Origin of the sequence: Micromonospora musae, from assembly GCF_003626545.1 — a bacterium.
Classification (GTDB): Bacteria; Actinomycetota; Actinomycetes; order Mycobacteriales; family Micromonosporaceae; genus Micromonospora; species Micromonospora musae.
In genome coordinates, this window is the sequence record NZ_RAZS01000012.1 from 1 (window position 1) to 217,646 (window position 217,646).

Sequence of the window (217,646 nt, forward strand, 5' to 3'; positions counted from 1 at the left end):
AGCCGCCCGACGAGCGGCCTTGCCCGCCTGGCTCCATGCCTACAACAATCACCGCCACCACACCGCCCTCGGCGGCCCACCCGCCAGCCGCGTCCCCAACCTCTCCGGGCAGAACACCTAGGGCCTGCTCCACACCCGCCAGCTCACCTCGATCGCCTTCGGCCACGCCCGCCGCATTCCTGCCCACGCCCTCACCGACTTCATCCGCATTGGCCTCGAACAGAACGCCGCCTGATGACTCCCCCACGGGACAACCTTTGCTTCCGCGCAGCCGCGCCAACGGTGCCGTCTACCAGCGCAAGGACAGCCGCTGGGAAGCTACCGGATACGTCCTCGCCCTAGTGACACCCGCAAGCACGTCCGCGTCTACGGCACAACCAGCAAGGAAGTCCTGGCCAAGCTCACCGAGAAGATCGCCGCCAGCAACCGCGGCCTTCCCCATCGCTGCGGCAGACAGCAGCGTCGGCAACTACCTTACGTATTGACTCAACAACTCGCCGTCCATCGGCTCTGCGGGAACACCCAGGCCGCTACGCGGCCTGCGTCCGCCTCCGCCTCCGCCTCGGCAAGAAGAAGCTAGCGCGGCTCACCGCACGCGGCGTACGCGCCTTCCTTGACAGGCTCCACACCACCTGTCGATGCTGCACCTACGAGCGGGACGCCGCCCGACGGCGCTGCTGCCCCATCGGCCAGTGCTGCGGCCAGATGCTGTCGTCGCTGACCGTAACCAACTCCACTCGGTCCTCAAATCGGCCTTGGAGCGCGCCGTCCGCGAGGACGAGCTACCGCGCAACCTAGCCCGGAACGTGAAGAGCCCCACGCCCCGCCCGAGGCGCTCTCAGCCCCTTACGGCGGCCGCGCGCTGTACGAACTCGCCCTGCGCACCAGTCTCCGCGAGGGCGAACTCCTCAGCCTGCGCCGGGAAGACCTCGGCCTCGGCTTCGGCACGGCCAGCATCCACCGCCCCTCGAGCGCACCCGCGCCAGCTGCCTGACCACTCTGCACACCAAGACTCGCGCTTCCGAACCCCGCCCCTCCCCACCGAGTGCATCCGCTCACTCAAGAGCCATCGGGAACAGCAGCAGAAAAACGTCAGGCGCTGCAGCCGTCGTTCGCTGACACTGCCGTCAGCATGGGCTCGGGTGTCACAGAAATTTCTGTGACACCCGAGCCCACTCTCGTTCACCTTTCAGCGAACCAGAACTTCCACATCATGCAGACGACTCACACCCGATAGGGGTTCGCTTGCATCAGCTATCGAATTTCTCGCCCATCGCGACGAGAGCCCGACGGGAGGCGTCAACGACATCACCCCACGCTCGCGTTTGGATGATTTCCGCATCAGAAGATGACGGTACCGAAATTGCGTGGTCCAGTGCCGAATTCATCGCCTGCATAGCTTCAACTTCCTCTTCATCGACGAGGACGAAACCCAGCCTCCCGTGTGGTTCCGCCAGAACCCCAGAATCATCGAAGAAATCTAGCGCCTCATCGAGGCCGGGGCTGCCTGGATCCTTCGACATCCAGTTCTCCTCCTGCCAACCCCTGTCACTCAGCCTGATCAGCCATTCGATCAACTGAGCACGGATCCAAGGAGTCTGCAGTTCAGCGGCTTTAGGGGGCATTCCAGGTCCTCCACGTCTGCCACTCATTCAGGGGAACATGGGCTTCCACTGGGTAATCCTGAATTCTTGCTCCAGCTGGAAGCAATTGTCCCCCTCTACCGACGATCCGGCCACCCGAGTTGATTATGACGTGATCAACTTGCTGACTTCCCCACTGCGAATTGGGGTCCCCCCTATCGATACGAACGCTGTCCTGGCCCTTCGGAGACCGCCACACAAAACCTTGCTTACTCTCGTTCTTCTTGAACTTCTTGGTCATGTTGGGGCCCGACCAGCCGCTGGGGATCTTCCCGCTCCCATACGGGAACCATCCCGGCCCGATCTCCGGGCAACCGCCAGAATTATGGACGAGCACTGACGTCTCGCCCGCCAGCACATAGTACGTGTGGATGCCGTCGACGGTCAGGTTGTACGCCTTACCGCGGTAGGCGGTGGCCCAGTCGATGCCACCGACAGCCGGAGACCGTCCGGCCCGTGCACGAAGGCGGTCACCGACGTTCAGCTCCTGGGATTCCTGCCACTGCTGGTCGGTCTCGTTCCAGAACGGGTGATCCTCAGTGGTGGCAAGGGCGCTGCCGTCCACGAGCTTGAGGTCGACCAGCTGATCGTCGTGTACCCACAATTGGGTTACGACTCGCGCCCCTTCTTCGCCTGTCTCGGGGTCGGTTGCGAAGACCTCGTCCCCAATCTCGACGTCCTTGATCGGTTTGGCTGTCCCATCGGCCATGAGAACCTGAGTGTCACCACTGAAGCTCATGAGCCCACAGCCGGACGATCCTGTGCGGGAAGAGCCGAGCTTGCCGGTGGCCTTGGCCCAGGCTGCTGCGGCACCCAGCCCCTCGGCATCAATGCCGCAATAATCTTCACAGTACGACTTCGCGTACTCGTCGAACAGTTGGTTGAACCAGCCGCCGCATACCTCGCGGCCGATCTCGTCACAGACCTGCATAGCGAGGGCCAGTTCGGCTTGAGCCATCCACCGAGGATTGGTCAACGACCAGGTGGAGTTTTGGTACGCAAAGTAGTCTGCTCGCTGGTCGTTCCACACCCGGGTGAACTTGTCGAGGTCCACGTCATCGGGGACTCGCACGGTCGTTCCCAGGACGCGCTCGTCCTGGCTCGGCGCCGAGGAACTGCCGGAACACCGTGGCCAGCAGCCGGGGTTCTTCTCCTTGTTCTCGCGGTTACCGTTTTCATCGCCGGGCCGATAGTCGGGACAGCTGAATTGGAGGCAGTCCGTATCGATCAAACCACTGGGATCGGCAAAGGTTGCCGGACTGTTGTGCGAATAGGCGTAGCCGTTCCACTGCTGTGGATCGCCCGTGTCGAGAATCGGGTCGACAGAGACGAATCGACCGATGGTGGGGTCATAGGCCCGAGCGCCGACGACGGTCAGCCCAGTGGGGCTCATCGGCTTGTTGAGGAAGCCTCGATTGTCGGGCGCGTTCGCCGCCGCACCGCGGGGTCCGCCGTACGGGGTGTACTGCCGCCAGGTGGGGTTCTGGGCGGTGTTGTCGAGGTAGAGCGACGGCGTGCCCTGGTGGTCGGTGACCACGAAGGTGTAGGCCGTACCACTACCGGAGCGGACGCAGGTGCCTCCGCCGGGCAGCTCGTAGTAGCGGCCACCGTCGATAACACTGGTGGCGGTGTTGAGGGTGAGCTGCTGCCCCGGCAGGTAGAGCGTGTTCTTCCCGGGCTCCTTCTGGAGCATCAGGTTGCCGTCGGCGTCGTAGATGAAGGTGTTGTCGCCGCTGGTGCCGCCGGTGACCTTGGTGAGCTTGCCGGTGTCGTCCCAGGTGAGGGTCTGGTTGCCCTGGGCGGCGTTGCGACCGGTGGTGTTGCCGGCGGCGTCATAGGTGTAGCTGCCGGTGCCGGTGGCCGCACCGGTGGTCGTGGTGGAGGTCAGGGTGTGCGGCTTGTTCTGGCCGTTTCCGTCATAGGTGTAGGTGGTGGTGGTGTCACCGGCGGTGCCGAGGCCGTGGTCGACCTGCTTGGTGCGGTTGCCGATGACGTCGATGCTCCAGCTCGTCCAGTAGGCACTGCCACCACCGATGCTGTTGCCGACCATGCTCTTGTTGCTGTCAGTAGGCGTGGCAGCGCAGCTGTCGGTGCCGGTCCAGGCTTCGCTGAGGCGGGCGAGACCGTCATAGCCGTAACACTGGGTTTCGGCGAGGGTGCTGGCGCCGTATCGCTTGCTGATCTTCCGGGTGACGTTGCCGGCCAGGTCGTACCGGTACTCCTGCTCATCCACTGTCGCGGGGATGATCTTTGATCGGGTCACGAGCTGGTTGGTGAGCCGGCCGGTGTGCGGGTCGTAGGTGTTGGTGACGTAGGCGGCGCTCGTGGTGCTACCCAGAGATTGCTGGTCGACCCGGCCCCACGCGTCGTAGCTGACATCGGTGGTGTAGCTGTTGAGCCCAACTAGGGATTGCGGCATGTCGAACTCGTTGTAGCCGTGGACCACCGTCTCCGACGGGAGACTGCCCTTGGCCGGGTACGTGTCGGTCAACGGCAGGCCCAGGACCGAGGTGTACGTGCGGCCGAAGGTGTAGGAGCCGGCCAGCGCACCTTCGGAGTCAGGGACGGTCACCGTCACCCCGAGGCTGTTGCCGAAGACGTCGAACGCCTTCTGCTGGCTGGTGTACGCCTGCCCACCCCGGTAGGCGATGGTGGTGGTCAGCTTGCCGATCGCCCGGGTGACCCCCGCGACGGCGTTGCTGTTGTCGTACACCCACGCCGCGCGTTGGTTCGCTGCGGCCTGGTTCGCCAGCGTCGCGGCGAACTCGCCGGTCGTTCGGTCCAAATTGTCGTACGTGAAGGACACGGCCTTGCCCCGGCCATCGGTCGTTTCGACGAGGTTGCCGTTGGCGTCGTAGCGCATCGAGCTGTTGCCGGCCTCCGCGTCGGACTTCGCCACCACCTGGCCGAGCAGGTTGTAGGTCGAGGTCCAGATGTTGTTCTTGGCGTCGGTCAGCGTCGACTGGTTGCCGTGACTGTCGTAGCCGTACTTGCTCACGGTCGCCGTGCCGCCGGTGGCGGTGAAGGTGCCGGTGAAGGTGTCGGTCGGAGTGTTCACCGTGGGGCGAGCGGTGTATTCGTGCAGCTCGGTCTGCCGGCCGAGCGGATCGGTGAGGATGGCCTTGACGACGCCGCCCTCCGGCGGCACGACGGTGGTTCGGTCACCGGCGTGGACGGTCGTGGTCGTGGAGACCGTGACGCCGTTCTTCGCCGCCTGGACGATCACCGGTCGTCCGAGGCCGTCGTAGGTCGTGAACGTCTGGTTGGGTACCTGCTTCTTCAGATCCGCCGCCGAGACCGGGGCGGTGACCGTCGGGTCGGCGGCGTCGTCCCACCAGCCGTTGTACGACGCCCGCACCCAACCTCGGCTGTCGTAGAACGCGTCAGTGATCATCCGGCCGCCGTTCGGCGCCTTCGTCTGCGTCTGCCGCGTCCGTAGCAGCGCGTCGTACAACGCCACCGACGTGATGTAGGCGTTCGAGTTGTTCAGTTTCTGACTGGTGACCGCGGTGACCCCGGTCTTCGACACGGTGTAGGTGAACTTCTGGTTCGCGAGGCTGCTCGTCGCCCGGTTGTTCAGCCACACCGCCGTGTTGCGGCCGAGCGCGTCGTACTGCTGGCGCGCCACGACGGAGTTCGGGTCCGTGGCGGTCAGCGTGCTGCCGCGCCTCGGGTTGACCGTGCTGGACGCGGTCTGGCTCAACGCGTTCGTCGTCGATGTGCCGGTGACCAGTCCGACACTGTTCATGGTGTAGGCGGTCGAGGTCTTGTTGCCCTTGGCGTCGTACGCCTCGGTGACCCGGCCGTACGAGTCGTAGGCGGCCCGCCCGGCGGTCTGCCAGGCGTAGGCGTTCGAGGTCCAGTCCTTCGCGACCTGGGTCAGGGTGACGTCGCCCTTGGTCGGCGCCTTCGGCTGGGGGAAGGTGGTGGCGAAGCTGGTGTCGTCGTAGAAGGCGCGCTCCGCCGTCACCACCTGAGCGGGCCGGTCGACAGTCGCCGGCGCGGTCAGCGTGTTGACGCCGCCCGGCTCCGACGCTGGGCTGCCCTGGGTGAAGCCGCCGCAGGCGACGGAGACCGTCTCGGTCTGGCTGACCAGGCCGGCCAGGTTCTTGCCGGCGTTGACCGGAGCGTAGGTGTAGCTGGTGCACTGGTCGTAGGCGACGTTGGTCGGGACCGTGTAGGCGTAGGTGTGCTTCAGCTCGCCGAAGGTGGGGCTGGCGGTGTCGGCGTCGTAGCTGCTGTCACTGCCCGTGTACCGCCAGGTGGTCGAGCCGCCGCTGGTGACGGCCTGCCGGCTGTACGTCTTGATCGGCGCGACCCACTGCGCGGTCAGCGCCGGCAGGCCGGTGCGTGCCCGCGTCGCGGTGGCGCCGGAGACCCAGTAGGAGTTGATGGTGGAGGAGTCGACCCGGCCGCCCTCACCGAGATACTGGGTGCTCTCCAGCTCCTTGCCGGCGAGCTCGTTGACGTCCTCATGGGTGCCACCGGCGGAGTCGGTCACTGTGGCCATGGTGGTGCTGTTGTTCTTGCTCATGCCGCGGTAGTAGGTGGCCTCGGACTGCGTGCGCCGATCGTTGACGCCGTCGCCGTTGAAGGTCTGCACCTTGGCGTAGCCGCGGAACTGGCCGTAGGTGCGGTACTTGGCCTTGACTACCTCGTTGTCGTCGAAGTGCCAGGCGGCACCGTCGAGATACTTGTAGCTGGTCTTCACCGCGGGCGCCCCACCGGTCGGGTCGGTGGAGACGACCTGGGTGACGGCGTACTTGTTGAACCAGTCACGGGTCTGCTCGGTGAAGCCGTCCGGCGTCCAGTACACCGGGTAGCAGGACTTGGTGTTCGAAGCTGGGGAGATGGTCACCGGCGCGGTGCACGGGTTGGGCAGCTCGTAGCTGGGAGAGATCACCGAGCCGCTCTCGGTGGTGATCGCCGAGATGCGCTGCCGGTAGAAGTTCGGCAGACCACCAGTCACGTCCACCCGGTTGGCCAGCTTCACGCCGTCGAAGGAGACCGAGGGCAGCGAGATCGCGCTGGTGGAGCCGCCCGCGCTGAGGTCGTGCCCGGTGCGCGTGATCGAGCTCAGCCACAGGGTCGGAGAGGTGCCGTCCCCGGTGGCGGGCATCGTGTGGGTGAAGGCGTACGAGTCGACCTTCTCGTGCTGCGAGGTGGCAGTGTTGTACTGCTGCGCCTCGATCGACGTCAGCCGGACCGTCGAGAAGAACGACGGGCCCCAGCTGTCGCAGTCGGTGCCCTCGTTGCAGACCAGGTCGAAGGGCACGTCCGGCCAGTTCGCCTTCGTCGACGAGTTCAGCGGCTGGCAGGTGCCGGAGAGGCAGCGGTCGCCGGTCTTGAACACGACCCGGTTCGGGACGGTGCCGTAGGCGTTGCCGTCGGTGAACCCGTAGTCGATCCGGGCCAGGTGGCTGTCGCGGATGTAGGAGACGTCGGTGGCGCCCTTGTTCCGCCCGTAGTAGTTCTTGTCCTGCTCGTAGTAGTAGGCCATCGCGTTGCCGTGCGTGTCGGTGACGTAGTCCAGGTTCCACCGGTACGCCATCGTGCAGACCGACGAGGAGAAGCCGGCCGAGTCGTAGCAGGGGTCACCGGAGTGCGGCGAGTAGACCGGCGTGTGGTCGACCGACTTCGTCTCGGCCTTGGTCGACGCCCAGCCCGGCAGCCGGTTGCGGCCGAACTCGTAGGTGGTGCCGTCGCGCAGCGTCACCCGCCAGTAGTCCGTGTTGTAGGTACCGGAGCCGTTGCCCGAGTTCTCGACGTGGGTGATCACCTCGCCGTTGTCCGACTCCGGCTTCCACACCTTCTTCGTCGCGTCCCAGACGAGCGCGGTCGAGGAGCCGTTCAGCGACAGAGTGAGGATCGGCCCGTCGTAGCACCGGTCGTAGGTCTTCACCGGTGACGGCTCGCCACCCGGGTCGTCCTGGCAGGACGCGAAGGTCTGCTCGACGTACGACCGCGGGGTCGACCAGCCGTCACCCAACCAGGACGCCTGCGCGTTGGTGGAGACGGTCTGCCCGTCCACGCTGCCCGAGTCGTAGGAGAGCGCCACCGTCGGCACCAGGCCGGACGCCGCGGGCGGCACGGTGATCGGGTACGAGTAGGTGAAGGAGCCGGTGCTCCCGCCACCGGTCCAGGATCCGGACGGCTTCAGGTCGGTGGCGGCGTAGGTGCCCCCCTTGCCACCCTCCTCCCCCGCCGAGGCGACCGCCGCGAGCACGGTCGCTGCGCCGGCCACGCGGGACCCAGCGTCGGTGGCGAGCGGCACCTCGGCGGAGACCGTCTGCGCCGCGAGGTCGTTCGACGACGTCAACGGCGTCGCCGTCCGGCAGCTGTCGAGCGTCGGGGTGGTCAGCGCACACGCCGGCAACGTCACGAGCCGCAGCCGGGAGCCGTAGTTGCCGCCGAACGCCTCCGCGAACTGGGCGTAGTCCACACCAACGCGCACGGCGCCCGACGCCACGTCCGGGGTGACCGAGAGCAGCACGCCGTCCACCCCGGCCGCCTCGGCCGCGGTCCGGTCGGCGACCCGGACGTCGACCCGCTGCGGGCCCGCGTACCGGCCGTCCTTGACCACCGGCTGGGCCCAGACCGGAGTGCCCGCCGCCCGGACCTTCGCCGGCGCCGCCGACCGCCCGGCCGACGATACGGCCGGGGAGGTCAGTTCGAGCTGGGCGGACGCGGCCTTCGGCCACGCCGTACGGGTCGGCTTGTACGTCGTCGCCGCGTCGTCCTTCGGCGTCACGAACTTCGTCGGGAGGGGCTTCACGCCCTTCACCGAGGGCCCGGGCGAGACCGCCGGCGGCTTCGCCAACCCGTCGTCCTTGGGCTTCGCCGACGCCGGCGTACCCGACAGCAAACCCGCCACCAGCGACGCCGCCGCCACCACCGCGACCATCCGCGTGGGACGGCCCCACAGGCGCAAGCCCCCGTGTTGCCCGACCATCCGAACCTCACCTCTGCGAGATACCAGGAGAACCACGCAGGGTGACAGGACGCGCACCCCCGTGGCGCGAAACAATCTTTCACGTTGATCGCGCCAGAAGATCACGAGAAGTTAACGATCGGTTGGGCCGCTCTGGACCAAATGGGGGCCAGGCTGCGCGAAAGGGATGGCGTGATGTGACACACGTCGTGCCGGTCCGCCGAATCGGCTGCTTCACTGTGGCCGCTCAGCGCACTGGAACAACCGTCCAGCGCGGACCGACACGGGAGATGCCACCCCATGCACGAAGACAGCCCACCGCTGCACACCAGACGGAGGAGGGCCACCGCGACCGGCGTCGCGGCGGCCCTCCTCCTGGCCGCGGCGGCCGCCGCACTGCCCAGCACCCCAGCGGCCGCCGCACCCGAGAAGCCCACGACCACAGACGCGCCGCTCACCGCGGATCAGGCCATGGCCGAGGCCCGACGGACGGGCAAGCCGGTGGAGGCGACGGCAGCGGGCACGTCGACGTCGGTGGTCACCGCCCGGCCGGACGGCACGATGGAGTTGACCCAGTCGGCCGTACCGACGCGTACCCGCGTCGACGGCCAGTGGAAGGACCTGGACCCGACCCTCGTCCGCAACCCTGACGGCGGCATCAGCGCGAAGGTGACCACCAACCAGGTCCACCTGTCGCCCGGCGGCAGCGGGCCGCTGGCGAAGCTGGTCAGCGGCGACCGGACGCTCTCCATCTCCGCGCCGCTGACGCTGCCCGCTCCGACGCTCTCGGGCCCGACGGCGACGTACGCCGAGGTGCTCCCGGGCGTCGACCTCACCGTCCGGGTCACGAGCGAGGGCACCTTCTCGCACGTCTTCGTCGTCAAGAACCGCGCCGCCGCCGCCAACCCGAAGCTCGCCACCCTCGACCTGAGCACGACCAGCGAGGGCGTCACGCTCGCGGCCGACCCGGCCGGGAACATCGTCGGCCGGGACCGTCGGAACCAGACGGTGCTGACCGCCCCCGCCCCGACCATGTGGGACTCCAGCGCGGCACCCTCACCGGCCGCGCGGGGTGCCTCGTCCACCGCGGTGGCCCCGGGCCGGGCGGCCCGGACCGCACCCATCGCCGTCAAGCTCAGCCCCGGAAAGCTGCGCCTGACCCCGGACCGCGACCTGCTCACCGACCCGAATACCGCGTTTCCGGTCTTCATCGATCCGACGTTCAGCTGGACGCCGGTCGGGCAGAAGATGTCCGGCTGGGCGAGCATCTCCTACCAGCACCAGTCGACGAACTACTGGAAGAACACCCCGGACCCGCAGGGCCGGATGCAGGTCGGCAACTCGGGCGAGCAGCGCTCCAACACGCTGATCAACTTCCCGGTGCCCTACGGCACCCTCGCCGGCGCCGAGATCTACGACGCCATCTTCAAAATCACCAACACGTGGTCGTGGAGCTGCGACGAGAAGACCGTCTACATCTACGGCCCCAGCACCACCCTGTCCGCGTCGAACGCCACCTGGAACTACTGGGAAGGCGTCAGCAAGGGCAGCGCGATCGCCTCGGCGAGCTTCGCGTACGGCTACAGCGGCTGCGCAGCTAACGCCGCCTCCTTCGACATCACCGACCAGATCAAAGCGGACGTCACCGCGCAGCACGGGACGCGCACGCTCTGGATGGTGGCGGCCAACGAGGCCAGCGACACCCAGAGCTGGAAAAAGTTCCTCGAGACCAGCCCCACGCTGACCATCCGTTACAACCACAAGCCGAACACGCCGACCGGCATGACGACCTCGCCGAGGACCGCGTGCGCGGGCGGCACCACGGTCGGCGACGGCCCGGTCTCGCTCTACGCGCCCGTCTCCGACCGAAACGGTGGCACCCTCGGCGTCACCTTCAAGCTCTGGAAGACCAGCGATGCCAGCAAGACGGCCATCGCCTCCTCCAACCCGAACCTGCTCACCTACCCGTCGGGCAGCACGGCGGTCCTCGTCGTCGACGTCGGCAAGCTCAGGACTGCGGCGGGCGGAGCCGTCACCAGTTTTTCGTGGACAGTCCAGGCAACCGACTTCCGCACGCCCAGCAGCTCGTCGGCAACCTGCACCTTCGAATTCGATCCGACCCGGCCAGGAGCGCCCTCGGTGCCCGAGGTGCCCGATCTCACGACCACCGTCGGCGAGCCCTTCACCATCGACGTCACCCCCGCCGTGAACCCCGGCAATGACACCAAACCCGACGGCTACACCTACCAGCTCAACGCCGGCCCGCCGGTCGAGGTGACCGCCACCGACGGCGTGGCCACCATCACCGTCGTACCCACCCGGTTCACCAACACGCTCACCGTCACCAGCATCTCCAGCGGCGGGAACATCGGTGACAGCGCACGCCTCGTCTTCAACTCCCAGCCCGCAGCGATGGCGGCCGACGGCGACCTCAACGGCGACGACGCCCCGGACCTGCTGACCGTCGGTGGCAGCTACGGACTTCCTCCGGGGCTGTGGCTCCTCCCGGGCGGCAACGAGCACGCCGCCGCGGCCGGGACGAACATCGGCGCGCAGGGCACCGGAGCCCTCAGCAACTCCCCCACCGCCTTCGACGGCGCGCAGGTCCTCAGCGGCCACTTCACCTGCACCGGCCTGCAGGACGTGCTCGCCTACTACCCCACCGGGAACAACGCCGGCGGCGGCGCCGTACTCCGTGCCAACGGCGACGGCAGCGTCCTCCAGTCCAGGATCGACGGTAACCAGTCCCCCCTGATGGCGGACCTGCTCAAGGACACGGACGGCAACGCTCCGCTCCAGTTGGCGAATGCCGGGGACACCCGACGCGCAGGGCTGCCCTGCCCCGACCTCATCGGCACCAGCGGCGACCCCACCACCGGCTATCACCTGACGTACTACGAGGCCCTCGGAGCGCCCGGCCTCTACTTCAACCCCACACACGTCCCCGTGCCGACCCCGACCGGGGACGACGCGTGGAACGAGTGGACCCTCGCCACCGCCCAGATGTCCACCGGCACCGCCATGTTCCTCTGGAACCGCACGACCGGCGCCCTGCACCTCTGGACCGACCTCGGCTACAACAAGGACAACGACCAGTTCACCTACACCCCCTACCAGCTCTCGACCAGCTGGAACCCGGGTGCGGACCTCAAGCTCCAGGCCGCCGACATCAACAGTGACGGCACGGCCGACCTCTGGACCGTCGGCGCCGGCGGCGTGACGCGCGCCTGGCACGTCGCGGACCTGGCGGCCGGCACCGGAACGATCACCGCCCAGCAGCCCCAGACGCTGGTCACCTCCGACCACAACTGGCTGCTCGACGACGGCACGACGGGCCCGGCGACCAACGCGTCGGACGTGGCGGGCACTTTGCACGCGACCGGCACGGGTGGTGTGCAGTGGAGCACCGGTGGGACGTTCGACCCGGACGTGCTCTTCGACGGCACCAACGGCGCGCTGACCACCGGCTCCGCCGCGGTGAACACCACCGCCGACTTCACCGTCGCCGCCTGGGTCAGGCCGACGGCTCTCGGTGGCACCGCGCTCTCCCAGAGCGGCACCAACACCGCCGGCTTCCGGCTCTGGACCAACGCCGCCGACAGGTCCTGGCGGTTCACCATGGCCCGTACCGATGTGGCGAGCCCCGTCCTCGACACCGCGGCGAGCGCTCCCGGCACCGCGCAGGTCGGCGTCTGGACGCACGTGATGGTCAGCTTCACCAAGGCGACCGGAACGATGACGCTCTACGTCAGCGGCGTCAACGCCGGAAGGGTGAGCCATCCCGCCACGTTCAACGCCGCGGGCGGCTTCCGGATGGGCGGTCACAAGACCGGCGCGAGTACCTGGGGCGGCTGGTTCGCGGGCGAGCTCTCGAACGTCCAGACCTGGAACCGGGTCTGGACGATCGACGCGGACACCGCGGCCAGCGGCGACGTCGCCGGCGTCACGGGGTCCAACGGCACCGTGCTGGCCTACCGGCGCGGCGGTGACGGCTGGATCTGGGGCAGCGGCCAGGTCACCGTCGGCGGCAGCTTCGGCGTCTGGAAGCGCATCGGTAACCGCGGCGGCTTCATCGGCAGCCCCACGGCGTTGAAGGGGGCCAACGGCACGATCGTCGTCTACGCCCGAGGCATCGACAACCAGATGTACGGGGTCGGGCAACCGTCGGTGGGCGCGGCCTTCACGAACTGGGGTGCGGTGGGAACCGGGCAGCCGGCTGCGGGCTTCGCCAGCGACCCCAGGGCCGTGCTGACCACCAACAACACGATCGCGATCTACGCCCGTGGCGCGGACGGCTGGGTCTGGGGCACCAACCAGGCCACCGTGGGTGGCGTGTTCGGCACCTGGCGGCGCATCGGCGTGGGTGGGGCCGGCGTTGCCGGACTGCCGTTCGTCACGAAGGCCGCCAACGGCGCGCTCGTCATCTACGCGCGCGGCACCGACAAGAAGATGCATGGAGTCGGACAGCCTACGCCGGGCGCCGCGTTCGGCACTTGGCAGAAGGTCGGTCTGGCTGGCCCGACCGACGGGTTCGTCGGCGACCCGGCCGCGTTGCTCGGCGCCAACGGCACGCTCGTGGTCTACGGCACGGGTGCGGACGGCAAGCTCTACGGGGCGGGCCAGCCGTCGGCCGGCGCGGCCTTCGGTAACTGGTCCGTCGCGGGCGCGGGGCAGCCGTCCTTCAGCGGTCGTCCGGCGGCGCTGCTCAGCACCACCGACCGGATCGTCCTCTACGGACGCGGCACCGACGGGAAGATCTGGGGCACCGGGCAGTCCGCCGTCGGCGGCGGCTTCGGCACCTGGGGCGTCATGGGGGCCGGCCAGCCGTCGAGCGGGTTCGCCAGTGACCCGAGCGCGGTGCTCGGTGGAAACGGCGCCATCACCCTGCTGGCCCGTACCACCGACAACCGGGTCTACACGGTCGGCCAGCCCTCGGCCGGGGCGGCGTTCGGGAGTTGGACGGAGATCTCCTGACGCGCTGATGGTGCCGCGCCACGGTCTTCCGTGATGCGGCACCGAAGCAACCGGGCCCTGTCCTGCGGCGCGATCGCACCGCAGGACAGGGCCTGTTCATCGCAGCGGCTGGACGTCTCGATTCAGCGGCAGCGCGATCGGCCCGCGGCCAGGCGAGCGGCAGGACGCAGGCCACCTCGCGTTGCGCGTCACCGAAGTCGGCGATGAGCACCGAGTTGCCGCCGGCGGCCTCGTTGTAGCGGGCGAGCACGTCCTGGGGACCGCGCCGCGAATAGAACGGCACCGAAAGGATCTTGCCGGCACCCTTTCCCGCCGCTAGCGTGCTGACCGCACGGGGGAAGGAAGATCAATTGAAGACGTCACTGCGGGCAGCACTGTCCATCGTTCTACTCATCGGCTTCTACGTGCTGGGACTCGGTCTGGTCGTGGCGCTCGGCCGGCTCGGGCTCAGCGACGCCACGGACTTCGACGGCGGAGTCGTCGTACGAGTCTTCCTGCTCGGCGCCGCCTTCACGCTGTTCCTCACGCTCGTGTTCGCCCTCGGCTCGGTGCTCCTGGCACGACCGTCCACACCGGTCGGGGTACGGCTCACTCCGGAACTGGCACCCGAGCTGTGGCGGATCGTGCGCGACCTGGCCGCGCGGGTCGCTGCCCGCGAGCCGGACGAAATCCGGTTGGTCGTCGGGGCGAACATCAGCGTGACCGACGATGCCCGGCTCCTCGGCCTGCTTCCCGGTCAACGCCGAGTCATCCTCGGGTTGCCGCTGCTGCAGGCGTACACCGTGGACCAGCTCCGGGCGGTCCTCGCCCACGAGTTGGGGCACTACTCCCGCTGGCACACCACCACCGTGCTGCTGGCCCACCGCGGCCGGAAACTGGTGGTGGCTACCGCCCGCTCCACCACCGTCCCGGTTCTGCGCGCAGTCCTCACGGGTTACGCCCGGCTCCACGTCGCCGCCGAGCAGGCCATCAGCCAGCAGATCGAGTACAAGGCCGACCAGTACGCCGTGGGCGCCGCCGGCCGGGACGCGATGGTCGGCGCGCTGCGCGAGATCCGGGTCGTCGCCGCAGCCTGGGACGAGTACCTCGAGCGCCACGTCACTCCGGCACAGGAGGCCGGTTACCTGCCCGCTGACCTGTTCGACGGGTTCGCGGCGTACCTGGCCGCCCACCGTGAGGAGGTCCGGAGCAGCACCGGTGAGGTCGCCTCGATCGGCCGGGCCTGGTGGGACACTCATCCACCGATCGGCGAGCGGATCGCCGCCCTGCGGTTCGTGCCGGACGTCACGGTGGCCGTTGACGGCCGTCCCGCCACCGATCTGCTCGTCGACCTCGACGAGTCGAGCCGGCAACTCCAGACGTCCTTCCTCGACCACGCCGGCGAGCTGCTGCCCTGGGCGCAGATCGTCCCGATCCTCGCGTACCGGTCCGCCCGTGACCTGGCGCATCCGCTGTACCAGGCGGCCACCAAGCTGACCGGACGCGACGCCGGCCTTGACCTGGTGCTCGACCTCTTCGCCGCCGACCGGTACGCCGACCTCGCCCGGGAACTCACCCCTGGGGCAAACGACGAGGACGGCCTGCACGCGCTGGTCGCGGCCTTCGAGGGCGCGGTGGAGACCGCCGCCGTCGACTCCGCCGCCGCCACCGAATGGCGCCACTCCTGGTCCGGACCACCGGAGCTGCTCACCACCAGCGGCACTCCCCTGCCGCTGGGCGAGTTGGTCGAGCTCGCCGGGGATCCGGACACCGTGCCAACCGCGCGGGAGCGCCTCTCCGCGCTCGGTATAAGGGTGGCTTCGACCACGCGCGGCGCCCCGGCTCCTGCCTAGCCTGGTGGCCCAATCTCGGGCCGTTGATCGACTCGACTTCCTGCATCTCGGGGTGTCAGGAGCGTGGGATGCCCCGACTTCAAGGATGCCGAGTCGATCAACACCGGCCGTCAGACCAGCTCCGCCTCGCAGAGCAGCTTCCAGAGCCCGGCGCCGTCCGGGGCGGAGAACCACCGCTGCCCCACCGGCCCCTCCGCGTGCGGGCGCTCCGCGGGGGCGGGCAGGCCACCGGCGAGCACCGCCTGGGTGGGTGAGAGGCGGCGGATCGCCACCCCGGCCACGTTCTCCGGGTGGGCCGCCGCGAACTCGCGGTAGATCTCCTGGTCGTGCTGGCCGTCGTCGCCCACGAGCAGCCAGCGCACGTCGGGGAACTCGCGGGCCAGCCGGGCCAGGGTCTTGCGCTTGTGCTCCATGCCGCTGCGGAACCACCGGTCGGCCGTCGGCCCCCAGTCGGTGAGCAGCAGCGGGCCGGCCGGGTAGAGGTGCCGGGAGAGGAACCGGGTGAGCGTCGGCGCGACGTTCCACGCGCCGGTGGAGAGGTAGAAGACGGGCGCGCCCGGGTGCGCGGTGACGAGCCGTTCGTAGAGCACCGCCATGCCGGGCACGGCGGCCCGGGCGTGCTCGTCGAGCACGAACGTGTTCCACGCGGCGAGCAGCGGCCGCGGCAGGGTGGTCACCATGACCGTGTCGTCGATATCGGAGAGAATGCCGAAGCGCACGGCCGGGTCGAGGATGCGCACGGGTGCCTCGACCGCCTCGGCGTCGGGCATGCTCAGCCGTACGCTGCCCCAGCCCGGCGGCAGCTCCGCCTCGACCACCGTGTCGATGAACCCGCTGCGGTCGGTCTGCGTCTCGTGCCGCACGCCGCCCGCCTCGATGGTGACCGTCACGTGCTTCGCGGGGAGGGTGGTGAAGCTGCGCCAGCCACGGACCTTCTCCAGCCGGGACCGCTGCCGGGTGTCCGGGCGGCCGATCAGCACCCGGCACATCACCCGCACCCAGCCGGGGGCGCCGTAACAGGTGTACGCGACGATGTTGATCCGCCAGCCCGTGCGCCGCAGGCGACGCTCGAAGAACTGGTGGACGGCGTCCTCCATCCGCGCCGCCCGGTGCAGACGCGGAACGGCCAACTGGCCGGCGGGAGTCGGTGGCACGCTGACACCCTGCCACACGCGCGCGGCGGCGGCCACGCGGGCGATCTCCCTTCGACGGCCCGCCCGGCAGGGTCCGAGGTCGCGGAGCCGACCCGGTCTGCCCGATCGCCCTCGCCCGGCTCGGTGAACGTGAAACACTCCGGTCGGACGACGACGGGGGCGTGGTCGTGGCGCAACCTGTGCAGCAGCACCGCCGGCGGCGGCGTCGGCGGCTCGACCGCCCGGCGCTGGTCGCGCTGCTGCTCGGGCTCGCCGGGTTCGGCTACCGGCTGGTCCTGACGCTGTTCACGGTGCCGGTGTCGAACAGCGACGAGGCCACCTTCGGCCTGGCCGCCCTGCACATCGCGCAGGGGCGGGAACATCCGGTCTTCCTCTACGGCCAGCGCTACATGGGGATGCTGGAGTCGTACCTGGCCGCGCCGCTGATCGCGCTCTCCGGACCGAACTGGCCGGTGCTGCGGGTGCCGATGCTCGTCCTCTACGCGGTCTTCCTCTACCTGATCCACCGCCTGATGCGCCGGATCTGCTCGCCCTGGTTCGCCACGTTCGTGATCGGCCTGCTCGCGCTCGGCCCGGAGCGGGTCGTCCGGGACCAGTTGACGGTGGTGGGCGGCCGGCCCGAGGCGAAGGCGGCGGTGCTGCTGATGCTGCTGATCGCGGTGGGGTTGGCCGGCGGCACGATCCGGCGGCGCCGGCCTTCCGTCGGGCTCTTCGGGCTCCTCGCCGGCCTGGCCCTCTGGTCCGACTGGCTGATCGTTCCGTACCTGGCGGTGGTCGGGCTGCTGCTGGTCTACGCGGTACGCCGGGACCTTCTCGGTTGGGCCGGGGCGCTGCTGGTGGTCGGTTTCGTGGTCGGCGTCGCCCCGATGATCTGGGACAACCTCGTCGCGCCACCCGGCCAGGACTCGCTGTCGGTGTTCCGGGAGATCAGCACCAAGGAGGGTCCGTCGCCGCCGTGGTCGCAGCGCCTGGAGGGCGGTCTGCTGGAGGGGGTGCCGCTGGCCAGCGGGCTCTGCCCGATCGGCGGCTGCGCCCCGTCGCAGCAGTGGTTCGGCGCGATCTACCCGCTGCTGCTGGTCGGCTCGGCGGCGTTCGCGTTGATCGCGTACCGACGCACCGCCGGCGCGCCCCTCGCGGCTCGGATCCGGTGGGTCACGCACCTCGCGCTGGTCGCGGGCGCGGTGCTCACCCTGCTGGCGTACGTGCGCAGCCCGCTCTCCGCCACCGACCCGCTGGGCTACGCCCGGTATCTGTCGGTGCTCCAGCTCTCCCTGCCGGCGGTGCTCTGGCCGCTCTGGCTGGCGGCGGAGGCCTGCTGGCGAGGCACGGTGGGCGCGCTCGGCCGGTTGACCGGGGCGGTGGCGACCGGGGTGCTGGCCGGGCTGGCGGCGGCCGGCCTGGTGGTCACCGTGCTCTTCGCCGCGACCGGGCTGGCGGCGTCCCGCGACGAGGAGCGGCAGGCCCGCGAGCTCGCCGCCACCCTGCGCGCCGACGGTCCCCGCGAGGTGTACGCCGGCTACTGGATCTGCAACCGGCTGGTCTTCAACACCGACGAAGAGGTGATCTGCGGGGTGCTCGACGACAACCTGATGCCCGGGCAGAACCGGTACCTGCCGTACTGGCGGCAGCTGGGTCGGGCCGAGCGGCCGGGCTACGTGGTGGAGGCCGGTTCGGCGGCGGACCGGCACCTGCGGGGGCTGCTCGGCGACCGGGTCGAGACGACCCCGGTACGCGACGTCGGCCGCTACCGCGTCTACCACCCGGAGACCCCGCTGCGGCCCTGGCGGTAGATTCCACCGGGTGCTCATCCTGCTGCCGCCCTCCGAGGGGAAGGCCGACACCGGCACCGGCCGGCCGCTCGACCTGGCCAAACTTTCCCTGCCGGAGCTGAACCCGGCCCGCGAGGAGGTGCTCGCCGCGCTGGGCGCGCTCTGCGCCGGGCCGGACGAGGCCACGGCCCGCGCGGCGCTCGGGCTCAGCGAGGGTCAGCAGCACGAACTGCGGCGCAACGCTCGGCTGCCGCGGGTCGCCGCCGCGCCGGCCGCCCGGATCTACACCGGGGTGCTCTACGAGGCGCTGGACCTCCCGTCGCTCCCCCCGGAGGCCACCCGGGCCGCGCGCCGCTCGGTGCTGATCAGCTCCGGGCTCTGGGGCGCCGTACGCCTCACCGACCGGATCCCGCCCTACCGCTGCCCGGTCGGGGCGAAGCTGCCCGGCCCGGGCGCGTTGGGGGCGTACTGGCGGCGGGTGCTGGGGCCGGTGCTGACCGCGGCGGCCGGCAATCGCCCCGTGCTCGACCTGCGCTCCGGCGCGTACGCCGCGATGTGGGCCCCGCGCGGCGAGGTCGCGGAGCGGACGGTGACCGTCCGGGTGCTGCACGAACGCGAGGTGGACGGAGTTCCGGTCCGCTCCGTGGTGAGCCACTTCAACAAGGCCACCAAGGGACGGCTGGTCCGCGACCTGCTGCTCGCCGGCGCCCGGCCACGGACCGCCGACGACCTGATCGGCGCGCTGCGGGACCTGAAGCACACGGTGCTGGAGCAGCCGGCGGCGGCGGGCCGACCACGGCAGGTCGATCTGGTGGTCACGCAGCTGTAAGGGCGTGCGCAAGATTTCCTCAAGGCTGGGCCGGATCGGTTCCGTGCCCGGCCCGTACCGGTCACGGTAGGAATACCCCGACTCCGACAAAGGAGTACCTCCGTTGGCCCCCGACCCCGCCCTGCTAGACCGGCCGCGTCGCCCGTCGACGCCGCCCCCGCTGGACTGGCTGACCCTGGCCGACGCCTTCGAGGCCGCCTGCCTGCTGCGCTGCACGCCACCGCCGGCCGGGCCGCGCCCCCATCGCGCGGTGGGCCGGCACTCGGCCGCGGTGGTGGAGTTCAACCGGGAGGACGCCGCGCAGCGGATGCGGCAGCTGCTGGATCGGCTGGACATCCCCGTCGAGCACGAGATGGCCTTCGGTGGCCTGCGCCGCCGCTACGAGCTGCACCGCCTGCGGGTGCCGGCGGCGCACCGGGCGCGCTACGCCCGGCTGATGGAGGCCGGCTGGTGGCAGGGGCGGCGCGAGCTGCTCGCCGCCCCGGTGCCCGGCGCGTCGACGCCGCGCCGGGTCTGGGTGCCGCGGTTGGCCGCTGCGGCCTGGCGCTCCGCGCTGCTGGCCGGGGGGCGGCACGTCCGCCGGCACATCCTGGGGGTACGCCTCACCGACCGGGAGCTGGCGGCCGTGCTGATCCGCAGCGCCGCCCTGCTCCGGGTGCCGGCCGAGCTGCGCCCGGGCACCGGCTGTTTCCTGGTCAGCGTGGCCGACGGCCCGGACCGGCGAAGGATCCTGCAACACACCGCGCTGGCGCCCGCCCCGGCCGCCGAACCGGCCTGACCACAGGCCGGGGCGACGGCGACCTGATCAGGCGCGCCCGGCCGGGGCGAGCGTCGACGACGCCGGCCCCGGCGGGAACCGGGTCGCCCGTCAGCGGGAGGTCAGGGCCTGCTCGGCGTACGCCCAGAGACGCTCGGCCGTGGCCGGGTCCGTCGCGTGCACGGCCACCCCGCCGTTCGCCTCCGGCCCGCCGATCACCACCTCGACCTCCTGGTTGTCGCTGAAGTAGCGGCCGGTGACCCCGCCGACCAGCGGCGAGGCCGCCAGCAGCACGGTGGTCGCCGCGCCCTGGGCGGGTGTCTTGTAGTACTCCAGGTCGATCCGGTTGCCGGCCTCGTCCAGCACCCCGAACGACCGCAGGGTCTCCTCGTCCATGTGACGTTGCAACTGGGTGTTGATGTAGCCGGGGTTGAGCGCGTTGGCGACGATGCCGTCGGCGGCCCACCGCCGGGCGATGCCCACGGCGAGCAGCACGTCGGCCGTCTTGGACCGCCCGTACGCCGCCCACTGGTCGTACGGCTGGCGCGCGAACTGCGGATCGTCGAAGTCGAACGCCTCCCGCAGGTGCGCGCCGGAGCTGACCACCACGACCCGGGCCGAGCCGGCGGCACGCAGGCTGTCGTGCAGGCCGCGGGCGAGCGCGAAGTGGCCGAGGTAGTTGGTGCCGAGCTGCAGCTCCCAGCCCTGCGGGGTGAGCTGCCGGGTGGGGATCGCCATGATCCCGGCGTTGGCGACGAGCGCGTGCAGCGGCCCCTCCCAGGCCGCGACGAACGCGTCGACCGAGGCCAGGTCGGCCAGGTCGAGGGCGGCCGCCCGCACGACGCCGGGGCCCGGTCCGGCGAACTCCGCCACCAGCTCGTCGGCGCCGGCCGGGTTCCGGGTGGCGACGGTGACCTCCGCCCCGGCCCCGGCGAGGGCGCGGACGGCCGCGGCGCCGATGCCGGAGGCGCCGCCGGTGACGATCATCCGGCGACCGGTGAGGTCGACGCCGTCGAGGATCTCTGCGGCGGTGGTACGGGCCGTGAAGGGCGTACGGGTTCGGGTCTCGGCGCTCATGGGATCCACGCTACGAACGCCCCCTCGGACTGTCTGTAGTTTAGAGTCCGTCACTCTTTAGTGAGCGTCCATTGGAGCGGTCGTGGATCCGTTGGAAGAGGTGCTCGCGCTGGTCGGCGTGACCAGTCAGCTCTCCGCCGCGCTGGCGGCGGGCGGCCGCTGGGCGCTCCGCTTCGACCCGCCGGCCGGCGTCAAGTTCAACGCCGTGCGGAGGGGCAGCTGCCTGCTTCGGGTCGACGGCGTACCCGAGCCGGTGGCCCTCGCCGCGGGCGACTGCTTCCTGCTGACCCGGCCCCGGGCGTTCACCCTGGCCGGCGACCCGGACACCCCGCCCGAACCGGCCGGCCCGATCTTCCAGACGGCCGCCGACGGCGTGGCCCGGGCCGGCACCGGCGACGACGTCCTCCTCATCGGCGGCGCGTTCTCCTTCACCGAGCGCGCCCGCACCCTGCTCCTGGAGGCCCTGCCGCCGGTCATCCACGTTCCGGCCACGAGGCCCGAGGCCGCGACCGTGCGCTGGGCCGTCGGGGAGATCGGCAACGAGCTGCGGACGACAGCGCTGGGCGGCACCCTGGTCGCCGAGCATCTCGCCCTGGTCATGCTGATCCGCATCCTGCGGCTGCACCTCGCCCGCGCCGGCGGCTCCGGCTGGCTGGCCGGCCTCACCGACCCGGTGCTCGCACCCGCGCTGCGGGCGATGCACGCCCACCCCGCCCAGCCCTGGACCGTGGGCGAGCTGGCCCGGGTCGCGGCGGTCTCCCGGTCCACGCTCGCCGCCCGGTTCAAGGAGGTCGTCGGCCGGAGCCCCGTCGAGTACCTCACCGGCTGGCGGATCGAGCTCGCCGCCGACCGGATCCGCCGCGGCGACGACACGCTGGCCGGCGTCGCCCGGGCGGTCGGGTACGGCTCGGAGAGCGCGCTCAGCGTCGCGTTCAAACGCACCACCGGCCTCACCCCGCGCGCCTACCGCAGCCGATTCGCCCCGACGGGCTGAGATCCACACCGGCGCATTGCCGCGGGCCACACGAGCCGGACGGCCAGCCACGCCCGACGGCGCGGGGGTTGCGCGGGTGGGACGCCGGGCGCAGAGTGCAGCCCGTGAGTCGTACCCGGCCCGGACGCGCCGCCCCACCCGCCACGCTGCTGGCCGTGCTGCTCGCCGTGAGCCTCACTGTCGCCGGCTGCCGGGACGCGCCGGGCGAGCCGGTGACGATCCGGATCGCGACGGGCTCCCCGACCGCCGTCTACCACGCGTTCGGGGAGTCGCTGGCCGCCATCCTCAACCGGGAGCTGCCCGGGGTGCGGGCCAGCGTCGTGGTGACCGCCGCGTCGGCGGAGAACGTCCGCCTGGTCGGCGGCGGCCAGGCCGAACTCGGCTTCACCCAGGCGGACGTGCTGCCCGCCGCCCCCGGCGCGGACCCGCGGGTGGCCGCGATCGCCCGGGTCTACGACGACCAACTGCACCTCGTCACGTCCGGCGGCGGCCCGGTGCGCACGGTCGCCGACCTGCGTGGCCGGCGGGTCTCCCTCGGCCCCGCCGGCTCCGGCACCGAGATCACCGCGACCCGGCTGCTGGACGTCGCCGGGCTGGGCGGTGACCGGGTCCGCCGGACCCGGCTCAACCTGGACGACTCGGTGGCCGCGCTGCGGTCCGGCCGGATCGACGCGTTCTTCTTCTCCGGCGGCCTGCCGGTGGGGGCGATCGCCGACCTGGCCGGCGGCAGCCCCACCCGGATCATCGACCTCGGCGCGTGGACGCAGCCGCTGCGGGAGCGCTACGGCGAGTTCTACGTCTCCCGGGACATCCCGCGCTCGGTGTACGGGTTGGATCCGGTCACCACGGTCGCCAACCCGAACTTCCTGATCGTCCGCGCCGACCTGCCCGAGCCGCTGGTCCGGAACGTGACCCGGCTGCTCATGGAGCGCCGTTCGGAGCTGGCCGCCGCGCATCCCGCGGCCCGACGGATGAGCCCTCGCTCGGCGATCGCCACCTCGCCGCTGCCGCTGCACTCCGGCGCCGCCGCCTGGTACCGAGCGGCGAAGCCCTGACCCGGTTCGAAACCGACCTTAGTGCGGTGTCCAGAAACGTTCACCGGGCCGCGCCGGGCCCAGACGACGACCGGCCGCGTTGGAGTCGGGCCTGGATACAACACCGGTATCCAGGCCCGACTCCGCCTTGCCGGACCGCCGCCTGGACCTCGCCGCGACACCGCCAACGTTCCTGGACACCGCACTAGCCGGCGGCGGCGGGCAACCGCTGCGGCACCGGGTCGGCCTCGGACGCGGCGGGCGGCGGCCCGTCGTCGGGCCCGGGGAACCAGAGCCCGGCGACCAGGCCGCGCGGCTCGCCCGCCCACATGGTGAGCCGTCCGCCCGAGGCGTCGACCAGCACCGCCGCGATGGCCAGGCCGAGGCCCGCGCCGTCCAGGTTCTGCACGTCCGGCGCCCGCCAGAACCGCTCGGTCGCCTGGCCGAGCTGGCTGGCGGTCATTCCCGGCCCGTTGTCGCGCACCTCGAGCGCCACTCCACCCTCGTGGGCCGCCACCGTCACGCTGACCTCTCCGCCGGTGCCGCTGAACTTGACGGCGTTGTCGATGAGCGCGTCGAGGGCCTGGTCGACGGCGGTCGGGACGGTCCGGGCGTACACCGGCGCGTCGCACGTGACGAGGTTGAGCGCTACCGATCGGTGCCGGGCCAGTGGTCGCCAGGCAGCGACCCGGGAGGCCGCCACCTCGGCCGCGTCGACGGTGACCCGCTCGTTCTCCTGACGCTCGGCGCGGGCGAGGGTGAGCAGCCCGTCCAGCACCAGCGCCAGCCGGTCGGTCTCCTCCAGGGCGAGCCGGTGCTCTGCCCGGCCCTGCGGATCGGTCAGGCTCGGGCCCAGCTCCTCCACCCGCAGCCGCAGCGCGGTCAGCGGGTTGCGGAGTTGATGGCTCGCGTGGGCGACGAAGGCCCGTTGCCGGTCCATCACGTCCGAGACCGCGTCCGCCATCGTGTTGAAGCTGGCCACCAGCCGGCGCAGCTCCGGCGGGCCGAGGTGGTGCTGCACCCGGGCGCTGCGGTCACCCTTCGTGATCTCGTGGGTGACCGCGTCCAGTTCGGTGACCGGTCGCAGCACCCAGCCGGCCAGCCCGAAGGCCGTCAGCACACACGCCAGCACGGCGAGCAGGCCGATCCCGGCGAGCAGCAGCCACCAGGTGGTGACCGTACGGCGGAGCGCGGCGGAGGGGCTGGCGGTGACGACCGCCCCGAGCACCTCGCCGCCGTCGTTGATGGGCACCGCGACGATCACCGGCCCGCTCTGCCACGGCCACACCGACTCCGGGCCGCTGACCTGCTGCCCGGCGAGGGCAGCGTCCAGCGCCAGCGTGGTGCCCGGGGCGCCGTGCCAGCTGATCGAGTCGACGACGGTGTCGCGGTCCCGGTCGACCACCACCGCGCCGATGCCGTAGAGCGCGTCGTAGCTGCGCAGCTCGCTCTGCAACGGGCCGGTGCTGCCGCCGCGCAGCGCGGGCCCGGCGAGCGAGGCGAACCGGGTGGCGTCGGCGAGCCGGTCGGCGCGTACCCGGTCGGTCTCCCGGGTGGCGAGGATCAACGCGAGCGGGGTCTCCAGCGCGATGAGGACCAGCACCATCAGCAGCAGGTAGCTGATCACCAGCCGACGACGCACCGGATCACCTCACTCGCTCCGCAGCCGATAGCCGATGCCGCGTACGGTCTCCACCAGCCGGGGATCGCCGAGCTTGCCGCGCAGCGAGCCGACGTGCACCTCGACGGTGTGCCGGTCGGTCCACGTGGTGCCCCAGGCGTCCAGGAGGATCCGGTCGCGGGGCACCGCCACGCCGGGCTGCCGGGCGAGGGAGAGCAGGACGTCGAACTCCTTGCGGGTGAGCGTGACGTCCCGGCCGTCGACGGTCACCGTACGCGCCGACACGTCGATGCGGACCGCACCGGCCTCGATCAGGTTCCGCTCCGGCGCGGCCTGCGCCGTACGACGCAGCACCGCCTCGATCCGGGCCTGCAGCTCCACCATCGAGAAGGGCTTCACCACGTAGTCGTCGGCGCCGAGCCGCAGGCCGAGCACCCGGTCGCGCTCCTCACCGCGGGCGGTCACCGCGATGATGCCGAGTTGGCTGCTGCGCCGGCGCAGCTCCCGGCACAGGTCCGTGCCGTCCCCGTCGGGCAGGGTCAGGTCGAGCAGCACCAGGTCGCACGGCGCCGCGGAGAGCGCCGCGGCGACCGTCGCCGCGTGCTCGACCTGGTAGCCGCGGCGGCTCAGCGCGGACGACAGGGCGGCGGCCACCCGGCGATCGTCCTCGACCAGCAGGATGCGCACCGTGCCCCCCATCCGTCGAACCCTCGTCCTGCGAAATGGTGGCAGAAGCTGGGTGCGGGCGGGAGGGCCGCCCCGGTGGCAGGCCCCGCCGGACGGCCGAGGCCGCGGCTGCCGGCCCGCCCGACCACGCCGGGCGGCGCGTCGGCGGGCCCGGCGCGGGCGCGGGTCGGGCCGGCGGTCAGAGACCGAAGGTGTCGTCCGCGATGCCGTCGCGTACGCCGTCGACGAAGCCACGGAAGGCCGGGTCGTCGTGGCTCGCGGGCACGCTCGTGATGTTCTCCCCGGTGGCCTCGGTGACCGCGTCGACCAGGGGTGGGTAGTCGAGCTCCGAGTCGCCGAGGGAGTCGTCGTCCCCCTCGGCCAGGTTGATCACGTACTGCACGTCGTCGGAGGGGGTCTCCGGATCCTGGGCCCAGTCGCTGCCGGCCTGGTAGCACTCGTCGTACAGCGCACGCTGGCTGTCGGTCCAGTCGTCGTCGTAGTTCCGCATCGCCCATCCCTCCGCGATCCGCTCCACCTTCGAGCATGCCGGGCCGGACCCGGGCCTCGGGCCGGTACCGGGGAAACGGCGCGCGCCGGTCGTACCCACAGCCGCCCGCGTACGCTGCTGAAATGATCTACAAGCTGCTGCCGACGATCGAGTGGGACGACGCCCGCGCCGCCGGCCACCTCTCCGGCACGGCGGTGGACCACCAGGACGGCTTCATCCACCTCTCCGGCCACGACCAGCTGGTGGGTACGGCTCAGCGGCACTTCGCCGGGGCCACCGGGCTGACCCTGCTCACCGTGGACCCGGCCCGGCTCGGCGAGCGCCTGCGCTGGGAGCCGTCGCGCGGCGGGGAACTCTTTCCGCACCTCTACGGCCCGCTGCCGGTGGCGGCGGTGGTCGAGGCACGGGCGTTGCCGGCGGACGTGCCGGCCGCCGACGCGGTGGCCGCGTTGATCGGTTGAGGGCTCGCTATGCTACGCCGGGTCCCGCGCCCGGCCCGCACACTCCGTCCCGTCGCCGGCGCGGCAGCCCGATCCGCGCGGCCGCCGGCCGGTCTCCCGGCGTACGGCGGCGCGGCTCACCGACGGCGCCCCGGCGCACCCTGCGACCCGATGCGAGTTGAACGATGACTGACAACACTTCCCCGGCACCCTCCGTCTTCGTGCACCCCACCGCCGAGGTGGAGGAGGGCGCCCAGGTGGGCGACGGCACGAAGGTCTGGCACCTGGCCCACGTCCGGTCGTCGGCGACGGTGGGGGCCGGCTGCGTCATCGGCCGCAACGTGTACGTCGACGCGAACGTCACCGTCGGTGACCGGGTCAAGATCCAGAACAACGTCTCGGTCTACCAGGGCGTGACCCTGGAGGACGAGGTCTTCGTCGGGCCGAGCGCCGTCTTCACCAACGACTTCCGGCCCCGGGCGCAGAACCCGGACTGGACGATCACGCCGACCGTGGTGCGTCGGGGCGCCTCGATCGGCGCGAACGCGACCCTCGTCTGCGGGGTCGAGATCGGCGAGTACGCGATGATCGCGGCCGGCTCGGTGGTGACCCGGGACGTGGCGCCGTACCAGCTCGTCGTCGGCAACCCCGCCCGGCCGCGGGGCTGGGTCGACGAGAAGGGCGAGGTCATCTCCCGCGACGTGGCGAACCCGCCCCAGCGGTAGGGCCCACGAACGACGCGACGGCGGTGGACGGAGCACTCCGTCCACCGCCGTCGCGGATAAGCCGGGTCAGCCGCAGAGGCGGGCGACCTCCTCCCGGAACCGGTCCATCGGGTTCGCGTCGGCCGGGCCGAGCAGGTAGGTCTTCAGCTCCCGCCGGGCCTCGGTCATCGGGTCGTCGCCGGCGCGGGTCACCGCGACGATCTTCTCCAGCTCGCCGCAGTCGCGGGCCAGCAGGTACGCCGCCCGTGAGGTCGGGTACTGCCGGCGGAACTCGTCCTCCGGCAGCCCACCCGGATTCGCCACCACGTACGGCCGCTCGCTCTGCACGAAGTCCGAGACCACACTGGACACGTCGCTGATCAGCAGATCCGTCTGGTTGAAGCAGTCGAAGAGGCCCGGCGTGCGGCCGGTGACCACGAGGTGCCGGGTGCCGTCGAGGGAGGTCGCGTCGACGTCACCGCCGGCGGCCCGGATCAGCTCCACCACCCGCTCGTGCACCGCCCTGGCCTCCTTGGCCCGGGAGCCGGTCAACGGGTGCGGCTTGTAGATCAGCCGCAGTCCGGGCGTGGCCTTCAGCAGTCCCCGGACGATCCGCTCCCCCATCAGCACGAGCGAGGTGTGGTACGGATCGTCGTCCAGCCACCCCTCCCAGGTGGGGGCGTAGAGGACGGTGAACGGCCGGTCGACCGACTCCGCGCCGAAGGTGGTCACCCCGGCGAGCTGCGGGCGTCCGATCTCGACGATGTCGGCGTCGAGCACGCCGACCCCGGCGCGGGCGTACCGCTCCCGGCCGGCGAGACCGGCGACCCACACCTCGTCGTACACCTTGCTGTACGGGTTGACGCTCGCGGCCTTGTCGCTGTCGCCGTGCCCGACGAAGACGTGCTTCATGCCCGGCTCCCGGAGCATGTGGATGTTCGCTCCGACGTTCGCCGCGTAGAGCGCGGCGCGGATGCTGCCGAACTCCAGGTTCATGAAGTCCACACCGGCCGGTACGCAGATCACCGGCAGCCGGGTGTCGGCGAGTTCGGAGAACGCCTCCCGGCTGCGCATCAGCACCACCGCCCGCCGGTCGAGCGCCTCGGTCGGCGCGAGCCACATGTTCGCCTGGTAGACGTCCTTGGCCGGGCCGGCGAAGTAGAGCGCCGCCTCCGGCCGGTACGAGTCGAGCCAGCGCTGCACGGCGGGCATCAGCGGGCCGGGCCCGCTGCCACGGCCGCACAGCCAGGTGACGGCGACGATCGCGCCGACCACCGCCGCGGCGGCCAGCGCCGCCACGCCCACGGCGACGACCGGGGTGGCGGTGTCCCGCACCGCCCCGACGACCGCGGCGGGCGCGATCGCGATGTTGACCAGGGCCAGCCGGTCACCCGCGAGCCGGGACGTCCAGGCCGGCGGCCGGGGCGCGAAGTTGATCGGCCCCAGGTCGATGTTGCGGACCAGCGCGGAGACGGGGTTACGCCGGTCGATCATGGTGTTGAGCGCTCCGGCGAAGATCGCGATGAGCCAGACCGCGCCCGGCAGCAGCAGGATCAGGCTCAGCTCGCCCATGCTCGGGCCGACCGCGGCCACCACCAGCAGGACGGTGGCGAGGTCCCGGGCGAGCTGCCGGTAGTCACCACGCAGACCGACCTTCTCCAGGAGGGTGTGCGTGGCGGGCGACCAGCGGGCGAGCGCGTACTCACCGGCGAGCGCGACCAGTCCGGCCACGGCGAAGACGACGGCCCAGCCGAGCGCCCCGGAGGCGAGCATCACGAAGTAGGCCACCAGCAGCAGCGCGCCACGGGCGGCGACTCCCGCCGGTCCCATCAACTTGCCGAACAACGAGGACGCTCCCATCGGGTGGGGCCCGGGCTCAGCCCAGGGCATTCTGGGGTCGATCGCACGAGCCGTCCGGTTTCGGTAACAACGGCCGGCGTCAGGGACCTTAACTCCATTCGATACATGGGTGACGGCCGGGTGCCACGCAACGGTCAGGCGGTGCGGCGGTAACAGGTGACCGCGCCCGGCGCCTTGCGCGAGGCGAACTTCACCAGGCCCAGCTCAGGGGCGAGATCACGAGCCTTCCGGTTGCCGTTGTAGACGCAGACCGTGCCGACGTCCAGTCGGTCCATCGCCGCGGCCAGCTCGGAGACCGGCGCGATCTGGTCCACGCCGTCCGCGAACGCCGCGAGTTTGAGCCGGTCCTGGGAGAACTGGGAGTTCATGTCGTAGTCGACCAGGTAGCCGTTACGGGCCATGACGACCCGCACCTCGCTGGTGACGATCGGCATGGTGCGCATCAGCGTCGACGGCGCGAGCAGTAGGCCCGGCGGGCGGTCGTCGAGGTTCCAGATCCAGAAGTCGATCTTCTGCCGCTGCTGGGGCAACTTCCAGGTCGGGCGCTCGTGGACCTCGACGAAGCTACGCACGGACCACATCGGCGTACCCGCCACCGCGAAGGCGCCGACCAGCACCGCGGCGAGCGCGGCACCCACCACCGCGCGCAGGGCGGCCACCCGGGCCAGCGGTGCGAAGTCGATCGTGCAGAGCAACCCGATCAGTGCGGGCAGGGGCACGAACCAGGGCACCCGCCAGAGCACCGCCGCCAGCCCGGACCCGGCACTGAGTGCCTCGAGCACCCCCGGGACGAGCAGCACGCTCATGGCCGCGGTCGCGCCCGCGGCGAAGAGCGCCGGAGTGCCGCGACGGACCAGGAACGGGCCGCACCACAGCCCGAGCCCGCAGATCACCCCGAGCACACCGATCAGCAGGGTCCGCCGGTAGGTGCCCTCCGCGTCGAAGAACTGGGCGCTGGCGATCACCGATGTCATCGGGCCCAGGGCGATGCGGGTGACGATCACCGCGCCGATGGGGTACGCCATGACGGCCACCCCGGCCACCAGGGCGTCCCGCCAGCGACCGACCAGCAGCATGCCCAGTCCGGCGGCGCCCACCAGCAACGGGAGGATCATCACGGAGGTCGAGGTGAGCCCGGTCGCGACGATCGAGATCGCGATGATCGGGGCCAGGTCCTTGCGCGAGCGGGTGTCGAACCAGCGGGTCAGGTAGACCCAGAGCAGCGGGACCACCGCCGAGACGAACATGCCCTTGCCCTCGTGCAGCCGGGGCAGGTGGAAGGTGCCGAGCGCGGCGTCGTCACCACAGACGAAGGCGAGGAAGGCGAGGGCGACGGTGAACGCCAGCACCGGCCGGCGCGGCGCCCAGCGCTGGATGAGCCGCCACAGCGACAGTGCCGCGAGCACCGCGAGCACCGGGAGCAGCACGTACCAGGTGGCCGAGGCGGCGTGGATGCCGAGGAACCGGCCGAGCGCGCCGGCCAGCACCTCGATCGAGGCGATCGGCGGCTGCGACGACAGCGGCGCGGCCACCTGCTCGGTGAAGAGGAAGTCGCGCAGCGGCACGATGTCGCGCTCGGCGACCCAGACCGACTTGCCGACGTAGAACACGTCGTCAGGGGTGTTCCGGGCGATGAAGAGCGAGGCGATGCCGACGAGCCCCGAGGCGACCAGGGCGTAGCCGGACTGCCAGGACCGTTCGGTGGGGGCGTCCGACCCGACGCCGGGACGGGCGAGCCAGGCCCGCCGGGTGAGCAGCACCGCGCCGACGGCGGCGGCGACGCCGGCGACCGCCGGCACCAGCCAGGGAACTCCGTCGAGGCCCGCAGTGACCGCGGCGAGCACCGCCGCCGCGATGGTCGGCAGCAGCCACCGCCGGTCCATCGTCGCCGCCGGGGATTCGGCCGGGCCGTCTCGTTCGTCGGAGGACGCCGCGCCGGTGCGGCGCCGCCAGCGCCGGAGGGCGACGTAGCCGCCGACGAGCACGCACCCGACCAGCCAGACCAGGAAGGTCACCGACGGCCGGAGGTCGAAGAGGAAGGCCGCGTGGTACAGGACGGTCCAGAGCGCGAACGCGTAGACCGCACCGTCGGTGAGTAGCGCCGGAAGAGCGCTGACGAGCGAACCGAGCCGCCGCGTCCTCGCCTGCTCGCGCTCGCCGGACGGCGCCGACGCGCCGCCCCGCTCGGTCACGAGGGTATCCACATTCGGCACGGCGCATCCTTGGTCTGGGTGGCGAACGAGGTGTGGGGTGGGCACCGAACCGGCACCCGCTGTTGTCCGGGCGGCAGCTTACCCGAAACCTTCGGGTCGCCGACCTCTGCGGGCAACACCGCAGAGCGGGGCACGGAACAGGCGAATGGTACGAATCAGACGACAAAGCCCCTGGCGCCCGGGACGTCCGGACACCAGGGGCAGGTACGCGTCGTGGTGCGCCTCAGGCGCCGGTGTCGTCGAAGAGCCGGCCGACCACCCGGTGCGCCGGCAGGATCCGCTGCCGCTCGACGTCGGCGTCGGCGGTGCCGGCGACGATGTCGAGGAAGTGGTCCAGCTGGGCGGCGAGCGGCTCCCGGTTCGTGAGCAGCTCCGGCACCTCGATGATGCTCTGCTGGCGGTAGCCGCGGCCGTCCGGTGTGGCGGCGTCCAGCGAGACGTGCCGGTAGATGGTGACGTCCTTGCGGATCAGGTCGGCCTCGATCAATCGGTCGACCTCGCTGATGACCAACGTCCGGACCTTGCGCTGTCCGATCCGGCTCGCGGAGACGTTCGCCATGGCGCCGGAACCGAAGCTCAGCAGGGTCTCGGCCAAGTCCTCGGCCTCAGCCAGCGAGTCCGGGTGGAAGTGGCCGAGCGTTCCCCGGACCAACGTGGGCTCCTCGCCGCCGAAGGCCTGGATGGCCAGGTCGACGTCGTGGATGAGCAGGTCCCAGGCGACGCCGGTGCGGATCCGCGGCGCGTACGGCGAGTGCCGGGTCGCGCTCAGGTGGACCGGACGGTCGACCAGGGCCAGTGCCGTCTGCACGGCGGGGTTGAAGCGCTCCAGCAGGCCGCAGAGCAGGGGAAGGCCGCGCTTCTCGGCGGTCGCGACGATCTCCTCGGTCTCGGCGAGGCTGCCGCAGACCGGCTTCTCGATCAGCAACGGCTTGTCGGCGGCGAGCACCTGGTGGGCGAGGTCGTGGTGAAACTCGGTGGGGGCCGCGATCACGACCGCGTCGACGTCGGAGAGATCGTCGGCGTCCGGCGCCCAGCCGGCGCCGTACTGCTCGGCGACCTGCTGACCGACCGAGGGCCGGGGTTCGATCACGCGGACCAGCTCGGCCCGCTCCGACTGCGCGACCACGCGGGCGTGCAGGGACCCCATCACCCCGGTACCGACCAGGGCGACACGCAGCTTGCCGCTCACGCGCCCACCGCCGTCCGGACGGCCTCGACGACCTGGTCGACCTCACCGTCGGTCAGGTGGTGGTGCACCGGCAGGGAGACGCACTGCCGGACGACGCGCTCGGTCACCGGGGCCGGGTCGGCGATGACGCGGGGGTGGTCGCGGTAGCAGTCGTAGTCGTAGACCGTCTTCGGGTAGTAGATGCCACAGCCGACACCCTGCTCGGTCAGCCGGGCGATCACCTCGTCCCGGCTGACCGGGGCCTCGTCGGTGATCAGCACGGTGTACTGGTGCCAGACGTGCGACCGGCCGGGCAGCTCGGTCGGCAGGCGCAGCCCGGGGACGTCGGCCAGGCCGGCGGAGAGCCGGGCGGCGTTGTCCTTGCGGCGCTTGACGCTGTCGCCGTACGTGGCGATCTGCGGGATACCGAGCGCGGCCTGCAGGTCGGTGAGGCGGTAGTTGTGGCCGGCCACCTCGTACTGGTAGCGCTGGCGCATGCCCTGGTTGCGCAGCACCCGCAGCCGGTCGGCGAGCGCCTCGTCGTTCGTCGTGATCATGCCGCCCTCACCGGTGGTGAGGTTCTTCGTCGCGTAGAGCGAGAAGGTGCCGAGCCCGAAGCTGCCCGCACCACGTCCGGAGATCGTCGCGCCCAGCGACTGGGCGGTGTCCTCGACCAGGCCCAGGCCGTGCCGCTCGGCGAGCGGGGCGATCGCGTCCATGTCGGCGGGCTGCCCGTAGAGGTGGACCGGCATGAGGACCTTGGTACGCGGGCCGATCGCAGCGGCGAGCGCCTCCGGGTCGACGCAGAAGTCGTCCTCGCGGATGTCGGCGAAGCGTGCGGTGGCACCGGCTTCCAGGATGGCGTTGAGCGTGGCGACGAAGGTGAAGGGGCTGGTCACGACCTCGTCGCCGGGCTGGAGGTCGAGCACCTCCAGCGCCGCGACCAACGCGGTGGTGCCGTTGTTGACCGCCACCGCGTGCTCTACCCCGACCACGTCGGCGAACTCGCTCTCCAGTCGAGCCACCATCGGCCCCTGAGCGATTCTGCCTGATCGGATCACTTCGACCGCCAGCTGTTCAGCCGCCTCGTCCAGCTTGACGACGGAAATGGGGATCACAGCGTCTCTCCTCGGGGGGTCGGTGGCAGCGAGCAGACGTTAACGGCGGCACACGCTCACAAATTACGTTGCCCGCCGTTGGATACGGAGGTCACGTCGGGGTGCGTGGCGGCACCAAGCCTGGGCTAGTGTAGTGCCTTGCTTTGTCAACCCCTCCCCCGATCGGGTGGACAACGACGCGGAGGCAGATAACCAGTGGTAGATACCGCTACGCGGCCCGACACCGAAGCCACCCCGGCCGCCGCTCCCCGCAGCTCCCGAAAGTGGCTGTCTCTCGCCGTACGCGTCGTGGTCATTGCCGCCATCGTGGCCGGGATGGCCTGGAGTGTCGTCGACCAGTGGCCCCAGGTCCGCTCGACCTGGCTGGGCCTGGCCTGGCCGTCAGTCGTCCTGTCGGTCCTCGCGGCGCTGCTGGGCATGGTGGCCAACACGATGGCCTGGCGGGCCGCCGTGGCCGACCTCGAGCACCGCGTCTCGATCGCCGCCGCACTGCGCATCTGCCTGGTCGGCCAGCTGGGCAAGTACATCCCCGGCAGTGTCTGGGCCTACGTGCTCCAGATCGAGCTCAGCAAGCGGGTGGGTCTGCCCCGGGCCCGGGCTTTCCTGGCCACCCTCGTGACCGTCGGGCTCAGCGTCACCGCCGCGCTCGGCCTGGGACTGCTCAGTCTGCCCTCGCTGCGGGAGGCAGCGGCGGGCGCCGACTCCAACTACGCCGAGCCGGTCCGGGTGGCGCTCTGGATCGTGGCGGTCCTCTTCCCGATCGCCCTGATCTGCGCGATTCCCCGGGTGCTCACCATGCTCGTGCAGCTCGCTCTCAAGCTGCTGCGCCGGCCGCCGCTGGAACACCGGCTCACCTGGCCGGGTGTGCTCCGGGTCGTCGGCTGGAGCGCGCTCGGCTACACCTTGTTCGGGGTGCACCTGTGGCTGTTGGCGAACGCGCAGGCCGCGCCCGGTGTCGGTGGGCTGCTGCGCAGCATCGGGTCCTTCGCGATCGCGATGACCGTCGGCATGTTCGCCTTCCTCTCCCCGTCCGGGCTCGGCGTGCGGGAAGCCGTGCTGGTGGCCGCGCTGGCGCCGTTCCTGCTGGGCAGTGGCGGGGTCGGAGCCGCGATGGGCATCGCCCTGGCGTCCCGGCTGATCTTCACCATCGCCGACGTGCTCGCCGCGGGCATCGCGGCCCTGTCCGGCATGCGGCAGCTGCGCGGCGGACCCGAAACGGTGCCGATCGGCGCGCCGACCGCCGCCTCCTGACGTAGCGAACGACGGGGGCCCGGTACGCCACGTGGCGTACCGGGCCCCTGTCGTTCGAGCGGGTCAGCGGGCGATGATGCTGGTGATGCGGGTGAACTCCCGCATCAGGTCGTATCCGTCCCAGGTGGCGGCGAAGCTGAGCGCATCACCGATCGGGACGATCCGGTCCACACCGCGACCGGCCACAGTCCGGGCGAAATCGACTAGTTCTTCGGCTTTGAACCCGAAATGGGTGACGGTCTGGTCGCGGCGAACCACGAGCGGGGCGAGCTCGGCCAGCGTGTCGACCCGCGCCTGCGGGAAGGTGCCGACGCCGAGCCAGCGTCGCGGGATGTCCGCCGGATCGGCGAGCTCCACCGTCGCCAACTCGTTGCCGTCGAAACGAATGGCAGTCGCGGTGCCGTCGACGGCCAGTCCGTACGTGGCGACCCGCTTCTCCACCGCCATCGCCGCGTCGACCTCCGGCCGCTTGCCGTCCAGCACCGCCCGCAAGCGGGCCAACAGGTCGGTCCGGGCCGCCTCGGTGGCCGCCGCGTCGCCGACCCAGTACAGGGTGCGCGGTGAGGAGCACGCCGCCTGGTCGAACCAGTACGAGTCGTTGTAGAGCCCGAGAGCCGCCGCGTCCCGCTCCCGCTCGTCGGCGCCCAACCAACCGGCGCTGCTGAGAACGGTGAACGACGAACGGTCCGGGAAGGTCACGTCGCGGGCGTGCGGAGCGAGCGGGTGCCGTCGGATCTCGTTCACCGAGCGGTCCCCGCCCCAGATGACCCGGAGGTCGGCCGCGGCGGAGAGCGCTCCCGTGACGACGTCGTCACGCCCGTACGTCACCATCCGCTGAGTCTGCCGAACCGCTTCGTCCGCCTCGGCCAGGGTGTCGTTCAGGGCGTCGAGAACGGCGTCCGCCGCACCTGCCGAGCGGGACGAGATTCGAACCACGTTGGCGTTGCCGGCCAGAGCGGAGAGCGCCCACGAGTAGACGAAGATGGTGTCCACGTTCGCGGGCGGCACGTGGAAGACCGTGCCTCGGGGAAAGCGCAGCTGTCCCGGCTCGTCGGCCACTCGGGCCAACAGCTTGTTGATCTCCGCGCGACGCAGGAAGAAGCCGAGTGACCCCAGTTCGGGGTAGCGCCGGGCGACGGCCGGACGGAGCAGCCGCCGCGCGAACGCGACGAGGAACTCCACCACCCGATCGTCACCGACGGTGAGCGGCCCGCCCGCCGGGGTGTTCCGCAGAGCCGCCAGCAGGTCGTCGACGTCGATCGCACCGCCGGCGGGGAACCTCTCGATGACCTTGCTCATGCCGCCTCCGCAAAGGTGTCGCTGCAGCCACGGGCCTCCGCCCGCGGCAGGCGTCCCAGGATCGAGAAGCGCTTACCCGGCCAGACGCCGTCGTCGACGCCGTGCACCACGCCCTGGTCCTCGGTGAGCAGCAGGTGCCCGGGGTACGACCGCGGCAGGGTGCTGACCACCTGGACGACGCCCGGCGTGCCGACCGGCACCTCCTCCCAGGTGCGGGGGTCGCGGATGATGATGTCGGAGAAGTCCGGGCAGTACAGCCCTCCGCCGTCCGTCCCCTCCAGGAACGTCAGCCCGATCTGCTCGACCATGCCGTAGAAATTGTGGATCCGCCGCAGCCCGGTCTCCTCGGCAAAACGGCGCCGGAACTCGTCGTTGTCGACAGCCCGGTCCGTCAGCTTCTTCCACCCACCACTGTGGATCAGAATGCCGTTGCTCAGGTCGAGCTTGTTCTCCCGTGCCAGCTCGTAGAGGTAGAGCCAGGTCATGAAGGTGAAGCCGAAGATGAGGAACGGCTGGTCACCGTGCTTGTCGAGGAAGGCGCGCACCGCCTCCAGGTCGGGCCGGTCGTTCTCGTCGAGCACGAACGTGTGATCGCGGCCGAAGTTCATCAGGCCGAGCACTCCGGCGCCGCGGGCCGAGAACGACCGACGGTCCTTGAACAGTGCCCGGGTGTCGACCAGCAGCATCGGCAGCCGGCGCGGCCCGATCACCGGGCTGAGCGTCGCAGACAGCATCTTCTGCTGCAGCCCGGCCGCCTCCTTGTCGAGGTAGATGCGGCTCACGTCGCCGGTCGTACCGGACGAGGTGAGCACCTTGAACACCTCGTCGTCGGTGATGCTCTTGAGCACGTGGTGCTTGAACAGCCGTACCGGCAGCCAGGGCAGATCCGCGATCCGCTCGTAACGCCGTCCGGGATGATGGCCGAGCGAGGCGAGCAGCCGCGCGTACTCCGGACTGTTGGCCCGGTGATGCTCGGTGAGCTCGACCAGCTCCGGCAGCAGCCGCGCTTCACGAGTGGCCTGGTCGAGGGTGAACAGGGTCATACCTGCGCCTCCAGGGAGCGGTAATCAATCTTGCCGTTGGGCAGTTGCGGCAACCGCTCGATGGTTCGGACGTCGAATCCGGACCGGTGCAGCTTGAGCCGCTCGGCGAGCCGTCCGGCGAGGTCGCGGGCGGCATTTTCGTCGATGCCCTCGACGAAGACGACGACCTTGTCCGGACCGGACACCACGACCACCGGTCCCTGGTCACGCAGCATCTCCTCGATGTCGTGCAGGTTGACCCGAATACCGAAGATCTTGCCGAACCGCTTGATCCGACCACGCAGCCAGACGAACCCGTCCTCGTCGAGGTGGCCGAGGTCACCGGTGCGCAGCACCCCGCCCTGGTCGTCACCCCGAGTCAGGTCGGCGGAGTTCTCGGCGTACCCCATCATCACGTTCGGACCGCGGTACACCAGCTCCCCGATCACGCCCGGGGCTGCCGTCTCGGCGCCCTCGGCGTTCACCACGCTGAAGGACCCACCGGCCAGCGCGGGCCCGACCGAGCCCACCCGGGCCGGCAGCGCGTCCGCGGGCAGCGTGCTCATTCGCGGGCCGGCCTCCGTGCAGCCCCACATGACGTGGAACCGGCCCCCGGCCGCACTGATCTTCTCGTGGAAGGCGAGGATCATCTCGTCGCGCAGCTTGCCGCCGGCCTGCGTGAGGGTACGGATCGACGGATACTTCGCGGGTGACCAGCGGATGCGGTGCAGCATCTCGTAGTTGTAGGGGACGCCGGCCAGCGACGTCGCGCCGTACGTCTGCACCGCCTGCCAGAACTCCCGGGCCAGCACACCGCCGTCGATCACCAGCACGGTGGCGCCGGCCGCGAGATGGCTGTTGAGCACGGACATGCCGAAGCTGTAATACAGCGGCAGGCTGGTCGGCGCGATCTCGTCCGGGCCGATCGCCAACGCCTCGGCGATGGCCGCGGCGTTCGACGACACCGCGGAGCTGGAGAGCCGGACGAACTTCGGATCACCGGTCGAACCTGAGGTCGCCAGCAGCACGGCCAGCTCCGGGTGCGGCTGGTCGGCCGGCGGGACCTCCCGGCGCCACACCGGCCCGAGGACTTCGTCGTCCACCTGCTGGTAGGACTTCGGTCGCTCGCCCGAGTCCGCGCCCGCGCCGCCTTCTGCCAGGCCGACGACCACCGCCGGTTCGAACCGACCGATGAAATCGGCGAGCACGGCGGGGTCGAGCGCCGGGTCCAGCAGGGCGACCGCCCGTCCAGCGCGCAGCGCACCGGCGTACCGCAGCACAGTCGGCACCGACGTGCCGGCGCGGGCGAAGACGACGCCCGGCGGCAGGGCCGCGTACGCCTCGGCCGTGCGGTCGACCGCGGCGCTGAGCTCCGCTCCGGCGAGGATCTCACCGGTGGCGGCGTCGATGAGCCGCGCCGATGGTGCGATGAGATTCATGCGACAAGTCCCCCGTCGACGCCGAGCACCTGCCCGGTGACGTACCGTGCGCCATCCCCGGCGAGGAACCGGATCACGTCGGCGACCTCGTCGGCGTCACCGAGGCGGCCGAGCGCGGCGGCGCCCGCCTGCTTGTCGAGCACCTCCGCCGGGAGGCCGGCGGTGAGGTCGGTACGGATGACCCCGGGGGCCACCGCGTTCACCCGGACACCCCGACCGCCCAGTTCCCGCGCTGCGGAGCGGGCCAGCGCCGCGACCGCCGCCTTCGAGGCCGCGTACACGGACTGGCCGGCCGCGCCGTAGATGCCGACGACCGATGCCAGCAGCACGATCGAGCCGCCCCGACGCTCGCTGCCGTCGGACGCCTTCCGGCGACGCGCCATCGCCCGACCGGCCGCCTGCACCGCGGCGACGGCACCCGAGACGTTGACGTCCAGGGTGCGGCGAACGTCCTCGCCGCGCAGCATGCCGAGCAGGCCGTTCTCCATGATCCCGGCGTTGGCGACCAGAATGTCGAGCCCACCGTGCTCGGTGGTGACCCGCTTGACCGCCGTGCCGACCGCGTCGAAGTCCGCGACGTCGAGACCCAGGCCGTACCCGCCGAACTCCTTGGCCACGGTCGCGGCGTTGGCCGCGTCCCGACCGGTGATGACCACGGTCGCGCCGGCGTCGGTGAGTGCCCGGGCGGTCGCCAGACCGATGCCCCGGGTCCCGCCCGTGACCAGCGCGACGCGGCCGGTCAGCTCACTCATCGACGGAGAGGCCCCGAAGCATGTCGAGCGCAACCTTGAAGCTGCTCATGTCGATGACCTGGTCGGTCTCCAGCTGGACGTCGAACTCGTCCTCGATCGCGGCGACCAGGGTCATGTGTCCCAGGGAGTCCCACTGCTCGATCCCGCGGTAGTTGAGGTTCTCCACATCCGTGCCCTCGGGCAGCTCCAGCGCGTCCACGAAGACGGCACGCAGGCGGTCGTTCAGGGTCATGGTCGAGTATCTCCGTCGTTCTCGGTGGCTCGTGGTGACGGGCGTCACTGATCGTCGCGGCTGGCGGCGGGTGCGCCCCACACCTGAGTCTCTCCCCGCGCCTCGGCGCGGGCTCTGCGGGCTGCGTTCTCGGCTCGTACCCGGTCCGCTTCGCCGCGGAGGTATTCCTGGTCGTAGCGCTGGAAGACGCGGGCCGGATTGCCCGAGACCAAACTGTAGGCGGGAACGTCCTTGGTCACCACCGACAGGGGGCTGATCGTGGCGCAGTCACCGATCGTGACTCCCATCATGATCACGCTGTTGCCACCGATGAAGCAACCCTTGCCGATCTTGACCGGCTTGCGCTCGATCAGATCGCTGCCCGAATGGTTCTCCAGCATCATGTTCGCCAGCCAGCTGGAGTGGGTGAAGACCAGGCAGTTCAACCCGATGCTGGTGTGGTCACCGATCTCCAGCCCACCGCTGGCGTCCAGAACCGTGTTCTCACCGACCCAGCAGTGCTCGCCCATGAAGAGGTTCTCCGGGCTGACGATCTTCGTACGTTCACGGATCCGAGTGGTCTCCGGAAGACCCAGGTAGCGCGCCCGCTCGACGTCGTTGAGCAGGTTACCGACGAGATCGTTCAGGATGGCGGGGCGCAGCCGGTTGCTGCGCTCGTCGTCGAGGAACATGTTCAGACTCGCCCCGTCATGCGCTCGAAGGCGTCCAGGTGCTGGCGGGTCACCACGTCGAGGGTGAAGTGGCCGTAGACCAGGTCCCGCTGCCGCTTGGCGATGATTTCCCGCTCCTCTGGATCGTCCAGCAGCCGGATCACCGCGTCGGCGAGCCCGCTCGGATCGTTCGGCGGAACCAGCACGAAGTTCTCCCAGTTGCGGAGCTGGACCGCAGGGAAATTGGTCTCGGTGACCGTGCCGATGGTCGCCCGGCCGGACGCCATCGCCTCCAGGCTCGCCGTGCCGAATCCACCGCCCTGCAGATCGTGCGCGACGACGTCGGCCGCGGCGAAGTACGCGGGCACCTCGGTCGAGGGGACGACGCCCGTGGTGATGATGGCCTCGCTGACGCCGAGTTCGGCAGCCCGCTTGGCGAAGGCGTCGTAGTAGACCCGGCCGATGACCATCACCTTGGTCTCGGGGTGCTTGCCGAGGATCGTCGGCAGCGCCTCAACCAGGGCGAGGCGGTCCCGCAACGGGATCACGTGGCCGAGGGACACGATCAGAGGAGCGTCGCCGACACCGTGTCGCGAGCGGATGTCGAGTGTCGACTCGACGGCGAATCGTGACGGTTCGACCGCGACTGGGATGTACTCGTAATCCACCGTGGTCGCACCGTAACGCTGCGCACAGTAGCTGGCGGCCAGCTCATCCATGATCACGTATCGCGGGTGGAACCGCGTGATGATCGGCTTGACCAGGCACCGGTCCAGCACCTTGAAGAGCGCGGCGTACTTCGGATCGGGGCTCTCCAGCCGGGTGTGGATGGAGAGCAGCACGGGCAGCTTGCGTCGGCGCGCGTACCAGCCGGAGATCCAGCTCAGATCGAAGAACTGACCGTGCTGGTGGATGACGTCGGGCCCGAACTCGTCCAACAGCCGCCGGACCCGGCGCATGTTGCCCGGCCGGGCCAGGGCGAACGCCATGTCGAAGTCGATGGAGAGGCCGAGCTTCGGCATCGGCATCGCCGGCAGCCGCACGACCTTGTAGCCGTGACGCTCCTCCTCGGCGGGAGCACCGGGATACGCCGCGGTTAGCACCAACACCTCGTGGCCTGCGGCGACATAACGCTCCGCCAACGCAGCTGCCAGGTGCGAACTCCCGCCGGGACGGGGCGGAAAGAAGTTGTTGACGACCGCGATCCGCACAGCGGTACTCCTGTCGAGGTCGGCGAAGGGTCGGGGGGGTCCGGCCCATCGGTGGATAGTACGCCGGGCCAGGAGAGTTGTCGGGAGGCGAGCGGGCCCACGCTACCTCAGCCGGCACCGGCGGTGGAACCTGACCGCCCCGGCAACCGCACGGCCCCAACCGTGCACGGCGACAACAGTCCCCGGTGGAACGACCCACCAGGGACTGTCGCCGTGCCGGCCGGGACGGACGTGGCGCCGGTGACGCGACGGCCGTGACCGCGGCAAGCGGAACGGCTCGCCCAGCGGCCTTGCGACGGCGGATCTCCGGTGATGCCGGCGCCCGCCGTCAAGGTCAGTACGGGCTGTCAGGCGGGTAACGCCGGGTCACGCCACCTCGGTCTTGATCAGGTCGGTCATCCCGTCCTCGACCGCGATGGTCGGCTCCCAGCCGAGCACCTCACGAGCCCGGGTGATGTCGGCGGCGCGGCGGCTGACCAGCACCTCACGCGGGTTGAACTGCGGCTGGACGTCGACGCCGACGGCGTTGATCAGGATCTCGGCCAGGCTGGCGATCGAGGTGTCGAGGCCGGTGCCGATGTTGACCGGCACGTTGCCCTGCTCGGCCTCCATCGCCATGACGACCGAACGCGCGATGTCGTGGACGTGGATGAAGTCCATCGACTGCTCGCCCTTGCCGTCGATGACCGGCGGCTCGCCGTTCTTCAACCGCTTCACGAAGTGGTTGATGACCGAGGTGTAGTAGGCGGTCGGCTTCTGGCCCGGGCCGTACACGTTGAAGAAGCGCAGGGCGATCCAGTTCAGGCCCTTGCTGCGCTGGTAGAAGCCGAGCAGGTCCTCACCGGCGCGCTTCGAGATGCAGTACGGGGTGAGCGGGTCGAGCCGGTCGTCCTCGTGCATCGGCAGCTTCTGCGGGTCGCCGTAGACCGAGGCCGACGAGGCGAAGACCAGCCGCTTGACACCGTGGTCGGCGGCGGCGGCGAAGACGTTGTGGTTGCCGACCATGTTGATGTCGATCGACTCGTACGGGTCGGCCTGGCTCTTGTTGATCGAGACCGCGGCGAGGTGGATGACGTAGTCGCAGCCCTTCATGGCCGCGTGGACCGCGCCGCCGTAACGGACGTCCTGGTCGATCAGCTCGACGTCGCCGGTGGCGACGAGTTCGTTGATCCGGTCCCGGTCACCGCGGAACATGTTGTCGAAGATGCGGACCCGGTAGCCCTTCTCCAACAGCATCGGCACCACGTGCAGGCCGATGAAACCGGCGCCTCCGGTGATGAAGACGGTCTGCTTCGACATGGCGGAGCCTGTCCTTCCTTGGGGGATCAGCGGCCGGTGGCCGTGGTGTTGACGACGTCGATGAGCGTGGTGGCCACGGTCTCGACCTGCGCGTCGGTGAGGTTGGCGTGCATCGGGATGGCCAGGTGGCGGGCGAAGAGGTCCGCCGAGACCGGGCACGGCGCGGTCTCGCCGTAGAGCGGCTGGAGGTGCGAGGCGTACGTGCCGAAGGTGCACTGCACGCCGCGCTGGCGCAGCGCCATGGCGACCGTCCCCCGGTCGACCGAGGGCGCGAGCGTCACGACGTACGACTGCCAGGGGTGCTCGCGGTCGGGCGCCTCGTACGGCGTGGTGATGAGCTCGTGGTCCTTGAGCAGCTCACCGTAGCGGGCGGCGACGCGGCGCTTGGTGGCGAGCAGGTCGGGCAGCCGGTCGAGCTGGGCCAGCATGATGGCGGCCGAGATGTCGGAGAGCCGGTAGTTGTAGCCCAGCTCGGTGAAGGTCGGGATCGGCAGGTTCGACAGCTCGGCGCGGGTGAGCGCCCCCTCGACACCGTACGTGTGCAGCTTGCGCGCGTGCGTGGCGAGGTCCTCACGGTCGGTGACGTACGCCCCGCCCTCACCCGCCGTGATGCCCTTGCGGCCGTGGAAGCTGAACGTGGCCACGTCGGCGAGGCTGCCCGCCGGGCGACCCTTGTAGGTGGCGCCGGCCGAGCAGGCGGCGTCCTCCACCAGGAACAGGCCGTGCTTGTCGGCGACGGCGCGCAGCTCGTCGTAGTCGGCGGGCTGCCCGAAGGCGTCCACGGCGATGATGCCTACCGTGCGCGGGGTGATCGCGGCCTCGACGGCCGCCGGGTCGACGGTCCAGGTGTCGGGCCGGACGTCGGCGAAGACCGGGGTCGCGCCGGCCCACATCACCGAGTGGCCGGTGGCCGGGAAGGTGTAGTCGGCGACGACCACCTCGTCGCCGGGCTTCACGCCGAGGGTGAGCAGCGCCAGGTGCAGCGCCGAACCGCAGCTGCTGGTGGTGAGGGCGTGCCGGGTGCCGACGGCGGCGGCGAAGCGCTCCTCGAAACGACGAGCGGTCGGACCGCCGCCGGCGAGCCAGCCGGAGGCGAAGACCTCGGCGATGGCGGCCAGTTCCGGCTCCCCGACGGTGGGCTGACCGAGCGCGATGACCTCAGACATGTGACTCCCCCAGAGATGGACCCGCAGCAGTCTAGGGCAACCTCTGCAGTGGTGCCTCGGTCGGGCGCGGCGCGCTTGGTTACCATCGGTCCCGGCATCGGGCAGGGGAGACGAAATGACCAGGTTTGTGGTGGTGGGCGGCGGTATCGTCGGGCTCGCCGTGGCGCACCGGCTGATGATCGACCGGCCGGGTGACCAGGTCACCGTGCTCGAGAAGGAGGCCGGCTGGGCGGCCCACCAGACCGGCCACAACTCCGGCGTCATCCACGCCGGCGTCTACTACAAGCCCGGCAGCCTGAAGGCCACGCTCTGCAAGGCCGGCAGCGCCTCCATGGTCGAGTTCTGCCGCGAGCACGGGCTGGCGTACGACATCTGCGGCAAGCTGATCGTCGCCACCGACCCCGAGGAGCTGCCCCGGCTGCACGACCTGCACCAGCGGGCGCTCGCCAACGGCCTGCCGGCACGTCTGATCGAGGGGGCCGAGGCGGCCGAGTACGAGCCGCACGTGGCCGCCGTCGCGGCGCTGCACGTCTCCTCGACCGGCATCGTCGACTTCGGCGCGGTCTGCCGCAAGCTCGCCGAGCTGCTCACCGCGGGCGGGGCGGACCTGCGGACCGGCACCGAGGTGACCGGGGTGGTGACCCGCCCGGAGAGCGTCGTGGTCAGCACCACCGCGGGCGAGTTCGTCGCCGACGTGCTGATCAACTGCGCCGGTCTGCACGCCGACCGGATCTCGCGGCTGGCGGGCGTACCGACGCCGGTGCGGATCGTGCCGTTCCGCGGCGAGTACTACGAGCTGGTCCCGCAGCGACGCGACCTGGTGCACGGCCTGATCTACCCGGTGCCGGACCCGCAGTTCCCCTTCCTCGGCGTCCACCTGACCAAGATGATCGACGGCAGCGTGCACGCCGGGCCGAACGCGGTGCTGGCCACCGCCCGCGAGGGTTACTCCTGGAGCCGGGTCAGCCCCCGCGACGTCTGGGACGAACTCAGCTTCCGCGGGCTGTGGGCGCTGGGCCGGCAGCACTACCGGTACGGCCTGACCGAGGTGGCCCGGTCACTGTCGAAGAAGCGCTTCGCGGCCAGCCTGGCGCGGCTGGTGCCGGAGTTGACCGCCACGGACATCGTCCGGGCCGGGGCGGGCGTCCGCGCCCAGGCGATCCGGCCCGACGGCGGGCTGGTGGACGACTTCCTCATCGTCGAGGCCGACCGGCAGGTGCACGTGCTCAACGCGCCCTCCCCCGCGGCGACCAGCTCCCTGGAGATCGCGCGGCACATCGTCTCCCGGCTCCCGGTCGACGCCGTCCGCTGACCGACGCCGGCCCACTCGGTCCACAGCAGACCGCGCGATGGCTCTGCCACCGCCCCGCGACCGCGCCTCAGCGGTCGGCCGGCGCCGTCCGTCGCGGCCTCGGCACGGCCGCACCGGCCCCGAGCCCGACGGCCACCGCCTCCACCAGCGTCTCCAGGTAGCTGTCGGAGAGCGGGTTACGGGCGATGGCAAGCCGCCAGTAGAGCGGCCCGACGATGAGGTCGACGGCCGCCTCCGGGTCGGTGTCGGCGGGCAACTCACCCCGCCGCACGGCCAGCTCGATCATGTGCCCGCCGATCTCCTGCTGCCGGGCCCGCAGCACCTTCTGCAGGGTCTCGTCGATGGCCGGGTTGCGCGCGGCCTCGGCGAGCAGGTCGGGGATGATCTGCGAGGCGAGCGGGTGCCGCAGCGCGTGCGCCACCACCTGGAAGAGCAGCGCGAGGTCGCCGCGCAGGCTGCCGGTGTCCAGCGCGGGCAGCTTGCCGTGCGCGGCGGCCGCCACGATGTCCAGCACCAGCTCGACCTTGGAGCCCCACCGCCGGTAGATCGCGGTCTTGCTCACGCCCGCCCGGCGCGCCACCGCCTCGATCGAGAGGCGGCCATACCCCACCGCGGCGAGCTCCTGCATCAGGGCGCGGCGGATGGCCGCGGTGATGTCGCCCCGCAGCACCGCCGCCCCGGCCGGAGCCCGCCGTTTTCCGTCCGTCACCTGGGACTCTTTCCGCACGTCACGGGCACCACCCTAGCGCAACGACGATACGGTTGCGTCCCGACGTCTTTCGGACTACTGTCCACGCAGCGACGAGGCGGCGCTCCCCCGCACTGGCCACGTCTGAGACCATCGAGCGCGCAACACCTCGACCTCCAAGATCGGAGCGCCACACGCATGGCCAACACCGCGCTGGCCGACCCCGATGCTGGCCTGACCCAGGCCCAGCTGGCCGCCCGGTACGGACTCCGGGTTGCCGGCGAGCGGCCGTCCCTGGCCGACTACAGCCGGCGGCTCTGGCACTACCGGCACTTCATCGCCGCCTACGCCAACGCCAAGCTGGTCGCGTCGTACAGCAACGCCCGACTCGGGCAGCTCTGGCAGGTCCTCACCCCGCTGACCAACGCGGCGGTCTACTTCCTGATCTTCGGCATCGTGCTGGAGCAGAACAGCATTCCGAACTTCATCGCGTACCTCTGCACCGGACTGTTCATCTTCAACTTCACCCAGACCGCGGCACAGAACGGCACGCAGGCCATCAGCGGCAACCTCGGGCTGATCCGGGCGCTGCACTTCCCCCGCGCCTGCCTGCCGCTCGCGATCACGGTCACCCAGTTCCAGCAGCTGCTCGGCTCGCTGGTGGTGCTGCTCGCGATCGTGCTGGTGACCGGCGAGCCGATCACCCTCGCCTGGCTGATCCTGGTGCCGGCGGTCCTGCTCCAGACGATCTTCAACGCCGGTCTCACCATGGCGGTGGCCCGGATGGGCGCGAAGGTCTCCGACCTGCGGCAGGTCATGCCGTTCGTCATGCGGGCCTGGATGTACGGCTCCGGCGTGCTCTACAGCGTCGTCCTCTTCGAGAAGAGCCTGCCCGGCTGGGCCACCAAGCTGGTCGAGTTCAATCCGATGCTGGTCTACATCGAGCTGGCCCGGGTCGCGCTGCTGGAGGAGGCGCCGGTGCTCAACTCGTCCCTTCCCCAGCTGTGGCTGGTCGCCACCGGCTGGGCGATCGTGATGGGCGTCGGGGGTTACCTCTACTTCTGGCGCGGCGAACAGGAGTACGGCCGTGGCTGAGCTGAACGAGGCGTCGAACGATGCGACGCTCACGCTCCCGCAGATCCGCGAACGCATCCCCACCGTGGTCGTCGACGACGCGCACGTGATCTACCGCGTGCACAAGGGGGCCAGCGGCGCCAGCAGCCCGGTGGCCGCGTTGCGCCGGATGATGACCCGCACCTCCGAGCCGAACATCCGGGAGGTGCACGCGGTCAAGGGAGTCAGCTTCACCGCGTACCGGGGTGAGGCGATCGGCCTGATCGGCAGCAACGGCTCCGGCAAGTCCACCCTGCTGCGCGCCATCGCCGGCCTGCTGCCGGTGAACCGGGGCGGGATCTACACCCAGGGCCAGCCGTCGCTGCTCGGGGTGAACGCGGCCCTGCTCAACGACCTCCCTGGCGAGCGGAACGTGGTGCTGGGCTGCCTGGCGATGGGCATGTCCCCGGCCGAGGTGCAGCGGCAGACCCCGGAGATCATCGAGTTCTCCGGCATCAACCAGCGCGGCGACTTCGCCTCGCTGCCGATGCGCACCTACTCCTCGGGCATGGCGGCCCGGCTCCGCTTCTCGATCGCGGCGGCGAAGAAGCACGACGTGCTGCTCATCGACGAGGCGCTCGCCACCGGCGACAAGGGCTTCCGCAAGCGCAGCGAGCAGCGGGTGCGCGAACTGCGGGAGAGCGCCGGAACCGTCTTCCTGGTCAGCCACCAGCTCTCCTCGGTCCGGGACACGTGTGAACGGACGATCTGGCTGGAATCAGGCGTACTCCGGATGGACGGACCCACCGACGAGGTCGTGCGGGCGTACGAGGCGTTCGCCAACGGCAAGTGATCCGGCGACGGGGCGGCCGCACCTGCACGGGTGCGGCCGCCCCGTCGCCGCCGTTGGGGCGCCGAAGTTGACGCGTTAAGGTTCATCCCGTCGCCGCCTGGGCGGAATTTCTCGTTAACGCAAGCCTGGAAGTGAGGATCGGCAATGACGCAGGACCACACCACTGGCCCGGACGCCGCCCCGGAGAATCCGGCACCCTGGCGCCCCTCGCGGACAGTGGCTGTGATCCTCGCCGGTGGGACAGGTACCCGCCTCGGGCTCGGCATCCCCAAGCAGCTGCTGAAGATCGCCGGCAAGCCGATCATCGAGCACACCCTGGCCGTCTTCGAGTCCGCGCCGGAGATCGACGAGATCATCGTGCTGATGGCCAGCGGCCACGTCGGCGAGGCGCAGGAGATCGTCGACAAGGCCGGCTTCCGCAAGGTCGGCAAGGTGATCGAGGGTGGCGAGAGCCGCAACGAGACCACCCGCATCGCGCTCGACGCGGTCGGCGAGGGGGACTGCAACATCCTCTTCCACGACGCGGTACGGCCCCTGGTCAGCCACCGGATCGTCCGCGAGTGCGTGAACGCCCTCTGGACCTACTCGGCGGTCGACGTGGCCATCCCGTCGGCCGACACGATCATCCAGGTGGACGAGGAAGAGTGCATCACCGACATCCCGGTGCGCTCCTCCCTGCGCCGCGGCCAGACCCCGCAGGCGTTCCGCTCCGGCACCATCCGGGAGGCGTACCGGCTGGCCGAGGGCGACCCGCACTTCGCCGCCACCGACGACTGCGGCGTGGTGCTGCACTACCTGCCCGGCACGCCGATCAAGGTGATCGACGGCTCGGACGAGAACATCAAGGTCACCCACCCGGTCGACGTCCACCTCGCGGACAAGCTCTTCCAGCTCGCCGCCGCGCGGGTGCCCCGGCTCGCCGACCACCGCAGCTACCGCGAGGAGCTGACCGGGCGGACCGTGGTCGTCTTCGGCGGCAGCTACGGCATCGGCCACGACCTGGCCGAGCTGGCCCGCCGGCACGGCGCCCAGGTCTTCGCGTTCAGCCGGAGCAGCACGGAGACCCACGTCGAGCGGCCGGAGGACGTCGAGGCGGCGCTGAAGACGGCGTTCGAAGCGACCGGGCGGATCGACCACGTGGTGGTCACCGCGGGCGTCCTGGAGAAGGGCAACCTCGCCGAGATGGACGAGGAGACCATGGACCGGGTCCTCCAGGTCAACTTCGTCGGGCCGGTCACCGTCGCCCGCCTGGCCCTGCCCTACCTCCAGCAGACCAAGGGGCAGCTGCTGCTCTACACCTCCAGCTCGTACACCCGGGGTCGGGCGCGCTACGCGCTCTACTCGGCCACCAAGGCGGCACTGGTCAACCTCACCCAGGCGCTGGCCGACGAGTGGGCCGACGTCGGTGTCCGGGTCAACTGCGTCAACCCGGAGCGGACGGCCACCCCGATGCGTACCCGGGCCTTCGGCGAGGAGCCGGAGCACACCCTGCTCTCGGCCGAGGCGGTGGCGCAGGCCTCGCTGGACGTGCTGATCTCGGAACTCACCGGGCAGGTCATCGACGTACGCCGGCCGCAGGGCGAGGCGCCGCAGACGGTCCCGGCCCAGGCGGTGCCCTCCGACGGTGGCACGACCGCCACCCCGGCGACCGCCGGCTGACGTCGAACGTCTGCTGACCGCGAACGGCGGTTGAACGGAGCGACATGCGTGGTGACCTGTTCCGCAAGCTGATCGCTCGATGCCTGAGCATCGGGCTGGCCGTACTGGCCTTCCTCACCGCCGCGCTGACCGGCGCGACCGGCTGGGGCCTCGCGCTGGCGGTCGCCGCCCTCGCGGCGGCGGCCGTGGAGCGGCGGATCCGTCCCGGCGCGGACACCGCCGCCGAGACGACGTTGATCGCCGCGGCCGTGCTGGTCGCGTACGCACGACGGCTCGACCACGGGTTCGACCCGGCGCTGGCCGCCACCGCGCTCGCCCTGCTCGGGCTGGTGCTGCTGGTCGGGCCCTTGCGGCAGGCCGGCGACCTGGAGGTCCGCACCGCGAACCTGCCGGTGCGGTCCTGGGCCCCGCTGGTCGCCACGCACCTCGGCGACGCGCTGCTCGGGCTGCTCGCCGTGGTGGCGCTGGCCGCCGCGGCGACCCTGCCGGCGCTGACGGCGCTGGTGGCGGCCGTGCTGGTCGGCGCCGGCGCCGGTGCGGTCGGGGCGGACCTGGCCCGGCGACGCTTCCGGCCGTCCGCGTCGGGCGGGGCGACGGCGCGGGCGCTGCGCGCGTACGAACCGGAGTTCGTCCTCTACTTCTCCGCACCGCCCGGGTCGGAGTACCAGGTCACCATGTGGCTGCCGTACCTGGAGCGGATCGGCCGCCCGTTCCTGGTGGTGCTCCGCGAGCCGGAGTTCCTGGCGCCGGTCGCCGCCGCCACCACCGCCCCGGTGGTCTACTGCCCCACCCTGCGGGCGCTGGACGAGGTGCTGGTGCCGAGCCTGAAGGCGGCGTTCTACGTCAACCACGGCGCCAAGAACAGCCACTTCATCCGGTTCACCCAGCTGACCCACGTGCAGCTGCACCACGGCGACAGCGACAAGGCGCCGAGCGCCAACCCGGTCTCCGCGATCTTCGACCGGATCTTCGTGGCCGGGCAGGCCGCGATCGAGCGGTACGCGCGCGTCGGCGTGGAGATCCCGGCGGAGAAGTTCGTGGTGGTCGGCCGCCCGCAGGTCGAGTCGATCGAGGTTCGCACCGAGCGGCTGCCCGCGCTGACCCCCCGCACCGTCCTCTACACCCCGACCTGGACCGGCCACCACGCGGACGCCGACTACTGCTCGCTGCCGGTGGCCGAGCCGCTGCTGCGGCGGCTGCTGGACCGGGGCGCGACGGTCATCCTGCGCGCACACCCGTACACCACGCAGAACCCGGCGTCCGCCCGGCAGCTCGGCCGGCTGACCGAGCTGCTCGCCGCCGACCGGGCCCGGACCGGCCGGCAGCACCTCTGGGGCGCGGCCGCGAGCCGGGACCTGAGCCTGGTGGAGTGCGTGAACCGCTCCGACGCCCTGGTCTCCGACGTCTCCGGAGTCATCTCGGACTACCTCTACTCCGGCAAGCCGTTCGCGGTGACGGACATGGGGGCCGACGGCGACGCGTTCACCGAGCGGTTCCCGCTGGCGGCCGCCGGGTACGTGCTGCGCCGGAACATGGCCGACCTGGACGAGGTGCTGGACCGGTTGCTCGACACCGACCCGCTCTCCGCGCAGCGCTGGGAGACCCGGCGACGCTACCTCGGCGACTTCCCGGCCGAGTCGTACGCCGAGGCCTTCCTCGCCGCCGCCCGGCGCGAGCTGGAGCCGGCCGGACGGACGCCGACGCCGCGCGTCGGCCGGCCGGCCGCAGCGGAGGCGGCACCCCTGCCGACCGCCTGAGGCCGGCCGCTCAGCGGTACGACTCGACGAGCGCCAGCACCGCCTCCGGGTCCTCGACGTGGGCGTTGTGGCCGAGCCCGGCAAGCGTGGCGACCGGAACCCCGTAGCGCCGCAGCTGCGCGTCGGTGACCAACGGGTCGTGTTCGCCGCGCGCCAGCAGGATCGGCACGTCGGTGGCGGCGAGCAGCGCCGACAGGTCCGGCTCGCCGACCGCGAACGCCGCGGGGTCCATGGCCAGTCGCCAGCGCCCATCCACCTGGCGCAGCCCGGCCGTCACCCTCGGATCGTCGGGGGCGACCAGTCCGGCCAGCCCGGAGACCCGCAGGTAGCGCTCGGCGGCGGCGTCGCGGTCGGCGTACCAGGCGACCGGACGGGCGGCCAGCTCCCGCGCCTTCGCCAACTCGGCGCCGGACCAGACCGCCTTGATGCCGAGCCCGACGACAGCGGCGACCGGTAATCCGGCGTCCCGCGCGGCGAGCGTCAGGCCGACCACGCCGCCGAGCGAGTGCCCCAGCACGATCAGGCGGTCGTCCGGTGCGAGCGCCTCGGCCACCCGCTCGGCCAGCGTGCCGAAGTCGTAGGCGGGCAGCGGTGGTGAGGTGCCGTGGCCGGCGAGGTCCGGCGCCAGCCAGCGCCCCTCCCACCGGCGTTCCAGCAGGGCCGCCCAGGGCAGCCACACCTCGCCGGTCGCGCCCATGCCGTGCAGCAGCAGGAGCGCGGGCCGGCCGGGCGTACGGGCACCGGCGTCGGTCATGGACGCAGTCTGCCATCGCGGCGTCGGCAGGGCGAGGGTGGAGATCCGGTACGACGACGGGCGCCGGCCCCTTGATCAGGTGCCGGCGCCCGAGGTGAACGCGATCGTCAGGCGGAGTAACCGCGGGAGGTGATCCAGTTCGCCAGGTCGATCGTGGTGATCCAGTACGACGGCACCGCCGGGTTCGCCGAGTCGGCGATCTTCACGGTGCGGCCCTGGTCCCGGTAGCCGACGACGGCGATGTAGTGCCCGCCGCCGAAGGAGTGCCAGCCGCCGTCGGTGTCGACGGCGTCGCCGACGATGTTCGCGACCACGCCGCGCCCGTCGGTGATGGCGCGGACGATGTCGGCCTGGAGCCGGTCCATCTGGGCGGGACGCGGCGCGGTCGGGAACATGGTGGTCTTGTACGGGTTGCCCTTGACCACCGCGTTCAGCACCCGGGTGGTGTCCTCGGCGGAGTTGGTGCCCATCTCGGTGGTGCCGAGCTGCGTGGCGAGGTCGTCCTGGCCGCGCTCGATGCCGGTGGCGCTGAGCGCGTTGCGGGTGGCGGCGGGCCCGCAGTAGTAGAAGGTGGTCTGCGCCTGGTAGTCGTAGTCGAGGACCTTGCTCGACGGCGGCTTCGGCGGGGTCGGCTTGCGGGTCAGGTCGGGGTTCGCGGCCTTCTTCGCCGCCGGTGCGCCGGCGGTGGGCGAGCTGGCCGTGGGCGAGTCGGCCGCCGGTGTGGTGGGCTGCTGCTCGCTGAGCGAGGCGATGCCGGCGTCGCTGCGCAGTTCGGCCGCGACCGCGGCGGAGGCGCGCTGCGCGGCGGGCGCCTCGTCGGCGCCGTTGAGCAGGGCGCCGGTGGTGGTCGCCAGCACCAGCGCCGCGGCCGAGGCGGCGGCGATCTGGTACGGCCGCGCGGCGGCCAGGCGACGGAGCTGACGCTTCAGGGTGTGCTTCACGGTTCCTCCACGGTTCGGGGGTGAGCGACCGGCCGCCGTACCGGGAATCGGGTAGGCGTCACCGCGCGGACCTGGTCCGCGTGCGGTTGGTGGATCGCTCAGGGGATCGCCCGGTGGACCGGGCGGCGTGACGCGGGTGCCGGATCAGCTCGCCGCTACGAGGCGGGCGAGCGCGGGCACCGGGGCGCCGTGGAGGTTCGGGGACGGCCGAGGGGTGGGTTCGTGCACCACAGGGATGGAACTCCTTCCGGCACCGCCTACCGGGTTAGCTGACGGATTCGGGCGGGAAGATCGCCCTACCGCGGGCCGTGGCTCGCGGATTCACCCCGGACGTACATGTGGGTCCCCGGCTCGTGAAGAACAACGATTAGGCGGGTCGGCGCGGCGTCGCCTCTTGCGATCGGGTACCGCACCGGACGGGCCGACACTACTGGTCGACGAGGAGCCTGCCAACCCTTCGCCACCTGCTTAAACCTGTTCCGTCTGACAATTTTTCCGGGCGTTTGGCCGCTGACGGGACTCAATGGGACGGGCAGTTACGGCGGCGTTCGGGGGGCGCAACAGGACGGGCCGACGACAACCTTGTCAAAGGGCCGGGATGATTCGAACCGGCTGGACCCGCTGACCGTTTCCGGGCCGTTGTGACCGGGCTCACGGAGTTGCCGGCGGAATTCGACCGACATCCGCCGGCACGGCGATCAACTCCCACCCTGAGGTGCGGGGTCCGGACGACCGGGCCGCCCGATCTTCCAGGAGACGAGTCGGTCGGGGAGCGGCCCGGTCAGCCGACCCTCGCCGGGTGCCAACGGGCGGTCACCAGGCGGGCGGGGGCGGTGCTCGCCGGCCGGGTCGCCGTCGACCGGCCCGGCCGGACGCGGACCGCCGCCGCGTACGCCTCGGTGGCCAGCGCGCGGGCCGCCTCGGCGGCGAGTTCGGCGTCCCGCCAGGCGCGACGCTCCCGCTCCTGAGCGGCCCGGTATCCGGCCAGCCGGCCGTCCCGGACCACCCGGGCCAGGCGCACCTCCTGCTCGACCGGGTGCAGACGGGGATCCCAGCCGTCGCGGTGTCCGAAGACGTCGCCGAGTTGGCGCAGGGTGAGATCGCCCCGCCAGTACGCCGCCGTGGCCGCCCGGTGCAGGTGCCGCTCCCGGGCCGCGTACTCCGCTGGGGTGTGGGGCGTGCGGGGCGTCGGCAGGGCGCCCGCGCCGGCGAACCGGCGGGCGGCGCTGTCGGCCTCGTCGTACGCCGCCCAGGCCCGGTCCAGATCGGCCTGGGCGGTCGACCACGCGTCCCGTCTCCGTCGGGCGGTCTGCGCCGCGCCCGCGGCGGCGACCGCCACCTCCTCGGCGTACCGGCGCAGGTCTGTCGCCTCGGCCGTCGCCAACTCCCGGTCGGACGGCACGGTCGGGGCGCTCCGGTCGTCCTCCGGGCGGTCGCGTTCGGGGCGGGCGACCAGCACGGTGAGCACGATCAGGGCCAGTACCAGCAGGGCCGACCAGATGGCGGCGGCCTGCGGCACCTCGACGAGGAACTGGTAGAGGACGGTTTTCTCCATGTCGACACCTCGGGGCAGGCAGACGCGAATGCGGGAAGCCGCCCGGCCACCCGGGGCGGGGCCGACTCGGCCGCGCGGGGCGCCGGGGCGGGCGCGGTTGACGCGTTCGGCGGGCGCGGCGGGAGGGTTTCCTGCTCCCGCCGACGGGTCAGGCGCCGGGCGGGGCCCGGGGCGCTCGAACGGTCGGGATCGCGTTGCGCTGCGGGTGCGCCTCGGTGGCCGCGACGGCGACCGCGGCGGCCACCGGTGCGACCAGGGCGAACGGCTCGACTGTGACACCGGGCGCGGACGGTGCGGCGGCCGGCGGGCCGGCGGCCTCGGCGGTGCTCTGCGGTGCGACGGTGCCGTGCGCGACGGCGACGACCGGGGAGTCGGGCGCGCCGACGAACGTGGGAGCGCAGTCGCAGGCCCACGAGCCGGTGAGCGACGGCGACTCGGTGGTGGCCTGCGGGTGCGGAGCCCCGAACGGCGCCAGCGACCCGACGGTCAACGCGCCGGCCACCGCGAGGCTGGCCAGCAACCGAGCGGCCCAACGCGCCACCCACCACAGGGGATCGGTGAGCGCGAAGGAAGGCATGGGGCAACGCTACCCCCGCACCACCGGAGTCGCACGGTAGCCGGGCGTGTCGCGACGCCGCGCCGACCGCACCGACCAGGGTGGACGTCCCAGCTCAGGGGCAGTTTGGCACCGAGTCGGAGGGACACCCGGGGCCGGGGAAGCCGAGCGGCGGCGGGGCCGTCCGGCCCGCTCGACGAGGCGAGTCGAGCCGGCTCGGCCCGCGGTCAGCGGGAGCGGGCGGGGGCGGGGGCGGCGGGGGCCGCGGACGGACGGGCACGGCGTGGACCGAGCCGGCGCATCATCGGCATCTCGACCCAGCGGTGCAGGAGCCCGGCCAGGACCAGGTTCAGCAGGAGGAACCCGAGCACGGCGGCCGGCCCCCACCACCCGGGCAGGCCGACACCCCAGTCCCCGGTCAACCGCAGCACGGTCGTCATGACGAGGACGTGGACGAGGTAGAAGGCGAAGGAGACCTCACCGAGCCAGATCATCGGACGGGACCGCCACGGCGAGCGGAGGCCGCGCACGTCGGCGTCCGCCGCCGCGGTGATGACCAGGAGGTAGGCGGCCGCCAGGAGCGCGGCCCAGAACTCGGCGCGGATCCATCCGGCGGCGGCCACCCAGACGGCGACGAAGAGGAGGCTGGCCAGGGGGAGCCGTGGACCGCGCCACCGGCCGCGCAGCATCAGCTCGGCGGCGGCCACCCCCATCCAGAACTCCAGGGACCGGGTCAGCGGGAAGATCTGGGTGAACCACCAGCGGTACTCCTCGGGCACCAGCAACTGAGCCGGCCAGAGCGCCAGGATCAGCAGCGGCACCGCGACGACGACCGCCCAGAGCAGCCCGGCCCGCGCCCGGCGGACCAGCGGCAGCGCCAGCGGTAGGCAGAGGTAGAAGAAGAACTCGCAGGAGAGCGACCAGCTCACGTTGTTCATGCTGTAGAAGTGGCCGCCCCGGAAGTCCCAGGCCTGGAGCAGGAGGAGATTCTCCACCGCGACGTCGACCCGCACCGGATCGGCGAACCAGAGCGCCACCAGCAGCGCCAGCGCCCAGAGCACCGCGTGGTTCGGCCAGATCTTGGCGAACCGGCGGCGCCAGAAGTTCCGCCGCCGCTCCCCGGGCCGCGCCGACCAGACCAGCACGAAGCCACTGAGGATGAAGAAGAACTCCACTCCGGACAGTCCGAGGCTGAAGACCTTGCTGACCACGCTCTGGTAGTCGGGCTCGGCGATGATCCGCATGGTGCCGGCGTGGAATCCGAAGACCAGCAGCGCCGCGATCCAGCGCAGTCCGGTGAGGGAGGGTAGGCGACCGGCTGGAGCGCCGCCTCCGGCGGACGGTGTCGCCGTCGCCGTCGTGCTCGCCTGCCCCACCGTCACCAGCATGTACCTCTCCTCCCCCGGCGGCGCCTCGAGCTGTGCGGGCTGCCGCCCGTGACCCGGCCGTCGCCCGGAGCCCCGGAGGCCGCCACGCCGGCGGCGCCACTGATCCGGGCCGCCCGTTCGGGGCACCCTATCCGCCGCGCGGATGACGACCGCCGGCCGGTCGTACGACTCTGACGCCGCGGTGTGCCATGGATGTCCGGTGGCTTAATATCGCGGGGCTCGGAGGTGATGGATGCGGCGCGCCTCCGAGGAGCCCCGCACCGACGGCAGCGAGGCGCCGTCGCGGACGGACGAGAATTGGAGCGACCGATGCACCAGCGGATCCTGATGCGGGCCAAGAAGGGCCCCTTCGACGTCTACTCGCCGGAGGAGACCTTCGAGCAGAACTGGATCGGGGAGAACGCTGGCAATCTCGTGTTCAGCCACGCGGCGTACAAGCTGCTGGGCGCCGGGAACACGCAGATCGAGCCGACCGCGTTCCGGGCGAACCTCCGCGAGGCGGACATGATCAACGAGCGGTACGACGTGTTCGTCGTACCGCTGGCCAACGCCTTCCGGCGCAGCTACGCCGAGCGGCTGGGGAACCTGACCCGGCTCATCCAGCGGCTGCGGATCCCGGTGGTGGTGCTCGGGGTGGGCGCCCAGACGAACGTCAAGGGCGACCTGGAGTACCTGCGCCCGATCGACGACGCGGTGAAGGCGTTCGTCAAGGCGGTGCTCGACCGGTCGCACAGCATCGGCGTCCGGGGGGAGATCACCGGGGACTACCTCCGTTCCCTGGGCTTCTCGGCGGTCGACGTGATCGGCTGCCCGTCGATGTTCCTGCACGGGGACAACCTGCGGGTGGAGAAGCGCAAGGCGTTCCTGGAGCCGCACGACCGGATCGCGATGACCATCTCGCCGTACGTCAAGTCGATGGCGAAGGTGGTGGGCAACCACCACCGCAAGTACCCGAACCTGCGCTACATCCCGCAGGACCTGAAGACCCTCGGCACCCTGCTCTACGGCGACGCGCCGGAGGACCGGGGCAAGACGAGCCAGATCCCGATCCACACCTCGCACCCGCTCTTCACCGAGGACAAGGTGCGGATGTTCGTGGACCCGTCCACCTGGATGGAGTACCTGTCGGGCTTCGACTTCAACTTCGGCACCCGGATCCACGGCACCATCACCGCGCTGATCGCCGGCACGCCGGGCTACCTGTTCGCGCACGACTCCCGCACGCTGGAGCTGGCGCGGTACTTCGAGATCCCGCACCGGGTGATGAAGGACGTGCCGGCCGACGTCGACGCCGCCGACCTGTACGAGGAGGCGGACTACACGGCCCTCAACAACGGGCACAAGGCGCGATTCGCGACGATGCTGTCGTTCCTCGCCAAGCACGACCTCCCGAACGCCTTCGCCGACGGCGACAGCCCCAGCCGCTTCGACGAGCAGGTCCGCGCCACCACCTACCCGCCGGCCGTACGGCCCGCCGCCGCCGACCAGGACGTCCTGCTGGGCCGGCTGCAGTGGTTGCGCGACCACGCCGACGAGCTGCGCGGCGAGGTGGAGAGCCTCCAGCAGGTGCGGTTGCACGTCCGGATGCGGCAGGCCGTGGGCGGCCGGGTGCGGCGCATCCTGAACCGTTAACCTCCCGCTCGATCGCTGTTCAGTAAGCTCACCGCCACCGGTCATGTGAGGTTCCGGACCCGTCCACCCGCAGGGTCGAAGGTGGCGGCGTGGTCAATGAGCCGACGCATGCCCCGCTGCTGAGTCTCGTCGTGCCCGTCCACGGCGTCGAGGCCTACCTGTACCAGTGCCTGGAGTCGATTCGGGCCGACATCCCGGCCGCCGAGGCGCACCAGGTCGAGCTGGTCGCGGTCGACGACGCCTCGCCGGACCGCTGCGGTGAGATGCTGCGCTCGTACGCGGCCGACCGGTCCGGCATCCGGCTCGTGCACCTGACGCAGAACGTGGGCCTGGGGCTGGCCCGCAACGCGGGGCTCGACGTGGCGACCGGCCGGTACGTCTGGTTCGTCGACAGCGACGACTGGCTGCCGCCGGGCACCATCCCCGCGGTGCTGGACCGGCTGCGCCAGCACGAACCGGACGTACTGCTGCTCGATCACCTCCGGGTGCACGAGGACGGCCGGCGGGAGGTCGACGCCAGCAGCCACCTGCTGCGTGACGTGCCGGGTGTGGTTCGGCTGGCCGACCGCCCGCAGCTGCTGCGGGTGCAGCACACCGCCTGGAACAAGGTGGTCCGCCGCGGCTTCCTGGACGAGCTGGGGCTGCGGTTCCACGCGGGCTGGTACGAGGACATCCCGTTCAGCCACCCGCTGCTGATCGGCGCCGAGAAGATCTCGGTGCTGGACCGGGTCTGCTACCTGTACCGCCGGGGCCGGCAGGGGGCCATCACCTCGACCCGCAGCGGCCGGCACTTCGACGCCTTCGACCAGTACGAGCGGCTGATGGACTGGGTGCGCCGGCGCCACCCCGACGAGCAGCTACAGGCCGACCTCTTCGGGTTGATGGTGAACCACTACCTCGTGGTGGCGGGCAACGACGACCGGCTCCACCCCCACCTGCGCCGGGCCTTCTTCCGGCGGGTGACCGAGCACTACCGCCGCTACCTGCCGACCCGCGGCTACGCGCTGCCCGGTGGTGTTCCGGGGCTGAAGCACCGGCTGGTCGGGCGGGGCGACTACCTGGCGTACGCGGCCCTGCGGCAGGCGCACCGGGTGACCGGCCGGCTGCGCGCCACCCGCGACGGCGGTCCGGGTGAGGACGCCGACGCCGACCCGGAGACCGTGGGCGCGTCGATCGGGCAGCCGCTCCCCGCCGAGCAGGCCGGTGTGCTGACGGTGCGGGCATGAGCGAGCACCGCGAGCGGGTCGAGGAGGAGAGCGCGGCCGGTGCGGGGTTTCGTCCCGCCGACGACGGCGACGTGCGGCGGATGCTGCAGTGGCGTAACCACCCGCAGGTTCGAGGGGTGAGCCTGACCAGCCACGAGATCGGCTTGGACGAGCACACCGCCTGGTGGACGCGGGCCCGGGTCGACCCGGACCGTCGGGTGCTGATGCACCTGCACCGGGGCGTCCCGTCGGGGGTCGTCACCTTCGCCGGCCTCACCTCCCCGGAGCGGGCCCTCACCTGGGGTTTCTATCTCGACGTCGCCGGGCTGGACGCGCGGGGCGAGCTGCTGCCGGCATGGCTCTCCCTGGAGCGGGCGGCGATCGCGTACGCGTTCGAGACGCTCGGCGCGCACACGCTCGGCGGCGAGACGTTGACCAGTAACCAGCCGGTGCTCGCCCTGCACCGGCGGTTCGGCTTCCGCGTCGTGCGGCAGTACGAGCGGGAGATCGAGGGCAGGCCGCATCAGGTGGTCTGGACGGAGATGAGCAGAGGAAAATGACAGTCAGCATCGGGCCGCACCGGGTCGGCCCTGGAGAGCGTCCCCTCGTGGTCGCCGAGATGTCCGGTAACCACAACGGCAGCCTCGATCGGGCTCTGGAGATCGTGGACGCGGTGGCGGCGAGCGGAGCGCACGCGCTCAAGCTCCAGACGTACCGTCCGGACACCATCACCATCGACGTGGACGCGGAGGCGTTCCGGATCTCCGACGAGCACGGCCTCTGGGGCGGTGAGAACCTCTACCGGCTCTTCGAGCGGGCGCACACCCCGTACGAGTGGCACGAGCCGATCTTCGAGCGGGCCCGCCGGCACGGGCTGACGGTCTTCTCCTCCCCGTTCGACCACACGGCCGTGGAGCTGCTGGAGAAGCTGGACGTACCGGCGTACAAGATCGCCTCATCGGAGCTGGTGGACCTGCCACTGATCCGCCTCGTGGCGAGCACCGGCAAGCCGATGGTGATCTCCACGGGGATGGCCACCGTCGGTGAGATCGACGCCGCCGTGCGGACCGCCCGCGAGGGTGGCGCCGGGGGCATCGTGCTGCTCGCCTGCACCGCCTCCTACCCGGCGCCGCCGCAGGACAGCAACCTTCGCCGGATCCCGGTGCTGGCCGACACGTTCGGCGTGCCCGTGGGACTCTCCGACCACACGCCCGGCATCGGCGTGCCGGTCGCCTCGGTGGCGCTCGGCGCCTGCCTGATCGAGAAGCACGTGACGCTGCGCCGGACCGACGGCGGCGTCGACTCGGACTTCTCGCTGGAGCCGGCGGAGTTGGCCGCGCTCACCGTCGAGTCGGAGCGGGCCTGGGCCGCGCTCGGCACCACCCACATCGGCCCCACCCCGACCGAGCGCGAGGGGTTGCGGTTCCGCCGCTCCCTCTTCGTCGTCGCCGACGTACGGGCCGGTGACCCGGTGACCGCGGCGAACGTCCGTTCGATCCGGCCCGCCGGCGGGCTGCCCCCGGCCGATCTGGACAAGGTGCTCGGGCGGACCTTCGCCAGTGACGTCTCGCGCGGGACGCCGCTCTCCTGGGATCTGATCTGACGCGTGCGACGGGCCTGGTCCGTGCGGACCAGGCCCGTCGTCGACTCTCCGGGAGGCGGCCGCCGGATCAATCGGTGAGAACGGTCCCGTGCTTTTCCAAAATCTGCCGGGCGCGGTCGAAGGAACTGAGATCGATAACCTCGTCGGTCTCCAACATCACGTCGAACTCGTCCTCGATCGCGGCGACGAGCGACATGTGCGCGAGCGAGTCCCACTGCTCGATCCCGCGATATTCCAGACTCTCCACCTCAGCGTCCTCGGGCAGTTCCAGGGCGGTTCGGAAGACGGTCCTCAGTCGCTGCAGTTCCACTGTTTTCCTCCGTGACAGGCACGCACGACCACGCGTGCCGGCCGAGTGTAGCCGAGGTCCGGGACCTCACCACCTGCGCTGGAATACACAGGAGATGTTCGCCTGGACGGCATTCCGCATTCACCTTGCCCGCGACGGCAGTTAACGGGAGTGCGTTGGCGTGTTAACCCACCGGGTCTACCGTCACGATCCGTTCCGTCAGCCGGGCGCCGACCGTAAGCCACCACGACCGCGGGAGAAGCAATTGAAAGAGTTGAATGGGTCTTCCATTCTTATCACCGGGGGAACGGGTTCCTTCGGGAAGGCCTTCCTCCGGCACATCCTCGCCGAGGCCGACCCGGCCCGGGTCGTGGTCTTCTCCCGTGACGAACTCAAGCAGTACGAGCTGCGCCAGCAGCTGGGCGACGACCCGCGGCTGCGCTGGTTCATCGGCGACATCCGCGACCGGCACCGGCTGACCCGGGCCATGCACGGGGTGGACCACGTCGTGCACGCCGCGGCGCTCAAGCAGGTGGACACCGCCGAGTACAACCCGTCGGAGTTCATCGCCACCAACATCACCGGCTGCCAGCACGTGGTCGACGCCGCCATCGAGGCGGGCGTGAAGAAGGTCATCGCGCTCTCCACCGACAAGGCGTCCAGCCCGATCAACCTGTACGGCGCCACGAAGCTCGTCGGCGACAAGCTCTTCATCTCCGCGAACCACTACGCCGCCCACCACCCGACCCGGTTCGCCGTGGTGCGGTACGGCAACGTGGTCGGCAGCCGCGGCTCGGTGGTCCCGCTCTTCCGCCGGCTCGCCGCCGAGGGCAAGAGCCTGCCGATCACGGACAAGCGGATGACCCGCTTCTGGATCACCCTTCCGCAGGCCGTCCAGTTCGTCGTGGACTCGTTCGACCAGATGCAGGGCGGCGAGCTCTTCGTCCCGCGGATCCCGAGCATGCGGATCCTCGACCTGGTCGAGGCGGTCGCCCCGGACGCCACCACCCACGAGGTCGGCATCCGCCCCGGCGAGAAGCTGCACGAAGAGATGATCTCCCTGGACGACAGCCGCCGGACGCTGCGCGCCCCGGACCGGTTCATCGTCCAGCCGACGATCGCCACCTGGGGTTACGAGCCGCCGGCCGACTGCGAGCCGGTGCCGGACAACTTCGCGTACCGGTCCGACAGCAACGACGAGTGGCTGAGCGTCGAGCAACTCCGCCACGTACTCAGCGAACAGTGATGGCGATGCTTCCGTACGGTCGGCAGTCGATCACCGAGGACGACGTCGAAGCCGTCGTCGCCGCCCTGCGTAGCGACTGGCTCACCACCGGCCCACAGGTCGACGGCTTCGAGGCCGACCTGGCCGAGTGGGCCGGTGGGGTCGGCTGCGCCGCCGTCTCCAACGGCACCGCGGCGCTGCACGTCGCCTACGCGGCGGCCGGGGTGGGCCCCGGCGACGAGGTCGTCGTCCCGCCCATGACGTTCGTCGCGACGGCGAGCAGCGCCGTCGCGCTCGGCGCGAAGATCGTCTTCGCCGACGTCGAGGAGGAGACCTTCACCCTCGACCCGGCCGCCGTCGCCGCCGCCACCACCTCACGTACCCGGGTCGTCTCGGCGGTCGACTACGCCGGCCACCCGGCCGACTACGACGCCCTGCGAAGCGCGATGGGCGGCTCGGACGCGCTGCTGCTGGCCGACGCCGCGCACTCGATCGGCGCCACCTACAAGGACCGGCCGGTCGGCACGCTCGCCGACCTGACCACCTTCTCGTTCTTCCCCACCAAGAACCTCACCACGGCCGAGGGCGGCGCGGTCGCCGCCACCGACCCGCGGCTGCTGGAGCGCGCCCGCCGGTTCCGCAACATCGGGCTGGTTCGGGACCGGAACGAGCAGCGCTGGCCGGACGAGGGTGGCTGGCACCAGGAGGTGCACGAGTTCGGGCTGAACTACCGGCTGCCGGACGTGCTCTGCGCGCTGGGCCGCAGCCAGCTGCGCCGGCTCGACGGCTTCCTCGCCCGCCGGGCCGAGCTGGTGGCCCGCTACGACGAGGCCCTGGCCGACCTGCCCGGTGTGCTCACCCCGGGCCGGCGATCCTGGGCCCGGCCGGCGTGGCACCTCTACCCCGTCCGGATCCTCGACGGGCGTCGCCGCGAGGTGTACGACCGGATGCGCGAGGCGGGCATCGGCGTGCAGGTCAACTACATCCCGGTGCACTGGCACCCGGCCTTCGCCGACCTCGGCTACCGGCGCGGGTCCTGCCCGGTGGCTGAGTCGTTCTACGCCCAGGAGCTCTCGCTGCCGCTCTACCCGACGCTGAGCGACGCCGACCAGGAGCGGGTCGTGGACGCGCTCGCCGCAGCGTTGCGCGGGCGGACGGCGCGGCCCGCCGCCGCCTGATGGGACGCTGATGCACCACGCCAACCACTTCTACGGCCACGCCCACGTGCTGGCCCGCTACGCGGGGCTGGGCGACCGGCACCCGCCGCGGATCAACGGCTACGTCCAGCACGGATGGAACATCGGCGACGGGCTGGCCCCCGGCCACCCGTACGCCGAACGCACCCCGAGCCTGCTCTGGTCGGAGCAGACCCGGCGGCGCGCCTGGTCCGTGGGGCGGCGCAACGTCTCCGTCATCGGTGCGCCCTTCACGTACCTGCTGGCGATGGAGCCGGACGACCCGCCGGCCGAGGAGCGGGAGGGCACCATCTGGTACCCGTTCCACGGCTGGGAGGGGCAGCACGTACACGGCGACCACAAGAAGCTGATCGCGCTGATCCGAGAGACCGAGCCGGGTCCGGTGACCGTCTGCCTCTACTGGCACGAGTACGGCATGCGCGGGGTGCGGCGGCTCTACGAGAACGCCGGCTTCCGGGTGATCTGCCACGGTTACCGGGGGCACTGGTGGAAGGACACCGACCCGTACTTCCTCGACAAGCAGCTCGTCGAACTGCGCCGGCACCGCCGGGTGGCCTCGAACCGGCTTACCAGCGCGATCTTCTACGGCATCGCGGCGGGCTGCGAGCCGGCCGTCTACGGCGACCCGATGGTGCTCGCCGACGAGGATCCCACCTTCGGCGGTACCGCCCGGATCCGCCGGCAGTGGCCGGAGCTGCACGGAGCATCGGTCGACCTCCCCACCGCCGTCGCGATAGCCCGGGACGAGTTGGGCACCGACCACCGCTGCACGCCGGCCGCGCTGCGCGAGCTGCTCGGCTGGGCGAATCTCCAGGAGGAACCAGTTGACCACTGAAACGGCGCCGGCCGACCGGATCGTCCTCCCAGGCGGGGAGATGCTGACCTGGTCGGACCTGCCGGAGCAGCGTCCGGGAACGGCGGGAGCGCTGGCGGCGCTGGCGGCGCGCGTCGTACCGGCCGGAGCCGCCGTGCTGGTCGCCGGGCCGCACGACCCGGCGTTGCTGGACCGGCTCGCCCACGCCGAGGTCACCTGCCTGCTGCGCGGCTACCCCGACGGGGCGGCCCTGGCGTCGCGCGCCGCCCGGGTGGTGGTGGGCGGCCCCACCGGTCTCGGCGACGACGAGCGCTTCGACGTGGTGATCGCGGGCGCCGGGCTCGACCCGGTCGAGTCGGTCGAGGGGGCGCGGCTGGGCTGGGGCGCCGTCCTCGCCCGACTCACCGGCGCGCTACGCCCCGGCGGCACCCTGCTGCTCTGGGCGCAGAACCCGATGGGGCTGCGCCGGCTCGTCGACACCGATGCCTGGTACGCCCGCCGGGACGACGCCGCCTGGACCGTGACCGGTGTGCTGGACGTCGACCACCCGGCGAACCGGGAGCAGCTGCGCGACCGCCTGGCCGGGGCCGGCCTGCGACCGGACGCCTTCTTCGCGGCGTACCCCGACGTCGGCGGGCGGGCCCTGATCGACGCCGACGAGCTGGCCGCCGTAACGACGTGCGGGCTCTTCGACGCGGTGCTGCACGACGCCGGCGGCAACGGGTTCGCCGCCACCACCGTGCTGCAGGACCCCGCCCGGCTCGCCGTGGACGCGCTGCACGCCGGGCTCGGCGCCGCGCTGGCCCCGGGCTGGGTCGTGCTCGCGACCAAGGCGCCGGCGTCCGGGCCGGTCGACGACGAGCCGTCGAGGGTGCTGCCGGTGGCGCTGCTGCAGACCGGACCCGCGGCGGACGTGCTGGAGGTCGTGACCGGTCCGCAGGGGTGGCGTTGGCAGGTGACGCCGGCCGAGCGCAGCGAGAATCCGGCCGCGCCCTTCGCGACCCGCGAGGCGGCCTGCCGCGACCTGGCCACGCTCGACGGTCAGCCGGTGCCGCAGGGACGGCTGCTGCGTACGCTGCTGCTCGACACCGCCCTGCGCCAGGACCTGGACGGGCTGCGCCGGACGCTGCGCGGGTACGCGGACTGGCTGGCCGGGCAGGCCGACCCGGACGGGGAGCTCGGTGGCGCGGTGGCGCTGGCGACCGTCGACAACGTGCTGGTCGCCGACGGCGCGTACGCGCTGCTCGACCCGAGCTGGCAGGCCACGGCGCCGCTGCGCACGGAGGTGGTGCTCGCCCGCGGGCTCCGGCGGTTCGCCATCACCCTGGTCACCGGCGGGTACGCCCACCCATGGCCCTCCACGCTGGACATCGCGGGGCTCACCGTGGTGCTGGGCGGGGTGGCCGGCCACGACCTGGACCGGGCGACCGTGTCGGCGGCCGTGGAGACCGAGGCCGCCGTGACGGCCGCGGTGCGCGGGCTGGACAACGAGGGGCGGGGCGTGCTCCTGAGCGAGCTGCGCGCGGTCGAGCCGACCGACCCGCCGGCCGGGCCCCGCAGCTACCAGCAGCTACGTGAGGCGTGGCTGCGCCAGCGGGAGGAGCTGACCCGGCTCACGGCGCTGCTCAAGTGGACCGAGGAGTTGCTCACCTCGCGGGAGCGGGCGCTGCGCCGGGCCGAAGTGAAGATCAACCTGCTCAGCGGCTCGGTGAGCTACCAGGTGGGCAGACTCGCCATCACCCCGGCCCGGCTCGCCCGGCGCGGGGCCCGCGCGGCCAAGCGCCGCGTCCGTGAGGTGCTGGCGCCCAAGCCCCAGGAGGGGCAGTGAACGGGTGGAGGTGCCGCTGATGCGGATCGTGGGGATCGTCCAGGCCCGGATGGGCTCGTCCCGGCTGCCGGGGAAGGTGTTGCGCCCGCTCGCCGGACGCAGCGTGCTGTCCCGGGTGGTCCGGGCTGCCCGGGACAGCGGGGTGCTCGCCGACCTGGTGGTGGCGACCAGCACCGACGCGGTGGACGACGCGGTGGCCGTCGAGTGCGAGCGGCTCGCCGTGCCGTGCCATCGGGGCCCGGTCGACGACGTGCTGAGCCGGTTCGTCGGCGCGCTCGACGCCCACCCCGGGGACGCGGTCATGCGCTTCACCGCCGACTGCCCGCTGCTCGACCCGGAGATCATCACGACGGTGGCCTCGGTCTACCAGGCGGTGCCCGGGCTCGACTACGCCAGCACCTCGATCGCCCGAACGCTGCCGCGCGGGCTCGACGTGGAGATCATCCGCGCCGAGGCGCTGCGGACGCTGGATCGGCTCGCCACCGACCACCACCGGGTGCACGTCACCTCTTACGCCTACACCCACCCGGAGCTGTTCCGGGTGCTCGGGGTTACCCTCACCCCGGACCGGTCCGGGCTGCGGCTCACGCTCGACACCGAGCAGGACTGGGCCCTGCTCCGGGCGGTCGTCGACCACTTCGGTGACGTCAGCGTGCCGCTGGCGAAGCTCGCCGACTGGCTCGACGGGCAGCCGGCGCTGCGCGCGCTCAACGCCGACGTACGCCAGAAGCGGCTGGAGGAGTCCTGAGAACCGTACGTGTCGGGCTCCGCTGCGACGCCGGCCCCCAGCGGGGCGTCGGCCACCTGGTCCGCTCCCTCGCGCTCGGCGAGGAGTTCCTCGCCCGCGGCGCCCGGGTCGAGATGTTCGGCTCGGTCGAGTCGGTCGGCTGGGCCGCCGCGCAGCTCGCGGCGCGCGACGTCCCACTGCACCCGGGTCCGCAGACCCCGGCCGAGCTGGTCGAGACGGCCCGCCGGCACCGGTTGGACGTGATGGTCCTCGACTCGTACGAGCTGGACCCGGCCGGGGCGGGCGCGCTGCGCGCCGCCGGCGTGGTCACGCTCGCGGTGGTAGACGGTGACACCCGGGGCCAGGACGCCGACCTCTACCTCGACCAGAACTTCGGCACGCGGATCGACGCCCCGGCGTCCCGGCTGCTGGCCGGCGCCGAGTACGCCCTGCTCCGCGACTCGGTGGTGGCCGCCCGGCCACCGGCCCCCCGGCAGGCCACCGAGGCGGCGCGCCCTCGGGTGTTCGCCTTCTTCGGCGGCACCGACGCGGTCGGTGCCGCCCCGGTGCTCGCCCGGCTCCTCTTCGAGACCGGGCTACCGATGGAGCTGACAGTCGTCGTCGGACGGCCGGAGATCGGCGCGGAGCTGGCCGAGGTGCCCCGGGGGCACGATCAGGTGCTGCGTCCGATCCCGCCCACCGACGCGCTACCCGCGCTGATCCAGGCGGCGGACCTGGTGGTCAGCGCCGCCGGCACCTCCACCTGGGAGCTGTGCTGCCTCGGTGCGCCCTCGGCACTGGTCTGCGTGGTCGAGAACCAGCGGGAGTCGTACCACCGGGTGGTGCGGCACGGGCTGGCCGCCGGGGTCGGCGTGCTGCCGGAGCTGACCGAGGACGCGGTGGCGGGGCAGGCGGCCCGGGCGCACGCGGGCCGGGTCCTCGCCGAGCTGCTCACCTCCCCGTCCGGGCGCGCCGAGCTCTCCGCGCGGGCCTGGTCGGTGGTGGACGGTCGCGGGCGGGGCCGGGTGGCCGAGGCCGTCCTGGCCCGCCTCGGCGCCGTACCGGCCTGAACCGGCGTGCCCGGGGCGAACGCTCCTCGCCGCGACACCCGGCACGCCGGTCGCGGCGAGGAGCGGCGGCGGGTCAGCGCAGCGGTTCGACGGTCACCCGCGCCCGCAGCCCCGGCCGTTCGGTGAGCAGCTCCTCGACCACCGCGGCGGCCTCCGGGCTGGTGGTCAGGAAACGGATGGGACGCTTCTCGGCCGCGACGACGGCCGCGCTGCGGGCCGGCTCGGAGAGCGGAAGGTTGTAGAACGCCGGAGCGGAGTCGCCGTGGCTGCCCTGCAGGGTGGCGACGAAGAGCGTCTCCAGGTACCCCTCCCGCCGGTGGTCGCTGACCACCACCGTCACCTCGCCGGGCCGGGCCGGCGCCTGGGCGAGGGCCCGCACGGTCACGTCGGCCTGCCGGGGGCGGTCCAGCGTCCCCGACCACCAGGCCTGCGCCCAGGTGGTGCTCCGGTTGCCGAAGGGCTGCGCGAAGACGCCACCGCCGCGCAGCAGGCCGGCCACGCCCGCCGCGCCCGCCACCAGCGACAGCGCGACGGCGACCCGGGCCAGCCGCGCCGCCCGCGGGCGAGCGCCGGCCGGGGACGCGGCACGCCACGGCACGGGCCGCAGCAGCAGCACCGCCCCGAGGCCGATGAGCAGGACGACCAGCAGCAGGTGCAGGGTCTTGCCGTAGTAGTAGCGCGGATCGGTGCCGAGCGCCTGGAAGTAGATGCGGAACCCGAGCGCGAAGGCGACGGTCGCGGCGAGCGCGCCGACGTACCGACGCCAGACCGGCAACCGCAGCCCACCGGCGGCCAGCCCGGCGCCCACCACCCCGGCGAGCGCCAGGAACGCGTCGTAGCGCGGGAAGACGCCGCCGCCGGTGGCCACGTTGTCGACCTGGTCGGTGAAGAGCAGCCCCGCCACGCTCGGCAGCGGCGTGAGCACGGCGGTGACCAGCGCGACCGTCACGAGCAGCCACGGCCGGCGGCGCACCGCCCGCCGGTGCCGGACCAGCCAGGCGAGCACCAGCACCCCGACCACCGGCAGGAACATCAGGTACGCGAAGCCGATCCCGACGCAGAGCGCCCCGAGCAGGCAGAGCTGGGTGCCGGTGCGGGCGACCGGCCGGCAGACCAGCCCGATCAGGATCGCGGTCAGCGCCAGACCGAGGCTCTCCCCCGGGTAGCCGTAGACCACGAACCGGGTCAGCTCGGAGCCGAGGGCGAGGGCGGTCACCGCGCCGGCCAGGGCGAAGGCCCGGACCGGGTCCAGCAGCCGCCCGGCGATCCGGCCGGCGGCCCAGACCACCGCGAGCACCAGCAGGGCGTACGCCGCCAGCGCCCAGCCGAGGTAGTGGTCGAGGGTGCTCGCCGGCCCGCCCGGGGCGGTCGAGGAGCGCAGGAACGTGTCCAGCAGCGCGGCCGTGAGGTGGAAGCCCTGGGGGTAGTAGACCATCCCCTCCGGCGCGATCCGGGCCGCCGCGTCCGAGTGCGCGAAGAGGTAACCGCCCACCGCGCGGATGCCCTCCATGGTGGCCAGGTGCCGGCTGTTGTCCTCGCCGGTCATCGCGTACGCCAACCGGCCGGCCAGCCCGTCGGCGCGCAGGTACGGCCAGGCGAGGGCGAGCGCCGCGAACGCCGCCGCGAGCACCGGGGCCAGGTCGGCGGCCGTCGGGCGCGGCAGGCGGGGCCGGACTCCGGTGACCAGGGCGTAGCCGAGCAGCACGGTCAACGCGCTGCCCGCCACCGGCACCGGATGCAGCCCCCACGGCCAGTACGAGAAGAGCAGGCCGGCGGCGCAGATCGCGCCGAGCAGCAGCGCCGCCGCGAGCACCAGCCGGTCCAGCAGGGTCCGCCCGACCCGCAGCAGCGCGGCGGTGGTCACCAGCACCAGCGGCGGCAGCAGCCCCGCCACGTGCAGCGCGTACGCCAGCAGGGGCACGACCCAGGCGGCGAGCAGTGCGACCGCCACCACGAGCGCGCGCCGGCGGCCGGCGGGTGGCGCCGCCGTCGGCGGAACCGGCGGCGGGGTCGCCACGGCGGTGCTGGTGGAGCTGCTCGACACGGGTCGCCTCCTCCTGGCGTCGCCCGCCGGGTGGGGCGGAGGCGACTCACCGTAGGGAGGTTCCGCCGACGCTCGGCGACATCCATGTGTGCGCCAGGTGACCGGCGGGCGACAAGATGCCTGGCCTCGTACACCTGTTCCAACGGGGCAGGTAGGGTGGGTGCATGTCCGAGGTCGCCTACCAGCCGTCGATGCTGGACCTCACCGCTGCGGCGCCGTCGCTCGACCCGCTCGGCGGCCGGCTGCGCCGGCACGAGCTCTCCCGGGGCGCCTGGGTCGACCACCTCCCCGGCTGGGTCAACGGCTCGGACGCGATCTTCGACCTCCTGCTGCGGGAGGTGCCGTGGCGGGCCGAACGCCGCAGGATGTACGACAACGAGGTCGACGTGCCCCGCCTGCTCTGCTGGTACGGGCCCGACCGCCCGCTGCCGCACACCCTGCTGACCGAGGCGCGCACCGTGCTCACCCGGCACTACGCCGCGGAGCTCGGCGAGCCGTTCGTCACCGCCGGCATGTGCCTCTATCGCAGCGGTCGGGACAGCGTCGCCTGGCACGGCGACACGCACGGCCGGTCGGCGCACTCGGACACCATGGTGGCCATCGTCTCGTTCGGCTCACCGCGGTCGCTGCTGCTGCGCCCGCGCGGCGGCGGCGCCAGCCTGCGCTTCCCGCTCGGCCACGGCGACCTGGTGGTGATGGGCGGCTCCTGCCAACGCACCTGGGAGCACGCCGTGCCGAAGACCAGCCGACCGGTCGGCCCCCGGGTGAGCGTGCAGTTCCGGCCCGCCGGGGTCGCCTGAGCCACCGCCGCCGGTCGGCGCCGCCCTGCCCGAGCACCGCTCAGGCACCTGACCTCTGCTAGAAACGTCCAGGGTCGATCACGCCCCCGTCACGATGACGAACGAAGGGTGTGCTGATGACCCGACCCCTCACCGAGCCGCGTTCGCGCTGGTTCGCCTGGTCGTTGCATGGCGACGGACGCTCCGTACGCCCCGGCGACGTGGTCCACCCCGACCAACGGCTCTCCTGGCCCCGGACGTTGGGCATCGGTGTCCAGCACGTGGTGGCGATGTTCGGCGCCACCTTCACGGTGCCGCTGATCACCGGCTTTCCCCCGGCGACCACGCTCTTCTTCTCCGGGCTGGGCACCCTGCTGTTTCTGCTGATCACCGGCAACCGGCTGCCGTCGTACCTCGGCTCGTCGTTCGCCTTCATCGCGCCGGTGCTGGCGGCGAAGGCCGGCGGGGACCTCGGCCCCGCCCTCGGCGGCATCGTCGTCGCCGGTGTGGCGCTCGCGCTGGTCGGCGTCGTCGTGCAGCTCGCCGGTTCGCGGTGGATCGACGCGCTGATGCCGCCGGTGGTCACCGGCGCGATCGTCGCGTTGATCGGGCTCAACCTGGCCCCGGTCGCGTGGGACGGCGGCGGCGCCGGTACCGGGGTGAAGGCCCAGCCGCTCATCGCGGTGGTGACCCTCGCTGCCATCCTGCTCGCCACCGTGCTCTTCCGCGGCTTCCTGGCCCGGCTCTCCATCCTGCTCGGTGTCCTGGTCGGCTGGCTGCTCGCCGCCGCACTCGGCGAGCTGGATCCGACGGCGGTGACCGGGCTGCGGGAGGCCGCCTGGGTCGGGCTGCCCGACTTCCACGCGCCCAGCTTCAGCCTGCGGGCCGTGGTGCTGGTCATCCCGGTGATCCTCGTGCTGGTCGCGGAGAACGCCGGGCACGTGAAGGCGGTCGCCGCGATGACCGGCCGCAACCTCGACCGGGACATGGGCCGGGCCTTCCTGGGCGACGGGCTCGCCACCGTCCTGGCCGGTTCGGGTGGCGGCTCCGGCACCACCACGTACGCGGAGAACATCGGAGTGATGGCGGCGACCCGGGTCTACTCCACCGCCGCGTACTGGGTGGCCGGTCTGACCGCGGTGCTGCTCGGGTTGAGCCCGAAGTTCGGCGCGCTGATCCTCACCGTGCCGGCCGGGGTGCTCGGCGGCGCCACCACCGCCCTGTACGGGCTGATCGCCATCCTCGGCGCCCGGATCTGGATCGAGAACCGGGTGAACTTCCATGACCCGGTGAACCTGATGACCGCCGCGGTCGCGGTGATCGTCGGCGCGGCGAACTACACCCTCACCGCCGGCGACCTCTCCTTCAACGGCATCGCCCTCGGCACCGCCGCCGCCCTGGTGATCTACCACGGCATGCGGCTGATCGCCCGCCTGCGCGGCACCGCCGAGCAGGACCGCTCCGCCCCCGAACCCGAACTCTGACCCCCCACTCCCTCCCCTCCCCTGCCCTGCGCTCGGTGCGCTCGGTGATCATGAAGTTATCGCTCGGACACGCCGGTCACGAGGGCGATAACTTCATGATCAGCCCGGGGAGAGGGAGGGAGCGGGGAGAGGGAGGGAGGGGTGGGGTCAGTCGCGTTCTACCTGGTGGCCGATGACGGTGGGGCCGAGCATCACGGCGAAGCCGCTGCCGTCGCGGCGCGGGTCGGCGGCGGGCAGCTCGACCGGCTCGCCGTTCGCCGTGGAGCCCACCGGGCGCGGCCCGACCCAGCCGACCACCACGTCGGTCTCACCCTTGAGGAAACGCTGGGCGCGGACGCCGGCCGTCGCCCGCCCCTTCGCCGGATACGCCGCGAAGGGAGTCACCTTGACCGTGGCGCCCGTCGAGGTGACCACCATCGGCTCCCCGTGCGTCGAGTCGTCCGTGCGGACCGCGCCGAAGAAGACCACCCGGGCCTCACCGGGGAGGTTGATGCCGGCCATGCCGCCACCCCGGATGCCCTGCGGGCGGACCAGCTTCGCCGGGAAGCGCAGCAGCGACGCCTCGGAGGTGAGGAACGTCAGCGCCTCGGCGCCGTCGGTGAGCCAGGTCGCCCCGACCACCTCGTCGCCTTCACGCAGGCCGATCACCTCGAACTCGTCGGCGCGTACCGGCCACTCCGGCGCGCAGACCTTCACCGCGCCCTGCCGAGTGCCGAGCGCCAGCCCCGGTGAGCCCTCCGCGGCGGCGCCGAGCGGCGCCAGCCCCACCACGGACTCCCCCGGCTGAAGCGGCACCAGTTCGGCGGCGGACATCCCGCCGCGCAGCGAGAGCGTGCCGGCCTGCTCGGGCAGCACCGGCAGCGGCAGCACATCGATCTTGAACGCTCGGCCGGCGCTGGTGACCAGCAGCACCCGGCCACGGGCGGTGGAGGGCACGCTGGCGCGTACGACGTCGTGCTTGACCCGGCCGTGCCGGCGACGCCCCTCGGCGGTCTCCTCCGACTCGGCCGCGGTCCGGGCCACCAGCCCGGTCGCGGAGAGGATGACCTGACACGGGTCGTCGGCCACCTCCAGCGGGCCGGCCGGCGCGGAGGCGGCCAGCACCTCCTTGAGGTCGCCGTCGATCAGAGTGGTGCGACGCGCCGTGCCGAACTGCTTCAACACGGCGGCCAGCTCGTCCGAGACGAGCTTCCGGAGCACCTTCGGGTCGTCGAGGATCTTCGACAACTCGGCGATCTCGGCGCGGAGCTTCTCCTGCTCCGCCTCCAGCTCCAGACGGTCGTACTTGGTGAGCCGGCGCAGCGGAGTGTCCAGGATGTAGGTGGCCTGGATCTCGGAGAGCTTGAACTTCTGCATCAGGGCGTCCTTCGCCGCCGCCGCGTCCTCGCTGGCCCGGATCAGCTTCACCACCTTGTCGATGTCGAGCAGGGCGATCAGCAGGCCGTCGACGAGGTGCAGCCGCTCCTCGCGCTTACGGCGGCGGTAGGAGCTGCGTCGGGTCACCACCTCGTAGCGGTGGGCCAGGAAGACCTCCAGCAGCGCCTTCAACCCGAGGGTCTGCGGCTGCCCGTCGACCAGCACCAGATTGTTGACGCCGAAGGACTGCTCCAGCGGGGTGAGCCGGTAGAGGTCGGCCAGGAGCGCCTGCGGATTCACCCCGACCTTGCACTCGATGACCAGGCGGGTGCCGTTCTCCCGGTCGGTGAGGTCCTTCACGTCGGCGATCCCGCTCAGCCGCTTGGTCTTGTTGACCTCGTTGGTGATCGCCGCGATGACCTTCTCCCCGCCGACGCCGTACGGCAGCTCGACCACGGTGATCGCCTGCCGGCCGCGGCTGCCCTCCAGCGGGCCGATCTCCACCTTGGCGCGCATCCGGACCACGCCGCGCCCGGTCTCGTACGCCCGGCGCACCTCGTCGAGGCCGAGCAGCAGCCCACCGGTGGGCAGGTCGGGGCCCGGTACGAACTCCATCAGCTTGTCCAGCGAGGCGTCCGGGTGGTTGATCAGCCAGCGGGCGGCCTGGACGACCTCGGCCAGGTTGTGCGGGATCATGTTGGTGGCCATGCCCACCGCGATCCCGGACGCGCCGTTGACGAGCAGGTTGGGGAAGGCGGCCGGCAGCACCGTCGGCTGGGTCAACGAGCCGTCGTAGTTCGGCTCGACGTCGACCGTCTCCTCGCCGAGCTCGCCCACGAGCAGCATCGCCTCGCGGGACATCCGCGCCTCGGTGTAGCGGGCGGCCGCGGGGCCGTCGTCCGGCGACCCGAAGTTGCCGTGCCCGTCGATCAGCGGGGCGTTGAGCGAGAAGTCCTGCGCCAGCCGCACCATGGCGTCGTAGATGGCCGCGTCGCCGTGCGGATGGTACTTACCCATCACGTCGCCGACGATCCGCGCGGACTTCACGTGCCCGCGGTCGGGGCGGTGGCCCTGCTCGTGCATGGACCAGAGGATGCGCCGGTGCACCGGCTTCAGGCCGTCGCGGGCGTCCGGCAGCGCACGGGAGTGGATGACCGAGAAGGCGTACTCCAGGTAGGAGTCCGACACCTCGGTGACCAGCGGGTTGTCGAACACCCGCGCCCCGGCCTGGTCGAACGCGGAGAGGTCGACCTTCGTTTCCTTGCGGCGTGCCATGCTCAGCTTTCCCCTCGGGTGGACCCGGCGCTCAAAAGCTCGCTCATGCGTCGATGGCCTCGCGGTCGACCCGATCGGCGGAGTCGATCAGCCAGTTGCGACGCGGTTCGACCTTCTCCCCCATCAGCAGGTCGAGGATCCGCTCGGCGGCGTCGACGTCGTCCATGGTGATCCGGCGGACGGCGCGGGTGGCCGGGTTCATCGTGGTCTCCCAGAGCTCGTCGGCGTCCATCTCGCCGAGGCCCTTGAAGCGCGGGATGGGTGTGACGATCTGCTTACCGGCCTTCTCCAGCCGGCCGACCGTCGCCTCCATCTCGGCCTGGGTGTAGGTGTAGACGGTCTGCGGGCTGCGACCCCTGGTCGTGATCTTGTGAAGCGGGGGCATGGCGGCGTAGAGCCGGCCCGCCTCGATCAGCGGACGCATGTAGCGGGCGAAGAGCGTGATGAGCAGCGTCCGGATGTGCGCGCCGTCGACGTCGGCGTCCGCCATGATCAGTACGCGACCGTAGCGCAGCGCCGACAGGTCGAAGGTACGGCCCGAGCCCGCACCGAGCACCTGGACGATCGCGGCGCACTCGGCATTGTCCAGCACCTGCTGGAGGTTCGCCTTCTGCACGTTGAGGATCTTGCCCCGGATCGGCAGCAGCGCCTGGTACTCCGAGGAGCGGGCCATCCGGCTCGTCCCGAGCGCGCTGTCGCCCTCGACGATGAACAGCTCACTGCGCTCGACGCCGGTGGCCCGGCAGTCCACCAGCTTCGCCGGCATGGAGGCGCCCTCCAGCGCCGTCTTGCGGCGCGCGGCGTCCTTCTGCTGCTTCTGGGTGAGCCGTACGCGGGCCGCGTCGACGATCTTCTGGAGCACCGTACGCGCCTCGGCCTTGGTCCTGCGGTCCTCGAGCCAGGACTTCAGGTGCTGCTCCACCAGTTGCTGGACGACCTTCGTGATGCCGGCGGTGGAGAGCTCGTCCTTGGTCTGCGAGGTGAACTGCGGCTCGGGGATCCGCACGTGCACCACGGCGGTCATCCCCTCCAGCACGTCGTCCAGGGTGGGCGCATCCTCCTTGGCCCGGAGCAGGCCGCGGGTGTTGCGGGCGGCGTCGGCCAGGGTGCGCGCCAGGGCTCGCTCGAAGCCCTTGCGGTGGGTGCCGCCGTGCGCGTTGCGGATGGTGTTGGTGAAGCACTCGACGGTGCGCTCGTAGCCGGTGCCCCAGCGCAGCGCGATCTCGACCTCGGCGCGGCGCTGCACGTTGGACTGCATCACGCCGTTGGCGTCGGCGGCGTTCTCCCGGTAACTCCCCTCGCCGTTGACGAGCAGGGTGCCGGAGACCGGCCGGTCGCCGGCCGGGGCGAGGAACTCCACCATGTCGGTCAGACCGTTGGGGAAGTGGAACTTCTCCTCGGTCGGCTCGTCGGCGGTGAGGTCGCGGAGCAGGTAGCTGACGCCGGGCACCAGGAAGGCCGTGTTGCGCAGCTTCATCCGGACGGCCTCGACGTCGAGCGCCGCGCCCGTCTCGAAGTAGCGCGCGTCGTGCCACCAGCGGATCGAGGTGCCGGTGCGCTGGCTGCGCTTCATCGCGCCGACGACCTGCAGGCCCGGACCGGCCGTGAACGGGGCGTCCGGCCCGACACCGTCGAAGATGCCGGGCACGCCGTGCCGGAACGACATCGCGTGGATCTTGCCGCCGCGGCGGACCGTGACGTCGAACCGACGGGCGAGCGCGTTGACCGCCGATGCGCCCACGCCGTGCAGACCGCCGGAGGTCTTGTAGCCCGAGCCGCCGAACTTGCCGCCCGCGTGCAGCCGGGTGAGCACCAACTCGACGCCGGAGAGCCCGGAGCGGGCGTGCACATCGGTCGGAATGCCCCGGCCGTCGTCGTCGACCTGTACCGACCCGTCGGCGTGCAGCGTCACCTCGACGTGGCTCGCGTGACCCGCCACACCCTCGTCGGTGGAGTTGTCGAGGATCTCGTTGACGAGGTGACCCACGCCACGGCTGTCGGTGGAGCCGATGTACATGCCGGGCCGCTTACGGACGGCGTCCAGCCCCTCCAGGTGGGTGAGGTCATCGGCCCCGTACAGGGTGTCAGGCTCTGCGGTCAACTCGTCGTACTCCCGGTCTCGGCGAAGTGGTGCCGCGTCCGACGTCGTCGGTCGGCCCGCGCGCCGCAGCGAGCCTAACCGGGAGATCCGACAGGACGTCGGCACCCCGCGCGGTCGGCCGCACCCGGCGGGTACGCACCCCTGCGTGGTCTCGTCCGGTCTGTCCGGATCCGGCCGTGAACTGACCGAATCCTCAGCCGGCTGCTGGCGGACTGACCGGCACAACAACCGACCCGTCGCCGACGTTCCCGGTGCTGCCCAGGGCGGTGACGTCGGGCATGCGCGGGCCCGGACCCCGGGGGTGGCCAGCGTCACGGCGGCGCCGCCCCACCGTGGGCGGGCTCGCGGCGCCTTGCCAACGATCCCGTCACGGGCCATTGACGTTCGTCATGCCGGAGTGGTCTGATCGCGGCCTCGAAGAATCTTTCACGTTCGATGGACAGATGGAGGACGCCCATGTCCAGCTTCCGTCGTACCGCCCTGGTGGCCGCGCTCGCCGTCACCACGGCCGCGCTGGCGACAGCTGTCGCGTCGCCGGCTCCCGCCTCGGCCGCGCTGCCCACCGCCGCGGTGGCCGTCGGGGACAGCTTCATCAGCGGTGAGGGCGCCGGAGCGTACGCCCCGGTGGTCGACGTCAACGGCGTCGCACAGGGCTTCCCGGGCTGGACGGCACCGAACAGCAACGCGTACTTCTGCCACCGCTCGGCCAACGCCTCCCTGCACCGGGCGAACCTGCCCGGCATCCAGGCCCGCTTCAACCTGGCGTGCTCGGGCGGGCAGCCGTACGACATCGCCACGGCCTCGGCCTCGCGAACCAAGGGCCGGCAGGTCGCCGCCCAGCTCGACCAGCTCCGCGCGGTCGCCCAGACCCACGACATCGACCTCGTACTGGTCGGCCTCGGCTCGAACAACAGCACCTTCACCTTCGGCAACGTGGCCGAGAAGTGCGCCAACCGGTTCATCGCCGACGCGTGGACCGGCTGGTGGGAGTTCTGGGCCTACCTCAACGGCCCGGTTCCGCAGCAGCCGTGCAGCGACGCCGACCTGGCCACCCCGGCACAGCTCGACGCCGCGACCGTGGAGACCGTCGCGGCCGCACGGCAACTGCTGACCACCCTCGACCAGGTCGACGCGGACGGGCAGCACCGGATCGTCTTCCAGGACTACACCAACCCGCTGCCGTTCGACCTGAACGCCACCTTCCACAGCGAGGACAGCCGCGACGACACCCGGGACAAGTTCCGTGCCCTCGGCGCCGAGCGGTACGCGGCCGGCTGCCCGATCCACCGGGCCAGCCTGCTCCCCGGCCACCACTTCTCGCAGGGCCTCGGCACCCTCGTGCAATCCACCCGGGACACGCTGGCCGCCGAGTTCCCCACCGCCGACCTGGTCTACCTGAACGTCCAGCGGGCCTTCGACGGCGCCCGGCTCTGCGAGTCGGCGGCGAGTCCCACCGGCGCGCTGGCCACCCCGATCCGCCTCCAGGACAGCCCACCCAGCGGTGCTCTCGTCACCAGCCTCTCCGGCAAGGACAAGATCGCCATCCAGCGCATCGCGAACACCTGCGCCACGTACTTCCAGACCTGCCAGGAGTCGTGGCACCCGAACGCCGCCGGGCACCAGGTGCTCGGGCAGTGCCTCACCGGCGCGGCGGCCACCGCCGCACCCGCCGTCTCCTGCGTACGGGCCGGTGACGGCTCGGTCACCGTCTCCTGACCCGGGCCGACCGACCCCAGCGACCGGGACGGTGCCGGCGGTCTCATCCGCCGGCGCCGTCCCGTGGAAGTCGACCGGCCACGGCCCGCCGAGCGGCGGTGCCACCCGCTGCCCGCGACGGGGCCGCCGGCCGCTAATGACGCAGCGCGGCGCCGAGCACGTGCGGGGCGGCGGGGCCCGGCACCGTGGAGGCCGGAAAGCGGAACCGGTCCAGCTCGGTCACGGTGAAGCCGGCGGCGTCGATCGCCGCCAGCGTGTCCCGGCCGGTGTGGCAGCCGCCGCAGAGCAGCGGCCAGCAGGTCGCGTCGACCACCCGCTGGGCCCGACGCAGGCCGGACGACCGCGACCGGACATGCTCGTAGAACCGCAGCTGCCCGCCGGGACGAACCACCCGGTGCGCCTCACGCAGCGCGTCGGCCTGGTCGGCGACCGAGCAGAGGACCAGGGACACCACCAGGGCGTCGGCCGCCGCGTCCGCCACCGGCAGCGCCTCGGCCAGCCCCTCGGTGACCGTCACCGGCACCGGCGCACCGGCCGCCGCCACCCGGGCCGCGGCTCGCAAACGGGCCTCGGGTTCGACGGCCAGCACGCTGGTCACCGTCGGCGGATAGTGGGCGAAGTTGCGTCCGTTGCCCGCGCCGACCTCGACCACCACGCCGTGCAGGCCGGCAACCAGCCGACGCCGGTGCCCCGCCCCACCGGCCCGATCCATGGCGACGCTGGCCCGCTCGAAGACGCGGGCGAAGAGCGGATGCGAAACTCGCCTGCCGGTCGTCACCTCTCGGAGGGTAGGCGAGACGGTCGAGCGCCGGCCGCGTACGCGGCGGCGGGACCGCCGGGTCACTCCTCCGGTTCGATCGGCACCATCTCGCCGTCACGCTCCACCCGGATCTCCCCGTGGTCGCGCCGCGGCGGCACCTCGGCGATGTTCCGGTTGGGATCGTTGCCCGGGTGCATCAGCACCGCGTCGGTGTCGGGAGTCTTCTCCCGGCTCTCGTCCGGCTGGGTCATCGCACTCGCCCCCTCCCTGTCGATCCTTGCCCTTACCCCCGCAGCCCTCGACGACTCCTCCGACCGGGATCGGCAGGCCCCTCCGGCGTCCGTGTTCCACGACGTCCCGTCCGTCCCCCGCCGGAGGTCTCGCCCCGGCAGCACCGGGGTTAGCCGCCGGGGCCTCGGGTAAGCCGCCACGCCCGACACGGCGGAAGGGGATCAGATGTCGGAACGGCACAGTGCGCTGCGCTCGATGCACGATTTGGGCCTGGCGGCCTGGTTCGGGGGGTCCCTGATGGGTGCCTTCGGCGTCAACGGCGCAGCAGGAAAAATCAAGGATGCGACGCAGCGGCTCCCAGTGGCCTCGGCGGGCTGGTCCAGGTGGACCCCGGTCAACGCCGCGGCGATCGGCGCACACCTCGCCGGTGCGGTCGGTGAACTGGTGACGGAGAGCCCAAGGGTGGCCGCCCAGGCGGGAGTGGCCCGGGCCACTGTCGTCAAGACCGGGCTCACGCTGGGCGCGCTCGCCGTCACCGGATACAGCCGACTGCTCGGAATGCGGTTGCAGCGGGCCGGCAACCCGCCGGTCGACGGCGTCACCGAGCCGAACCACCAGACTCCGGTGCAGGTCGCCGCCAGCCAACGCCAGATGAAGATGCTCCAGTGGGCGGTCCCGGCGCTGACCGGGGCGTTGGTGGTGGTCACCGCCTACATGAGCGAGCAGCAGAAGCCGGTCCAGGTGTGGCGCGGGGTGCTGAACCGCGCCGGCGGAATGATGAGCGCCCCGAAGGGCATGGCCAAGGTCGCGGTCGTGGGCAAGCTGACCGGGATGAAACGGCCGTCCGGGATGAACCGGCAGATGGCGATGAACAGGCTGATGGGGATGAAGCGCCCCGCCGCGCTGGGCAGGCTCGCCGGCCTGGGCCCGATCAAGCGGCCGATGGCGATGTCCGGACGCTGAGCGCCGGCCACACCGAGCTTCCGTCCGCCGGTCCGGCGGTGTCCGCCACACGAGGGACGCCGCCGGACCGGCTTGCGTCCGGGACGGACCCCGTCGGGTACGGCGCATGACCTGCCCGATGACGGGCATTCAACGCCGGTACCGGTGGACGAGCAGCGAGGTGGACATGACGGCGGACCAGGGACGCGACGATGGTCAGGCCCCGCGCGACCCCGAGGCCACGGTGCCGTGGGGCACCCGGGACATCTACGACACGGAGCCACCCTGGGGGGTGGGCGAGGACGATCCGATGGACGAGGGCAGCGAGGAGACCGCCGTCCCACCCGGGCGACGCGGCGAGCGCCGGGCCGGTGCGCCGTCCGGCCCCTCCGGACCCGCGGGGCGGCACGGCTTCGGCTCGGTCGAACCGACCCGGACGCCGATGGCCGGCCCGGGTGCGCCGCCCGACCCGGCGCCCAGCGGCCGGACCTTCCCCGACGACGCGGACATCGACGAGCGGGCGCAGGACGCCTTCCGCAGCAGGGGTCGGCGTTCCGCCTGACCGGCCGGCTCGCCCACGCTGATGGTGCCGGCGGGCGGATCGGAGCAGGGCGCCGCGTCGTACCGGAGCTGCCGGACTCGCGGGTCAGACGACGGCGCCCGCCGGAGCGGGACAACCGTGCCCGGCGTCGGCCAGCAGCTCGGTCAACCGCTCCGCGTCGCGCTGCGCCTGCCCCGCACAGCAGTTGTTGAACAGCACGTGCAGCTCGGTGCACTCCCCGGCCAGCTCGCCCAGCAGGTCCGACCAGTGGCGCAGTTCCCGCTCGCCGTACGCGTAGCGGAACTTCTCCCGCTTGTCGCCGGTCGCCCAGTCGTCGCTGTGCCCGTGGAACCGCAACATCGCCGGCTCGGCGGTGGCGATCAGAACCGGCGGAACCGAGGACGGGTGGCCCTGCGGCATGTCGACGCAGACGAGGCTGAGCTCGTGCGTACGCAGGAAGTCCACCGTGTCCAGCGCGGCCCGTCCGTCGAACCAGGAGCCGTGCCGCAGCTCCACGCCGACCCGCAGCGGGTGGCACCGCCGCGCCAGCTCCGCGATCCGTCGCTCGGCGGCGGCACCCCGGGCCAGCCACGGCGGTAACTGGAGCAGCACCGCGCCGAGCTTGCCGGCCGCCGCGATCGGGTCCAGCGCCGCGCGGAACCGGGCCCACAGCTCGTCGTACGCCCCGGCGGAGAGGTCCCGCCGGCGCACCCGGTCGGAAGTTCCGGCGGGGCGCAGATCGCGGGGCAGCGCGGCGACCGGAGTGGGATGACCGGTGAAGAGGCTGAACGCCTTGACGTCGAAGGTGAACTGGTCCGGCGTCGCGTCGACCCAGCCCTGCGTGGTCTCCGGCGCGGGCACCGCGTAGTAGGAGGTGTCGACCTCGACGAGGGGGAAGTGCCGCGCGTACCAGCCGAGCCGCCCGGCCGGCGTGTTCGCCGAGCGCGGGTACCAGCCGGAAGCCAGCAGCTCCCGGTCGGCCCAGGACGACGTGCCCACCCGAATTCCACCCATGTCATTCGGATACCCGTACGTCGACGTACGCAACCTCGGAAAGTGTCGGTACCCGCTCCTACGCTGTCCACGGCCGTGGTCTGACCGCCGGCGGGCGGCGCGATGTGACGTCTCGCCGACGCGCGGCGCTGAGGGACACGAGATGATCCCAGACCGGTTGGACCGCAAGACCGCCGAACGGCTGCTCGACGACCCCGTCGGCGTCACGCACACCGGCGGTCATCCCGTCGCGCCTCTCCTGTTGGCCGCGCGTGCCGCGCCGCAGTCACGGGAGTTCGACGGTGAGAAGGCCGCCCTGGTGGCGTTCCGCCACGCGTCGGCCCGCGCGGGAGAGCGTTCCGACGTGGACCCGCCGCCGGTGCGCGCCGTCTCCGGTCGTGGCCTCGGCCGCCTCGGGGTGCGGGCGGGACTCGCCGTGCTCGTCCTCGCCACCACCGGCGGCGTGGCGATGGCCGCAACCGGCTCCCTGCCGGGAATGCGGCCGGCACCGCCGATCACCGTCCCGGCGTCGCCGGCCCCGACCACGACCGCCTCCCCACCGGAGCGCAGCACCGGGTCGGTGTCGTCGACGGAGCCCGGCAGCACAGAACGACCCGACTCCGGGAGCGTCCTGCCTGACCTCTGCCGGGCGTACCGCGCCGACCACGGCCCGGGGCACGCGCTCTCCGGCCCCGACCTCGCCACCCTCGTCAGGGCCGCCGGCGGCCGGTCCCGGGTGCCCGGCTACTGCGATCGGGTGCTCGCCGACGACGACCGGCGCGCCACCTCTCCCCCGGGTCACGGAAAGCCCTCGTCCCCGCCGGACGCCAGGCTGGACAAACCGCCGACCGCCCCGCCCGGCCGTGCGACCGGCCCGGGCGACCGAACCCGGCCGGCCGATGTCGGGGAGCACGCGACCACCCGCCGGACGACCCACTAGCTACGGCCGCCCGACTCGACGTCAATGGAGCATCGACCCGCCCTAGGTATGAGGTGGCTCGGTGTGTAGTGCCGCTGAGCGTGGCCAGGCGAGGAATCGCGCGTGCAGGACCCCCGATGGGGTGTGCGGAAGGTCTTCACATGCCTGCAGCAGATCCGCCGACAGGTGCAGCATCAGCGATATCCGCGCGCCGGTGAACTCCGCCACGAGTTGCCGCTTGCGGGTTCGACACGGCCACGGCACGCCGCATCGCGCACATATCCACTGCGGCCGTCCCGGCTGATGCACCGACACGCCCCCACCACCCTCTCCGGCTAGTCGAGGGGGGGAGGGGCCACCGCTGGTACCCGATCCGACCACTACCCGAGGCCGGCAGCCCCTACCCCTGGCACCCACCAGCCCGGCGATCAAACGCAAGCGAAGACCGCCCTGCTGGTCACCGCCGATCCGGTCGCCGCCGAGGAGATCTCAGCCGGGTACGAGATAGCCGCGCCGCTGCGCTGACGCCCCACCACCGCACGGATCGCGGTTGCCGGGGCGTACGGTCAACGCAACCGGGGGCGACGCGTCCGCAGCGACGAGGCGTGGTCGCGTCCGTACCCGTCGGAGTGTCCCCAGCGGCCCGGGATGTCCAGCAGCTCGATCCGCCCGAAGCCCGGCGGCAGCGCGGGGCTGACCAGCAGGTTGTCCCCGCTCGGCCGGAGCCCGAGCAGGGCGCCGAGCAGCATCAGCAAGCCGCCGGAGGACCACGCCTGGGGACGCCCGGCAGCCGGCAGCTGGACCGGGTACTTCGTCACCTCGCGCTCGTAGCCGGCGATCAGCTCGGGCACCGAGCCGCCGAGCATGCACGCCATGTCGAAGATGCCCGACGCGATCCGGGCGGCCTCCCCGTCGCGGTGGTAACGACGCAGCCCGGCCACGATCAGCGAGTTGTCCGACGGCCAGACCGCGCCCAGGTGCGAGCCGACGGGGTTGTACCGGCGCTGCCCGGTGGCGAGCGTACGCACGCCCCAGCCGGAGAAGAGCGCGGGACCGACCAGGTGGGCGGCGACCGCGGCGGCCCGCTCGTCCTCCACGATGCCGCTCCACAGCAGGTGCCCGATGTTCGACGAGAGCGCGTCCACCGGGGTGCCGTCCGGCTCCAGGGCCAGCGCGTAGTACTCCCGTTCCGGCAGCCAGAAGTCGCGGTTGAACCGCTGCTTCAGCTCTGCCGCCTCCCGTTCCAGCCGGTCGGCGTACTCCGGGTCGCCCCAGAACTCCCGGGCCAGCCGGGCGCCGCGCCGCTTGGCGTCGTACGCGTAACCCTGCAGCTCGCAGGTCGCCCGGGGAAGGTCCGGCAGCCGCCCGTCGGCGTACGTGATCGCCTCCGGCGAGTTCTTCCAGCCCTGGTTGACCCACCCCTTGTCGGGGTTGCGCGTCAGGTAGCGCAGGTAGCCGTCACCGGTCAGGTCGCCGTACTCGTCGATCCAGTCCAGCGCCATCCGGGTCGGATGTCGCAGGTCCCGGACGAGGTCGGCGTCGCCCGTCCACCGCTCGTACTCGTCGACCAGGATGACGAAGAGCGGTGTGGTGTCCGCCGCGCCGTAGTAGAGGGCGGTCGGTTCGTCGCCGAACGCGGCCGCCTCGCCGTAGCGCAGCTCGGCCACGATCTTCCCCGGCTCCTCGTCGTGATCGTCGTCGAGCCGGTCCCCCTGCAGCGTGGCGAGGGTTCTCAGCGTGGCCCGGGCCAGTTCGGGAGTGAACGCCATGGTCTGCAGGCCGGTGATGATCGCGTCCCGTCCGTAGAGCGCCATGCCCCACGGCACGCCGCCCACCGGCACCGCCCCCGACTTGGTCAACGGGACGTAGCGCAACGAGGCCAGGTCGACGAGGCACTGCTGGTACGTCGCCGTCAGCTCCGTCCGCTCGGCATTCAGCAGCGGCGCCCGCTCGATCCACTCCTGGAGGTCCTCGCGCATGCCGCGGCGGACGTGGTCCCGGTGCTCCTCCAGCCCGGCCCGCAGGTCCCGCCCGCCCGCCCCCTCGATGATGGTGGCGACGTGCAGGTCCGTGACCCACTCGCCCTCCGGCTCGATCCGGATCCGAAACGTCAGTCCGCCCTCGTCCACCTCCACCGGGGCGGTGCTGGTCACGATCGTCTGGCGGACGAACCGTTCGCGGGCGTAGCGCAGCCGCAGCTGACGCCGCTCCGAGTCGGCGACGACGGAGACCCTCCGCGGGCGCGGCTGCTGGATCTCCGCGGTGTCGGCGAAGTCGGCGGCGACGTCCAGCCGTACGGTGAACTCGGCCGGCTCGGCGGAGTGGTTGAGCACGAGGATGCGCTCGTTGAAGGAGTCGTCGATGGAGCGGTGCCGGATCAGCGAGACGTCCGCGTCGACGTAGTGGCTCGCCGCCCCGGGCACGAGAACGAACCGGGTCTCGAAGTAGGTCATGTCGTCGCGGGAGAGGCTGTTGAGCCGCTCGCCGTCGACCTTGAGCACCCAGTGGGAGAGGAACCGGGTGTCGAAGGAGAAGTAGCCGATGGGGGCGTGCGGGTCGATGACGATGTCGCCCTGCGCGTCGCTGATGGCGAAGGCGTTCCCCGACATCACGTACACCCGCTCCTGCCTCACCCGCGCGCCTCCCGTCCGGCGGCCGACTCGGCCGCCAACTGCCGGGCGGCCTCACGGGGATGGCGGGCGTCCCCCGGTCCGGGGAAGACGCGGCGGAGCACCACGAACAGCCGCATGTCGCCCTGCACGGTGAGGTCGTTGCGCAGCATCGCCGCGGAGGCCCGCAGCTCCCCGGCGGCGAGCCGGTCGAAGACCGACCGGTGCGCGCGTACGACCAGGTCGGCGTCGTCGGCCGAGCGGCTCACCTCGATGCGCTGGTCGGCGACGGTGAGGTACCAGTGTTCGGTCCAGCCGTCCTGGTACGCGTCGAGCCGGAGCGTCCCGGTCATCGTGTCCGGTATCCCGGGACGTCGCTCGGGCGTCAGCGTCCGCAGGTGCTCCGCCGCCGTCGTGCCCATCGGTGGCCTCCCCTCGTCCGGTCACCTTCCCGCCGGTCCGGGTGAGCCGGGTTCACCCGCTGCGGGTGAATACGCGGTCGCGGGGTGGGCGAAGGGGACGAACGGCACCCGCCCCGGGGGCCGGTCAGCCGGCCTCGATCAGCCCACGGAGGTAGGCGGCCTGCCCGACGTGCTGAAGGTCGTCGTCGATCACGCTGACCAGCCGGACCCCGAGCGTCACCGGCGGGTCCCACGAGGTGTCGACCACCCGGTCCAGGTCGTCGGCGTGCAGCCCGGCCAGGAACCGTCGGGTGCGGGCGTGCACCGCGTCGTAGTAGTCGAGCAGCGCCCGCGCGTTCTCCGGCCGGACCGCGGCGACCTGCTCGGGGGTGTGGCCGTACCCGGTGTCGCTCGGGTCGGCGTCGGCCAGGCCGAAGCGGCCGGCCCAGTCGCCGGTCACCCAGATCTGCTCGGTGCCGATCACGTCGGCCAGGTGGTCGTCCTGGATCCGGGTCAGGTGCCAGACCAGCCAGCCCACGGAGTTGGCGCCCCGCCGGGGCGCCTGGTGCAGCTGCTCCGGGCCGAGGCCGTCGACCGCCCCGCGGACCAGGTCGGGCAGCCGGTCGTACGCCTCGATCAGCAGGTCACTCGCGTCCACGCCGTACGCCTCCCCGGATAGGCTCCGTTTCCTGGTACCGCCGGCCACCCCCGGCCAAACCTGCCGGATACCGTGATCATGTGGTCGCCGCGCTGGAGCTCTACCTGGACACCGACGCCACCCGGCGGATCCGGGTGCTCTGGGACGCGCTGGAGTCCGAGGGTGTGCAGAGCATGCGGTCCCTGCTGGAGCAGCGCCACCGCCCGCACCTCTCGCTCGCGGTGGCGCCCCGGTTCGATCCGGAGCTGGTCGCCGCGGCGCTGCGCGGCACGGTGGTCGCCGCGCCGCTGCGGCTGTCGTTCGAGCACGTCGGGCAGTTCGTCGGCCGGGTGCTCTGGCTCGGACCGACGCCCACCGCCGAGCTGCTCGCGCATCACCGCCGGGTGTACGACCGGCTCGCCGCGGCCGGCGTCGGTCTGGTGGAGCACTACCAGCCGGGGCGCTGGGTGCCGCACTGCACCTTGTCGATGCGGGTGCCGAACGCGCTGATGGCCGCCGCGGTGCGGCGCTGCCTGGAGATGTTGCCGCTGGAGGCGACGGTCGTCGGCGCGGCGCTCACCGACCATGCGCGCGGCATCTCCTGCCCGCTGCCCTGACGACCCGGGCCCGCTCGGTGGACCCGGGCGCGGAGCTGTCGGGCTCTCGGCCGGGGGCGCGGTTCGGGCCGACACGAGTCGGGTAATGGGAAACCGCGTGTGCGGACGCTCCCCGGCATGGGATCGTTCGAGTGAGCCGTGTCACAGGCCGGCGGCGGGCCGCGAGGGGGCGGGATCCGTTCACCTGCCACCCACCGGTCGGTGGGCTCCGAGGGGTCACGGCTGCAAGAGAGAGGCATCGCCATGCAGGCTCAACGCAGCGCGCCACCCGTTGAACGGGGCCAGACCAGCGAAGACGCACAGGTCGCCGGCACCACCGGACCCTCCACCCCCCTCTCGATCTGGGCCGCCGCCGCCCTGCTCGGTCGCATCGGTACGGACGAGGACGACGTCGAGGACGAGCGGCACATCCTGCGCGGCTTCGAGTAGCCGCCGGAGCAGGCCGGACGCGGATCTCGGATCGTCACCGCGGGGTCTGCCGATGGCCCGCGCTCGGATCACAGCCAGCCGCGTCGCTTGAAGATCAGGTAGAGGGTGCCGCAGACGAGCGCCATCAGCGCGATCGCGAAGAGGTAGCCGAACCGCCAGCGCAGCTCCGGCATGTGTACGAAGTTCATGCCGTAGACCGTGCCGATCAGGGTGGGGGCGAAGAGGATGGCCGCCCACGAGGAGACCTTCTTCAGCTCCTCGTTCTGCGCGTAGCTGGCCGCCGTGAGGCTGCGCATCTCCTCGTTCTGCTGCTGCGAGACGAGGGTGGCGTTGACGGTGAGGATGTTCTGCAGCAGGTGCCGGAAGCTGTCCACCCGCTCCACCACCTGGGTGAGGTGGTCGTTGACGTCCCGTAGGTAACGCTGCAGCTCCTCGTCGGTGCCGTACTTGCCGGAGCCGGCCTCGAGCGCGTTCAGCACGCCGAGCAGCGGCCGGGCGGCCCGCTGGAACTGGATCACCTCCCGGCTCAACTCGTAGATGCGGCGGCTCGCGTTCGGGTCGCCGCCGAAGACCTCCGTCTCGATCTCGTCGATGTCGTGCTCCAACCCCGCGACCACCGGCGCGTACCCGTCGACGACCTGGTCGAGGATCGCGTAGAGCACCGCCTGCGGACCCCGGGCCAGCATCTCCGGTTCGCTCTCCATCCGGCGACGGACAGCAGCCAGGTCGGGCGCCTCGCCGTGCCGGACGGTGATGACGAAGCCGGGGCCGATGAAGAGGTGCACCTCGCTGAACTCGACCACTTCGCGCACGTCCACGTAGCGCGCGGCGCGCAGCACGACGAAGAGGGTCTCCCCGTACCGTTCGAGCTTGGGGCGCTGGTGGGCGTTGATCGCGTCCTCCACCGCCAGGTCGTGCAGCCGGAACTCCTGGGCGAGGGAGAGGATCTGCTCGCGGCCGGGCCGGTAGAGCCCGATCCAGGCCATTCCGTCGTCCAGCTCCTGCAGGCAGCGGTACGTGTCGGCGAGGGTGGGCGGGGAGGCGTGCCGGCGCCCCTGGGCGTAGACGGCGCTGTCGATCAGGCCACCGGGCCCCGAGGTCGACCCCTGCGGCCACCATCCGCCCACGGGGTGCTCATGTTCATGCTCGTGCTCGTCGAGGCGGCGCCCGAAGCCGCTCTCCTCCTGCGGAAGGTGACCGTCGCCGACCATGCCCACCTCCCCGGGTTGCGCCGGCGGAGGCTGCGGACGTCCCCACCCCTGCACGCCGAGCGAGCCGCGCTGCTTTCCCCTCGTCGGCGTGGGAAAACCCGCCCGGTTCGCGCGGCGCGTTAGCCTTCTCACTTCACGGTGCGAAAGTTTGCCGAAGCTGAAATATCTTCCCTAGGTTGTCCGGGTGACCGTCCACGCCGCCTCCCCGACCGTCGGACTGCGCGACCGCAAGAAGCAGCAGACCCGCGACGCGCTGGCCACCGCCGCGCTGCGCCTGGTCGCCGAACGCGGGCTCGAACACGTCACGGTGGAGGAGATCAGCGCGGCGGCGGACGTCTCCTCCCGGACGTTCTTCAACTACTTCCCCTGCAAGGACGACGCCCTCGTCGCGGACCACTCCGTCGACAGCGCCCGCTTCCTGACCCGGCTGGCCCAGGTGCCGCCGGAGGTGCCCGCCCTCCCCGCCGTGCGTACGGCCCTCGGCGAGATGATCGACCGGATGCAGGCCGACCGGGAGCGCTGGCTGCTGCGGATGGTGGTCATCGAGCGGAATCCCGCCCTGCTGCCGCGTCTGGTCGCCGCCGGTGTCGAGACCGAGCGCACGATGACCGAACTGATCGCCGAGCGCGTCGGCGTACCTCCTGATCATCATTTCCCGGCGCTGCTCGCGGCCGTGAGCGGCGCCGCCCTCCGGGCGGCCATGCTCCGCTGGTCCGCCGGCGACGGCGTGCGCCCGCTCTCCGAGCTCGTCGACGACGCGTTCGAGGCGCTCGCCGCCGGCCTGCCGGATCCGCCGCCGGCACCCTGACCTCCCACCCTTCCGTACCGACGAGTTAAAGGAACCCGATGTCCGCACCCACCGCGCCACTCGACGCGGTCGACGCCGCCCCGGCACGCATGTCCCCCCGGGAGGTCCTCCAGGCCCTCTCCGGGCTGATGGTCGGCATGTTCGTGTCGATCCTCGCGTCCACGGTCGTCGCGAACGCGCTGCCGCGCATCATCGCCGACCTGCACGGCAGCCAGACGGTCTACACCTGGATCGTCACCACCGAACTCCTGGCCATGACGGCGACCGTGCCGCTCTGGGGCAAGATGGCCGACCTCTACAGCAAGAAGCTGCTCATCCAGTCGTCCCTGGCACTGTTCGTGGCCGGTTCGCTGATCGCCGGCTTCACCCCGAACGTCGAGGTCCTGCTGGTCAGCCGGATCGTCCAGGGCATCGGGGCGGGCGGCATGACCGCGCTGGCCACGATCGTCATGGCCGCGATGATCCCGCCGCGGGAGCTCGGCCGCTACGCCGGCATCTTCGGCGCCGTCTTCGGCGTCGGCACCATCGCCGGACCGCTGATCGGCGGCGTCCTGGTCGACACGTCCTGGCTCGGTTGGCGCTGGTGCTTCCTGATCGGCGTCCCGTTCAGCCTGCTCTCGATCTTCCTGCTCCAGCGGACGCTGCACCTGCCGGTCACCCGGCGCAAGGTACGCATCGACTGGCTCGGCGCGCTGCTGATCACGACAGGTGTCTCGCTGCTGCTGATCTGGTCGTCCCTGGCGGGCAACAAGTTCGACTGGGCGTCCGGTTGGTCGGCCCTGATGGTCGCCGGCGGCGTCGTCCTGCTGGCCGTGGCGATCTTCGTGGAGTCCCGGGCCGCCGAGCCGATCATTCCGCTGAAGATCTTCCGGAGCCGGACGGTCTCGCTGGCCACGACCGCCAGCGTCCTCGTCGGCGTGGCCATGTTCGGCGGCACGGTCTTCCTGTCGCAGTACTTCCAGATCTCGCTCGGCAAGACGCCGACCGTCGCCGGCCTGATGAGCCTCCCGATGATCTTCGGCCTGCTGGTCTCCTCGACCGTCGCCGGCCAGCTCATCACCAAGTACGGCCGCTGGAAGATGTACCTCGTCGCCGGCGGAGCGATCATGACCGCCGGCATGATCCTGCTCGGCACCATCGACGCGCAGACCAGCGTGGTCGTCCTGTCGATCTACATGGCCGTGCTCGGCATCGGCGTCGGCATGCTCATGCAGAACCTGGTGCTGGCCGCCCAGAACGACGTTCCGGCCCAGGAGCTCGGCGCGGCCACCTCCGTGCTGACGTTCTTCCGCAGCATGGGCGGCGCCATCGGGGTCAGCGCGCTCGGCGCCGTACTCGCCAGCCGGATCACGACCCTGACGGCCGAGAAGCTCGGACCGGCCGCGGCCGGCGGTGGCTCGACCAACGAGGTCCCCGACCTCACCAAACTGCCCGAGCCGGTGCTGCGGATCGTGCAGGACGTCTACGGCATCGCCACCGCCGACCTGTTTTTGATCGGCGCGCCACTGGCGCTGCTCGCAATGATCGTGGTTCTCTTCATCAAGGAGAAGCCACTGCACACCCTCAGCGGTGAGGAGCGGCGGGCGCAGGAGGAGGCTGCCCAGGCGGCCTCCCTGTCCCACTGACGAACCCCCACCGGGACGGGGTCCCGCGGCGCCGGCACCGCGCCGCGGGACCCTCCGTCGTTTCCGGGCCGCACGCCTCGAACCGGCGGCGCTCACGCCCCGCCAGGCGGGCGGGCGGGGCGAAACGTGGAGCAGCGCAGGCGGGTCGGCGCCGCTCAGGCCGGGGCCGCTCAGCTCAGGCCGGGGCCGCGAAGGCGCTCAGGGTGACGATCGTGCCGGTGCCGGACGTGTCGATGGTGACGTCCGTGCAGAGGCGCTGCACCAGCCAGAGCCCGCGGCCGCCGAGCGTCTGCGGAGACGGCAGACGGGGCGAGACGTCCGCGGGAATACCGAGCCCGTGATCACGTACGGTGACCATGACGGTGCCCAGGCCGGCCGTGACGGTGACGTCGGCGCTGCCCCCACCGTGCTGGATCGCGTTGATCACTACTTCGTTGACGGCGATGGTGAACTGCTCCGCACGGTCGAGATCCAGGCCGGCGTCGAGCGCCGCGCCGGTCACCCGGTGCCGAACGGCGGCGACGCCGGGCGCCGTGACACCGCGTACCGTCGCCGCGGCCGGACCGGAATCCGGCTGGTCGGCTGATGTCACATCCACAACGACCTCACCGCCGGAGCCTAACCACCACCGGCGATCTTCGCCCGAGACGTCTCGATGCCGGTGACTCACTATAAAGTCAGCACGTTCACCGAGTCCGGGAGGCGAGAGGAGGAGGGCGTGGCACCGTCGATCCCCAACCGTCGCGAGGCCGACGCCGTCACCGTGATCGCGCGCGGCGAGATCGATCTCGCCACCGCCGACGAGCTGCAGCGCGAGATCGAGGCGGCCGTCGCCGGTCCCGCCTCGGCGGTCACCGTCGACCTCGGCGAGGTGACCTTCCTCGACTCGGCCGGCATCAACGCCCTGCTCACCGGGCGGCGGATCGCCGACGATCACCGCAAGCCGTACCACGTCACGAACGCGCGGGGCATGGTCCGGCAACTCCTGCGGCTGACCGGGGTCTGGGACCACCTCTCCACCCCGGCGGGCGGGTAGTCGCGTTGCGGCGGCAGGGGCAACCGCGGCCGGCGGGCGCCGACGCCCGGGCGAGGATGCGACGGTGATGAGCGGCGACACCTCGCGGGCCGGCAGCGAGGAGAAGCTCCGGCGGTTGCAGGCGGTGACCGACGCCGCGCTCTCCCAGCTCGGCGTGGAGGACCTGCTCGACGAGCTGCTGGTACGCACCCGCGACCTGCTGCAGGCCGACACGGCCGCGATCCTGCTCGTCGACGCCGGCGGCACGGAGCTGGTCGCCACCGCCGCCAGCGGCCTGGAGGAGGAGGTCCGCCAGGGCGTACGGCTGCCCATCGGTCGCGGATTCGCCGGTTCGGTGGCGGCCCGCGGCGAGCCGGTCATGATCGAACACGTCGACCACACCAACGTCATCAACCCGATCCTGCTCACCCGGGGCGTCGCCTCCGTCCTGGGCGTGCCGATGCTCAACGGCACCCAGGTCATCGGCGTACTGCACGTCGGCACCCTGACCCCGCGGCGGTTCGCCGCGGACGACGTCGAGCTGCTGCGCCTGGTGGCCGACCGGGCCAGCCTGGCCACCCAGGCCCGGCTGTCGCGGCTCGACCGGGCCGCCGCGGTGGCCCTGCAACGCAGCCTGCTGCCCGCCCGGCCGCAGGCGGTCCCCGGGCTCGACGTCGCCGCCCGCTACGTGCCCGGCAGCGCCACCGGAGTCGGCGGCGACTGGTACGACCTCTTCGCGCTCCCGTCCGGGCACATCGGGATCGCCATCGGCGACGTCGCCGGCAACGGCCTGCGCGCGGCCGTCGTCATGGGACGCATCCGCAGCGCGCTGCGGGCGTACGCGCTGGAGACCGACGATCCGGCCGAGGTGCTCACCCGCCTCGACCGTAAGGTGCAGCTCTTCGAGCCGGGGGCGATGGCCACCGCGCTCTACGCCGTCCTGGACCCCACCCTGGAGACTGTCACCGTCTCCAGCGCCGGGCACCTGCCCCCACTCGTCGCCGAGCCGGGCGAGGGCACCCGGCTCGTGCCGATCGAACCGGACCTTCCGCTCGGCGCCTACCCCGGAGCCTCCCGGCACGCCGCCCGCACCGAGCTGGCGCCCGCCGGCTGCCTCTTCCTCTACACCGACGGACTCATCGAACGGCGTGACCGCCACCTCGACGTGGGGATCGATCTGCTGCTGCGGTCGCTGACCTGTCAACCGGCCGACGCGATGTGCACCACCGCGATGGCCGCGATGCTCTCCGAGAGGGAGGCCACCGACGACGTCGCGGTCCTCGCCGTACGGCGTACCGACGGCTGACCGGCGACGCCGGTCCCGCCCGCGCGGCGGCGGTAGGCCGCCCCACGGTTTGCCGCCCCCGGCACGCGGGTAGACGCCGCTGTCCGTTCCAGAGAAGGGCGGCGAACGTGCAGAACAACGAGTTCATCGACTCCGTGGCGATGCGGCTACGGACCTCGTCCGAGCAGGCGACCGCGATCACGCGGGCCACACTGACCACGCTGGCCGAGCGGATCGAGAGCGGCGAGGCAAAGGATCTCGCCGCCCTACTGCCCGAGGAGCTCCAGGGGTACGCCCACGGGCCCGCCGGCGAAACCGGACGTTTCAGCTTCGACTCGTTCGTCAACCAGGTGAGCGGGCGGGCCGAGGTGGACGGCTCGACGGCTCGGGACGGCGTACGGGCGGTCTTCGACACGCTGCGCGAGGCGATCCCGCCGGGGGCGTACGACGACGTCATCACCCAGTTGCCGGCGGACTTCTGGCAGCTCACCGACTCCGCCGGCCGGTACGACGGCCGACGCGGAAGCTGACCGGGGAGCCGGACGAGAAGACATCGATTGATGCGAAGCTGGCTATCCGGCGAGCGGCTCGATAGCGTGCCGGTAACGCTCGGGTAATGAAGGTGTCACTCAGGATGATGACGACCAGCGCCGATCCCCACCTCGTCCGGCGGGCCGCCCAGGGTGACCGGGCGGCGGCCGCGACCCTGCTCGCCGACGTCCGGCCCGGAGTGATCCGTTACTGCCGTGCGCGGCTCGGCCGCACCGACGACACGTACGCGCCGGCCGACGCCTGCGCCGACGAGATCTGCCTCGCCGTGCTGCGGGCCCTGCCCCGGCTCGGACCGGGCGTGCCGTTCCCCGCGTTCGTCCACGGGATCGCGCTGCGGCTGGTGACCGACGCGCAGCCGACGTCGCGCGGTTGCGTCGCCGAGCCGCCGGCCGACGGATCACCGCACCGGACCGTCGTCGCCGACCTGGCCCGCCGGCTCTCCGGGCTGCTCGGCCTGCTCTCCGAGGCGCAGCGGGAGATCCTCGTCCTGCGGGTGGCGGTCGGACTCACGGCCGAACAGGTCGGCACGGCCCTCGGCATCTCCGCGGCCGCCGTACGGATCGGCCAGTCGCGCGCGCTGGCCCGACTCCGCACCCTGCCGGGGAACGCACTCGGTGAGGTCGCCGCGTGACGTGTTCGCCACGGGGCGGTCGCGGCGCGAAAGGATCCGGCCCCGACGCCGGGCTCGCGGCGTGACCGAGCCGAACCGGGAGGAGAGCGAGGAGCTGGACCTCGCCACGATCGCCCGCGACGACGAGCTGCTCGACGCGCTCGGCCGGGGCGAGGAGCTTCCCGTCGCCGATCCGGTCGCGACGACGCTGGCCGCCTGGCGTACCGACCTCCTCGACGGCCGGCCGCCGCGGCCACGCCGGGGCGGCGTGCCGGTCCCGGCGCCGGTGGGCCCGGCGCCGGCCGGCCGGGGCGCGTCGTACCTCGCCGCCGCAGTCATCGTCGTCCTGACGCTCATGACCGGGATCGCCGTGGGCGGACGCCGGGCGGAGCCGGGCAGCCCACTGTGGCCGGTGACCCGGGTGTGCTGTCCGGAGCTCGCGCAGGTGCGCATCGCGCAGGACGAGCTCGGGCGGGCCCGCGCGGCGGTCGAGGCGGACCACCCGGACGAGGCGCGGAACCATCTCGAACAGGCCCGCCGGCGCCTCGCCGAGGTCGACACGGCCGACGCCCAGCGCCTGCTCGCCGACCTCGACACCCTGGAGAGCGCCCTGGAGACGGTACGTCCGGACCCGGCGTCGACTCGGTCCCCCTGACGGTCGCGTCGTCCGGCCCGGTGGATCCTCCGGCTTCCCGGCACTCCGAGTCGATCCCGCTTGAAGATGCTCACCGGCGCGGACCCGGCACGACCGATGCCGGACCGGGGTGCGGCCGGGAGACTGGGCCGATGTCCTCCTCGACCATGCTGGTGCTCGGACCGAAGCTCTGGGTGGCGCTCGCCGCGCTGACCGCCGCCGCGGCCGCCGTGGCGGCGGTCGGGCGGTTGGGGCACAGCCGTCAGATCATGGTCGCCGCCCTCCGCGCGGCGGTCCAGCTGACGGCGGTATCGCTGCTGATCGCCGCCATCGTCGCGTCGCACTGGGCCACCGCCGGCTTCGTGGTGCTGATGTGCCTCGTCGCCTCCGGCACCTCCGCCCGCCGGGTGGGCGCCGGACGATCCGGCTGGTGGGTCGCCTTGCCGATCGTGGCGGGCAGCCTCACCGTGGTGGCGGCGCTGCTCGCCGCCGGTCTGCTGCCGGCCCGTGGCATCGCCGTCATTCCCGTGGCCGGCATCCTGATCGGCGGGGCGATGACCGCCACCTCGCTCGCCGGTCGGCGGGCCGTCGACGAGCTGACCGGCCGCCGGGGCGAGGTCGAGGCGGCCCTGGCGCTCGGCCTCTCCCCGCGCGACGCGGTGCTGCTGGTGTGCCGCGCCGCGGCCGCCCAGGCGTTGATCCCCGCGCTCGATCAGACCCGCACCGTGGGGTTGGTGACCCTGCCGGGGGCGTTCGTCGGGGTGCTGCTGGGCGGGGCGAGCCCGATCGAGGCGGGCGTCACCCAGCTCTTCGTCCTCGTCGGGCTGCTGGCCGTGGAGGCCGTCGCGGTCGTGCTCACCGTCGAGCTGGTGGCCCGGGGGCGGCTGCACCCACGGGAGCCGATCCCGGCCCTGGCCGGCTGATCCGCCGAAGACGGTTGGTTTTCCGCCGGCAGCCACCTATGGTGGTCGGATGCTCCCGGTCGGTAAGCACGCCGCACCCGTCACGCCACTGACGGTGCTGTGGGCTGCCCACCGACCGGTCCGCGCGGCGCTGCCCGGAGGCCGCTGCGCCCGCGCGCTCATCGCGCCCACCCTGGCCACCCAGGGCCGGCCGAGCCCGGTTCCGGGCCGTGGCCCACCGGCGGATCCGTCACATCCCAGGAACGGACGCCAAGGGCGAAGCCACACAGCTTCGGCCCTTTTTTCTTTACCCGAACAAGGAGACCCCATCATGAGCACGGGCACCCACCGGCGGGCCGATCAGGACCGGCTGGACAACCTGCACGCGACCCTCAGCAAGGAGTTCGAGGTGCAGAGCGCGAGGCTGACCGAACTCACCGCCGACACCGGCGACCCGGGCCAGGCGCACACCCAGTCGGCGCTGATCGCCGCGGCCCGGCAGAGCATCGAGCAGATCGCGGGCGCACTGCGGCGCATCGCCGAGGGCAGCTACGGCGCCTGCGAGCGGTGCCAGGGCGACATTCCGGCCGAGCGGCTGGAGATTCTGCCGCACGCCCGCTTCTGCGTTCCCTGCCAGCAGAAGCAGAACGGCTGATCCGTCGGGCCGGGCGGGACCCGGATGGCGCCGGCGCCACGAGCGCCCCGGCGACGACCTTGCCCGCCGCCGGGGCGGTACGCCACCCCGGCGGCGGATCGGGCTCAGCAGCGGGGCAAGCCGGGGATGTACCCGTTGTGTCCGGTGGAGACGTACGCGTCGGAGACCCAGCGGTTGGTGCCGATCCGGTTCCAGACGTTGGTGGGGCCGGAGCGCACGTTCAGGTTCGCCGACTCGGTGTTCACCGGGCCGGTGCCGATGCCGGTGACCCCGTCGACCAGTCGCAGGTAGTAGGTCCAGTTCCAGTTCGGACCCGGATCGGTGTGGGTGGCGCCGGGCACCTCGACGGTGAGGAAGTTTTCCTACATCTGCGGCGCGGCTCGGCAGCGTGTCGTACCGGCCGGGCAGGATCGTGCGCGGACGATGTCGACTCGACCCGGGGACGTGAGATGACGTACGGCTACTTCAACGCGATGAGGACCCGACCCGGCCACCGTGACGAGGTGGTGGCGATCCTGCTGGCCGGCGTCGACGGCCTGCGGGCCGCCGGATGCCGGCTCTACGCCGTGGGAGTGGCGCAGGACGACCCCGACCTGATCCGGGTCAGCGAGATCTGGGACTCGAAGGAGCAGCACGACCGCTCGCTCCGACTGCCCGAGACGCAGGCCGCCATCGCCCGGGCCATGCCCCTGCTCACCGGCGAGTTCGCCGGCCAGGAGATGACCGTCGTCGGCGGCCTCGGCGTGTGAGGGCCGACCGGCTCACACGCCGCGGGCGCGCAGCGCCCGGACCGCCCAGTCGAGCACCGGGGCCAGGCTCTCCGTCGCCGGCCAACCGTTGACCACCGAGAGCAGCCACAGGTAACGCTCCCGGCCCGGGTCGCTCGCCGCCTCGAGCCGGGCCAGCAGTTGACGCCGCGACGAGAGGTCGTCGGGGCGGGCGCAGAGCCGCGCGTACCGCCCGGCCATCGCGGCGACCACGGCGTCCGCCCGGGGCGAGTCCGGTTCGACGGCCGCCGCCAGCGCCGGCCCGACCTCGGCCCGGACGACCGCCACCGCGTCCGGACGCACCACGGTGACCGAGCCGTCGGCCCGGTCGGCGGCGTACTGCTCCGCCAGCTGCCGCATTCCGGCGCGGAACCCCTCGTCCTGGGAGAGCTCGGCCAGCTCGATCCACGCCTCGACCTGTTCGACCTCCGGCTCCTCCGGCAGCTGCGGGGTCATCGAGCGACGGAGACCGACGAAGGCGCCGTCGGTGTCCAGTCCACCGAACACGGCGTCGAGAAAGTCGCCCACGAGGCGCTCCCGCTCCTCCTCGGTGAGCGTGGCCAGCCTGTGCATCAGTTCCATCCCCTCGGTCGTGCAGTCGCGCCGGGCGACCACGGCGAGCACCGCACGGCGCAACCGCAGCAGCCGGATCTGGACGGCGAGCGCGTCGGCGTGGGCCGCGGCGACCTCGGCTAGCGGAACCTCCCGGTCGACGATCCGGGCGATCGTCATGAGGTCGAGCCCGAGCGCGCGCAGCGTCCGCACCAGCTCCAGCCGGGCGAGCGCGGCCACCCCGTAGCGGCGGTGACCGGCCGGGCTACGCCCGGAAGGGGGCACGATGCCGCGCTCGGCGTAGAACCGGATGGTCTTGACCGACAGCCCGGTACGCCGAGCCAGCTCACCGATCGAGTACCACCTGTCGCTGCTGTCCATGCCTCCACCCTCGCCGCTCCCCCTGGGGGAGATGCAAGGCCGTCCGGTCACCGGATCTTGCGAGAGCGGCGGCCCGCACCACGGTTGGTGTGGAGCGGGCCGCCGCGCCTCGGCGGGTCAGACGGCGAGGCGACCGCCGTCGACCGGCAGCACCGCGCCCTGCACGAAGCTCGCCCGATCACTGGCCAGGTAGGCGATCGCCTCGGCGATCTCCTCCGCCGAACCGGGCCGCCCGGCCGGCGCCTGGGCGGCCTGCTGGTCGAGAGCGTCACCCATCGGAGCGGTACCGCTGGTCCGGGTCGGGCCGGGGCTGACCGCGTTGACCCGGACCCCCTGCGGCCCGTACTCGGCCGCCCAGGACTTGGTGAGCAGCACCAGCGCCGCCTTGCTCGACCCGTACAGACCGAAGCCCGGGTCGCCGAACTCGGCCACCATCGTGCTCACGTTGACGATCGCGCCGTGACCCCGCTCGGCCATCTCCGGCGCCAGCTCGGCGACGAGGAAGTACGGCACCTTGACGTTGAGCGAGTAGACCTCTTCGAAGTCCTGCCCGCTGGTCCGCTCCGTCGGGCCGTACGGGTAGACGCCGGCGTTGTTGACCAGGATGTCCACCCGGCCGGCCACCGCGCGGGCCCGGGCGGCCAGCGAGCGCGCCGACGCCTCGTCCCGAAGGTCGACGACCAGGAGGTCCGCCCGGCCACCAGCCGCCCGGATCTCCCCGACCACCCCGTTCCCGCGCACCTCGTCCCGGCCCGAGACCAGCACATGGGCGCCCCGCTCGGCGAGAGCGAGGGCCGTTGCCCGGCCGATGCCGCTGGTGCCACCGGTCACCAGCGCCACGGATCCCTGCAGTTCCATGATCGTTTCCACCCACATCCATGTCGCGGAGAACTCCGGTCGGGGCTGTCCCGACCCGTGGATGTGTAAGGCGCAGGGCCCTCGCAGCTTTCCCACCGGACTCACGGGATCGCTTATGGCCGTCATAAGCACTCCCGACGCCTACTCCTGCCCCCGGTAGTCCAACGCGGCGATCAGGTGACCGAGGTCCCGCCGGCGGGAGCTGGCCGGCCACGAGGCCCACGTGCGCCGTACGAGCGGATGCCCGACCAGGGGCGCCCAGGTCAACGACTCCGGGATGGGCTGCTGCCAGTTCGGCGGCGCCAACGCGAACGCCCCGCCGGCGGTCACCGCGGCCAGCTTCACCGGCGCGATGAGCCCCGGCCCCTCGGGCGGAGTGCGCCCCGGGTCGAGTCCGTGACTGCGCAGGATCGCGGTGATCTCGTCGTACCAGGTGGGGCTTCCGGAACGGGGAAAGCCGACCCAGTCCAGCCCGGCGAGGGCGTCCAGCCGGATCCCGTCAGGCCCGGCGAGCCGCACCGCCTGCTCCGCGTCGAGCAGCACCCCGAGGCGCTCCTCGACGACCAGCACGGCGTCCAGATCGGGGCCGACCGGATGCTCCCGGACCAGGCCGACGTCGAGCTCCCCGGCGCGGAGCGCGGCGACCTGGGCCGAGGTCGACATGTGCAGGGCCTGGACGCGGGTGGTCGGGTAGGCGTCGGCCAGGTCGGTGAGCGGACCGGAGAGCAGGTCGGCGGGGAGCTCCAGCGGAATCCCCAACCGCAGCACCACGTCACCCGACCCGCTGTGTCGGGTGACGGCGGCCACCGCCTGGTCGTACCGGGCGAGCACCGCGCGCGCCTCGCTGAGCAGCGTCGCGCCGGCCTCGGTGGCCCGCACCCCGGTGCTGCTGCGGACCAGCAGCTGCACGCCGAGCTGCCGCTCGATGCCGTTCATCTGCTGGGACAGCGCCGGTTGGCTCACGTGCAGCCGGCGGGCGGCCCCGGAGAGACTCCCCTCCTCCAGCACCGCGACGAACGCTCGCATCTCCCGCAACTCCACGCGCCCATGACACCACGCCCGGCCCGGCCGGTCGGCCGAACGGGACAGCGGCGTCACGTTCGCCACCGGAGCGGCGCGGAAAACCTCCCGCCGTCGCCTCCGCCACTACCGGTCGGAGCCGTCGCTACATCCAGATGCACCGATAGGCAGCATCGACCGAGATGAACGTAGAGTGGGTAGCCCTGGCCCCACTGATCGTGGCTGGTCCGGCGCCGCTCCCGCTGTGGACGCGACAGCCGGCCGCCGACCGGAAGGAGCACAGTGCACTCACATCTCAGGACCGCGCTCTCCGCAGCCCTGACCGCCACTCTCCTCGCCACCGTCGCCGCAGCGCCCGCCGAGGCGCACGGGCGGGGTGGCAAACCCGGCGTCATCGCCCTGCCCGACGGGTTCCAGCCCGAGGGCATCGCCACCGCCGGCCGCTACGCCTACTTCGGCTCGCGCGCCACCGGCGCGATCTACCGCGCCGACCTGCTCGACGGCGACGGACGGGTGTTCAGCCCGGCCACCGGCACCCCGTCGCTCGGGCTCAAGGTCGACCGGCGCGGCCGGCTCTTCGTCGCAGGAGGCGCGGCCGGCGACGCCCGCGTGATCGACACCCGCAACGGCCGGGTGCTGGCCCGCTACCAGTTCGCCGCCGCACCGACGTTCGTCAACGACGTCGTCCTCACCGAGCGGGCGGCCTACTTCACCGACTCCAACAAGCCGGTGCTCCACCGACTCCCGCTCGGCCGCCACGGCGCCCTGCCACCGGCCGACGGCTTCACCACGATTCCGCTGACCGGCGCGTTCCAGCAGGTCGGCACCGGAGTCAACGCGAACGGCATCGTCCGTACGCCGGACGGCCGGGCCCTGCTCATCGTGCAGTCCAACACGGGCACGCTCTTCCGGGTCGACCCGCTCACCGGGGCGACCACCGCGGTCGACGTGCCGGGGCACACCTTCACCAACGGCGACGGGCTGCTGCTCGACGGCCGAAAGCTCTACGTGGTGCAGAACCGGCTCAACCAGGTCGCCGTGGTGGCGCTGAACCGCTCCGGCACCGCCGGCCGGCTCACCGGCACGATCACCGACCCGGACTTCGACGTACCCACCACGGTGGCGAAGGCCCTCGGCCGGCTCTACCTGCCCAACGCCCGCTTCACGACCACGCCGACCCCCACCACCGGGTACGACGCGGTCGCCGTCTCCGCACGCTGAACCGACCGGGAGGGGGAGCGACTCATCACCGGGCCGGCTCCCTCTCCCGCCGCGCGGCATCAGCGGCACCTCCGCAGACGGCCTCGCCCGGCGGGGATCGGTGCATCGCGGCGACGGCCACGGCGAGCAGGCAGACCCCGGCGGCCACGACGAGTGACAGGCGAGCACCCAGACCGACGGCCGCGGAGCCCAGCGGGGTAGCCAGCACGATGGGCCCGAACATGGCGGTGTTGGCGGTGGCGGAAACCCGACCGAGCAGCGACTGCGGCGTGTGGGTCTGCACTGCGGTGATCGCCGCGACCAGCGTCCACGGCAAGCCGACCCCGCCGACCACGGCCGCCACGACCACGGCAGCCGGCCAGGGCAGGCCCCGACCGAGGCAGGCGGCGGCGAAGAGGAGAACGCCCACCGTCGCCATCCGTACCGGGCCGTGCCGGGACAGAAGGCGGCCGACGACCAGTCCCGCGGCGATCGATCCGGCGCCCTGCGCGCCGAGCAGCACACCGAGGAAGGTGCTCGGCAGGTTCAGCTCGTCGGTGACGATCGCATAGCCCGCCGCGGTGGCGAAGCCGGACATGGCGATCGAGGCGGCGGCGAGCCCGACAGTCACCCGGGTCGCCCGCTGCCCGAACAGGACACGGATGGCGGCGCGCGCCCCGCCACGCTGCTCGGCCGTCCTGACGCCCGGGGCGCGGGTCGGCCGCAGAGCGGCGTACAGGGCGGCCACCAGTACTGGCATCCCGGCGCAGAGCACGGCCACGGCCTGCCCGCCGCGCCAGGCGTAGAGGCCCGCGCCCACTGCCGGCGAAACCAGCTTCATGCCCTCCTGGGCGCTTGATCGCCACCCGTTGACCTGGGCGAGGTCGGCGGCTGAGAGCGCCGACGGCAGCAGCGCGGTCTCCCCCGCGCCGATCAGCAGGTAGCTGATCCCGTAGCCGGCCGCCACGGCGAAGAGCAACCACGCCTGGCCCGGCCCGCGTACCGCCAGCAGACTCAGCACGGCCAGGGCCAGGCCCAGGTTGGTCGCGATCAGCAGCGCTCGCCGAGGCACCCGGTCGAGCACGCCACCCAGCCAGGGGCCGGCGACCTGGGGGCCGTAGAGGAAGAGCCCGCCGAGGGCGGCGAGGCCGGCCGACCCGGTGAGATCGAGGATCCAGATGCCGGTCGCCAGATTCATGGCGCTGCCACCCAGGCCGGAGAGCAGGGAGATCGCCACGAAGAGCGTGGCGTTGCGTCGCACGGACCCTCCAGGTTGAGTCGGAACGACTCATATCCTCGAAGGTGCGCCGAGGCGGGTCAATACACACCGCTACTGTCAATCATTTGTTGACAGCGCGGTCTCCATCCGGGCGGCGACCGCCTGGACCGGCGCCGGCAGGTGCTCCCGCCCGGCCCGGACGAGATCGTCGATGATGTGCCGGGAGAGCGTGTGCAGCGCACCCGGTTCGGCGTCGTGGCTGACCGCCACCGTGTCGCGCACCAACGCCGCACCCGGGAAGCGGCCGCTCCACTGCTGGTCGACGTCGATCCAGCGCTGGAGGTCCGCCACCGCCGCGCGCAACGCCACGAGCCGGTCCGAGAAGCCCCGGTCCAGCTCCCGTCGACGGGCCAGCCGGGCCGTCGCCAAACGTTGCCGGCGCTGCTCGGCCGCCTGGCGACTGGCCAGACCCAGTGCCACGGCGATCTGCGCCCAGGTCGCACCGGCATACCGGGCTCGGTCGATGAGGTCCAACTCCTCCTCATCGAGGCGCAGGCGGTCGGCACGAAGCATGCCCAACCGGTCCAGTTCGTCGACCATCTGTCAACACTACATTGACATCGCCGCGGGAAGTCGGGGCAGCGCAACGGCAGCCCAGCTGCGATCATGCTCGACCGTGGAGATCAACAGCCGCCCCGTCGTCGGCCCGCCGGGCAGCCCGCTCCGGCGAACCCCGCGGCGCGTACGGTCGGCGGCCCTCGCTCTGGCCGGGCTGGCCACCTTCGGCAACTCGCACACCCTGCCCTGGATTCTGGTGCGCCCCGGGCAGGACCTCGACGAGCGGCTGCTCGGGATCGTCCCGTCCGAGGCCCCCCAGACGTACGCCCTGGCCGACCTGCCGGGTTCCCGGATCGCGCTGTACCTGGGGTGGCTCGCCCTGCTGGCCGTCCTCGTCCTGGCCTGGGTACGACCGCAGTGGCGGGACGGCCTACGGCTCGCGTGCCTGGCGGCGACGCTGGCCGGCGCGGCGTTGACCTTCCTGCCGAGCGGCGCCGCGGTGGACGCCAGTGGGTTTCCCCGGGCCGACCGGCCGACCAGCACCTACCTCTCCGGCACCTGGCTCGCGCTGAGTGGCCTGCTCCTGCTGTCCGGGGCGGCCTTGGCGATGCTGTCGCGACCGTCGGGAACCGCGGCGCCCTCCGCGCCCGCAGGCACGTCGGGGGAAGCGGGCACGGCCGGGGGTGCAGGCACGTCCGGGGAAGCGGGCACATCCGGCGGTGCGGGCACGTCCGGGGAAGCGGGCACGTCCGGGCCGGCGCCCGACGAGAGCCGCGCTCCGGTTGCCGAGCACCCGGGCGAGCCGCGCACGACAGCGCACGATCCGGTGCCCGCCGGCGCGACCGCCGACCTCGACGCCGAGCCGGCTCCGCTGTTCCGACCCGCGCTTGCGCGCGCTTCTCGTCGCACCGCGCGACGACGGCCGTCGGCGGTCGTCGCCGCCGCGCTCGGGGCGGTCGCGTTGGCGGCCGTGGCCACCGTGCTGGCCTGGCCCCGGCCGGACCGTCCGGGCGACCGCAGCGCCGCCGACCGGGTCGAGATCGCGACCATCGAGGGAGCTGGGACGGGCGACGCCTCCGGTGGCCTCGCCGCGCTACTGGTCACGGCCCCGGACGACGCGACGCCCATCCTCGCCCCGGTCCGGGACGACAAGGTCGACATCACCCGGATTGTTTCGCTGGACGAACCCGGCGCGATGCTCATCTTTCCGCGACTGCTCGACGTACGGCACACGGCCGGCACCGCCTGGACGCAGCCGAATTCCGAATCGATGATGGTCGTGCTGTTCCAGTTCGACACGTCGGAACTGGCCGAGGACTTCCGGACCTCCTACGCGACCATGGAGCGGTACAGGCGCAGGCCCGGCTCGGCGGTGGCACTCGCCTCCGTACCCGATGCGGCGGCCTTCGTCGGCACCAGGGGTGACGGTGCGGTCCCGCCCGACGTCCACGCCGTCGCGCGGCACGACGACATCGTCGTGCTCGTCACCGCGGGCGGCGGTGCCTCGGATGACGTCACCGGCGCCGAGGCCCTGCTACGTCGCCAGTACCAGCGGCTCTGACAGCTCGGGCGGGGTGATCGTCCTCATGCCGACGGCACCCCGCCGCCAGCGTAGATTCGGTGCCGCCGGGCCCGTCACCAGGACGCGACCTGGGCGACGGAGGATGGCATGACGGGTACGGCGCAGGCACCGTTGCGGGTCGCGCTGCTGGGTTACGGCATCGCGGGCCGGGTCTTCCACGCCCCGCTGATCGCCGCGACCGCGGGGCTGCGGCTGCACGCCGTGGTGACCCGGGATCCGCAGCGCCGGCAGCAGGTCCGGCAGGAGCACCCGGATGCCCGCCTGGTCGACGACGCGGAGCTGCTGTGGCGCTCGCCCGAGGCGCTGGACCTGGTCGTGGTCGCCACCCCGAACCGGCAGCACGTCGCGATGGCCCGGGCGGCGCTCGCTGCCGGCCTGCCGGTGGTGGTCGACAAGCCGCTGGCCGCGACCGCCGAACAGGGACGCGAGCTGGTCGACGAGGCGGCGCGGCTCGACGTACCGCTGACCGTCTTCCAGAACCGGCGCTGGGACGGGGACTTCCTGACCGTCCGCCGGCTCGTCGAGCAGGGTGAGCTGGGGCGGGTGACCCGCTTCGAGTCGCGGTTCGAGCGCTGGCGGCCGACGATCAAGCCGGGCTGGCGGGAGCACGCCGCCGCGGACGAGGCCGGTGGCGTCCTCTACGACCTGGGCGCGCACCTCATCGACCAGGCGGTGCAGCTCTTCGGCCCGGCTTCCCACGTCTACGCGGAGGTGGACCGCCGGCGGGCGGGCGCGCAGGTCGACGACGACGCGTTCGTCGCGCTGACCCACGCCGGCGGGCTGCGCTCCCACCTCTGGATGAGCGCCCTCACCCCGCAGCTCGGCCCGCGCTTCCGCGTCCTCGGCGACCGGGCCGGCTACACCTCCTACGGGCTGGACCCGCAGGAGGACGCGCTGCGTGACGGCGGCCGGCCGGGCGGCGCCGGCTGGGGCGAGGTCAGCCCCGAGCGGTACGGCCGGCTCGGCGTCGACGGTGACCTTCGGCCGCTACGCACCGAACCCGGCAGCTACCAGAGCTTCTACGAGCAGGTGGCGGCGGCGCTGCGCGACGGCGCCCCGCTGCCGGTGGACGCCCGGGACGCCGTCGACACCGTCGCACTGATCGAACTGGCACACCGGTCCGCCGCGGAGGGTGCGGTACTTCCCGTACCGCCGTCGACGGCGCGCTGACCGCCGCGCCGACCCGGTCTCCGCTAGCGTGCCCCTCGGGGCTGCGGTGGCGGAGCCGGAGAGGCCGGGTGGGCATGGAGGCGCAAAGTACGCGCGCGGCGATGCCGCCCACCGCCGGCCGGCGCCGGGCCGCGAGCGGCCCGCCCCGGCTCGGGCCGCGACCACGGCTCGACTACTACCTGATCCTCGACCGACCCGCCGGGCCCGACGCGGTCGCGGAGGCGATCGTCGTCGAGGAGTTCGTCCGGGCCACGGACTGGACGACGGTGGGCCTGCGCAGCGCGGGCTGGACGCCGGCGGGGGCCGGCTGGTGGAGTTCGGCGGCGTACAGCCGGGCCATGCGCGCCGATCCGGAGCTGCGCGCCCGGGTGCTCCCGGTCGCCCGTGCGGAGGCGGATGCCGCGCACCGCCGGCTCGGCGGCGCGGCGCTGCCGGACGAACCGGTGCTGCGCGCCGGCTTCCACGACGACCAGGTCCTTCCCGTCACCGCCCCGCTGCGGCTCGGTCCGAGCGCCCCGGACGGATACCACGAACGCCGGGTGTACCGGGCGCTCTTCGCCGGTGACCCGCTGGCGCACCGGCTGGCGGAGCTGGCCACCCGGTGGCGGCCCGCCGACGGGCGGTCGACCGCCGACGCGCTGCCTGCCGGTCGGCGGCGGGTCGACGACGATCGGTTCGCCTGGACGGTACGCCGCGTCGGTCGCGGTCTCGCCTGGTCGCTCGACCTGACCGTGCTGCTCACCGGCGCCGACGACCGCACCGTGGGGCCGTTGCTGCACGAGCTGACCTCGGCCGTGCGGCTCTGCGGTCTGGTGCCGATGACGACCGAGCGGTTCGACTGACCGCTTCCCGACCCGGCAGGTCAGTCCGGCTCGAACGGGCCGAAGGCGTGCCGGACCAGCCGGTTCGCCTCCTCCTGCGCCACTCCGCTCGCCACGAAGAGGTCACTCGTGGTGGTCCGGACCTGGGCGACCACCACCGACCCGGAGAAGCCCACCCCGGTGCGGTACGCCTCGCCCGCCCCGGCCACCGCCTGCAGCGCCCGTTCCTGCGCCTTGTCGGGCTCGTGGCCGGCGGCGAACTCCTGGCGGAGCAGCCGCGTCGCCTCCGCCAGCGCGGACACCGCCGTCGGCAACGTCTCCGGAATCGGCTCACCCTCCTCGATCAGGGTCACCGCACGGCGGATCAACGTGCCGCTGTTGCGCATGGCCCGGTCGATCGGCTCCGCCGCTCGCGCGTACCGGCCCACCGGTCCCTGCCGGCTCCCCCAACGCACCGGGGAGAGCGCGGTCGCCTCCCGCGCGGCCTGCGCTGCCTCGGTGAGCGCCGCGATCTCCTGCTTGTTGTCGCGCAGGCGGTCGAGAGCGCCCTGCGCGGCCGAGGCGTCACGTCGCCGCAGCGCGTCCGCGGCGGTGTCGAGCTGATCGGCGAGCAGGCACAGCGCCGGCGTCGCCGCCCGGTTGATCACCCGCAACGGGTGCAGCGGCAGCAGGACCGCGGTGACCACCAGCGACACCGCGCCACCGACGAGGGCGGCCAGGAAGCGCGGAAACTCCAGGTTCTCCACCACCGGGCTCAGCGTGCCGATGAGCACCGCCGTGGCGCCGGCCTGCACCATGACCGACGGACCGCCGCCGAGCAGCACCGACACGACGATGGAGAGCACCACGATCAGGCCGAGCTGCCACACCCCGGTACCGACGAGGTAGATCAGCGCGTCGCCGATCAGCACACCGACGGAGACCCCGACGATCAGTTCGACCGTACGGCGGATCCGCTGGCCGACCGACGCGGCCAGGGCGACGACCGCGGAGATCGGCGCGAACAGCGGCTGCGGGATGTGCAGCAGATCGTCCGCCACCCACCAGGCGAGGCCCGCCGCGAGACCCGCCTGCACGGCCAGTCCACCGCCGGCGCGTACCCGTCGCAGCCGGTCGGGCAGCGAGGCCGCCGCCCGGCCGCGCAGCCGGGCCAGGGCGGCGGGCGTCCGGGCGGGCCCGCCGTCGCGGGTCTCGCCGTCGTCGCTGCGGGCAGCGGTCCGGACCACGGCCGCATCTACCCAGTGGCGCCCCGGCCAATCGTCGCGACCGCCTGCCGTATCCGCCGCGCCGGTCTTCGGCCCGCCTGCGCGACAATGACGCCGTGCGGTTCGGCATCCTGGGTGCGACCGAGGTCCACCGGGCCGACGGTCGCCGATTGACCGTCGGCGGGCCACGGCTGCGGGCGCTGCTCGCGCTGCTGCTGCTCGACGCCGGCCGCGTGGTGCCCCGGGACCGCCTCGTCGACGGCCTCTACGGGGCCGACCCACCCGCCGGGGTGGCGAACGCGCTCCAGTCACAGGTGTCCCGTCTGCGTCACCTGCTGTCGTTCGGGCCGGTCGACCCGGTGGAGTTCCACCCCGCCGGGTACCGTCTCGCGGTCGATCCGGACGACGTCGACGCGCACCGGTTCACCCGGCTCGCGGACGCCGGTCGGCTGGCGCTCACGGCCGGCGATCACCACCGCGCCACCGATCTGCTGCGCGAGGCGCTCACGCTGTGGCGCGGGGAGCCGCTCGCGGACGTGACCGACGCCCCGTTCGCACCGTCGCACACGGCCCGGCTGCGGGAACGCCGGCTCACCGCGACCGAGGACCGGATCGAGGCGGAACTCGCCGTGGCAGACGCCGCGGCGCGCGTCCGGCCGCTCGTGACCGAGCTGCGGGAACTGGTCGCCGCCCACCCGCTGCGGGAGCGGCTGTACGGCCAGCTGATGCGCGCGCTGCTCGCCGACGGCCGCCGCGCCGAGGGGCTCGCCGTCTTCGCCGGCCTGCGCCGGCTGCTCGCCGACGAGCTGGGCACCGACCCCTCCGCCGAGCTGGTGGCCGTGCACGCGACCCTGCTGCGGGACGAGGCCGAGCCCGCGCCGGTAACGCCGCGGCTACCGCCCCTGCCCGGCCAGCTGACCAGCTTCGTCGGGCGGGAGGAGGAGCTGCGCCGGCTGGCGAAGCTGCTCACCGAGGCCCGGCTGGTCACGCTGCACGGCCCGGGCGGCGCCGGGAAGACCCGGCTCGCCGTGGAGACATCCGGGCGGTACGACGGCGACGTGTGTCTGGTCGAACTGGCCGCGCTGCCGCCGGGGGCGGAGGTGGCCCCGGCGGTGCTGGCCGCCCTGAACCTGCGCGACACGGCGCTGCGCGTACCGGGTGGGCCCCGCGACGCCACCGACCGGCTGGTCGCGGCGCTCGCCGACCGGCGGCTGCTGCTGGTGCTGGACAACTGCGAGCACGTGATCGACGAGGCCGCCCGGTTCACCGCTCGGCTGCTCGGCGCCGCCTCGTCGGTGCGGGTGCTGGCCACCAGCCGGGAGCCGCTCGGGCTGACCGGTGAGGCGCTCTGCCCGGTGCTCGGCCTGCCCGTGCCGCCGGACGAGGCCGAGCCCGAGCAGGTCCACCGGTACGCCGCGGTACGGCTCTTCGCCGACCGCGCCGCCGACGTGGCACCCGGGTTCGCCATCGAACCCGGCACCGTGACGGAGGTGCTGCGGATCTGCCGTACCCTCGACGGCCTTCCGCTCGCCATCGAGCTGGCCGCGGCGCGCCTGCGGGCGCTGCCCGTCGCGGAGGTGGCGGCCCGGCTGGACGACCGCTTCCGGCTGTTGAACCGGGGCAGCCGGGCGGCTGCTCCTCGGCACCAGACCCTGCGCGCGGTGGTGCGTTGGAGCTGGGACCTGCTGGACGAGCCGGAGCGACGGCTGGCCCGCCGGCTGAGCGTCTTCGCCGGCGACGCCGACCTCGCGGCGGTCGAGCGGATCTGCGCGCCGCTCGGCGCGGAGGCGCTCGACGTGCTGACCGGCCTGGTGGAGAAGTCCCTCGTCGAGGCGGGCGACGGCCGCTTCCGGATGTTGGAGACGGTGCGCGCGTTCGCCGCGGAGCAGCTGGCCGAGGCGGGCGAGGCCGATCAGCTCCGGCGGGCGCACGTGACGTACTTCCTCGATCTCGCCCGGGCCGGTGACGCGGGCCTGCGCGGCCCCACCCAGCTCGAGTGGCTGCGCCGGCTGGACGCCGACCGGGACGACCTGCACGCCGCGCTGCGCCGGTCGATCGCCGACGGCGACACCACGAGCGGGCTGCGGCTGGTCGCCGCGCTGTCGTTCTACTGGTGGCTGCGCGGACTGCGCGGCGAGGGGGCGGCCCTCGCCGGCCGGCTCGTCGACCCGCTCGACGGTCCGCCCACCGGGCTCGCCGAGGAGTACGCGCTCAGCCTGCTGGTCGCCGCACTGGGCGCCGCCCGCGGCGCGGCCCGCACGGACTTCGGCACGGCCGGGGACATCCTCTGGAGCCTGGGCCGCCCGCCGAAGCACCCGTTCCTGCTCTACCTGTCCGGGATGACGGCCGGTCCCCCGTCGCAGCAGCGGATGTCGGTGATGCACTCCGTGGCGGAGCGGCACAAGCTGCTCGGTACCGACCCGTGGAGTGAGGCGCTCGGGTCACTCGGCTTCGCGCTGGTGTGGCTCTTCGACGGCCGGTACGACGAGGCCCGGGCGGAGCTGACGGCCGCCTACGAAGGGTTCCGTGCCATCGGCGAACGGTGGGGCATGATCCTCGCGCTCACCACTCTCGGCGAGGCCGCCTATCGGATCGGTGACCCGGCGGCGGCCGCCGACCCGATGGCGCGGGCCCTGCGGTTGGCCGACGACCTCGGTTCCACGCTCGACACGGCGGAGCTGCTGCGGACCCGGGCGGACGGCCGGCTCGGGGTCGGCGACCTGGACGGGGCGGAGGCTGACTACCGGCAGGTCGCGGCGATCGCGCAGCCGGCCGGAGCGCCCGAGCTGAGCGCGGCGGCCCACTACGGGCTCGGCGAGACGGCCCGCCGTCGCGGTGAGCTCGACGAGGCGCGGCGCCTCTGCGAGCAGGCGGTGGCGGAGTGCCCGGCCGGCTGGTTCGGCGCCGAGATCGTCCGGCTCGCCGCGCTGGTCACGCTCGGTCAGATCGCGGACGCCGCGGGGGACGCGCCGACGGCGCGCGGCCACTACCGACAGGTGCTGGGCGCGACCGTGGGCATGTGGGACACGCCGGTTGTCAGCGCAGCGGTGGACGGCCTGATCGGGCCGGTGCTGCGCCGGGGCGAGGGTGACCGGGCGGCGCTGCTGCTCGGCGCGGTCTCGGCGGTGCTGGTCGGCAGCGGCGCCGAGCCCGCCGCGCAGGCCGCCGCGGTGACCGCGGCGACCCGGGCCGGGATCGGCGTCGAACGGTTCGGACGGGAGTTCGGCCGGGGCGCCGCGCTCGACCGGGACCGGGCCCTCGCCCTGCTGGACGGCGCCTGACGGAGCACGACGCCGGCCGTCAGCGCGCGGTGCGCGTCCGGTCAGCGCGGTCGGCGAGGCTGCCGCCATGACTGACGAGACATCGGCCGTCGTGGCCCGGGGCGTGCGCAAGACGTACGGCCGCACGGCAGCCCTCGACGGGTTCGACCTGACGGTGCCGCCGGGCACGGTCTGCGGACTGCTCGGCCCGAACGGTGCGGGCAAGACGACAGCCGTGCGGGTGCTGGCGACCCTGCTCCGCTTCGACGCCGGCCACGCCCGGGTGGCCGGGCACGACGTGACCCGGCACCCCGAGCGGGTGCGCGCGGCGATCGGCCTGACCGGGCAGTACGCGGCGGTCGACGAGACCCTCAGCGGCCGGCAGAATCTGGTGCTCTTCGGCCGGCTCCGGCACCTGCCGTCGCGCACGGTCCGGCGGCGGGCGGACGAGCTGCTCGACCAGTTCGGGCTCACCGACGCGGCGGGACGCTCGGCCGGGACGTACTCCGGCGGCATGCGCCGCCGGCTCGACCTCGCCGCCAGCCTGATCACCAGGCCACAGGTGCTCTTCCTCGACGAGCCGACGACCGGGCTGGACCCGCGCAGCCGCAACGGCCTCTGGGACGCCGTCCGCACGCTGGTCGCCGACGGCACCACGGTGCTGCTGACCACGCAGTACCTGGAGGAGGCCGACCAGCTCGCCGATCGCGTCTCGGTGGTGGACGCGGGCCGGGTCGTCGCCGAGGGCACCTCGGCCGAGTTGAAGGCCCGCTCCGGCGCGGACCGGATCGAGTTGGTCGTCCGGCACGCCGGGCAGCTGCCCACGGCGGCGGCTCTCGTGGAGCGGATCACCGGCGGGACGGTCCGCGTCGACCGGGAGATCCGTCAGCTCAGCGCGCCCGTGGCCGACCGGATCACCGCGCTCGCGGAGCTGCTGCGCGCACTCCAGGACGCCGGGATCGCGGTGGAGGACGTCGTCCTGCGCCGGCCGACGCTGGACGAGGCGTTCCTGCACCTAACCGGTGACCGCAGCGGCCGCGCGGGTACGGAGGTGGCGGCGTGAGCACGACTGTCGAGACGCGTGTCCCGTCGGGCCGCGCCGAGCAGGCGCCGCCCTCGGGCCCGCTCACCCGGCTGCGCTGGGCGGTGGTCGACGGCTGGGTGATGACCGGGCGGAACATGCGGCACGTGATCCGCTCGCCCGAGGAGATCGTCCTCTACTTCAGCCTGCCGATCATGTTCGTGCTCGTCTTCGGGTACGTCTTCGGCAGCGGCATGGCGGTGCCCGGCGACGGCAGCTACCGGGAGTTCCTGCTGCCCGGGGTGTTCGTGATGACCATGCTGTACGGCCTGGGGGCCACCGCGTCGCAGATCGCGGTGGACGCCGGCCGTGGCGTGGTCGACCGGTTCCGTTCGTTGCCGATGGCCCGGTCGGCGCTGCTGACCGGGCGGGCCGGGGCGGACCTGCTGCGGGCGTTGCTGGAGCTGTCGGTGCTCGTGGTGTGCGGGCTGCTCGTCGGCTGGCGGTGGCGTAACGGTCTGGGCGACGCGGCGGCCGCCGTGGGCCTGATCCTGCTGCTGCGGCTGGCGCTCACCTGGCTGGGCATCCTGCTGGGCCTGCTGGTGCCGAACCCGGACACCGTGAGCGTGATCGTGTTCCCGCTCGCCTTCCCGCTCACCGCCCTCTCCAACGTCTTCGTCGCCCCGGAGCTGCTGCCCGAGTGGCTGGGCGCGATCGCCGCCTGGAATCCGCTCTCGGCCACCGTGGCGGCGGCCCGTGACCTCTTCGGCAACCCGGGCCTCGGCGGCGGGTCCTGGGCGGCGGAGCACGCCCTTCTGCTGGCGGTCGGCTGGCCGGTGCTGCTGATCGCGGTGATCGCGCCGCTCGCCGTCCGGCGCTACCAGCGGCTGAGCCGCTGACCCGCCGTGGCGCGCCGCCGACGCAGGTTACCCCGCGTCGGCGGCGCCGGTCTCGGCGAAGAGGACGTCGAGCTGCGCGTCCAGCGCGGCCAGGGCCTCTTCGGCCGGGTAGTGGCCGCCGAGCAGGTAGACGCCGAGGCCCTCCATCAGCGCCAGCAGGCCCGCGGCCCGCTCCTGCCGTCGCGGACCGGGCAGGAGGCTCGCCACGAAGCCCGTCAGTTCCCGGGTGTCCGCGCGCAGACCGGTGGCGGCCTCGGGCCGTACCGCCGTGTAGGCGAGGAACGCCAACGCGACCCGGCCGTCGGCGCGGGACTCCTCGGTGAGCGGCAGGATCGTGACGAACATCGTGCGCAGCAGCAGCCGGGGCGGCGGCTCCTCGCCCAGCTGGGCGATCGCCTCGGTCACCCGCGCCTGGTTGCGCTCCCGGACGACGGCCATGGCGAACGCCATCATCTCGTCCTTGGTGCGGAAGTAGTGCTGGACCATGCCCGACGAGACGCCGGCCTCGGTCGCCACGTGGCGCAGGCTGACGGCCTCCAGCCCCTGCCGCGCAGCCACCCGCATCAGCGCGTCCGCGATGAGCGTGCGCCGCTCGTGGTGGTCGACCTTCTTCGGCATGGTCCTCATGCTGTCACGTCGGGAACGGGTGGTGGATCGTCGCCGGCCGTGCCCGACCGGCGTCGGCGGCTCACCGCACGGTCACCGTTCCGGCCGCGGCGTCCACCGTCACGATGTCGCCGGTGCGGATCAGCCGGGTGGCGTCGGGGACGCAGATGACGGCGGGGATGCCGTACTCCCGGGCGACCGTGGGGCCGTGCGCCATGACGGCGCCGGTCTCGGTGACCAGCCCGGCGGCGGTCAGGAAGAGCGGCGTCCAGCCGGGATCGGTGGTCGGCGCGACGAGGATCTCGCCGGGCTCCAGGCGCGCGGTGGCCGGGTCGTGAACCACCCGCGCGGGCCCGGTCGCCGCGCCGGCCGCCGCGCCGACGCCCCGCAGCGCCCCGGCCGTCGCGGCCGGCACCGGCAGCGCGGCCTCGAGGTCGGTGCCGTCGGAGAGCAGGGCGACCGGCACGGTACGGCGGCGCAGTTCGCGCTCATGGACGGCGCGGCGGGCGGTGACCGTCGAACGATGGTCGGCGCCCTGGTGCACGGCCGCCGCCGCCTCGTCGAGGTTCAGGAACATGATGTCGTCGGGTCGCGCGAGCAGTCCGCCGTCGGCGAGTTCGGCACCGATGAGCAGGAGTTGGCGGCGCATCTCGCGCAGCCGGTACAGCCCGGCGAACTTGCCGGCCTCGCGCAGGCCCGCCAGCGAACGGGCCCGGCGCAGCAGGAAACCGGCGATTCGGCCGCGGACCGGCCGGCGGCGGCGGGCCCGTACGACGAGCCGGTCGAGGGTGGCCTCGGCCGTCGCGGCGGCGCGGGCGAAGCGGCGATCGGGCGCCTGGTCGGGGTCGGTGACCCGGAGGTAGTTGGCGATCATGGCGAGTACCGGCGCGGGGTCCTCCGCCCAGCGGGGAACCCCGAGGTCGACCTCGGCGACGGCCCGGTGGCCGTACCGGTCCAGGAACACCGCGAGCCCGATGTCGGGCAGCGTGCCGAGTCGGTACCGGTCGGCCAGTTCCCTCGGCTCGGTGGTGAGCAGCAGGTCGCGGTGGGCTCGGGCCTGCTCGGTGAGCCGCCACAGGGCGAGGTCCATCTCGATGGTGACGTTGTGCGGCATGCCGCCGAGCACGGTGTCGATCTCGTCGCGGTCGGCGACGCCCTTGATCAGGTGCGCGGGGAGGGTGGCCGCCAGCATGCCGGCGATGATGGGCCAGACGAGGTCGTCCGTGCCCGGCGAGGTCTCCTCCTGGTCCCGCACGAACCGGAGCCGGTCGGCGGCGGTGCGCAGCTCGGCGGGGGCGGCCGAGTCGGCGGCGAGCTGGTCGATCGCCCGGAACATCCGGGTGCGGGCGGCGGCCGGCCGGGCCAGCGCCCGGAGCACGCCGATCAGTGCCCGCAGCGCCGTCCGCGCGTTCGGTGCGCCGCCGCGTCCGGCCCGACGGCCGGGGCGTGGCGCGAAGCGCGGGTCGGCGAGCACCCGCTCCATCACCGCTTGGGCCCGCGGACCGAAGTCGACGGCCATCAGCTTGACCAGGCGCTTGCGGGCGGACGGGTCCCGGGCCAGGTCGGTCAGGTCGCCGTAGAGCCGCCCGCCGATGTCGGTGACCTCGACCCGCAGTCCGAGGCTGGCGAGCATCGCCACGATCACCGACTTCAGCGTCGACATGCCCATCGGGGTGACCGGACGCAGCATGCCCTGTACGTGCCCGAACTCCAGGTACACGCGGGGCTCGGGGTCGTCGGTGGCCGGCGGGAGGGGGAAGAGGGTGGTGAGCGGCCGCGACTGCAGCAGCCAGAGCACACCCTGCCGGTCGTACGCCCACTCGACGTCCTGCGGCCCGCCGAGCCGGTGTTGGAGTCGCTCCCCCACCGCGCGCAGCTCGTCGAGTTGGGCGGCCGTGAGCAGGCCGCCGGGCTGCGGCGGCTCGCCGAGGACGTACCGCTCGACGTCGGCGGCGCCGTCCACGACTGTCGTGCCGAGACCGGCGGCGGCCTCGACGATCATCTCGGTCCGCCGTCCGGTGACCGGGTTCGCGGTGAAGAGCACACCCGCGACCGCCGCGTCGACCATCCGCTGCACGACGACCGCCATCCGCACCGCCGCGTGCTCGATGTGGTGGGCGTCGCGGTAGGCGACGGCACGGTCGGTGTGCAGCGAGTGCCGGCACTTCTCGATGGCGGAGAGCAGGTCGGCGACGCCGGTGACGCCGAGGAACGTGTCCTGGATCCCGGCGAAGCTGGCGTCCGGCAGGTCCTCGGCGGTGGCGCTGGAGCGCACGGCCACCGGGCCGCCGCCGAGCTGCCGGTACGCCGCCTCGATCTCGGCCTCCGGGGACGCTCCCGTCTCCTGGGCGGCGGTGGTGACGCAGAAGCCGTCCGGCACCCGTTCACCGAGCCGGATCAGCGCCGCCAGCCCGGCCGCCTTGCCGCCGACCAGGTCGACCATCCCGTCGGTCAGCTCGGAGAACGTGATCACGTGCATCGGGGGCACCCTCTTTTGCAATACGACTGCATTGCAAAAGACTCTAGCCTCTTGGCATTGCGACCGCAACGTCATGCCGAGGTCAGCGGCGGTGCCGCAGCGCCCGGGAGAGGCCGTACACGTCGCCGGAGTTGACCTCGTACGGCAACGAACGCAGGTACGTCGCCATCCGCGGCGCGGCCATCCACTGCGGGGAGGCCAGCGCCATGGCGTCGCCGAGAGCGAGGTTGAAGGCCTGGAACCCGAGCCCGGTCAGCCGGCGCAGGCACCGCTGCGCGACCGCGCGCTCGATCGTGGTGAACTCGAAGGAGAGCGCGGGCAGTGGTCGACCCAGACCGGCGAGCACCTCGTCCTCGTACCCCTCGACGTCGATCTTCACGAAGGCGGGCACCCCGTGCTCGGCGATCAGCCCGTCGAGCGTGAGCGACGCGACGTCGACCGGGGCGTCCCACCGCTCCCCCTCCCAGCCGGCCGCGCCGTCGGCGGCCCGGATGAAGTGCGGCGAGGCGGTGGAGATGGTCGGGTTGGCGGAGTTGACGCTGAAGGGCACGCTCCCCGCCCCGGCGGCGCAGAGCGCCTCGACGACTGTCACCTCCCCGTCGTCGCGGTAGATCGCCCTCAGCGCCCGCGTGCACGCCGGCTGCGGCTCGACGGCGACCACCCGGGCCCCGAGCCGGCGGAAGCTACCGACCCGGTCGCCGACGTGCGCGCCGATGTCGAAGACGAGGTCACCCCGGCGGACGAAGCGGGCGTAGAAGGCGTCCATGGCCGCCTCGCGCGCCGGGTCGCCGTAGTAGACCTCGAGGGAACGGCGGATCGAGACGGCGTCGGGATCCGTCTTCAGGGCCTCCACAGCGCCGGCGCGGGCGTCCATCTCCAGAATCTAGCCCGCCGGACGTGAGGGGATCTCGGATTCCGGCCCCGGCGGTCAGGGGGCGATGCGGAGCCGGCGGATCCGGTCGGCGTCGTACTCCTCGAAGCGGTACCGCAGGCCGGCGAAGGGGCTGCCGGGGAAGTCGCCGCTGATGGTCGTGGTGACCACCGTGCCCTCGGCTGCGTCCTCGACGTCGGTGATCTCGTACCGGACCAGCGGCACCTCGCCGCGCCAGTCGCGGATCGCCGCGATCCCGCGGTACGTCCTCCCCTCGTCCTCCACCACCGCGTCGTCGGCGAAGAGCGCGAAGTAGGCGTCCGTGTCCGGCCGGCCGGCCAGCTCGAAGTAGCGGCGGATGATCTCGGGCGCCTCGGTCATGGGAACTCCTCGATGTGCGGGGTCGGACCGTCGGGACGGCGCGACCGTCGTACTGTTACTTCTGAACTAGAAGTGAGTCACTTCGACATTAGCACCCACTCGGTGAGGAGCAGGTATGGCCGGCAAGATCCGCCTGGAGGACCGCGAGTGCCCGCTCTCGGCGACCCTCGGCGTGGTGGGCGAGTGGTGGACCCTGCTGATCCTCCACGACGCGTTCGACGGCTACACCCGCTTCGAGCAGTTCCAGGAGAACCTGAAGATCTCCTCCAGCATCCTGACCAGCCGACTTCGAACCCTGACCGCCAACGGGCTGCTGGAGCGCCGCCGCTACCAGACCCACCCCGACCGGTACGAGTACGTCCTCACCGAACTGGGCCGCAGCCTGCGACCGGTGATCGTCACGCTCGCCGCCTGGGGCAACTCCCGGCTCCGGCCGGAGCAGCGCAGCATGATCCTGGTCGACCGGGAGACCGGGGCCGAGGTCGAGCCCGTGGTGGTGGACCGGAGCACGGGGCGGGAACTCGACCCGGAGAACTTCGTCTTCGCCGCCGGCCCGGCCGCCGGTGAGGTCATGCGCACCCGGTACGCCGACGCCGCGCCGCAGCAGCCCCCGCCCGGCCGATAACCCTGGCCGAGCCCACTCCGCTCCGGTAGTGCGGAGATTCGAGGCGCGCGGCCGTAGCGCGCGACGGAATTACCGGGTAGAAACATGCCGATCCCTTGATTCGACGCGTCGACCAGGTCCGCAGGTGTGAGAGAGCGCTCTCAAGCACCTCATCCCCCAGGTGGCCGCGCCGGCGAGTCCGCGCGCGGCGGGAAGGACGAACCCGGATGACCCACTCCCCAGGCGCCCGGCGGCTCGGCCGGGCAATCGCCCTCGGGCTGGTGCTCTGCGCCACCCTCGGCACGACGAGCGCGACCGCCAACGCCGGCCCGCCCCGGCCCCGCACGCCGGACCTCGGCCCCCACGTCACCGTCTTCGACCCCGGCATGCCGGTCAGTGAGATCCAGGCGACGCTCGACGCCGCGTACGCCCGGCAGGTGGACGCCGAGATGGGCACCGAACGGCAGGCGTACCTGTTCAAGCCGGGCAGCTACGGCACCCCGGAGCAGCCGTTGCAGATGAAGGTCGGCTACTACACCGAGATCGCGGGGCTCGGCGCGTCACCCACCGACGTACGGATCAACGGGAAGATCGAGGCGTACAACCGGTGCCTCGCCGACGGCGGCACGGGCAACTGCATCGCGCTGGTCAACTTCTGGCGGACGCTGTCGAACCTCTCGCTGACCGTCGACGCGGCGGGTCAGGACGGCTGCCGCGCCTCGGCGAACTTCTGGGCGGTCTCCCAGGCCGTGTCGATGCGCCGGCTCGACATCACCGGCGGCGGGCTCTCCCTGATGGACTACTGCACCGCCGGCCCGCAGTACGCCAGCGGCGGCTTCATCGCCGACTCGCGGCTGCCCGCCACCACCAACGGCTCCCAGCAGCAGTGGCTCACCCGCAACAGCGAGATCGCCGGCTGGTCGAACGCGGTCTGGAACCAGGTCTTCGCGGGGGTCGTGGGTGCGCCCGACGACGCGACCTTCCCCGACCCGCCGTACACCACGCTCGACACCACCCCGGTCAGCCGGGAGAAGCCGTACCTGTACGTCGACGGTAAGGGCCGCTACCAGGTCCGGGTGCCCGCCGCCCAGCGCGACAGCAGGGGTGTCTCCTGGGCGGACGGCATCACGCCGGGCCGCAGCATCCCGATCGAGGACTTCTTCGTGGCCCGCCCCGGCGACTCGGTACGGACCATCAACAGCCAGCTCGCCCGCGGCAAGCACCTCCTGCTGACCCCGGGCGTCTACGACATCGCCCGCAGCATCGAGGTCAAGCGTCCGAACACGGTGCTGCTCGGCCTGGGCCACGCCACGCTCACCGCCGTGAACGGGGCGGTGCCGCTGGAGGTCGCCGGCGTTCCCGGTGTGGTGGTCGCCGGAGTGACCATCGACGCCGGTCTGCGGGAGTCGCCGGTCCTGCTGCGGGTCGGCGACCGGCACGGCCGGGACGGGGGCAGCGCGGCCAACCCGACCACCCTGTCCGACGTGTACTTCCGCGTCGGCGGCCCGCACATCGGCCGGACGAACATCGCGCTCGAGGTGAACAGCGACCACGTCCTCATCGACCACACCTGGGTCTGGCGCGGCGACCACGGCGTGGAGGGCTTCACCGAGGGGGTCAACGGCGACACCGAGCGCTGGCGGACGAACACCGGCCGGTACGGCGCCGTGATCAACGGCGACCACGTGACGGCGACCGGCTTGTTCGTCGAGCACTTCCAGCGGTACAACACGGTCTGGAACGGCGAGCACGGCACGACGGTGCTCTACCAGAACGAGCTGCCGTACGACCCGCCGACGCAGGCCGACTGGATGAACGGCGACGTCGAGGGGTGGGCCGGCTACAAGGTCGGCGACCGGGTACGCCACCACACCCTGCACGGCGGTGGTGTCTACGTCTTCAACCAGAACAACCCGTCGATCCACACCGAGAACGGTTTCGAGGTCCCGCGGACGCCGGGCGTACGGCTGCACCACGTCATGACGGTCAACTTGAACGCCGGAACCATCGACCACGTGGTGAACGGGGTGGGCGAGGCGGCCGACACCACCCGGGTGGGGGCGCCGGTCTACGTCGCCCAGTATCCGCTGCCGTAAGCGGCGCCGGTGCGGGTCGGGATTACCTGTCCCGACCCGCACCGCCCGAGTCACCCACGTCGACGGAATCTTGCTCGGTGACACACCCGGACCATAGGCTCCGGTCAATGTGATCCACCGAGAGGGGAAGTGCATGGCCCCGTCGACCCGTCCACCCCGGATCGTCCCCGCACGGCGGCTGGCGAGCGCCGCCGCGATCGCCCTCCTGGTCGGCACGGTGCCGCTGCTCGGCGGCACCTCGGCCGGGGCCCGCCCGCCGTCGCCCACCCACTGCAGCACCGACCCCAGCGCCCGACTGACGAGCGTGCCCAGCCCGGAGCGGGCGCTCGGCTTCCCGCTCGGCCTCGGGCAGGAGCGGCCGGTGACCACCGAGGAGATCCGCGGCTACCTGCACGCCGTGGACACCGCCTCCGACCGGGTGGTGACCGGCGTACTGGGCACGAGCGCGCTCGGTCAGCCACTGCCGTACGCCGTGGTCTCCCACGAGCGCAACGTCCGGCCGGCCGCCCTGCGCCGGATCGCGGAGGACGTCCGGGACCTGCGCGACCCGCGCCGGACCACGCGCCGGGAGGCGGCCGAGACGGCCGACGACTCCCCGGCCATCGTCTGGGTCACCGGCAACGTGCACGGCGGCGAGAAGAGCGGCGCCGACGCGGCACTGAAGACGTTGTACGAGCTGGCCGCCGGCCTGTCGTGCGAGGTCGCCGAGCGCAACGAGAACCTCGTCACGATCATCGTGCCGACGCAGAACCCGGACGGCCGGGACGCGAGCCGGCGGCAGAACGACTTCGGCTTCGACCTGAACCGGGACTGGTTCGCCCGCACCCAGCAGGAGACCGACAGCAAGCTGGAGCTGATGCGGCGCTACCCGCCGCAGGTCTTCGTCGACGCCCACGAGATGACCGGCTCGCAGTACTTCTTCCCGCCCAACGCCGACCCGATCCACCACGAGATCTCCGCCGAGGCGGTCGACTGGATCAACCGGATCGGCGAGGCCAACAAGGCCGGCTTCGGCTACAACGGCGCCTGCACCGAGACCGTCACCACCGAGTGCTACTTCAACTACGCCCGCTACGACCTCTTCTTCATGGGCTACGGCGACACCGTGCCGGCGGCCGGCTTCGGCGCGGCCGGCATGACCTTCGAGAAGGGCAGCGCCTCGGCCGTGGCCGACCGCGTCCAGCAGCAGTTCCACACCCAGTGGTCCACCCTCGGCTGGGCCGCGGCGAACCGGCACGAGGTGCTCACCGACTACTACCGGATCTGGACGGACGCGCTCGCCCAGGGCCGGGCGGGCACGCTGGAGCCGAACGAGGTGGTCCAGCCGACCAACGAGGTCCAGTTCCCGGTCCCGGACCTGCGGATCCGGTCCTACTTCCTGCTGCCCGACCGGCAGCTCGCCGACGTACGGCAGCTGGTCGAGCGGCTGCGCCGGATGGACGTCGAGGTGTACGAGGTGCAGCAGGCGACCCGGGTGCCCAACGCGCGGATCTTCGGCGGCCGGAGCGCACGGAACGTCACGGTGCCGAAGGGCGCGTACTGGATCCCCATGGAGCAGCCGCAGAAGCACTGGATCCAGGCGATCATGGGTGAGGACCCGTACACGCCGTTCCCCTACTTCTACGACGTCTCGTCCTGGAGCAACCCGCTGCTGATGGGCGTGCCGACCATCTCCACCGGGGACGACGTCCGGCCCCGGGCGAAGCTGGTCCGGCAGATCTCCGGCGGCCGGACCGGTCACGCCTCACTCTGGGGCTCGTACGGTTACCGCCTCGACTCCGCCGCGGCCGCCGAGCTCACCTTCCGTTTGCTCGGTCGCGGGGTGCCGCTGGTCCGGGACGGGGCGGGCGGCGTCGTCCGGCTGGCGGCGACCCGCCTGACCCGGGAGATCGACGAGCTCGCCGAGTCGTTCGGGGTGACCCTCAGCCCGGGCGGACCGGCCCGCGGCGCCCGGCTGGAGCTGCCCGACGTCGGCCTCTTCGGCGGCGACGGCATCTCCACCACCTCCGGCTCGCACGGTGAGGCCCGCTACGTGCTCGGCGAGCGGTGGGGGCTGGAGCTGAAGCCGGTGACCACCGCCGACATCAACGAGAACACGGCCGCGTTCACCGGCCGGTCGGTGCTGCTCGTGCCGGACGGCGGCAACCCGACCGGCGGCCTCACCGCCGCCGGGCAGGCCAACCTGCGCAGCTGGATCGCGCAGGGCAACACCTACATCGGGCTGCGCAACGAGGGCACCCGGATGGCCCGGGCCGCCGGGCTCACCTCCACCACCGAGAAGCCGAAGCCGGCCGGGTACCAGGTGATCGGGTCGCACCTGCGGGTCGATGTCGACTCCGCCAGCCCGGTCGCGTCGGGCCGACCCGCGGAGGACTTCGAGTTCAACAACGGCGACCCCATCCTCAACCCCAGCACCACCGGCACCAACGTGCTGCGCTACCCCAGCGGGGAGACGTTCTGGGCGAACGGCTACACGGTCGGCGCCGACGCGCTGCGCGGCACGGCGGCCCTGGTGGACGAGCCGACCGGCGCCGGTCGGGCGGTGCTCTTCGCGTTCAACCCGCTCTTCCGGGCGTACAACGAGAACGGGCTGCACCTGGTGGCCAACGCGCTGCTCTACCCCGAGACGGGCGCCGGACCCGCCGCGCAGCGGGCGGCGTCGGTCGACCCGGCCCGGGCCGCCGCGGCCCGGGTGTCCGCGCCCGAGGACCTCGGCGGCGGCTGGCGGCCGATCACCATCGAGGTGGCGGACGCGGACCTCGCCCGGACCCGGTCGGTCGTCGAACGGTTCACCGGCGACGCCCGGACGTCGGCGGCGGGCGGCTCGTCCTACCTGGTGATCCCGAACCCGCAGGGGCAGCAGGCCGACGAGCACCCGTTCCTGGGTGACCTGGTGCGCGCCCTGCAGACGGCGGGGGTTCCGCTGCGGTCCCTGGTCGCCTGATCCGAGGCGGGCCCGGCCGGCGGCGACCGGCCGGGCCCGCCCCCGAGTTGGCTCCGGCGGCCCCGTTGGGGCAGGATCGGGCGGCCCTCGCGTTGTCGCGGACGTCACGTGCCCGAGCGTGGACGCCCGAGCGGCTGCGCGAGAGTCTTGGAAAGCTGATTCCAAGATGAGGTGAACGTGCCATGGACCTGCGCTCAGACGCTGTCGTGCTCTTCGGTGTGACCGGTGACCTGGTCGCGAAGAAGCTCTTCCCGGCGCTCTACGAGCTGACGCGTCGCGGTCGGCTCGACCTGCCGGTGATCGGCGTCGCCCGCTCCCGCTGGGACCACCAGCAGTTGCTCACGGCGGCGCGCAAGTCGGTGCTGGAGGCGAACGGTCAGGTCGACGACGAGGTCTTCGACCGCCTCGCCGGGAACCTCACGATGCTCTCCGGCGACTACGCCGACCCCACCACCTACCAGCGGCTCGCCGAGGCGCTCTCGACGGCGCGGCGGCCGCTCTTCTACCTGGCCATCCCGCCGGCGGTCTTCACCGCGGTGGTCGACGGCCTGGCCGGCTCCGGCCTGGCCGCGCGCGGCCGGGTGGTCGTCGAGAAGCCCTTCGGCCGCGACCTGGCCACCTCGCACGAGCTGAACAAGGTGTTGCGGGCGGCCTTCGACCCGGAGCGGATCTTCCGCATCGACCACTACCTCGGCAAGGAGGCGGTCGAGGGGCTGCGGGTCTTCCGCTTCGCCAACCGGATCTTCGAGCCGCTCTGGAACGCCGAGCACATCGCCAACATCCAGGTGACCCTCGCCGAGGGCTTCGGCACCGAGGGGCGCGCCGGCTTCTACGACCGGATCGGCGCCACCCGCGACGTGCTGCAGAACCACATGCTCCAAGTCGTGGCCCTGCTCGCCATGGAGCCCCCGGCCGACGCCGGCGACGACGCGTTCCGCGCCGAGGAGATCCGCGCCCTGACCCGGGCGGCGGCGCTCTCGCCGGCCACCACGGTCCGCGGCCAGTACGCCGGCTACCGAGACGAGCCGGGCGTGCCCGCCGACTCCAACACCGAGACGTTCGTCGCCACCGAGCTGCGGATCGACTCGCCCCGCTGGGCCGGCGTGCCGTTCTACCTGCGTACGGGCAAGCTGATGCCGGGCACGGCCACCGAGGTCGTGGTCGAGTTCAAGACGCCGGAGCGCAACCTCGTGCCGTCGGCCGACGGGGCCGAGCCCGAGCCGAACCTGCTCCGCTTCCGCCTGGGCCGCCACGACGGCATCACCCTCTCCGTCCAGGTCAAGGAGCCCGGCGCGGAGGTGACGGGCACCTCGACCGAGCTCCCCGTCGACTTCGACGCCACGCTCGGACACCGGCGGGAGGCGTACGAGCGGCTGCTCGACGACGCCTTGGACGGGCGGCACCTGCGCTTCGCGCGGGAGGAGACGATCGAGCAGGAGTGGCGGATCGTCGAGCCCATCCTGGACCTGTCGGCGCCGGTGTCGTCGTACCCGCGGGGCAGCTGGGGTCCGGCCGAGGCGGCGACGCTGGCCGGCCGCTGGCACGACCCGGCCACCCGCTGACAACCGGTGAGGCGCGCGACTTAACCAACGTTAAGCTGGGGCGATGACACCAACCGATGCCGTCTCCACCCCCGGCCCGGCGCCGGCCAGACCCCGGCACACCGCCGCGGGTCGGCGCACCCGGGAGCGGATCGTGAAGACGGCGGCGGATCTCATCTTCCGCAAGGGCGTCGCCGGCACCAGCATCCCGGACGTCCAGCAGGCCGCCCGGGTCAGCGCCTCGCAGATCTACCACTACTTCGCCGACAAGACCGAGCTGGTGCGGGCCGTCATCGCCCACCAGGTCGAGCAGACCATCGCGGGGCAGCAGCCGCACCTCGACCGGCTGGACAGCTTCCCGGCGCTCCGGGCGTGGCGCGACGCCATGATCGCGTCGCAGGAGCGGCACGACTGCGCGGGCGGGTGCGCGATCGGCTCGCTCGCGAGCGAGCTGGTCGAGACCTACGAGCCGCTACGGGGCGACCTCGCCGCCGCCTTCGACCGCTGGGAGGCCCCCATCCGGGCGGGGCTGCGCCGGATGCGGCAGGACGGCGTACTCGTCGCCGAGGCCGACACCGACCAGCTCGCCACCGCGCTGCTCGCGGCGGTCCAGGGCGGCCTGCTGCTCAGCCAGGTCCGGCGTTCCTCCGAGCCGCTGCGCGCCGCCGCCGAGGCGGCGATCGGCTACGTGGAGAGCTTCGCCGCCTGAGCCCGCCGGCCGGCCGCCGGAACATTCCGCGGTTCGGACTCGGACCGTCCGCCCTCGACGTAGCGTTACCAGCGGAGCCGTCGCAGCCACCGGGTCGGCAACCCGTCGCCCAGCACGTCGAGCGAGGAACGGGACCCGATGTCCGACGACGATCGCCACCTCCCCGTCGAGCGCTGCGACCGCCACGCCGGGCGGGGACGAACCCGCCGCCGGCGGTCGTGATGCCGGGCGTACGCCGAGCCATCACCCGTACGCCGGAGGGCTCCCAACGCGCCGACCTGCTGGAACTCTTCTTCGACCTGGCCTTCCTCGCCACCCTGGCGCTGACCTCGCAGAAGATGGCGGCCGAGCAGACCTGGACGGGCATCGGCCAGGCGCTGCTCCTGCTCGCCACGCTCTGGGCGGTCTGGGTCACCACCACCTCGTTCACCGACATCTACAGCCCCCAGGAGCGACCCATCCAGCTCGTGGTCCTGGGCATCATGTTCGGCGGCATGCTGATGTCCGCCGCCCTGCCGACCGCGTTCGGCGCCCACGGCGTCGTCTTCGGCGCCACCTGGGCCGGGATCAACTGGGGCCGGGGGTTGGTCCTCATCCCGTCGCTGCGCGGCCGGCGCGAGCAGGAACGCCCGGTCCGGATCCTGCTCTGGACCGGCCTCTCGGGCACCCTCTGGATCGTCGGCGGCCTGCTCCCGGACGCGGACACCCGGCTCGTGGTGTGGCTCGCCGCGCTCGGCGTCGACTACGTCGCCTTCGGCCTCCGGTTCCCGATCCCCGGCCGGCGACCGCTGCCGCATTACAACGTCTCCCCGGAGCACCTCGCCGAGCGGTACCAGCAGATCTACATCCTGGCCCTGGGCGAGCTCGTCCTGATCGCCGTCCTGACCCTGAGCCGCATGCCGTTCAGCCTCGACCGGATCGGCGCGTTCCTCGCCGCGTTCGTCACCGCTGTCGTGCTCTGGTGGAGCCACGCCCGGCGCACCGGCGCCGTGCTGCGGACCGCCATCGAGCGCTCCGCGCACCGGACCCGGCTGGTGCGGACCAACCCGTACGTGCACTGGCTCATGGTGACCGGGGTGGTCGGCATCGCGGCCGGCTTCGAGCGGGTCATCAGGCATCCGATGCAGCGGCCGGACGACATCCTGGTCGCGCTGCTGCTCGGCGGCGCCGCGCTCTTCCTGGCCGGTCGGGCGCTGCTCGACCACGAGGTCGCCGACCGGATTCCACGGGCCCACCTCGCCGGGATCGTCGTGACGGTGGCCGCCGGCTGGGTCGCGCCGTGGCTGCCGGGGCTCGCCCTGAGCGTGCTCGCCACAGTGGTGCTGTTGAGCGTGGTGGTCGCGGAGGCCGTCCGGTTCCGCCCGGGCGCGAAACGGGCCTGACCGCGGACCCTCCCCCGACCGGTGAACGCCACGGTGACGCCATCGGTGTTCGGTCCACTCCGCGACGGCGAACGTCTCGGGCCGACCACCGTCCGGTTCCGGTGGCTATCCCGCGCGGCCGCGCGCGGGTACGGTCCGATGATCGTGATCGATGACGGGCGGGTTCGCCCCGGGCCGGTTGACGCCGGGGCGGCCGCCGACGGACGGGAGGGGCACGAGGGTGAGAGTCAGAGCGGGGTTCTGTGTGGCGGCGATGGTCGCGGCCGGACTGGTGGGGGTGGGGGCGGCGCCCGCCGTCGCCGCCGACGTGGGCAGCGCCACCGTGGTGCCGATCCAGGTGACCGGTAATCCGGCGGAGCGCTTCAACCTGGTCCTGCTCGGCGACGGGTACACCGAGGCGGACCTGCCGACCTTCCGTTCGCACGTCGACAAGCACCTGAACACCCTCTGGACGATCGAGCCGTTCAAGTCCTACCGCAGCTACTTCAACGTCTACGCCGTGGAGATCGTCTCCGCCGAGTCGGGGGTGGACTGCGACCCGGGCCTGGGCGACCCGGAGCGGGACACCGTGCTGGACATGGGCTTCTGGGGCGGCTGCAACCCCAACAGCGTGCAGCGTCTGCTCGCCGTCGACGGGACGGCGGCGAACGCGTACGCCGATCTCGCGGCGGGCACCAACCGGGGCAACCGGCAGCTCGTCGCCCTGGCCAACAGCGACACCTACGGCGGGGCCGGCGGGGTCAACGCCACCGCCTCCGGCGGCAACGCGCTCTCCGCGCTGATCAGCCCGCACGAGCTCGGGCACTCGCTGGGCGGCCTGCAGGACGAGTACGACTACTACGCCCGCGGCGTGGCCGGGGACACCTACGAGGGACCGGAGCCCTCGTCGACGCACCACACCCTCCTCACCGAGCAACAGATGCGCGACACCCGCGCCAAGTGGTGGCGCTGGCTGGGTGAACCGAGCGAGTCCGGTGGCCAGATCGGCCGCTACGAGGGCGGGCTCTACCTGCAGAAGGGCGTGTGGCGGCCGAGCCGGCACTCGATGATGAAGTCGTTGGGCTTCTACTTCGACCAGGTCGCCCGGGAGCAGATGACCGAGCGGATCGCGAGCCGGGTCGACATCCTGGCCGGCGGCACCGAGGCGGGGCGGCCGATCGGCGCCGACCAGGTCGTCCGGGTCGAGACCCTGCATCCGGTGAGCCACGAGCTGAGAGTCACCTGGACGGTCGACGGCACGACCGTCGCCGGCACCGGCAACGCCCGCGTCCTCGACCTGCGGACGCTGCGGCTCACCCCCGGAACGCACACCGTCACCGCGACGGTCACCGATCCGACTCCGTTCGTCCGCGACCCGGCGGTACGGGAGTCGCCCGCGCTGACCCAGCGCCGCACCTGGACCGTCGACACCGGGCTGACCACCCCGGTGGTGGCCGAGCCGCTGGCGATCACCACGTCGACCGCGACCGACCGGCCGGTCGGCGCACGGGACGTCGTGTACGTGGAGAGCACCCACCCCACCGACCGGATCCCCGCCGTGGCCTGGGCCCTCGACGGTCGTCCGGTGGCGAACCCCGGTCACGACGGTGACCTGGAGCTGGCCGGACTGGGCCTGACCGGCGGCACCCACCGGCTCACCGCCACGGTCACCGACCCGGTCACCGCCGAGTCGGTGTCCCGCTCCTGGACGGTCGACGCGACCCGCCCCGAGGTCGACTACGACCTGTCGGAGCCGCTGCTCACCACCGCCCGCCCCGGCAAGCCCACCGAGTACGTCTACAACAGGCCGTTCACCATGCGCCTGACCGGCGCCGACGACACCGCGGCGGAGGTCACCGCCGAGTTCCGCCTCGACCGCGACGGCTGGCACAACTACTACGGTTGGCCGACCGACGCGCAGGCACCGTTCCTGTTCACGGCGACCGGCACCGACGTCGACGGTCTCGTCTACGGCAACCTCGGCTCGGGTGGCCTGTCGGTCTCCCCGTTCGCCCAGCGCTCCCCCGGCTACGGCCGACACACCGTCGAGTACCGGGGCATCGACGCGGTGGGCAACGTGGGTACGGCCGGGGAGTTCGTCGCCACGCTGATTCCGCCGCCGCCGACGTGCACCGACGTCGTCTCCGGTCGGCGCGCCGGCGCGCTGGTCGTCACCTCCGGCGTCACCTGCCTGCGGGCCGCCACCGTCACGGGCGGGGTGACCGTCCGGGCCGGGGCCGCCCTCGTGGTCGACCGCTCCTCGATCAGCGGCGCGGTGGCGGCGACCGGCGCGACGGCCGTGGAGCTGCTGAACAGCACCGTGCGGGGCGCGGTGACGGTGACCGGCACCACCGGGCACGTCACGGCGGTGGGCAGCCGGGTGGACGGCGCCCTGCTGCTCAGCGGAAACGACACCGGCACGACGGCGGCGATCCTCGCCGGCAACGAGGTGGTTTCGCTGCACTGCTCGGGCAACAGCCCGGCCCCGGTCGATCTCGGCGCGCCGAACACCGTGCGCGGCGCCGCGTCGGGGCAGTGCCGGGGGCTCTAGGTCCAGAACTCGCGGGAGGTCTGAGATTGTTCGGGGCCGGTCGTCGTGCGGCGACCGGCCCCGCGCCGTCGGAGTTGACGGCCGGCTACAACGTCGGGTTGCCCTCCCGGCCCGAGTGCCGGTGCAGCTCGTCGAAGAGGGCGACGCCGACCATGACCGCCGCCACCGCGACGGCGGCCACCATCGGCGGGAAGCGCAGGGTGATCGGCGCGGCCACGCCGAGAGCCAGCAGGCCGACGTAGAGCGCCATGCTGCGCCGGATCGAGTAGAGCTCCCGTTCGAGGAACGCCCGGCCGATCAGGAAGAGCGCGGGGCCGCCGAAGATGACGACCACCAGCGCCCAGTCGATGGGCGGGTCGGCGTCCCGGACGATCTGACCGAAGCCGACCGCGCTGCAGATCACCCCGCCGACGATCAGCAGCAGGCTGAAGTTCGACCGGTCGGTGAGGCGCATGGCGGGGCCGGTCCCGCTCTGATGCTCCGAACGGCCCCACGTCCGGTGGTAGAAGTAGATCCGCCAGTAGGCCACGACGGTCAGGAAGGCGGCCACCAGCACGATCGTCCGGTCGACCGAGAGGCCCGGGAAGCTGACGGCGGCGCCCGTCTCGAGCACCACCTCGGCGAGGGCGATCATGAAGAACTGGTTGTACCGCTCGGCGAGATGGTGGTAGACGAGGTCTTCGTACTTCCGGCGGTTCGAGCCGAGCCGGGGTACGGCCCAGGCCGTGAGCATGCCGAGCACCTCGATGCCGACCGCGATGGTCCACAGCACGCCGCGGGTGACGCCGGCGCCGGCCGCGCCGGTGAGCCAGAAGGTTCCGGAGACGGTGTGCCAGCAGAGCACGCGCACCGGCGCTCGCCAGGCCGTGCCGCCACCGCCCCGCAGCGCCAGCGCGAGGTGGAGCGGACGCAGGACCTGGAGGAGGACGTACGTGACGGCGAAGATCACGCCGCGCTCACCGAACGCCTGCGGCAACGAGACCGCCAGGATCAGCGTGCCGAACATCGTCGCCACCAGCTCCACCTGGATGGTGGGGGAACGGGGGTCGTAGATGCTCGACGTGACGGCATTGATCGACCAGATCATCCACATCGCGACGAAGAAGAGGATGGTCTGGCCCGCCTCGGAGAGCAGCGTGTGCCGGACGATGGTCAGGTCGTCGGCGATCCGTCCGGCGAGGCGGGCGAGCGCGAACACGTAGACGATGTCGAAGAGCAGCTCCAGGACTGTCGCACTACGTGGGACCCCACCGTCGGCCGGGCGGGCCGGAAGGCGGATCATGTCCGACTTACGTGGATTCGCACCCTCATCGCGGTCAGTTCTACCATGCCCGTTCCGGACCCCGGGCCCACACGAGCACCGTACCGACCGGGCAGGTGCGGCGAGCGGACGTGCGGGGCCGCCCGGACGGCGAAGGGCCGCCCCGCGGTCGAACTGCGGGGCGGCCCTGGCTGACGCGAGGCCCGGGATCAGCGGCCGGTGGTCGCCCGCTCCCGACCGTCGTCGAGGTTGACCTCGTCGAACGGGGGCGCGCCGTCGACGGCGTCGGCGGCCACCGCCGCCGACTTGACGCTCTCCGGCAGGTCGATGCTGGTGCGCAGTGTGACCGGCTTGAGCGCCAGCGCGGCGATGACACCGACCACCGCGATCACCGCGGAGATGAGGAAGATGTGCCCCGTGGCGTCGCCGTACGCGGCCCGGACGATGTTCTGGATCGCGTCGGGCAGCGCGGTGATGTTCAGGTTGCTGGTCTCACCCATGCCGGAGGTGGGTACGCCGGCCGCGGAGAGGTCGTGGGTGATCTGGTCGGTGACCCGGCGGGCCAGGACGGCGCCGAGCACCGAGACCCCGATGGTGCCGCCGAGCGACCGGAAGAACGCCACGCTGGAGCTGGCCGCGCCGATGTCCTTGAGCGAGACGGTGTTCTGCACGGCGAGGACGAGGTTCTGCATGGTCATGCCGACGCCGATGCCGACGAGGAACATGGCCGCACCGATCAGGTACAGCGACGTCTCGTGGTCGATGAAGCCGAGCAGCGCGAAGCCGATGACCAGGACGATCGAGCCGAAGACGATGTACGGCTTGATCCGTCCGCTCTTGGTGATCAGCCGACCGGCGACGATCGAGGAGATCAGCACACCGCCCATCATCGGAATGGTGAGCAGGCCGGCCTCGGTCGGCGTGTAGCCGCGCCCGATCTGGAAGTACTGGCCGAGGAAGACCGAGCCGCCGAACATGGCCATGCCGACCGCGAGGCTGCCGAGGATGGCCAGCGCCGTGGTGCGCTCGCGGATGATCTCCAGCGGGACGACCGGCTCGGCGGCCCGCTTCTCGACCACCATCGCCAGGGCGAGCAGGATGATCGAACCGGCCACCATCACGCCGGACTGCCAGGAGACCCAGGCGAACGAGCTGTCGACGAACGAGATCCAGATGAGCAGCAGGCTGACGCCGGCGGCGATCAGCGCCGAGCCCAGGTAGTCGATCTTGACGTTCTCCCGGCGGACAACGGGCAGCTTCAGCGTGGCCTGGAGCAGGACGAGCGCGATGATCGCGACGGGCACGCCGACGAAGAAGCACCACCGCCAGCCGAGCCAGGAGGTGTCGACGATGAGGCCGCCGAGCAGCGGGCCGCCGACCGTGGCGAGGGCCATCACGCCACCGAGGTAGCCGTTGTAGCGGCCCCGCTCCCGCGGCGGGATCATCGCGGCGATCGCCACCTGGACGAGGGCCTGCAGGCCGCCGACCCCGATGCCCTGGAAGGCGCGGGAGGCGATGAGCTGACCGGCGCTCTGCGAGAAGCCGGCGACGACCGAACCCAGCAGGAAGACGACGATGGCGAGCTGGATCAGGAGCTTCTTGCTGAACAGGTCGGCGAGCTTGCCCCAGATCGGGGTGGTCGCCGTCGCGGTCAGCAGGGTGGCGGTGACCACCCAGGTGTACTGGGTCTGCGAGCCGTTCAGCGCACCAATGATCTTGGGAAGCGCCGTCGAGACGACAGTGCTGCTCAGCAGGGCGACGAAGAGCACCAGCAGCAGACCGCTGAGTGCTTCGAGCGTCCGCCGGTGCGTCATCGGCTCGGCGCCGGCGGTTGTGGTGGGTGCGCTCATCGCGCGGCCTCCAGATTGTCGTGGTTTTCGAGGGCGACCTCTAGATCGCGGGTGAATCGGTGCAGCCCGGCGCCGAGCGCGGCGACCTCGTCGGCGTTCCAGCCGGCGAGGGCCCGATCGAGCAGCCGGGCGTACCAGTCGTGGGTGTCGGCCAGGGCCGTCCGGCCGTCGGGGGTGACCGCCAGGACCTGTGCCCGCCGGTCGGCCGGGTCGGGGCGCCGCTCGATGAGCCCGTGCGCCACGAGGGCGGCGACGGCACGGCTCACCGTCGACGGGTCGAGCCGGGCCCGCAGCGCCAGTTCCCGGGCGTGACAACCGTCGGCGAGCCCGTCGATCTGCGACAGGATGCCGACCAGCCCGAGCGGGATGCCCGGCTGTTCCTCGGCCCGCCGCTGCTTGATCAACCGGATGCTCCGGAGGAGGTCCCGCAGCCGGTGCACGAGCTCACGACCGTCACCCTCCACGCTTCCTCCCGCCGACAGATGGTTGCCCCACGCAAGCATCTACAAAACTTGCCCAGTAGGCAAGTTTGCCGCCTGAGAACTGCGTCACGTACCGTCTATGTCATGGACGAGACCCCTGGGCTGCGCGAACGCAAGAAGGCAGCGACCCGCGCCGCCCTGCACGAGGCGGCCCTGCAGCTCGCCATCGATCAGGGGGTGGACGGCGTGACCGTCGAGGCGATCGCCGACGCGGCGAACGTCTCCCGGCGGACGTTCTCGAACTACTTCTCCGGCAAGGAGGAGGCGATCTTCCACGGCGACACCGTTCGGCTGCGCCGGATGCTGGAGCTGATCCGGGCACAACCCGCCGACGACCAGCCCTGGACGGCGCTGACCCGGGCGGCGTTGCAGCTCGCCGAGGAGACGTACCTCGGCAACGAGGAGTGGCTGACCCGGCGCCGCCTGCTGCGGGGGCACCCCAGCCTGGCCGCACACCAGGTCGCGGCGTTCGCGGTCGTCGAGCGGGAGCTGGCGGCGGAGCTGGCGGAGCGGCTCAGCGGCGACGACGTGGCGCTGCGCGCCCGGGTCCTCGCCGCGATCTTCCTGACCACCATGCGGGTCGCCGTGCAGGACTCGACCGAGCACCCGGACCGACCGCTGCTCGACGTCGTCGCCGCCGCGCTCGCGGCCGCCGCGCCGGCCTAGCCTCCCCCGGCGCCGACTCGTGCCGGCGGGTCGGCGCGGCCGTCAGCGCCGCCAGACCGGGGGCGAGCGCCACTCGACCAGAGCCAGCGTGACCCAGGCCACCGCCACGAGCAGGACCGTGGCCGGCGGCGGCAACCCGCCCAGGCCGATCACCACTGCGGCCACCGCCAGGCCGACCTGGGTGAAGGCGACCCGCCGGCTCACCCGCACGTCGAACCCGCGGTAGACGACGATGCAGCCGAGGATCAAGGTCAGCTGACTGCCGGCGAGCAGCGGACCGGCGACGCCGTGGTCGCCGTGCACCGCCTCCCGCGCGGCCACCTCCACGGCGACTCCGGAGGCCACGATCGAGCCGTACACGAGCAGGTGGCCGTACGCGTAGAGGTAGCTGCGCACGACCGCTCCCCGGCCACCGCGAAGCGCCCGGTTGCCCGCCTCCTGGTCGAAGGTGGAGGCGAAGTAGACCCACCAGATGCCGCAGGCGATCACGAAGCCGCCGACCCCGACGGCCGCGGCTGCCGGTCGCCAGCCGGTGTCGCCGATGCCGTTCGCGACCGCGAGCACGGCTTCCCCGAGAACGACGATGGTGAACAGCCCGAACCGCTCCGGCATGTGCGACCGCTGGACCGGCGCCCGGCCCGCCCAGGTGTACGCCAGCGGCCCGGCCACCGCGGCATTCAGGGCCAGCCCGACACCCCAGAGCGCGTACCGGGCCGGAGCCGGGGCCAGCAGGGACGAGAACCACAGCACGGCGCCGAGCAGGAACCCCGCGGCGTTCCACCAGCAGAACTCCCGCGCCTCTCGCCGGCGCCACCCGACCACCCCGTACATGCCCGCGAGGAGGGCGAGCAGCAGCCCGTACACCAGCGCGAAGAGGGCCGGATCGTCGGCCACCCCGCCATAAAGTGACGCGGCCAGCGCGAGCACCCCCAGCATCGCGACCAACTGCACGAACCGGCTCGGCGGACGGTCGTCGTCGAAGAGGTCCGCGAAGTACGAGAAGCTGAACCAGAGCCACCAGATGGTGGTCATCAGGCCGGCGAAGACCAGCACGCCGTGGATCGACGGGTCCTCGTTGAGGAGCCCGCCGAGCTGGAACACGGCGACGACGAAGACCAGGTCGAAGAAGAGCTCCAGCCAGCTCGAGCGCCGCGCCTCGGCATAGCCACGGCTGCCGGCGGCCACGCCCCCTCCGTTCACCCGAGCAGACTAACTGCCCGTAATGTATTGAATATCCGTTTCACGAGCCCGGCCGGCCCATCGCCGCAGAAGACCAGCTCTGATCATCGGCGCGGCCTATACCCACCATTCGGATCGACGATGACCGACCCGAAATCAGCCGGCTCCCAGCCCCGTTGTGTCGGTTCGTTGGCCAAGTGGTGCCACGGCGTGCGACCAGGCCGACCAGGCCAGCCCCGCCACGGCACCGCGGAATTGACACAGCGTTATGGAGCGAAACCATGGGAATGTTGGACGGTAAGGTCGCGCTGGTCACCGGCGGCACCTCCGGAATCGGCCGGGAGAGCGTCCTCCTGTTCGCCCGGGAAGGAGCCAAGGTCGCCTTCACCGGACGGCGCGAGGACGCCGGCCGGGAGGTCGCCGAGGAGATCGCGGCGGCCGGCGGCGAGGCGCTCTTCATCAAGGCGGACGCCACCCACTTCGCGGGCGCGGCGGACGTCGTGCGACAGGTCGTCGACCGCTTCGGACGGCTCGACGTGGCGTTCAACAACGCCGGCACCGCGAACGTCGGTCCGTTGACCGAACTGGACGAGCAGTTCTGGGACAACCTGCTGGACGGCAACCTGAAGGGCGTCTTCTTCTACCTCCAGGCCGAGGCCGCGCAGATGAAGCGGCAGGGCGGCGGTGGTTCGATCGCGTTGAACGGCTCGGTCTTCGCCGAGCTGGGCACGTGGGGCATCTCGGCGTACAGCGCCAGCAAGGGCGGCGTGGCCGCACTGGCCCGCGCCGCCGCCGTGGAGCTCGGTCCCGACCGGATCCGGGTGAACACCGTCAACCCGACGGTGATCCGCACACCGCTGACCGCCGGTGGCATCACCACCACCGACGAGGGCTCGGAGCACCACCCACACGGCGAGCGGATCCCGCTCGGCCGCATCGGCGAGCCGGAGGAGGTCGCCCAGGTGGCCCTCTTCCTCCTCTCCGACCGTGCCTCCTTCGTCACCGGCCAGTCGATCATGGTGGACGGCGGACAGAGCGTGAACTGACCCGACGACCCGGGGAGGTGGCCGCCGCACGCAGGACGTGCGGCGGCTACGTCCCCGTCGTCGGTCGGCGACGCGCGCGGGCGAGCAACGCCACCACGATGAAGAGCACACCCAGCGCACCGGCCGCCAGCGCGGCGACGAGGACGACCCGACTCCCCCCGTCCTCGCCGGCCGCGGACGAGTCGGCCGGCGTCGCGCCGGTCGGCTCCGGCGTCGCGGCCGGTGAACCCGACGGCGCAGGCCCGGCCAGCGGGTAACGCAGAATCGTCGGTCTGGTGCCCGGCGGCTGGTCGGCCGTCTCGGAGACGGTGAGCAGCGAGCGGCCGTCGGCGGCGTAGCTGATCGACTCGCCCTGCGGCTCGTTCGGCAGCGGAGTGGCCCGGGGCGTGCCACCGGTCAACGCGGCGACCACGTCACCGCCCGCCACGTCGAACTCGAAGGCGTCGGCGTACGTGCGCAGCACCACCCGGCGTCCGTCCGGGGCGGTCGCCGCGCCGGTGACCGCCGAGCGGCCGAGCAGGCCGTACGGGTTGCTGGTCGTCGAGGCGGGCAGCCGCACCTGCCCCACCTTCGCCAACGGCACGGTCGCGCCCGGCCGCAGGGCGCCGGTCGGGGCGTAGAGGTTGCCGGAGAACTTGCTGACGACGACCGGACGACCGTCACCGGTCACCAACATCGCCTCGGCGTCATGCGGGCCGTCCGGGTACGACATCCGGTGCAGCACCGGCCGATCGGCGCCCGGGGCCAGCTTCCACACCGCGATCGTCTCGCGGGACCTGTCGTTGTCGCCGATGTCGGCCACCCAGACGGTGCCGTCCGCGCCGACCGCCAGGTCCTCGGTGTCGAGCGGGCGGGTCGGGTACGGCACCGCGCGAACGACCGCGCAGCTCCGGTCGAGGAAGAAGATCCGCCGCCGCGCCTCGTTCTCCGCGCCGTCGTTGATCACCACGAAGCCGTCGTCGGTGGCGACCATTCCGGAGAGCTCGGTCAGCCGAGCGTCCCGCACCTCGCAGGCCGGCTCACCCGGCGCGGCCGACCCGGCCCACGCCGCGCCCGGCAGCGTCACGGCCGCCAGCAGGACGAGCACGCCCAGCACCGCGCCGCGCCGCCGCCCGACCCCGTCAGCTCTCCGCATCCCCGCAATCTATCCACCGCCGGAGGTCCGCGTGGACAGCTACCGGGCGTTGCCGCCGCGTCGGGTTCACGACGACGAGCCGGCGGACGGGTCGAGGCGGGCCCCCGGACGCGGAGACGCCGGTGCCGGCCGCCGCTGGGGTGGCCGGCACCGGTCGGATCGCCTCAGCCGCCGTTCACCGACGCGGCCAGGGCGTCCGCGAACGCGGTGTCCGTCGGCGCACCGCTCACCCCGATGCGCCAGGTGCCACCGGCGAGATCACCGACGGGCAGCGACCGGCCGCCCGGCTGCCAGAGCGGCTGCCACGCGATGGAGCCGCCCGGCCGGTTGAACCAGCGCTTGTCCTCGCTCCAGGCCGACCCGGCCCGGTAGGCGGCCACCAGGGTGGTCGACTCGTCGGTGGCGAGCGTCCACGGGGAGAAGCCCGCCGCGTCGCCGTCGCGGTCCGAGCCCGCCGGATCCCCGACCCGGGGCAGGCTCGAATCCAGGTTCCAGGCGGCCTCCCAGACCGGCGCCGTGGTCGGGCCGGCCACGTGCCACAGGAAACTCACGTCGACGGTGGTCGGCGCGAACCGGAACCGCCAGTCCACGGTCACCGGCTCGTCGCCGAGCGGGATGCCGGTCAGGTTCACGTCGGCGCCGTCGGTCGAGACGGTCACGCGCGCCGCCGCGCCCGCCGTGTCGGTCGGCCCGAAGGTCCCCACCGCGAGGTACGGCGCCGTGGAGCGGAACGACGAGTCGGTCACCGCGCGGTACTCGCCGCGCCCGGCCGGGTCGGCGGCGTACGAGACCAACCGCGCCTCGGGTGCGCTCTGCACGACCGCCCGGTAGTACGGCGTGCTGACCACCCGCCCCTTCGTCACCACCGGCGTACGCCAGTCGAGCGGGGCGAGCCAGAGCCCACCCTGCCCCCAGCCGGCGCCGGTGACGTACCACTGGCCGCGGCCGGTGTCGTCCTTGACCACCTCGGCGGCGTGCGCCTTGATCCGACCGACCAGCTGGTCGACGGTGAAATGCAGCGGGTTCGAGCTGCGGTAGACCCGGGTGTCCTGGTAGCCGCTCTCGCAGCAGACGAAGAGGTACCAGGAGTTACCGCGCTGCACCACGAACGGCGACTCGGTCGGCCCGCCGAAGGTGCCGGTGGCCGGGTGCTCGAAGGCGGTCCGCCGGTCGCTCCAGTGCACGAGGTCCCGGCTGGTGCGGTACGCGACGATGTGGTTGCCACCGGCCGGGGTGCTGTTCGCGGTGTAGTACATGACCCACTTGTCGCCGACCCGGGTGACCATCGGGTCCCGCCCGTCGAAGCCGTCGGTGAAGAGTGGGTTCTTCGAGCTCCGCTTCCAGTGCACCAGGTCCTTCGACGTGGCGAGGTGCATCCGGTACGCCTCGTGATCGGCGGTGCCACCGGCGTAGAACATGTAGTAGGTGCCGCCGTGGAACATCACGTAGGGGGCCCAGATGTGGGTCTCCCCCGCGTTCGGGTCGGCCTCCAGGGCGAACGGCTGCTTCGTCCAGGGGCCGCGCGGCGACGGGGCGGTCGCGTGGCCGAAGAACTTCTCGTCCAGCGGGTTGGCCGGCTCGGCGTGCGTGATCGCGAAGACGTGCCACAGGCCCGTCCTGCGGTCCCGCACCATGGTGTGGTCGTTGTAGTACCAGGGCTCGTCCTCGCCGACGCTCGGGTCGTAGACGTTCACGAACTCACCGGCGGTGACCTGGGTGGACCGGTTCTCGTACGGCTGGTTCTCCAGCCCGTCGGGACCGGCGGCCCGGGCCGGGGCCGGGGCCACGAGCAGGCCCACGGCGAGGGCGAGCAGCGCGGAGATCCGGCCGGCACGGGACGGTGGGCGGGGCATCGCATTCCTCCACACGGATGGATGAGGGGTTCCGGGGATGCGGTGGAGCGGGTGGACCCGCCGCCGGGTGCGATGGCGGGCCCACCCCGGGTGCTACTGCTTGCCGCCGAGCTGGGTGTAGACCTGGGCGGCGTTGTCCTTGGTGATCTGCGTGGTGCCGAGCGTGGTCGTCTTCGGGACGTCCTTCTGGCAGTCGACGAGGATCTTCTTGGCCATGTCGATGGCCTCGCGGCCGCCGGTCGGGTACTGGAACGTCGCCTGCAGCCGGCCCTGCTCGACGGCCTTGATGCCGCCGGAGGGCACAGGCAGCGCGTCGATCCCGGTGAACTTGATGGTGCTCTCCTTGCCGGCCGCCTTCGCCGCCAGGTAGGCGCCCTCCGCCATGGGGTCGTTGTGCGCGTAGACCGCGTTGATGTCGGGGTTCGCCTTGAGCATCGCGTCCATGACGCTCTGCCCCTTCTCCCGCAGCCACTCGGCGGTCTGGCTGGCCACGATCTGGATCTGCGGGTTGCTCGCCACGCCCTCCCGGAAGCCCTGGGCGCGCTCGGCGGCCGGGGTGGAGCCGGGCAGACCGGAGATCTCGACGACCTTGCCGCCCTGCGGCAGGAGCGTCTTCGCGTAGTACTCGCCCGCGGCCTTGCCGATGGCCACGTTGTCACCGCCGATGAACGCGGTGTACGCGTCGCCCTCGACCTTGCGGTCCAGCACGATCACCGGAATCCCCTGGTCGTACGCCTTCTTCACGACCGCGGTGAGCGGCTTCGCCTCGTTCGGCGAGATGATCAGCAGGTTGATGCCCTGGGAGATGAAGTTCTCCACGTCGGCGACCTGCTTGCTGTTGTCCTGGGCCGCGTCGGAGACGACGACCTTGAACCCGGGCACGTCCTTCGCCGCGTTGCTCACGTCGTCGTTCATGACCTGCCGGTACGGCTCGGCGTTGTTCGCCTGCGACATGCCGATCAGGAATTCCTTGCCGCTGCCGCACTCGGCCGCGGCGTCGGTGCCGCCGTTGCCGTCGCCGGCCTTCTCCACGCTGCACGCGGTGGTGGTGGCGAGGACGGTCAGCGCGAGGACGGCGACCGCTCTTCGGGCGTAGCGCATTGTTACCTCCGGTTGGTGGTGGGGGTCAGGAGATGCGGGGGCGGAGCTTCTGCAGCGCGGCGGCGGCCACGATGACCAGTCCCTTGACGACGAGCTGCACGTTCGCGTCGATGTTGTTGAGGGCGAGGATGTTGTTGAGGATCCCGAGCAGCAGCGCGCCGGCGATGGTGCCGCCCATGGATCCACTGCCACCGGCGAGGCTCGTGCCGCCGATGACCACTGCCGCGATCGCGTCCAGCTCGTAGCCGGAGCCGTCGTTCGGGCTGCCCTGGTTCAGCTGCCCGGCGTGGATGATCCCGGCCAGCGCGGCGAGCAGACCGGAGATGGCGAAGACGGTGATGCGCACCCGGCGTACGGGGACGCCGGAGAGGCGGGCGGCCTTCTCGTTGCCGCCGATGGCGTACACGTGCCGGGCGAAGGCGGTGCTGCGCAGCACCAGGAGCGCGCCGATCCCGATGGCGATGAAGAGCACCGCCGGCACCGGCAACACCCCGTTGATCGAGCCGCTCAGCAGCGAGAACGCCTCGGGGGCCTCCTTCGGCCCGTCCCCGTACGCGATCGGGACGCCGAGGCCGCCGGACCACATCCGGGCGATGCCCCGGGCCGCTTGGAGTCCGGCGAGCGTGACGATGAACGACTGGATGCCGATCCGGGCGACGATCGCCCCCTGGGTGGCGCCGAACGCGGTGCCGATCAACAACACGATCAGCACCGTCGGAAGGATCCCCATGCCGCTGTCGACCATGAGGGTGGCCGACCCGACCGCGGCCAGGCCGAGCACCGCGCCGACGGAGAGGTCGATGCCCCCGATCAGGATGACGAACGTCATGCCGACCGCGATGATGCCGATCTCCGACACCGCCCGGACGATGTTGGCCAGGTTGCCGGAGCTGAGGAAGATGTTCTCGCCGTTGCGGACCGGCGACACCGCGATCGCGATCAGGAAGACGGCGACCAGGCCGAAGAGGCTCTGGAACCGGAAGAAGTTGTCGACGAGCGCGTGCCGATCCCGTGGCAGCCGCAGTGACGGCCGGCGGCGCGGTGGTGGTGTTCCGGCCGGCGCTTCCTCGACGGCGGTGGGGTTGGGCGGGGTCATCGGGTCTCCTTGGCATCGTCGCCGTTGGCCGCGGCGAGGATCGCTTGTTGGGTGGCGGACGCGCGGGGCAGGGTGGCCACGGTGCGACCGCGGTGCAGGACGACCACCCGGTCGCAGAGGCTGAGCAACTCCGGAAGCTCGGACGAGGCGAGCAGGATCGCCATGCCGGCGTCCGCGAGCCGGTGGAGCAGCCGGTAGATCTCCGCCTTGGCCCCGATGTCGACGCCTCTGGTCGGCTCGTCGAGCAGGAGCAGCCTCGGCTGGGTCAGCAGTTGCTTGGCGAAGACGACCTTCTGCTGGTTGCCGCCGGAGAGCGTGGCGGCGGCGACGGCCGGCGAGGCCGCCTTCACGGCGAGGGCGGTGAGCTGCTCGGCCACGGTCCGCCGCACCGCCTGACGGCGTACCACGCCGAGCGTCGTCAGGGTGGCCAGCGCGGAGAGCACGACGTTCTCCGCCACCGAGTGCTCCAGCATCAGCCCGGCGCCGCGCCGGTCCTCGGGCACGAACGCGACCCCGCGGGCGAGCGCGGCCCGGGGGCCATGCGGCCCGTACGGCCTGCCGTCGATCGTCATCTGGCCGCTACGGCGTCCGGAGCCGCCCGCACCGAAGAGCGTCTCCAGCAGCTCGGTGCGGCCGGCGCCCATCAGCCCGGCGAGACCGACGATCTCCCCGGTACGCACGGTGAGGTCCACTCCGGCCGGTTCGGTGCGGCCCGGGGTCGGCCGGCGCGGCGTCACGGCGAGATTCCGCACGTCGAGCAGCACCTTCCCTGGCTCGTTGCGGCCCTCGCCGAAGAGCGCGTCGACCGACCGCCCCACCATGAGCTGGATGATCTCGTCGCGGGAGGCGGTCCTCGGGTCGACGGTGCCGGCCAGTCCGCCGTTGCGCAGCACGGTCGCCCGATCGGCGATGACCTCCAGCTCCGCCATCCGGTGCGAGATGTAGACGATGCCGACGCCGGCCCGGCGCAGCTCCTTGATCGTCTCGAAGAGCCGCTCGACCTCCGCGTCCGCCAGCGCGGCGGTCGGCTCATCCATGATCAGCACCCGGGCGTCGAGCGAGAGCGCTCGCCCGATCTCGACCAGCTGCTGCTCACCGACGCGCAGCGAACCCACGAGCCGGCGAGGATCCAGGTCGGCGCCGAGGGTACGCAGGTGCTCCGCCGCCTGCCGGCGCATCCGCCGGATGTCGACACCGCCCAGCCGGGTCCGCGGCTCCCGCCCGAGGAACATGTTCTCCGCGATGGAGAGACCGGCCACGAGGTCCAGCTCCTGATGGATCGTGGCGATTCCGGCGCGCTGGGCGTCGACCGGGCCGCCGAAGCTGACCGGCCGGCCGTCGACCTCGATGGTGCCGTCGTAGTCGGTGATGACCCCGGAGAGGATGTTGATCAGGGTCGACTTGCCCGCGCCGTTCTCGCCGAGCAGCGCGTGCACCTCACCGGCGGCGATGGTGAGGTCGATGTCGCGGCAGGCCTGCACACCGCCGAACCGCTTGCCGATGCCGGTCATCCGGACCAGCGGTCGTTCTGTCATACGGCACCTCGTGGATCGTCTGCGGGATCTGCTGCGGGTGGAGCCGGAGTCGCCGGGTCCGCGGGTGCGGACCCGGCGACTCGCGACGGTCACGACGTGACGAGCTGCGCCTCCACGTAGTCGAGCCCGGCGAGGTACCCGGTCGACGCGGCGGCCTTGCCGGTCACCGTCAGGGTGAGCGTGTGCCGGCCCGCCGTCAGCTCCCGCTGGCCGTAGTCGATCGGGTCGCTGACCACAACCTCCGGCGAGTGGTACGCGTCGAACGCCGCACCGATCTGGGTGCCGTCGATCGCCACCGTGTTGACGCCGTAGTCCTGCGCCAGCGTCTGCACCAGGCTCAGCCGGTAGGTGCCGGTCGTCGGAACGGTGAACGCCACGGTGACGCTCCGGTTCGGCGCGTCCGGCCGGAACCAGAGCTGAGCGCTCTGCGACCAGTGCACGCCGCAGCAGTCGCCCTGGACGTCGGCCGGCCCCTCGGCGGTCACCGCCGGCAGCGTCGACTCGCCCTCGATCCGCAGCGTGCTACCGGTGCTGGCGGAGTCGACAGCCGAGTACGACCCGGCGTTGCCCGCGGCGTCGACCGCGCGCACCCGGTAGTACCAGGTCTCGTGCAGGCCCAACCCGCCGTGCTCGAAGCTCGACCGGCTCGTGGTGCCGACCCGGTTCTCCGGTCCGGGCTTGAAGCCCGCCTTGCGGGAGGCGAAGACCTCGTAGCGCGGCGCGTAGACGTCGTCCTCGGCCGACTGCCAGGTCAACGACACGGCGTTGGTCGTCCCGCTGGTGGCGGTGAGCCCCTTCACGTCACCCGGCCGGGTGTGGTCGGTGAACGGGTCGACCAGGCTGAGCGCCGCGTACCGGGCCGCGGACCAGGCCGGAGCGTCCTTGGTGGGGGTCAGGGTGACCGTCACCTTCGACTTGCCGGCGGTGAGCGCCGCCGGCAGGCGGAACTCGTCGTCGAGCCAGCGGTGGGAGCCGTTGCCCAGGGGCTGGGACCAGATGCCCGCGTCCCGCCCGTCGACCCGGACGGCCACCGACTGGTGCGCGGCGGCCTGGTCGGCGAGCCGGCGCAGGACCGCGCCGTTGTTGTGGCGGTCGAGCTCCACCCGGAACCCGATCGGGGTGGTGGAGGCGCGGGTGTCGTCGGTGACCGGTCGGGGCGTGCCGTCGTCGCCCTCGAAGGTCGCGGTGAGCGCCTCCCGGGCGCCGCCGCCGGTGTACCCGTGGGCGGCCTCGCTCGCCGCGTTGCCGACGTCGACGCTGTCCGTCCACCGCTGCCCGAGGGTGTCCTGGCCGTACCAGTACGCGGTCGAGCCGTACCGGGCCGGATCCTGGTCGCCGGGGCCGTGCTCGATGCCGAACCGCAGGCCGGTCGAGAAGGAGATCGACTCGGCCACCATGAGCCGGTACGCGCCGGTGCAGTCGTACTGGCAGCCGTAGTCGGCGACCTCGTGGGCGGGGTTGCCGTTCGTGGGAGCGTTGAAGGTGCCGTGGTTGAAGTACCAGCCGGCCTCGTAGAAGTCCTCGGTGCCGGTGCCGTGGATGCTCGGGCTCTGCGCGCCGTCCACGTAGACCCGCTCGTCACCCTCCAGGTAGTTGCGCTGGTTACCGGCGGGGATGTGCCCCTCCATCGTCTGCGTGACGCCCACGAACTTGCCGCGGCCGGCCGCGTCGAGGAAGAGGTGGTCGGCGCCGGGGACGGTGTCGGCGCTGTTCGCCGTGGCCCGGAAGTAGCCGGCGTCGCCGGTGGGCCGCAGGGCCGCCGCCCACTTCGCCGACCGGGCGGTGGTCACCGTGGCGGTCGACGACTTGATCGGCACGTTCGAGCCGTTGCGCAGCTCGACGGTGTAGCGCTCCCGGTAGGGCATCGGCCACCAGGCCGAGAGGGTCGAGGTGGCCGGGTCGACGGCGAACATCAGGGACCGGACCTCGTGCAGCCCGAGACCGGTGCCGAAGAACTCGCCGAGCGGCGCGTCGACGGTGGTCTTCCCGTCGAACGCGATCCGCAGCCGGGTCTGGCGCAGCACCGCGTCGGAGGCGGCGATCGCCGCCTTGCGTTCGACGTCCGCCGGGTAGGACATGGTGTTGGTGCCCTGCCAGCTCTGCGCGGTGATCTTGTAGTCGTGCGCGGCCTCGGCGTCGGTGTGGGCCGGCCCGAGGTCCAGCGTGTCGGTACGCTTCGCCGTGCCCGCGACCAGGCTGTCCACCCAGTAGGTGAACTCGTTGACGTCCAGGTCGGACGAGATGAACTCGGTGCCGATGGTGATCTTCGACTTGCCGGCCGTGGCGCTGGCCGGCAGCTCGACGCTCTGGTCCTGCCAGGTGCCGAAGGGCAGGAGAGCGTTGGCCGGCCACTCGCCGACCGCCACCCCGTCGACCAGGATCCGCGCCCGCTGGTTTCCGATGTGCGGGTCGAACCGGCGGGTGAGCCGTACGCCCGTGTTGGCCGGGTCGACGGCGACGGTGAACTGGCTGCCGCCGCCGGCGCCGAAGGCGCGGCCGTCGTCGGCGATCGGCTGCGGTGCTCCGACGAGCTGCGGGATCCGCAGCGTGAGGCCGGTGACCGCGCCGGGGCCGTCCCCGCCGGCGAGCGTCGCGCGACCGCCGGCCGGTACCGAGAACGTGTGCTCGACCGTCTTCGCACCCGGCTCGGCGCGCTTCGGGTCGCGGGTGCCGGCCGCCTTGAGCTGCTCGACGACGTCCAGTGCCCGGTCGGCCGGGTCGAAGGTGCGGACGCCCTCGGCGCTGGTGAACTTGCGGTAGGCCACGTGGTAGAAGACCGGGTTCTTCTCGGTGGTGACCCGCATCGAGCTGCGGTACGTCATGGGCGCCTTGATGTAGACGCCCCCGGAGCTCTGCGCCGCGTTCGCGACGACCGGGTAGACGAAGGGGGCGCCGAGCTTGCCGTCGACGACGTCCTGGATCTTCGCGTCGAGCACCGTCCGGCCGTCGAGGACAACCTTGATCTTGCCGGTGGCGGAGACGTTGCCCTCGTCCCGGGTGAACCAGATCGAGTCGATCTCGCCGGCGCCGGCGGCCTCGGCGATGACACAGCCCTCCGCGGTGGTGCTCAGGCAGGAGTACTGGCCCGAGAAGCCGTCGTCGTTGCCGCCGCTGCGGTCGAAGCTGGAGAACTGGTAGGCACGGGAGCCGTCGGTGAGGTTCGGGAGCCGGTCGAGCTGCCGGTAGACGTCCCAGCCGACGGGTCCGTTGGCGGTCGGGCCGGGCGTGGCCGCGGCCGGTCCGGAGAGACCGACGACGGCGGAGCCGGCGATGAGGGTCACCGCGGCGGCGGCGCGGAGCAAGCGCCGTCGGGCAGGGGTTCGTGGCGCGCGAGTGGTGGGTGTCATGAATCGCCTTCCACATCGGTGGGTGGGGCGGGCCGGGGGTGGCAGGACAAGGAATCGATTTCTCGCTGCAGTAGCGATCAGGTTAGGCAGCCTCGACGCGGCGGTCAATCCTCAATGACCAAATCCCAGGTGGACGGGGATCTACGTTGACAGCTGGCCAGCCCGCTTCTATGGTCCTCGATCAGAACTGAGCAAACGATTTCTCGTTGTCGACGCACGCCGCCGTCGCGGCGACCTGGGAGGCCCCATGCCCGAGCGTCCACCGTGCCGGATCCCTCGGCGCCGGCAGGACCACCACACCGGCGGGCGGCGCGGCGGCCGGCCGGGCCACCGCGCGCTGTCGATCGGTGACTGGTTGTGCCGGCGCGGGCGTATCCTCGTTACCTTGACTTCCGAGGTGACAGCGGGGCGGGTGCGGCCTCCGGTCACGTCGGCGGGCGACCGGGCAGCCGGCGCCAACCGACAGCGACCGGAATGCCCGTGACGATTCCGTCATTATCCGCCCGTAGGATGCCGGGTCCCGTCCCCGCAGCGGGCCGAGCACCTCCGTGAAAGTTCAGCTCGTCGTAGGAATCAACCGGATGGAGGCGAATGGCGACGATCTATGACGTGGCACGGCAGGCCCAGGTCTCACCCGCGACGGTGTCGCGGGTCCTGAACGGACGTACCACTGTCGATCCAGCCATGGCTGCGCGGGTGCACCAGGCGATGCGGGACCTCGACTACCGTCCCAACGCCGTCGCCCGTAACCTGCGCCTGAGCCAGACCAGCCTCTGGGCGGTCATCATTTCCGACATCGGGAACCCGTTCTTCACCTCCATGGTGCGCGGGGTGGAGGACGTTGCACAGGGCGCCGGCTACTCCGTCGTCCTGTGCAACAGCGACGAGGATCCGGAGAAGGAGTCCCGGTACATCGCGGCCGCCCTGGCCGAACGGATGGCCGGCGTCATCATCTCCACCTCCGGCCGGTCGACAGCCATCAACCGGCTGGTCGAAGCGCGCATCCCGGTCGTCGCGATCGACCGTCAACTGCGCGGCGTCACCATCGACACGGTGCTCGTCGACAACGTGCAGGGGGCCGAGATGGCCACCACCCACCTGCTCGACAACGGCTACCAGCGGGTCGCCTGCATCACCGGTCCGCGTCGCATCTCCACCGCCTCCCAGCGGCTCCGCGGCTACCAGCGCGCCCTGCGGGCCGCCGGCCGCGAGGTGAGCGACGGCCTGGTCCGCTACGCGGACTTCCGCGAGGAGGGCGGCTACCAGGCCATGGCCTCGCTGCTCGACAGCGACAACCCGCCCGACAGCGTCTTCGCGACCAACAACCTGATGACCGTCGGCGCCGTCGAGTGCCTCGTCGACCGCGGCGTGCGGGTGCCGGCGTCGTTCGGAGTGGTCGGGTTCGACGACATTCCCTGGGCCCACCTGGTCAAGCCCTCACTGAGCACCGTCTCGCAGCCCACGTACGACCTCGGGCGGGCCGCCGCGGTGCTGCTCACCGAGCGGATCGCCAACCCGACGCGACCGCCGTCGACAGTCACCCTGAGCACCGGTCTACAGGTACGGGAGAGCTCCAGCCGCGCGAGCTGACCGGCGCACCGGCCGACCACCGGTCGCCTCGGCGGAGCCGTCGTACCGCCGGGGCGAGTCGCGGGTTGCAGGGCGGGGAGCCTGCCCCCAGTACACCAGGCCCCCCGCCCCGTCATCGGCCGGCCACCGCCGCCGGCACTGACACGCCGGTGTGCCCCCGACCCGTCCGATCGGGGGCACACCGGCACGCGCTGTCTCCCGGTGGAGCCGGGCCTACAGGTCGACCTCGCCGCAGAGGTGCACGTGGAGGCCGAGCTCGGCGAACATGGCGGCCTTCACCCGCAACGCCCGGTCGGCGGTCTCCCGGTCGGGCGCGTACGCGACGTTGGCGTGGTTGGCCTTGTGGCGGGCCATCAGCTGGTCACGACCCACCCCGTGCAGCACCGCGTGCATGATCGGCCACTGCGGGTTGGTGGACTCCAGACGGCGCCGGGTCTCCTCCTCGGGCAGCTCGACGACGGTCCCCCGGCCCAGGTCGACGTGGAGCGCGCCGTCCATGATGAACACCCGCGACCAGACGATCTCCCCCGGCTTCGAGACGCCGCTCAGCGTGCCGCCGCCGAGCGGGAAGAACATCGGCGGCTGCCGCATGCTGTACGACTTGTCGTACCCGCCGTTGTGCGAGGCGGGCACCGAGCCGGAGATCTCGAAGACCCAGACGAAGTCGTCGCCGTACTGCTCGCCCCAGCGGATGTCGTGCAGGGTCGTCGCCGGGTCCAGCCCCATGGCGGTCCAGATGCGGTTCGTGACCAGCGAATCCACGGCCACGCCCTCGTCGACCTCGTTGAAGTGCGGCAGCGGCGCTCCCGCGTACAGCTCCCGGCTGCCGTCCCGGCTGAGCACCGGCGGCCGCTGCACGTTGTTCAGCAGGCCCTCGGCGAGGTCGCTGGCCGGGACGGTGTCCTTCAGGCCCTGCTGGTACTGGATCCCGACCGCGTCCAGGCCGAAGTCGTCGGAGATGCGCAGGGCCGCGATGTACATCTTGAACTGGCTCGTGAGCTGGGCGTCGGTGAGCTCGGTGGCCTCGTCGGTGCCGGTGTGGAAGGTCATCCCGGCCTCGTCCAGCCAGCGGCGGACCGCGTGGGCCTCCTCGTCCGGGACGCGCGCCATCTCCGCGACGAGCGCGCTCTGCGAGAGCCGCTCCTTGTAGATGCCGAGGGGGTTGATCAGCTCGTCGTCGAAGATCGCGTTGTACATCCCCATGCAGCCCTCGTCGAAGACGCCGATGATCGCCTTCTCCCGGGCCAGCTGGGTGGCGAGGGCCCGGCCGAGCTCGACCTCCGCGTCGTCGGGAAGGGCGGGCAGGTCCCGTACGTGGCTGGTGTCGTGGCGAAGCTCGCCGGTCGCCAGCCAGGTGCGCAGCCCCTCGACCGCCCACTCGTCGGTGAAGTCCTTGCTCCACAGCGCCGAGTGCTTCACCCCGGCCTTGGTGAGGCTCGCCGTCAGGTTGAGCAGACCGACCAGCCCGGGGAACTCGCCGCTCCAGTTGGCCACGATGAGGATGGGACCGCGGTGGCTGCGCAGGCCGGCGAGCACGTGGTGGCTGTACTGCCAGACCGCCTCGACCACGATCAGCGGCGCGTCCACGGGGAGCTGCTTGAAGACCTCGATGCCGGCGCGCTGGCTGTCGATGAAGCCGTGGCCCTTGTCCGGGTCGAACGCGTGGCCGCGCTCCACCTTCCAGTCGAGCGCGGTGACGGCCGCCGCGAGGTCGGCCTCCAGCTGCTGCTGGGTGGGCCAGCAGGTGACGTTCGCGCTCGGCCGGAGATCGCCGCTGGCCACTGTGTAGACGGTGCCGGGTGCCGCCGACGGCGGATCGGCCAACAGGGGCAGCTGGTAACTGGTCATGGGGCGACTCCTTCGGTGCCTCGGTTGTCGCTGGCCTCCGGCGAACCGGTGGCCAGGAGACGGACCTGACGTGCAGCGAGCGCGTGCGCGACCCGCTTGGAACTCGTGTACAGCTCGCGGTAGAGCCCGTAGAGCTCGTCGTAGTCGGCGGCGAGCTCACGCCGGGGCGTCCGGATCTCCTTGACGGGGTTCCAGGTCTCGATCGAGACGTCCCACCTCGTCCGGGCGGCGAGGAAGGCCGCGCCGTAGCTCGCGCCGATCGTCTGCGACGGGATCACCTGGTCGCGCCCGGTGACGTCCGAGACGATCTGGGTCCAGAGGCCACCCTGGGTGCCGCCGCCGACCGCGACGACGCGCCGGATGTCGCCGCCACTGGCCTCGATCGTCTCGATGTTGTGCCGTACCCCGAGACCTGTCGCCTCGAGCGCCGCCCGGTACAGGTCGCCGCGGGTGTGCGAGACGGTGAGGCCGGCGAGGATGCCGCGTGCCTCCGGATCGAGGATGGGGGTGCGCTCGCCGGCGAAGTAGGGCAGCATCAGCAGCCCTCCCGCGCCCGGGCCGGAGCTCTCGGCCAGCCGGAGCAGCTCCGGGTAGTCGGGCGAGCCGAAGAGCTCACGCAGCCAGGACGTGATCGCGCCGGAGGTGGCGAGGCCGCCGGCGAGGTTACGGGTGCCGGGCAGCGCGCCCACCGTCCCCCACAGCGACGGGTTCGTCAGGGGGGCCGCGACCGTGTGGACCAGGAACATCGTGGTGCCGTACATCAGCATCAGGTCGCCGACGCCCTGGGCGCCGACGCTGATCGCCTCCGCCCAGGCGTCGATGGTGCCGGTGATGACCGGAATGCCCGCCGGCAGGCCGGCCTCGGTCGCGGCGCGCTCCGTGACGACCCCGGCCACCTCACCGGGCCAGCTCAGCGGGGGCAGGACGAGGTCGGGTGCGACCTGCGCGGCCCACGGCGCGTACCAGTCCTGGTCCTCGGTGTCGTAGAGCGGTGTGCACTGGCTCGCCGAGTGCTGGTCGAGCACGTACCGGTCGGTGAGCTGCACGACGAGCCACGAGCTGGGCATGAAGAGCCGGCGCGCCCGGCCGAAGAGTTCGGGTTCGTTCTCGGCCACCCAGGCGACCTTCGCCCCCGCCGCCTGGCTGGAGAGCGCCGAGCCGCAGCGGCGCAGGATCTCCTCCGGGCCGAACCGGTCGTTGAGGCGGGCGATCTGGGCGGTCGACCGGGTGTCGACGCCGTACAGGATGGCCGGACGCAGCGGAACGTTGGCGTCGTCGGTGAGCAGCACGCAGGGTCCCATGCCGCTCACGCCGACGGCCACGACCTCGGCGTCACCGGGTGCCAGCAGTTCGCGGCTGAGCGAGACGAACTCCTGCCACCAGATGTCGGCGTCCATCTCCACCCAGCCGGGTCGGGGACGGCTCACCTCGTGCGAGCGGCTGGCCGAGCGGACGACCCGACCCTCGGCGTCCACGAGGACGCCCTTGCTGCTCGAGGTGCCGATGTCGACGCCCAGCACCGTCGCAACCTTCATGGCGCCACTGTTCCAGCAATCGATTTCCGAATCAAGAGCGGGCCCGGAACCGCGCTCCCCCACCATCGGCTGGCAACGGGCTGCGGGGAGGGTGTTAGTGCTGGTAGATCGCGTCGGTGCCGGCGCATCGATGGCCGGCTAACGCTGAGAAATCGTTAACTCGGTTCAGGAGACACCGCTCTCGCGCCGCCGCGTTCGGGGGCGCGTCGGGCCGGGCGGCCGGGCCGGCGGGCTCGATGTGCGCCGAAACGTACGCCGACCGTCCCCGCGTCGCCATCTGGCAGCAAGCTTCGTCAAGAGAATCGGTCGCGATAGTTTTCTTCACAGTCCTGAAGGGACCGTCGCATGCCCAATCTCCATCGGCGCGCCTTCCTCGGGTTGACCGGCGCCGCCGGAGCCGGGGTGGCCGCCGCCATCGCCGGCTTCTCCGACGCACCGGCGTGGGCCGACCCGTCGTTCGCCGACAATCCGTTCACGCTCGGCGTCGCCTCCGGTGACCCACTGCCCGACGGGGTGGTCCTCTGGACCCGGCTCGCGCCGGACCCGCTCGCCGTCGACGGCCTCGGCGGCATGCCGCGACGGGTCGTCCCGGTCACCTGGCAGGTCGCCGAGGACGAACGCTTCCGCCGGGTGGTACGCGCCGGCGCGGATCGGGCCACGCCGGAGCTCGGCCATTCGGTACACGTCGAGGTCAGCCGGCTGCGCCCGGACCGGGAGTACTACTACCGGTTCCGGGTGGGCAATCAGCTGAGCCCGGTCGGCCGGACCCGCACGGCGCCCGCGTACGGCGCGGACCGGCGGCGGCTCTCCTTCGGCTTCGTGTCGTGCCAGAACCTGCCGGCCGGCTACTTCACGGCCTACCGGCACATGGCGGAGGAGGACCTCGACCTGGTCCTGCACCTGGGCGACTACATCTACGAGGGCCCGTCCGCCGGCACCATCGGCCGCGCGCACCTGCCCGCCACCGAGATCTTCTCGTTGGCGGACTACCGCATCCGCCACTCGCAGTACAAGACCGACGCCGACCTGCAGCTGGCGCACGCCCGGTTCCCCTGGGCGGTCACCTGGGACGACCACGAGGTGGAGAACAACTACGCGGACGGAACCTCGGAGGATGCCGCGCAGTCGCCGGAGGACTTCCTCCGCCGCCGCGCGGTCGCCTACCAGGCGTACTACGAGCACATGCCGCTGCGCCGGATCAGCATCCCGCACGGCCCGGACATGCGGCTCTACCGCCGGCTCAGGTACGGCAACCTCGCCGAGTTCAACATCCTGGACGGTCGGCAGTACCGCTCCGACCAGGTGCCGACCGGCTCGGACGACCCGTCGCGGACAATGCTCGGCAACGCGCAGGAGAAGTGGCTGCTCGACGGCATGTCCGCCTCGCGGGCCCGCTGGAACGTGCTCGGCAACCAGACCGTCATCGCCGAGGCCGACCGGGACCCGGGCCCCGGCAAGACGCTCTCCGACGACAACTGGAGCGGCTACCCGGCGGCCCGGCAGCGCCTCTTCGACGGCGTGGTCGAACGCCGGGTCGAGAACATGGTCGTCGTCACCGGAGACGCCCACTGCAGCATGGTCGCGGAGCTGAAGCAGAACTTCGACGACCAGTCGTCCCGGACCGTAGGCGTCGAGTTCCTCGGCACCTCGATCACCTCCGGCGGCGACGGCGCCGACATGGACGGCCGCGGCACCGAGTGGCTCGCCAGCAACCCGCACATGAAGTTCTACAACGCCAAGCGCGGCTACGTCCGGTGCCAGCTGGACCACCGCCAGTGGCGTACCGACTACCGAGTCGTGCCGTTCGTGACCGAGCAGGGCGCGCCGGTGTCCACCCGCGCCAGCTTCGTCGTGGAGAGCGGCCGCCCCGGAGTCCAGGTCGACACCACCGAGGCGTGAGCCGGGGTCGCCCGGGTCGCCGTCCGTCCGGCGGCCCGGGCGCTCCCTTCGCACGCGCCTAGGCTGGGGCGATGGAGCTCGAGTTCAGCGGCGAGATCTGGTTCTGGCGGGGACCGGCGCCCTGGCACTTCGTCACCGTGCCGGTGCCGGAGTGCCGCGAGTTGGCCGCGACGGCCTCGGCGGTGAGCTACGGCTGGGGCATGATCCCGGTCACCGCCCGCATCGGCACGACCAGTTGGGCCACCTCCCTGTTCCCGAAGGACGGGCGCTACCTCGTGCCGGTGCGCACCTCGGTACGCAAGGCCGAGGGGCTCGAGGTGGGTGAGACGGTGACCGTACGGCTCACCGTGGACGGCTGAGTCACCGCGGCGAGCGGGAAGCGGCGGCCGGGTAGCGGCGGCCGGGCGGAGCACGCTCGGCCGCTCCTGATTGCGCTGCGTAGTTCCGGCACTGCGCACACCCAGCGTCACCATGCGCGGGCGGCGGCCAGCACCACTTCGGACGCTTTGCTCTGCACCCCGATACGCACCACGCCGCTGAGCTGCCACTTCTCCATCGGGGCCACCTGCCCCCCCCCCGGCCGAAACCGTGACCTTCGGTAACTGGCGCGTATGAGGGTGCAGAGCAAAGCGTCCGAGAGGGTACGCCCGGAGGGGCGGCCGATGTCGCCCTGCGTGATGACGCCGCCGGTGGCATGAACGCTCTTGCGAAGACCGCCCGCCCGGAACCGGTACGCCGGCCGCTCGCGGCGCGCCTACCTCCGGATGAGATGAGGCAGCGGAACGGCCGTCGGCCCCGTGCGCTGGGAAATCATCCGGGCGCACGGGGCCGACGGCACCGGTCGCGTCAGCGGACGCGGACGAAGACCGGGTTCGAGTAGAACCACAGGTCGTCCCACGGGCTCTCCAGCCCGTCGGCGAGCGGCTCCATCTCGTCGGTGCTGGTCCCCCGCACCCGGGCGTACATGTCCTGCTCGACGTCGCGCAGGGTGTGCCGGATGACGTACTCGGCACCCTGCCGACGCCAGTCGCGGGGGCCGAACCGGGCGACGACCTTGGTCGTCGGGTTGGTGTCGGCGTTCACGTCGGCGCTCGGGCCGGTGATCTTGCCGACGATGAGGTCGACCCGCCGGACCTGCGGACGGTCGCCGTGGGCGTTCACGCCGTCGAGCGGGCGGAACCGGATCTCGATCTCGACGTCCCGCCGGCTCCGGCGGCTCACCGTGATGGTCTCGCCCATCTCGGCCTTCTGGCCCTGGGAGCCGGCGGTGAGGTCGAGGCTGCGGATCAGGTCACCGGTGCCGACCCAGATCCGGCCGCTGCGCAGGCCGTCCATGATGTCGCCGTAGTCCTGCCGGGCCAGCACGTGCGTCTTGCTGTACTCGCCGGGCCAGAAGTCGGAGCCACCGCGCGTCCAGTGCACGTGCGAGTCGGAGGTGGCGGTGATCCACCAGCGCCGCCCCTCACCGAGCAGCGAGTCCCAGAGGCCACCGACGCGGGCGGTCATCTGGTCGAAGCCGCCATGGGTCGGGTAGTTGCCGTAGCCACCCCGAGCCCCACCGTTGAGCGGCCCCGCCTGGTGCCCGGGCGCGCCCTCGAAACCGATGTAGACGTCCGGCGCGACGTTGTTGCCGTTGCGGAACTCGCGCGGGGTGTCCTGGCCGTACACGCCGAGCCCCGGCGCGGACCGGGACGCGTGGTGCGCGATCACGATCGGCTTGAGCGGCATGCCCCGGGCGACCTTGAGGAACTCGATCATCTTGGCCTCGGTGTCGCGGCCAGGGTCGTTGGGGAAGGCGTCGAACTTGGCGAAGCGGCTCTCCAGCTCGAAGAGCTGCTTCGCCTCGTCCTCGTGACGCGGGATCATCAGCGTGTGGTGGTCGAGCGACGGGGTGTCGAACTCCATGCCCCAGAACTGGAGCACCTCCGGCACCAGTTTGCGGGAGAGCAGCAGGTCGGGGTAGGCCTGCTCCAGGTTGACCTTCGAGTGCGTGGGGCCACCGTGGTCGGTGCACATCGCCCAGGTCAGGCCGAAGTTCTTGGCCATGATCGCGTTGGTCACGATCGGGTAGACCGCGTCGGCACCCTTGTGGAAGGTGGGCGGGTTCGTCGAGGTGTCGAACTCGCCGCTGTACTCGGAGTGGACGTGGTGGTCGCCGGCCCGCCACACCCGGTTGCGGGAGTCGCCCGGCTTCTTGCCGCGCTCCTCCTCCTCGTCGGCGAAGGCCGCGGTGGAGCCCACCACCGGGCTGGCGGCGGCCAGCGTCGCGCCGATACCGGCGTACTTGACCAGCTTCCGCCGCGAGAGCCGGGACTCAGCCTGCTCCAGATCCTTGTCCGTCAAGACGAAGCGCTCCTCGGTCCAGCAGTTACCTCTGTCGAGAGGCAGCCTCGACAAGCGCGCTGAATCAGGGTTGTACGCAAGAGGGGGTTCCGGTGAACAGCATCGCGTCGATCTCTTAAGCCGGACCATCGACCAGCGGCTCTGCCCGGGAGGCGACCAGCGCGGCGGTGGAAGAACTTCCCTCCATCGTGGACGTCACGTCGGACGGAGGGCCGTTTCGCAGCGGTCGGCGGGGAACGTCGACGGGCAGGGCGGATCCCGCCCGTCGACGCTGTCGCCGTCAGAAGGCGCGGTAGCTCAGGTACTTCCCGGCCTCATAGGTCCGCAGCGTGCCGGTGCTCGTCGCGTACCCGGTGCAGTCGGCGGCGCGGTAGAGGACGACGTCGCTGAAGCCACTCCAGCCGACGTGGGCCGCCGCGGTCGCCGGAAGCGGAGTGCACTTCCCGGTCGGAGTGTCGACGTGTGCCACCTCGGTGCCGAAGTTGGCGGTGTAGAAGGTGAGACCGGACGGCGCGGCCGAGGCGGGCGACGCCGCGACGCCGAGCCCGACGACCATCATCGCGGACGCCACCAGACCCGTCCCGATCCTTGCTCCGTTTCGTCGCATAACAACCCTCCAGTGCATCGATGGGTGACTCCGGGATCCTCACCCAATTTGCTTGCGGGAGCAAGTATTCGCCTGCGATCCGGCCGAGAGGAAGGACACACTCCCCCGGCACGTACCCGGGTAAAGCCGAACCGGCCGGGCATACTTCACGGGCTCGCGGGTGGGACCGAGGACGGAGCGAACGGGGACGGGGTGGAGACCTCGATGAGCGTCGCCGAAGACGACAACGCACTCGTCCGGCTCGCGCAGGCAGGTGATGCCGCGGCGCTCGGTTTGCTGCTCGCCCGGCACGAGGCGGAGATGCGGGCCGTGGCCGTGAGCCTGCTCGGCTACGGCCCGGACGCCGAGGACGCGGTGCAGGACGCGACAGTGGTCGCCCTGGGGCGGATCGGTGAGGTTCGCGACCCGGCGGCGGTCGGCGCCTGGCTGCGGACGATCGTCCGGAACAACTGCCGAATGATCCTGCGCGCGACACGGCCGCTGCCGGTCGCCGAGCCGGAGTGGTTCGCCCCGCCCGCCGGCTCGCCCACGCCCGAGGAGGCGCTGGACCGCGGCGCGCTGCGCGACTGGGTGTGGCACGCGATCGACGGGCTCTCCGAGCCCGACCGGCTGGTCGTCCTCCTGCGCTACTTCAGCGACGCCTCCTCGTACGAGCAGATCGCGACGCTCTGCGGCGTGCCGGTCGGGACGGTTCGCAGCCGGCTCAGCCACGCCCGACGGAAGCTCGCCGACGGGCTGCGCGCCTCGGCCGAGTCGGCGCACGCCGACACGGAGGTGACCTCCGACGCCCGGTGGCGCGAGGGCCGCGACATGCTGACCGCGGCGATGCGCGGCGAGTGGGAACGCGTGGTACGCGACAACTGGTGGCCGGATGCCGAGATGCTCGTGCCCGAGATCGGCCTGCGGGGCGACCGCGGCTTCGCCGTGCACGGCATGACCAAGGACCTGAACGACGGGGTACGCCAGCATCTGCGCAGCGTCGTGGCCAGCCGCGACCTGCTGATCTGGGAGACCGACCTGATCAGCCCACCGGACAACCCGGAGCACTGCCCGCCGGCGGCGCTCTGGCTCTACGTGCTGGACGAGGGCCGGGTACGACGGATGACCCTGTTCCACCCGGTCCCAGCGCGGCAGAACCAGCGCTCCACGGTCGCCTGAAAAAGATTCCCCCGCCGAGCGAACTTTCCCGCCCGCCGGTGCATCTGGTCCCCGGTACCAGTACGAACGCCCGCCTCGGCACCACCGCCGGGCGGGCCACCGATCGGGAGAGTCATGAATTCCACCAGTTCCGCCAAGCTCACCCAGGGGCGGCACGAGTTCACCGTCGATGGGGTCCGGCAGGTCTACCACGTCGAGGGCACCGGCCCGGTCGGCGTCGCGCACTCCGGCGGCCCCGGCATCGAGTGGGCGTACCTCCGCGCGCCGGGCCTGGAGGAGCACTTCACGATGGTGTACCTCGAGCCGGTCGGCACCGGCGCCTCGGGGCGCCTGGCGAGCCCGGACGACTACCGGCTGGACACCTACGTCCGGTTCCTGGCCGCCGTCGTCGAGCACCTCGGCGTACCGCGGGTGCACCTGCTCGGGCACTCGCACGGCGGTTTCGTGGTGCAGCGGTACGCGCTGGAGCACCCCGGACGGGTCGCCGGTCTGGCGTTGTACGACACCTCTCCGATGACCGGCGCCGAGTTCTGGGGCCTGGCCATGGAGGGGCTGACCGCCTACCCGCAGCGGTACCCGGGGAACCCGGAGGCCGCCGCGATCCCGGCCGCCTTCCAGCAGGCCGTCACGGCCACCGACGACGAGTCGCTCACCAACGGCCTGCGGCAGGCCATTCCGGTCTACTTCGCGGACTTCTGGGGTCGCCGGGCGGAGTTCGGCCCGTTGGCGGCCGCCGTCCGGGCCTGGGCCGAGCCGGCCTCGGCGCAGGATCCGACGCCGTTCGACGTACGGGACCGGCTCGGCGAGATCACCGCGCCGACCGTGGTCATCGTCGGCTCGCACGACTTCATCTGCGGCCCACGCTGGGCGGAGCTGCTGCACGAGGGCATCAAGGGCTCGCACCTGGCCGTCCTGGAGCAGAGCGGGCACTTCGCGCACGTCGAGCAGCCGGAGGAGTTCACCCGGGCTGTGACGCAGCTGCTGCGGCACTGACCCGCAGCGCGTCGCCCCCGGCACCCCGGGGGCGACGCGCTTCCCGGGACCGGCCACGACTTCACCGCGCCGACCACGCCCGATCGCGATGGCCGATGGAACCGTCCGGCGAGACGGAGGCCGGGTGGGCCGGCTCGGGCGCTCAGGCCACCGGGGCCGGCGCGAAGGCGACCTCCGCCGTGTCGACGGTGCCGCCGCTACGGCCCGGCGCGCTCTGGAACTTCCAGTAGAGGTTCGTGTGCGCGATCACCTGGGCCGGCGGCGGGGCGCCGTAGGCGCTGAGGTCCTCCGTCGTGTGCGCGTCGCCGACCAGGGTCACGTCGTAGCCGCGGACGAAGGCCCCGTGCAGGGTCGACCGGACACACGCATCGGTCGCGGCGCCCGTGACGACCAGCCGACCCACGCCCCGCTCGGCGAGCAGCGCCTCCAGGTCGGTGCCCTCGAACGAGTCGCCGTAGTTCTTGTGGACCAGCGGCTCGCCGTCGCGTTGGACCAGCTCGGGCACGTAAGCCCAGCTCTCGCTGCCGCGCACGAGCTCCTCGTCGGAGTGCTGCACCCAGATCACCGGCACGTCCTCGGCGCGGGCCCGGTCGAGCAGGACATTGATGTTCGCGATCACACCGTCACGGTCGTGCGCGTTGGCCACCACCCCGTTCTGCACGTCGATCACGAGCAGCGCGGTGTGCGGCCGGTCGGGCAGGGTCGTCATGGCAGCTCCAGGTTCTCCTCGCGAATCCGTGGTCGGATCCGGTGGGCGGGCGCGTGCCGCTCACCGTACGCCCGACCACCGACAGCCCCACGTCGTGACCGGCCCGAGGGCCGGAAGCCGCGTACGATTTCCCAGGTGAGCAGCGATCCCGCCTTCGCGCAGCACCTGCGTGACCTCGCCCGGCTGCGTCGCGTCCGCGACCGGATCGATCGGGAGTACGCGCAGCCGTTGAACGTCGAGGCGCTGGCCCGCGGGGTGAACATGTCCGCCGGGCACCTCAGCCGCCAGTTCCGCCTCGCGTACGGCGAGTCGCCGTACGCGTACCTGATGACCCGGCGGATCGAGCGGGCCATGGCGCTGCTGCGGCGTGGCGACCTCAGCGTCACCGAGGTCTGTTTCGCGGTCGGCTGCTCGTCGTTGGGCACCTTCAGCACGCGCTTCACCGAGCTGGTGGGGATGCCGCCGAGCAGCTACCGGGCGCGGTCGGCTGCCGTGGCGCCGGAGATGCCGTCGTGCATGTCGAAGCAGGTGACCAGACCGATCAGGATTCGAGAAGCCCAGGTCGGCGGTGCGCAACTAGCCTGACCGCCATGGACATCAGCATTCACTACGCCTTCCTCCCGCAGACCGACCCGGACGCCGCGCTGGCCTTTTACCGCGACACCCTCGGCTTCGAGGTCCGCAACGACGTCGGGTACGACGGGATGCGCTGGATCACCGTCGGTCCGGTCAAGCAGCCGGGCACCTCCATCGTGCTGCACCCGCCGGCCGCCGACCCGGGCATCACCGACGACGAACGTCGTACCATTCTCGAACTGATCGCCAAGGGCAGCTACGGCGCCGTCACGCTGGCCAGCGACGATCTGGACGGGGTGTTCGAGCGGCTGGTGGCCAGCGGCGCCGAGGTCGTCCAGGAACCGACCGAGCAGCCGTACGGTGTCCGCGACTGCGCCTTCCGCGACCCGACGGGCAACCTGGTCCGGATCAACGAACTGCGCTGAGCCGGCGGCGACCGTTGCCACGACCCGGCGGCGACGGTTCGCCGGCACGAAGGTGAATGCACCGGCCCCGTGAAGCCGGACATACTGCACTGAACCGATCAGATCGATGCAGGCCAGGCCGATCTCAGCGCGCGGGGGCGGCCCGGCCGGACCGAGGGAGACACCATGAGCAAGGCCACGAGGACGGGCACCCAGCCGCCCGCGTCGCACGTTGCCGACCGCCACGAGCTGATCCGCGTGCAGGGCGCGCGCGAGAACAACCTCAAGGACGTCAACGTCGAGATCCCCAAGCGCCGGCTGACGGTCTTCACCGGCGTCTCCGGCTCGGGGAAGAGCTCGCTGGTGTTCGGCACCATCGCCGCCGAGTCGCAGCGGATGATCAACGAGACCTACAGCGCGTTCGTGCAGGGCTTCATGCCGACGCTGTCGCGGCCGGAGGTCGACGTACTGGAGGGTCTGACCACGGCGATCATCGTCGACCAGGAGCGGATGGGCGCCAACCCCCGCTCGACGGTCGGCACCGCCACCGACGCCAACGCGATGCTGCGGATCCTCTTCAGCCGGCTCGGGCAGCCGCACATCGGCTCGCCCAACGCGTACTCCTTCAACGTCCCCTCGGTGAAGGCCACCGGTGCGATCACCGTGGAGCGCGGCGTCGGCAGGACGAAGACCGAGAAGGCCACCTTCCACCGGCTGGGCGGGATGTGCCCGCGCTGCGAGGGGATGGGCTCGGTCAACGACATCGACCTGACCCAGCTGTACGACGACAGCAAGTCCCTCAACGAGGGCGCGCTCACCATCCCCGGCTACAGCATGGAGGGCTGGTACGGCCGCATCTTCCGCGGCTGCGGCTACTTCGACCCGGACAAGCCGATCCGCAGGTACACCAAGAAGGAGCTGCACGACCTGCTCTACCGGGAGCCGACCAAGATCAAGGTAGAGGGCATCAACCTGACCTACGCCGGGCTGATCCCGCAGATCCAGAAGTCGTTCCTCGCCAAGGACGTCGACTCGTTGCAGCCACACATCCGCGCCTTCGTGGAGCGGGCCGTGACCTTCACGACCTGCCCCGAGTGCGACGGCACCCGGCTGAGCAAGGAGGCCCGCTCGTCGAAGATCGAGGGGAAGAGCATCGCCGACGTCTGCGCGATGCAGATCAACGACCTGGCCGGCTGGGTCCGGAACCTCGACGAGCCCTCGGTCGCCCCGCTGCTCACGGGGCTGCAGAACCTCCTCGACTCGTTCGTGGAGATCGGCCTGGGCTACCTGTCGCTCGACCGTCCGGCGGGCACCCTCTCCGGGGGCGAGGCCCAGCGCACCAAGATGATCCGGCACCTCGGCTCGTCGCTCACCGACGTGACCTACGTCTTCGACGAGCCGACGATCGGTCTGCACCCGCACGACATCCAACGGATGAACGACCTGCTGCTGCGGCTGCGCGACAAGGGCAACACCGTGCTGGTGGTGGAGCACAAGCCCGAGACGATCGCGATCGGCGACCACGTCGTCGACCTCGGGCCCGGCGCGGGGACGGCCGGCGGCGAGGTGGTCTTCGAGGGGACCGTCGAGGGCCTGCGGGCCAGCGGCACGCTGACCGGGCGGCACCTGGACGACCGGGCCGTCCTGAAGCAGACGGTGCGGACGCCCGCCGGGGTGCTGGAGGTGCGCGGCGCCGGGACCCACAACCTGCGGGACGTGGACGTCGACATCCCGCTCGGCGTGCTCGTCGTGATCACCGGGGTGGCGGGCTCGGGCAAGAGTTCGTTGATCCACGGCTCGGTGTCCGGGCGGGACGGGGTGGTCACGGTCGACCAGACCGCGATCCGTGGCTCGCGACGGAGCAACCCGGCGACCTACACCGGCCTGCTCGATCCGATCCGTAAGGCGTTCGCCAAGGCCAACGGCGTCAAGCCCGCGCTGTTCAGCCCCAACTCCGAGGGCGCCTGCCCCACCTGCAACGGCGCCGGCGTCATCTACACCGACCTCGGGATGATGGCCGGCGTCGCCACCACCTGCGAGGAGTGCGAGGGCAAGCGGTTCCAGGCATCGGTGCTGGAGTACCGGTTCGGCGGCCGGGACATCAGCGAGGTGCTCGCGATGCCGGTGACCGAGGCCGAGGCGTTCTTCGGCGCCGGCGACGCCCGCACGCCGGCCGCACACGCCATCCTCGGCCGGCTCACCGACGTCGGGCTCGGCTACCTGACCCTCGGCCAGCCGCTCACCACGCTCTCCGGCGGCGAGCGGCAGCGGCTCAAGCTGGCCACCCACATGGCTGAGAAGGGCGGCGTCTACGTCCTCGACGAGCCGACCACCGGGCTGCACCTCGCCGACGTCGAGCAGCTGCTCGGGCTGCTCGACCGGCTCGTCGACGCCGGCAAGTCGGTTGTCGTCATCGAGCACCACCAGGCGGTCATGGCCCACGCGGACTGGCTCATCGACCTCGGCCCCGGCGCCGGCCACGACGGTGGCCGGGTCGTCTTCGAGGGCACCCCCGCCGACCTCGTCGCCGCCCGCTCCACCCTTACCGGCGAGCACCTCGCCGCGTACGTCGGCGGCTGATCGAGCCCCGCGAGCACGCCTCGGCCCGGGTCGCGCCCGACCCGGGCCGAGGCGTGCTCGGCTCGAGCGTCGGCGGCGACGCGCGTCGATCCGCCTCGACGCCGAGGGGCTGCCGGCGGCGCCGGCAGCCGTCGGCGGGGGGCAGGGCGACGCCAGGCCACCCCGCCGGCCGCCTCGGACCCGCCGCCGAGGCTGATAGAATGTGAGCGTGGGACTGATTGAGGTAGACAGAGCCTAGCCACCGAACTGCCGGTGGCTTCACTCGTGTGGGCCTCGCCCACGCCAGTGAACGATCTTTTCCCACGCATCCGCGTGTGAGTCCGCCCCTCTCGGGCGTCGACACCGCCGCGTGCGTCTCGCCGGCACGTTCGCATCGTACCGACCCTGGTTTCGGGTACATAACTGCGAACGCGCGACTTCGACCTGCCAGGTACGCAACCTCCTCCGGCCCGACATCCGGGTAGCGGCGCCTCGCCGCAGGACGGTGGCACCTCGGCATCCCGTCGACTCTCTCGCCGCATCGGCACCCGGCTCCGTGGTCGGTAGTTCCGCCAACTCCGCTGGCTGCACCACCCACGGCTACGAGAACCGATCCCCGTCACGCCTACCGGCGGTCGACGGGGAGGAAGAGGAACCACCACTCATGTCTACGAAGTCCGCCGTCACTCTCCGGGATCTGACCTTCGAGTGGCCCGACGGCACCGTCGCGCTCGCCGGCGTCACCGGCACCTTCAGCACCGGCCGGACCGGGCTCATCGGTCGCAACGGCGCCGGCAAGTCCACCCTGCTCCGGCTCATCGCCGGTAACCTGCGGCCGACCGCCGGCCGGATCGAGACCAGCGGTGAGGTCGGCTACCTGCCACAGACGCTCACCCTGCGGCAGGAGACCACCGTCGCCGAACTGCTCGGCATTCAGGGGATCCTCGCCGCGCTCAAGGCCATCGAGGCCGGCGACACCGACGAGCAGCACTTCGATGCGATCGGCGACGACTGGGACATCGAGGCCCGGGCCGACGAGGCGCTGCATCAGATCGGGTTCGCCGCCACGGACCTCGACCGCCGGGTCGCCGAAGTCTCCGGTGGAGAGGCCATGCTCATCGCGATCACCGGGCTGCGAATCCGGCGCACCCCGATAACGCTGCTCGACGAGCCCACCAACAACCTCGACCGCGTCACGCGCGGAAAGCTCGCCGAGTTCGTCGACCAGTGGCCCGGGACGCTCGTCGTCGTGAGCCACGACCTCGAGCTGCTGGAGCGCATGGAGCACACCACCGAGCTCTACGGAGGCACCCTGGAGACGTTCGGCGGCCCGTACAGCGCGTGGAAGGAACACCAGGAGCAGGAGCAGGCGGCCGCGCAACAAACCGCACGCTCAGCTCAACAGGCGCTCAAGGTGGAGAAGCGGCAACGTATCGAAGCCGAGACGAAGCTGGCCCGCCGTGAACGGACGGCGAAGAAGACCCAGAAGGACGGCGGCATCCCGAAGATCCTCGCGGGCAACCGCGCCAGCAAGGCCCAGGCATCCGCCGGAGCGCTGCGCTCCACTCTCGACGACAAGGTCCGGGCCGCGCAGGCCGCCCTCGACGTCGCGGACGCGCGCGTCCGCGACGAGGAGCACATCCACCTCGTCCTGCCCGACCCGGACGTCCCGCGCGGACGGCGCCTGGTGGAGTTGGCGGACGAGAACCGGACCATCGTGATCCAGGGCCCGGAGCGGGTGGCGCTGATCGGTGCGAACGGCGCCGGGAAGTCCACCCTGATCGATCGACTGGTTCAGCGCGCCGAGCCGACTCCCGGGCGGCCGCACGGTCGCCTCGTCACCGACCTCGTCGGGTACCTTCCGCAACGCCTCGACGGGCTCGACGACGACGCCAGCGCGATGGAGAACGTGCAGGCCGTCGCTCCGGGCACGCCGGCCGGCACCATCCGCAACCAACTCGCCAGGCTGCTCCTTCGGGGTGACAGCGTGGACCGGCCCGTCCGCACTCTCTCCGGCGGGGAGCGGTTCCGGGTCTCGCTCGCCCGGCTCCTCCTGGCCGAACCGCCTGCCCAACTGCTGATCCTGGACGAGCCGACGAACAACCTCGACATCGCGAGCGTCGAACAACTCGCGGAAGCCCTCGACGCGTACCGTGGCGCCCTCCTCATCGTCAGCCACGACTTCGCCTTCCTCGACCGGATCGGCGTCGACACCGTCGTCGAGCTCGACGAGAACGGACGGATGCATCAGCGCCGGGGCCTGGAGGCCTGACCGCTCCGCGGAGCACGCTTCGACGAGCACGCTTCGACGAGCGAGCGAGGAGGTGGGTCCTCATCGACCCGCCTCCTCCTTCGCGAAGGCAGAACCGGCTCCGGGCTCGACGCCCTTCGCCCGGTTCGTAGACGTGGCGAGGGACACAACCGCGCGGTAGATCCGTTCCTGGTCATCCCGGCTTCACCGACGATTCACGCAACGGGCCCACCGGCCTGACTAGCGTCGCGACCGATCGAACGACCGAGCCCGCCGAGTCGTGTCGGGACACCCGCGCGCCGACCTGGGGCTCGTACGAGATGAGGGTCGCATGGAACTAGACCGCAGGAAGTTCATCGCCATCGGTGGCGCCGTCACCGCGGCAACTCTGCTCCCCGGCGCCGCCGCGTGGGCGGAGGCCGGCGACGAGGCCGCGGCCGACGAGCGCAAGCCCGGCAAGGACGGCGGGCCGGAGGGTGTCTGGCTGCCGGGTGACACCCACGTCCACGACGACCACTCGTCGGACGGCAGCGCGCCCCGCCAGCTGTCGGACCAGCGCGACCCGGGCAACCTCCCGGTCAGCGAGCAGATCGGCTACGCGGAGACGGCCGGCCTGGCCTTCCTGCCGCTGACCGATCACCGCACCTTCGACCAGCACTGGGACCCGCTGTGGCGCTCCGAGAAGCTGCTGCTGCTCACCGGTGAGGAGGTGAACGGCTCCCCGCACTCGGTGGTCCTCGGGGCGGTCGACACGGTGGTGGACGGCGCCAACCCGCCCGGCTCGGCCGCGTTCCGCCACGTCCAGCAGTCGATCTGGGACACCCATGCCCAGGACGCGTTCTGGTCCGTGGCCCACCCGGACGACGGGGAGTACACGCCGGCCGCCGGCCCGAACGACAATGCGAGCGTCCAAGGCGTCGACGCCGTCGAGCTCTGGAACGCCAGCAGCAACCCCGACGTCGAGATCGAGTACGCCGAGAACCGCTGGAATCACGGGTTCCGCTTCGGGGGCGTGGCGGCCAGCGACAGCCACTTCAAGGAGCTGCGCCCGAACAGCGCCCCCGGCAAGCCCACCACCTGGGTCTTCGCGGCGGAGCGGACGACCCGGGCCATCCTCGACGCGCTGCGCGCCGGCCGGACGACGCTGACGTACGGAACTGGTGGGGCGTTCGCCACCATCGAGGCCGACCTCGACGGCGACGGCCGGTTCGAGGCGATCGGCGGCGACGAGGTGATCGTCAGGAGTCGCTCCCTGCCGAAGCGGGCCGCCCTGCGGGTGCGGGTCAGGGCCGGTGTCGGCACGCGGGTGCTCGTGTACGCCGCCCCGGGTCGCTCGGCCGGGCCGATCGCCACGTACGAGCCCACGAAGGACGACCAGAGCTGGCAGCTTCCGCTCACGCTGACCGGTGACCAGACCTGGTACCGGGTCGAGGTGCGGGCCCCGGGTGAGCTCTCCGGCCGGGAGGCGGACCCGAACCTGCCCGACCAGCTGCGCGCCGCCACGTCGCCGATCTTCGTCTCGGTGAAGCAGGCCGCCGTGCCGGCCCCCGAGATCGCGCTCCCGGCGCCGAACCGCACGAACGACCGGGCCGAGCTGGCGGTGGGCGAGCCGGGCGGGTTCGCCGGCTTCGCCGACGTCGCCGTCGACGGGCAGGTCAGTCACGTCGTCGCCGAGGTGCACGAGGAGCACCGGACGTCGGTGGTCTACCGCCGCCTCGACCGGCACGGCAACCCGCACAGCGACAAGACCGTGGTGCTCTCCGGGGACTCCGGCACGGCTCGCGCACCCCGGGTGGTCGCCTCCGGCAAGGACGTCTGGGTGGTGTGGCAGGACGCCCGCGGCCAGGAGCAGCCGCACCGGCCGGGCATCTGGCTGCGCCACAGCCAGAACGGCGGCCGGAGCTTCGGGTCAGCCGAGCGGCTGAAGACCGGGCAGGGTCGGGCCGAGCACCCCGCGCTCGCCCTCCTCGGCGGCCACCCGGTGGTCGCCTGGGCGGAGAACAGCGGGGGCACGTTCGACGTCCGCGTCCAGGTCGTCGGCGTCGACCACGAGCCGTTCAACGTCTCCGCGGCCGGCAAGGTGATCGTCGCGGGCACGGCCGCCGACGCGCGGTCGCCGATCCACCCGGCCTCCCTCTTCCCCGCGCTCGCCGTGACGAAGGACCAGCGGGTCGTCGTGACGTGGCAGGACAACCGGTTCGACCCCGACGCCGGCTGGACCGGTCACACGCCGCCCGCCGGACAGCCCGCGAGCGGCGGCACCAACCCCGACAACTGGGAGATCATGGCCTCGGTGCGGGCCGGCAAGGGCAAGAGCTGGGGCGCACCCGTACGGGTCAGCGGCAACGACGACGCGGCCGACCGGCACCCGGGCGTCGCGGTGGACCGCGACGGGGCGTACGTCGTCGTCTGGGAGACCAAGGCGCTCTCGGCCTCCGGGGTGAACCTGTCGCTGCGGTCGAGCCGCTCCACCGACGGCGTGACCTGGTCGGCGGCCGAACCCGTCGCGCTCGACCCGAACGCGATGAGCCAGCGGCCCCGGGTCGCCGCCGACCCGGACGGCACTGTGCGGGTGGTCTGGTACGACTCCCGCTCTGTCGACTGGCGTTGGAAGGTCTTCACTTCGCGGCGCAACTCCTCGGGCTGGACGCCGCCGCTGCAGGTGAGCACCCTCGGGAACAACACCTGGCCGGCGGTGGACGATGGAGTCGTCGTCTTCACCAGCGACCGCCGGGCCACCCGCAGCCAGCGCGACCGGACCCAGGAGATCTACCTGGTTCGGCAGGGCTGAGCCGATCCGCTCGGGGCGGTCGGCGTGCCCGCCGGCCGCCCCGGCCGCCCTCGACCCGGGTCCGCGTCGATCACAACCCGGTCGCCGTCGCCGGCCGAGACCCTGGTCGCCCGGGGCGGCGTGCGCGACGCGCCTCCCGGGCCGGCGTGCGACGCCGGCCCGGGAACCCGTCAGGTCAGCGGCGACGGGGACTCGGCGTTCGGCACCAGCAGCCGGGGCGCGCCGGTGCCGTCGGCCGGCACCGCGAAGACATCGGGGCGACCGTCGTCCTGGCGGAGGGTGTAGGCGAGCGTCGCGCCGTCCAGCCAGGCCGCCTGGTCGTCCACGCTCCGGGTCTCGGCGGTCGGCGTCACCCGCATGGTGGCCAGGTCGAGCACCGACAGCCGCCAGCCCTGCTGCGGGTCGGCGTCGATCGCCTCCTTGAACGCGAGCCGGGTGCCGTCGGGTGAGAGCGACGGGCACTCGACGTTCTCCTTCAGCGTCTCGACCTTCCGCGCGGCGAGGTCGCCCCGGACGAGGTACCGCTTCCCGCCGGTCGACATCGTCGCGTAGAAGACGTTGTCGTCGGCGGTGAAGGTGACACCCCAGTAGTTGACGTCGGCGCTGCGGTACGCCTTCCCGTCGCGGGTCACCGCGAACTCCTCCAACGACATGACCGTGCTGCCGCTGCGGGTGTCGAGGATTCCGGTGCGGGTGGAGAAGCCGCTGGCCGTGTAGGAGTCGCCGCCCACGAAGGTCGTCCAGGAGATCATCCGGCCGGAGGCGGAGACCCGGGCCCGGTTGGGCAGGCCGGGGATGGCGACCGAGCGCTGCTGGCGCAGCGCCGAGTCGAGTACGACGACCCGGTACGACCAGGCGTTCTCCGGCCCGAGGCAGACTCCGGTGCCGGCGGCTGCGTACACCCGCAGGCACTCCAGGTCGGAGACGGTACGCGCGCCGCCCGGGTCCGTGGCGGCGACCGAGGCGACGTGCCGGTCGGTGATGGTGAGCAGGCGCGGCTGCCCAGGCTCCAGGGTGACCGGGCCGGTGTCCGCCCCGGCGGTGGCGGCCGGTGACGCGGCCGGCTCGGTCGCGAGGACCGCGTAGCCCGTCGCCACGACACCCAGCAGCACTGCCGAGCCGACGGCCACACCGATCTTCGCTCGGGTCGAGATCGCGGTCATCAGGAAACCTTCCGGGGGACGGGACGGTATGCGGGGGCGAGCATGAGCACGGTGAGCAGGAGGACGGCCGCGACGGCCACGGCGGCGACCCGGATGGCGTTCTCCGGTCCCCAGGCTTGCCAGGCGAGACCGAAGAGGACGGACGAGACGAGGTAGGCGAGCGCCTGCCCGGTCTGGACGAGCGCGATTCCGGTGGTGCGCAGTCGCGGCGGCAGCACGGGGCCGGCGAGCGCGATGAGTACGCCGTCGGTGGCCGCGTAGAAGGTGCCGTAGAGGGCCAGGGCCAGCACGAGCAGGGGCCAGCCGGTGACCGGACCCGCGAGCAGGAGGTAGGTGACGCCGAGCGCGGCGTACCCGCCCAGCACCACCGGGAGCCGTCCGATCCGGTCGGCGAGCAGGCCGATCGGGGTCGCGAGCAGCAGGTACACCAGGCTGGTGCCGACCGCCAGCAGCGGGAACCAGGTGAGGTCCACGTTCTCCCGGCGTTGCAGCAACAGGTAGACGAAGCCGTCCCCGACGGTGGCCAGCCCGAGCAGCGCGGCGGCCACCACGAGCCGTCGGGCCGGCCGGTCCCGCAGCAGTCCGAACACCTCGCGGACGCCGGGCTTGTTCCCGTCCGGGTCGTCCGCCGTGGCGTCGGTTCCCGGCCCGGTGCCGCGGGACGCGTCGACGGCCGCGGCGTCCACCGTCCGCGTGTCCCGTTCGCGGACGAAGAGGACGAGGACGACGACGCCCAGCGCGGCGATGCAGAAGCTGGTCACGAAGACCGCGTCGTACGACCGGCCGACGGCGAGCAGCACGGCCATGGCGACGAGGGGGCCGAGGAACGCGCCGACGGCGTCCATCGTCCGGTGCACGCCGAACGCCCGGCCCAGCGACTCCGGTGGGGTCGACGCCGTGATGAGCGCGTCCCGAGGCGCGCTCCGTACGCCCTTGCCGAGCCGGTCGACCGCGACGACCGCGCCGATCAACGGCACGGACCGGCCGGCGAGGAGCAGGCCGAGCTTCGCGACCGCGGAGAGCGCGTACCCGAACCCGGCTACGAGTTTGGGTCGCCGGATCCGGTCGGCGAGGAAGCCACCGACCACCCGCAGCAGCGCGGTGGCGCCGGCGTAGACGCCGTCGACGACTCCGAAGGCCAGCGGGCTGAGCTGCAGCCCCAGCACCAGGTACAGCGGCAGGACCGCGGTGACCATCTCGGCGGAGACGTCGGTGATCAGGCTGACCGTCCCGAGGGCGACGACGTTGCCGCTGACCAGGGCGATCCGGCGGCCGGATCGACCGCTGCCCGCCTCGGGCGGATCGGTCTGCGGCCGGGAGACGGTCGACAGGTACACGGGCGTCCCCTTCGGATCGCGACTGACGGTCGCCTATCGTGCGGCCGCCGCCGACCGGCCACAACGGACCGGCGGTGCCGGGGGGACGTGCACGTGGTGAACATCGGCGCAACAGCGAGGTGTTCGCCTCCACGGATGAGTTGTTCACCCGCCGGTCAGAGATCGGCCCATCGACCTACCTACATTCCATCCGCTTCAACCCCCGACCCTCGAGAGGGAGGCTCTGGATGGGCATTCGCCTTTCCCGTCCGTCGGTGACGATGGGGACGGTCGCGGTGCTGGTCGCCGCCACCGCCGCCGTCGTCATGACCGGCGGCACCTCGGCCTCGGCGGCCACGGCCACGTTCAAGCCGGTCGCCGACACGTACGTCCAGAACGACACCACGTCCACCAACTACGGAACGTCGACGCAGCTCGTGGTCGACAACTCGCCCGTGCGGCGGATGTTCCTGCGCTTCACCGTGAGTGGGGTCAGCGGCACCGTCACCAGCGCCAAGCTGCGGCTGCGCACGATCAGCGGTAACGACGGCAGCAGCGCCGGCGGCACGTTCCGGGCCATGTCGAACACGACCTGGTCGGAGACGGGCACGACCTGGGCCAACCAGCCGAGCATCGACGGCGCGACGCTGGGCTCGATCGGCTCGGTCAGCGCCAACGGCTGGTACGAGGTCGACGTGACGTCCCACGTCCGGGGCAATGGCACGTTCAGCTTCGGCGCGACCTCGTCCAACACGGACGGGGCGTACTACGACTCCCGCGAGAGCGGTGCGGACGCGCCGCAGCTGGTGATCACCACCGGCACCACGCCGCCGCCGCCCTCGGGCGACCCGGTGCTCGTCGGTGTCGGTGACATCTCCGACTCGGGCTCCGGCGACACCGCGACCGCGGCGCTGCTCGACAACATCTCCGGCACGGTCTTCACCACCGGTGACAACGTCTACAGCAACGGCACCGCCTCCGAGTTCAACTCCTACTACGCGCCCACCTGGGGCCGGCACAAGTCGCGTACCCGGCCGTCGCCCGGCAACCACGACTACAACACCTCGGGCGCGACCGGCTACTACAACTACTTCGGCTCGCAGGCCGGCCCGAGCGGGCGGGGCTACTACTCGTACGACCTCGGCAACTGGCACGTGGTGTCGTTGAACTCGAACATCAGCATGTCGGCGGGCTCGGCGCAGGAGCAGTGGCTGCGGGCGGACCTGGCCGCCAGCACCAAGCCGTGCACGCTGGCGTACTGGCACCACCCGCTCTACACGTCGAGCTCCAACCACGCGCCGTCGACCTCGACGCGTCCGCTCTACCAGGCGCTGTACGACAACAACGCCGACGTCGTGGTCTGGGGTCACAACCACGTGTACGAGCGGTTCGCGCCGATGAACCCGAACGGCGGGTACGACGCCGGCCGGGGGCTGCGCAGCTTCGTCGCCGGGATGGGCGGTGCCGGCCACTACAGCTTCGGCACCATCCAGCCGAACAGCGAGGCGCGCAACAGCTCGGCGTACGGCGTGCTGAAGTTCACGCTGCACGCCAACAGCTACGACTGGCAGTTCGTGCCGGTCGCCGGGCAGAGCTACAGCGACAGCGGCACCGGTTCCTGCCACTGACGCGCCCCGCATCCGCCGGCGCGGTCACCCGAGCGGTGGCCGCGCCGGTGGGCCGGTTCAGGCGGGCATGACGTAGGGGAACGTGTCGGATCTGGCCTGCTGGGCCGCGTCGGCGCCGAGTCCGGAGGTAATTCCGGTGTTCAGCACCATGGAGAACATGACCTCGGGCGCGTTGTCCGCCATGGTCCGCCCGTTGCGTCTCGCGAAGCCGTAGTTCGCCGTGGTGCCGATCTGGTACGACAGCAGGTCCGGGTAGACCTCCCGGGCCACGCTCCAGCCGTACGCCTGCGGGTCGGGCGCGGTCGCGTTCGCCGCTACGACCCGGGCCACCGTCGAGGCGATCTCCGCTCCGTCGGCGCGCAGGTCGTCGCAGGGGTGCCGGACGTTGGCCGGGTTGGAGAAGTCGGTGTCGGTGGGCCAGAAGATCGGCCACATCATGGGGTGACCGGCCCGGTTGATCTGGCGCCAGCCACCGGCGTCCGTGGCGAGCATCGTGCGGCACCAGACACCGATCTGCGTGCCGTCGGGCAGCATCGGTTCGTCGCGGGACATCTCCAGGACGATCGAGTCGACGGTGGTGCCGGCGAAGGTGTTCTTCGCGTTCTCCGGCCGCCACGCCGACCGGTCCAGCTTGGCGCCGTTCTTGAACGCGTCGTTCACCGTAGCGAGCTGGTCGAGGTCGATGTAGAACGGGTCGACGATCCGGCCCGCCCAGACGCGCACATGTTCGCCCTGGACGACCTCGCCGGTCCGGCCCTCGGCGCGCAGGACCCCGGTGGCGGCGTCGTCGCGCGCCTCCTCCGCGGTGAGCGCGTGCACCGTCAGCTTCTGCTTTCCCGCCCCGTCGAGTTCGCCGAAGGCCACCCGGTAGGTCAGCTCCTCGAGCTCGCCGCCGTTGAAGTGGACCTTGAACTCGTACCGCCCCTCGGCGTGGAAGCCCGTCTTGATGTCGGCCCCGGTGACCGAGCTGTTGACGTCCATGACGAAGACCGTGCCGCGTTCCCCGTCGAAGACGTACAGGTCGTTCAGGTAGAGCTGACCGCTCTGCGCGGCGAGCGGGGTGTCGAGATGGTGCGACATGATCACACTCCGGCCGGGGTCCACTAATCGGGCATTTACGAACATACCGACGGCCCGCCGGTCGGTCGGGACGATTGGCCGAAGTAGCCGAGCACCCGGGACGCGCTCAGAAGACCGAGTGGGTGAGCGTCGCACGGTAATCGCCGACCACGGCCTGCGGCGGAACCGCCACCGACACCGTGGGGTTCCAGGTGGCCGAGTTGCCGCTCGCCGCGCCCGACCAACCGGCGGCCGTCCGCGGCACGTCCAGGGTCACGCCCGGTTGCGGCAGGAAGGTGCCCACCCCGGTGGTGGCGAGCGCGGGCCCCGAGGCGTACGAGGCCTGTCCGCGCGGGATGGTCTCGGGGGCGGAGCCTCCGCCGGTCACGAAGTTCGTGACGCTGACGGTCACCGTCCAGGTGCCGGAGGCCGGACCCCTGTCGTCCGTCACCCGCACCGGCCCGAGCTGATCCCTCAGCGTCTGGCCCGGAAAGCCGGCACCGAGCGTCGCCGACACCGGCACACTGATCGTCAGCCCGGTCAGCGGATCGATCACCAGACTCACCGGCCGGGTGATCGACTGGGCGAGCGCGTCGGTCAACCGGCCGGTGAACGAGAAGGTCCCGGCCGTGGTCGGCGTGCCGGAGAGCAGCCCGGTGCTCGGGGCGAGCGAGAGCCCGGGCGGCAGCGATCCGGCACTCACCGACCAGACGTACGGGCTCACCCCGCCAGTCGCCGTCAGCTCGAACGCGTACGGCTGGTACGCCTTGCCGCGCGGCGGGGTGCCGAAGGTGAAGCTGGGCGTGGCGGCGTAGCGGAAGCTCGCCGAGCCGGCGACGCCGCGGGTGACGACCGTGACGTTGACCGTCGCCGCGCCGGACCGGGCCGGCATGGACGAGATGCGGAGGGTGCCGTCGGCCGCCGTGGTGAAGCACCCGGCAGCCGGACCGGAGGCGCACGGCAGCAGCACCACGGCGGTGCCGGCCGCCTGCTCGGCGGACGTGCCGACGAGGATGGCGGTCGCGCCGGTGAGGTTCGTACCGCCCACCACCACCGCGATGCCACCGTTGAGCGCGCTCTGCGCCGGCGTGACGGTGACGCCGGCGGGTGCCGGCAGCGGGGCCACCGGCGTGGTGCTGGACGAGTAGCCGGGGTTCGCGTCGACCGACGAGGAGGTCGCCACGGTCGCCGTCTGGATGAGCGCCGGAGTCACCCCGGCCCCGGTGACGGCCGCCACGACGGTGATGGGCGGCAGCGTGGTGCCGCCGAGGAACGGGCCGCTTCCGCTGGTGCAGGTGATGCTCCGACCCGACGGCGCGCCGCAGGCCCAGCCGGTCCCGTACGCACCGAGCGGCGTCACACCGGCCGGTACGGTCTGGGTGACCGAGATCGGTACGGTCTCGGTCGCGCCGGGGTCGACGCCGGCGGTGACCGTGTAGCTGACCGGGTCACCCGGTTGCGGATTCGCCGTCACCGCGCTGGTCTGGCTCACGTTCAGGTCGGGCACCTGGTTGAAGCTGACCGCCCGGGTGTTGTCCACCTCGTGGAAGTCGGTGACCGCGCCGGTGGAGCCCACCCAGCCGAAGGCGAGCTGGCGCGGGTAGCCACTGGCGTTGAGCCAGGTCGGTGACGGGTACAGGCTCGTCGACACCACCGGCAGCCCGCCGGTCAGCGTCCGGGCCGTCCCACCGACCGGTGTGAAGCGCACCGCGTACTGTCCGGCGGGGACGGTGATGCCGGTGTCGGTCGTGTACGACGACGTGGTGGTGTTGGCGACCACCTCCACCGGCACGACGGAGGCCGCCCGGGTGCTCGCCCGCAACGGGATCGCCGGCGAGGAGGTCGTGGTGGCGGTGCTGTTGATCGCGCAGTAGCCGACGCCGTTTCGCCCCGGCCCGCGGATCACCACCTGGCCCGGCACCCGCCCGCCGGTGGTGGAGATGTACGGCGGATTGGTGCAGCCGGTGCCCTGGTAGACGCTGTTGCTGAAGTTCCCGAAGACGTCCAGGCCGATGCCGAGGTATCCGTTCGAGAGGCCGACGGTGGTGCCGCTGAACGCGGCCGAGTAGCCGAGTGATCCCCCGGGCTGGCCGATGGCCGCCGGTGCGAGCGGGTTGGCCAGGTCGACGGCGGCCAGCACGAACGCCAGGCCGTCGGCGCCGGGGGTGCTGCCGCCGTACTGGTAGGTGTTGAACCGCACGTGCAGGCCCTGCGAGGTCGGCACGCTCGCCGCGCCGAACACCCCACCCTCGCGGGAGGTCGTCGCCGGAGTCAGCCGCAGCTTTCCGGAGCCCTGCGGATCGGTGTTGGTGGGGCAGCTGCGCAGCGGACCGGTGGTGCTGTTACCGGCCGCGGTCAGGCAGGCGGCGTTGGCGGTCACGCCGGGCGGCACCCCCGGCACGGCGACCGGCCCGAGCCCGGTCACCGTGTTGTCGTGGAACGGCTGGTCGAAGAGGGTGGACCCGGCCGCTGCCGCCGGACCGGAGGTGACCAGTAGGCCGCCCAGGGTCAGCGCGGCCGTCAGGAGCAGGGCCACCGGTCGGCGCAAGAACCGCATCCCCACTCCCGCTCTCGGTCGACTGATGACGACTATAGGCGGAGAAGCGGACAAACAGGATGAAAGGGCTTAAACGCACGTCTTTCACCATCAGTCACAGTTGTTGCTGGTACGGCGAACCGTGTACTCCCGGTCGTCGTGCGTGATGCCGGAGGGCGAGCCGTCGAACCACGTCTCGACCTTCTCCCAGCCCCGACGCTGCTCGAAGTGCAGGTGCGGCGCTCCGGAGTTTCCGGTGCTGCCGAGCCGCCCGATCTGCTCGCCCTGGCGGACCCGCTGGCCCTCCTGCACCAAAGGCGGCTCCAGCATGTGGAGGTACTGCGTCTCCCACCGGCCGCCATGGTCGATCTTCACCCAGTAGCCGCCGCCGCGTCCGCGCGGGCCCTCCGGGTTCTCCGGCGTACGACCGCCGAGCGAACCGTTGATCCCGGCGACGGTGACCGTGCCCGCGGCGGCGGCGAGCACCGGCCGACCCCACGCCTCCCCCTCGATGGGGAAGAGGTCGACGTCGTAGTCGTCGTGGCCCGGATAGGTGCCGAGCTGCCACGTCTCGCCGCAGGCGACCGGAAGTTGGAACGGCGGGCGCGGCCCCGGCGGCAGCAGCATCGGCACGACCAGCGCGGCGACCGCCACGACGGCCGCCGCCGCGACGAGCGCGAGCACGATCCGGGTGGTACGGCCGCGGGGACGGCGGTGGGTGTGGCGTCTGCGGGGGCTGCCGGTCGTCACCGGACGAAGCATGGCAGACGCCGGCAAGAGCGCGCCGACTCGGTACGCCACCGCCGGAGGCGACGGATCGTGATCGCGACGGTACCGACACGTGACGGGACGCCGGCAGGCTGAGGCCGTGCGGCGAATGACGATCCCCGGAGTTCTGGTGCTGCTGCTCGGTCTCCTGAGCGCCTGCACCCCACCCGACAAGCCACTGCTCGCCCTGAGCGTGCAGCAGGGTCGGCCGGTGGGCGTCCTCGTCACGTGCGGCGACGGTCTCGCCCAGGTCAGCGTCTACGAGCGGACCACCGGCACCCCGGGAACCTGGTCGTTCGTCCGCTGGCACGTCAGCGGCGCGCCGGCGAGCGAGATCGTGGAGGTCCCGCTGCTCGGCGAGCCGCCGGCCGGCTGGCGACTCGACGACACCCGCGAGACGCCCGCCCCGGAGGCGGGTGAGACGACCCGCTACGAGCAGCTCGCCGCGCTCGAACCCGGAGTCGGCTACGGGCTCGGCGGCAGCACCGGCGTCGACGACGCCGTGTCGATCACCTTCACCATCGCCGACCTCGACCGGCTCGGCCCGGACGAGGTCCTGACGGCGGTCGAGTTCGGCGAGCCGCGGATCGTGTCGCGGGACACGTTCGTGGCCGACGCCCGCGACAGTTGCGGATAGGGCGTGTGTCGAAGTCCTCGGTCGAGCCGAGGCGGAGTCCAGGCGGCGCTCCGGCAAGGCGGGGATTCGTTCGGATACCGGTGTTGTATCCGGACGAAGCGCCGACGCCGCCGGTCGTCGTCTGGGCCCGCCGCAGGCCGGCCAGGGACTTTGACACACGCCCTAGCGGGGCATCACCTCAGCAGCCACTTCTGGTTGTCCGTGGTGTCGTCGCAGGTCCACTGCTGCACCGGCGCGCCGTTCTCGGTGCGACCGTCGACCACGTCGAGGCACTTGCCGCTGCTGACGTTCACCAGTTGACGCTCCTCGTTCAACCTGAACTTCTGCGCCGGGGTGCCGTTGCAGTCGGTCAGCTGGACCACCGCGCCGTCGTCGCTGGACGCGTTGGCCACATCCATGCACCGGCCGTCCAACCGGATGCTCTGGTCCGACCCGAGCGTCCAGAGCTGGTTGCGGTCCCGGCTGGCCAGGCAGTCGCGGATGAGCAGGCGCGGCGAGCCGGGGGCGCCGAGGTCCTTGATGTCCAGACACCTGTTGCTCGCCACCCCGACGATCCGGTCCCCCGGCTTCGGCGGCGCGGGGCTCACCGTCCCCGTCGACAGGTCCGGCTCCGGCGAGTGCGGCGCACCGGCGTCCGGCGGGACGTCCGCGGTCGGCCGGGTGCCGTCCGGCTTCTCCGGGCCCACGCTGAACCCCGCCGTGACCTTCCGGAACGCACTCGCGCTGGCGGTCCAGGCCTCCTCCGGCGCGGACCAGAGGATGCGGAAGCCCTGCCGGTCCGCGGTGGCGAACGTGCGCTGACGGGCATGGAGGACGGTGCCGCTCTCAGCCGTGTAGACCCATTCCCAGTCGGCGGCCCGCAGCCCGTAGTTGACGGCGACGATCTCGATCCGGCGGTAGTCGCGGTACGTACCGTCCGCCGATCCCGCCTCCCGTTCGGTCAGCTCGGCCACGGGATCGTTGCCGGGCGCGTCGGTCCGGCTGACCGCCAGCATCCGCTCGCCGTCCGGCTCGTGGAACTCGACAGTCGTCCCGTGCCGGACTATCCGCCAGTCCCGCGGCGCCGGGACGGCGTAGCCGCTGCGATCGGAGTAGACGGACCAGGCGAGCGCCCCCGCCGGCGGGGAGGCGGACGAGTCCGCCGCGGCCGTCCCCTGCGGCGCCGCGGCGTCCACCATCTCGCCCACGTCCGCGCCGTCACCAGGTGCCTCGCGGGCCGCCAGGGGGATGCCGATTCCGAGCCCGAGCAGCAGCACCCCGGCGAGCGCCCCGACCAGCAGGGCCCGTCGGCGACGCACGACGGCGACAACGGGAGACGCACCGCCGCTCTCCGCGGCCGGCGCCGGCAGGCCGCGCGTGGCCGCGGCGGAAGCCGGCACCGACGCCATGGCCGGTGACGTGGCCGGCCCGCTCGGCACCCCGGCAGTGGGCGGCCCGGCGCCGAGCGACTCCGCCGGGGGCGGCGAACCGGGCCCGGCCGGGGCGAGACCGGGATGCCGCGGCACCAGTTGCGTCTTCGCGCTGAGCGCCACGCGCTGCGGCGCCTCGGCGAGCACCCGGCGGAGGAACTGCTCCGCGGTGTCGGCGTCCATCCGCTCGGCCGGGTCCTTGCGGAGCAGCCCCTCCAGCAGCGGCAGGAGCGGACCCGCGGAACGGGGCCTGGGCGGCGGTTCGGTGACGAGCGCGGTGAGGCTCATCATGCTCGACGGCCGGGCGTACGGCGACTGACCCTCGACGGCCGCGAAGAGGGTGGCCCCGAGCGACCACAGGTCACCGGCCGGCCCGACGACGTTCTTCATGGCCCGTTCGGGCGACACGTACGCGGGCGAGCCCAGCACGATGCCGGTGAGGGTCAGGTTCGAGTCCTCGACGGCGGTGGCCAGACCGAAGTCGGTGAGCACGATCCGGCCGTCGGCGCCGATGAGGATGTTGGCCGGCTTGACGTCGCGGTGCACGAGCCCGGCTCGATGCGCGGCGCGGAGCGCGCCGAGCACGGCCAGCCCTATCTCGGCGGCCCGCAGCGGCGGGATCGAACCCTCGCTGGTGATGACGTCGTGCAGCGAGCGGGACGGAACGTACTCCATCACGATCTGCGGGTCGCCGTCCGCGCTCAGCAACACGTCGAAGACCTTGACGGCGCTCACGTGGTCGAGTCGGGCGATCGCGCGCGCCTCGCGAAGCGACCGCACCCGCAATTCCTGCCGCGCCTCGTCGGTCAGGTTGGGCGGCGGAACGATTTCCTTGATGGCCACGTCCCGGTGAAGCATGCGGTCCCGGGCTTTCCACACCCGACCCATTCCGCCCTGGCCGAGCAGCTCCACGACTTCATACCGATCGGTAACAAGGATTGGTACGATCTCCGGCACGCGGGAGAGGCTACCTGCCCGATCCGACGTTCATTTTCCTGCCGGTGACTCCTACGCATTTGTGACCGGGGTCATCCCTGCCCAACCCCCTGTTGCCACCGGCGACCGACCGCGTCAGGTGACGACGGTCGCGCACACCGTAAGGATTTCCCGGGGTTTACCCAACGGGCGTCAGATATTGGACACGGAGACGGCCGTCACCCAACACGCGTTGAAGAACCACATTCGACGGTCGACCGACACCGCCCACGGAAAAGGTGTTCCATCGACGCCGCCGCACTCGCGGTGAGCCGCCGCACACGCCGCCGCGCCGCATTCACACGCTGTTTCCACGAGTTGCCGGATAAGGCACGAACCCGATTTCCACAGCGCCGGTCAGCGCAGGTGAACGGGTGGCACCGCCGACTCGGTCCGGGGCACTGGTCGAGATCCACAGCCGGGTGCGGGGATCGGACGGACACCTCGGCGCGGACGGTGCGCTCCGGGGCGCGCCGCAGGCGTCGCCGACGCCCGGCCGTGCTCCCGAAGGCGGTGGCGGAGGCGACAACGTCGATGGTCCGGAGGCCTGAACCGGGGACTTCTCCGCAACGTGTGTAGTACGAATGGCCGGGGGTGCGTCGGGAGGCCGACCACCTCGCACCAGAGCACCCGACACGCGAAGGCGGGAGTCAGGAATGACGACCAGCGACATCCCCACCCCGATCCAGGCGTTCATCGACGCCACGAACCGCGCCGACTCGGACGCCTTCGTGGCCGCGTTCACCGACGACGCGTACCTCAACGACTGGGGCCGCGAGTTCCGCGGCCGCGACGGCGTACGCGACTGGGACCGGACCGACAACATCGGGGTGCAGTCGCGCTTCGAGTTCAAGGGGATCAAGTCCGGCGCCGACCCGGACAGCTACGTCGTCACCCTGAAGGTCTCCGGCAACGGCTACAACGGCACCGGCCCGATGACCTTCCACCTGCGCGACGGCCTGATCTCCAGCCTGCGCATCAGCGGCTGACGCGGGGCGGTCACCGCCCACGCCACGGCGGCCCGACTACCAGTGCTCCACGGTGCGCAGCTCGGCCACTCGCCACCGGCCCTCCGACCCGTGCAGCAGCCCGACGAGGAGCCGGGCCGCCCGACCGGTGCCGAACCGGATCTGCGCGCGCGTCTCGGCGTGGAGTTGCCCCTCGGTGCGGACGACCGTCGTACCGTCGATCGTGTAACCGTTGATCGCCTGATCACCGGCGTAGAGCTCGGCGAACTCGGCCGGCCCGGTCTGCTCCCGACGCTCGATCGTGAGCAGCCCGTACGCCACCGCGAACTCCTTCGCGACGACCGCGTCGAGGTAGGCTGCTGCCGCCGCCTGCGCGCGGCGCCCCTCCGCCAGCCCTCGCTTCGACGTGGCCACCAGCCAGACCATCGCGCAGCCCGCCGCGACGGCCCCGACCGCCAGGGCCGACCAGAGCGACAGCCGTTTGGTGCCGCAGCCCAGGCACACGACGACGGTCAGGCCGAACGCCAGGACACCGGAGACTCTGGCCACTCGAACCGACATGGGCAGGCAGCCTAGCCGGGGGCCGAGGGCAGGGGCCAGGGCCAGCCTCAACGGGGTCAGTCGATGCCTCGGGCGGTGAGGGCGTCGGCGAGATCGTCGGAGTGCTTGAGCGCCATGACGAGCAGGGGTACGACGAAGGCCAGCGGCTGCACGGGTACGCCGCGCGCGCGTTGCGCCTCGCGGACCTGGGTGGCGAAGCCCGCGATCACCGGCACGGTGGTGATGGTCATCGAGAGCATCAGCGCGATCCGGTTCGGGTTGACCCGGAACCGCCGCAGCGGCCCGAGGGCCCGGGCGATCGCGTCGATCAGATCCTCGGTGCGGGTGGTGAGGGTGACCAGGGCGGCGAGGAGGACGACCACGACGACCCGGGTGACGTTGACCGCCGCGGCCGGCAGCGACAGGAAGACGGCCTGGGGCACGAGCATGACGAGGACGAGCCAGCGCAGGCCCCACAGCTGACGACCGAGTTCGGGCAGGCCCAGACCGGTCAGCAGGTAGCCGCCGAGCACGAGCGCGGCCGCCCCGGCGAGCAGCCACGGACTCGCCGGGGCGAGCGAGATCGCCAGCGCGAGGGCCATGACGGTGAGCAGCTTCGGGCCGGCGGGCGTCCGGTGGAGAAGGCCGCCACCCGGCCGGTACATCGTGATCAGAGCTGCTCCTCCTCGTACCGGGCCACAACGGCGGCCGGATCGCCGCGGTCCACCAGTACGCCCTCCTCGAACCGGAGCGCGACGTCGCAGCGGACGGCGAGCCGTGGATCGTGGGTGACGATGACGAGCTGCTGCGGCATCTCGTCGAGCAGGAAGCGCGCGATGCGTCGGCTGTTCGCGGCGTCGAGGTACGCGGTCGGTTCGTCGGCGACGACGAGGCCGGGCTCGCGGATGAGCACCGCGCAGAGCGCGAGCAACTGCTTCTGCCCGCCGGAGAGGGTCTGGGCGGGCGCGTCGGCGTGCTCGGTGAGGCCGAAGCGGTCCAGCGCCGCGGTGACCCGCGCCTGGATCTCCGTACGGGAGAGCCCCTGCCCGCGCAGGGAGAACGCGACGTCCTCGGCCACGGTCGGCATGATGATCTGCGCGTCCGGGTTGCTGAAGACGAAGCCGACGCGGCGGCGCACCTGCTTCGGTTGGCGGACCGGGTCGATCCCGTGCACCCGCACCTCGCCGCGGGTCGGGGTGACGAGACCGTTGAGCATCCGGGCGAAGGTCGACTTGCCGGAGCCGTTGGAGCCGATCACCGCGATCCGGCGTTCGTCGAGCTTCAGCGAGAGGTCGCGCAGCACCGCCCGGCCGGCGAACTCGACCGAGACGTTCTCGAAGTGGAGGTCGGTGCTCACCGGACCACCTCGAAGAGGGCGGCCACGCCCAGGCCGCCGCCGACGGCCGCCGTCGCGAGGCCGAGCGTCCCGGCCGGGGCGCCCGCTCGCACCAGCCGGGAGAAGAGGCGCACGACGCCTACCGCTCCGCTCGCGCCCCAGGGGTGGCCGAGCGCGAGCGCGCCGCCGTCGGCGCAGACCCGGGCGTCGACCTCGTCCCCGGCGGCCAGACCGAGCCGGGTGAGCACGGCCAGCGTCTGCGCGGCGAACGCCTCCACGATCTCGATGGCGGCGACGTCGGCGAGGGTCACGCCGGCGGTGCGGAGCAGGGCCTCGACCGCGGGCACCGGGCCGAGCCCGGGCAGGGCCGGATCGCAGCCGACGGTCGCGCCGGCGACCAGGGCGAGCCCCGGCACGTCGCCACGGGCGCCGGCCGGCACGATCGCGACGGCGGCGGCCCCGTCGCTGTTGCGGCAGGAGTTTCCCGCGGTCACGGTGCCGCCGTCCGCCGCATCGGGAAAGAGCGGGGGAAACCGGTCGAGCATGGTGGGGATACGGGGGCGTGGGCCGCTGTCACGGGTGAGGCCGGCGAGCGGCACCAGTTCGTCGTCGAAGCCACCCCGGGCCAGGGTCGCGGACGCGAGCCGGTGGCTGCGCGCGGCGTACCGATCCTGACGGTCGCGGCCGACGCCGTCGAGGACGGCGAGGTCCTGGGCGGCGCGCACCATGTCCGGATCGGCGAAGCCGTCGGGCGCGAACGGGGCCCTGGTGTACGCGACCCCGTTCGCGATGCGGGTCGGCGCGGTGGAGGCGCTCTCGGTGCCACCCGCGATGCGGGCGCGGGCGTCACCGGCCCGGATCGCGTCGGCAGCGGTGACGATCGCGGCCAGGCCGCTGCCGCACTGCCGGTCGATCGTCATCCCCGGCACGGAGAACCCCAGTCCGGCCGCGAGCGCCGAGAGCCGTGCGGTGTTGCCCCCCGGCCCCAGGCAGTTGCCGAGCACGACGTCGGCGACCTCCAGCGGCCGGGCCGTCACCCGCGTGGCGTCGTCGACGCAGGCCCGTACGACGGGGGCCGCCAGCCGCTCCACGGTGACGTCGGCGAGCCGGCCGCCCTTGCTGGCGATCGGGGTGCGCCGCGCCGCGACGACGACCGGGAGCAGGTGGGCCGACTCAGACAACGCGGCTCACCGTCCCCTCGATCGCGTCGTGCCTGATCCGGTCGCGGGCCGGCTTGCCGGTGGCGGTACGCGGCAGGCGCTCGGTCCAGAACCAGCGGCGGGGCAGGTGCGTGCCGGAGAGCAGCGCGCCGGCCCGTCGGCGCAGCTCCCGGGCGGACGGCGGGCGGCCACCGGGACCGGTTTCGATGACCGCGGCGACGAGCGCCCCGGCCCTCGGGTTGGGCAGCCCGAAGACCACGACGTCCTCGATCCCGTCGAGCCGCTGCAGCGCCGCCTCGACGTCCTCCGGGATGACCGTGGCGGCGGCCGTGAGGATGGCGCCGTCCCGGCGACCACGGAACCGCAGCGGATCGGCCGGATCACCGCCCACCAGGTCGCCCACCGTGCCCCAACCCTCCGGGTCGCGCCGGAACGGCCCGCTGGCCGTGCCGAGGTATCCCGCGGCGAAGTACGGGGAGCGGACCCAGAGCAGACCTTCGTCGACGCGGGTCTCGACGCCGTCGAAGGGGCGCAGCCCGCGGCCGTCGGGGTCGACGGCGACGAAGGAGAGCTCGGCGGCCCCGTAGTAGGCGATCAGCCGGATCCCTGCCGCTTCGCTCCGGCTGCGCAGACCCGCGTCGAGGCGGGCGCCGCCGACCAGCGCGACACGGAGCCGGTGCGCCGTGCCGGCCTCGATCCGCTCGAGGACGCTGCGCAGCGCGTACGGCGTGCCGTGCAGCACGGTGGCGTGTTCGAGGTCGCTGTCGGAGACGGTGTGCGTCCTGGGCAGGAGGACGCTCGCGCCGACCGTCCGGGCGTGCACGACGGAGAACATCGTCACCGACGACACCAGCGGTGAGGGGAGGTAGACGACGTCGTCGGCGGTGAGGTCGAGCAGCCGTTCGACGCCCGGGTACGAGGCGGACCACGACTCGTCCGTGCGGACGATCACCCTCGGCGTTCCGGTGCTGCCCGAGCTGAAGGTGGCCCACGCCATCCCCGGCGCCGGATCCGCCGCGGCGACCGTCGCGCGCAGGCCGGCCCAGTAGTCGCCGTTCCACCTGTCGTCGCCGATCAGTGGCACACCGCCGGCGGCCCGCACGGCGAGGGCTGTCGTGAGGGCCGCCACCCGATCGTCGTCGAGGATCGGCACCACCCGGCCCGGCACGTCCACCCCGGCGGGGCCGGCGGCCGCGATCCGATCGCGCAGCTGCGCGTCGGTCAGCACCGTCGCGCCGCAGCGAAGGGCGGCCCGCTCGGCCGTCACCGTACGCTCGCATCGGTCTTCGGCCGCGCGGCCGGCGGCCGGGGCGCGGCCGCCGTCTCGGCGCCGAACGCCCGCGGGTAGGCGCGCCAGAGGGCCATGGCGACGGCCGTCGCGATCACCACCTTCAGCAGGTCACCGGGGAGGAACACGGCGCTGGACACTGCCGTCTCGCCGAGCGGCAGCCGGGTGACGAGCGACTGGACGGGGATGCCGACCGCGTAGACCGTGAGGGCTCCGCCGATGAAGCAGCCCAGCGCCGTTCGCCACCACGTCGGCTGCCGGCTGCCGATCCGGCAGATGGCCCCCACCACGAAGGCGCCGGCGATCCAACCGAAGAGGAAGCCGGCCGACGGTCCGACGAAGACTCCCGCGCCGCCGCGACCGCCCGAGAGCAGCGGCATTCCCGCCAGAACGAGCGCGAGGAAGAGCGTGACGGCCGCCGCGCCCCGCCAACGGCCCAGGACGGCGCCGGCGAGCATCACGCCGAGCGTCTGCGCCGTGATCGGCACGGCTCCGCCGAAGACGGAGATCGCGCCGGGGATCCCGAGGACCGCCAGGATCGCGGCGAAGACCACGATCCGCGTGACGTCCCGCATGTCGAGGGGGCGACGTCGCTCCATGATCGGCTCCTTTCCAGCCCGCGTCGGCCACGCGGGGACGGCCTGCCGCCGGGGGTTCCCGGCGCTCGGACGATCAGCGGAACGGCGTTCACCTGAACACCGTTCTCCTGAACGGCGTTCACTATACTGATGGCATGTCGAGGCCGGAAAACAGCGCCGGGTACGCCCGCAACACCCGCGACGACGTCGTCGAGGCAGCCCTGGGGATCCTGGACCAGCAGGGGCTGCCGGATCTCACGATGCGCCATCTCGCCGCCACGCTCGGGATCCAGCCGAGCGGGCTCTACTGGCACTTCCCCAACAAGCAGGCGCTCCTCGCCGCGGTCTCCGACCGGATCATCGCGGGCGCTCGTAACGTCGACGCCGACGGGCGCGGCTGGCAGGAGCGGGTACGGGCCGAGGCCGCCGCGCTACGCGACGCGCTCCTGGCCTTCAAGGACGGCGCCGAGGTCGTCTCCAGCACCCTCGCCCTCGGCCTCGGCGCGGAGGAGCTGCAGCGACGGCTGACCGACGCGATCGACGCCGGCGGGTTCGACCGGGAGACCAGCGAACTGGCCGCCGCGACGATGGTCCACTTCATCGTCGGCCACGCGTTCCACGAGCAGCAGCGCATCCAGGCGGACAGCCTCGGCGCCGTCGCGCGCGAACACGCCCTCGACCGGGTGGACCCGGCGGACGCCCCGGTCCGGCCGCGGGCGTTCGAGTTCGGGGTCACGCTGCTCATCGCCGGGCTCGAACGGCGGCGTACGCCCCTGCCGACCGATCCGGCGCCCGCGAGCGCCTAGCGGCATCGCCGGCGACCCGGTAGGTCCGCCGCTCAGCGGCGACGGCGGCGACCGGCGCTCCCGCACCGAAGGGGCTACTGCGCCGGAGCCCCCGGACCGACCTCGCCACGCCTCAGGTGCTCGGCGTTGCGCTCGGCTTCGCTGTCGGCGTTCGCGGCCCCGGCGCCCGGATCCTCGGTTCGGCGACCCTCGACGTCCTGGTACGCCTCGCCCCGCTCCAGCGCCTCCTCCTCCTGCTGCCGCCGGCTCTTCTCAGGTGTGGTCACCCCACCCACCTACCCCGGAGCCACCCCGGCAATCCCCCATCGGCAGAAACGGCCTCGTTCACGGAAAAAGTGGCTATCCGGTGCGCGGAGACCACTCTTTCAGTGAAAGTGCGCGGATCTTGCGGGGCTGTCGCGGTGACAGCGAATTGTCGACAGTGGACGTCGGGCAAGTACGATGCCGGCTTAGCGCAGAGCTGGCACACCGACGACCCCTCTCGACAGGAGCCTGGCATGGTTGCCCCGGACACCGAACTCGCCGCGAAGATCCAGTCCGACGTGCCGCACGCGGCGCGGATCTGGAACTACTGGATGGGCGGCAAGGACAACTTCCAGGCCGACCGGGCGGCCGGTGACGCGGTGGCCGAGGTCTATCCGGAGATCGTGCTCATGGCGCAGCACTCCCGCCGGTTCCTGGTGCGCGCCGTGCGCTACCTGGCCGCGGAGGCGGGCGTCCGCCAGTTCCTGGACATCGGCACCGGCCTGCCCACCATGCAGAACACCCACGCGGTCGCCCAGCAGGTGGCGCCCGAGTCGCGCATCGTCTACGTGGACAACGACCCGATGGTCCTCGTGCACGCCCGGGCGCTGCTCGCCAACACCACCTCCGAGGGCGTCACCACCTACGTCCCCGCCGACTACCACGACCCGGAGACGATCCTCGCCGAGGCGGCGCGGACCCTCGACTTCGACCAGCCCATCGCCGTGATGTTCATGGGGGTGCTCGGCTACGAACCGGACCTGGACGTGCTGCGTTCGATCGTCCAGCGGACGATGGACGCGACCCCGTCCGGCAGCCACCTGGTGCTGTGGGACGGCACCGACACGAGCCCCGAGGTGGTCGCCGGGGCCGAGCGGCTGGCGCAGAACGGCGGCGTCCCGTACATCCTGCGCAGCCCACAGGATCTCGCCGACTGCTTCACCGGCCTCACGATGGTCGAGCCCGGTCTGGTGCCGATCCCGCTGTGGCGTCCGGACGACGCGGACGCCGAGGCGATCGACGCGTACGGCGCGGTGGCCCGCAAGCCCTGATCCGGCGCGGTCCGTGCCACCTCTGGTGGTCCGGGGGCGGGTTCAGGGCGGGGAGCCCCGTGCGGCGGCGCCGCGCCTGCCGAGCTCGCCTCGGATCGGCAACCAGTACGCCGGGATGAAGGCGGCGATCACCGCCACGCCGAGCAGTGGAAGGAACGCGCCGACCAGCATTCCGGCGGCGATCCAGATCATCGCGAGCCGGAACCGGCGGGCGACGAACCGGGCGCCGGTGTCGTCGATGGTGGCGCCGAGCAGCTGGCGTTCGTGGCGCGCGTACGCCCAGATGATGTTGAACAGGATCGCGGCCAGCTCGATCGTGGCGCCGTAGAAGACGACGGCGCTGCGCTCACCGTGGCCGGAGTGGAACGCGTCGGCGAGGACGGACGCGGCGAACGGCAGGAACGCCACATCCATCAACAGCAGGGTGTTCAGGAACATCAGCAGCCGATCCACCACTCGGATGTGATCGAACATCACGTGGTGGTTGACCCAGATCTGGCCGATCATCAGGAACGTGACGGAGTAGGCCAGGTAGGACGGCCAGAGCGCGCCCAGCCCGTGGAAGAGCCGCCGGAAGTCCTCCGGCGGCCGGATGTCCAGCACGAGCAGGGTCACCGCGATGGCGAAGACCGCGTCGCTGAACGCCACCAGCCGCCCCGGATTGCGGGTCCCGCCGAACGCCGCCGACGGCTCGGCCGAGCGGCCCCGACGTCCCGGCACGCCTATCCCCGCGTCCGGTCGCGCCGTCGCCGGTGGCCGGCGCCGAGCGGTTGATCCGCACGCTTGATCGACCCGTCGGTGTCCGCTCGATCCGGTGTCGCCTCTGGCATGACCGGTCAACTCGTCGACGAGGGGTGCGGTAACTGGTGCCGGGTAGCCTTCTCGGCGCGCCGACGCCCCGGGCACCCGGCCGTCCAGCGCCACCGGCTCGGGGGTCCGGCCGGGGACCGCGACGCGCGCTTCCAGGGACCGGTCACCGGCCGGGCGATGAATCAACAGAGCTGATGTTGATCATCGGAATGATTCGTTTGATTTGATGCTCGTGCCGCGCGAAGCTTGATCCGTCAACGAACGAAGACGGGTCAACGGAGGCTCGACATGAGCAAGGCACAGCGCGTAGCGATCGTCACCGGCGGTTCCCGGGGCATCGGCCGGCAGGTCGTACTGGAGCTCGCCGAGGAGGGTTACGCCCTCGTCGTCAACTACGCGGGCAACAAGGCCGACGCGGACGAGACCATGGCCGCCCTGGCCGCCACCGGCGCGAAGGCGATCGCGTTCCAGGCCGACGTCGCCGACGAGAACGCGGTCAACGCGATGTTCGACGCCGCGGAGCGGGAGTTCGGCGGCGTCGACGTGGTGGTGAACATGGCCGGCATCATGCCGGTGACGCCGCTGGTCGAACTCGACCTCGACACCCTCGACCGGGTGATCCGCACCAACCTGCGCGGCGCCCTCCTCGTCACCCAGCAGGCCGCCCTGCGGGTGCGCCCCGGTGGCGCGATCATCAACACCTCCAGCTCGATCACCAAGTTCAGCCGGCCCGGGTACACGGCCTACGCCGCCACCAAGGGCGGGGTGGAGGCGATCACCCTGATCCTCGCCCGCGAGCTGCGCGGACGCGACATCACGGTCAACACCGTGGCACCCGGACCCATCGACACCGAGCTGTTCCTGCGCGGCAAGGACGAGGAGACCATCGCCCGGATCGCCGCCGAGCCGCCGCTGGGCCGGATGGGCACCCCGGAGGACATCGCCCCCATCGTCGCCTTCCTCGCCGGTCCGGGTCGCTGGATCAACGGCCAGGTGGTGTACGCCAACGGCGGCGCCGTCTGACGGCCGGACCGATCGGTTCCACTCGCCCCGAACGCACTCCCCCCAGATCCGAGGTGTCCGACATGAGCAAGATCATCCTCATCAGCGGTGCGTCCAGCGGCTTCGGCGCGCTCGCCGCCCGGGCACTGGCCCGCGCCGGCCACACCGTGTACGCCGGCATGCGTGACCGCGCCGGGCGCAATGCCCGGGCGGTCGCCGCCGCCGGCGAGTACGCCACCGAGCACGGCGTCGACCTGCGCACGGTGGAGCTCGACGTGTCGTCCCAGCCGTCCGTGGACACCGCGGTCGCCACCGTCCTGGCCGAGCAGGGCCGGCTGGACGTGCTGATCCACAACGCCGGCCACATGGTCACCGGTCCGGCCGAGGCCTTCACCCCCGAGGAGCTGGCCGCGGTCTACGACACGAACGTGCTCGGCACCCAGCGCCTCAACCGGGCCGCGCTCCCCCAGCTCCGGGCCCAGCGCAGCGGTCTCGTGGTCTGGGTGGGCAGCTCCAGCACCCGCGGCGGCACCCCGCCCTACCTGGCGCCCTACTTCGCCGCGAAGGCCGGCATGGACGCGCTCGCGGTCAGCTACGCCGCCGAGCTCACCCGGTTCGGCATCGAGACCTCGATCATCGTCCCGGGGGCCTTCACCGAGGGCACCAATCACTTCGCCAACAGCGGCCACCCCGCCGACCAGGCCGTCGTCGCCGCCTACGACGAGCTGTACCCCGCGCTGACGGAGCAGGTCGGTCGGCGGCTGGCCGAGCTCGAGCCGCCGGACGCGGACGTCGCGTCGGTCGCCGAGGCCATCGTCACGGTGGTCGACACGCCGGCCGGCAAGCGCCCGTTCCGCGTACACATCGATCCGTCGGACGACGGGGCCGAGGTGGTCAACGGGGTCGCCGACCGGGTACGGGCCGAGCTGCTCACCCGGATCGGGCTGGCCGACCTGCTCAGGCCCCACCTTGCCCACTGAGTTCGGGCCGGGAGCCGGAACCCTGGCCGCCGAGGCGTCGCGCCGCACCGGACGCGACGCCCGGCGGCGGTCCCGGGCGGCCCGCCCGTCGGACCCCGGCGGCCTGCAGCTGAGGCAGCTGGAGTACTTCCTCGCGGTCGCGGCCGAGCAGAGCTTCACCCGCGCCGCCACCCGGCTGCACGTGGTCCAGTCGGCGGTGTCGGCCGCGATCTCCGGGCTGGAACGGGAGTTGGGCGCGACGCTCTTCGACCGCAGCGCGCAGGGGGTGGTGCTGACGGCCGCCGGAGAGGCGCTGCTGCCGAAGGCCCGGACGACGCTCGACACCGCCCACGCCGCCCGGGACGCGGTCCAGCGGGCCGGCCGGGAGCTGGGCGGCAGCATCGCGATCGGGTGCCTGAGCGGGGTCGGCGGGATCGACTTCGCGGGCCTGCTCGGCCGGTTCCACACCCGGCACCCGCTGGTCCGGCTCTGGCTGCGCACCGCCGAGTCGGACGGCTCCGCCGGACTGGCCAGGTCACTGGCGGACGGCGAGCTCGACGTGGCCTTCCTCGGCATCGGCGCTCGCCCGTTCCCCCAGCTGCATACCCGCCGCCTGCTGCGGCTGCCGCAGGTGCTGGCCGTTCCCGCCACCCACCCGCTGGCGAGCCGGAACACGGTCACCCTGACCGAGGTGGCGGGTGAGCGGTTCATCGACTACCCCGTCGGCTACGCCACCCGCACCGCCACCGACCAGGCGTTCGCGGCGGCGGGGCTGGAACGGACCATCGCGATGGAGGTCAGCGACGTGGCCGTGGCGGCGGACTTCGTCGCCCACGGCCTCGGGGTGGCCTTCCTGCCCGCCCGGGCGTTGCCGGCCGGGACCGGCATCAAGGCCCTGCCGCTGGACGATCAGTCGCTGGAGTGGTCGCTGCACGTGGCGACCGCCCGCCACAGGCGGGTCGGCGCGGCCACCGCCGCGCTGCTCAAGCTGGTCGACGAGCACCTGGAGCCGGCCGCCTGGCGGACGGCACGGCACGGTAAGGCACGGCCCGGCAGCCGCATCGGCTAATGGCCGAAGGTGTACCGCAGGTTCGCGTTGATCAGTTCGTTGAGCCGCCGGCGCAGGTGACCGAGGAGCGACGGGTCGGGTACGGGCTCGGCGACCAGCAGCGTCCAGCGCAGCCGGGTGCCCTCTCCCCCGTCGGGTTCGAGTTCGAAGCGCACCTGGGCGTCCGGTCGCCTCGGACAGAGCGAGGACCAGACGACGAGGTGCGGCCGGTCGGCGTGCAGGATCCGCGGGGGCTCTTCGTCGTCGAGCAGCCGTAGCCACTGTCGTAGCGGATCCCGGTCGGGCTCGGTGAGCGCCTCGAAGACGACGGCCGGCGGGGGTGGTTGGTTGCGCGTACGGCTGCCGGCTTCGCTCAGGCCCACGGCTGATCGGCCTCCTCGTCCGCGGTCGGAGATCAGCGCTTGGCGGAGCCGGGCCGGAGCAGCTTCGCCAGCTCCGGGCGGACCAGGTCGGTCCACGGCGTCGGCCGCAGGGTCGCCGGGTCGAGGCGGACGACGACCCGCCGCCCCTCGGCGTTCACGGTCGCCCCGTCCGGGGAGAGGACCCGGAAGCCGTACTCGGCGCTGGTGCGGCCGACGCTGTCGAACCAGAAGTGCACCAGCCGCGGGCCGCTGCCCTTGATGGGCTGGTGGTAGGTGACCAGCAACTCCCGGACGACGTGGAACGAGTCAGGGAACCGCTCGTACGAGTTCAGGTCGAACCCGCGCCCCGTCCAGTACGCGGAGAGCGCCCGCTCCAGCAACGTCGCGTACCGGCTGTGGTGCAGCATGCCGAACGCGTCGAGCTCATCCCAGTTGACCGGGCTCGACTCGACATGGCCGTACTCGACCTGGATCGGGGCGGTGGATGACATGGCTTCTCTCCAGCGAGGGTCTGGTCCCGCGCGAGTGTCAGGACCGGCCGACCGCTACCCCGGTGACCTGCCCCGACAGCCGGCTCGGCCGGGGGTCGGATCTTTGTCACACGGGTGAGTCATCCGACGCGCGCCGATCGCCGCGAGCGGCCTTCAGCGGGCCCTGGTGGCGGTCAGCGCGGAGTCGATGAGCGTCGCGGCGGCGGCGCGGGCGTGCCCGGCGGCCTCGCTCGTACCGGCTATCGCCGCCGTGGTCTGCGCCCCCTCGGCGAGGATGGCGAGTTGCGAGGCGAGCGACGCGGGCCCGCCGGCCTCGGCGACGAGTGCGGCGAGGGCGGCCTGGAAGTGGGCCTTGTGCTCCCGGACGAGTTGGGCGATCCGCGGCGCGGTGGCACCGAGCTCACCGAAGGTGTTGATGAAGACGCAGCCGCGGAAGTCGTCGTCGTCGAACCAGCGGGCCAGCATGTCGTAGACGGCGAGCAGCCGGTCGCGCGGCGTCGCGCCGGTCGCGACGGCCGCCTCGACGAGGCCGTTCCAGAGTCGGCGCCGACGGTGCAGGACCTCCTCGACGATGCTCTCCTTCGAGGGGAAGAGCTGGTACAGGCGCTTGAGGGAGACGCCCGCCTCGGCCCGCAGGGCGTCCATGCCCACCGCCTGGATGCCCCGGCCGTAGTAGAGCCGGTCGGCGACGTCGAGCACCTTCTCCCGAAGCTCCTCGTCGGTCTGCGTCGGCATATTCCCTCCCGCTGTCACGGATCTCGGTGACGACCCTCACGGCCGAAGACCCGCTGGGGGACTATCGCGGAGAACGGCCGTTCTCTAGGCTACTCCACAGAGCGAGAGAACGTACGTTCTCCGATGCGACAGGGGAGGCCGTCATGCCATTCATCAACGTCGGGACCGAGAACAGCACCGACATCGACCTCTACTACGAGGACCACGGCCAGGGGCAGCCGGTCGTGCTCATCCACGGCTACCCGCTGGACGGGCACTCCTGGGAGAAGCAGAGCGCGGCCCTGCTGAAGGCGGGCTACCGGGTGATCACCTACGACCGGCGCGGTTTCGGCCGGTCCAGCCAGCCCACCGTCGGCTACGACTACGACACCTTCGCCGCCGACCTCAACACGGTGCTGGAGACGCTCGACCTGACCAACGTCGTGCTCGTCGGCTTCAGCATGGGCACCGGCGAGGTGGGCCGCTTCCTGGGCCGGTACGGCTCGGCCCGCATCGCCAAGGCCGCCTTCCTCGCCTCGCTCGAGCCGTTCCTGCTCAAGACCGAGGACAACCCCACCGGGGTGCCGCAGGAGGTCTTCGACGGCATCCTCGCCGCCGTCACCGCCGACCGGTACGCCTACTTCGCCGACTTCTACCGCAGCTTCTACAACACCGACGAGACGCTGGGCAGCCGGCTCTCCGAGGAGGCGCTGCGCAACAGCTGGAACGTGGCCGCCGGCTCCTCCTGGTTCGCCTCGAGCGCCGCCGTGCCGACCTGGCTCACCGACTTCCGGGCCGACATCGAGAAGATCGACGTGCCGACGCTGATCCTGCACGGCACCGCCGACAACATCCTGCCGATCGACGCGACCGGCCGGGAGTTCCACAAGCGGCTGCCGCAGGCCGACTACGTCGAGATCGAGGGTGCCCCGCACGGCCTGCTCTGGACGCACGCCGCCGAGGTGAACGAGGCGCTGCTGGCCTTCCTGGCCAAGTAGCCCGACCGGCCGAGGGGTGGGGTGGCCGGACGCGGCGACCCCACCCCGCGGCGCGACCTCCGACGGAATCCGGGCTGGCTCGTCCCGCCCCGGAGCCGTAGCATGAGTCGGCGAGCATAGACGAGCGACGATCTTCGGGGGACTCGTGGCCGACCAGCAGATCCAGCGCGTGTTCGTACCACCGTCCGACGGGTCCGGCCCGGGCGTGCCGAACGGCGCGGAGCCGGCACCGCCGCTGAGCCCCGCCCGGATCACCGGTGTGGCGTCCGGCTTCATGACCGCCAAGGCGCTCTTCGTCGCCGCCGAGGTCGGGCTCTTCGCCGCCGTCCCCGCCGAGGGCGCGCCCGCCTCCACCATCGCCGAGAAGTGCCGGATCCCGGTGCGCAGCGCCCGCGCCCTCGCCGACCTGCTGGTCGCCACCGGCCTGCTCGAACACGACGGTGAGCGCTACCGCAACGCCGCCGACACGGAGGCGTTCCTCGCCGGCCGGGGACCGCTCGACATGCGCCCCATGCTGACCTACTGGGACGTGGTCAGCTACTCGGCCTGGGCTGAGGCGTCCACCGCGTTCCGCACCAGGCAGGGCGTCCGGCCCGACCTCGACGAGGCACAGACCCAGGCGTACGAGGCGTCGGTGGCCCTGGTGACCACGGAGACGGCCGCCGACCTGGCCAAGGCGTACGACTTCCGCCCGCACCGGCGCGTGCTCGACGTCGGCGGCGGCATCGGCACCTTCGTCAAACCCCTCCTGAGCGCATATCCGCAGCTCACCGCCACCCTGCTCGACCTGCCCGAGGTGGTGGAGGTCGCCCGCGAGAAGCTCGCCGGTGACGCCTTCGCCGACCGGCTCGACCTGGTCGGCGCGGACGTGTTCGCCGATCCGCTGCCGGGCGGGCACGACGCGCTGATCGTGGCCAACTTCCTGCACCTCTTCCCGCCGGAGCGCAACACCGAACTGCTCACCCGGCTGCGGAACGCGGTGGCGCCGAACGGCCGGCTACTGCTGGTCGACTGGTGGCGCGACGCCTCGGCGCCGCACCCGGCGACCCGCCTCGGCGGGGGCGAGTTCCTCATGATCAGCGGTGGCGACACCTACGAGGCGGACGAGGCGGCCCAGTGGCTCGACGCGACCGGGTGGCGGCTCGTCGCGCACCTGCCGCTGGCCGCGCCGGCCGGGCTGATCGTCGCCGAGCCGGCCGCGGCGCAGCGGTAGGCCCGGTGGCCCCGACCGGCGCCGACGTGGGCGCGCCTAGAGTGGACGGCATGGCAAGCCCGGCCCCGGACGCCGAGGGATTCGACACCCGAAATCCGTTGACCTCGCTCACGCTGGCCGAGCTCCGACAGCGCACCAGCGTGAAGTGGCGCCTGCACCCGCCGGACGTGCTGCCCCTCTGGGTCGCCGAGCAGGACACTCCGCTGGCTCCCCCGGTGGCCGACGCGCTGCGCCGCGCGATCGACCTCGGCGACACCGGCTACTCGCACGGGACGGAGTACGCCGAGGCGCTCGGCGAGTTCGCCGCGCAGCGCTGGGGCTGGCACGACTTCGCCGTCGACCGCACCACCGTCGTACCCGACGTGATGATGGGCATCGTCGAGGTGCTCCGGCTCGTGACCGGCCCGGGGGACGCCGTGGTGGTCTGCTCCCCCGTCTACCCGCCCTTCTACGCCTTCGTCGGCCACGCCGACCGAGAGGTCATCGAGGCCCCGCTCGGACCGGACCTGCGGATCGACCACGCGGCTCTCGACGAGGCGTTCCGCCGGGCCCGCGCCCAGGGTCCCCGACCGGCGTTCCTGCTCTGCAACCCGCACAACCCGACCGGGGTGGTGCACCGCCGAGCCGAACTGGAGGCGGTCGCCGAGCTGGCCGATCGGCACGGCGTGCGAGTCGTCTCCGACGAGATCCACGCACCGCTGGTGCTCCCCGGAGCACACTTCACCCCCTACCTGACGGTGGCCGGCGCCGAGAACGCGTTCGCGCTGACCTCCGCCTCGAAGGCGTGGAACCTCGCCGGCCTCAAGGCCGCGCTCGCGGTCGCCGGGCCACGGGCCGCAGCCGACCTCGCCCGGATGCCGGAAGAGGTCAGCCACGGCCCGAGCCACCTGGGGGTCATCGCGCAGACCGCCGCGTTCCGGGCCGGCGGGCAGTGGCTCGACCGGCTCCTCGACGGCCTCGACGAGAACCGCGCGCTCCTGGCCACGCTGCTGGCGAAGCACCTACCCACCGTCACGTACCACCGCCCGGAGGGGACCTACCTCGCCTGGCTGGACTGCGCCCGGCTCGGCATCGCCACCGCCACCGCCACCGCCACCGCCACCGCCGAGCTTGGCGGGGAGCCCGGCGCGGCCAGCGACCTCGCCGGGCCCGCGAAGATGTTCCTGGACCGGGCGCGGGTCGCGCTCAGCTCCGGGCACGTCTTCGGCACCGGCGGTGTGGGCTGCGTACGACTCAACTTCGCCACCTCCCCCGCGATCCTCACCGAGGCGATCAGCCGGATGGGCCGGGCGGTCGAGGCGCGTCAGGCGTCGGCGGAGTGAGCCTTCGGGTCGGTGCCACCGACGGCACGTGACTCGGCCCGGAGAGCTGCCAGCATCTGCCGGACCGCCCAGGTATCCGGATGCTCGAGACCCCACATCGCGCTATAGCCGGCGACGACGGGCTGGATGCTGGTGATGGCGTCGTCCGGTCGGCCGTCGAACCGGTAGCACGTGGCCAGGATCCAGCTCGCCTTGAGCGTCTTCTCGTCCTGCGGGCCGTCGACGGCGTTGCGTCCGGCGACGAGACGTTCGGCGGCCTGAACCCCCTCGCGTGTCTGGCCCGACGCCGTGGCGGCTACCGCCAGGTGCTCCAGGGCGCTCAGCGTCGTCTCGTCCCGTTCGCCGTTCGCCTCTGTGAGCGAGGCGACGAGACGCCGTAACAGGGGGAGCGCCTCGTCGGCGCGTCCCTGACCGACCATCGCTGTCGCGACGTGCCGGCGGGCGCCCAGCACGTCGTCGTGCTCCGGGCCGAGCACGCGCTCGCCGCCGTCGACGAGCATGCGCCAGTACCTCTCCGCAGCGTCGTGCAGCTCGGCCATGCTGAGGCTCATGCCGGCACGAAACAGCAGCTCGTGGCCTTCCGGATGCCAGAGCGGGTCTCCCTCCTGGCCCGCCAGGACGGCCGCGTTACCCCGCAGCACCGCCACGTACGCGGCGCCGTCGGGGTAGTCGTCCGGGTCGGGCCAGATACGAAGCACTGCATCGGCGGCTGCCTGTGCCGCGGCGCGGTGCACAGTGGTGGGCGTCGCCGCCCGTACGGCCGCGGCAGTGTCCCCGTGCATCCGTACCGTCCAGATCGGGTTCATCGGGTCGACCGACAGCAGACCGTAGGCCTGTAGCACGGCGGCCGCACGGGCGGCCTCGGCGCTGTCGACGTACTCCGGTCCACCGGTGGCGGTGCATTGGTCCGCCAGGTATCGGGCGACCTCCGGGGCGTCCCAGATGGCAGCCGGATGTGCGGCCGGGTCGAGCGTGGCCGCCAGCCGCAGCAAGGGCAGTGCCAACCCGACCGGCTCCTGGCCGTTCGCCGCCTCCGCAGCCAGCGACACGCCGGCCGCCACCGCGTCCTGGTCCGGGCTCTGATCGGCCAGCCGGACCAGGTACTCGCGGCAGTCCACCCCTTCGTTGACCATGTACGCCGCGGCGTGCGACAACGCCAGGGGCAGCTGTCCCAGTCGCGCCGCGACATCGTCGATCGCGTCGCCGCCGACCCCGGCGAGGCGGGCGGTGAGGTAGGCCCGCGACTCCTGCGCACTGAAGACACCGACCTCGACGGTCGCCGCGCGGCCGGACGACGCGATGGGGCCGGGCAGGCGCGTCGTGGCCAGGAACCACCCGGTCGGGGAGTGCCGCTGCGGCCACCACTCAGCGACCTGCTCAGGGTCGGTGATGCCGTCGAACACGATCAGCCAGGTGCGGTCGGTGTCGTTGAGCCAGTCGAGCAGCGCCCGCGCGTCCTCCTCGGGATCGGTCTCGCCGCGGCCAGGCGCGCCGACGAGCGCCGCGGCCATCGCGAAGGCCGACATGACCGCTTCGGGCCCGGTGGGATCAACCCACACCACCAGATCCGCCCGGTCCCGCACGGCCTGATGGGCGTACCACGCCGCGAGTTGCGTCGTGCCCACCCCACCCGGCCGGCCATCGGCACTAGCCAGCACGACGTCGCGGCCTTCGGCCCGAGCGGCGTCCACGCCTGCCCGCAGGTCGTCACGAGGTTGGAACGCCGGCGCCTGGGCCGGCAGCGGCCCCATCCACACCCCGGCCGGCGCGGTCCGCGACCGGTACACAAGGGCGGCTACGCCTATCACCGGTAGCGGGATCAGAGCCCACCACGGCCAGCCCCGGACGACACCCGACACGAGAGCGACAAGGGAGCCGAGCGCCAGGACGGCGGCGATCCGCCGGGCCGAAGCCGGCTTCCGGGAACGAGTCAGCATCGACGGTCCTCTCTGCTCATCGACACCCTACGGCAGGGTGGCGGTCCAGAGTGGATCCTCGGGGTCGTGCCGGAGGCGGCGGCGCTGATCAGCCACCCGTGGCAGCGGGGTCAGCGCAGCCGCCGGGCGGTGAATTTCGCGGGCGGCTCGGCGATCGCGTCCTGGGCCGCGATCAGCTGGAGCTCGCGGGTCCCCGCCGTGAGGGTCGCCTCGAGGACGGCGAAGACGGAGCCGATGGTGCGCTCCAGCGCGGTCGCCGGCGAGCGCGTCGTCCACAGATGCGCGAGGTACAGGGCGGCCGTGATGTCGCCGCCGCCGTTCGGGTTGATCGGCAGCAGCGGCGTGGTCACCGCCCAGGCGCCCTCGTCCGAGACGGCCACCACCTCCAGCGACCCCTCCGGCACGTCGCCGTGCAGCACGCTGGTGACCAGGACGTGTCGCGGCCCGCTCTCGCGCACCGTGTCGACGGCGTCCAGCAGCTCCGCCAGCGTGTTCGTCGTCCGGCCGGCGAGGAAGTCCAGCTCGAAGTGGTTCGGGGTGATGATGTCCGCGCGCGGCACGACGACGTCGCGCAGGTACTCGGGGATGCCCGGGCGGACGAACATGCCGCGGCCGACGTCGCCCATCACCGGGTCGCAGCAGTACACCGCGTCCGGGTTGGCCGTCTTGACCCGCTCCACCGCGTCGAGGATCACGGCGCCCATCGCCGGGTCACCCTGGTACCCCGAGAGCACCGCGTCGGCGCCGCCGAGCACCCCCCGGTCCTCGATTCCCGCGATCACCTCTGCCACGTCAGCCGGTGCCAGGAGCGGCCCGCGCCACGCGCCGTACCCGGTGTGGTTGGAGAAGTGGACGGTCAGCACCGGCCAGACCTCGTGCCCGAGCCGCTGCAGGGGGAAGGCGGCGGCGGAGTTGCCGACGTGGCCGTACGCGACCGAGGACTGGATGGACAAGATTCTCACCGCCTCATCATGGCGGGTGCTGCCGGTGCCATCCGCACTGGCCGTCGGACGTGTCGGCCGAGACACGCCCGTCGGCGGTGTCGTCACGGCCGGGACGTCGCAGCCTCCGCACTCGGCTCCCGGTCCCCTTGGATCAGCGCCGCGATGATCTCCTCCGGCGGGAGGCCGGGCGGCCGGTCGCTGACCTGCCCGTCGCCGAGCTCCACCACCCGCCACGCGCCGTCGTCGCGCAACACGAGGTCCACGGTCACGAAGGGCAGCGCCAGCGCCGTCACGAACGGGGTGAGCCAGTCCAGGTCGAAGCCGTCCGGCGGGGGTGCGCCGGGAGTGTCGGGGTGCGCCCCGACCAGGACGCACCGGCCCTCCACCCACCAGGTCCGCGCCTCCGCCGAGGTGAACCACTCGAACTCCCGCAGCACGAACCCGCCGACGAACTCGTCGTCCCGCAGCTCCCGCAGGCGGGCGGCGATCCGCCACGCGCCGTCGGCGTCCGCGACGTCCGGGATGAACGTCGCCTCGTCCCAGTGGTGCTTCATCGACTTGACGTAGTCCCGTACGACCGCGGGGCCCGGACCGAGACTCCGTAGCGCGTGGTCGAAGTCCGTCCGGTCCGAGCCGGTGGTCCACACCGAGCGGGGGGTCACCGGCGCCAACGCCGGATACCAGCCGGGCAGCTCGTGGGCTCGTCGGTACTGCTCCGCGCTCGTACGCACGGAGACGCCACGTTCGGCGAGCACCCGCGCGAGGGCCGCGTACCGATGGCTGGGGAGCATCCAGCCCCGGTAGACGGCGGTCTCGCCGGCCGGCAGGGCCGGCACCGCACGCTCCGGTTCGGCACCTCGCAGCAGCGCGTCATGGTCGACCACGGCGACGGTCAGGCCCGCCTCCCGGGCCGCCCGCGCCTCCGACGCGAAATGCTCGTCGGGGCGGCGCGGCCGCAGCGGGTCGGCGGGGACGAGTAACAGCACACTCCGGATACTGCCCGGTGCGACGGCACCGCCTCCACCGGATATCCCGCAGGTGGCCCCGGACCGCGGATGAATGGGGGGCGGTGATCCAGGCGAAGCAATAGGAATTTCACAAGAAAAACTCATTCTCTGCCGTCGCCTCCGGCTGCGCCCATTACCACCTGACCGGTTCTTCCGGCGTGGTACGAATAGCTGGTTGCACGATCGGCGAGGCGGGCGAGCTGTGGCGCGGACCAGGTGGGAACGGCTCATCCGGACTCCCCAACAGCCCCGCGAGATCACGTTCGTCGAACTCTTCTTCGACCTTGCGATCATCTTCGCGCTCATGCAGCTGTCCCGGCGTTTCCTGCGCGATTTCGGCTGGGAGAATTCGCTGCAGACCCTGCTCCTGCTGGCGGCGGTCTGGTGGATCTGGGTGGGAGCGGCCCGCACCACCGACTGGCTGGACCCGAATCAGCGTTTCACGCAGGGCATCGTCATCGGGATGATGTTCGCGGGTCTGGTGGCCGCCGCCTCCGTGCCCGAGGCCTTCGGCGAACACAGCGTCGTCTTCGCCGCGGCGAACGTCGCGGCGCACCTCGTGCGACATTTGTCGATCATCGCGGCGCTGCACGGTCATCCGGTGGGAGCGCGGTCGATGCGCGCGGCGATCTGGTTCGCCTCGACCGCGCCGCTCTGGATCGTCGGAGCGTTCCTGCCCACGACGCCGCAGCTGGTGCTCTGGTCGGTGGCCATCATCCTGGACTACGCGGGCGTCGGCGTCGGCTGGCGAGTACCCCGCCTCGAGCCGCTGCCGGAGGAGCACCTGCGGGTACGCGGCGACCACATCGCGGAGCGGCACCGACAGGTCTTCATCATCGCGGTCGGGGAAGTGATCCTGACCAGCGGTATCGCCCTCAGCCGGGCCGGTCTCGACGGTGTCCGGATCGGCGCCTTCGTCCTCGCGTTCGCGATCGCCGGACTGATCGCCCGGGCCTTCTTCCTGCCGCGTGGCCTCGCTCTCCAGGAGGCCGTCGACCGTCGACCGTCGACGGTCTCCGTCCGCGCCTCGTACCTCCACCTGATCATGATCCTCGGGACCGTCCTCACCGCGATGGGCGCCGAGATCCTGATCTCCCAGCCGCTCGGCGAGGCCCGGGCCGAGTGGTCCGCCGCCATCCTGGCCGGGCCGCTGATCTTCCTCGGCGGACGCGCCCTGTACGCCCTGCGCGTGTTCCAGCGGCGCCCCTGGCGAGCCCCGACCGGGATGCTTCTCCTCCTGGCCATCTCCCCGGCCATGGTGCGACTGCCGCCGCTCGCCGTGGCCGGAACCGTCGCCGTGGTGCTGCTCGGCATCGTGTTCAGCTACGGCCGGATCGGCGCCGACCCGCCCCGGGCGGAGACCCCGTTGGCGCAGCTGCTGCAGAAGCGCGAGAACCCTCGGCAGCTCTCCGCCTACGAGCTCTTCTTCGATCTCGCCATGATCTTCGCCCTCACCCAGGTGTCGCAGCGTCTGCTGGCCGACCTCAGCCTGGGCAACGTCGCGGAGTCGATGGTGCTGCTGGCCGCGGTCTACTGGGTCTGGGTCGCGACGGCGTGGTCGACGGACTGGTACAACCCCGACGATCCCCGGCTGCAACGGCTCATCATCGTCGTCATGCTCGCCGGACTACTGATGGCGGCCGCGGTGCCGACCGCCTTCGGCGAACACGGCCTGCTCTTCGCCGGCGCGTACGCCGGGACCCACCTCGTCCGGGGCCTGGTGATCGTTCCGGCGCTGCGCGGGTCTCCGCTGCAGGCGCGCTCGCTGCGGGTGGTCATCTGGTTCGGCATCTCGGCCGTCCTGTGGCTGGTGGGTGCCTTCCTTCCGGCCTCCGACCGGCTCTTCCTGTGGGCGGCGGCGATCGTCGTCGACGGCGTGAGCGCGTGGTTCGGCTGGCCGGTGCCGGGGCTGCGCGCGCCGCAGTCACACCTGCGGGTGATCGGCGAGCACATCGCCGAGCGGTACCGCCAGGTCTACATCATCGCCCTGGGCGCGCTGGTCCTGATCAGCGGCCGGGCCTACAGCAGCGCCGGCTTCGACGACTTCCGCACGCTCGCCTTCGCCCTCGCCTTCACCAGCGCGGCGCTGATGCTCTGGAGCTACTTCCTGCCATCCGGTCGGGATCTCGGGACCGTGGTCAACTCGACAGCACCGAAGGTCGCGGTCGCCGCCGGGTACTGCCACGGGATCATGATCGCCGGCACGGTCGTGGTGGCGGCCAGCGCCGAGGTCTACATCCGAAGCCCGATCGGGCCGGTGAACGCCGCGTGGACGCTGCTCATCGTGGGCGGGGTAGCCCTGCACATGGTCGGGCGGACCCTCTTCGGCCTCGTGATGTACGGGGCGAGACATCCGTGGCGCGGACCTCTGGCCGTGCTCGTGCTCGCCGCCATCACGCCCGGGTTGCTGATGGCGCCGCCCCTCGTGGTGGCCGTCCCCGTCGTCTTCGTCGCCTTCCTCCTCACCGTGCTTTACGCGCGCTCCCCGGTCCGCTGAGCGGATCCACCGGCCACGTCGAGGTGCCGGTCCCGCTGCGCAAGCCGCGATGAGCATTCCCGGCACCTTGACCTGCACCAGAGTTCAGCTCGGAGACTGTCCTCCCCGTCGGAGCGAGCTGGGAGCTGACCGAGTGAACGACCGTACCGGGGGCGTCCGCCCCGCACCGCTGCCACCGGCCGTCGAGGCCCGGCTGGCCCACGACCCGCGAGCTTGGCTCTGCACCCTGCGGCCGGCCGGCTCACCCCACGTGACGCCGGTCTGGTTCGTCCACACCGGCGGCACCTGGTGGGTCGGCTGCGCCGAGCAGAGCGTCAAGGTCCGTAACGTGCTGGCCGATCCGCGGGTGTCGCTGGCCCTGGAGGACGGGATCGCACCGGTTGTGGCCGAGGGCGTCGTCCGGGTGTGGCGCAGCGACTTCCCGGCGCCGGTCGTGGCGGCCTTCGCGCGCAAGTACGACGGGTGGGACGTACGGCGGCCGGAGACTCCGCAGAGTCGACGGGTGCTGCTGGAGGTGCCCGTCCGACGGTGGCTGCTGGCCGGCGAAGCGCAGTAGGGCGGGCGACCATCGATGGCCGACCATCTCTGGCGACTCTTGACATCGACGATGTTAACGATAACAGTGCCGATAGCCAGGTGCCCCGCCCAACCACTGCGTGCACCCGATAGCGCCGGCCCCTGGGCACGTTCACAAGTACGGACCACCGCGATCGGCGCAGGGCCCTCACCAAGGGGTCCGGCCCCGGCCGGACCAAGGAGAGTGAGACGTGACCAAGCAGTTCACCCGACGACGCCTGCTCCAGTTGGGCGCGCTGGCAGCCGCCGCGCCCACCACGCTCGCCATCACCTCGACCCCCGCCTCGGCGGCGACCGCCCACACCGGTGGCGCCGGCGGTGCCGGCCGTGGCCCGGTCGAGCCGTTCGCCCTCGACCGGGTCGCCCTGCACGACGGCGTCTTCCGGCAGAAGCGCGACCGGATGCTCAACTACGCCCGGAACTACCCGGGCACCGGAGGCGTCCTGGACGGTCCGGACCGGATGCTGCACCTGTTCCGGGCCAACGCCGGCCTGCCGGCGCCCGCCACCTGGCCGGGCGGCTGGGACACCCCGAACCACCTGCTGCGCGGGCACTTCACCGGGCACTACCTGACGATGCTCTCCCAGTCCTACGCCGCGACGGGCGAGGAGATCTTCCTCGAGAAGCTCGACTACCTGGTCGAGGAGCTGGGCAAGTGCCAGCGCGCGCTGGACGCCCGGGCGGTGGGCCGGGTGACGGGCCGGGCCGGCAAGGCGGTACGGCTCAGCGACCCGCACCCGAACCAGTACGTGTCGCTGCCCGAACGGATTCTCGACGGCGTCACCGACGTGACGTTCGCGGTCTGGGTGCGGCTCGCCGCCACCCAGAGCAACGCCCGGATCTTCCACTTCGGCGCCGGCACGAACAGCTACCTGTCGCTGTCGCCCTGGGTGTCGGCGAACATGGGTCCGCGGTTCGTCATCACCACCGGCGGGAGCGGCAACGAGCAGCGGGTCGACGGCGCGAGCAACGCGATCCCGGTCGGCGAGTGGGCGCACGTGGCGGTGGTCGTCTCCGCCGCCGAGACCGTCGGCCGGCTCTACGTAAACGGCGTCCAGGTCGGCGAGGGCGCGATCGGGCTGACCCCGGCCGACCTGGGCCCCGCCGTGAACAACTGGATCGGACGGTCGTCGAGCCTCAACGACCCCTACCTCAACGCGAGCGTGGACGACTTCCGGATCTACCACCGGGCGCTGACCGCCGCCGAGGTGCAGGCCCTCGCCACCGCTGACCCGGCGGCGCAGCCGCCGACCCCGACCGACCTGGTGGCCTGGTACCGCTTCGAGGAGGAGGGCGAGACCGCCGCCGACCACTCGGGCAACGACCGTGCCGCCACCATCGTCGGGACGAGCTACCCCGGTTATCTCGCCGCCTTCCCGGAGGGCCAGTTCAGCCGCCTCGAACCGCCGACGCTGCGGCCGAACAGCGGGGCGAACGCGGTGTGGGCGCCGTGGTACACCTGCCACAAGATCATGAGAGGGCTGCTCAACGCCTACCACCTGACCGGCAACGAGGACGCTTTGGAGATCGTCTTCCGGATGGGCGACTGGGCGCACCAGCGGCTCAGCCGCTACGACCAGACCCAGCTGGACCAGATGTGGAACATCTACAGCGCGGGCGAGGCCGGCTCCATGAACGAGGTGATGGCCGAACTCTCGGCGCTCACCCCGAACCGCGACGCGAAGGCCCGGTACCTCCGGACCGCCGAGGCGTTCACCTTCACCACGCTCTTCGACGCCTCGATCGAGGATCGCGACATCCTCGACGGGCGGCACGCCAACCAGTACATGGCGCCGAACATCGGCTACCTGCGGCTCTTCGAGCAGACCGGCGCCGAGGAGTACCACACCGCGGCGAAGAACTTCTGGGGCATGGTCGTGCCGCACCGCACCTTCAGCAACGGTGGCGCCGGGCGCAGCGAGCACTTCGGCGTACGCGGGGTGATCACCTCCGGCTTCACCTCGAACTCCGATCCCCGGCACGCCGAGACGTGCTGCGCCTACAACATGCTCCGGCTGACCCGGAACCTGTTCTTCCACGACCAGGATCCGGCCTACATGGACTTCTACGAGAAGGCGCTGCACAACCAGATCCTCAGCTCACGCCGGGACGTCGACAGCGTCACCGCCACGGAGGTGACCTACCACCAGAACATGTGGCCGGGACGGTCCCGGCAGATCGGCAGCTTCGTCGAGTACAGCCGGTACGGCGGCAACGGCAGCTGCTGCAACGGCACGGGCCTGGAGAGCCACACGAAGTACCAGGAGTCGATCTACTTCCGCTCCGCCGACGAGTCGACGCTCTACGTCAACCTCTTCATCGCCTCGACGTTGACCTGGCCCGGCCGTGGGTTCGTGCTCACCCAGGAGACGCGGTACCCGACCGAGGGCGCGACCCGGCTGCGCTTCGACCGGGGCAGCGGCCGGCTCAAGGTCAAGCTGCGGGTGCCGTCGTGGGCCGTGCAGGGCTACACCGTCCGGGTCAACGGCGTCCGCCAGCGACTCACGGCCACCCCCGGCAGCTACGTCACGGTCGATCGCCGCTGGTCGCGCGGGGACACCATCGACATCAGCATGCCGTTCAGCTTCCGGGTGGAGAAGGCGCTCAACGACAAGTCGGTCCAGTCCATCCTCTACGGGCCGACGCTGATGGTGGTCCGCGACGCCACCCCCAGCTACCGGGAGTTCTCCTTCTACGCCGACCTCAAGCTCGACGGCGACCTGGCGGCCGCCATCGCGCCCACGACCGTCCCGATGCACTTCACGACGCACGGCTACACCCTGGCGCCCTACTACGAGGCCGACCCGGTGCCCGGCCAGTTCAACGCCTACCACCCGTACATGAAGCGGGTGGAGCCGGAGGTGGTGTTCGGCTCGCAGGCCACCGGCGTACCCAACGACGCGCTCCGCGACGACGCGGGCGAGACGTTCCTCGACCGGGTCTGGGAGGCGGCGCCGTTCCGCAACCACGGGCACTTCGTCCAGCGGGTGGCTCAGGTGTCGGGCGAGTGGCTCAGGGCCGGGCGGCACACCGAGGCGCAGCGCAAGGCCGTTCTCGTCGCCGCCGCCCGCTCCGTCGGGGACCTGCGGCCGTGACCGGGGGCTCCGGCCGTCCTCGACCGCGACGACGACCCTGAGCCGAGCGCACCGTCCCGCACGGCGCGCTGCGCGGAGGTCTAGCGCAGCGCGCCGTCGCGGAGCACCGCGTGCGCGCCGACGGTCTGGTTGACGATCTGCGTCACCCGCACGTCGACCGCGACGCTGGCCAGCGCCACCGCGTCCGAGCGGCTGACCTCGTGCAGCCGTTGCAGCAGGGTCAACATCGAGTCCAGCGCCATGAACGTGGCGTCGTCGAGGGTCGCGCCGACGCCGAGGGTCAGCCAGGAGTCCGCGGTACGGGCCACCGGGGCGTTGATCGGGAAGTCGTCGCGGACGTCGAAGGTCAGGCTCACCTCCTCCATCGGACACTCGATCGCGGTACCGCCGATCTCCCCGTCGCCCTGCGCGGCGTGGCCGTCGCCGACCGAGAAGAGCCCGCCGTCGACGGCGATCGGCAGCAGCAGGGTGGTGCCGGCCGTCAGCTCCTTGCAGTCCAGGTTGCCGCCGCAGCGCCGGGGCGGGACCGTCGAGTGCAGCCCCGGTTCGGCCGGCGCCATGCCGAGCACCCCCATGAAGGGGCGCAGCGCCACCGTGTGCCCGTGCTGGTTACGGCCGACCATCGCCACCGGGTCGAGCTCCCAGGCGTGCACCACCGCGTGCTCCTCGACGCCGTACTGCTGGTTGAAGCTGCCCGGCCAGCCGCCGGCCACCGTGGTCCCCCAGGCGGCCGGGGTGATGGTGTCGATGCGTACCTCGAGGGTCTGGCCGGCGCGGGCGCCACGGACCGCGACCGGACCGATCAGCGCGTGCCCGTGGTCGGGCTGGTACTGCGGGGCCCGCGGGCGGTCCCGGTTCCGGCCACCGGGGTACGGTCCGGTCGACCACCAACAGTCCAGCGTGCGGTAGGTGACGGTGTCGCCGGCGTCGATGGTGAGGGCCGGCGGGAAGTCGGGAGAGAAGTGTCCGTGCAGCGTGTCATCGCCTGGTGCGAGGATGTGTCGCATCTGCGCAGGCTAGTTGCTGTCCCCCGCACGGGGTAGATGCAGCGCTCCCAGCGCGTGATCGACAGCGGGACGGCCCGACATATGTCGTAACACAGCAGAGCCCATCCACTACGGATGGTCATTGACTGGGCTGATCAATATCGATGACCATGCATCTGCCAGGTCTCTGGAGCTGACGGAGGTAGGGGCATGGGAGTTGCGCGGCGATTGATAGCCGTGGGAGCGATCGTCGGGATGGCGGTCGTGAGCGCGCCCGCGGCGGCGAGCGCTCAGGTGGGGAAACCCCGGATCGTGGTGGAGAACGGGCTGACCCAGCCGGTCTTCTCGTATGAGGAGGCGATCCAGGAGGTCGTCTACGTCGAGGCGCCGATGGACAGCGACGGCGACGGACGCCGGGATCTGATCGAGGTCGACGTGGTCCGGCCGGCGGAGACGGAGGCGGGCCTGCGGGTGCCCACCATCATGGAGGCCAGCCCGTACTACGGCCGGGAGACCGGTGATCCGTTGCCGGATCAGACCCGCGGCTTCCCCGGCTGGTGGGACGAGTACTTCGTCCCCCGGGGCTACGCCGTCGTCCAGGTGGAGATGCAGGGCACCTCTCGGTCGTTCGGCTGCCCCACCACCGGCGGACCCGAGGACACGATCAGCGCCAAGGCGGTGGTGGACTGGCTCAACGGCCGCGCCCCGGGCTTCCACCACGACGGAAGCGTGGCGGTCGCCGACTGGAGCACCGGCAACGTGGGCATGCAGGGCGTCTCGTACGTCGGCACCCTGCCCAACGCGGTCGCCACCCAGGGCGTACGGGGGCTGAAGACCGTGGTGCCGATCGCCGCGATCTCCAGCTGGTACCGGTACGTGAACGACCAGGGTGTCGCCTGGTCGACCTGGAGCGAGAACGTCGACTTCCGGTACACCGAGTACCTCGCCGACTACGTCTCCACCGGCCGCACGCTCCCCGGCTCCGCGTCGGCGCCGGCCTGCGAGTCGGTCATCACGGGGATCGGCGACGCCGAGGAGGCGAGCGCCTCCGACTTCACCGAGTTCTGGCAGGAGCGGAACTACCTGCCGGACGCCAAGAACATCAAGAAGGCGGGCACGTCGGTCTTCATGGTGCACGGCCTCACCGACTTCAACGTGAAGACCATGCACACCGCCGACCTGTGGCGCGAGATCGAGAAGCGCAACATGCCCCGCAAGATCTGGCTCCACCGGGGCGCGCACGTGAACCCGACCAGCTTCCGGCCGGCCGAGTGGCAGGCGGTCATGCACCGGTGGATGGACTACTGGCTGCACGACATCGAGAACGGGATCATGGACGAGCCGATGGCGGACATCCAGCGTCCCGACGGCAGCTGGGAGACCCACTCGAGCTGGCCGGACGCCGCCACCAAGGACGTCGACCTGCGCTTCGGACCGGCCACCGCCGACGCGGCGGGCACGCTCTCGGCGCACGGGCCGAAGGGCAACCCCACGCAGAGCTACGCCGACCAGATCGAGTCGCAGGCCATCAAGATCGGCAACGCCGAGCAGGCCGCGCCGGGCCGGCTCGCCTACGTGACCCCTCCCCTCGCGAAGGAGGTACGTCTCTCCGGCACGCCCGAGCTGGCGGTCCGGATGTCGACGACGGCCGAGACGGCACTGCTCTCCGCGATGCTCGTCGACTACGGCCCCGGTCCGACCGTCACCGTGGCGGGCAAGGACCCGCTGGAGGTGGTGCAGGAGTCCTGCGAGCCCGAGGACCTGGCCAGCCGGACCGGGTGCGCCGAGCCGATGGCCGCGAGCACCGAGATCACCCCCGAACGCGTGCTCTCGTGGGGCCACATCGACGTCAAGAACTCGCCCGACCTGCGGCGGAGCCGGCCGTTGGAGCCCGGCAAGCAGTACAACGTGCGGTGGAAGACGCTCCCGTCCGAGCATGTCATCCCCGCCGGACACCGGATCGGGATCGTGATCACCGGCAACTACAACGCGAACCCGACGTCGAACCGGCCGGCCCGAGACGCGGCCGCGGTCGGTAGCGAGGTCACCGTGTACCTGAAGGGCAGCAGCGTGACGCTTCCGGTCGTCGGAGGCAAGGCTGCCCTGGGCTTCTGACCGGGTGGCCCGGTCACCGGCCAGGTGACTCGATCGGCGGGTCCCTCACCAGCGGTCACGACCGTGGGTGAGGGACCCGTCGGTTCCCGCCTACGCCGTCTCCTACGGCGAGCCGGTCCGGGCGGCGGCGACGACCCGGCCGCGCTCCGACTCCGGGAAGCGGTCGAGCATGGCCCGCACCTCGTCGGCGCTCACGTTGGCGCCGAACAGCTCGCTGCCCGGTTCGAGGCGTACGCCCTCGGCGAGCGGGCCTGCGACGACCGGGTCGAAGCCGAGCCGGTCCACGAGGGTGGCGACGGCGTCGAGGTCGGCGGGGTCGTTCCCGGCGATCGCGATCGCCTTGCGACCGGGCGTGCCCGGCGGCCGCGCCTCGTCCTCGAGATCGTGGTATCCCATGTGGTTGAAGGCCTTGACGACGTGGGAGTCGGGCAGGAACGCCTGCACGGTCTCGCTCGACGAGGTGCTCGGGTCGGTGAGGTCGTCCCGGATGCCGTCCACCTCCCACCAGTAGTTCATCGCGTCGACGACGAGCTTGCCGCGCAACGCCTCGGCGGGGATGCCCCGGTACTTGCCCAACGGAATGGCGAGGATCACGGTGTCGGCGCGCGCCACGGCGTCGGCCGCGGTGGTGGCGACCGCGCCGGGCGTGAGCACCTCGACGGTGAGGGCGATCTTCGCCGGATCGCCGGAGCCGGCGACGAGCACCCGGTAGCCGGCGGCGACGGAGAGCCGGGCGAGGACGGTGCCCACCTTGCCGGCCCCGAGGATGCCCAGGGTCTCCTGCCCGCTGCTGTCGTTCATCTCTTCCTCCGGGTACCGCTGGGGTGTCAGCCGGCCAGCATGTCGCGGACCAGGGGAATCACCCGGCTGCCGTAGAGCTCCACGGCGCGCATGCGGGCGCTCACCGGCTGCGCGCCGGCGGTGTAGATGAGGTCGAACCGGCCGACCCCGAGGCTGCGGATCGCGTCGGCCATGCGGCGGGCCACGGTCTCCGGCGAGCCGATGTAGAGGGAGCCGTTCGCCACCTCGGCGTCGAACTCCGCGCGGCGGATGGGCGGCCAGCCGCGCAGCTTGCCGATCCGGTCGCGCATGACCCGGTAGTGCGGCCAGAAGATCTCCTTCGCCTCCTCGTCGGTGTCGGCGATGAAGCCCGGCGAGTGCATCCCGACCGGGTACGCGGTCGTGCCGAACTGCTCGGCCGCCCGCCGGTACAGGTCGAGGTAGGGCGCGAAGCGTTCGGGAGAGCCGCCGATGATGGCGAGCATGAGCGGGAACCCGTAGTGGGCGGTGCGCACGACCGACTGCGGCGAACCGCCGACGCCCACCCACGTGTCGAGGCGCCCCGAGTCCGTCTTCGGGAAGACGTCGGCGTTCTCCAGCGGGGCACGCACGGTGCCGCTCCAGTTGACCGGCTTCTCGTCCAGCAGCTTCGCGAAGAGCTCGATCTTCTCCTCGAAGAGCACGTCGTAGTCACGCAGGTCGTAGCCGAAGAGCGGGAAGGACTCGGTGAACGAGCCGCGGCCGAGGATGACCTCGGCCCGGCCGTTCGACAGCGCGTCCACCGTGGCGAAACGTTGGAACACCCGGACCGGGTCGTCCGAGCTCAGCACGGTCACCCCGGAGGCGAGCCGGATCCGCGAGGTCCGGGTGGCGATCCCCGCCAGCACCGTCTCCGGCGTCGACACCGAGTACTCCGGCCGGTGGTGCTCGCCGAGGGCGATGACATCGACGGCGAGTTCGTCGGCGAGCACCGCCTCCTCGACGACCTGCCGGATCGCGGCGGCGTGCGACACCGTCTTGCCGGAGTCGTCCTCCGGCACGTCGCCGAAGGTGTCGAGGCCGAACAGCAGATCAGACATGAGCGGGCTCCTTCGCCAGTAGCTCCCGCACCCGCGGCGCGACCTCGCTGCCGAGCAGCTCGATCGTGCGGGCGCGGGCCTCGCGGGGCAGGTGCATGATGTCGTACTTCAGGTCAAAGCGGCTCAGCCGCAGGTCACGGGCGACCGTGGCGATCTTCTGGGCGACCGTCTCGGGTGACCCGACGAAGAGCGCCCCGTGGTCGAGCTCGGCCTCGTAGCGCTTGCGGTCCGGCCGGTAGAAGCCGCGCTCCTCGGCGAGCGCCGCCACGACCGGCTGCCAGTACCGCCACCAGGTCTCGACGGCCTCCTCGTCGGTCTCCGCGACCAGCCCGAGCGAGTGCTGCCCGATCGGCTGTACGGGGTTCCCGAACTCTTCGAGCGCCCGATGGTAGAGGTCGACGTGGCCGGCGAAGCGCTGCGGGCGCCCGCCGATGATCGCGAGCATCAGCGGGAGTCCGTAGCGGGCGGCGCGGATCACCGAGTTCGGGCTCCCGCCGACGCCGATCCAGGTCGGGATACCACCGGAGGGCATCCGGGGATGCAGCCGCTGGGCCACCAGCGGGGTACGCACGGTCCCCGACCAGGTGACGGTCTCCTCCCGCTGGAGTCGTACGAAGAGGTCGAGCTTCTCCTCGAAGAGCCGCTCGTACTCCGCCAGGTCGTAACCGAACAGCGGGAACGATTCGGTGGCGGAGGCGCGTCCGAGGACGAGCTGGGCCCGACCGTTCGAGACGGCGTCGAGCGTCGCGAACTCGTGGTAGAGCCGCACCGGGTCGTTGGTGCTGAGCACCGTGACCGAGGTACCGAGCCGGATCCGCTCGGTCGCCGTCGCGATCGCCGCGAGCAGCACGGGCGTCGCGGAGTCGTTGTGGCCCTCGCGGTAGTGCTCGCCCACGCTGAACACGTCGAGCCCGACCGACTCCGCGAGCCGCGCCTCCTCGACGAGCAGCCGCAGGGTCTCCGCGTCGCTCAGGGGCCGGCCACCGTCGGTCGCCACCTCCCCGAACGAGTTGAGCCCCAGTTCGAAGCCTTCCGCTGTCACCGCATCCTCCTCACGCCCGCGCCCCCGGGGTACCCCGCACCGCGGGTCTCCCTCTGCGATTGACACGTCAATCATGTTAGCCTGCTAATTGACATGTCAATCAGGAGATGCGAATGACGAAGGCCACACCCGAGCGGCGGAAGGGGCGCCAACTTCCGACCGCCGAGGAGCTCCGGATCTGGCGCGACTTCATCGAGACGACAGACGTGCTCCGCTCCCGGATCGCGTCCCGCCTGCAGAGCGAGTCCTCGCTCTCACCGGGCGACTACTCCGTGCTGCTCGCCCTCAGCGAGGCACAGCAGCAGCAGCTTCGCTCCTCCGAGCTCGCGACCCAGATCGGCTGGGAGCGCAGCCGACTCTCGCACCACCTCGGGCGGATGGAGCGGCGGGGCCTCATCAGTCGGCAGGAGTGCGCGACCGACCCGCGCGGCGCGGAGGTCCACCTCACCACGGCCGGGGCCGAGGCGTTCCGGGCCTCCACCTTTCCGCACCTGCGCGCCATTCGCGAGGTCTTCGTCGACGCCCTCACCCCGGACCAGCTCCGCGCGGCCGGTGAGATCGCCGAGGCGCTGCGCACCCATCTAGCCGCGCCGCACCCCGATTGATCAGGCCGGCTCCTCGTCGCCCCGGATCCGGGCGTGCAGGTGCATGTCGTGTCGGCCGTCGGCGTGCACGGCGTCGCTGCGCTTCGTGCCCTCCAGCCGGAAACCGGACTTGACGGCCACTCGGCAGGAGGCCCCGTTACGGGTCGAGTGATCGAGCTCCAGGCGGTGGAAACCGGCCTCGCCGAGGGCCCACCCGCTCACTGCGGCGAGCGCGCGGGGGGCCACGCCCGCACCGCGGGCGGCCGGAAGCACCCAGTACGCGCACTCGGCGACACCGTCGTCGAGGTCGAGTCCGCGCAGCGCGATGCGCCCCAGCACCTCGTCACCGTCTCGGGTCACCGCCCAGTGCGCGCCCCGCTCCTGCGCCCAGTCCCGGCGGTACTGGTCGAACCACTCCCGGACCTGATCCTCGGAGCCCGGCTGTCGGGTGTGCCAACGCTGGATCTCGGGATCGCGGTAGGCGGCGAGGAAGACCGGCGCGTCGGTCGCCGCCCAGGGCCGCAGCAGCAGGCCACCCCCGGCGGAGAGCAGCGGTTGCGGGCCGACGGAGAGCGTGCCGGCCGAGATGGCGGGCGGCGTCGTGAGGGCGGACGTCATCGCCCATCCTTTCCCCGTGCCCCGGAAGCGTGTCAAGTTGTCGGAGCGACGCGGGACGCGGCGAGCGCGCCGACGCTCGCCCGGTCCCGGCCCCTACCGGCGAAGGGTGGCCGAAGAACATGCGGGTGACCATGACGACCGCCCCGGCACGGCGCGGTCGGCGCAACGAGGATTTCACCGGCGCCGTACCGACGGCCGCGGTGCTGGTCGACGGCGCCGGCATCCCGGGCGCGGAGGCGATCTGCCGGCACGGTGTGGCCTGGTACGCCGACCGGCTGGGCGGCACCCTCCTCGGCCTCCTGGCACTCGTCCGCGACCGCAGCCTCCCGGAGCTGCTCGCCACGGCGATCGAGCAGGTGACGGACGCCCACCGGGACAGCTGCGAGGTCGCCGACCCGATCAGCCCCTCGGCCGCCGTCGCCGTCCTACGCGTCTCGGACGGCCTCGTCGAGCACCTGCTGCTCGGTGACGCGGTCCTCGTCCTCGACCGGGTGCAGGGCGCGCCGCTTGTCGTCGCCGATCCACGCGAGGTGGTCATCAGCCGGTCGTACCAGTCCGCGATCGAGGCCACCGCCGAGGGCAGCGACGAGCACCACCGGCTGCTGCGGGAGCTGCGCGCCAACCGGAACCGACCGGGCGGATTCTGGGTGGCCAAGGACGACCCACGGGCCGCCGACGAAGCGATCACGGGAAGCTGCCCGGCCGCCGAGCTGACCAGCGCCGTCCTGCTCAGCAACGGCGCCAGCCGCATCGTGGACCGGTTCCGGCTCGCCGACTGGCCGGAGGTGCTGTCCGTCCTCGGGTCCACCGGACCCGCCGAGATCATCCGACGGGTCCGGCGGGCGGAGGCGCAGCAGGCCGTGGCGGCGGACGACGCGACGATCACGTACTGCACCGACCTCGGCGAGTTCTGACCGCCGCCCGCCGGCTCGGCGCAGCGCCGGGCCGGGCCGGCCCGTACGACGAACCGCCCGTGGCCGGTCAGCCGGTGGTGACCGGCAGCGTGGCGTACCCGCGCAGCACCAGGCGGTCGCGACGCTCGGCCGGACCGGCCAGGCTCAGGCGCGGCAGCATCGCCAGCAGCAGCGGGAACGCGACCTGGGCCTCCAGCCGGGCCAGCGGCGCGCCGAGGCAGTAGTGGGCGCCGCCACCGAAGGAGACCGGCTGGATGTTCGGCCGGTCCGGGTCGAAGCGGTGCGGGTCCGGATAGCGGGCCGGATCCCGGTTGGCCGCGCCGAGCAGCATGGTGACGTCCGCGCCGCCGGGGAGCCGCAGCCCGTCACCGAGCTCCAGTTCGACTGTCGTGAGCCGGCCGGTGAGCTGAACCGGCGAGTCGTACCGCAGGATCTCCTCCACGAACGCCGGCGCGAGCTGCGGGTCGGCGCGCAGCCGGTCGGCCTGCTCGGGGTGCTCCAGCAGGAGCTTGATGCCGGTGCCGAGCAGGTTCGTGGTGGTCTCGAAGCCGGCCACCAGCAGCAGCACCAGGTTGGCGAGCAGTTCCTCGCCGGTCAGTCCGACACCGTCGGTGTCGTCGTGCACGGCGACGAGCGCGCTGGTCAGGTCCTCCTGCGGGGCACGGCGGCGCTCCTCGATCAGGTCGACGAAGTAGGCCTCCAGCTCGCGGCCGGCCACGTCGGCGAGGCGCATCTCCTCCTCGGTGCTGATCGGCTCCAGCACCACTGTCAGGTCCGCGGTCCGCTGCCGGAACCACGACCGGTCCGCCTCGGGAACGCCGAGCAGCGCGCAGATCACGCCGATCGGCAGCGGGAACGCGAACGCGCTCATGAAGTCGGCGTCGGCCGGCATCGCCTTGATCAGACTCTCCGCCTGGGCGGTGATGACGTCCCGCATCTCGGCGACCCGGCGGGCGGTGAAGGTGGCCGCCGCCGCCCGGCGTACCCGGCCGTGGTCCGGCGGGTTGCTCTGCAGCATCGAGAGCACGATCGAGGCGACGCCACGGTTGCGCCGCCAGTCCGGCCAGAAGCCGTCGTAGTCGGCGGCGTCGGCGATGCGCAGGCTCGGCTCCCGCAGCAGGCGGTTCGTGAGCGCGTGCGTGGTGACGAACCAGCGGCCGTCCAGCGCCTGAAAGACCGGCGAGTGGGCCCGGATCACGTCGTAGGCCGGGTACGGGTCGACGCGTCCCTCCGGCAGGAACAGTGACGCCAGCGCGGTCTGGTAGTCCATCCTCGTGCCTCCCCTGTAGACGCGGGTGCCGCCTTGCATCATGCCCGGCGTCGCGTTCGTGACGGTGGGCCCCGGCGCGGCGGGTCGCCGGTTGACCGGCGCGACGACCGGGCGACGCGGGATGATCTGCTCGTGGAGACGGCGGAGCGGGGGGTCCTGCTGACGGTCGGCCACGGACCGCTGCGCCGCGACGCGCTCGGCGGACTGCTGGCCGGGGCCGGGGTGGGGCTCGTCGTCGACGTGCGCCGCTTCCCCGGCAGCCGCGCCAACCCGGACGTCCACCGGGACGCCCTTTCGCGGTGGCTACCGGAGCGGGGGATCGGATACCGCTGGGAGGAGCGCCTCGGCGGCCGGCGACATCGACCGGCCGGCGCGCCGGAGCACGACACCTGGTGGACCGTTGCAGCGTTCCGTGCGTACGCCGCCCACAGCCGGACACCACAGTTCCTGGCGGCGTTGGATCTCGTACTCGACGAGGTCGCTTCGGGCCCGACGGTCATCATGTGCAGCGAGAGCGTCTGGTGGCGCTGCCATCGCCGGCTGATCGCCGACGTCACGACCCTGAGCCGCGCCGTGCCCGTACGCCACCTGATGCCGGACGGACGGTCGACGCCGCACCCGGTGGCGGCCGGTGCCCGGCTGCGTTCCGACGGCACTGTCGAGTGGACCGGCGGTTGAGGGCGTCCGCGCCGGATCAGGACGTGGCGAGCAGGAGGATCCCGAGGGCGAGCAGCGTGGCGGCCTTCGCCACCTCCAGCAGCACGTAGTTGAGGTGGCTGCCGGAGCGGGGCGCGTCCTCGCCCGCGAGCACCCGCCGGGTCCGGGCGTTCAGCCGGGGCCGCACCGCGACGAGTTGCAGCAGCAGCACTGCCGCCGCCAGGCCGGTCACCGCGACGACGGGGGCGGCCGGCGCGCCGAGGAGCACGGCTGCGAGCAGGGTCAGCGCGAGACCGGACTCGATCACGTTGAGCGCCCGGAAGACGAGTCGTCCGATGCCGAGCCCGATGGGCACCGTGACTCCGGGGGCGCGGAATTTCAGCGGCGCTTCGAGGAACGAGATGGCCAGCACCATCCCGAGCCAGACGAAGACCACGGCCGTGGCGAGGGCTGACGGCAGGCTCATCGACGTCTCCTATCCCTGTGGACGGTCTTCGGGCGCCCGGAGGACCGGACCGGCCAGCGGGGTGCGGCTCGGAGCCTCGGGGCGGTCGCCGGCCAGCCGGCGCTGCATCGCTCCGGCGATCCGGCCCGCCTGGAGCTTGGCGTGCTCGGCGCGGGGCCCGGCGTGCCGGTCGTCGATGGTGGCCGTCCAGAGCGCGAGCCAGCGGGCGAAGTGCCGTTCGGTCAGCGGTTCGAGCCGGTGCAGGTCGAGGTGGAGCCGGAGGGCGTTCCGCCGGTAGGCGCCGGACTTGAAGATCACGGTCTCCCAGAAGTCGCACATGATCGGCAGATGCCGGTCGAGGTCGAGCTTGGCGACGTCGACGAAGACGTGCCCGAGGAGATCGTCGGCGAAGGCGCGGGAGTAGAAGTCGGTGATGACACCGGCGATGTCGCTGCGGTCCCTGATGTCGGTCACCATCTCCGACGCTCCTTTTTCACAATATTCATCGTATATATTGGGCCGGTGAGCAGCCACGTGAGCTACGGCGCACTCGCGGTCCCGACCCGCCGACACCTGCTGGACGTGCTTCGCGAGCAGCGCCGACCGATGGGCCTGCGGGAGCTGGCCATGATCACCGGGCTGCACGCCAACACCGTCCGGTTCCACCTGGACGTGCTGACCAGCGCCGGATTCGTCGCCCGGGAGCAGGGCCCGCCGACCGGGCCGGGACGACCCGCGACGCTCTACCGCAGCACCAGCCCCGGCACCTCCGGCGGCGGCTACCGGCTGCTGGTCGGGATCCTGGCCGACCGCCTGGCCGAGGCCGACACGGAGGGCCTGGCCGAGGAGGCCGGGCGGAAGTGGCTGGACGCCGCCGCGGCGGCCGATCCGCCGCCGGAGGGCGATCCGCTCGGCACCGCCACGACCCGCTCGGTAGCCCTCTTCACGGAGCTCGGCTTCGCTCCCACCGCCGAGACGAGCCCGTCCGGCAGCCGGATCGAACTACGCGCGTGCCCCTTCATCGACGAGGCGCGCAAGCATCCCGACGTCGTCTGCGGCGTACACCGCGGCCTCCTGCGCGGGGTCGCGGAGGCGGTCACGCCGGCGGGACTGACCACCCGACTGACGCCCTTCGCCCGCCCCGGCGTCTGCCTCGCCGAGATCATCCGTTAGCGCCGACGGTCCCGCCCCTCCGAGCGCCGGCGCAGCGGGACGGTCGGGGTGCTGATGCCCGGCCCGGACGGGACCTCTAAGGCGTGTTTCATAAGCCCGGTCAGAGCCATTCGCAGATGATGGTGATGGTCAGGACGGCCTGGAACCGGACGGCCAGCTTGTCGTAGCGGGTGGCCACGCCGCGGTGGCGCTTGAGTCGGGCG

At 72.1% G+C, this 217,646-nt stretch carries 181 protein-coding genes, 2 pseudogenes and 1 riboswitch; of the genes and pseudogenes, 89 read left to right on the forward strand and 94 right to left on the reverse strand.

Features of this window, described 5'->3' with window-relative positions; genetic code table 11:
* Positions 1 to 121, forward strand: a pseudogene (locus D7147_RS26660) (IS481 family transposase); the annotation flags it as partial.
* A 1,129-nt stretch (positions 122 to 1,250) separates the two neighbouring features.
* Here D7147_RS26660 and D7147_RS32200 read toward each other — a convergent pair.
* Both D7147_RS32200 and D7147_RS26680 read right to left on the reverse strand, forming a co-directional pair.
* Entirely contained in the window at positions 1,251 to 1,652 is a 402-nt protein-coding gene (locus D7147_RS32200; RefSeq protein ID WP_407663393.1) for an SCO4402 family protein, read from the reverse strand.
* A complete protein-coding gene (locus D7147_RS26680; protein ID WP_233563495.1) occupies positions 1,615 to 8,595 on the reverse strand; it encodes a polymorphic toxin-type HINT domain-containing protein in 6,981 nt (2,326 codons plus the stop codon). Before D7147_RS26680 ends, D7147_RS32200 begins: the two co-directional genes overlap by 38 nt.
* A gap of 279 nt (positions 8,596 to 8,874) precedes the next feature.
* Between D7147_RS26680 and D7147_RS26685 the strand changes: the two genes are divergently transcribed.
* Positions 8,875 to 13,548 carry a LamG-like jellyroll fold domain-containing protein gene (locus D7147_RS26685; protein ID WP_120682485.1) on the forward strand — a complete coding sequence of 1,558 codons (4,674 nt, stop codon included), beginning with the start codon at positions 8,875 to 8,877 and terminating at the stop codon, positions 13,546 to 13,548.
* Positions 13,549 to 13,898: 350 nt separating this feature from the next.
* Complete coding sequence (locus D7147_RS26690) at positions 13,899 to 15,380, forward strand: M48 family metallopeptidase (RefSeq protein WP_147437450.1); 1,482 nt, start codon at positions 13,899 to 13,901, stop codon at positions 15,378 to 15,380.
* Between the two features lie 110 nt (positions 15,381 to 15,490).
* Here D7147_RS26690 and D7147_RS26695 read toward each other — a convergent pair whose 3' ends face one another.
* On the reverse strand, positions 15,491 to 16,477 hold the full coding sequence (locus tag D7147_RS26695; protein ID WP_233563510.1) for an App1 family protein: 987 nt from the start codon (positions 16,475 to 16,477) through the stop codon (positions 15,491 to 15,493).
* Between the two features lie 224 nt (positions 16,478 to 16,701).
* Between D7147_RS26695 and D7147_RS26700 the strand changes: the two genes are divergently transcribed.
* The 3 genes from D7147_RS26700 to D7147_RS26710 all read left to right on the forward strand — a co-directional run bounded on the left by D7147_RS26700 (position 16,702) and on the right by D7147_RS26710 (position 19,910).
* On the forward strand, positions 16,702 to 18,324 hold the full coding sequence (locus D7147_RS26700; RefSeq protein WP_120682786.1) for a hypothetical protein: 1,623 nt from the start codon (positions 16,702 to 16,704) through the stop codon (positions 18,322 to 18,324).
* A 10-nt stretch (positions 18,325 to 18,334) separates the two neighbouring features.
* Entirely contained in the window at positions 18,335 to 19,132 is a 798-nt protein-coding gene (gene yaaA / locus D7147_RS26705) for a peroxide stress protein YaaA (RefSeq protein ID WP_120682489.1), read from the forward strand.
* A gap of 103 nt (positions 19,133 to 19,235) precedes the next feature.
* On the forward strand, positions 19,236 to 19,910 hold the full coding sequence (locus D7147_RS26710; RefSeq protein ID WP_120682490.1) for a hypothetical protein: 675 nt from the start codon (positions 19,236 to 19,238) through the stop codon (positions 19,908 to 19,910).
* Positions 19,911 to 20,000: 90 nt separating this feature from the next.
* Here the strand turns inward: D7147_RS26710 and D7147_RS26715 are convergent, their stop codons facing one another.
* Entirely contained in the window at positions 20,001 to 20,966 is a 966-nt protein-coding gene (locus D7147_RS26715; RefSeq protein WP_120682492.1) for an SDR family NAD(P)-dependent oxidoreductase, read from the reverse strand.
* 82 nt (positions 20,967 to 21,048) lie between these two features.
* Between D7147_RS26715 and D7147_RS26720 the strand changes: the two genes are divergently transcribed.
* Positions 21,049 to 21,960, forward strand: coding sequence for an AraC family transcriptional regulator (locus D7147_RS26720; RefSeq protein WP_120682494.1), 912 nt, complete (start codon positions 21,049 to 21,051; stop codon positions 21,958 to 21,960).
* Positions 21,961 to 22,064: 104 nt separating this feature from the next.
* On the forward strand, positions 22,065 to 23,015 hold the full coding sequence (locus tag D7147_RS26725; RefSeq protein ID WP_233563497.1) for a TAXI family TRAP transporter solute-binding subunit: 951 nt from the start codon (positions 22,065 to 22,067) through the stop codon (positions 23,013 to 23,015).
* A 184-nt stretch (positions 23,016 to 23,199) separates the two neighbouring features.
* On the opposite strand, the gene D7147_RS26730 is transcribed toward D7147_RS26725, so the two are convergent.
* From D7147_RS26730 to D7147_RS26740, 3 genes are all read right to left on the reverse strand, one after another.
* Entirely contained in the window at positions 23,200 to 24,636 is a 1,437-nt protein-coding gene (locus tag D7147_RS26730; RefSeq protein ID WP_120682499.1) for a sensor histidine kinase, read from the reverse strand.
* A 9-nt stretch (positions 24,637 to 24,645) separates the two neighbouring features.
* A complete protein-coding gene (locus D7147_RS26735) occupies positions 24,646 to 25,302 on the reverse strand; it encodes a response regulator transcription factor (RefSeq protein ID WP_120682788.1) in 657 nt (218 codons plus the stop codon).
* Positions 25,303 to 25,480: 178 nt separating this feature from the next.
* Positions 25,481 to 25,792: a hypothetical protein gene (locus D7147_RS26740; protein ID WP_120682790.1), complete on the reverse strand. Its 312-nt coding sequence runs from the start codon at positions 25,790 to 25,792 to the stop codon at positions 25,481 to 25,483.
* 122 nt (positions 25,793 to 25,914) lie between these two features.
* On the opposite strand from D7147_RS26740, the gene D7147_RS26745 reads away from it, so the two are divergent.
* Together D7147_RS26745 and D7147_RS26750 are read left to right on the forward strand one after the other, a co-directional pair.
* Complete coding sequence (locus D7147_RS26745) at positions 25,915 to 26,253, forward strand: DUF952 domain-containing protein (RefSeq protein ID WP_120682500.1); 339 nt, start codon at positions 25,915 to 25,917, stop codon at positions 26,251 to 26,253.
* Positions 26,254 to 26,417: 164 nt separating this feature from the next.
* The gene (locus D7147_RS26750) at positions 26,418 to 26,957 is read left to right on the forward strand and encodes an acyltransferase (protein ID WP_120682502.1); all 540 of its coding nucleotides are present in this window, start codon (positions 26,418 to 26,420) and stop codon (positions 26,955 to 26,957) included.
* Positions 26,958 to 27,023: 66 nt separating this feature from the next.
* Here the strand turns inward: D7147_RS26750 and D7147_RS26755 are convergent, their stop codons facing one another.
* The 4 genes from D7147_RS26755 to D7147_RS26770 form a co-directional block, all read right to left on the reverse strand.
* Entirely contained in the window at positions 27,024 to 28,781 is a 1,758-nt protein-coding gene (locus D7147_RS26755; RefSeq protein ID WP_199734279.1) for a CDP-glycerol glycerophosphotransferase family protein, read from the reverse strand.
* Between the two features lie 149 nt (positions 28,782 to 28,930).
* Positions 28,931 to 31,009 carry a DUF6077 domain-containing protein gene (locus D7147_RS26760; RefSeq protein WP_147437451.1) on the reverse strand — a complete coding sequence of 693 codons (2,079 nt, stop codon included), beginning with the start codon at positions 31,007 to 31,009 and terminating at the stop codon, positions 28,931 to 28,933.
* Between the two features lie 223 nt (positions 31,010 to 31,232).
* Positions 31,233 to 32,198 (reverse strand): Gfo/Idh/MocA family protein, encoded by a 966-nt coding sequence (locus D7147_RS26765; RefSeq protein WP_120682506.1) that lies wholly within the window; start codon positions 32,196 to 32,198, stop codon positions 31,233 to 31,235.
* On the reverse strand, positions 32,195 to 33,295 hold the full coding sequence (locus tag D7147_RS26770; RefSeq protein ID WP_120682508.1) for a DegT/DnrJ/EryC1/StrS family aminotransferase: 1,101 nt from the start codon (positions 33,293 to 33,295) through the stop codon (positions 32,195 to 32,197). The genes D7147_RS26765 and D7147_RS26770 overlap by 4 nt, the downstream gene beginning before the upstream one ends.
* 195 nt (positions 33,296 to 33,490) lie before the next feature.
* Between D7147_RS26770 and D7147_RS26775 the strand changes: the two genes are divergently transcribed.
* Positions 33,491 to 34,546 carry a lysylphosphatidylglycerol synthase transmembrane domain-containing protein gene (locus tag D7147_RS26775; RefSeq protein WP_120682510.1) on the forward strand — a complete coding sequence of 352 codons (1,056 nt, stop codon included), beginning with the start codon at positions 33,491 to 33,493 and terminating at the stop codon, positions 34,544 to 34,546.
* Positions 34,547 to 34,609: 63 nt separating this feature from the next.
* Here the strand turns inward: D7147_RS26775 and D7147_RS26780 are convergent, their stop codons facing one another.
* The 9 genes from D7147_RS26780 to D7147_RS26820 all read right to left on the reverse strand — a co-directional run bounded on the left by D7147_RS26780 (position 34,610) and on the right by D7147_RS26820 (position 43,616).
* The gene (locus tag D7147_RS26780; RefSeq protein ID WP_120682512.1) at positions 34,610 to 35,845 is read right to left on the reverse strand and encodes an acyl-CoA reductase; all 1,236 of its coding nucleotides are present in this window, start codon (positions 35,843 to 35,845) and stop codon (positions 34,610 to 34,612) included.
* Positions 35,842 to 36,888, reverse strand: a complete 1,047-nt coding sequence (locus D7147_RS26785; RefSeq protein ID WP_120682514.1) for a LuxE/PaaK family acyltransferase — start codon at positions 36,886 to 36,888, stop codon at positions 35,842 to 35,844. The genes D7147_RS26780 and D7147_RS26785 overlap by 4 nt, the downstream gene beginning before the upstream one ends.
* Complete coding sequence (locus D7147_RS26790; RefSeq protein ID WP_120682516.1) at positions 36,885 to 38,306, reverse strand: AMP-binding protein; 1,422 nt, start codon at positions 38,304 to 38,306, stop codon at positions 36,885 to 36,887. The genes D7147_RS26785 and D7147_RS26790 overlap by 4 nt, the downstream gene beginning before the upstream one ends.
* On the reverse strand, positions 38,303 to 39,058 hold the full coding sequence (locus D7147_RS26795) for an SDR family NAD(P)-dependent oxidoreductase (RefSeq protein ID WP_120682518.1): 756 nt from the start codon (positions 39,056 to 39,058) through the stop codon (positions 38,303 to 38,305). Before D7147_RS26795 ends, D7147_RS26790 begins: the two co-directional genes overlap by 4 nt.
* Positions 39,051 to 39,290 (reverse strand): acyl carrier protein, encoded by a 240-nt coding sequence (locus tag D7147_RS26800; protein WP_120682520.1) that lies wholly within the window; start codon positions 39,288 to 39,290, stop codon positions 39,051 to 39,053. The genes D7147_RS26795 and D7147_RS26800 overlap by 8 nt, the downstream gene beginning before the upstream one ends.
* Before the next feature lie 44 nt (positions 39,291 to 39,334).
* Positions 39,335 to 39,961: an acyltransferase gene (locus D7147_RS26805; protein ID WP_120682522.1), complete on the reverse strand. Its 627-nt coding sequence runs from the start codon at positions 39,959 to 39,961 to the stop codon at positions 39,335 to 39,337.
* Between the two features lie 2 nt (positions 39,962 to 39,963).
* The gene (locus D7147_RS26810) at positions 39,964 to 41,151 is read right to left on the reverse strand and encodes a glycosyltransferase family 4 protein (protein WP_120682524.1); all 1,188 of its coding nucleotides are present in this window, start codon (positions 41,149 to 41,151) and stop codon (positions 39,964 to 39,966) included.
* A 366-nt stretch (positions 41,152 to 41,517) separates the two neighbouring features.
* A complete protein-coding gene (locus D7147_RS26815) occupies positions 41,518 to 42,450 on the reverse strand; it encodes an NAD-dependent epimerase/dehydratase family protein (RefSeq protein ID WP_120682526.1) in 933 nt (310 codons plus the stop codon).
* 26 nt (positions 42,451 to 42,476) lie between these two features.
* Positions 42,477 to 43,616 (reverse strand): DegT/DnrJ/EryC1/StrS family aminotransferase, encoded by a 1,140-nt coding sequence (locus D7147_RS26820; protein WP_120682528.1) that lies wholly within the window; start codon positions 43,614 to 43,616, stop codon positions 42,477 to 42,479.
* A gap of 115 nt (positions 43,617 to 43,731) precedes the next feature.
* Between D7147_RS26820 and lhgO the strand changes: the two genes are divergently transcribed.
* A complete protein-coding gene (gene lhgO, locus D7147_RS26825; protein WP_120682530.1) occupies positions 43,732 to 44,928 on the forward strand; it encodes an L-2-hydroxyglutarate oxidase in 1,197 nt (398 codons plus the stop codon).
* Between the two features lie 67 nt (positions 44,929 to 44,995).
* Here lhgO and D7147_RS26830 read toward each other — a convergent pair whose 3' ends face one another.
* On the reverse strand, positions 44,996 to 45,598 hold the full coding sequence (locus D7147_RS26830; RefSeq protein ID WP_120682794.1) for a TetR/AcrR family transcriptional regulator: 603 nt from the start codon (positions 45,596 to 45,598) through the stop codon (positions 44,996 to 44,998).
* Between the two features lie 216 nt (positions 45,599 to 45,814).
* Here D7147_RS26830 and D7147_RS26835 point away from each other — a divergent pair, with 216 nt between their 5' ends.
* The 4 genes from D7147_RS26835 (at position 45,815) to D7147_RS26850 (ending at position 50,938) form a co-directional block, all read left to right on the forward strand.
* Complete coding sequence (locus D7147_RS26835) at positions 45,815 to 46,711, forward strand: ABC transporter permease (RefSeq protein WP_120682532.1); 897 nt, start codon at positions 45,815 to 45,817, stop codon at positions 46,709 to 46,711.
* Between the two features lies 1 nt (position 46,712).
* Positions 46,713 to 47,522, forward strand: coding sequence for an ABC transporter ATP-binding protein (locus tag D7147_RS26840; protein ID WP_120682796.1), 810 nt, complete (start codon positions 46,713 to 46,715; stop codon positions 47,520 to 47,522).
* A 144-nt stretch (positions 47,523 to 47,666) separates the two neighbouring features.
* A complete protein-coding gene (locus tag D7147_RS26845; RefSeq protein WP_120682534.1) occupies positions 47,667 to 49,181 on the forward strand; it encodes a bifunctional cytidylyltransferase/SDR family oxidoreductase in 1,515 nt (504 codons plus the stop codon).
* A 44-nt stretch (positions 49,182 to 49,225) separates the two neighbouring features.
* Complete coding sequence (locus D7147_RS26850; protein ID WP_120682536.1) at positions 49,226 to 50,938, forward strand: CDP-glycerol glycerophosphotransferase family protein; 1,713 nt, start codon at positions 49,226 to 49,228, stop codon at positions 50,936 to 50,938.
* Positions 50,939 to 50,948: 10 nt separating this feature from the next.
* Here the strand turns inward: D7147_RS26850 and D7147_RS26855 are convergent, their stop codons facing one another.
* The 5 genes from D7147_RS26855 to D7147_RS26875 form a co-directional block, all read right to left on the reverse strand.
* Positions 50,949 to 51,692, reverse strand: coding sequence for an alpha/beta fold hydrolase (locus D7147_RS26855; protein WP_120682538.1), 744 nt, complete (start codon positions 51,690 to 51,692; stop codon positions 50,949 to 50,951).
* Between the two features lie 107 nt (positions 51,693 to 51,799).
* Positions 51,800 to 52,633, reverse strand: a complete 834-nt coding sequence (locus D7147_RS26860; RefSeq protein WP_120682540.1) for a C39 family peptidase — start codon at positions 52,631 to 52,633, stop codon at positions 51,800 to 51,802.
* A gap of 239 nt (positions 52,634 to 52,872) precedes the next feature.
* Positions 52,873 to 53,017: riboswitch (cyclic di-AMP (ydaO/yuaA leader) on the reverse strand.
* 397 nt (positions 53,018 to 53,414) lie between these two features.
* A complete protein-coding gene (locus tag D7147_RS26865) occupies positions 53,415 to 54,188 on the reverse strand; it encodes a hypothetical protein (protein WP_120682542.1) in 774 nt (257 codons plus the stop codon).
* A 148-nt stretch (positions 54,189 to 54,336) separates the two neighbouring features.
* The gene (locus D7147_RS26870) at positions 54,337 to 54,765 is read right to left on the reverse strand and encodes a hypothetical protein (RefSeq protein WP_147437452.1); all 429 of its coding nucleotides are present in this window, start codon (positions 54,763 to 54,765) and stop codon (positions 54,337 to 54,339) included.
* Between the two features lie 206 nt (positions 54,766 to 54,971).
* Positions 54,972 to 56,132 (reverse strand): acyltransferase family protein, encoded by a 1,161-nt coding sequence (locus tag D7147_RS26875; protein WP_120682546.1) that lies wholly within the window; start codon positions 56,130 to 56,132, stop codon positions 54,972 to 54,974.
* A 309-nt stretch (positions 56,133 to 56,441) separates the two neighbouring features.
* Here D7147_RS26875 and D7147_RS26880 point away from each other — a divergent pair, with 309 nt between their 5' ends.
* The 4 genes from D7147_RS26880 to pseI all read left to right on the forward strand — a co-directional run bounded on the left by D7147_RS26880 (position 56,442) and on the right by pseI (position 60,572).
* Positions 56,442 to 57,764: a polysaccharide pyruvyl transferase family protein gene (locus D7147_RS26880; RefSeq protein ID WP_120682548.1), complete on the forward strand. Its 1,323-nt coding sequence runs from the start codon at positions 56,442 to 56,444 to the stop codon at positions 57,762 to 57,764.
* Positions 57,765 to 57,853: 89 nt separating this feature from the next.
* Positions 57,854 to 58,990: a glycosyltransferase family 2 protein gene (locus D7147_RS26885; RefSeq protein ID WP_120682550.1), complete on the forward strand. Its 1,137-nt coding sequence runs from the start codon at positions 57,854 to 57,856 to the stop codon at positions 58,988 to 58,990.
* Positions 58,987 to 59,529: a GNAT family N-acetyltransferase gene (locus tag D7147_RS26890; protein ID WP_120682552.1), complete on the forward strand. Its 543-nt coding sequence runs from the start codon at positions 58,987 to 58,989 to the stop codon at positions 59,527 to 59,529. The genes D7147_RS26885 and D7147_RS26890 overlap by 4 nt, the downstream gene beginning before the upstream one ends.
* A complete protein-coding gene (pseI, locus tag D7147_RS26895; RefSeq protein WP_120682554.1) occupies positions 59,526 to 60,572 on the forward strand; it encodes a pseudaminic acid synthase in 1,047 nt (348 codons plus the stop codon). Before D7147_RS26890 ends, pseI begins: the two co-directional genes overlap by 4 nt.
* Positions 60,573 to 60,639: 67 nt before the next feature.
* On the opposite strand, the gene D7147_RS26900 is transcribed toward pseI, so the two are convergent.
* Positions 60,640 to 60,882 carry an acyl carrier protein gene (locus tag D7147_RS26900; protein ID WP_120682556.1) on the reverse strand — a complete coding sequence of 81 codons (243 nt, stop codon included), beginning with the start codon at positions 60,880 to 60,882 and terminating at the stop codon, positions 60,640 to 60,642.
* Positions 60,883 to 61,126: 244 nt separating this feature from the next.
* On the opposite strand from D7147_RS26900, the gene pseB reads away from it, so the two are divergent.
* From pseB to D7147_RS26930, 6 genes are read left to right on the forward strand one after another with little or no spacing between them, the layout of a single operon-like run.
* Positions 61,127 to 62,107, forward strand: coding sequence for a UDP-N-acetylglucosamine 4,6-dehydratase (inverting) (pseB, locus tag D7147_RS26905; RefSeq protein WP_120682559.1), 981 nt, complete (start codon positions 61,127 to 61,129; stop codon positions 62,105 to 62,107).
* 5 nt (positions 62,108 to 62,112) lie between these two features.
* Positions 62,113 to 63,264, forward strand: coding sequence for a DegT/DnrJ/EryC1/StrS family aminotransferase (locus D7147_RS26910; RefSeq protein ID WP_120682798.1), 1,152 nt, complete (start codon positions 62,113 to 62,115; stop codon positions 63,262 to 63,264).
* Positions 63,265 to 63,274: 10 nt separating this feature from the next.
* Positions 63,275 to 64,117, forward strand: a complete 843-nt coding sequence (locus D7147_RS26915; RefSeq protein WP_120682561.1) for a hypothetical protein — start codon at positions 63,275 to 63,277, stop codon at positions 64,115 to 64,117.
* A complete protein-coding gene (locus tag D7147_RS26920) occupies positions 64,107 to 65,924 on the forward strand; it encodes a class I SAM-dependent methyltransferase (RefSeq protein WP_120682563.1) in 1,818 nt (605 codons plus the stop codon). Before D7147_RS26915 ends, D7147_RS26920 begins: the two co-directional genes overlap by 11 nt.
* A gap of 16 nt (positions 65,925 to 65,940) precedes the next feature.
* Complete coding sequence (locus tag D7147_RS26925; protein WP_120682800.1) at positions 65,941 to 66,672, forward strand: cytidylyltransferase domain-containing protein; 732 nt, start codon at positions 65,941 to 65,943, stop codon at positions 66,670 to 66,672.
* A complete protein-coding gene (locus D7147_RS26930; protein WP_120682565.1) occupies positions 66,669 to 67,721 on the forward strand; it encodes a PseG/SpsG family protein in 1,053 nt (350 codons plus the stop codon). The genes D7147_RS26925 and D7147_RS26930 overlap by 4 nt, the downstream gene beginning before the upstream one ends.
* 73 nt (positions 67,722 to 67,794) lie before the next feature.
* Here D7147_RS26930 and D7147_RS26935 read toward each other — a convergent pair whose 3' ends face one another.
* Positions 67,795 to 69,765: a hypothetical protein gene (locus tag D7147_RS26935; RefSeq protein ID WP_120682567.1), complete on the reverse strand. Its 1,971-nt coding sequence runs from the start codon at positions 69,763 to 69,765 to the stop codon at positions 67,795 to 67,797.
* 164 nt (positions 69,766 to 69,929) lie between these two features.
* On the opposite strand from D7147_RS26935, the gene D7147_RS26940 reads away from it, so the two are divergent.
* Together D7147_RS26940 and D7147_RS26945 are read left to right on the forward strand one after the other, a co-directional pair.
* Positions 69,930 to 70,565 carry an alpha-ketoglutarate-dependent dioxygenase AlkB gene (locus D7147_RS26940; RefSeq protein ID WP_120682569.1) on the forward strand — a complete coding sequence of 212 codons (636 nt, stop codon included), beginning with the start codon at positions 69,930 to 69,932 and terminating at the stop codon, positions 70,563 to 70,565.
* 116 nt (positions 70,566 to 70,681) lie between these two features.
* Positions 70,682 to 72,028, forward strand: coding sequence for a uracil-xanthine permease family protein (locus D7147_RS26945; protein ID WP_120682802.1), 1,347 nt, complete (start codon positions 70,682 to 70,684; stop codon positions 72,026 to 72,028).
* Positions 72,029 to 72,175: 147 nt separating this feature from the next.
* On the opposite strand, the gene D7147_RS26950 is transcribed toward D7147_RS26945, so the two are convergent.
* Together D7147_RS26950 and D7147_RS26955 are read right to left on the reverse strand one after the other, a co-directional pair.
* A complete protein-coding gene (locus tag D7147_RS26950) occupies positions 72,176 to 74,659 on the reverse strand; it encodes a DNA gyrase/topoisomerase IV subunit A (RefSeq protein WP_120682571.1) in 2,484 nt (827 codons plus the stop codon).
* A gap of 43 nt (positions 74,660 to 74,702) precedes the next feature.
* On the reverse strand, positions 74,703 to 76,760 hold the full coding sequence (locus D7147_RS26955) for a DNA gyrase/topoisomerase IV subunit B (RefSeq protein ID WP_120682573.1): 2,058 nt from the start codon (positions 76,758 to 76,760) through the stop codon (positions 74,703 to 74,705).
* A gap of 456 nt (positions 76,761 to 77,216) precedes the next feature.
* On the opposite strand from D7147_RS26955, the gene D7147_RS26960 reads away from it, so the two are divergent.
* Positions 77,217 to 78,476, forward strand: coding sequence for an SGNH/GDSL hydrolase family protein (locus D7147_RS26960; RefSeq protein WP_120682575.1), 1,260 nt, complete (start codon positions 77,217 to 77,219; stop codon positions 78,474 to 78,476).
* A 133-nt stretch (positions 78,477 to 78,609) separates the two neighbouring features.
* Here the strand turns inward: D7147_RS26960 and D7147_RS26965 are convergent, their stop codons facing one another.
* Entirely contained in the window at positions 78,610 to 79,254 is a 645-nt protein-coding gene (locus tag D7147_RS26965) for a class I SAM-dependent methyltransferase (protein WP_233563500.1), read from the reverse strand.
* Between the two features lie 62 nt (positions 79,255 to 79,316).
* Positions 79,317 to 79,487: a hypothetical protein gene (locus D7147_RS32515; protein ID WP_158609396.1), complete on the reverse strand. Its 171-nt coding sequence runs from the start codon at positions 79,485 to 79,487 to the stop codon at positions 79,317 to 79,319.
* A gap of 205 nt (positions 79,488 to 79,692) precedes the next feature.
* Here D7147_RS32515 and D7147_RS26970 point away from each other — a divergent pair, with 205 nt between their 5' ends.
* Both D7147_RS26970 and D7147_RS26975 read left to right on the forward strand, forming a co-directional pair.
* Complete coding sequence (locus tag D7147_RS26970) at positions 79,693 to 80,430, forward strand: hypothetical protein (protein WP_120682576.1); 738 nt, start codon at positions 79,693 to 79,695, stop codon at positions 80,428 to 80,430.
* Positions 80,431 to 80,548: 118 nt separating this feature from the next.
* Positions 80,549 to 80,971, forward strand: coding sequence for a hypothetical protein (locus D7147_RS26975; protein ID WP_233563502.1), 423 nt, complete (start codon positions 80,549 to 80,551; stop codon positions 80,969 to 80,971).
* Positions 80,972 to 81,055: 84 nt separating this feature from the next.
* Here the strand turns inward: D7147_RS26975 and D7147_RS26980 are convergent, their stop codons facing one another.
* Positions 81,056 to 81,964, reverse strand: coding sequence for a DUF72 domain-containing protein (locus tag D7147_RS26980; protein WP_120682578.1), 909 nt, complete (start codon positions 81,962 to 81,964; stop codon positions 81,056 to 81,058).
* A gap of 142 nt (positions 81,965 to 82,106) precedes the next feature.
* On the opposite strand from D7147_RS26980, the gene D7147_RS26985 reads away from it, so the two are divergent.
* Entirely contained in the window at positions 82,107 to 82,883 is a 777-nt protein-coding gene (locus D7147_RS26985; protein ID WP_147437453.1) for a hypothetical protein, read from the forward strand.
* A 42-nt stretch (positions 82,884 to 82,925) separates the two neighbouring features.
* Here the strand turns inward: D7147_RS26985 and D7147_RS33245 are convergent, their stop codons facing one another.
* The 4 genes from D7147_RS33245 to D7147_RS27005 all read right to left on the reverse strand — a co-directional run bounded on the left by D7147_RS33245 (position 82,926) and on the right by D7147_RS27005 (position 86,530).
* Positions 82,926 to 83,177, reverse strand: coding sequence for a flavin reductase (locus D7147_RS33245; RefSeq protein ID WP_120682582.1), 252 nt, complete (start codon positions 83,175 to 83,177; stop codon positions 82,926 to 82,928).
* Between the two features lie 251 nt (positions 83,178 to 83,428).
* On the reverse strand, positions 83,429 to 85,495 hold the full coding sequence (locus D7147_RS26995) for an amylo-alpha-1,6-glucosidase (protein WP_120682584.1): 2,067 nt from the start codon (positions 85,493 to 85,495) through the stop codon (positions 83,429 to 83,431).
* Positions 85,492 to 85,893 carry an SCP2 sterol-binding domain-containing protein gene (locus D7147_RS27000; RefSeq protein WP_120682586.1) on the reverse strand — a complete coding sequence of 134 codons (402 nt, stop codon included), beginning with the start codon at positions 85,891 to 85,893 and terminating at the stop codon, positions 85,492 to 85,494. The genes D7147_RS26995 and D7147_RS27000 overlap by 4 nt, the downstream gene beginning before the upstream one ends.
* A 124-nt stretch (positions 85,894 to 86,017) precedes the next feature.
* Entirely contained in the window at positions 86,018 to 86,530 is a 513-nt protein-coding gene (locus tag D7147_RS27005; RefSeq protein WP_120682588.1) for a mycothiol transferase, read from the reverse strand.
* An 80-nt stretch (positions 86,531 to 86,610) separates the two neighbouring features.
* Between D7147_RS27005 and D7147_RS27010 the strand changes: the two genes are divergently transcribed.
* Together D7147_RS27010 and D7147_RS27015 are read left to right on the forward strand one after the other, a co-directional pair.
* Positions 86,611 to 87,126 (forward strand): 2'-5' RNA ligase family protein, encoded by a 516-nt coding sequence (locus D7147_RS27010; RefSeq protein WP_120682590.1) that lies wholly within the window; start codon positions 86,611 to 86,613, stop codon positions 87,124 to 87,126.
* A gap of 243 nt (positions 87,127 to 87,369) precedes the next feature.
* Positions 87,370 to 87,555, forward strand: a complete 186-nt coding sequence (locus tag D7147_RS27015; RefSeq protein ID WP_120682592.1) for a hypothetical protein — start codon at positions 87,370 to 87,372, stop codon at positions 87,553 to 87,555.
* A gap of 68 nt (positions 87,556 to 87,623) precedes the next feature.
* Here the strand turns inward: D7147_RS27015 and corA are convergent, their stop codons facing one another.
* A complete protein-coding gene (gene corA, locus D7147_RS27020; protein WP_120682808.1) occupies positions 87,624 to 88,766 on the reverse strand; it encodes a magnesium/cobalt transporter CorA in 1,143 nt (380 codons plus the stop codon).
* Between the two features lie 184 nt (positions 88,767 to 88,950).
* Between corA and D7147_RS27025 the strand changes: the two genes are divergently transcribed.
* Together D7147_RS27025 and D7147_RS27030 are read left to right on the forward strand one after the other, a co-directional pair.
* Entirely contained in the window at positions 88,951 to 89,574 is a 624-nt protein-coding gene (locus tag D7147_RS27025; protein WP_120682594.1) for an acyl-CoA-like ligand-binding transcription factor, read from the forward strand.
* A 38-nt stretch (positions 89,575 to 89,612) separates the two neighbouring features.
* Positions 89,613 to 91,199: an MDR family MFS transporter gene (locus D7147_RS27030; RefSeq protein ID WP_120682596.1), complete on the forward strand. Its 1,587-nt coding sequence runs from the start codon at positions 89,613 to 89,615 to the stop codon at positions 91,197 to 91,199.
* Positions 91,200 to 91,374: 175 nt separating this feature from the next.
* On the opposite strand, the gene D7147_RS32520 is transcribed toward D7147_RS27030, so the two are convergent.
* Complete coding sequence (locus tag D7147_RS32520) at positions 91,375 to 91,797, reverse strand: ATP-binding protein (protein ID WP_158609397.1); 423 nt, start codon at positions 91,795 to 91,797, stop codon at positions 91,375 to 91,377.
* 120 nt (positions 91,798 to 91,917) lie between these two features.
* Between D7147_RS32520 and D7147_RS32525 the strand changes: the two genes are divergently transcribed.
* From D7147_RS32525 to D7147_RS27070, 7 genes are all read left to right on the forward strand, one after another.
* Positions 91,918 to 92,235: an STAS domain-containing protein gene (locus D7147_RS32525; RefSeq protein ID WP_158609398.1), complete on the forward strand. Its 318-nt coding sequence runs from the start codon at positions 91,918 to 91,920 to the stop codon at positions 92,233 to 92,235.
* Between the two features lie 67 nt (positions 92,236 to 92,302).
* Positions 92,303 to 93,520 carry a PP2C family protein-serine/threonine phosphatase gene (locus tag D7147_RS27045; protein ID WP_120682600.1) on the forward strand — a complete coding sequence of 406 codons (1,218 nt, stop codon included), beginning with the start codon at positions 92,303 to 92,305 and terminating at the stop codon, positions 93,518 to 93,520.
* Between the two features lie 107 nt (positions 93,521 to 93,627).
* The gene (locus D7147_RS27050; protein WP_120682602.1) at positions 93,628 to 94,029 is read left to right on the forward strand and encodes a DUF2267 domain-containing protein; all 402 of its coding nucleotides are present in this window, start codon (positions 93,628 to 93,630) and stop codon (positions 94,027 to 94,029) included.
* Positions 94,030 to 94,133: 104 nt separating this feature from the next.
* Entirely contained in the window at positions 94,134 to 94,682 is a 549-nt protein-coding gene (locus tag D7147_RS27055; protein ID WP_199734280.1) for a sigma factor-like helix-turn-helix DNA-binding protein, read from the forward strand.
* A 61-nt stretch (positions 94,683 to 94,743) separates the two neighbouring features.
* Positions 94,744 to 95,316 carry an anti-sigma-D factor RsdA gene (locus tag D7147_RS27060; protein ID WP_120682604.1) on the forward strand — a complete coding sequence of 191 codons (573 nt, stop codon included), beginning with the start codon at positions 94,744 to 94,746 and terminating at the stop codon, positions 95,314 to 95,316.
* 131 nt (positions 95,317 to 95,447) lie between these two features.
* A complete protein-coding gene (locus D7147_RS27065) occupies positions 95,448 to 96,218 on the forward strand; it encodes an ABC transporter permease (protein WP_120682606.1) in 771 nt (256 codons plus the stop codon).
* Between the two features lie 310 nt (positions 96,219 to 96,528).
* On the forward strand, positions 96,529 to 96,852 hold the full coding sequence (locus tag D7147_RS27070) for a TraR/DksA family transcriptional regulator (protein ID WP_120682608.1): 324 nt from the start codon (positions 96,529 to 96,531) through the stop codon (positions 96,850 to 96,852).
* A gap of 104 nt (positions 96,853 to 96,956) precedes the next feature.
* Here D7147_RS27070 and D7147_RS33250 read toward each other — a convergent pair whose 3' ends face one another.
* Positions 96,957 to 97,193 (reverse strand): hypothetical protein, encoded by a 237-nt coding sequence (locus D7147_RS33250; protein WP_233563504.1) that lies wholly within the window; start codon positions 97,191 to 97,193, stop codon positions 96,957 to 96,959.
* A gap of 108 nt (positions 97,194 to 97,301) precedes the next feature.
* Here D7147_RS33250 and D7147_RS27080 point away from each other — a divergent pair, with 108 nt between their 5' ends.
* A complete protein-coding gene (locus D7147_RS27080) occupies positions 97,302 to 97,601 on the forward strand; it encodes a putative quinol monooxygenase (protein WP_120682610.1) in 300 nt (99 codons plus the stop codon).
* A 12-nt stretch (positions 97,602 to 97,613) separates the two neighbouring features.
* Here the strand turns inward: D7147_RS27080 and D7147_RS27085 are convergent, their stop codons facing one another.
* From D7147_RS27085 to D7147_RS27095, 3 genes are all read right to left on the reverse strand, one after another.
* Positions 97,614 to 98,552: a MerR family transcriptional regulator gene (locus D7147_RS27085; protein ID WP_120682612.1), complete on the reverse strand. Its 939-nt coding sequence runs from the start codon at positions 98,550 to 98,552 to the stop codon at positions 97,614 to 97,616.
* 117 nt (positions 98,553 to 98,669) lie between these two features.
* Complete coding sequence (locus D7147_RS27090; protein WP_120682614.1) at positions 98,670 to 99,410, reverse strand: SDR family NAD(P)-dependent oxidoreductase; 741 nt, start codon at positions 99,408 to 99,410, stop codon at positions 98,670 to 98,672.
* 141 nt (positions 99,411 to 99,551) lie between these two features.
* Entirely contained in the window at positions 99,552 to 100,451 is a 900-nt protein-coding gene (locus D7147_RS27095; protein ID WP_199716472.1) for a LysR family transcriptional regulator, read from the reverse strand.
* Between the two features lie 261 nt (positions 100,452 to 100,712).
* Between D7147_RS27095 and D7147_RS27100 the strand changes: the two genes are divergently transcribed.
* Positions 100,713 to 101,651 carry an SMP-30/gluconolactonase/LRE family protein gene (locus D7147_RS27100; protein ID WP_120682616.1) on the forward strand — a complete coding sequence of 313 codons (939 nt, stop codon included), beginning with the start codon at positions 100,713 to 100,715 and terminating at the stop codon, positions 101,649 to 101,651.
* A gap of 25 nt (positions 101,652 to 101,676) precedes the next feature.
* On the opposite strand, the gene D7147_RS27105 is transcribed toward D7147_RS27100, so the two are convergent.
* Together D7147_RS27105 and D7147_RS27110 are read right to left on the reverse strand one after the other, a co-directional pair.
* Positions 101,677 to 102,891: an MFS transporter gene (locus D7147_RS27105; RefSeq protein WP_120682618.1), complete on the reverse strand. Its 1,215-nt coding sequence runs from the start codon at positions 102,889 to 102,891 to the stop codon at positions 101,677 to 101,679.
* Between the two features lie 75 nt (positions 102,892 to 102,966).
* A complete protein-coding gene (locus D7147_RS27110) occupies positions 102,967 to 103,449 on the reverse strand; it encodes a hypothetical protein (RefSeq protein ID WP_120682620.1) in 483 nt (160 codons plus the stop codon).
* 76 nt (positions 103,450 to 103,525) lie between these two features.
* Here D7147_RS27110 and D7147_RS27115 point away from each other — a divergent pair, with 76 nt between their 5' ends.
* The 3 genes from D7147_RS27115 (at position 103,526) to D7147_RS27125 (ending at position 107,001) form a co-directional block, all read left to right on the forward strand.
* Positions 103,526 to 104,968 carry a hypothetical protein gene (locus tag D7147_RS27115; RefSeq protein ID WP_120682621.1) on the forward strand — a complete coding sequence of 481 codons (1,443 nt, stop codon included), beginning with the start codon at positions 103,526 to 103,528 and terminating at the stop codon, positions 104,966 to 104,968.
* A gap of 108 nt (positions 104,969 to 105,076) precedes the next feature.
* A complete protein-coding gene (locus D7147_RS27120) occupies positions 105,077 to 106,159 on the forward strand; it encodes a Gfo/Idh/MocA family oxidoreductase (RefSeq protein ID WP_120682623.1) in 1,083 nt (360 codons plus the stop codon).
* 101 nt (positions 106,160 to 106,260) lie between these two features.
* Entirely contained in the window at positions 106,261 to 107,001 is a 741-nt protein-coding gene (locus D7147_RS27125) for a hypothetical protein (RefSeq protein ID WP_120682625.1), read from the forward strand.
* A 20-nt stretch (positions 107,002 to 107,021) separates the two neighbouring features.
* Here the strand turns inward: D7147_RS27125 and D7147_RS27130 are convergent, their stop codons facing one another.
* On the reverse strand, positions 107,022 to 108,206 hold the full coding sequence (locus tag D7147_RS27130) for an FUSC family protein (RefSeq protein WP_120682627.1): 1,185 nt from the start codon (positions 108,204 to 108,206) through the stop codon (positions 107,022 to 107,024).
* A 95-nt stretch (positions 108,207 to 108,301) separates the two neighbouring features.
* Between D7147_RS27130 and D7147_RS27135 the strand changes: the two genes are divergently transcribed.
* The 3 genes from D7147_RS27135 to D7147_RS27145 all read left to right on the forward strand — a co-directional run bounded on the left by D7147_RS27135 (position 108,302) and on the right by D7147_RS27145 (position 113,365).
* Entirely contained in the window at positions 108,302 to 111,466 is a 3,165-nt protein-coding gene (locus D7147_RS27135) for a BTAD domain-containing putative transcriptional regulator (RefSeq protein ID WP_120682629.1), read from the forward strand.
* Between the two features lie 67 nt (positions 111,467 to 111,533).
* Positions 111,534 to 112,508, forward strand: coding sequence for an ATP-binding cassette domain-containing protein (locus D7147_RS27140; protein ID WP_120682631.1), 975 nt, complete (start codon positions 111,534 to 111,536; stop codon positions 112,506 to 112,508).
* A 101-nt stretch (positions 112,509 to 112,609) separates the two neighbouring features.
* The gene (locus D7147_RS27145) at positions 112,610 to 113,365 is read left to right on the forward strand and encodes an ABC transporter permease (protein WP_120682815.1); all 756 of its coding nucleotides are present in this window, start codon (positions 112,610 to 112,612) and stop codon (positions 113,363 to 113,365) included.
* A gap of 27 nt (positions 113,366 to 113,392) precedes the next feature.
* On the opposite strand, the gene D7147_RS27150 is transcribed toward D7147_RS27145, so the two are convergent.
* The 4 genes from D7147_RS27150 to D7147_RS27165 all read right to left on the reverse strand — a co-directional run bounded on the left by D7147_RS27150 (position 113,393) and on the right by D7147_RS27165 (position 117,702).
* Entirely contained in the window at positions 113,393 to 113,983 is a 591-nt protein-coding gene (locus D7147_RS27150; protein ID WP_120682633.1) for a TetR/AcrR family transcriptional regulator, read from the reverse strand.
* 70 nt (positions 113,984 to 114,053) lie between these two features.
* Entirely contained in the window at positions 114,054 to 116,450 is a 2,397-nt protein-coding gene (locus tag D7147_RS27155) for a PEP/pyruvate-binding domain-containing protein (RefSeq protein ID WP_120682635.1), read from the reverse strand.
* A gap of 82 nt (positions 116,451 to 116,532) precedes the next feature.
* A complete protein-coding gene (locus tag D7147_RS27160) occupies positions 116,533 to 117,324 on the reverse strand; it encodes an FkbM family methyltransferase (protein WP_120682637.1) in 792 nt (263 codons plus the stop codon).
* A 54-nt stretch (positions 117,325 to 117,378) separates the two neighbouring features.
* Positions 117,379 to 117,702: a nuclear transport factor 2 family protein gene (locus D7147_RS27165; RefSeq protein ID WP_120682639.1), complete on the reverse strand. Its 324-nt coding sequence runs from the start codon at positions 117,700 to 117,702 to the stop codon at positions 117,379 to 117,381.
* A 115-nt stretch (positions 117,703 to 117,817) separates the two neighbouring features.
* On the opposite strand from D7147_RS27165, the gene D7147_RS27170 reads away from it, so the two are divergent.
* From D7147_RS27170 to D7147_RS27200, 7 genes are all read left to right on the forward strand, one after another.
* Entirely contained in the window at positions 117,818 to 118,327 is a 510-nt protein-coding gene (locus tag D7147_RS27170) for a winged helix-turn-helix transcriptional regulator (RefSeq protein ID WP_120682641.1), read from the forward strand.
* A gap of 206 nt (positions 118,328 to 118,533) precedes the next feature.
* Positions 118,534 to 120,402: an adenylyl cyclase gene (locus tag D7147_RS27175; RefSeq protein WP_120682643.1), complete on the forward strand. Its 1,869-nt coding sequence runs from the start codon at positions 118,534 to 118,536 to the stop codon at positions 120,400 to 120,402.
* A 133-nt stretch (positions 120,403 to 120,535) separates the two neighbouring features.
* Complete coding sequence (locus tag D7147_RS27180) at positions 120,536 to 123,346, forward strand: M14 family zinc carboxypeptidase (protein ID WP_120682645.1); 2,811 nt, start codon at positions 120,536 to 120,538, stop codon at positions 123,344 to 123,346.
* Between the two features lie 182 nt (positions 123,347 to 123,528).
* The gene (gene zwf, locus D7147_RS27185; protein WP_120682647.1) at positions 123,529 to 124,908 is read left to right on the forward strand and encodes a glucose-6-phosphate dehydrogenase; all 1,380 of its coding nucleotides are present in this window, start codon (positions 123,529 to 123,531) and stop codon (positions 124,906 to 124,908) included.
* 43 nt (positions 124,909 to 124,951) lie between these two features.
* Positions 124,952 to 125,596 carry a TetR/AcrR family transcriptional regulator gene (locus D7147_RS27190; RefSeq protein ID WP_120682649.1) on the forward strand — a complete coding sequence of 215 codons (645 nt, stop codon included), beginning with the start codon at positions 124,952 to 124,954 and terminating at the stop codon, positions 125,594 to 125,596.
* 221 nt (positions 125,597 to 125,817) lie between these two features.
* On the forward strand, positions 125,818 to 126,978 hold the full coding sequence (locus tag D7147_RS27195) for a low temperature requirement protein A (RefSeq protein WP_120682651.1): 1,161 nt from the start codon (positions 125,818 to 125,820) through the stop codon (positions 126,976 to 126,978).
* Between the two features lie 220 nt (positions 126,979 to 127,198).
* Positions 127,199 to 129,508 carry a M64 family metallopeptidase gene (locus D7147_RS27200; RefSeq protein ID WP_120682653.1) on the forward strand — a complete coding sequence of 770 codons (2,310 nt, stop codon included), beginning with the start codon at positions 127,199 to 127,201 and terminating at the stop codon, positions 129,506 to 129,508.
* A gap of 85 nt (positions 129,509 to 129,593) precedes the next feature.
* Here D7147_RS27200 and D7147_RS27205 read toward each other — a convergent pair whose 3' ends face one another.
* From D7147_RS27205 to D7147_RS27215, 3 genes are all read right to left on the reverse strand, one after another.
* A complete protein-coding gene (locus tag D7147_RS27205; RefSeq protein ID WP_120682655.1) occupies positions 129,594 to 130,790 on the reverse strand; it encodes a low temperature requirement protein A in 1,197 nt (398 codons plus the stop codon).
* Between the two features lie 188 nt (positions 130,791 to 130,978).
* Positions 130,979 to 132,619, reverse strand: a complete 1,641-nt coding sequence (locus D7147_RS27210) for an MDR family MFS transporter (RefSeq protein ID WP_120682657.1) — start codon at positions 132,617 to 132,619, stop codon at positions 130,979 to 130,981.
* Positions 132,616 to 133,083, reverse strand: coding sequence for a MarR family winged helix-turn-helix transcriptional regulator (locus D7147_RS27215; protein ID WP_199716474.1), 468 nt, complete (start codon positions 133,081 to 133,083; stop codon positions 132,616 to 132,618). Before D7147_RS27215 ends, D7147_RS27210 begins: the two co-directional genes overlap by 4 nt.
* A 102-nt stretch (positions 133,084 to 133,185) precedes the next feature.
* Here D7147_RS27215 and D7147_RS27220 point away from each other — a divergent pair, with 102 nt between their 5' ends.
* Positions 133,186 to 133,767, forward strand: coding sequence for a TetR/AcrR family transcriptional regulator (locus D7147_RS27220; RefSeq protein ID WP_120682661.1), 582 nt, complete (start codon positions 133,186 to 133,188; stop codon positions 133,765 to 133,767).
* A gap of 42 nt (positions 133,768 to 133,809) precedes the next feature.
* On the opposite strand, the gene D7147_RS27225 is transcribed toward D7147_RS27220, so the two are convergent.
* Complete coding sequence (locus D7147_RS27225; RefSeq protein ID WP_120682662.1) at positions 133,810 to 134,967, reverse strand: low temperature requirement protein A; 1,158 nt, start codon at positions 134,965 to 134,967, stop codon at positions 133,810 to 133,812.
* Positions 134,968 to 135,227: 260 nt separating this feature from the next.
* Between D7147_RS27225 and D7147_RS27230 the strand changes: the two genes are divergently transcribed.
* The gene (locus tag D7147_RS27230) at positions 135,228 to 135,992 is read left to right on the forward strand and encodes an SDR family NAD(P)-dependent oxidoreductase (protein ID WP_120682664.1); all 765 of its coding nucleotides are present in this window, start codon (positions 135,228 to 135,230) and stop codon (positions 135,990 to 135,992) included.
* A 46-nt stretch (positions 135,993 to 136,038) separates the two neighbouring features.
* Here D7147_RS27230 and D7147_RS27235 read toward each other — a convergent pair whose 3' ends face one another.
* The 6 genes from D7147_RS27235 to D7147_RS27265 form a co-directional block, all read right to left on the reverse strand.
* A complete protein-coding gene (locus D7147_RS27235) occupies positions 136,039 to 137,127 on the reverse strand; it encodes an NHL repeat-containing protein (protein ID WP_199716475.1) in 1,089 nt (362 codons plus the stop codon).
* Between the two features lie 164 nt (positions 137,128 to 137,291).
* Positions 137,292 to 138,980, reverse strand: a complete 1,689-nt coding sequence (locus D7147_RS27240) for a family 43 glycosylhydrolase (protein ID WP_120682666.1) — start codon at positions 138,978 to 138,980, stop codon at positions 137,292 to 137,294.
* A gap of 93 nt (positions 138,981 to 139,073) precedes the next feature.
* The gene (locus D7147_RS27245) at positions 139,074 to 140,081 is read right to left on the reverse strand and encodes a substrate-binding domain-containing protein (RefSeq protein WP_120682668.1); all 1,008 of its coding nucleotides are present in this window, start codon (positions 140,079 to 140,081) and stop codon (positions 139,074 to 139,076) included.
* 25 nt (positions 140,082 to 140,106) lie between these two features.
* Positions 140,107 to 141,177, reverse strand: a complete 1,071-nt coding sequence (locus D7147_RS27250) for an ABC transporter permease (protein WP_120682670.1) — start codon at positions 141,175 to 141,177, stop codon at positions 140,107 to 140,109.
* Entirely contained in the window at positions 141,174 to 142,712 is a 1,539-nt protein-coding gene (locus D7147_RS27255; protein ID WP_120682672.1) for a sugar ABC transporter ATP-binding protein, read from the reverse strand. Before D7147_RS27255 ends, D7147_RS27250 begins: the two co-directional genes overlap by 4 nt.
* Before the next feature lie 89 nt (positions 142,713 to 142,801).
* Positions 142,802 to 146,059 carry a DUF2961 domain-containing protein gene (locus tag D7147_RS27265; protein WP_120682674.1) on the reverse strand — a complete coding sequence of 1,086 codons (3,258 nt, stop codon included), beginning with the start codon at positions 146,057 to 146,059 and terminating at the stop codon, positions 142,802 to 142,804.
* Between the two features lie 591 nt (positions 146,060 to 146,650).
* On the opposite strand from D7147_RS27265, the gene D7147_RS27270 reads away from it, so the two are divergent.
* A complete protein-coding gene (locus D7147_RS27270) occupies positions 146,651 to 147,649 on the forward strand; it encodes a LacI family DNA-binding transcriptional regulator (protein WP_120682676.1) in 999 nt (332 codons plus the stop codon).
* A gap of 213 nt (positions 147,650 to 147,862) precedes the next feature.
* Here D7147_RS27270 and D7147_RS27275 read toward each other — a convergent pair whose 3' ends face one another.
* Together D7147_RS27275 and D7147_RS27280 are read right to left on the reverse strand one after the other, a co-directional pair.
* The gene (locus D7147_RS27275; RefSeq protein ID WP_120682678.1) at positions 147,863 to 149,497 is read right to left on the reverse strand and encodes a fucose isomerase; all 1,635 of its coding nucleotides are present in this window, start codon (positions 149,495 to 149,497) and stop codon (positions 147,863 to 147,865) included.
* Positions 149,494 to 151,032, reverse strand: coding sequence for an FGGY-family carbohydrate kinase (locus D7147_RS27280; protein WP_120682680.1), 1,539 nt, complete (start codon positions 151,030 to 151,032; stop codon positions 149,494 to 149,496). The genes D7147_RS27275 and D7147_RS27280 overlap by 4 nt, the downstream gene beginning before the upstream one ends.
* Positions 151,033 to 151,377: 345 nt before the next feature.
* Between D7147_RS27280 and D7147_RS27285 the strand changes: the two genes are divergently transcribed.
* Together D7147_RS27285 and D7147_RS27290 are read left to right on the forward strand one after the other, a co-directional pair.
* Positions 151,378 to 152,931 (forward strand): alkaline phosphatase D family protein, encoded by a 1,554-nt coding sequence (locus D7147_RS27285; RefSeq protein ID WP_120682682.1) that lies wholly within the window; start codon positions 151,378 to 151,380, stop codon positions 152,929 to 152,931.
* Between the two features lie 71 nt (positions 152,932 to 153,002).
* The gene (locus D7147_RS27290; protein ID WP_120682684.1) at positions 153,003 to 153,290 is read left to right on the forward strand and encodes a DUF1905 domain-containing protein; all 288 of its coding nucleotides are present in this window, start codon (positions 153,003 to 153,005) and stop codon (positions 153,288 to 153,290) included.
* 487 nt (positions 153,291 to 153,777) lie between these two features.
* Here the strand turns inward: D7147_RS27290 and D7147_RS27295 are convergent, their stop codons facing one another.
* Positions 153,778 to 155,274, reverse strand: coding sequence for a CehA/McbA family metallohydrolase domain-containing protein (locus tag D7147_RS27295; protein WP_120682686.1), 1,497 nt, complete (start codon positions 155,272 to 155,274; stop codon positions 153,778 to 153,780).
* Positions 155,275 to 155,554: 280 nt separating this feature from the next.
* Positions 155,555 to 155,845, reverse strand: coding sequence for a hypothetical protein (locus tag D7147_RS27300; protein WP_120682688.1), 291 nt, complete (start codon positions 155,843 to 155,845; stop codon positions 155,555 to 155,557).
* Positions 155,846 to 156,085: 240 nt separating this feature from the next.
* Here D7147_RS27300 and D7147_RS27305 point away from each other — a divergent pair, with 240 nt between their 5' ends.
* Together D7147_RS27305 and D7147_RS27310 are read left to right on the forward strand one after the other, a co-directional pair.
* Entirely contained in the window at positions 156,086 to 157,039 is a 954-nt protein-coding gene (locus tag D7147_RS27305) for an RNA polymerase sigma factor (RefSeq protein WP_120682817.1), read from the forward strand.
* A gap of 114 nt (positions 157,040 to 157,153) precedes the next feature.
* Positions 157,154 to 158,032 carry an alpha/beta fold hydrolase gene (locus D7147_RS27310; RefSeq protein ID WP_120682690.1) on the forward strand — a complete coding sequence of 293 codons (879 nt, stop codon included), beginning with the start codon at positions 157,154 to 157,156 and terminating at the stop codon, positions 158,030 to 158,032.
* 142 nt (positions 158,033 to 158,174) lie between these two features.
* Here the strand turns inward: D7147_RS27310 and D7147_RS27315 are convergent, their stop codons facing one another.
* Positions 158,175 to 158,741, reverse strand: coding sequence for a cysteine hydrolase family protein (locus D7147_RS27315; RefSeq protein WP_120682692.1), 567 nt, complete (start codon positions 158,739 to 158,741; stop codon positions 158,175 to 158,177).
* Positions 158,742 to 158,876: 135 nt separating this feature from the next.
* Here D7147_RS27315 and D7147_RS27320 point away from each other — a divergent pair, with 135 nt between their 5' ends.
* The 5 genes from D7147_RS27320 (at position 158,877) to D7147_RS32205 (ending at position 167,322) form a co-directional block, all read left to right on the forward strand.
* Entirely contained in the window at positions 158,877 to 159,326 is a 450-nt protein-coding gene (locus D7147_RS27320) for a helix-turn-helix transcriptional regulator (protein ID WP_120682694.1), read from the forward strand.
* Positions 159,327 to 159,331: 5 nt separating this feature from the next.
* Positions 159,332 to 159,742: a VOC family protein gene (locus D7147_RS27325; RefSeq protein WP_120682696.1), complete on the forward strand. Its 411-nt coding sequence runs from the start codon at positions 159,332 to 159,334 to the stop codon at positions 159,740 to 159,742.
* 165 nt (positions 159,743 to 159,907) lie between these two features.
* On the forward strand, positions 159,908 to 162,301 hold the full coding sequence (locus D7147_RS27330; RefSeq protein ID WP_120682698.1) for an ATP-binding cassette domain-containing protein: 2,394 nt from the start codon (positions 159,908 to 159,910) through the stop codon (positions 162,299 to 162,301).
* A gap of 643 nt (positions 162,302 to 162,944) precedes the next feature.
* Entirely contained in the window at positions 162,945 to 164,552 is a 1,608-nt protein-coding gene (locus D7147_RS27335) for an ABC-F family ATP-binding cassette domain-containing protein (RefSeq protein WP_120682700.1), read from the forward strand.
* Positions 164,553 to 164,862: 310 nt separating this feature from the next.
* A complete protein-coding gene (locus D7147_RS32205; RefSeq protein WP_158609399.1) occupies positions 164,863 to 167,322 on the forward strand; it encodes a CehA/McbA family metallohydrolase in 2,460 nt (819 codons plus the stop codon).
* A 170-nt stretch (positions 167,323 to 167,492) separates the two neighbouring features.
* On the opposite strand, the gene D7147_RS27345 is transcribed toward D7147_RS32205, so the two are convergent.
* Positions 167,493 to 168,485, reverse strand: a complete 993-nt coding sequence (locus D7147_RS27345; protein WP_120682704.1) for a TolB family protein — start codon at positions 168,483 to 168,485, stop codon at positions 167,493 to 167,495.
* Positions 168,485 to 169,822: an MFS transporter gene (locus D7147_RS27350; RefSeq protein ID WP_120682706.1), complete on the reverse strand. Its 1,338-nt coding sequence runs from the start codon at positions 169,820 to 169,822 to the stop codon at positions 168,485 to 168,487. The genes D7147_RS27345 and D7147_RS27350 overlap by 1 nt, the downstream gene beginning before the upstream one ends.
* 227 nt (positions 169,823 to 170,049) lie before the next feature.
* Here D7147_RS27350 and D7147_RS27355 point away from each other — a divergent pair, with 227 nt between their 5' ends.
* Positions 170,050 to 171,429, forward strand: a complete 1,380-nt coding sequence (locus D7147_RS27355) for a CBM96 family carbohydrate-binding protein (RefSeq protein WP_120682708.1) — start codon at positions 170,050 to 170,052, stop codon at positions 171,427 to 171,429.
* Positions 171,430 to 171,486: 57 nt separating this feature from the next.
* On the opposite strand, the gene D7147_RS27360 is transcribed toward D7147_RS27355, so the two are convergent.
* The 3 genes from D7147_RS27360 to D7147_RS27370 all read right to left on the reverse strand — a co-directional run bounded on the left by D7147_RS27360 (position 171,487) and on the right by D7147_RS27370 (position 175,786).
* Positions 171,487 to 172,509 carry a DUF4331 family protein gene (locus D7147_RS27360; protein ID WP_120682819.1) on the reverse strand — a complete coding sequence of 341 codons (1,023 nt, stop codon included), beginning with the start codon at positions 172,507 to 172,509 and terminating at the stop codon, positions 171,487 to 171,489.
* 106 nt (positions 172,510 to 172,615) lie between these two features.
* The gene (locus tag D7147_RS27365) at positions 172,616 to 175,045 is read right to left on the reverse strand and encodes a putative Ig domain-containing protein (protein ID WP_199734282.1); all 2,430 of its coding nucleotides are present in this window, start codon (positions 175,043 to 175,045) and stop codon (positions 172,616 to 172,618) included.
* A gap of 90 nt (positions 175,046 to 175,135) precedes the next feature.
* Complete coding sequence (locus D7147_RS27370; RefSeq protein ID WP_120682821.1) at positions 175,136 to 175,786, reverse strand: M23 family metallopeptidase; 651 nt, start codon at positions 175,784 to 175,786, stop codon at positions 175,136 to 175,138.
* Between the two features lie 106 nt (positions 175,787 to 175,892).
* On the opposite strand from D7147_RS27370, the gene D7147_RS27375 reads away from it, so the two are divergent.
* Entirely contained in the window at positions 175,893 to 176,429 is a 537-nt protein-coding gene (locus D7147_RS27375) for a hypothetical protein (RefSeq protein ID WP_147437455.1), read from the forward strand.
* 173 nt (positions 176,430 to 176,602) lie between these two features.
* Here the strand turns inward: D7147_RS27375 and D7147_RS27380 are convergent, their stop codons facing one another.
* Entirely contained in the window at positions 176,603 to 178,795 is a 2,193-nt protein-coding gene (locus tag D7147_RS27380; RefSeq protein ID WP_120682712.1) for a serine/threonine protein kinase, read from the reverse strand.
* Positions 178,796 to 179,469: 674 nt separating this feature from the next.
* Here D7147_RS27380 and D7147_RS27385 point away from each other — a divergent pair.
* Positions 179,470 to 179,802, forward strand: coding sequence for a nuclear transport factor 2 family protein (locus tag D7147_RS27385; protein ID WP_120682715.1), 333 nt, complete (start codon positions 179,470 to 179,472; stop codon positions 179,800 to 179,802).
* A gap of 36 nt (positions 179,803 to 179,838) precedes the next feature.
* Here D7147_RS27385 and D7147_RS27390 read toward each other — a convergent pair whose 3' ends face one another.
* Genes D7147_RS27390 through D7147_RS27415 form a run of 6 tightly spaced genes read right to left on the reverse strand, consistent with a single transcriptional unit; the run spans position 179,839 to position 184,704 of the window.
* Positions 179,839 to 180,342, reverse strand: coding sequence for a hypothetical protein (locus D7147_RS27390; RefSeq protein ID WP_147437456.1), 504 nt, complete (start codon positions 180,340 to 180,342; stop codon positions 179,839 to 179,841).
* A 56-nt stretch (positions 180,343 to 180,398) separates the two neighbouring features.
* The gene (locus tag D7147_RS27395; protein WP_199716477.1) at positions 180,399 to 180,986 is read right to left on the reverse strand and encodes an energy-coupling factor transporter transmembrane component T; all 588 of its coding nucleotides are present in this window, start codon (positions 180,984 to 180,986) and stop codon (positions 180,399 to 180,401) included.
* A 5-nt stretch (positions 180,987 to 180,991) separates the two neighbouring features.
* The gene (locus D7147_RS27400) at positions 180,992 to 181,678 is read right to left on the reverse strand and encodes an energy-coupling factor ABC transporter ATP-binding protein (protein ID WP_120682721.1); all 687 of its coding nucleotides are present in this window, start codon (positions 181,676 to 181,678) and stop codon (positions 180,992 to 180,994) included.
* Positions 181,675 to 182,838, reverse strand: a complete 1,164-nt coding sequence (locus D7147_RS27405; RefSeq protein ID WP_120682723.1) for a thiolase family protein — start codon at positions 182,836 to 182,838, stop codon at positions 181,675 to 181,677. Before D7147_RS27405 ends, D7147_RS27400 begins: the two co-directional genes overlap by 4 nt.
* A complete protein-coding gene (locus D7147_RS27410; RefSeq protein WP_199734284.1) occupies positions 182,831 to 184,084 on the reverse strand; it encodes a class I adenylate-forming enzyme family protein in 1,254 nt (417 codons plus the stop codon). Before D7147_RS27410 ends, D7147_RS27405 begins: the two co-directional genes overlap by 8 nt.
* Entirely contained in the window at positions 184,081 to 184,704 is a 624-nt protein-coding gene (locus D7147_RS27415; protein WP_120682725.1) for a biotin transporter BioY, read from the reverse strand. Before D7147_RS27415 ends, D7147_RS27410 begins: the two co-directional genes overlap by 4 nt.
* A 134-nt stretch (positions 184,705 to 184,838) precedes the next feature.
* Here D7147_RS27415 and D7147_RS27420 point away from each other — a divergent pair, with 134 nt between their 5' ends.
* Entirely contained in the window at positions 184,839 to 185,489 is a 651-nt protein-coding gene (locus D7147_RS27420; RefSeq protein ID WP_120682727.1) for a TetR/AcrR family transcriptional regulator C-terminal domain-containing protein, read from the forward strand.
* A gap of 74 nt (positions 185,490 to 185,563) precedes the next feature.
* Here D7147_RS27420 and D7147_RS27425 read toward each other — a convergent pair whose 3' ends face one another.
* Positions 185,564 to 185,755, reverse strand: a complete 192-nt coding sequence (locus tag D7147_RS27425) for a ribonuclease (protein WP_120682825.1) — start codon at positions 185,753 to 185,755, stop codon at positions 185,564 to 185,566.
* Positions 185,756 to 185,986: 231 nt separating this feature from the next.
* On the opposite strand from D7147_RS27425, the gene D7147_RS27430 reads away from it, so the two are divergent.
* The gene (locus D7147_RS27430) at positions 185,987 to 186,784 is read left to right on the forward strand and encodes an SAM-dependent methyltransferase (RefSeq protein WP_120682729.1); all 798 of its coding nucleotides are present in this window, start codon (positions 185,987 to 185,989) and stop codon (positions 186,782 to 186,784) included.
* A 42-nt stretch (positions 186,785 to 186,826) separates the two neighbouring features.
* On the opposite strand, the gene D7147_RS27435 is transcribed toward D7147_RS27430, so the two are convergent.
* Positions 186,827 to 187,504, reverse strand: coding sequence for a TMEM175 family protein (locus D7147_RS27435; protein WP_120682731.1), 678 nt, complete (start codon positions 187,502 to 187,504; stop codon positions 186,827 to 186,829).
* Between the two features lie 378 nt (positions 187,505 to 187,882).
* Here D7147_RS27435 and D7147_RS27440 point away from each other — a divergent pair, with 378 nt between their 5' ends.
* The 3 genes from D7147_RS27440 (at position 187,883) to D7147_RS27450 (ending at position 190,624) form a co-directional block, all read left to right on the forward strand.
* Complete coding sequence (locus D7147_RS27440) at positions 187,883 to 188,617, forward strand: SDR family oxidoreductase (protein WP_120682732.1); 735 nt, start codon at positions 187,883 to 187,885, stop codon at positions 188,615 to 188,617.
* Between the two features lie 62 nt (positions 188,618 to 188,679).
* Complete coding sequence (locus tag D7147_RS27445) at positions 188,680 to 189,576, forward strand: SDR family oxidoreductase (RefSeq protein ID WP_120682734.1); 897 nt, start codon at positions 188,680 to 188,682, stop codon at positions 189,574 to 189,576.
* On the forward strand, positions 189,566 to 190,624 hold the full coding sequence (locus tag D7147_RS27450) for a LysR family transcriptional regulator (protein WP_199734285.1): 1,059 nt from the start codon (positions 189,566 to 189,568) through the stop codon (positions 190,622 to 190,624). The genes D7147_RS27445 and D7147_RS27450 overlap by 11 nt, the downstream gene beginning before the upstream one ends.
* Here D7147_RS27450 and D7147_RS27455 read toward each other — a convergent pair.
* The 3 genes from D7147_RS27455 to D7147_RS27465 form a co-directional block, all read right to left on the reverse strand.
* Entirely contained in the window at positions 190,621 to 190,986 is a 366-nt protein-coding gene (locus D7147_RS27455) for an SRPBCC family protein (RefSeq protein WP_233563506.1), read from the reverse strand. The genes D7147_RS27450 and D7147_RS27455 overlap by 4 nt on opposite strands.
* Before the next feature lie 32 nt (positions 190,987 to 191,018).
* Positions 191,019 to 191,477 (reverse strand): acyl-CoA thioesterase, encoded by a 459-nt coding sequence (locus tag D7147_RS27460; protein ID WP_120682736.1) that lies wholly within the window; start codon positions 191,475 to 191,477, stop codon positions 191,019 to 191,021.
* A gap of 153 nt (positions 191,478 to 191,630) precedes the next feature.
* Positions 191,631 to 192,212 carry a TetR/AcrR family transcriptional regulator gene (locus D7147_RS27465; protein ID WP_120682738.1) on the reverse strand — a complete coding sequence of 194 codons (582 nt, stop codon included), beginning with the start codon at positions 192,210 to 192,212 and terminating at the stop codon, positions 191,631 to 191,633.
* Between the two features lie 143 nt (positions 192,213 to 192,355).
* Here D7147_RS27465 and D7147_RS27470 point away from each other — a divergent pair, with 143 nt between their 5' ends.
* The 3 genes from D7147_RS27470 to D7147_RS27480 all read left to right on the forward strand — a co-directional run bounded on the left by D7147_RS27470 (position 192,356) and on the right by D7147_RS27480 (position 195,724).
* Positions 192,356 to 193,189 (forward strand): alpha/beta fold hydrolase, encoded by an 834-nt coding sequence (locus D7147_RS27470; protein WP_120682740.1) that lies wholly within the window; start codon positions 192,356 to 192,358, stop codon positions 193,187 to 193,189.
* A gap of 145 nt (positions 193,190 to 193,334) precedes the next feature.
* Entirely contained in the window at positions 193,335 to 194,402 is a 1,068-nt protein-coding gene (locus tag D7147_RS27475; protein WP_120682742.1) for a methyltransferase, read from the forward strand.
* A gap of 50 nt (positions 194,403 to 194,452) precedes the next feature.
* Positions 194,453 to 195,724 carry a MalY/PatB family protein gene (locus tag D7147_RS27480; protein ID WP_120682744.1) on the forward strand — a complete coding sequence of 424 codons (1,272 nt, stop codon included), beginning with the start codon at positions 194,453 to 194,455 and terminating at the stop codon, positions 195,722 to 195,724.
* On the opposite strand, the gene D7147_RS27485 is transcribed toward D7147_RS27480, so the two are convergent.
* From D7147_RS27485 to D7147_RS27495, 3 genes are all read right to left on the reverse strand, one after another.
* Positions 195,706 to 197,250 (reverse strand): tetratricopeptide repeat protein, encoded by a 1,545-nt coding sequence (locus D7147_RS27485; RefSeq protein ID WP_147437457.1) that lies wholly within the window; start codon positions 197,248 to 197,250, stop codon positions 195,706 to 195,708. The genes D7147_RS27480 and D7147_RS27485 overlap by 19 nt on opposite strands.
* 521 nt (positions 197,251 to 197,771) lie before the next feature.
* Positions 197,772 to 198,623: a pyridoxal kinase PdxY gene (pdxY, locus tag D7147_RS27490; protein WP_120682748.1), complete on the reverse strand. Its 852-nt coding sequence runs from the start codon at positions 198,621 to 198,623 to the stop codon at positions 197,772 to 197,774.
* Between the two features lie 83 nt (positions 198,624 to 198,706).
* Positions 198,707 to 199,591, reverse strand: a complete 885-nt coding sequence (locus tag D7147_RS27495; RefSeq protein ID WP_120682750.1) for an ATP-grasp domain-containing protein — start codon at positions 199,589 to 199,591, stop codon at positions 198,707 to 198,709.
* 223 nt (positions 199,592 to 199,814) lie between these two features.
* Here D7147_RS27495 and D7147_RS27500 point away from each other — a divergent pair, with 223 nt between their 5' ends.
* From D7147_RS27500 to D7147_RS27510, 3 genes are all read left to right on the forward strand, one after another.
* Entirely contained in the window at positions 199,815 to 202,109 is a 2,295-nt protein-coding gene (locus tag D7147_RS27500; RefSeq protein WP_158609401.1) for a low temperature requirement protein A, read from the forward strand.
* Positions 202,110 to 202,242: 133 nt separating this feature from the next.
* Complete coding sequence (locus D7147_RS27505; protein ID WP_233563508.1) at positions 202,243 to 202,665, forward strand: pyridoxamine 5'-phosphate oxidase family protein; 423 nt, start codon at positions 202,243 to 202,245, stop codon at positions 202,663 to 202,665.
* Between the two features lie 211 nt (positions 202,666 to 202,876).
* Positions 202,877 to 205,780 carry a beta-L-arabinofuranosidase domain-containing protein gene (locus tag D7147_RS27510; protein ID WP_120682756.1) on the forward strand — a complete coding sequence of 968 codons (2,904 nt, stop codon included), beginning with the start codon at positions 202,877 to 202,879 and terminating at the stop codon, positions 205,778 to 205,780.
* Positions 205,781 to 205,860: 80 nt separating this feature from the next.
* Here the strand turns inward: D7147_RS27510 and D7147_RS27515 are convergent, their stop codons facing one another.
* Positions 205,861 to 206,787, reverse strand: coding sequence for an acetamidase/formamidase family protein (locus tag D7147_RS27515; protein WP_120682758.1), 927 nt, complete (start codon positions 206,785 to 206,787; stop codon positions 205,861 to 205,863).
* Between the two features lie 243 nt (positions 206,788 to 207,030).
* Between D7147_RS27515 and D7147_RS27520 the strand changes: the two genes are divergently transcribed.
* A complete protein-coding gene (locus tag D7147_RS27520; RefSeq protein ID WP_158609402.1) occupies positions 207,031 to 208,881 on the forward strand; it encodes a CocE/NonD family hydrolase in 1,851 nt (616 codons plus the stop codon).
* 102 nt (positions 208,882 to 208,983) lie between these two features.
* Here the strand turns inward: D7147_RS27520 and D7147_RS27525 are convergent, their stop codons facing one another.
* Genes D7147_RS27525 through D7147_RS27535 form a run of 3 tightly spaced genes read right to left on the reverse strand, consistent with a single transcriptional unit; the run spans position 208,984 to position 211,782 of the window.
* On the reverse strand, positions 208,984 to 209,682 hold the full coding sequence (locus tag D7147_RS27525) for an NADPH-dependent F420 reductase (protein ID WP_120682763.1): 699 nt from the start codon (positions 209,680 to 209,682) through the stop codon (positions 208,984 to 208,986).
* 26 nt (positions 209,683 to 209,708) lie between these two features.
* Positions 209,709 to 210,740 carry an LLM class flavin-dependent oxidoreductase gene (locus tag D7147_RS27530; protein ID WP_120682765.1) on the reverse strand — a complete coding sequence of 344 codons (1,032 nt, stop codon included), beginning with the start codon at positions 210,738 to 210,740 and terminating at the stop codon, positions 209,709 to 209,711.
* Positions 210,733 to 211,782, reverse strand: coding sequence for an LLM class flavin-dependent oxidoreductase (locus D7147_RS27535; RefSeq protein ID WP_120682767.1), 1,050 nt, complete (start codon positions 211,780 to 211,782; stop codon positions 210,733 to 210,735). The genes D7147_RS27530 and D7147_RS27535 overlap by 8 nt, the downstream gene beginning before the upstream one ends.
* Before the next feature lie 113 nt (positions 211,783 to 211,895).
* Between D7147_RS27535 and D7147_RS27540 the strand changes: the two genes are divergently transcribed.
* A complete protein-coding gene (locus D7147_RS27540; RefSeq protein ID WP_120682770.1) occupies positions 211,896 to 212,387 on the forward strand; it encodes a MarR family winged helix-turn-helix transcriptional regulator in 492 nt (163 codons plus the stop codon).
* On the opposite strand, the gene D7147_RS27545 is transcribed toward D7147_RS27540, so the two are convergent.
* Positions 212,388 to 212,984: a GNAT family N-acetyltransferase gene (locus D7147_RS27545; RefSeq protein WP_120682772.1), complete on the reverse strand. Its 597-nt coding sequence runs from the start codon at positions 212,982 to 212,984 to the stop codon at positions 212,388 to 212,390.
* A gap of 131 nt (positions 212,985 to 213,115) precedes the next feature.
* Between D7147_RS27545 and D7147_RS27550 the strand changes: the two genes are divergently transcribed.
* Positions 213,116 to 213,898 carry a hypothetical protein gene (locus D7147_RS27550; protein ID WP_120682830.1) on the forward strand — a complete coding sequence of 261 codons (783 nt, stop codon included), beginning with the start codon at positions 213,116 to 213,118 and terminating at the stop codon, positions 213,896 to 213,898.
* 67 nt (positions 213,899 to 213,965) lie between these two features.
* On the opposite strand, the gene D7147_RS27555 is transcribed toward D7147_RS27550, so the two are convergent.
* Positions 213,966 to 215,168 (reverse strand): cytochrome P450, encoded by a 1,203-nt coding sequence (locus D7147_RS27555; protein ID WP_120682774.1) that lies wholly within the window; start codon positions 215,166 to 215,168, stop codon positions 213,966 to 213,968.
* A 132-nt stretch (positions 215,169 to 215,300) separates the two neighbouring features.
* Here D7147_RS27555 and D7147_RS27560 point away from each other — a divergent pair, with 132 nt between their 5' ends.
* Positions 215,301 to 215,846 carry a DUF488 domain-containing protein gene (locus D7147_RS27560; protein WP_120682776.1) on the forward strand — a complete coding sequence of 182 codons (546 nt, stop codon included), beginning with the start codon at positions 215,301 to 215,303 and terminating at the stop codon, positions 215,844 to 215,846.
* A 16-nt stretch (positions 215,847 to 215,862) separates the two neighbouring features.
* On the opposite strand, the gene D7147_RS27565 is transcribed toward D7147_RS27560, so the two are convergent.
* Together D7147_RS27565 and D7147_RS27570 are read right to left on the reverse strand one after the other, a co-directional pair.
* Positions 215,863 to 216,291: a hypothetical protein gene (locus D7147_RS27565; RefSeq protein ID WP_120682778.1), complete on the reverse strand. Its 429-nt coding sequence runs from the start codon at positions 216,289 to 216,291 to the stop codon at positions 215,863 to 215,865.
* A gap of 9 nt (positions 216,292 to 216,300) precedes the next feature.
* A complete protein-coding gene (locus D7147_RS27570; protein WP_199734286.1) occupies positions 216,301 to 216,744 on the reverse strand; it encodes a group III truncated hemoglobin in 444 nt (147 codons plus the stop codon).
* Between the two features lie 48 nt (positions 216,745 to 216,792).
* Here D7147_RS27570 and D7147_RS32210 point away from each other — a divergent pair, with 48 nt between their 5' ends.
* Complete coding sequence (locus D7147_RS32210) at positions 216,793 to 217,443, forward strand: helix-turn-helix transcriptional regulator (RefSeq protein WP_158609403.1); 651 nt, start codon at positions 216,793 to 216,795, stop codon at positions 217,441 to 217,443.
* A gap of 100 nt (positions 217,444 to 217,543) precedes the next feature.
* Here the strand turns inward: D7147_RS32210 and D7147_RS27585 are convergent.
* Positions 217,544 to 217,646 (reverse strand): annotated as a pseudogene (locus tag D7147_RS27585) (IS5 family transposase); the annotation flags it as partial.

Coding starts and splice junctions, on each gene's coding strand:
- D7147_RS32200 (WP_407663393.1), bottom strand. CDS start 1,652: ATGAGTGGCAGACGTGGAGGACCTGGAATGCCCCCTAAAGCCGCTGAA.
- D7147_RS26680 (WP_233563495.1), bottom strand. CDS start 8,595: ATGGTCGGGCAACACGGGGGCTTGCGCCTGTGGGGCCGTCCCACGCGG.
- D7147_RS26685 (WP_120682485.1), top strand. CDS start 8,875: ATGCACGAAGACAGCCCACCGCTGCACACCAGACGGAGGAGGGCCACC.
- D7147_RS26695 (WP_233563510.1), bottom strand. CDS start 16,477: ATGGAGGACGCCGTCCACCAGTTCTTCGAGCGTCGCCTGCGGCGCACG.
- D7147_RS26715 (WP_120682492.1), bottom strand. CDS start 20,966: ATGAGCGCCGAGACCCGAACCCGTACGCCCTTCACGGCCCGTACCACC.
- D7147_RS26740 (WP_120682790.1), bottom strand. CDS start 25,792: ATGCGGAACTACGACGACGACTGGACCGACAGCCAGCGTGCGCTGTAC.
- D7147_RS26745 (WP_120682500.1), top strand. CDS start 25,915: ATGATCTACAAGCTGCTGCCGACGATCGAGTGGGACGACGCCCGCGCC.
- D7147_RS26750 (WP_120682502.1), top strand. CDS start 26,418: ATGACTGACAACACTTCCCCGGCACCCTCCGTCTTCGTGCACCCCACC.
- D7147_RS26780 (WP_120682512.1), bottom strand. CDS start 35,845: ATGAGCAAGGTCATCGAGAGGTTCCCCGCCGGCGGTGCGATCGACGTC.
- D7147_RS26785 (WP_120682514.1), bottom strand. CDS start 36,888: ATGACCCTGTTCACCCTCGACCAGGCCACTCGTGAAGCGCGGCTGCTG.
- D7147_RS26790 (WP_120682516.1), bottom strand. CDS start 38,306: ATGAATCTCATCGCACCATCGGCGCGGCTCATCGACGCCGCCACCGGT.
- D7147_RS26795 (WP_120682518.1), bottom strand. CDS start 39,058: ATGAGTGAGCTGACCGGCCGCGTCGCGCTGGTCACGGGCGGGACCCGG.
- D7147_RS26800 (WP_120682520.1), bottom strand. CDS start 39,290: ATGACCCTGAACGACCGCCTGCGTGCCGTCTTCGTGGACGCGCTGGAG.
- D7147_RS26805 (WP_120682522.1), bottom strand. CDS start 39,961: ATGTTCCTCGACGACGAGCGCAGCAACCGGCTGCGCCCCGCCATCCTG.
- D7147_RS26815 (WP_120682526.1), bottom strand. CDS start 42,450: ATGTCGAAGCAGACCGTCTTCATCACCGGAGGCGCCGGTTTCATCGGC.
- D7147_RS26820 (WP_120682528.1), bottom strand. CDS start 43,616: ATGTCTGAGGTCATCGCGCTCGGTCAGCCCACCGTCGGGGAGCCGGAA.
- lhgO (WP_120682530.1), top strand. CDS start 43,732: ATGACCAGGTTTGTGGTGGTGGGCGGCGGTATCGTCGGGCTCGCCGTG.
- D7147_RS26835 (WP_120682532.1), top strand. CDS start 45,815: ATGGCCAACACCGCGCTGGCCGACCCCGATGCTGGCCTGACCCAGGCC.
- D7147_RS26845 (WP_120682534.1), top strand. CDS start 47,667: ATGACGCAGGACCACACCACTGGCCCGGACGCCGCCCCGGAGAATCCG.
- D7147_RS26850 (WP_120682536.1), top strand. CDS start 49,226: ATGCGTGGTGACCTGTTCCGCAAGCTGATCGCTCGATGCCTGAGCATC.
- D7147_RS26855 (WP_120682538.1), bottom strand. CDS start 51,692: ATGACCGACGCCGGTGCCCGTACGCCCGGCCGGCCCGCGCTCCTGCTG.
- D7147_RS26865 (WP_120682542.1), bottom strand. CDS start 54,188: ATGGAGAAAACCGTCCTCTACCAGTTCCTCGTCGAGGTGCCGCAGGCC.
- D7147_RS26870 (WP_147437452.1), bottom strand. CDS start 54,765: ATGCCTTCCTTCGCGCTCACCGATCCCCTGTGGTGGGTGGCGCGTTGG.
- D7147_RS26875 (WP_120682546.1), bottom strand. CDS start 56,132: ATGCTGGTGACGGTGGGGCAGGCGAGCACGACGGCGACGGCGACACCG.
- D7147_RS26880 (WP_120682548.1), top strand. CDS start 56,442: ATGCACCAGCGGATCCTGATGCGGGCCAAGAAGGGCCCCTTCGACGTC.
- D7147_RS26890 (WP_120682552.1), top strand. CDS start 58,987: ATGAGCGAGCACCGCGAGCGGGTCGAGGAGGAGAGCGCGGCCGGTGCG.
- pseI (WP_120682554.1), top strand. CDS start 59,526: ATGACAGTCAGCATCGGGCCGCACCGGGTCGGCCCTGGAGAGCGTCCC.
- D7147_RS26910 (WP_120682798.1), top strand. CDS start 62,113: ATGCTTCCGTACGGTCGGCAGTCGATCACCGAGGACGACGTCGAAGCC.
- D7147_RS26915 (WP_120682561.1), top strand. CDS start 63,275: ATGCACCACGCCAACCACTTCTACGGCCACGCCCACGTGCTGGCCCGC.
- D7147_RS26940 (WP_120682569.1), top strand. CDS start 69,930: ATGTCCGAGGTCGCCTACCAGCCGTCGATGCTGGACCTCACCGCTGCG.
- D7147_RS26945 (WP_120682802.1), top strand. CDS start 70,682: ATGACCCGACCCCTCACCGAGCCGCGTTCGCGCTGGTTCGCCTGGTCG.
- D7147_RS26950 (WP_120682571.1), bottom strand. CDS start 74,659: ATGGCACGCCGCAAGGAAACGAAGGTCGACCTCTCCGCGTTCGACCAG.
- D7147_RS26960 (WP_120682575.1), top strand. CDS start 77,217: ATGTCCAGCTTCCGTCGTACCGCCCTGGTGGCCGCGCTCGCCGTCACC.
- D7147_RS32515 (WP_158609396.1), bottom strand. CDS start 79,487: ATGACCCAGCCGGACGAGAGCCGGGAGAAGACTCCCGACACCGACGCG.
- D7147_RS26970 (WP_120682576.1), top strand. CDS start 79,693: ATGTCGGAACGGCACAGTGCGCTGCGCTCGATGCACGATTTGGGCCTG.
- D7147_RS26975 (WP_233563502.1), top strand. CDS start 80,549: ATGACGGGCATTCAACGCCGGTACCGGTGGACGAGCAGCGAGGTGGAC.
- D7147_RS26980 (WP_120682578.1), bottom strand. CDS start 81,964: ATGGGTGGAATTCGGGTGGGCACGTCGTCCTGGGCCGACCGGGAGCTG.
- D7147_RS26985 (WP_147437453.1), top strand. CDS start 82,107: ATGATCCCAGACCGGTTGGACCGCAAGACCGCCGAACGGCTGCTCGAC.
- D7147_RS27000 (WP_120682586.1), bottom strand. CDS start 85,893: ATGGGCACGACGGCGGCGGAGCACCTGCGGACGCTGACGCCCGAGCGA.
- D7147_RS27015 (WP_120682592.1), top strand. CDS start 87,370: ATGCAGGCTCAACGCAGCGCGCCACCCGTTGAACGGGGCCAGACCAGC.
- corA (WP_120682808.1), bottom strand. CDS start 88,766: ATGGTCGGCGACGGTCACCTTCCGCAGGAGGAGAGCGGCTTCGGGCGC.
- D7147_RS27030 (WP_120682596.1), top strand. CDS start 89,613: ATGTCCGCACCCACCGCGCCACTCGACGCGGTCGACGCCGCCCCGGCA.
- D7147_RS27045 (WP_120682600.1), top strand. CDS start 92,303: ATGAGCGGCGACACCTCGCGGGCCGGCAGCGAGGAGAAGCTCCGGCGG.
- D7147_RS27055 (WP_199734280.1), top strand. CDS start 94,134: ATGATGACGACCAGCGCCGATCCCCACCTCGTCCGGCGGGCCGCCCAG.
- D7147_RS27065 (WP_120682606.1), top strand. CDS start 95,448: ATGTCCTCCTCGACCATGCTGGTGCTCGGACCGAAGCTCTGGGTGGCG.
- D7147_RS27070 (WP_120682608.1), top strand. CDS start 96,529: ATGAGCACGGGCACCCACCGGCGGGCCGATCAGGACCGGCTGGACAAC.
- D7147_RS27080 (WP_120682610.1), top strand. CDS start 97,302: ATGACGTACGGCTACTTCAACGCGATGAGGACCCGACCCGGCCACCGT.
- D7147_RS27085 (WP_120682612.1), bottom strand. CDS start 98,552: ATGGACAGCAGCGACAGGTGGTACTCGATCGGTGAGCTGGCTCGGCGT.
- D7147_RS27090 (WP_120682614.1), bottom strand. CDS start 99,410: ATGGAACTGCAGGGATCCGTGGCGCTGGTGACCGGTGGCACCAGCGGC.
- D7147_RS27110 (WP_120682620.1), bottom strand. CDS start 103,449: ATGGTCGACGAACTGGACCGGTTGGGCATGCTTCGTGCCGACCGCCTG.
- D7147_RS27120 (WP_120682623.1), top strand. CDS start 105,077: ATGACGGGTACGGCGCAGGCACCGTTGCGGGTCGCGCTGCTGGGTTAC.
- D7147_RS27125 (WP_120682625.1), top strand. CDS start 106,261: ATGCCGCCCACCGCCGGCCGGCGCCGGGCCGCGAGCGGCCCGCCCCGG.
- D7147_RS27140 (WP_120682631.1), top strand. CDS start 111,534: ATGACTGACGAGACATCGGCCGTCGTGGCCCGGGGCGTGCGCAAGACG.
- D7147_RS27145 (WP_120682815.1), top strand. CDS start 112,610: ATGACCGGGCGGAACATGCGGCACGTGATCCGCTCGCCCGAGGAGATC.
- D7147_RS27150 (WP_120682633.1), bottom strand. CDS start 113,983: ATGCCGAAGAAGGTCGACCACCACGAGCGGCGCACGCTCATCGCGGAC.
- D7147_RS27155 (WP_120682635.1), bottom strand. CDS start 116,450: ATGCACGTGATCACGTTCTCCGAGCTGACCGACGGGATGGTCGACCTG.
- D7147_RS27160 (WP_120682637.1), bottom strand. CDS start 117,324: ATGGACGCCCGCGCCGGCGCTGTGGAGGCCCTGAAGACGGATCCCGAC.
- D7147_RS27165 (WP_120682639.1), bottom strand. CDS start 117,702: ATGACCGAGGCGCCCGAGATCATCCGCCGCTACTTCGAGCTGGCCGGC.
- D7147_RS27170 (WP_120682641.1), top strand. CDS start 117,818: ATGGCCGGCAAGATCCGCCTGGAGGACCGCGAGTGCCCGCTCTCGGCG.
- D7147_RS27175 (WP_120682643.1), top strand. CDS start 118,534: ATGACCCACTCCCCAGGCGCCCGGCGGCTCGGCCGGGCAATCGCCCTC.
- D7147_RS27180 (WP_120682645.1), top strand. CDS start 120,536: ATGGCCCCGTCGACCCGTCCACCCCGGATCGTCCCCGCACGGCGGCTG.
- zwf (WP_120682647.1), top strand. CDS start 123,529: ATGGACCTGCGCTCAGACGCTGTCGTGCTCTTCGGTGTGACCGGTGAC.
- D7147_RS27190 (WP_120682649.1), top strand. CDS start 124,952: ATGACACCAACCGATGCCGTCTCCACCCCCGGCCCGGCGCCGGCCAGA.
- D7147_RS27195 (WP_120682651.1), top strand. CDS start 125,818: ATGCCGGGCGTACGCCGAGCCATCACCCGTACGCCGGAGGGCTCCCAA.
- D7147_RS27205 (WP_120682655.1), bottom strand. CDS start 130,790: ATGATCCGCCTTCCGGCCCGCCCGGCCGACGGTGGGGTCCCACGTAGT.
- D7147_RS27210 (WP_120682657.1), bottom strand. CDS start 132,619: ATGAGCGCACCCACCACAACCGCCGGCGCCGAGCCGATGACGCACCGG.
- D7147_RS27220 (WP_120682661.1), top strand. CDS start 133,186: ATGGACGAGACCCCTGGGCTGCGCGAACGCAAGAAGGCAGCGACCCGC.
- D7147_RS27230 (WP_120682664.1), top strand. CDS start 135,228: ATGGGAATGTTGGACGGTAAGGTCGCGCTGGTCACCGGCGGCACCTCC.
- D7147_RS27235 (WP_199716475.1), bottom strand. CDS start 137,127: ATGCGGAGAGCTGACGGGGTCGGGCGGCGGCGCGGCGCGGTGCTGGGC.
- D7147_RS27240 (WP_120682666.1), bottom strand. CDS start 138,980: ATGCCCCGCCCACCGTCCCGTGCCGGCCGGATCTCCGCGCTGCTCGCC.
- D7147_RS27245 (WP_120682668.1), bottom strand. CDS start 140,081: ATGCGCTACGCCCGAAGAGCGGTCGCCGTCCTCGCGCTGACCGTCCTC.
- D7147_RS27250 (WP_120682670.1), bottom strand. CDS start 141,177: ATGACCCCGCCCAACCCCACCGCCGTCGAGGAAGCGCCGGCCGGAACA.
- D7147_RS27255 (WP_120682672.1), bottom strand. CDS start 142,712: ATGACAGAACGACCGCTGGTCCGGATGACCGGCATCGGCAAGCGGTTC.
- D7147_RS27265 (WP_120682674.1), bottom strand. CDS start 146,059: ATGACACCCACCACTCGCGCGCCACGAACCCCTGCCCGACGGCGCTTG.
- D7147_RS27270 (WP_120682676.1), top strand. CDS start 146,651: ATGGCGACGATCTATGACGTGGCACGGCAGGCCCAGGTCTCACCCGCG.
- D7147_RS27275 (WP_120682678.1), bottom strand. CDS start 149,497: ATGACCAGTTACCAGCTGCCCCTGTTGGCCGATCCGCCGTCGGCGGCA.
- D7147_RS27280 (WP_120682680.1), bottom strand. CDS start 151,032: ATGAAGGTTGCGACGGTGCTGGGCGTCGACATCGGCACCTCGAGCAGC.
- D7147_RS27285 (WP_120682682.1), top strand. CDS start 151,378: ATGCCCAATCTCCATCGGCGCGCCTTCCTCGGGTTGACCGGCGCCGCC.
- D7147_RS27290 (WP_120682684.1), top strand. CDS start 153,003: ATGGAGCTCGAGTTCAGCGGCGAGATCTGGTTCTGGCGGGGACCGGCG.
- D7147_RS27305 (WP_120682817.1), top strand. CDS start 156,086: ATGAGCGTCGCCGAAGACGACAACGCACTCGTCCGGCTCGCGCAGGCA.
- D7147_RS27310 (WP_120682690.1), top strand. CDS start 157,154: ATGAATTCCACCAGTTCCGCCAAGCTCACCCAGGGGCGGCACGAGTTC.
- D7147_RS27315 (WP_120682692.1), bottom strand. CDS start 158,741: ATGACGACCCTGCCCGACCGGCCGCACACCGCGCTGCTCGTGATCGAC.
- D7147_RS27325 (WP_120682696.1), top strand. CDS start 159,332: ATGGACATCAGCATTCACTACGCCTTCCTCCCGCAGACCGACCCGGAC.
- D7147_RS27330 (WP_120682698.1), top strand. CDS start 159,908: ATGAGCAAGGCCACGAGGACGGGCACCCAGCCGCCCGCGTCGCACGTT.
- D7147_RS27335 (WP_120682700.1), top strand. CDS start 162,945: ATGTCTACGAAGTCCGCCGTCACTCTCCGGGATCTGACCTTCGAGTGG.
- D7147_RS32205 (WP_158609399.1), top strand. CDS start 164,863: ATGGAACTAGACCGCAGGAAGTTCATCGCCATCGGTGGCGCCGTCACC.
- D7147_RS27345 (WP_120682704.1), bottom strand. CDS start 168,485: ATGACCGCGATCTCGACCCGAGCGAAGATCGGTGTGGCCGTCGGCTCG.
- D7147_RS27355 (WP_120682708.1), top strand. CDS start 170,050: ATGGGCATTCGCCTTTCCCGTCCGTCGGTGACGATGGGGACGGTCGCG.
- D7147_RS27360 (WP_120682819.1), bottom strand. CDS start 172,509: ATGTCGCACCATCTCGACACCCCGCTCGCCGCGCAGAGCGGTCAGCTC.
- D7147_RS27365 (WP_199734282.1), bottom strand. CDS start 175,045: ATGCGGTTCTTGCGCCGACCGGTGGCCCTGCTCCTGACGGCCGCGCTG.
- D7147_RS27370 (WP_120682821.1), bottom strand. CDS start 175,786: ATGCTTCGTCCGGTGACGACCGGCAGCCCCCGCAGACGCCACACCCAC.
- D7147_RS27385 (WP_120682715.1), top strand. CDS start 179,470: ATGACGACCAGCGACATCCCCACCCCGATCCAGGCGTTCATCGACGCC.
- D7147_RS27390 (WP_147437456.1), bottom strand. CDS start 180,342: ATGTCGGTTCGAGTGGCCAGAGTCTCCGGTGTCCTGGCGTTCGGCCTG.
- D7147_RS27395 (WP_199716477.1), bottom strand. CDS start 180,986: ATGTACCGGCCGGGTGGCGGCCTTCTCCACCGGACGCCCGCCGGCCCG.
- D7147_RS27415 (WP_120682725.1), bottom strand. CDS start 184,704: ATGGAGCGACGTCGCCCCCTCGACATGCGGGACGTCACGCGGATCGTG.
- D7147_RS27420 (WP_120682727.1), top strand. CDS start 184,839: ATGTCGAGGCCGGAAAACAGCGCCGGGTACGCCCGCAACACCCGCGAC.
- D7147_RS27430 (WP_120682729.1), top strand. CDS start 185,987: ATGGTTGCCCCGGACACCGAACTCGCCGCGAAGATCCAGTCCGACGTG.
- D7147_RS27440 (WP_120682732.1), top strand. CDS start 187,883: ATGAGCAAGGCACAGCGCGTAGCGATCGTCACCGGCGGTTCCCGGGGC.
- D7147_RS27445 (WP_120682734.1), top strand. CDS start 188,680: ATGAGCAAGATCATCCTCATCAGCGGTGCGTCCAGCGGCTTCGGCGCG.
- D7147_RS27460 (WP_120682736.1), bottom strand. CDS start 191,477: ATGTCATCCACCGCCCCGATCCAGGTCGAGTACGGCCATGTCGAGTCG.
- D7147_RS27465 (WP_120682738.1), bottom strand. CDS start 192,212: ATGCCGACGCAGACCGACGAGGAGCTTCGGGAGAAGGTGCTCGACGTC.
- D7147_RS27470 (WP_120682740.1), top strand. CDS start 192,356: ATGCCATTCATCAACGTCGGGACCGAGAACAGCACCGACATCGACCTC.
- D7147_RS27480 (WP_120682744.1), top strand. CDS start 194,453: ATGGCAAGCCCGGCCCCGGACGCCGAGGGATTCGACACCCGAAATCCG.
- D7147_RS27485 (WP_147437457.1), bottom strand. CDS start 197,250: ATGTCGGCCTTCGCGATGGCCGCGGCGCTCGTCGGCGCGCCTGGCCGC.
- D7147_RS27515 (WP_120682758.1), bottom strand. CDS start 206,787: ATGCGACACATCCTCGCACCAGGCGATGACACGCTGCACGGACACTTC.
- D7147_RS27525 (WP_120682763.1), bottom strand. CDS start 209,682: ATGAACGACAGCAGCGGGCAGGAGACCCTGGGCATCCTCGGGGCCGGC.
- D7147_RS27530 (WP_120682765.1), bottom strand. CDS start 210,740: ATGTCTGATCTGCTGTTCGGCCTCGACACCTTCGGCGACGTGCCGGAG.
- D7147_RS27540 (WP_120682770.1), top strand. CDS start 211,896: ATGACGAAGGCCACACCCGAGCGGCGGAAGGGGCGCCAACTTCCGACC.
- D7147_RS27545 (WP_120682772.1), bottom strand. CDS start 212,984: ATGACGTCCGCCCTCACGACGCCGCCCGCCATCTCGGCCGGCACGCTC.
- D7147_RS27550 (WP_120682830.1), top strand. CDS start 213,116: ATGACGACCGCCCCGGCACGGCGCGGTCGGCGCAACGAGGATTTCACC.
- D7147_RS27555 (WP_120682774.1), bottom strand. CDS start 215,168: ATGGACTACCAGACCGCGCTGGCGTCACTGTTCCTGCCGGAGGGACGC.
- D7147_RS27565 (WP_120682778.1), bottom strand. CDS start 216,291: ATGAGCCTGCCGTCAGCCCTCGCCACGGCCGTGGTCTTCGTCTGGCTC.